We start from the raw sequence: 230,686 nt of genomic DNA on the forward strand, positions 1-230,686 counted from the left end.
TCAAAGATGGTATTATTATGGTCCAATGTTTAGATATGAAAGACCTCAAAAAGGAAGATTAAGAGAATTTCATCAGTTTGGTTGTGAAGTATTTGGTATAGATTCAGTTTATGAAGATGCAAATATTATAATGATGATAAAAGATATTCTTGACTTCTTTAAAATTGGCTTTAAATTACAGTTAAACTCCCTAGGAGACCTTAATTGCATGCCTCAATACAAAGAAAATCTTGTACAACATTTAACTGGCTTTAAAGATGAACTATGTGAGGATTGTCAAAAAAGAATAACTACAAATCCAATTAGAGTGCTTGATTGTAAAAATGAATCATGCCAAGCAAAATTAGTAAATGCTCCTAAAATTACTCATAACTTATGTGAGTCTTGTAATACTGATTTTGAAAAGTTAAAAGAAATTTTAGAATTTAATGGCGTTGAATTTGAAGTTGATACTAACTTAGTACGAGGTTTAGACTACTATTCTAAAACTGCTTTTGAATTTGTATCAAATGAAATTGGTGCGCAAAGTGCTATTGCTGGTGGAGGTAGATACGATAGACTTGTAGAATTCCTTGGAGGTCGTCCTACACCTGGAATTGGTTTTGCTATTGGAATTGAAAGATTATTAGAACTTGTAAAAATGCAAGAATCAAAAGAAGATATTGTTTATATTGGTGCTTTAGATGAAGCTTCATTGAACACTGTATTAAAAACTGCTAATTCTAAAAGAAAAACTACAAAAACAATTATAGAATACACTCCAAGAGGTTTTGGTAAGCATTTTAAGCTTGCAGAAAAATCAGGTGCAAACATAGTTGCATTAATTGGAGAAAAAGAGCTTCTTGAGCAGACAATATATGTTAAAAATATAGAAACAAGAGAAGAAAAAACTATTAAAATAGAGGAATTCTAGATTGAATAATTATGGAATTAATATTTGGAGTGATGATAACTTCATAATTGAAGATGGAGAAGCAAAAATAAATTATGCTTCAAAACCATCTTTAATATCAATAGTAAAAGAAGTAAGAGAGCAAGACTTTAAAGGTCCTTTACTTTTACGATTTCCACATATAACAAATAAGCAAATAAATACCTTATATTCAACTTTTAATGACTGTATAAAAGAGTATAAATATAATGGAAGTTTTAATGCAGTTTTCCCTTTAAAGGTAAATCAACTGCCAATGTTTGTTAAACCTCTTATACAAAATGGTAAAGAATTTAATTATGGCTTAGAAGCTGGAAGCAAAGCTGAACTTATCATTGCAATGTCATATAATAATCTTAATTCCCCTATAACAGTTAACGGCTTTAAAGATAAAGAAATGATTCACTTAGGATTTATTGCTAAAGAAAAAGGCCATAATATAACACTTATTATTGAAGGTCTTAATGAATTGGAAACAATAATAGAGGTTCAAAAAGAAACTTCTTTGTCTTGTCCTAATATTGGATTAAGAGTTAGACTTCACAGTGGAGGTAGTGGAATTTGGGCAAAAAGTGGTGGTATTAATTCTAAGTTTGGATTAACTTCAACAGAGATACTTCAAGCCTATAGATTAATAGCAACAAACAATATGAGTGAATATCTTACAATGATTCATTTTCATATTGGTTCTGCTATGAATTCTATTAAACCTTTGAAGAAAGCATTAAGAGAAGCTGGACATATTTATGCTGAACTTAAAAACTTAGGTGCTAGTAGTTTAAACAATATAAATATAGGTGGAGGTTTAGCTGTTGAATATTCTGCTTATGAAAGAAGTAGATTTTATTCATTAAGAGAATTTGCAAGTGATGTAATCTTTACATTAAAAGATATTGCTAAACAAAAAGGTGTTGATGAACCAAATATTTTCACTGAATCAGGAAGATTTATATCTGCAGCTTCAACAGTTTTAATTGCTCCAGTTTTAGAATTATTTTCATCTGAACATAATATAAAAGATTTAAATCTAAAAAAAGACAATCCTCCTTTAATTACAGAATTAAATGCACTATTTAAACATATGACTAAGAAAACATCTTATGAATATATGCATGATGCAATTGATCATATGGAATCCTTATTAACTCTATTTGATTTAGGTTATATTGATTTACAAGATAGATCAAATGCAGAAGTTCTAGTTCACCAGATTATAAAAAAAGCTATATCTCAACTTGAAGTTGAAGATTATGAAGAATTAAAGAAACTTGATGAAAATATTCAAGAAAAATATCTAATAAACTTTTCTATCTTCCAATCACTTCCTGATTACTGGGGAATAGATCAAGAGTTTCCAATAATGCCATTAACACATCTTGATAAAAAACCAACAAGATCTGCATCTTTATGGGATATCACATGTGATAGTGATGGAGAGCTTCCGTTTGATTCAAAAAAACCTTTGTATTTACATGATGTTGATCTTAATAAAGAAGATTATTTTCTAGGTTTTTTTAATGTTGGCGCATATCAAGATACTTTAGGGATGAAACATAATTTGTTTTCTCATCCAACTGAAGTAAATGTAGTGTTTAAAGATGGAGTTGTAATGTTTGATGAAATTAATGAATCTCAAACAATTATGGATATTTTAGAAGATATTGATTATGATCCAAGTGATATTAAAAAAAGACTTAAAGAAAATTTAGATATAAACACATACAAAATACTAGAGAAATATTTAAATGATAATTCTTACTTAAAAACAATTTGGAGTTATAATGACTAAAGAGAACAGTTCTGAAAAAGAAATAGACAGTAATAAAGAAATTAATAAAAATAAAATATCATTTTTTAAACAAATAAAAGAAGACTTTAATGTACCGAAATTAAATGACCCTGCATTAGAATCAAACCTAGAGCTTTTCTTTAACTACCCAGGTGTTTGGGCTATAATGAGTCATAGAGTTACAAATAAACTATATTTAAAAGGCTGGAAAAGAACAGCTAGAGTTTTAGGTGGAATTACTTCACTATTTACAAAAACAGATATACATCCAGCAGCAACTATAGGACGACGTGTATTTATTGACCATGCTATTGGTGTAGTTATTGGAGCAACTACAATAATTGAAGATGATGTACTTATATATCAAGGTGTAACACTAGGTGGTGTTAGCTTAGATAAAGGAAAACGACATCCTACTATTAAATCAAACTCGGTAATAGGAAGTGGTGCAAAAGTTTTAGGAAATATTACTATTGGAAAAAACTCAAAAGTTGGAGCAAACTCTGTAGTAGTTTGTGATGTTCCTAAGAACTCAACAGCAGTTGGAGTTCCAGCAAAAATTCTTAAAAGAGATAATAAAAATTGTAAATTGGCACATGCAGATTTACCTGATATTAATAAAGAGATGTTTAAATATTTAATTGAAAGAATTCATGTTTTAGAAACTGCATTAAAAGAAGAAGATGGAATTGATGTAAGCCAAAAAGATAAAAAACTTGAAGAAGATTATAATAAATTCATTAATGCAATGAATTCAATAAGAAAATAAAATTTTAAAATGTATGATTTAGCTGCTTTTGGAATTATAACTGGTTTTATATCAGGATTCTTTGGTGTTGGTGGAGGTTTGATTTTAGTGCCAATGCTTTTAGTATCTGGATTTATAATGAAAGAAGCTGTTGCTATTTCTATTATGCAGATGGTATTTTCATCAATATATGGTTCATTTCTAAACTCTAAAAAAGCAACAGGAGTTCTAAAAGATGGAATAATCATTGGAATTGGTGGTTTTGTTGGAGGTTTACAAAGTGGATATATTGTAACAAACGTCTCTAATGAAATACTTCAATATGTATTTATTGTAATACTTGTTTATTCTATTATAAAAATATTTATAACTCCAGCTGAACATGACTGCGATCAAAAATCAAAAAGTAAAGTGACTTTATTTATTATTGGTTTCTTTACAGGACTAGTTGCTATGAGTATTGGTGTAGGTGGTTCTGTGATATTAACACCTATTTTAGTAGGTTTTTTAAAATATGATTTAAAAGCAGCAACAGCACTTGGATTATTCTTTGTAATTTTTTCTTCAATTGCTGGGTTTACTTCACTTTCATTAAGTGGACACATGCTTTTTACACAAGGTGCTATTGTAGGTGTTTGTTCATTAATAGGTGTTTATTTTGGAATTATGCTAAAAAATAAAGTTCATTCAAACTCATATAAAAAATATATTTTACTTCTAAATACTCTAATTTTAATAACTATGCTTTACAAAACTTTTTAATTGTAATCATTTTGTAATTGATGTAATTTATAATTACGCATAGACATAATAAAAAAAGATTACGCGAACAATCTTTTATCTTCTTTCAAATACAACTGCAATTGTATTTGAAACTTGTCTTTATTTTAAATTATCTTTTAAAAGATATTCAACTGCCCCACCCTTTTTATAATATTCAACTTCTAAACTATTTTCTAATTTTGATTGAAAAGTAATAACTCTTACCTCATCATTTTTTACAATTTTTATATCAATTTTATCATTTGCTTTTATTCTATTTGTATCAATACTTAGAAGTTCATTACCTTCTAATTTTAAAGAGTCAATATCATCTTCAATAAATTCTAAAGGTAGAATACCAACTTTTACTAAATCATTCTTGTATCTATTAGAAAAAGATTTTGCAATAACAATTTTTACACCTAAAAGCTTTAAACCTTTTACTGACCAATCATTAATTTTTCCAAGTCCAAATCTATTTCCAGCAATTACTACTAAAGGAGTTTGATTCTCTTTCATTTTAAGACTAAAATCATACATAGTCATAATTTCACCACTTATAAAATCTTTTGTATATCCACCTACTTTTGGATAAACTATTCTATTTTTTAATTTTAAATTAGAAAGAATTGATCTTATCATTACATAAGCATTTGCATGTCTATTTTCATAAGTATTAAACTCATCAGGTCTAAGACCAAGTGATTTAAGATATAAAGCACAAGGAGAATAAGAACTGATATTTCCAAGAGGAGATAAATCTTCTGTGTTTATATTATCATCTAGTAAAGCTAATATCTTTGCATTTGAAATATTTATACTCTCTTTATTTTTAATATTAAAACTATCTATTTTATTAACATAAGTAGCATTTTTTTCATAATCATAATTTAAAGACTCACTTGTTTTAATATCTTTCCATTTTTCATCACCTGTAAATACATCTGTATATAACTCTTTATATATAGAAAAATCTAATTTCTCTATATATTCATTAACCTCGTGCATACTAGGCCAAATGTCACTTAGGTATATATCTTGAACTAAACTTTCTTTTGTTATTTCAAAATTTGTATTTCCTTTTAGAGAGTAAGCTATTACTAAAGCAGGTGACATCATCCAATTTAATTTAATTAAGTTACTAAGCTTATTATCTTTAATTCTTTTACTATTACTTACACAAACTACATTCAAATTAAATTTTTCAATATCTAAAGCAATACTCTCACTTATAGTAATTTCATCTTTATCAATAATTTTAAAATTAAGCTTTTCTAGATATTTTAGTAAATCAAGTTTTTCTAAATATTGTTTTTGCACTAAAGAATCAAAAACAATAAACTTACTAATATCTTTGTTTATAAATATTCCAAAATCACTGGCTTTCTTTGCAATAAGACAAGCTTGTATTAATAAAGAGATACTCTTTTCAGTAGACATATCAATAAGTGATAAAACAATTTGATTGTCTTGTACAAACTTACCTTTTTTAAACGTTTTTAATTTAGCAGATAAATCTTTTATAAAAATTTCTTCTTCAATTGTTTTTAAAAGAATTGTAATAGGTTTAAGTGTCGATAAATCAAGATTAATACTTTCATCATATTTTATATTTGAAAAGCCTTGATATAAATCTTGTTTCTCATAATACATTTTGATTAATGAAGCATCGACACCTCTTGTTTTTTCTATATAAGAAATTGTATTATCATCAATAGGGAAATAACCACTTAATCCTTTACACTCAATTACTAAATTAGAAAACAACACTCTATCTTCAATAGATATGTTTTTTAAACCATCTCCATAAAACTCAACAATTTTTCCATTAATGTTTTTGTTTATTAAAATGGTTTTTAAATTTTGTATTACATCTTTAAAACTAAGACCTTGTGAGAGTGAACCTTTAATTTCAATACCTATAACATTAGGAAAATCAAAAGTAACATAAGAGTCAAAAATTGTACTTTGCAATTGTAATCTTCCAACATTAAGTCCCAAAACACCTAATGAATTAATTATAGTACTATGTTCATCTGTTCCACATAAAACTTCAGGAAAAAGAAAAACTTTGTTATTGATACTACTTAAGCTTATCATTGTCGATAAATATTCTAAATTTATTTGAGAATTGTTTATATTGGGAGGAATTATGGATATATTTTTATATTTATTGGCTACATACTTTAAGAAGGTATATCTTTCTTTATTCTTTTTTTCATTTTTGTCTATATCTTCATCAAGGTTATCTACAATAACATCAATCATAACTTTTGGCTGTATTAATTTGCTAGATATATTTTTAATATTAAAGTAATCATTTATACTATCAAAGTCTACAAGTAAAGGAACAGAGTTCAATTCATTTAAAACTATTCGATTAGAAATAAATTTTATTTGACTTAAAGAGCTTCTATTTGCGAAAACATTAAGAACATCATCTATTTTATTTTCATCTGTATTTCTAATATTTTGTTCTAGTAATATTTTTAAAGTATAAGGTAAGTTTCGTAATTTTGGAGAAGCTTCAAATATTTTTTTTAAATCACAATAATTGTAGCTATTACTATTAAACTCAAAACTATTTACAAATTTATTCAAAATTAATTCTTTCTACTGTTTTAATTTTCTATTAATTAAAAAGTATCTAAATAAACTTTAATTATTAATTATTTAAATAGACTTTTTATATAAAACATAGATGTATTAAGCCATGTATAAAATTTATTTCTCTTATTATTTGTTAAATACTCATAAATATCTTTATGTCCAAATAAAGAAGCAAAAGTAATTGGTGTTGTTCCCATTCCATTATTGGCATATTTATTTGCACCATTTTCTACAAGTATTTTTACAATATTTAAATACCCTTTAAAACAAACACCAGCAAGTGGTGTTTGTCCTCTATCATTTCTCTTATCAATTGAAGCATTATTTTGTATTAAGTAAGTTACTACCTCTTCTTGATTATTATAAGAAGCTAACATTAATAAAGTATTACCTTTTGTATCACACAAATCAATATTTAATCCTGCATCAATCATTTTTGATAATTCAAAAACATTTCCATGTCTTGCAAAATCTAATGCCATTTCTTGTAGTTGTAAATATCTTTGTTCTTCATCTTGAGTAATTGAAATCATATTTCTTGTCCTTATATTCCTAAAGCTTTTTTTACACCACTTGCGTAAGCAGGTGTTACTTTTTCAAAGTGTGCTAATTGTCTATTTATAATCTCCATAGGTACTCCATCCATTGAAGCTGCTATATTTGAAAATAGTTGTTCTTTTTGCGATTCATTCATTAAATTAAATAAATCTTTTACTTGTGAGTAATTGTCATTGTCAATGTTGTGATCATATCTGTTAGCATCACCATAAATTTTTAAATCAGGTTCTGCATAACTTGAATCTTCAACTGCTCCACCAAAACTATTAGGTTCATAATAAGCATTTGTAACTTCTTTTTTCTCATAATTCATAGAACCAGCTGTGTGATAAGTATTTACTTCATTAAGAGGTCTATTTACAGGTAAATTTTCATAATGAGTCCCTACTCTATATCTATGCGCATCTGGGTATGAAAAAATTCTAGCTTGTAGCATTTTATCAGGTGAGAAACCAATTCCAGGAACTACATTAGAAGGAGAGAATGATGCTTGTTCAACTTCATTAAAGTAATTCTTTGGGTTTTCATTTAAAGTCATAACTCCTACATCAATTAATGGATAATCACTATGAGGCCAAACTTTTGTTAAATCGAAAGGATTAAATTTGAAATTTAAAGCTTGTTCTTCTGTCATAATCTGGATTTTTACATCCCATTGTGGAAAATTAGATTCTTCAATATTTTCATATAAATCTCTTTGATTACTTTCTCTATCATTTGCAACAATCGCTGCTGCTTCTTCATTTGTTAAAGTTTGTATTCCTTGTTTTGTTTTAAAATGAAACTTAACCCAATATCTTTCATTTTTATCATTTACTAAACTATATGTATGTGAGCCATACCCATTTACATGTCTATAACTTTTAGGAATTCCACGATCTGACATTAAAATTGTCACTTGATGTAATGATTCAGGGCTTAATGACCAAAAATCCCAAGCTGCAGTGTTTGAACGTAAATTACTTGCTGGATGTCTTTTTTGAGTGTGAATAAAATCAGGAAACTTTTGAGGATCTCTAATAAAGAAAACAGGAGTATTATTACCAACTAAATCCCAATTTCCTTCTTTAGTATAAAATTTTAATGCAAAACCTCTTACATCTCTTTCTGCATCTGCCGCTCCTGCTTCACCTGCAACAGTTGAAAATCTTAATAATAGTTTTGTTTTTTCACCTTTTTGCAATACTTTTGCTTTTGTAAATTCTGATATATCATTTGTTATCTCTAATTCTCCAAAAGCAGCACTACCATTAGCATGAACAACTCTTTCTGGAATTCTTTCTCTATTTTGATGTGCAAGTTTTTCAATTAATTGATAATCTTGCATTAATACAGGACCTCTTTGTCCTGCTGTAATTGAGTTTTGGTTATCACTAATTGGATTACCTGCTGTTGTAGTCATAATTTTTTTCATTCTTTCTCCTTATGGATAATTTTTTTCTGTTGAGAAAGTTTATTAGTATTTTACTTAAATAGAACTGAATTTATAAAGGAAATTAATTATCCTTTGATATTTTTAATATTTTTAATAAACAATTAGCAAACACTATATTATAATATGAGCTTCAAAAATTTAAAGGCTATATAATTATGACAGATACTATTAAAATATTTAATGCAAAAGAAAATAACTTAAAAAATATTAATTTAGAAATACCAAAAAATAAACTTATTGTATTTACAGGATTATCAGGATCTGGTAAATCAACTCTTGCTTTTGATACTTTATACGCAGAAGGTCAAAGAAGATACATAGAATCACTATCTGCTTATGCAAGACAGTTCTTAGACAAGGTTGGAAAACCTGATGTTGAAAGAATTGAAGGTTTAACACCTGCTATTGCTATTGATCAAAAAACAACATCTAAAAACCCGCGTTCAACTGTTGGAACAATTACAGAAGTTTATGATTACCTAAGATTACTATATGCAAGAATTGGAAAACAACATTGTCATAAATGTGGGGAACCAATTTCGCAAATGAGTGCTTCTGATGTAATTTCTCAAGTTTTAACACTTCCTGAAAACTCAAAAATTGTAATATTAGCACCATTAATTAATAGAAAAAAAGGTACTTTTGTTGATTTACTTGAATCTTTAAGAGGTAAAGGTTATGTGAGAGCTATGATTGATGGAGTTATGGTTAGACTTGATGAAGAAATAGAACTTGGTAAATCAAAAATGCATACAATCAAAGTTGTAATTGACAGAGTTGTTGTAAAAGAAGAAAACAAAGAAAGAATTGCACAAGATGTTGAAAAAGGTTTAAAAGAAAGTTTTGGAGAATTAGAAATTGAAATTTTAAATCATGAAGATGTTGGAGTTGAAAAACATATTCATTACTCTGAGCATATGGCTTGTTTTGATTGTAAAATCTCTTTTGAACCACTAGAGCCATTATCATTTTCATTTAATTCACCAAAAGGTGCATGTTCATCATGTGATGGTTTAGGTATTAGATATGCTCTTGATATGAAAAAAGTAATTAATGAAGAATTGCCAATTGAAGAAGGAGCCGTAAGAGTAATATACGGCTTTAACAAAGGTTTTTACTTTAAAATGCTTACTGCTTTTTGTCAAGCAGCAGATATTGATACTACAATCCCCTTTAAAGAATTACCAGAACATCAAAGAAAAGCAATACTTCATGGTGGAATTGAAGAAGCTAAATTTGTATGGAAAAAACATTCACTAAAAAGAAAATGGGAAGGTGTTGTAAAAATTGCCTATGACATGATAAAAGATGAAAAAGAGATGGCTGAGTATATGACTGAAAAAGCCTGCTCTGATTGTAATGGAAATAGATTAAAACCCTCTTCTCAAAGTGTATTTGTAGCAAATAAAACTATTGGTGATATTTTAAATGTTCCAATTGAAGATGCACACTCTTTTTTCCAAGATGAAAAAAACTTCAAATATCTTTCAGAACAAGGGCAATTAATTGCAAAACCAATTTTAAAAGAAGTAAAAGAGAGAGTTTATTTTTTATATGATGTAGGACTAGGATATATTACATTAGGACGTGATGCTAGAACTATTTCAGGAGGAGAAGCACAAAGAATTAGAGTTGCTTCTCAAATAGGTTCTGGACTTACAGGTGTTATGTATGTTCTTGATGAACCTTCAATTGGTTTACATGAAAGAGATACAAGTAAACTTATTAAAACTTTACGAGCACTGCAGGAAAAAGGTAATACTGTAATTGTAGTTGAGCATGATAAGGAAACAATTGAAGCAGCAGATTATATTGTTGATATTGGTCCAAAAGCTGGAAAATATGGAGGAGAAATTGTTTTTGATGGAACGCTTGATAAAATGTACAAAGCAAAAACATTAACTGCAAAATATTTAACAGGTGAAAAGAAAATCGATTATGTTCACAATCGTCCTCAAGAAGAGTTTATTGAAATAAAAAATGTAAGTATTAATAATATCAAAGACTTAGATGTACGAATTCCATTAAAGAACCTTTGTGCAATTACGGGTGTTTCAGGAAGTGGAAAATCTTCACTTATATTACAAACTCTTTTACCAGTTGCAAAAGAACTTTTAAATCATGCCAGAAAAGTTAAAAAAGTTGATGGTGTAGAAATTGCAGGTTTAGAAAAACTTGATAAAGTAATCTATCTAGATCAAAGTCCAATAGGAAGAACTCCTCGATCAAATCCAGCAACATATACAGGATTAATGGATGAATTAAGACTTTTATTTTCTAAAACAAAAGAAGCAGAAATAAGAGGTTATAAAATAGGACGTTTCTCTTTTAATGTAAAAGGCGGACGTTGTGAAAAATGTCAAGGTGAAGGTGAAATCAAAATTGAAATGCACTTCTTACCAGATATTATGGTTAAATGTGATGATTGTCAGGGACAAAGATATAATGCTCAAACCTTAGAGATTTTATACAAAGGAAAAAGTATTTCTGATGTGTTAAATATGAGCGTTGATGAAGCAGTAGAATTCTTTGTTAAAATTCCAAAGATACATGCAAAACTTCAAACATTAAGTGATGTAGGACTTGGATATATTACTCTTGGTCAAAATGCTATTACACTTTCAGGTGGGGAAGCACAAAGAATTAAACTAAGTAAAGAGTTAAGTAAAAAAGATACTGGAAATACTTTATATATTTTAGATGAACCTACAACTGGACTTCATTTTGCAGATGTTGATAGACTTACAAAAGTTTTACATCATTTAGTTGATTTAGGAAACTCAGTACTTGTAATTGAACATAATTTAGATGTTGTTAAAAACTCTGATTGGGTTATTGATATGGGTCCTGAGGGTGGAAATAAAGGTGGATTATTAGTTGATGAAGGAACACCTGAACAATTAGCAGCAAATCATAAAAAATCAGGTTCACATACTGGTTATTATTTAAATAAAGAGATAAATCAATAATGTATGATAAAACAAAATTTACACAAAATTTAGCAATTGATAGATTTATTTTTGCTGTGAAAAATAATTTTTTTGTGGAAGCACATGAGTTATTAGAAGATGACTGGAATTTATATAAGAAGCAAGGTGAAAAGAAAAAGGCTTTAGTTTTAAAAGGTCTTATTAACGGAGCTACTGCTTTAGCCTTATATTTTGAGAAAAAAAGACCTGCTGGATATGAAAAAGTTTGGCCTGTATTTTATAAGTACGTGCCCTTACTTGATGAAGTAGATTTAGATAATAAAGATAGATTTTATTTTGCAAAAGAATTATTAATTGAAAAAAATAAACTTGTTAATAATTAAAATAATATGAAATGTGCTATAATATATTTGAATATAAAAAAGGCAAAATTTAAATGAATAAATTAATATTATTTTTTCTACTTTTAATAAATGTTTCAATAGCAAATGAAGCCTTTGACTACATAAAATTAACACCTAAAGAAGAAGCTTTCTTACGTAATACTGAAATAAAAGTAATCACCTCTAATACTTGGGCACCTATAAATATGTATAATGATGAAAATCAATTAGCAGGAATTGCTATTGATTTTTGGAATATCATAAAACAAAGAGCAGGTATTAAATCTGAAACAGTAACAGCTAAGAATTGGAATCATGTTTTAGAATCTATTAAAAATAAAGAGGCTGATATTACAATTGGAACCTCTTTTGACAGAAACAAACTAAAATATGCAAATTTCACTAACTCATATATTTCTTTTCCAATTGCTTTTGCTACATTATTTGATAAAAGATTTATTCCTAATGCTTCATTTTTAGAAGGTAAGAAAGTAGCAGTAGGAGAAAATTACAGTGCTCATAATATATTAAAAGAACATTATCCTAAAATTGATTTTGTATTAGTTAAAAATACTCAAGAAGCCCTTGAATTATTAAGTGCAGGAAAAGTAGAAGCTGCAGTTGATATTCTTCCAACAATTGCACATTTAATTTCTGTTAATGGATATTACAATCTTAAAATATCAGGAACAAGTGAATATGATGTTCATGTATCTTTTATGATTAGAAAAGATTACAAAGAATTACAATCAATAATAAATAAACATATTGCACTAATAACACCAGAAGACAAAAAAAATATTATAAGACAGTGGTTAACAGTAAAATTTGATAAAACCTTTGTAGGTTATGAATATTTATTCCAAATACTTGTTTTAATTGTTCTAATAGGTTTATTCTATGCCTTTAAACAAAAAGATTTAAAGAAATATAATGAAGAATTGAAAAAACTTTCTATTACAGACAGATTAACACAACTTTATAATAGAAGAAAGATTGATGAACTTTTAAATGAAGTTAAAAATAAAAAGTTTTCACTAATACTTTTAGATATTGACCATTTTAAAGAAATAAATGATATTCATGGACATTTAGAAGGAGACAAGGTTTTAGTTGAAATCTCAAACCTTTTAAAAAATAGTTTAAATCAAAATGATGAAATTGGAAGATGGGGTGGAGAAGAATTTTTAATAATTTGTAAAAATACAAGTGAAAAAGAAGCTTATATAATTGCAAGTAGACTAAAAAAAGCAATCGAAGATCATGATTTCAAAATTAGAAAAATTACTGCATCTTTTGGGGTTAGTGAAGCTAGTAAAAATTTAGATATTAAAAATATTTTAGCAAAAGCAGATGATGCTCTTTATAAAGCTAAACAGCAAGGAAGAAACCAAGTAGTGACTGCTTCAAGCTTATAGTAATTAATTTAAACTCATTAAATAAGTTTTTAATTTCATCATATCTTCAGTAGGATATTGATTCTCAGCACTTCCTCTTGTAGCTTTAACAAAAAAGTCTTTTGAAGAGTCATTAAATCCAAAATTTGTATTTGTAATTACTACTTCATAATTTTGTTTTATTGATTCACTTGTTGTTTTTTCAACATTTGCAACTGAATCGCTAGCTATAAATTCTTCTTTTTGAATTTCTTTTAATTTTGCATCTTGATTTAATTGTGAACTAGTATTAATTGCTTGTACTTGTTGTGCTTGTAGAAGTTTGTTATCACTAAACTGATCGATATTTGCTACTAAACCGTATTCCATACTAAGCTCCTTTTTCTAATTAATCATTTATATAGCATATTATACATTATTTTTAAATATTTTGTCAAAAAAATTATATTATTAAGTTTTTTTTGATATTATTAGCCATCAATTTTCAAAAAATGAAGGAGTCCTTATTGGAATATAATTCCCCGAGGTGTATATTAATTAAAAGTGAGAATAAATGGAAATTTTAATCTTACTATTTGTTGCAGTTATTGGAGTATCTTTTTTATGTTCTGTTCTAGAATCAATTTTACTTTCTACAAATCTATCTTATATATCTGTACTTGAAAAGAATGATCAAGGCGCAGGACAATTACTAAAAAAATTAAAAACTGATATTGATGTATCAATTGCTTCAATTTTAATATTAAATACAATCGCAAACACTTTAGGTGCTACTGCTATTGGAGTTCAAGCGCAAAATGTATTTGAAGGTGATAAAACACTAGTAATGGTGGTTTCAATTATCTTGACATTTATGATTTTATTTTTTGCAGAAATTATTCCAAAAACAATTGGAGCAGTTTACTGGAAACAATTAGCACCACTTGCAGCAAGAATCATTAATATATTTATATTTATTACATATCCAATTATTATAATTACGCAATTTGTAACAAGAAAAATTGGATCAGATAATAGTGACACAATTTCGAGAGAAGAATTAATTCACTCTACTTTATTAAGTGAAGAAGAAGGTGTTATTGGAGATTTAGAATCTGATATTATCGAAAATACACTTACTTTAAATAATATGAAAGTAAGAGAGATATTAACTCCAAGATCTGTAATGTATGCAATTGATAAAAATACACCTATTAAGGATGTTATTGAAGATAAGAGAACTTTCAAGTTTTCTAGAGTTCCAGTTTTTGAAGGAACAATTGATAATATAATTGGGATTGTTTTAACAAAGCAGTTATTTAAGCAAGCGCTAATAGATCAAAGTGTTTCTGTTGGTTCTATTATGAAAGATGTAATTCCCTTAAATGAGAATATACCTGTATCAAAAGCTCTTAATATGTTTATTCAGAAAAAAGAACATATGTTTATAGTTTATGATTCTTATGATCAAACAGAAGGAATAGTTACACTTGAAGATTGTATTGAAACATTACTTGGTTTAGAAATCATGGATGAATCAGATACAACAGCAGATATGAGAAGACTTGCTTTAAATAAAATGAAAGCAAAAAGAAAAGAAAAAGAAAGAGGAATTTAAATGAGTTTAAAAAACACGATTATTAGTATTTTTATTGTATTTGTAGTTGCACTTATGTTAAGTGGAGAAGAAGAAACAAAAGGTGCTCCTTGGGGATATAATGAAGACTTAGGACCAAAAGAGTGGGCAAATCTTGATGATAAATATAGAATGTGTGAAGATGGATTAAATCAATCTCCAATCAATATTACAAATACTATTGATGCTGTATTAAATCCTTTAACATTTGAAGGTAATGCAAAAGCTAGTACATTTGAAAATAATGGTCATTCGGTTAAAGTTAGTTTTTCAGGTTCAAGTTCATTAAATATTGATAATGAAAAATACTATTTAAAACAAATACATTTTCATACACCAAGTGAAAATCAAATCAATGGAAAATCATTTCCAATGGAAGGACATTTAGTTCATTCAAATAGCGCTGGAAATCTTGCAGTTGTTGGTGTTATGTTTGAAGTTGGTGCTGATAATATGGTTATAAATAAATTATTAAGAAATTTACCTGAAAATAAAGATGATAAAAATACTCTTAAATCAGAAATATTAGGATATGACTTATTACCAGAAATTAAAGATTACTATAGATTTAGTGGTTCATTAACAACTCCTCCTTGTACAGAAGGTGTTAAATGGTTTATATTAAAAGATACAGTTTCTATTTCAAAAAGTCAATTAGCTGACTTTGATGCTGTTATGCCTACAAATAATAGACCTATTCAAGATATTAATTCTAGATTAATCTTAGACTAACAAAAACAAAAATATATACAGATTTAATCTGTATATATTCCTTCAAAAAAGAACTTAATACACAATTATCTTACTATTTTTATGTTATAATCTTTTTAATTATAAATTAAAACAGGAGAATATATGAGTTTACTATCTTTCGCAATTGATGCAGGTAAAAAATTACTTGGATTAGGAAATGATGAAGAAAATATCAAAAAAGAAATTGAAGAAAACAGTTCAACAATGCCAATTGATGGACTTGCTGTTAAAATAGATGGTGATACAATTGTATTATCAGGAGATGCAGATGCCAATTCAAAAGCAAAAGCTGCTTTAATTGCTGGAAATATCAAAGGAATTAAAGAAGTAACTTTTGAAGGTGCTAATCCTGAAGACCAATATTATGAAATTAAGTCAGGTGATAACTTATCAAAAATATCAAAACAATTCTATGGAAGTTCAAACCATTATAATGCAATTTTTGAAGCAAATAAAGAAGTTATTAAAGATATGAACTTGATCTACCCTGGTCAAATGATTAGAATCCCAAAAATATAATAAAGGCTTAAAATGAATATTTTAGACACAATATTAAAAAATGGTTTAGATGAAAATATATTAGGTGCAATTTCTGCAAAAACAGGAATTGATACAAATTCAATTCAAGATATCGTTTCTCAAGTAGCACCACAGTTAGTTGATGGTGCAAAACAAAACTTAGCAAGTACAAATGATTCTTCAAATTTAATTGATATGATTTCTAATACTGATTTAGATTCATTAAAAAATAATCCAGAAGCTATTGATAGTTCTGATAATAGTAATATGTTAGGAGAACTATTCTCTTCACTTAATACAAATGAAGGTGATGTTGCAAATGAGTTAAGTGCAAAAAGTGGAGTTGATTCTTCATCAATTGCTTCACTTTTACCAATGTTAGCACCACTTGTAATGGGAGCTTTAAACCAAAAAACTAATTTAAGCTCTACTGATACATCTAACACAAACGATATTACATCAATGCTTACAAACTTTATTGACCAAGACAATGATGGTTCTGTAGTAGATGATTTAATGGGAATGGCTAAAAAGTTCTTTTAAATAAGAAATTTTTAAATTATTTTTAACTAGAATGTATCTAATTAAAATTTTAAGGAAAACAATATGACTATTAACTTAAGAAAAAGTGAAGCAAAAGAACCTTTCTCATTTATTTTTGTAAATGCTGAAGGTAAAACAATTGTAAAAAGTGAAAACTATGCTCAAAAAGCAAGTGCTAAAAATGGTATTGAATCAGTTAAGAAAAACTGTCAAGAAGATGCAAGATACGAATTTAAAGAATCTACAAATGGTAAGTTTTTCTTTAATATTAAATCTACAAATGGTCAAGTTGTTGGAACAAGTGCTTTATTTGCAAGTGAAGATGAAAGATCAGCTGCAATTACAGAACTAAAAGCAGATTCAGCTAATGCAGAAGTTACTGAATAACAATTAAAAAAAGAAATTAATTATTCAAAGATCAAGTGAATGTCTTCTTTAGGCATTCACTTTTTTTTTGCTATAATATCTGCAAAATACACTTAGAAATATTATAAAGGCCTATTATGAGTAGCACAATAGATTATGAAAAATTAAAACTTTTTTATATTGGTAAAGAAAAAATAGATGATGAAACTACAGTTCCTCTTGTATATAAAAATAAAGACTTAAGAACTCATGCTGCAATTATTGGAATGACAGGAAGTGGAAAAACAGGACTAGGAATATCTTTACTTGAAGAAGCTGCTATTGATAATATACCTTCAATTATAATAGATCCAAAAGGAGATATGGGGAATTTACTATTAACATTTCCCAATTTAAAAGGTGAAGATTTTAAACCTTGGATTGAAGAGCAAGATGCTATTAATAATGGCGTTAGTATCGACCAACAAGCTCAAAATACTGCTTCTATGTGGGAAAAAGGAATTACAGGTGATTTTCAAAGTAAAGAGCGAATTGCAAAACTAAAAAACTCAGCTGATTTTTCAATATATACTCCAGGAAGCACTGCTGGAATTCCAATATCAATTTTATCTTCTTTTAAAGCTCCAGGAAAAGAAATACTTGAAGATCATGATTTGCTTACTTCTCTTGTAAATTCAACTGTATCATCACTTTTATCACTTGTAGATATAAAAAATGATTCTTCTTCGAAAGAGAATATTTTACTTAGCTCTATTTTTATGAATGCTTATACAAAAAGTAAAGATTTAACTTTAGAAGAATTAATTACATTAATAGTAACTCCACCTTTTTCTAAAGTTGGAATATTTGATTTAGAAACATTTTTTGGCCAAGATGATAGATTAAAATTAGCACTTAAATTAAATACGATTATTGCAAATCCTTCATTTAAAAACTGGATTGAAGGAGAGCCTTTAGATATTTCAAATTTATTATATGATGAAAATGGAAAAGCAAAGGTATCTATTTTTTCAATATCTCACTTAGATGATGCACAAAGAATGTTTTTTGTATCACTATTACTAAATCAAATGGTTTCATGGATGAGAAGACAAGAAGGAACTTCATCACTTAAAGCCCTACTTTATATGGATGAGATTTTTGGATATTTTCCACCTTCTAAAAATCCTCCATCAAAACAACCAATGCTTACACTTTTAAAACAAGCAAGGTCATTTGGTGTTGGGGTAATACTTTCAACACAAAACCCTGTTGATATTGATTATAAAGGGCTATCAAATATTGGAACTTGGTTTATAGGACGACTTCAAACAAAACAAGACAAAGATAAGGTAATTGATGGTTTAAGTTCAGCAAGTGAAGGAAAAGTTGATAAAAAAGAGTTACTTGATACTATTTCTAATTTAGAAAAAAGAACATTTATTATGAAAAATATAAATGATAATGGTATTAAAATATTTAAAACAAGATGGGTACTATCTTATTTAAAAGGTCCTATTTCAAAAGATGATATTAAAAAACTAATGAGTGAAAAAATATCAAAGTTAAAAAACAAGTTACAAGAAAAAGTACTTCCATCAAAGCAAGAAAAAAAGGTTGAGCAAAAAGCTCAAGTGAAAAGTAATTCAGCTGATTATATAAAACCAATCCTTCCAAATACAATAGAGCAAAAATACTCTTATTTTTCTCAAAGCGATGAATATTCATTACAGCCTTATTTATTATGTACAAGTAGTATAAACTTTGTTAATACATCAAAAGCAATTGATAAAAAAGAAGAAATACAGTGTAAAATATATTTAGATAAAAATATAAATGAAATTGATTTTAATGAAAAAGAAGAAGTTCAAAATGACTCTTTTGAAGAAAAGAATAGAACAAACTCAATTTTTTATGAACTTCCTAGTTTTTTACAAAATGAAAGAGAAATAAAAGCAATTCAAAAGCAATTTAATAACTATATTTATAGAAATGAAAAGCTAAAATTATTTAAAAACAGTTCTCTAAAAATCACTTCAAAACAAGATGAATCTTTAAATGATTTTAAAATAAGAATTCAAGATAGATTAAACGAAAAAATTGATGAAGAAGTAGAAAAACTACAAAAGAGATTTGAAAAAACGGAAGATTCTTTAGAAAAAAAACTTGATAAACTTTATGTGAAACTTGAAAAAGAAAAAGACCAAGCTGCAGCAAAAACTACAAATACTCTAATATCGATTGGAAGTTCAATACTTGGAGCTTTTTTTGGAAAATCAGTATTAAGTAAAACAAATATAGGAAAAGTTGCACGAGGTGCAAAAGGTGCTAGTGCTATTTTAAAAGAACGTTCTGATGTGAAATTTGTAGAAGAAGATATTCAAAACTTAAGTGCAGAAGTTCAAGAATTAGAAGAAACATTAGCCTTAAATATTGAAGAAATAAATAATGAATATTCAATCTCTAATTATGAGATTGAAGAGTTTAATATAAATTTACGAAGAAAAGATATATACAATACAAAAATAGAAATTTTATGGGAAGAAATATAATGACAAAAGATTTAAACGAGTTTTTAAAAGATTTTAAAAGTGTGAATATAAGTACATTAGATGAGAAAGGAAACCCTTTTTCATCTTATGCTCCTTTTATTAAAATAGAAGATAAATACTATGTATATATCTCTGATATGGCAAAGCATACAAGTAATTTAAAAAGAAAAGATATTTGTAGCTTGTTCTTTGCAGAAGATGAAAGTACTTGTTCAAATATTTTTGCAAGAAAAAGAGCTATGGTTCAATGTAATGTAAAAAAAATAGAACAAGATTCTCAAAATGAAGAAAGTAAACTATCTGCTTTTAAAGTAAAGTTTGGTGATAAAATGATTGATATGCTAAAAGGAATGCAAGACTTTCATGTTTTTGAATTTACACCTTTTTATGGTGAAGCAGTTTTTGGCTTTGGAAAAGCATACAATTTAGGTGGAGATGATTTTAGCCAGTTTGTAAATAGACCAAGTACTAATAATTCAAGTGGTCATGGACATGGAAGTAAATAGACAGTATTTTATACTGCCTATTTATTAGAATTTAAAGCAATATTTTCAAACATTTCAACTAAATATTGTATTTTTAACTCTTTTGCTAAAGAAAAAGCACTATTTCCTAAACTATCTTCATAAAGAACTTCAGCTCCATTATTTACTAAATAATTAATACTTCTTAATTTGTTATAAAGTACTGCATAAATCAATGGTGTTGATTCCATAATATCAAGTTCATTAATGTCTAAGCCAGCAGTTTTTAAATATCTGATTAACTTCACATCATCTTTATAAATAGCGTAATGCATTGCAGATAAACCATCTATAACTTTTGTATCAATTCCTTTTTTTATTAAAAAGCTAATTAATTTATAATCCTTATTATGCATTGCCCAGAAAAGTGCATTTCGACCTTTTTTATCTCTTTTATTTATATCACTGTTTTCAGATAACTTATTTAATAAATTATCATTTTGATAAATCCCATTTCTTATTAAAAAATTGTCAGACATCTTTTTTCCTTTTATATAATATTGATAATTGTTATCATATATAATATAAACTTAATATCTTATAAATTATTATTTTAAACTTGATATAATATACTATGAAAATTTCTTACCACAGAAGACGCAAAATAAAAACTAGAAGAATTGCAATAAACCAATTCTTACAAAATGGCATTGATGATCCAAAAGAATTAGCTAGAGAATTAAAAGTAACCATTCCTACTATAAAAAGAGATTTAGAAGCTCTTAAAACTATGACAAAAGAAGATTTGACTTTTGAAACAAGACAGACCTCACAAGAATTATTAGATAAAAAAGATACAATTTTAAGTATGCTTGATAATGAAGAGTATTATAATGAGAATGGTGAGCTAAATATTACAAAGATATGTAAGGAACTTAAAACAAGCAGAACAACTGTTCTATCTGTTTTAAATGGCGAATAAAGAGACTTAATCTTTATTATTAGAATAGATTTTACCATCTCCTGAAATTAATATAGCCATACCTTTAGTATTTTCAAATTGTGAAAGAATAATAAGTAATATCATCATAAGTGGAACAGATAAAAACATTCCAACAGTTCCCCACATAGCACCCCAAATAACTAAAGATAAAATTACAACAAATTGAGAAATATTTAATTTATTACCCATTAATCTTGGATAAATTATATTTCCTATTATAAATTGAATTAAAGCTAATAAAATTAAAACAATTAAAGCATCTGAAAGTTCTGGAAACTGTACTAAAGCAAAAGCTGTTGGAATAATTACAGCAATAATACTTCCAATAGTTGGAATAAAGTTTAAGATAAAAGCTAAAAATCCCCAAAGAACTGCACCTTGTAAAGATAAAGAATCACAAACTAAATATGTTAAAAAACCTGTACATAAACTAATAATTGTTGTTATTGAAATATACATTCTAATACTTTTTGAAACACTGTGTAATACATCTTTTGCCTTTGCTCTATTTTCATAATTAGGGAAAAGTGCATTTATTTTTGCATTAAAAAACCTTTGATCTAATAAAAGAAATAGTACATATAATAAAATCTGCATAATATTGCTAACGATTGAACTAAAAGCTGCTATTACTTTGTTTATTAAAGAAGCAATACTAAACTGCTCAAACAACTTTTCAAACTTATCTGAGAAGTCATATCCTGTCATAACAGATAGCTTATCTATTAAACTATAGAATTTATCGTCAAGTTGTGCAATAGTAGAACTTAACTCAACCATACTAGAAGCAATAAAACTACCAATTTGAAGCATTGAAACTACAATAATAATTAGTGATAAAGGAATTGAAATAAATTCTCCAAAATTAGAGTTCATAAAAGGTAATCTTTTTATTTGATTAGCAAGTGCATTTATTAGAAACCAAATAAGTATTGCAATTGCAATAGGTGTTAAAATGCTACTTAAACTTGAAAATGCAAAAACAACAAGAGATAAAAAGGCAAAGAAATAAAAAGCTGCTGCAAAATTAGTATTATATATTTTTGCAGTTGAAGAATTCTTTGTTACTATATTTTTATTTAAATGGTCCAAGATTAACCTTTTTTAATTTATTTAATATAATAACAAATAGTTTATTTAAACTTCTTATTCTGCTTCTTTTTGTGCATCAATTTTTAATAACTCAGCAATTTTTGCATCAATTATTTCTAAAGTTTTATCTTGCGTTTGAACAGAAATATCAGGCAACTCTCCACCAAATAGTTTTTGAGCTTCTTCAAAACCTTGAACAAGACCTACTCTACTTTCTTGAAGAGCTTCAATATTATCTCCTGTCATATTAATTACAAAAGATGTAACTCTTTGTGATGTTTCATCCACACCGAAAAATCCACCATCTGAAACTAAATCTTTAGCTTCGCCTTGTGTTAATTCAGTAAATGCTTTTCCTTCATAACCAATTGATTCTAAAGACATACCACTTTGCGTTGTATCGCCTTCAAAGAAACTTACATACTCATCATTTCCACTAACTAAATTAGTTAATATTTGCTGAGCATTAGTATTTCCCTGTGAAGCTTCCGTACTTTTAACTTTTAAGTAGTTCATAATACTATGTGTTGAAATAGCAACATTTACAGCAGCATTATGTAATTTACTCTCAGTTTGACTACTTGACTCAGTAGTAGTTTTAGAGTTATCAATAGTTTCATAAGCTTTATTCATATTTTCATTGAATGCAGTTAAATATGGGTTTGTTTGATTTGTATTTATAGTATTCATAGACTATCCTTCATTATTGTATTTTAGTACTACAATTCTTAAAATTAGCTTAAAAATAATTAAGTTTAATCAATAATAATTTAATGATGTTAAGATACAGATAAATTATAATTAATCTGTATATTTTACAACTTTTTAATCTTTTCTATATCTTTTTAGGAATATATCAATTTCATTTTTCATAGTATTATGATAGCCTTTAGTACTAGTATATAAATAAAAAGCAGATTGAATCATAAAAAAGTAGTAGGCATTAACATATCCGATATATACAAAAATCACATCAGCAACAAAGAAACAAATAAATGCATAAGATCTCATTATATGATTAGGGCTAGATAATAAGTAACTTCCTACAATTGCAATTGATGCTGCGATAAAATCAATTATTAATACATTAAAATCGATATCTTCTATATTTGGAATTATAGTAAATATTAGGATTGAAATATAAATAGATAAAATCAAAGAAATAAGACTAACATCTCTTTTTCTATTTTTTGTTAATTTATATATTCCAATAATTGCTGTAATAAAAAATAAAATCATTTGAATAATTACAGGAATTTTTCCATTTAAAGTAAAAAAAGTAAGTAAGGCAAGATTTGAAATAAAGAAACTAATAAATCCAAAATATAAAGGTCTTGTATTATCTTTAGAACTTAAAGACATTAGATATGCACCCACTATAGAAAAGATTGCTCCAATAGCTTCTAAAATTATCATTATTTCTCACTTTTATAAATTTATGCAATTATAATCATTTAATCAAAAAATTTAATGAATATAATAAGTATTTCACTATAATTTCAAAAATTAATTTGAAAGACATCTTTGCAAGAATTTAATACAAGAGAAAAATGCTACAAATGTTACAGACCAAAAACCTCATGCATGTGCGAGCATACAATAAAACCATTAAAAACTAATACTAAATTTGTGATATTAATGCACCCAAAAGAGTTTAAAAAAACTAAAAATGGAACAGGCCATTTAACAAATAATTCTATAGAAAACTGTGAGTTACATATAGGAATAGATTTTACTAATAATACCAGAATTAATGAACTTATAAATGATACAAACTATGAAGCTTTTGTTTTATATCCAGATGAAAATGCTATTAAACTAAATGAAGAAAAATTAAGTAAGAAAAAAAATAGCTTAATTTTTATTATTGATTCAACATGGCCATGCTCAAAAAAAATACTAAGATTAAGTAAGAATTTAAGTACCTTAAAGAAAGTAAGTTTTGTACACAATAAATCTTCGCAATTTATGATAAAAACGCAACCTAATCCACATTGCTTATCAACGATTGAATCAACACTTTGTGTTTTAGAACAACTTAATAATCAAAATATTGAATGCATTAATAAATCTTCACTTGATAATTTTCTTCAACCCTTTATAAAAATGGTTGAATATCAAGTTTCATGTGCAAGTGTAGATGGTAAGTTTATAAGATTCAAAAAGAAGAACATTTTATAGTTATTAAACTATTAAAAATATGGTTTCTTTACGTATTTATACACAAAAGTTGTAAATTAACAACTTTTTTATAATTATTAAAGATATTTTTGCAATTTTTCACTATAATAAGCCAAAAATTATAATTTGTTTGGAGATATAAAATATGTACAATTTAAAGTTTGTATTTACTGCTTTATTTTTAACTAATTCATTGTTTGCTTTAACTGATATTAAACCATCAAATATTGAAGAAAATAAAATAGTTGAAAAAATTGAAGAAGTAGAAAATATTAAGCCTAGTGAAGAAGAAATCTTTATACAAGATAGTAAAAGAACTGTGAAACAACTACTATCTTTAAGAAAAATACCCAATTCGTTCTTATCAAATTCATCAATTAGAGCTTACTATAAGAATTTTGAGAATCAATTAATTTGGAGTGATAAAAATGGTATAAAAGATATTTCATTATCATTATTAGAAACAATTAAAAATGACCCAGTGTTAAAACCTAATGTGAAAAAAGCATTTAATTTAGGAAAAGTCCTAAATGAATTAACAAAAATAGAAAAAGAAAATGACAAATATATTGAAAGTATGGCAAAAATAGATTTCATGCTTACAAGTATTTATGATAAGTATATGAACTATTTATCAAAAGGTTATATAAACTGGAAAGGTTTTAAAAGAGAGCTTAGAAAACTTGATAGAAAAGAAGAAATTCTTGCTGATTGGGAAAAGCATAATGCAAATAAGAACTCAAAAAGTTTATTAAAAACTGCCATTATGGAAAATGATTTAAATTTAGCTTTCAATGAAGTTAACTACACTTATCCAAAGGCAAAAGAGTTATCAAAAACAATACAAGAATTTGAAAAAATCGCACAAGCAGGTGGATATGTAAAACTACCAAAATTTAAAAGATTAGAAGAAGGTGATAAATCTCCTGTTGTGAGTATACTAAGGGAAAGATTATTACAAAGTAATGATCTTAAAGCTGATAATTGTGATTTACAAAAAGATATAACACCTGAAAATATTTCACAAATCAAAAGAGAAGAAATTCCAACTACACAAGTAGATACTCTTGTAATTGAAAATAATTGTTATGAATCTTTTGATAAAAATGTAAAAGATGCTGTTATTTCATTCCAAAAGAATCATGGTTTAACTGCAGATGGAATAGTAGGACCAAGTACTAGAAAGTATTTAAATATTTCTGTTGAAAGTAAAATTGTTAAAATGAGACTTAACCTTGAGAGAATGAGATGGCTTCCAAGATCACTTGGAGAAAAGTTTCTTTTAGTAAATATCCCTGATTATAAATTAAAAATGTATGAAAATGATGAAGTAAAACTTGCAATGAAAGTTGTAGTAGGAACAAGAAAAAACCCTACTCCAATTTTCTCAAATAAAATGTCTTTTGTTGTTTTAAATCCTTACTGGAGAATTCCTCCAAGAATTGTAAAAAGAGAGATTATTCCAAAATTATTAAAGAACCCTGGATACTTAAATGGTAAAGGAATTAACCTTTATGAAAATTGGGACCACAACTCTACTCAATTTGATTTAAACTCAATTGATTGGAACTTATATGATGAGAATAGAGTAGCTACAACAAATTTAACTACTTCAATTATAGATGGAGAAGAAGTTCAAATTGAAGAAACTGTAGAACCAGAAAAAGGTCCTACAATGAGATTTATTCAAATGCCAAGTAATAAAAATCCATTAGGAAGAATGAAGTTTATGTTCCCTAATAAATATGCGGTTTATTTACATGATACTCCAGCAAAAAGATATTTCAATTACACAAAAAGAGCTTTATCTCATGGATGTATCAGGTTAGCTGAGCCAAAAGAATTATTAAAAGTAATTGCATCTGAAGATGAAAACTTAGATTATACTAGGGCTAGCAATATTTTAGAAGATATTGAAAAAACACAAATTGGTTTAAAGAAAAAGATACCTGTACATATGGTTTATTTAACATCTTGGGTTGATGAAAATAATATCGTACAATTTAGAGATGATGTTTATAGATATGATAGAATGCAAAAAAAGCTTTTATACAAAAAAAATCAATATATGTAAAAGTATAAGTAAATAAAAAGAGTTTAACTCTTTTTATTTATTTTATAAGAGTTAAATTATTCTTTATATGTTCAATATTAGAAACATCTAAAACATGCTTTTCATTTAAAACTTTCATAAAAAATCTAACTTCAGCATTTGTAAAACCATCCAATTCTTTGTCTTTAATAGATATTTCATCTTGTAGTCTAATTCTTTTTAATTTCCCGTTCTCTTCTTTTGCATAATAAACAATATCAAGTTCAGTTTGATTAACTTTTTCAATCGTTACAATAACTCTATTAGTTCTAACTTTTAATTTAAATTCTGGATATAAAACTAAAAAATCATCTGTTGAAATATAACCAATATAAAGTTTTGTATAAATATCAAAAAATAGTCCTAGTTTTGCAGATGAAAAGAATCTTAAATCAACAACAAATTTTGGATGTGAGCGACATTGATTTAAAATCCATTCTAAAGTAGGAAAATACTGAAACTTTTTATATTTAACTCTATATGTTTCTATATATTTTTTATGTTTTTGTGCTCTTAAAGTTGTGTTGTTTTTCTTTGTTTTCTTAGCAAAGATAATTCTTTTGATTAATTCATCATCATCTAAATCTTTTGTTACCCAAACAGTTGCATAATCAGGGAAATTTCGAAGTCCTACTGAACCTTTTGTAACAATGATTAAAGCTCTAATAGTTAATGTTGGGAAAATCATTTTTAATAGTGCGTATTTTTTTACTAATCTTTTATTTAAACTAGCAGTTTTCTTTGAAGTACTCATTTCTACAAAATATACTGAATCTTTTGTAAAAAATAGTGCATCAAATTCACTAATATCTTTATATGCTGATTTATAAACAATTTGAGCACTTCTATCAATCAAAAGTCCACTTTTTATAAATGTGTTCTCTTTGTCTTGATATGGACCTTTTAATACAAATCTTGTGATTAATTCTTCACTAAATGCGTACTGTAACAATAGTTCATAAACAACATTTTCATACACTTCACCTCTAAAACTACTGTAAGCTGAAATATAAGAAGGATCATCTTTTGAGATATTGTTTCTAAATAGTGCTTTTAAACTTTTACTATCATATCCGTAATGAAAGAGATTCTCTTCAATATCGTTTATATCTAAATTTTTTATTTTTTCTGTAATATTAAATTGTTGCAAAATTATTAAAGTAAATAAATACTTTTTTCCTTTATTTATAAGTGAAATGATTATAGCTAAATAAATATTAATCAAGTTTAATCTACTATACAATACAACAAATAATAATTTAAAGATAAGGAAACCATAAATGTCAAAAAATATTCTAATTACAGGTTGTAGTTCAGGATTAGGTTTAGCTCTTAGTAATTTTTATTTAGATAAAAATTATAAAGTATACGGAATTAGTAGAAATAAACCAGAAATTTTAAATAATAACTTCACTCATATTCCTTTTGATTTATCAAATATATCAGAAATTAAAAACTCTTTAGAAAACACAATAAAAGATATAAAAAATATTGAAACAGCTTTTTTAAATGCTGGAATGTTAGGTAATATAAAAATACTAGAAGAATTAACAATAAGTGAAATAAATGAGGTTTACTCTTTAAATGTTTATGCAAATAAAGAGCTACTTGATATCTTAAAAACAATAAATGTAAAAAATTCAATTCTTATTTCATCAGGCGCATCTAAAATGGGGTATAAAGGTTGGGCTTCATATAGCTTATCAAAAGCAGGAGTTAATATGCTTGCAAACCTATACTCACATGAAAATGAAAATAGTAAAATTATAGCTTTAGCTCCTGGAGTTATAAAAACACCAATGACTGATCATATAAGATTTGAAATAGATCAAGAGGTATTTACATCTGCAAAAAAATTAAATGAAGGAGTAATACAAACTCCAGAGCAAACTGCTATTAAGATTGATAAATTTATAAGTAAAATTGATCAGTTTGAATCAGGAAGTTATATAGATATCAGGCAGGTACTATGAAACTTCTAATAAAAACAATTTTAATTTTATTTACTATTTTTACTTCAATGCTACTTATTATAAAATTTACTGGAGTTTTAAGTATTGAAGATATCAAAGAGATATTTGCAAATTTAAAATCACAACCTTCATATATTTTAGGTTCTTTGATAATACTTTTACTATTTATTGATTTATTTATAGCAGTTCCCACTATGACTATTATAATACTTGCAGGATATTTTATAGGTTTTGAATTAGCTGTGTTTTACACAAGCTTAGGCTTATTAAGTGCATCTTTAACAGGATATTTTTTATCTAAAAAATATGGTTTAAAAGTTTTAGATAAATTATCTTCAAATGAAGAACAAAAAGAAGAAATGACAGGTTTATTTAATAAACATGGAGTTTTAGTAATAGTTTTATCAAGAGCAGTTCCTTTGCTTCCTGAAATATCATCTTGTCTTGCAGGAACTTGTAAAATGTCATTTAAAAGATTTTTATTAGCTTGGCTTATAGGAACAATTCCTTACGTTTGTGTTATGACTTATGCAGGTTCTATTAGTAATTTAGACAATCCTATGCCAGCACTTTATGCTGCTTTAGGAATTACATTATTATTTTGGATTGCTTGGATGGTTTTTATGAAGTTTAATAAAAAGAGACAAAGAAACTTAGATAGCTAAGTTTCTCATAAAGTTTGAAGCTATAATTGAGCTTCTTTCTTTAAATTTATTTGCAATATCTTCTACAAAAATTTTATCAACAGATGAAAAAAATAGTCTAAGCCAAGCTTCAAAAGCTTCTTTATCTAAACCTGATATTTGCATATGAGGAGCAAATGGTGAACCATTATATTCACCTCTTCCATGAGAAATTGTATACCAAAAGTTCGTAAGAAGTGTAATATGCTTTTGCCAAATATCAGATTTTAAATCATCTCCTAATTTTTCTATAAAATATGGAGCTAACTTCTCATCTTTTAAAACTCTTGTATAAAAAGTCACTACTAATTTATTTAAATTTTCTTTTGTGATTTCATTATCTAACAATAATAACCCTTGATAGTATTTATTTTAATTAGGAATATATAGTAAATAGTCTTGAAATTAATTGACTTAAATCAAGACTATTTTTATCTTATTTAGATTTTTTCTTTTGAATTTGTTTTATATTTATAAGCATTAAAATTGAAATTACTAAAGCAACAACAAAGAAGCCTGCAAATACATATAAAGTTTGAGAATATGAACCAGTTGAATCTTTTACCATAGATATAATAAGTGGACCAACAAGTCCTGCAGCAGCCCATGCAGTTAATATATAACCATGAATTGCACCTAACTCTTTTGTTCCAAAGATATCTCCAATATATGCTGGAATTGAAGCAAAACCACCACCATAACAAGACATAATAAAAAACAATAAAAACTGAAATATTACAATTTCAGTAACTGTTGGCAACATATAAAATGCAATTGCTTGTGTCGCAAAAAAGATAATATAAACAACAGGTCTTGTTAAATAATCAGATAATGAAGCCCAAAAAATTCTTCCAGCTCCATTGAATATTCCCATTAAACCAACTGCAGCAGCTGCAGCAATTGCTGAGATACCTATAACTTCTTGAAGTAAAGGAGACGCTACTCCAATAATTGCAATACCACAAGTTACATTTATAAATAACATTAACCAAAGTCCATAGAATCTTGGTGTTTTAACAGCTTCATTTAAACCAAGTAAGGCTAAATCTTCTTTTAACTTTTTCTTACCTTCTTTAATTTTTTTCTGGAATTTTTCTGGTAAATAACCCTCTTCTGGCTTTTCTAAATATAAAGCAGAAGCAAACATTATTACAAAATAAATAGACCCTAAAATAATAAATGTCCATGCAATTCCAACTGAACCTATTAGAACTTTTATAGTTGGACCCCAAATTGCTGATGCGAAACCAAATCCCATGATAGCAAGTCCAGTTGCCATTCCTCTTTTATCAGGAAACCATTTAACTAATGTTGAAACTGGTGAAATATAACCAATTCCTAATCCACAGCCACCTAATACTCCATAAAAAAAGTATAAAAGCATTTTAGATTCCATCATTATTGCAAGTCCTGAACCAATAGTTCCTAAACCAAATAATGAAGCTGCAATAATTGCAGACACTCTAGGACCATTTTTCTCAACAAACTTTCCCATAAGTGCAGCTGATAATCCTAAAAAGAATATTGCAATACTAAATGCAATTGTTACATCAGTTAAAGTCCAATCCATTTGCTCTTGAATTGGTTTTACATATACACTCCATGCATATACAGAACCAATACAAATATGAACTCCAACAGCAGATAAAGCCATTAGCCATCTATTTTTTTCAATCAAAATAATTCTCCCCTATTTTCTTAATATTAGAGGAATTGTATCGAAAAGTTTTAAGATTTTATTAAAAAATGATATTTAGTTTTAAATGATGTGGAATCTTTTATAAACTCTTCAACACATGATTTACAAATACATGATTTCATTTTAGATTCTTTTGGTATTAGTTCTTTTAATTCTTCTGGTATTTTTGTACTCATACACCAACAAGAACTAGCATTTAAAACACCACACTTATTATCTTTTTTACAAAAAGGACAAAGTTTTGCTTTGAAATTCATTTTTATATTTCTTTTTTAAAAATTAAATTTTTTAAAGTTTTTTCATCATCGATACAAGGAAAAGTTTCTAAATTATCCAATCTTTTTTCAAATTTAAAACTAGGTGCAAACTCTTCAAATATATTTTTTATAAAATTAGTATCAAGTTCTGGAGCATTAAGTGCAGATAAAACAACACAATTATCATTTGCTAAAGTATCTAATTTTTTAATTATCTTTACATAATCTCTACTAGCAGCAAAGCTTCCTTTTTGAAAAGAAGGCGGGTCGATTATAATAATGTCATAAGGCCCTTGTTTTTTAATTCTATTCCAAGATTTTAAAATATTATAAGGCATAAAATGAACATTTGAAGTATTAAAATTATTTATATGATGGTTTTCTCGTCCTATTGTTAAAACACTTTTTTGCATATCTACATTTACAATATTTTTAGCACCTGCTTTACTTGCACATAAAGAAAATGCACATGTATATGAAAAAAGATTTAATACATTTTTATTTTTAGAGTTTTGTAAAATATACTCATGTCCTACTTTCATATCAGGAAAAAATCCAATATTTTTATTAGAAAAATTTATCTTATGTTTTATAGCATTTGATATTGCAAAATTCTCTTTTTTAAGCTCACCTTTTAATACTTCACAAGGAGATTTATCTAAATATCTTCTTTGTAAAACTAAAGTATCATGAGCTAAAGTATCAAATATATTTTCAATACTTAAAAGTAATTCTTTTTCTTTTGACTCATCAATTTCTTCAAATAAAACAACAAATAAAATTTTATCTATTGAATCAATTGTAAGATAAGAAAAATCATCATACAAATTTCCACGTCCATGAAAAACTCTTTTAAACTCTTCATTTGTATTTTTTAAGTTTTTTACTACTATTTTTTCTAAATCTTCTATATTCATAAATCTTCTGCTTTACATTCTTGTATTTTTAATATTTCATATTCATAAATATTATCATTGATTCTAAACTCAAACTCTTCATTTAACTCTTTTGCTATTAAAACTTTTCCTAATGGAGATTTATTTGATATTTTATTTTCATTAGGATTTGTTTCATGTGTTCCAACTATTTTATAAGTTTTTTTAGTATCTAAGATAAAATCAAAAACTGTAACTTTTGAACCAAAGTTTACTTTTATATGAGGGATTTTAGAAATATCAACTACTTCACTATTATTAATAATTTTATTTAAAAACCTAAGCCTTTTATCTAAGTTTCTTATTTGCTCTTTAGCTGCAATATATTCTGCATTTTCACTTCTATCTCCATGTTGTGCAGCTATTTGCTTTTCCTTTACCCAATAAGGTTTTTCAATTTCTAATAATTGTTTAAACTCTTTTAAAATTTTGTCATATCCAAAACTTGTAATTAATTCTTTTGCCATTTGATATTATAGTATAATATTTAAAATCAATTATTAGGATTAAGTTTGCCATACGTATTAAAAAAATTTGAAGTAAAAGAAAAAAAATTAATTGATGATTTTTTAATACAAGACGCAGGCCTTTGTTTAAAACTATCCCAAAGTCTTTTATCAAAAGGCAAAGTTTTAAATCAAGATAATAAAAGACTACAAAAAAAACAAATAGTTAAAGCAGGATTTATTTTTGTAAATGTATTTGAAGCCATAACAAAAGGTTTAAACCCACTTTTTCAAACAGAACACTTTGCAATTTTTGATAAGCCATCAGGACTTTTAGTACATCCTAGTTCAATCAATAATGAATATACTTTATTAGATGAAATCAAATACCATTTTGATGATAATGCATCGCTAGTTCATAGAATTGATAAAGAAACATCAGGGCTTGTATTAATTGCCAAAAATAAATACAGTGAAATGATTTTAAAAGAGATGTTTGAAGAGAAAAAATATAAAAAAACGTATAAAGCATTAGTAGAAAATGAGTTAAAAAATAGTATTGAAATAAATTCACCTATTACAAATGATACAGGAATTATAAAATTAAAAATGAAAGTTGATGAAAAAGGAAAACCTTCAAGTACAATTATAGAGCCAATTTCTTTTAATAAAAAGAAAAATCAAACACTAGTATACGCTTATCCAAAAACAGGAAGGCAACATCAAATAAGAGTACATTTAAACTCAATTAAACATAGAATAATAGGTGATCCTATTTATGGACTTGATGAAAGTTTTGCAGATAAAATTTTGAAAAAGGAAGTTACACAAGAAGAGAGAAGTCTTTTATCAGGAGATAAAAGACTTCTTCTTCATGCCTATTCTTTAGAGTTTGAATATTTAAATATTAAATATAAGTTTGTTTCAAAACAAAAATTTAGTTCATAAATCTTTTGAAATCTTTTGGATAAGGAGCTTTTAAAAGGTCTCCTGGAGTTAAAGGTTTATATAATTCATCATATCTTTTATATTTTGTTTCATCTAATCTATAAAATACATGTTTTCTTGTTAATTTATCAAAATCATCAAGTCCAGAAGATGCTAGTAATTCAATAAAACTTTCAATAGTACCTTTATGATAATTTGCGACTCTTTGTTTTTTATCCTCTACAATTAAGGCACTTCCTAACCTTTTATTCTGAGTAGCAACACCAGTTGGACATGTGTTTTTATGACAATCTAAAGCTTGAATACAACCTAATGAAAACATCATACCTCTAGCACTTGCACATAAATCTGCACCCAATGATAGTTTCTTTAGAATATCCATTCCATTTAAAACCTTACCAGAAGCAATAACTTTTATATCTTTTTTCAAATCAAAACCAATTAAAGCATCAACTACAAAAACTAAAGCTTCACGTAAAGGCATTCCAACAGAGTTAGTATACTCTAAAGGAGCAGCACCAGTTCCACCTTCACCACCATCAATAGTAATAAAATCAGGTTTTAAACCTGTTAAATGCATTACCTTACAAAGATTGATAAACTCTTCTTTCCTACCAATACAAAGCTTAATTCCTATTGGTTTACCACCTGATAAGTCTCTTAGTTTAGTAATAAATTTCATCATTTCTTCTGCACTTGTAAATGCAGAGTGTATTGGTGGTGAATCAACTTGAGTATGTGGTTTAACACCTCTTCCTTCTGCGATTTCAGGAGTATTTTTATTTGCTGGTAAAATTCCACCATGACCTGGTTTTGCACCTTGTGATAGTTTTATTTCAACCATTTTTACATTTTCATAATTTGATTTTTCTTTAAATAATTCAGGATTAAAAGTACCATCTTCATTTCTACAACCAAAATATCCAGTTCCTACTTGCCAAATTAAATCACAATTTGATTCAAGATGATACTTAGAAATTCCACCCTCACCTGTGTTTAAAGCAAAACCACCTATTTTAGCTCCATATCCAAGTGATTTTACAGCTGCTGAACTAAGCGCTCCAAAACTCATTGCAGATACATTAAAAATACTTGCACTGTAAGGTTTCGAACATAAAGTATCACCAATAACAATTCTTGGATCATGGTCTAAGTCTTTTGCTTTTACAGCACTTAAAGAGTGACCTATCCATTCATAACCAGCTTTATATACATCTACTTTTGTACCAAAAGGAATAGTACTAACAAGCTTTTTAGAACGTCTATAAACTAGACTTCTTTCTTGTCTATTAAAAGGAACTCCATCAATATCAGATTCCATAAAATATTGTCTAATTGGAGGTCTTAACTCTTCAAAAACCCATCTTAAACGTCCTACAATCGGAAAGTTACGCCATAAAGAGTGTTTTGTTTGATTCATATCATAAACTGCTAGAGCAATTAATCCTGAAATAATCATAATTAACCATAAGAATGAAACCTCAATAATTAGCCAAACTCCAAGTATTACAGCTAAGATTATCAAAGCTTTTTTTGTATTTTTTTTCATATTTTGTCTTTGTTTTGATTTATTTTAATTATTATATTGAGAATGTGATTAAAAGCATAACTATTTTGAGAAATTAATCTCTTTAATTTCAACACCGTTACTACAATCATCAGAACAGTTTTTTGGAGCAAATAAACATTTTTTTAATAAACCATTTTCATCAAGTTTTAAATAAATATTATTTGTATTTTTATTGGTATTTACTAAAATATCACTACATTCATTATATAAATCATCAATTAATTTTAATGCAGCACCTTCTTTATGAGTTCCTAATTCTTCTTTTTCTTCAATCCAAGTTTTTTCTTTAGTTTTATTCCATAAAGAAAACTTTCTTTTTACAAAGATACCTTTTTCAACTTCTATTTGCGTCTCATAGCCAAAACCACTCCATGATACAAAATTTACATAATATGTGTAAGTATTATTAGATTCTTTTTTATATTTTAGCCAGACTTTCTTACTTTCTTTTAACTTTAGGCTATTATTATCTATTGACTTACTAGATAATGTAGAAAATAATATAAAAAATAATATTAATAAAAATTTCATAAGCTACCTTTTATAATTTTATTAATTATTATACAATATTTTCAAGAAATTTTAAGTTAGATGATGAATACACAAACAGTAAATATATTTTAATTATAATAATAGAACTAATAATAAAGGAACAATATGAAAAAATTTGATTTGATAATAATTGGAGCTGGACGTGCTAGTAACTTAGCTGTAAGTGCTTCTAAAATGGGGAAAAAAGTTGCAATAATTGAGAAATCAAAATTTGGTGGAACTTGTCCAAATAGAGGTTGTGTTCCTTCAAAACTTTTAATTGGCTACGCACATGTTGCACGTGCTATTAAAGAATCAAATAGGCACTTTATCGATTCAACAATAAATAAAATTGATGTAGAAAAGATATTTGAAGAAACAAATAATTATATTTCTAAAATAGACCCTGCTTATAAAAAAAGATTTAATGAAAATGTTGAAGTAATCTATGGAACTGGAAAATTTGTATCAAATAATATTATAAGTGTTAATGGTGAAGAATTAACAGCGCCTAAAATCGTAATAGCTACAGGAACAAAACCTATAAAAGCTCCACATGAAAAAGCTTGGACAAGTGATGATATTTTTCCTTTAAAAGGTGAAATTCCAAAATCTATTACAATTGTGGGTTCTGGTTTTATAGCATGTGAATTAGCAAACTTCTTTTCAGCTGTTGGAATAGAAACAAAGCTACTTGTAAGGAGTCAAAGAATATTAAGTAATGAAGATAGTGATATTTCTGCTATTTTTAAAGAAGAGTTTAGTAAAAATGTTGACATCTTATTTGATACAAGTATTGATGAAATTGATTATAAAGATAAGCAATTTAATTTAATACTAATAAACAAAGAAAATCAAAAATCAAAACATTCATCACAAGCTTTACTTTATGCAACAGGAAGACAATCAAATACAGATAGCCTAGATTTACAAAACACAGATATACAAGTAAATGATAGAGGATATATAAAAAGAGATGAATTCTTTGAAACAAATGCAAAAGGTGTTTATGTAGTAGGTGATGCAAGTGGAGAACACATGTTACAACATGCAGCCGCACAAGAAGTAAATCACTTAGGAAAACTCTTATTTGAAAATGAGAGCAAAGCTTTAAAATTCAAATACATGCCTCATGCTGTATTTACAGAACCTGAAATTGCAAGTGTTGGTATTACTGAGCAAAAAGCAAAAGAGCTAAATATCAAATATGTTACATCAACGACAAATTGGCTAGCAAGTGCAAAAGCAATGTCTACAAGACTTAAATATCCTAGAACAAAATTTATAATAAATCCTGATACTTATGAGATTTTAGGATGTCATTTAATAGGTCCTGAAAGTTCAACTATGATGCACCAAATATTAGTAGTTATGCATTTAGATAATGATATTAGACATTTAAAAGAGATGTTATATATTCATCCAGCATTAAATGAAGCAATACTACCAGCTGCTGTTAATACTGTAAAAGTGGTTGAAGCTTACAAAAAAGATAAATAAGTATCTACTTAATTATAATTTTTTGATAAAACTATTAAGACTTTGTGGAACAAGGAAAACTAATATAAGTGCTTCTTGTTCCACAAAAAATAGTTTGCTATAAATTTTTAGCCAAAACTCTAAGATACTTAAATCTCTTCTAAAATATTTAGCATTTTTTTATGTATTTTTCTTACTTCTTCAATGTCATTATTAAGATGATTTAGATTATTACTTTCAATAATTATATTGGCTTTTTCATACAGTTCTTTATGAAGTATTTTTAATGTATTTAACTTGTGACTTTCTATTATAGAGCTTTTATCCATAGCCAAAAGCCATTGGTTTAGTTTACATTTAATATGATCTTGTTCTGGAATATTTGAAGTTTTTTCTTGAATAAAAAGATTAAATTTATTCATCCATTCATTATGTTCTACTAAAGCATATAAAACAGAAGTATCATCACGATTCATAACTTGACAATTGAGCCATTTTTCATTTACTTTAAACTCTTTAATCCAATTTATTATCTCATTCATTGGCATAGGCTTGGCAATAACATAACCCTGTGCAATTTCACATCCCATACGTAAGAGTAGAAACCCTTGCTCAATACTTTCAACTCCTTCAGCTATAACGTCACGTTGAAATGTATTTGCAAGATTAATTATACCGTTAAGAATAATTAAGTCATCTGTATCATGAAGCATATCACGTACAAAACTTCTATCTATTTTAAGCTCAGAAGCAGGAAGACGTTTTAGATAAGTTAAAGAAGAATAACCTGTACCAAAGTCATCTAGTGAAAATAATATACCTAGTTGCTTACAATCTTTCATCACTTGAATAACATGAGTAATATCTTCTAACGCACTTGTTTCAAGAATTTCTAGTTTAAAATCACTAGGATTAACTTTAGGGTATTTTAAAAGAAGTGTTTTAATATACTCAAGCACATTACCTTGAAGTAAATGCATCGCACCTATGTTGATACTAACAATAAAATTAAATCCTAGATTTTTCCATTCTTCGATATGCTTAATAGCCTCTTCAAGTACCCATTCTCCTATTTCTATACTTAAAGTATGTCCATCCACTATTGGTAAAAATTCTTCTGGTGTTTTAATCCCATAAAGGGGATCTTCCCATCTTATAAGTGCTTCCATACCTACTGTTTCACCAGTTTTCATATTAACTTTTGGTTGATAATAAAGTACAAACTCATTATTATAAAGTGCATTTTTTATATTTTCAATCTTCTCATGATGAGTTCTGATATTAGCATCCTCAATAGAATCAAATATATGAAATCTATTTTTACCTAAAATCTTTGCTTGATACATTGCTTGGTCAGAATAACGTATAAGTTGATCAGCATCTATATTATCTTTATAACTAAAGAAAGAGACTCCAATACTAGCACTCACATTCATAGTTAAACCATTATGATGAACTGCTTCAGAAGATGTTCTCAAAAGACGTTTAAGCATTGGTATACATTCTTCTTGTTTTTGTAAACCTATTAATACAGATACAAATTCATCTCCACCAATTCGTGAAATAGTATCACCATCACGAGTTACTTCATTCATTCTCGATGAAATTGTACTCAAAAGAATATCACCATGATCATGTCCATATAGATCGTTTATCTCTTTAAATCCATCTAAATCAATATATACAACCGCAAGCATAGACTTATTTCTTCGTGTTTGCGCCATTGCTTGATTCAATCTATCTGAGAATAATACACGGTTTGGTAATCCAGTAAGAGCATCATAATGAGCAATATATTCTAATCTTTTTTGTTGTTCTTTTGTTGATGTTATGTCTGAGAAAAGTGCAACATAATTTGAAATATTATTCTCACTATCTTTAACAGCACTAATTGTCAAAAACTCAATATAAACTGTTCCATTTTTATTTCTATTGCTTACTTCACCACTCCAATAACCTTGAGTATTTATTGCTTCCCACATAACAGAATAGAATGTTTTTGAATATTTGCCAGAGCTTAATACTTTTGGATTTTTACCTATTAACTCTTCTTTAGAGTATCCAGTAATACCTTCTACTGCATTGTTGACTCTTAGAATTTTATTATCCCTTGATGTAATTATAATTCCCTCACGGCTATTTGAAAATACACTTGCAGCTAAACGTAACTTATCTTCATCTTTTCTGCGTATTGTAATATTTTCTCCAGCACTAAGTGTCCCAATAATAAGACCTTTATCATCTCTGAGATAAGTATTGTGCCATGCAATAAGATATTCTTTTCCAGATTTTGATTTAACTATATTTTCAAAGTACTCAGCCCCTTTCATATTTCCAACCATAATATCCAAAAACACTGGATACACTTCTTCCATTCCTATAGGTTGAGGCAAACAAACATCAAACCATTGCTTCCCTATCAATTCTTCTTCTGAATACTCAAGAAGATCACATCCTTTACGATTAATAAGAATAATTTTCCCTGATTTATCCATGGAAATAATAATAGCTTCAACTGTTTGTAAGTACCTTTCAAAACGATCACGTTCCATAATAAGATTTTTTTCTAATTCTTTTTTTTCAGTTATATCCCTAGAAAAGCCAACACTTCCTATAATATTACCATCTAAAGTAACAGGAGATTTATAAGTTTCCATCCATAAGATATCTTCCTTAGATTGTACTTGTTCTTCAACATTCATTGGTTTTTTAGAGTTAAGAACTTTTTTATCATCTTTAGAATACAACTCAGCTAGCTCTTTTGGCCAAATATCATAATCAGTTTTTCCTATAATGTAATCTGATGAAGAAATGTTACAAGCATTCCAAAAAGGTTTATTTACAGCTAAAAACCTTCCGTTATCATCTTTAAGCCAGACAAGAAAAGGAAAATTATCTAATAATGCACGTTGATAATGCTCTTTTGTTTCTAACTCTTTTTGAGTATGTTTAAGATCTGTAATATCACGACCTACTCCTAAAACACCAATAATATTCCTATTGGCATCATATATAGGTACTTTTGTAGTATGTAATATCTCTTTATGTCCATCTATTGCAAAGGGAACTTGCTCTTCATTTACACTTGCTTTTCCACTTTCTATAACTTTTTTATCATTCTTGCGAAAAAGGTCAGCTAAAGATTTTTCAATAAAATCATAATCACTTTTTCCTACGATCTCTGATTCTTTTGCACCAAAAAAATCCTCAAAGCGATTGTTGCAGGCCATGTAGATTCCATCAGTGTCTTTTAACCACACCAAATCGGGAATTGCTTGGATAAGTGTTTTTAAGAAGCCTCGTTCATGACTAAGTGATTCTTGTGTTTTTTTTCTTTGAGAAACATTTACTAAAAGTTCACTAAACAAATGTAAAAGAGAAATTTCAATTTCAGTAAAAATATGCTGCTTCTTTACTGCATCAAAACCAACAAATCCTTTACAAACATTTTTTTCCATAAGTGGAAAAGTAACAAGACTTTTAATATCTTGAGGTACTAAGATATCTCTTATTGGGCCTTCAGGAAGAGCAAGAACATCTTGGATGAGTATATGTTCTCCTTTAGAGTGTATTTCAAGCCAATTTTTCATAAAAGCTATAGGAATATTTTTTAACTCTTGAATTTGTGGTTGAATATCTTTTTCACACCATTCATAGATATTTGAAGAAGTTTTATTTACAAAATCATAGTCAAATATATAAGCACGATCAACACCTACAAAGCTTGACATTTTTCCTAACGCGTCTTCAATTGCATCATCAATTTGTTCTATTGGTAGGTTAATAAAAGATGTTGAAAGTTCAATAAGTAGTTCTTGGTATTTATCTTGAGATGAAATTTTGTTTTCATAAATAGCATGATTTTTAATTTCACGCATTAGGTGTAATGTATTTTCAGATAAAGTAGAATATATAGATAAAATAATCTCAATAAGAATTTTACTTGAGCCACTCATTTTATCTTTTGCATACTTCTTTGCATCATCAATATTTAAGCCCTCTTCTAAGCCAAATACTACATGAGACATATAACGATCACTTTCAAGTATATGTGATGCGAGCCATTTGGCTAAAAATTTTAAGGTACTATCAGCAAGTTCATGTAAAGGTTTAATATTTTGTTGTTGTTTTAACTCTAAAATTGTATCAATAAACTTTTGATGAATAGCCTCATGCTCTACTTTAGTAGAATCATCATCCATATGTTTATGCCAAATAGATTCTTCTGTTTCAAAGTGATATACAGTATATTCAATAAGTTCATCTAAGATATCATTGAGTTTATCATTTGTTGATTGGTAAGCAAGCATAGTTGCAAGACGATTCAAAATTATTACAAGTTTACGGTGTTGATTATCAATAATTTCAATACCAGTATTAAAATGATTATCCCATGGAAAAATATCTATATTTTGCATTAATCAACTCTTCACATATTAAAATTATTACTAGAATATCAATATTTTATTTAAATGTGCATTAAAATAATGAAATAAATATTAGTAGAAGTTTCATAATCTGTACCTTTGAAAGATGCTCCAAATTTTAAGTCTTTTTGGAACAAGCTTTTTCTTAGTAAAACTACTTAACTTGATATCTAAACAGTATAAGATTATCTAAAATAAGATTACTAGATCAGATAAATGAAGCACCTGAGCCTGAAAATTGTTCTTGGAAGTTCATATATGATCTTTTATTATCAACACCAATTTCATCTTCTGTATATTCTACAGCTTTTGGCCAAGATAAATATTTTTCATTTGATTTCCAATTTAAAGGAATATCCCAATGTAACGAATAAGTTTCTTCATACTCATCCGATCCTTTTGTATTACAATTTTTTGTTATTCTTTTATTTCCATCTTCTTTTACACAACTTAAGTCATAAATAGGAGAGGTATAAAATGTTTGAGCTTTCCAATTTGAATTTGTAATAGTTCCATCAGAAAAACTAGCAATTAATCCACCATCACCAGGATGAAAAGCTTTACCTCTATTACTTTCACTACCTAAACCAGAGTTTTCTTCCCAATCAACAACTTTAATTGCAATTTCGTATGGTCTTTTAACTTTAAATTTTACAATACTAGAGTTAAAAGGTGTAAAAGGAACAGAATCAACACCTACTAATTTATCATTGATAAATAATTCAAAATAATTATCTGCAAATATATAAGCTGTAACAACTTCCCCATCTTCATCAATTTGAGCTACAGGAACAGATGATAAGTCAACTTGGGCTAAAGATTTTGGCTTTACATTAGAACATTCATTATATAAGTCACTAGCAAAGTATTTTTTATCATATTGCACTTTTCCTGGTACTGTAAACTCTTTTTCATTAAGAGTATGAATACCTATTGGTGATGTTCTTGAACGACCATTTTCACAAGTAAATAAATTTTCTGTTTGCACTTGTGCTTTTCCTTTTATTATATATGCTGTACTTGAATCATTTGCAAAAGCAAGTAAAGATGTTAAATATAATATTGATATAAATGATATGTGTCTTATTTTCATTGTAATTTCCTTAAATTTTTTTATTGTAATTAAACTATAATTAACAAATATTTTAACTATTATTTTCTAGTTTTGCTTCTTCAAAAGCATAAAATGAGTCTAGTATTTTCTTTTTCATAAATTAATTGTAGCAAGTAATCTTTAGATTTTTATTAATAAAGCTTCCAAGGAAAGTATATTTTAAGACTTATGATGTAAAATTTCATATAGCATCCAAGAAAACAAAAAAAACTAGAAAAAAATGACAAATAAACAGATGATAAAAAAGGAAAATATCATGAATAAATCTAAAAAACTATTTTCATTAGCAGCAGCCATTTCTTTAGCATTATTTACTGGTTGTACAACAACACAATCAAGTGTTCAAGTTGAAAAAATCACTAGTGTAAAAAATGTTCATTTACCAGATACTGGTCAATCAAAACAATACGATACAAAAGGTGAAGTACTAAATGCATCAAAATCTAGCTTTTACACTGGACAAGATGCTTCTATTAAAGGTGTAAAATTAAGTTATCATGATAATGGTGATGGAACTATTACTGATTTAAATACAGGACTTATATGGCAAAAAGCTCACGACTTTACACGACGTAACCTTGAAGAATGAAAAAAACATGTAGAAAGTATGACTTTAGGAGGATATGATGATTGGCGTATTCCATCAATAAAAGAGCTTTATTCTTTAGCAAACTTTGATGGTGAATTAATGAAACCAGAAAGTGGAAAAGAGAGCACACCTTATATTGACACTAACTATTTTGAATATCAATATGATAAAAGGTTGATATTTGCAGGTCAATTTTATTCAAGTACAGTTTATGTAAAAAATGATGTTCAAAATTTCACTAAAAATGGTGGACTTCAAGGTGTATTTGGTTTTAACTTTTCTGATGGACACATAAAATCATATGAAACTGGTAAATTCTTTGATGGAACTACTATTAAAGATAGTGATGGGATGTTTGTTCCTGGTTGTTTTGTTCGAGCAGTAAGAGGAAATACTACACTATATAATATGGAATATATTGACAATAAAGATAATACAGTAACTGATAAATCAACTTCGCTAATGTGGTCTAAAAATGATAGTGGTATGAAAATGAACTGGGTTGAGGCTCTTGAATATGCTAAAAATTCTAAATTAGCAGGTTACAGTGATTGGCGCTTACCAAACTCTAAAGAGTTACAAAGTTTAGTGGATTATGAAAAGAAAGATTTTCCAGCTATTAATACTGAGTTTTTTAATACTACATTAAAATCATTTGAATCAGCAAAAGATGCTTATTACTTCTGGACAAGTACAACACAAGGAGATTTTAAATATACAGGAGCTTATATATCATTTGCACAAGCTTGGAGTAAAAAGAATTCAAAAGCAACAGAATACTTTGATTGGCATGGTGCTGGAGCACAAAGAAGTGACCCCAAAATAGGTAAACCAGCTGATTATGAATTAGCTTCAGATATGGCAAGTGATTATATTTCAATTAAAAATTGGGTTAGATTGGTTCGTGATGAACCACAAAGTGATGAAAAGTAAATATTTCTAAAAACAAGTTCAACTCTATGTGATTGTTAGCTTCCTTAAATAAACTACGATAATTAGGCACTTATCAATTAAAATCCAGAGTTAATATCAAACGCTTTTCATTAGCTGGCACTACAGGTGAACGGTGGACTAAGCCTGTATTTTCATTGCCTTCCCAAAGTGTACCTTTGAGTAATGCAACATCGCCACAACTTAGTTGCTGGATATCACTTTCACTTTGGTAAAGACCCGATTCACTATCAGGCAAGCCATTACTACCCCACCCTAGTTTTGTGTGATCAATCACCTCGTGTGGTAGCCATTCTGAGGCTATACTTTGATAAGTTGTCACAAGGCGGCAAGGCACTCTATCAACATGAAATTTAGGACACATCGCTTGATCTAAAACATTCAAGCGCATGGCAGCTTGTTTAAGTTCAAATAAATAACAAAACATATCAACAAGATTGGCAATATCTTCGCTCACTTCGGTCATATTGTTATTAAAAGATTCGCTAACACGTGAGAGTGCGTCTTGTGGAGTTAAGATCATTTTTTTTTCAAATGTAGGATTTGATTCCAAAAACGTTTTCACTGAATTTTGCAAAGCCGTAGGTAACTTACGCTGCCAAATAGCTATATTGATATCTGATTGATAGATATCACCAAAAACCGTTGGATTATTATCCTGAGCCCTATATCCATAGCTTACTGGCATTGTTTCAAAAGGTTTGGAGCTAATAGATTGACCAGCAAAATTGAAATTCTTTTCATTCAGCATTATTCTTCCCTTTTATGCAACTTTGTCGCATTTAATTTTAGAATTGTAATATAAATTATTTAAATGCAACTTAGTTGCAGTATTTTAAGTCAATAAAATAATATGTTCCTAAAAGAGATATAAAGTTATAAGACTAACTTATAATTGATGAATATCATTTTTTTATTTTTTTATTTTAATTATACTTTAAAAAACAAAAGGATAAAAATTGAAAATATTTCTATTAGTCATTTTTCTTATTTTAGAATTAAATGCAAATGATTATATAAAAAGCAATACTTGTAAAGCTTGTCATCCTACTATTTATTCAGAGTTCTATAACTCATCACATAGAAAATCATCAATACATGAAGACCCTATTCACAAAGCTGTATGGAATTTACATCCAAATAAAAAAGATGAAAAATATACTTGTGCAAAGTGTCATACACCAACAGACCTAGAGCTTTTAAATAATCTAAAAAATGATAAAAAAGCCCTTCCTATTAAAAATGAAGTACAAACACAAGAAGCTATTTCATGTGTATATTGTCATAGTATTAAAAATATTGAGGAACATTCAAAAGTTAATGACAATAAATTAACAGACAAAAACAAAGTTTATTATTCAGCTAATGAAGAAAATAAAAAATTAAAAGATAAAAAGTTTAAAAATGAATCATCAATGTTTGGAATGATGAAGAAAAAATCCGGTTCTCCTTTTCATCATATTGATTATTCAAATAAAGACTACTACACAGGTAAAATGTGTATGGGATGTCATAATAAACTTCAAAATAATAATAGTTTCAATCTATGTGAAGTTGATATGAAAGCTGTTGATATAAAGGAAGAAAAAAATTGTATCTCATGTCATATGCCTAAAGTCGAAGGAAGTGCAACTTCTATAAAAATTACAAAGACTCACAGATTTCATGGATTTTCAAGTTCTACAAATAATCAAGATTTATTAGCAAAGTATATAAAAATTGATTTTAAACAAAATCTTAGTAATTTTGAAGTATCAATTAAAAATGAAGCTACACATAACTTATTTTTACAACCTCTTAGAGTTGCTATGTTGAAAATATCAATACTTAAAGATAGTAAAGTTATAAAAAAAGAAGAAAGAAGTTTTGTAAGAATAATTGGAAAAGATGGAAAAGCAACTATGCCTTGGCTTGCGAATAGTGAAGTAAAAAATACAATGATTAAAGCTAAAGAAAAAAGAGTTTTAACTTTTGATTACAAATTAGATAGCTCAAATACAGTAGAAGTTGTTTTTGGATATTACAAAGTAAATCCAAAAGTACTAAAAAAACTAAAACTTGAAAACCATAAAGAAAGTACAACTTTTAATGTTTTAAAAAGTGAATTTTATAAAGCACAATAATTAAAAGAAAAAGAGTTGAATTATGATAATTCAACTCCACATGATGCACACTCTTTTCTAAACCATCCTCGACCAGGAAATTTTCCACATTTTGGGCATTTCCATAGAAAAATAGTAAACCCTAAATACAATACAAAACCTGCAATAGCAGCATTAAACCATGTTTGTTCACTTTGTCCAAATATTTCTGTTAAACCTTTTACTTTCATCACAATATTTGGTGTTAAAAGTATAAAAAACAAAAATGCAACTATTTTTGCATTTAATATAACTTTGGCAAACTCTTTTTTTACTTCTTCATTTTTCATTTTTTATCCCTAATTTTTTCTAATGTATTATATGTTAAATTTATAAAAACATGATAAAATCTGCACAAAGACACAATAAAAAGGATTTTAATGGCTAAAAGTGCAACTGCAAGACATATTTTAGTAAATACTGAAAAACTAGCAAAGAAATTAAAAAAAGAGATAATACAAAATGATATTACATTTGAAAAAGCTGCTAAAAAGTTTTCTAAATGCTCTTCAGGAAAAAGAGGTGGTCATTTAGGGACATTTTCAAAAGGTGATATGGTTAAAGAGTTTGATGATGTAGTTTTTTCAAAAGAATTACTAAGAGTTCATGGACCTGTTAAAACACAGTTTGGTTTTCATTTAATAGAAATTACTTCAAGATATTAAAAAATTATCTATTTTTTAATATCTTCTGTGAGTAAGGATATATTGAATAGCTGATTTTTTTGTAATAAATCAAGTACTGCTACAACTTTTTCATATCTTACATCTTTATCAATTCTAAAGATTATATTTCTTGTTTTGTCTTCTATTTCAAACATTTTTTCATGTAACTCATCTAAAGAAATTTCTTTACCGTAAACAGCTAATTTCTTTTCACTTATTTCAATAATTATTTCTTTTTTCTTTAATTCAATCTCTTTTGCACTTGATGTAGGAAGATTTAAAACTAATGCTAATTCATCTTTTTTGAATACTGATGAAACAATAAAAAATATCAATAAAATAAAAACAACATCTATTAATGGAGTGATATCAGGTACTAATATTTCTCTTTTTTTCATAATCTTTTTAAAACCTCTTTTTGAAGTTTAAGTTCAATTGAATCTAATATTCCATAAATATAGTTATAACCTATATAATGAGGAATAGCAACAATAAGACCTGCAACTGTTGTAATAAGTGCAATTGATATTCCATTTGAAAAAATACTAGGATCCCCTAGCCCACTTTTTGTAATAGAATCAAAAGAGTTTAATACACCAACAACTGTTCCTAATAAACCTAGTAAAGGTGCAATTGAAGCAATAATTTTAACAGTATTTAATCCAAATTCCATTTTTTTTATTTTTCTATTAATTATATTATCAATGGATTCTTTTTGTAAATCTTTGTTTGATTCTTTTACAAAATCTATAATTTCATTGATAGTTTTTTCTTTTCTAAACTTTGAAAATGAAAGTTGTATAATCTTCCAAAACATTATTGTAAAACCAATTACATTCAAAAAAATAAGGACATATACAATAATCCCACCTCTATTTATATAACTTAATAAATCTATTTCCATTTATTTTAACTCCTAACTATTTTATAAACTACAGGAACTGTTATATCCCAAGTTGATTTTTTTAATTCTTTTGGTATTGGATCAAATTTATTTATTTTTGACAATATTTTTAAAGTAGCTTTATTCAATCTTTTGTATTTACTACTTTTAGAAATTTTTACATTTCTGATTTCTCCATTTCTCCCTATTGTAAAACTAAGATAAACTTTTCCCATTTGTTTTAATCTTTTAGCAGATTTAGGGTATTTCTTATTTTTTTCTATTAATCTTTTTACTTTTGATAGATACTCATTTGTTATAGAGTTAAGTACTTTTTTGTTTATCTCTTTTTCTTTTTTATCTACTTTTGGACTAATAGTTTGAGGTTTAACAACTTCTTTATAAACTTCTTTTGGTTTTTCTTTTGGAATATCTTTTATAGTTTTTTTAACAACCTTTTTCTTAATTATCTTTTTTTTGACAACTTTTTTCTTTTTCTTATAACGCTTTTTTTCTTTCTTAATTATATTCTTGCTTTTTGTTTTTACAAGTTTTTTCTTTATAATTTCTTTTTTAACAACTTTTTGTTTTTCTTCAACTACTGGTTCGGATTTTACTTCTTGTTTTTTAATAACAACTTTATTTAATTTTATTTGTACGTTATTATTAGTAGGTTTAGGTGCTATTACAATTTTTTCTTCTTTTACTTTTAACTGTGCAAAAAGATAAATGTGTGTTGAAACTACAAGAATTAAAATGATTAAAAAGCTTTTTTTATTTTCCATTTGCGAATTCTAATACAATATTGATAACAATTATCTTAATTGATATTTAAATTTAAAATTTTTTCTTAAGATTAATGATAACAATTATCATTTTTATTTAAATTTAAGAATAGCTTTGTTAATATCCGATTAACATTTTGTTAACAATTAATAAAAAAAACAATGGAAGTCTAATGAAAGTAAATGAAAAAAAAATTCATAGCAAAGAAATATTTAATCGGTCAAAAATTATTACTATTGTTCATGATGGACAAGAGTATCAATTAAGAGTAACAAAAGCGAACAAATTAATTTTAACAAAATAAAAAAATATATAGCAAGCAATAATCTTACAATTCTCCAAGACAAATAGCCAGCCACAATTTCAATTTAAAATAATTATTAACTAAGGGAAAAAATGAAAATAACAATTGCAAAAAGTGTTGCAGTATTATTAGTGGCTAATATTTCATTAAGTGCAAATGAAAACAGTTTACTAGATGATATTACAGTTAGTTCTGCTGCTGGATATGAACAAAAATTAGCAGACGCGCCTGCTAGTATTTCTGTTGTATCAAAAGAAGATTTACAAAAAAACCATATACAAACTTACTTGATGCCGTAAAAGATATCGAAGGTGTTGATATTGGTGAAACTAGAGATAAATCAGGACAAGGAAGCATTAGTATTAGAGGGATGGGTTCTGATTATACACTTATTATGGTTGATGGTAAGAAACAAAACAACAATGGTGATATCTATCCAAATAATTTTGGTGGATTCCAAAGTGCAAATTTACCACCACTTGAAATGATAGAGAGAATTGAAATAATTAGAGGTCCAATGTCTACACTTTATGGTGCAGATGCTATGGGTGGTGTTGTAAATATTATCACTAAAAAAATCTCTAATGAATGGACAGGATCTTTTACTCATGGTAAAACTTTCCAAAGTCAAAGTGAGTTTGGAAATGATACTACTTCTGATATTTCTTTAATGGGTCCACTTGTAAAAGATAAGCTAGGTTTAAGCTTAAGAGGAAGCTATTATGATAAAGAAGAATCTAAACCTGTAAATGATGATAGTGGTTTTGGTGGTGCCGGGCAAACTATGGACAATCAAAATTGGTCATTCGGTACTGGTTTAACATTTACTCCTAATGATAAGCATACAATCAGGGTTGATTATGATATTTCAAAACAGAAATATGATAACAGTGAAGGACAGGTTGGAACAATTGACTCATATGAAACTATTTTTGATACACAAAGAGTTGGATATGCCGAAACTCAAAGAATGGAAAGAGAACAATACTCTATTTCATATCAAGCAGATTGGGATTTAGGAAAAAGTACAATAGGTGCCCATCATATTGAATCAAATAACTTTGGAAGAAGTTTACCTTTAAACGCTTCACAAAGAAAATTTGTTGCAGATAATACAGATGGTAATGGAGAAGATTGGCAAAGTGTTGATGAAGCACTAGCTAATGCTGAGTTTGCAGCATTATTGCCAAGAGGAGCAAGAACATTAAAATCTCAAAACACTACTTATGATGCAAAGTTTGAAATGCCTTTAGCAAATCATTTTGTAGTTGTAGGTGCTCAATATGTTCAAGGTGAAGTTGAAGATGGTGTATTTGGAATGTCAGAAAATGCTGTAACAGAAGCTGGAATTGTAAGTGATTATAATCAATGGGCATTATTTACAGAAGATACATGGATGATTACAGATAACTTTACATTTACAACAGGTCTTAGATATGATAATCATGATGCTTTTGGTAGTAATGTAAGTCCAAGAGCTTATGCAATTTATGATTTAAATGATAACTGGACATTTAAAGGTGGTGTTTCAACTGGTTATAAAACACCTGCTACAACAGATCTTTATGATGGAGTTACTGGTTTTGGAGGACAAGGAACTAGACCTTGGTTTGGAAATCCTGATTTAAAACCAGAAAAAAGTTTGAATAAAGAAATTGCTGCATATTATTCTCATGAAAATGGCCATAATTTTAATGTGACATTATTCCAAAATGATTTTAAGGATAAAATCGAAAGAACTGATATTAGTGTAGACGTACCTGATGAATGGACTGGGTTTGGTGTAATTGCTGGTCAAAAACAAAATATTGGTGATGCAGTTATAAAAGGTATTGAAATCGCTGGAAAATACAATATTACAAATAATTTAGCTTTAAAAGCTAACTATACATATACAGATTCAAAAAGAGATGATACAGGAAACCCTTTAGGTTCAAACGCAGAACATTTATATAGTGTGATAGTAGCTTGGCAGGTTAATTCTAAACTTGATACATTCCTTAAAATGTCTGGTGAAAAAGGTAGATGGAGAGATTCTGACGAAGGTGAAGCTATAAAATACTATGATGACTTCCAAATGTTTAATTTAGGTGGATCTTATAAACTATCTAAAAATGTAACATTTAACGGTGCAATCAATAATTTATTTGATAAAGATTTTACGGGCACTACTTATTCGTCATATGAAGATGATGTTATTGATGATTATAACTTAGCTCAAAAAAGAAGAGAATTTTGGTTAAGTATGAATGTAACATTCTAAAAATTAAGGAATTTTAATACATGCATAAAAAAATATGGTTTAAAATACATTTATACCTAGGTTTAACAGTGGGAATTATTCTTATGATTATAGGAATTACAGGAACTTTATTATCTTTTCAAAAAGAGATTATATGGTTATTTAATAAAGATAGTTATGTAGTTGAAGTTATAGGAGAGAGATTAAGTGAAAAACAAATTATTGATAACTTTAACTCAAAATTTCCTAAAGCTAAAATCAAAGCTTTAACAATAAATAGTGATCCAAGTTCTTCTGTTGTAATAAATATCGCATCAAATGCAAAAGGAAAAGCAGGAAGAAGAGGTATTAATTATTATATTAATCCTTATAATTCTGAGATTTTACCAAATGTAGAAGGTGCAAAAACATTTAAATTTATTGAAAAAATTCATAGAGGACTAATTGTAGGTGATGTTGGAAAACAAATTGTAGGTGCAAGTACTTTATTACTATTAGTTTTAATGTTAAGTGGTGTTGTAGTTTATTTCCCAAGATTGAAAAAAGCATTTTTCAAAAGCTTTACTTTTAAATTTAAACATAAAGGTAGAAGTTTTTTATCTACTATGCATAGCGCCCTTGGAATGTGGGTACTTCCATTTTATCTAGTATCTACAATAACAGGATTATCTTTGTCTTATCATTGGTTTAGTGATATTCTTTACAATAGTGCAGGAGTTGAAAAAAAATCTCATAAAAAGCATTCAATGAAAAATGCTGTACTTAATATGGTACAAAATAGACAAAAAGAAGACTTATCATCACAAAAAATACAAAATGTATTTGATTTATTTAAAGAAAATATAACAAATTATTCAAGTGCTAGTTTAAAGTTTGAAGCTAAAAAAGATGTTTTTACATTAAATTATCTTAAAAAAGAACCACAACACTATAGAGCAAGAAATGAGATTTCTTTAGATTTAAAAAATAATACAATTGTAAAACATGAAGAGTTTTCTAAACAACCTTTAGAAGAAAAACTTCTTAAAAGTATGATACAGGTTCATACAGGTGAGTATTTTGGAAGAATTGGTCAAATATTGATGTTATTAGCCTCATCAACTATGGCACTATTTACAATTACTGGATTTATGATGTATTTCCAAAGAAGAAAGAAAAAATCAAACTAAAGAGTAATTTTACTCTTTAGTTTGTTCTCTTAATTTATCTTTCTTACTTTTTCTTTTTCCTTTTATAGGAGCTTTTCCTTTTTCTTTTTCAATAACAGTTCCTACTAATTCAAACCCTTTTATTTGTTCTCTTTCAAGTTTAATTTTTGCACGTTTTTCTATTAGTTTAAAATGTTCACTATTTTCTAAAGTAATAAATGAAATTGCTAAACCCTCTCGCCCTGCTCTTCCACTTCTTCCAATTCTGTGAATATAATCAGCAGGGGAACGAGGTAAATCAAAATTAATAACACAAGAGATATTATCAATATCTAAACCTCTTGCTGCAATATCTGAAGAAAAAAGAATTTTGATTTTTTTCTCTTTGAATTCTTTTAATGTATATTCTCTATCTTCTTGAGATAAATCTCCATGAAAAGACTCAGCATCGAAGTTGTATTTTCTAAATTTTGCTGCTATGTTATTTGCTGCTCTATTATTAGCCATAAAAACCAATACTTGTTCCCAAGAGTTAGAAGAAATCAATTGTCTTAATAAAGCATTTCTATTTTCCATATTTACTTCAATAGCTCTTTGTTCAATTAGTTCAACCGTTGGCTGCTCATTTTGAATTGAAACTTCAATAGCATTTCTTGTAATCATTGAAGCTATTTGTTTCATTTTTTGTGGATAAGTAGCTGAGAATAGTAAATTTTGTCTTTTATTTGGTAATTGTTTTAAAATTAATTCTAATTCTTCTGCAAAACCTAAATCAAGCATTTTATCAGCTTCATCTAAAACAAAAAATTCTAAATTTTCTAAATTAATTTGTTTTTTATCAACAATATCAAGTAATCTTCCAGCAGTTGCAACAACAATATCACAACCTTTTTGTATATCTAAAAGTTGTTCACCAATACTTTGTCCTCCAATTACACTTACAATTTTTAAAGTTTTATCAAATTTTGAACTAAAAGTTTTAAAAATATCTGCTATTTGTAAAGTAAGTTCTCTTGTAGGAGCTAAAACTAGTGTTCTAATTTTTGCTTTACCCTCTTTTTCATTTAATAAATAGTGATTTAAAATAGGTAAAACAAAAGCAGCTGTTTTTCCACTTCCAGTTTGTGCCCGTGCAATAATATCATCTGCTTGTAAAACTAGAGGTATTACTTTTTCTTGTATTGGCGTTGCGTTTATATATGAGTTTTCTTTTAGTGCTTCTTCTATCTTTTCATTTAAATTAAACTCTTGAAATATCATATATTATTATCCTTTTATTTTATAAACGCATTTTAAGATTTTTTGCCTTTGGTAAAGGTTTCTTTGATTTTAATCAATGCAATCTATTATATTTTTTTGTATATTTCACAAAAACAAAAGGATTTATTATCACTTTTTCAATTATACATTTAATTCATTTTTTCGCAGTATTTATTTATGGTGGTTTTTTATTTATGGATAATTTATTTTTATCTAAAATGTCACAAACATTAAACGAAGAAGAAAATGCAAAAGCTAGAGAAGCATTTATGATGCATGTACGTAAAGTTGTACCGTGGTCATTATTCGTTGCAGCAGGAACTGGTATATATTTAATTATTCAAGTTTTTGGACCAATTAGTGAAGACGGGTTAAATAGTTTTCAAATAATGTTAAGTGTAAAAGCATTTTTTGGATTATGGTTAGGAATTAGAGGCTTCAATCAAAAGTTTTTTAAAATACAACCCTTTGTATTTACATCACATGTGTTTCCATTTTTATGTGTAGTCTTAATTATATTTATTTCACAAGTTATGTATTTGTAATTGTATTTACACAACTCCAAGCGTTCAAGTAATTTGAACTGCTTGTTTCTTTTTTCTCATTTCCTACATTTGTAATAATTTTAATATTTAATTTTTTGCAAATATCCCATTCAGCAATAGTTTTTTCATCATATCTATCACCACCTTTAGTAAAAAAGCTAGGTTTTATTCTCTCTAGTGCTTCTATTACAGTAGAATCATTTTTAATTTCAAAAGGAATTACATAATCAACATTTTTAATAGATGAAACAATCAAACACCTTTGTTCTAGACTCATAAAAGCTTTGCCTTTTTTCTCTTCTAAAAAGCTATCGCCATTTACAATTACAACTAAAGTATCGCCGTATTTTTTTGATTCTTGAAAACATGAAATATGACCAAAATGAATTGGGTCAAAACCACCTGAGGTACAAATAATTGAACCTAAGTTAGCTTTGATTTTATCAAACTCATCAAAGCTTAAAATTTTCGCTAATTCTTCCATAATAATTTCACTTAAACATAAATAGAATCATCATCAAAGTGCTGTGTTGATACTTCAAATATTTCTGATTCTTCTGCAATTCCAATAATTTGATGTTTTGTTCCTTTTGGAATATCTAAAACATCTCCTTTGCTCATTTCTAATTCTTCTATTTGTTCATCTTTTGAAACAATTTTCACTAAAATTCTTCCTTCTTGAATATAAAAAGTTTCATCTTTTAATTTATGATAATGTAACGATGAAGATTTATTTGATTTTATTACTAATATTTTTCCGCAATACTTATTAGAATTATGAAGCCAGATTTCATGTCCCCAACTTTTTTGCTTGATTTTTACAGGTTTACTTACTTGCATTAATCTCTTTACTAGAAGATTTATCTACATCTTCATCATAAATAGCTTCATCATTTACATTTTCTAATTCATCATAAACTTTATCAACTGAAGCTTTATATTCTTCATAAGTTTTATGTGACATTTGTCCTTTTTTTAACTCTTCTTCAAATCTTTCTTTTGTCATATATACTCTATTCATTTTTTCTTCCTATATTTATTTTAGCTATTTTGTTTTATTCTTTTGGGCAATCCACTGAGACATATATTTTGTACTTGCCATACTATGATGACGAAGCATTGAGCCTGTAAAGTTATTTATCCTATGCTCATTAATATTAGAATATACCTCATCAACTTTTTCTAATAAAGCTTTTCCTAATACTTTTTTATCATATTTTGCTTTTAATAAAATATGTGAGTTTTGTTTTGCTTCATTCCATTTATTTTCATCATTATATAATTCAACAGCTTTGTTTACAAACTCTTCTATATCATCACTTATAAATCCAGGCCATTTTTCATTTTCATACATGCCTTCACTTCCGAGACTTGTTGTAGCACTTGGAGTTTGAGTAATCATTGCATCTAAAAGTTTTCCTTTTATTCCTGCACCAAATCTAATAGGGGCTAAACATACACGTGAGTTTTCTATAACTTCATAAGCATCATTGGCCCAACCTTTTACTAAAAATCCTGTTTTAGGATTATTTAAAGCTGTTGCTTTTTGTGGTGGGTATGAACCATAAATATGAAGTTGTGCTTTTGGAAGTTCTTTTCTTATCATTGGCCATATTTTTTGTAAATATAAAACTACATCCCAATTTGGAGCATGTCTAAAGTTTCCAATAGTCATAAAGTGTTCACGTTGTACGTATGATTTTGCAACTTTAGGAAGTTCTTCTAAATCTACCATAAAAGGTAAATGATGAAGTAAACTTTCATCAATTTTAAAAGTATCTTTTAATAATTGCATTTCAAAAGAAGAAATAATCAAAGAAATATCACATCTTAAAATTGCAGAGATTTCTCTTTTTGCTAAATCAGATGATAATAAATCAGCATTAGTCATATCTCTATTTTCTTTTAAAGCTTGGTGTCTTGCATTTCGTAAACATTGTAAGTCTTCAGTATCTAATATCTTTAAAGCCTTCGGACAATTTTTTTCAACTCTCCAAGCAAACTGCTCTTCCATCATAAATCTATCAAAAAGTACATGAGTTGGATTAAACTGTTTTATATACTCATCAAAGCTATCATCATTTAATTCAATAGAAGAGGAACTTATCCCCTCTTTTTCTAAATCAATCATATGAATTGAATGAGCACAAGGAGTACAAAACTCAACTTTATAGCCATCTTCTTTAAATAGCCTCATAATAGACATAATATGACTTCCAGCTGCTGAAGATTTTGGTTCAGGCCATACATAACCTATTACTAAAAGTTTTTTCATTTCATCCATTTTTTTATTTCTATACTTAAATCTTTTGGTACTTCAAGTGGAACATTATGACTAGTTCCTTCTCTACTTATTAGCTTTATATTATGCTTTAATGTTTTTAATTTTGCTATTGATTTGTGATTTAATAATCTGTCCTTATCACTATAATAAAACCATATAGGTAAATTCAGACCAACGCTTAGTCTAACTAGGTCTTCAAGTAAATCAACTCTATTAAATGTAGAAGTTAGTTGAGAAATAAAAGTCTCTTTTCCTAAATCCATAAACATATCTTGAATAGTAGTTATTAACTCAACATCATTTTGATTTTGTTTTTCTACTAAACTTACAGCTTTTTCATAAGCTAAGCCTTTAAAGCCCTCTTTTTCTATTACAGCAAACTTTTCTCTTCTTCTTTCAATCTCAGCTTCTTCAGAAGCTCCAGGAGTTGCTGCTACCATAAATAGCTTATTTACTCTGTTTGGGTATGTAACAGCAAAATATGATGCAATATAACCTCCAAGAGAGAAACCTAATAAGTTTATTTTCTCTTCTTTAAAGCTATCTTCTAACATATCAAGTACTTCATCAAAGTCACTACTATGAGGAATTGGAACATGTACTAATTCATACTCATCTAAAAAAGGTATGATTCTACTCCATAGTCTAACATCAGTCATAAGTCCGGGAATTAAATATATTTTTTCTTTCATACACGTATAATATCTAAAGTTTTTTAATTTAATGGTTTATTAATTATGATTAGCTAACATATCAAATGAATAATAATTTACAAATGGTTTATACCTATCACAATGAAACAAAACACTCGCAACAAAGATACGCAAGGTCTTTAGGTTATATGGATTGGGCAACACAACCAGATCCTTATCGAATATATTTAGATACAAAAACTACAAAACTACCATTATCTTTTGACAATAATACTTTAGAATATTCACAAATTTTTCAAAAGCCAAAAGATAAGTCATTATGTGCTCCTTTATGTATAGAAGCTATATCACAATTTTTTCAGTTCTCACTAGGACTTGCAGCTATTAAAGAATATGAAACACAATCATGGGCTTTAAGATGTAATGCCTCAAGTGGTAACTTACAACCAAGTGAAGCATACATACTTTCAAATGACATTCAAGGCCTTGTTGATGGTTTACATCACTACTCTCCTAAAAATCACGAATTAGAACAACTATCCAGTGCAAAAGAACTTCCAATACCTAAAAACACTTTTTTAGTTTCTCTTTCTTCTATTGTTTGGAGAGAAGCTTGGAAATATGGTGAGCGGTCTTGGAGATATACACAACTAGATTGTGGGCATGCTTTAAAAGCTTTAGAAGTTTCTGCATCAATTTTAGGATGGAAAATAGAAGTATTAAATGTAAAAGATTCACAACTTGAAAAGTTTTTAGGTTTAGATCAAAAGCATAGATATATAAAAGAAGAGCGAGAATTAGCTGATATGTTAATACTTGTATCTTTTGATGATTCAAATATTGATACAAAAAATATAAACCTTGATGAAATACAAAGTAAGCTTCAAGAAGAATATGAAGGAAAAGCAAATCAACTTAGTCTTTCTTGGCACAAATGGGATATTTTAGAAAAAATTGAAGACTCAACACTTAGTGAAGATTTAGAAATTAAAGCTTTTACTAATACAAAATATGAAGAAAATCCACATAGACAGCCATCATTTACTGCAAAAGATGTCGTTTTAAAAAGACGTTCTGCTCAAGTTATGGATAAAGACGATTGTACTATTACTAAAAAAGAGTTTGAAACTATTATTGGATCTATTAAATCTCATGATTCATCTGTTCATTTAGTTATGTTTATACATAGTGTTGAAGAATTAGATGCTGGTCTTTATATATTAGTACGAAATAAAGAACATAAAGAACAATTACAAAGTTTATTAAAAGAAGAATTTCTTTGGGAAACAGTTGATACAAATTCAGGAGAATTATATAAATTAGAAGAGGGAAATTTCAAATTTTTAGCAAAAGCAATTTCATGTGACCAAGATATTGCAAGTCACGGAGCATTTTCTTTAGGAATGTTATGTGAGTTTATGAATCCACTTGAAAAACACGGACCTTCAAAATATAAACAATTATATTGGGAATGTGGAGCTATTGGACAACAGTTATATTTAGAAACAACATCATTACAATTATCAGCAACAGGAATTGGGTGTTTCTTAGATGATATATTACATGGAACAATTGGACTTAAAACAAATCACTTCCAATCGCTTTATCATTTTACAATTGGTCGAGGATTAGTTGATAGTAGATTAACTACAAAAGATCCATATACAAAAAGATAAGAGTTTTCTCTTATTTTTTTGTCATTAATCCTAACGCTCCAAACTTACCATTTTCATAATACCATTTATACTCTGCATTATTATTACTAGTTGTTGAAAGAGTTAAAATACCATTATCTACACATTTACTTCTACCATAAGTTATATTTTCTCTAAATTTTACTTGTGTTTTTGAAGAATCCAGAAGAGTTAAAATACCACCACAATTTAAAGAGGGATAAGAAACTGTATAATTATTGTTTTCGATATTTACTTTTACTGACCATGTTACATTATTATTGAATTGCTTAGCTTTTCCAGTCCAAGTTCCTTGAATATTCTTTGTTACTAAATTAACATTTTTAGTCGATATATAATTAGTTTTTGAACTTGCACATCCTGTTAAAGCTATGATAGCAGAAACTACAATTATAATATTTTTCATTTGTTTCCTTCTTTTACTTATTTAATAAATTATAGAAGAATATTCTTTAATTATTAATCTATAATTAGCTAGAATCACAAAAAACTCAGGAAATTATTAATGAATTCACGAAATCTATTTATATTTACACTCCTTATCATCATAGCAACTTATCTTTTTATATTTGGACAAGATAAAACAATAGAATTAATAAAGAATGAGTATTTATTTGTCTTAGCTTTGATTCCTATTACTTTATTACTATTATATTTTAAGATTAAACTCAAAGGAAAAGAGTTAATTGATTTTAATAAAAATAGTGCAATATCTTTGAAAAGTACTATTATGTTTTTTTTGATATTTCAAGTAATAGATTATATTAGTGAAGATGGTTTTATTGGAATGATTAGCTTATGGTTTTTATATTGGGTAATGGGTTTAATAGCCTACTTGTTAATGGAAACTATTAATTATTATAAGAATTACAAAGCTAGGTCTATTTAGACACTAGCTTTTTTATCAAATTCTTCTTGATATTTTCTCATACCTGCGTTTATTTCTGAGTATTGTTCTGCTGTAACATCTTCATCTTGTGACCATTTTACTTCGTCTATTCGACCACCATAAGATAAACCAAACTCTTCGATTGTTTTAGAAAACTCCTCTAAGTCATTACACCTTTGTGTTTTATCTATTACTGTGTCAGTTAAATCAATAAACCAATCATGTGGGTTTTGTCCATTACATTTTATTTTTGCTTCGAAAATTACGCTCATTAGATACCTTTGATTTTTATTTTTGCATTATAACAAATTTAATTTAAATTCACTAGATATATATTTCCACTATCAGTTGAAATATATATATCTGCATTTGGAGATTCAACTACATTTCTAATTCTTTCATTTAAATTATTAAAAAGTCTATTTTCTTTTATTACTTTATCGTTTTTATCTAAAACTATTTGATTTAGATGTTGGAGTTTTAAAGCTCCTGAAAATAAATTTCCTTTTAAATTTTTATATTTTTTTCCACTATATGAAATTAAAGAACTAGGTGCAATTGAAGGAATAAAAGCTTTAATACTGTCTACATAATTTTTATTACTACGATATTCTCCTACATACATTGGATTCCAGTACTCTTTTCCTTTTGAAACAATTGGCCAACCATAGTTAGCACCTTTTTTTATAACATTAATCTCATCACCACCTCTTGGTCCATGTTCATTTGAATATAGTTTTTTACTATTCATATCAAAAAAGAGCCCTTGTGGATTTCTATGCCCATAAGAATATATTTCATCTAAGGCATTAGCATTATTTACAAAAGGATTATCTTTTGGAATTGAACCATCAAGATTAAGTCTTAAAATAGAACCTGCATGAGTTTTTAAATCCTGACCATTATCTCTATTTCCTCTATCTCCAATTGAGAAAAACAAGTGCCCTTTATCATCAAAAGTTATTCTACTTCCAAAATGATGAGAAGCACTTGAGCTTGATTTTGTTACTAATAAATCTTTTACATCAACTAAACTATCAGCTTTTAGTTTTGCTCTTGCCAATGCAGTTGCCCCAAAACCATCTACATTTTTTGAATAAGTAAAATAAATCCAGCCATCTTTATTTTGAATATCAAGTAATCCACCCTGTCCTGAATATAAAACCTTTGGAACATTTTTAATATTTAATTTTTCATTTGTTTTTAAATTTATTAAAATTATCTTTCCATTTTTTTGTGAAATAAGTAATTTATTCTCATCTAAAAAAGTCATTCCCCATACAACTCCAAGGTTTGAGGCTATATTTGTAACTTGCATTTGTGCAAATATAGGGACAATAGTTAATAATATAAAAAATAGTGCTCGCATAATCTCTCCTAAAAATATTTAGTATATTATAACACTATAAAAAATTAATATACAATTTAATTTTAGAACAACATATGGATGAACATATTTTAGGATATACTGATATATAAATTTGAAGAAAGGAAATATTATGGCAAAAGGTAAAGACGTTCAAAAAGCTACAAAAACAGCTTCTACAAAATCATTAAAAGAAAAAAGAGCTGAGAAAAAAGCTAAGAAAAATTCTAAATAATAAAATTTAACTATTTATTAAAGGTGTCAGAAAATAAGGTTAGTTATTCTGACATCAAAACTTATTTATTCGGAATCGGAACTTGAAGATTCTTCTTCAGTTTCATCTTTTGCATCAGCATTTTTTAAAGCTTCTTTTTTCTTTCGTTTTTCTTCTTTTTTCTTTTGCTTTTCTAATTCACGTGCGCGTTTTTCATAATTATAATTAACTTTAGCCATTATCAATCCTGTTTTTTCTCAGTATAACAAAGCACCTAGACATTTGTACTTAAATATATAAACATTTATATAAAAAACTTATTTTAACTTTATAGGAAGTAATGATAAAAAGCTCAAAGCTTCAGGTAAAGAAAACTGTGCTTTTTGTAAATCATTACTTTTAGGATCAATCAAATAATTTCTAGATGTTTCAAAATTTGCTTTTTTCATATTATTACTTATAAAGACACTTTGATCCAAACTACAATTATGGAAAACTGCACTTTCTAGATTACACTCTTCAAAACCTGTATCACTTATTAAAGAATCAATAAATTTCATTTTTCGTAAATCTAAAAGATGAAAAGAGTTTTGAGAAATATTACAAGTATCAAATTTTACATCAAAAGGTTCAACACATGAACTCCAAGAAATTCCTAAAAGTTTTGAATTTTCAAAATTCACATCATTAAAAGTACAGCTTTTTAATTTAGCAAGAGATAAATCACAATTTATAAAAGTACATTCAGTAAACTTACAATTATCAAAAACAGTTTTTGAAAAATCGCACTTGATAAATGTACAATTGTCAAAGTAAATTGCATCTAGATATTTATCTTTATATTCTGTAAATTCTTCTTCCCAATAATCATTTGTTTTAAACATGAAACTCTTTTTTTGTTAATTTTATCATATTTAAAATAAAAAAAAATCTAAAATTTTAAGTAAAAAAGTCCTATTTTTGGTATATTTTCAATAAAATTGATTAAATTAGTTCATTATTCTTGTATATTTAATGAAATTTAGTTAGAATAACAGCAATTGAAAGATGATTTAGAACTTCATTTATGGCATGCTTTATATTGATAACCTACAGTTGCAGTAAAATCACACCACAAGATAGATTCATAAGTTAGATTTTAGACAACAAACAAAAGGAAATAATATGGCATTAGTTAACGGAACAGTAAAATGGTTCAATAGTGAAAAAGGTTTTGGATTTATTGAGCAAGAAGATGGTGGAAAAGATGTATTCGTACACTTCAGAAACATTAATAATTCAGGATACGGAAGAGTATCTTTAGAAGACGGTCAAAAAGTTACTTTCGAAGTAACTGAAGGTGAAAAAGGTCTTCAAGCAGAAAACGTTACTCCTCAATAGTAACTTCTTCATTTATAAGCGGTTTCATCCGCTTATAAACTTTTTTAAAAACAAACTACTTTTTAATGAAATTATTCAATTTTAAAAATCAATTTTCTTCACAACTATTAAATGAAACTGTTAATCATCCTAATATTGAAATAGGAGTATTCTCTTATTACTCAGGATATCATCACCAACACGATTTTGTAGAGTGTGCTAGATATTTACACGATAAAAGAAACGATGTTGATAAACTAATTATTGGCTCATATTGCTCAATTGGTTCTGGTGCTGTTTTCATGATGGCAGGAAATCAAGGACATAATAAAGAATGGCTTAGCACTTATCCTTTTTTCTTTCAAGCAAATATTTTTAAAGATGCAAAAAACGGTTTTGAAAAAGCAGGTAATACAGTAATAGAAAATGACGTTTGGATAGGCAGTGAAGCAATGATCATGCCAGGAGTTAAAATTGGAAATGGAGCAATTATAGCTGCAAGAGCAGTTGTAGTAAAAGATGTAGCACCATATACAGTTGTAGGAGGAAATCCAGCAACACTTATTAAATCGCGATTTGAAAAAGAAGAAATAGAACAATTACTTAAAATGAAATGGTGGAATTGGAGCGAAGATAAAATAAAAGCGTGTATGTCTCTTATTTGTAGTAGCGAAATTTCAAAACTATTTGATTATTGGACTTTAAATAAAAATACTCTAAATTAAATTTTTAAATTACTTCTTACTAACTAAAATCCCCCCTAATACAATTAAAGAAATACCAATAAACGTTAAAATATCAGGAAATAAATCACCTAACATTACTCCAAAACCTACTGCAAAAGGAATACTTGTATAACTTACAACTCCAATAATACTAGCAGGACTTAAGCCATAAGCTCTTGTTAAAAGCCATTGAGAAGCTGTTGATAAAACAGCCATTAAAACTATTAAAAGCCAAACAATCAAATCTGTATGAATAGAAAACTTTACATAAGGCGTAAACAAAAAAAGTAAAAAAGGAATTATCACACCAATTAACATAAAAGAAAGCATGATAACTCTTGCATCATAAATATCTTTTATTTTTTTTATTGTTGCATAAGCAGCAGCTGCAAAGAAACCACCTAATACTCCATAAATATGTTCAATTGATAAAACAATTCCAAAAGGTTTTATAATTAAAACAAGTCCAACAAAACCAATTATTAAGGCAATGAATGTATTAAAATTTATAGATTCTTTCATTAAATAAAAGGCTAAAATTGTTACAAAAAATGGAGATGTTTTATTTAATATAATAGCTTCACCAAGTGGAATTGTTGCAATTGTATAAAAGAAAAACAACATAGCAATTGTTCCAAATAATCCTCGTAAAAAAAGTAAATGAAGTTTTGAAATATTTATAGAAACAGGAAGTTTTTTCAAAGTATAAAGAATGATTAAAACACCTAAAAGATTTCTATAAAATACAATCTCAATAGGATCCATACTTTGTGATAATACTTTTGCAACTGCACTGTTAAGTGCTCCAAAAAAAGCACTAAAAAGCATAAATAGCATTCCCTTATCCATAAGTTTTAAGTTTATTGGCATATTATTCTTCAAGTAATTCTTCAAAATCTTCTTTTGGGGAGCCACAATCAGGACACTCCCAATCTTCAGGTAATTCTTCAAAAGCAGTTCCTGGTTTAATTCCAACATCAGGATCACCAAGTTTTGGTTGATATATATAACCTCTTACTGTACAAAGATAATCATTCATTATACCTCCTTTTTAAGTAGCGTTTTTTCTTCATCAAGAGATAAAAATCGCCATTGGCCACTTTTTATATCAAGAGGAAAACTTCCTATACTAATTCGTGTAAGATTTAAAACCTTTAGAGGTGTTCCAAATTTTGGGTCTTTTAATGCTCCAAATAAACGACGTATATGTCGATTTTTACCTTCATTTATTTGAATTCTTAGTTTTGTTTTAGCTCCACCCATTCCAATTTTTTCAACCATTAAAGCTTTTAGTAAGCCATATTTACTATCAACACCTTTTAAAGCTTGAGAGATATGTTCATCTGTCACATGACCTCTTACCCAGATTTCATATACTTTATCACAATTTCCAGGCTTTGTTAACATATTATTTATTTGCCCATCTTTAGTAAATAATAAAAGTCCTTTTGAGTCTAAATCTAAACGCCCTATTGGCATCCATTGCTCATCAAAAATCCATTGTGGTAAAAAATCATAAACAGTCTTACGACCTACTAAGTCATCAGATCTTGTAACTAAATATCCTTTAGGCTTATTTACTGCTAAGAGTTTTTTTGAATTCTCAAAAGAGTTAGACATTTGATAGTTTCCTTATATATTCTTACTAAACATTAATTTATAATATTAATGCCATTGTATATAAATTTTATAAAGAAGGGGTAAGATGTAGAACTTTTATATTATAAAAGTTCTACTTTTTCTCTAATTGCATCTATTGAATATCGATTTAATTCAATAAAATATGAAAGTATAAAAAAGAATATTGCATATATCATTTGAGAAGACATAATATTCCAATTTTCTTGTAAACCTGAACCAAATACTAATGCTACAATTAATAAAGCACCAACTAGTAAAGTCCTAGATGTAAATAATCCTAATATTAATAAAATACCTATAATTAATTCAACAAAAGGAATTAAATAAGATGATATGCTCACCATAAACTCAGGTAAAATAGTTTTACTAAATTGCCCAATCATCCATGTATTAAAACCTTCAAGATTTAACATTCTAGCAATTCCATGTGTAAGCATATTTACACCCATAGTAAGTCGTAATATTAAATAAGCTAATTCTAAAGTTTTTTGCTTTGTATCATTCATAAATTTTCCCTTTTTTTAAAATAATGATGATTGATAATAAATGATGTATACTCCAGCTACAAGAAGGAAAACAGCACTTATTTTTTGCATATGAGGTAAAATAGAATTAATTTTTCTACTTATAAAATCTTTTGCAAAAATTGAACTCATAATTGTAATTAGCATTAATAAACTAATACCTACAAAATAAGCTACAATATAACTAACACCTAAAGCAGAATTTGGTTCACTAAACGCTTGTGTTGCTACAACCAAGAATAAAGGAAATAAACACCCTAAAGCTCCAATTGCATAAGCAATTCCAAAGAAAAATGCTTCTTTAACTTCATTTTCATGCTTCTTTTGATTCATATGAATATTTACACTAAAATCTTTTCCTAAAAGCATTAAAATTCCAACAATAATAAGAATTGCTCCTAAAGAAATTGCAACATATTTCATATAACTTTTAATCAACTCTGCTGCTACAATAATTAGACCACTTGCAATTGCATATATCACTAAAATACCTAAAATTGAGAAAAATGCTAATTTTAAACCTCTTAACAAAAGATGTAATTTACTTTGTTCTGATACATTATTTCTAGAGATAAAAGATACGATATAAGCTGGAAGAAGTGCTACTGCACAAGGGGCAAAGAATGCAAATACCCCTTGAAGAAATGAAAAGTAAATAAAACTATTCATTGCTCAATGTATCATCTATAAGCTTAGTATATTGCTCTAATGTTAGATGACCTCTATCTTTAAAAGTAACTTCACCTTTTGAATTAACCATAATTGTAGTAGCTTGTCCAGTTACACCAAAATCAACCATAATTTTTGGATTACCAGCAACTGATGGATAAACTAAACCATGTTTATTTGCTAATTTTGTAAGTACTTCATCTGTGTCTGTTGGGTCAATACTAATTGATACAAAATTTACTCTATCTTTATATGTTTTATAAACACTGTTAATTGACGGCCAGTTTTTAGCACAAGTTGGGCACCATGATGCTGTAAAATATACTAATGTTGGTTTTTTAGTCTTTAAAAAACCATCTAAACTTACTTTTTCACCTGTGATTGTTGTTGCTTCAAATTGTGGAGCCATTGCTGGAGCTGCAAACATAGTTCCAATAAATAGTGTTAAACCTAATAAAATCTTTTTCATAATTATCCTTTTATTTTTTGATAAAAGAATAGTAGTAAATTTGTGTGTAGTTATTGTTTAGCCAAATAGATAATATAACATTAACTTATATTAGATTTTTATTTTAAATTTGAAGTAGAGCATCTCGTATTTGCATATAAGCAATCAAAAACTCAAATAACATTCTCCAAAATATTTCCATAAAAATAAATAGAATAATAAAAAAAGAAAGAAATTTTAATTGTTGTTTTTTGCTTAGTGTCTTCCACAATGATTCTTTAATATTCTCATAGGAAGTATTTATTAATTTATATCGTTTAATAGCCCATTTAAGTAAGATCCATGTAATAAAGGGTAAGAAAATTGCACCTAAATAATAAAATATTATTAAAATTTCAGTGCTAATAAAAGTTTTAAATGTAAGAAAATCCATTTTATAAATACCTATACTTTCTAACTTAAAGCTTATAGTTAATCAAAAGAGCAAACTTGCTAAATATATTTAAACAAGTTTTACGTAGATTTCATCAATGATTGACAAAGATGTACTAGAAGTACATCAAGTCAAGATTTAAAATAGATGAGTAAAAATTATTCCCACTCAATTGTTGCTGGTGGTTTAGATGAAATATCATAAACAACTCTATTGATACCATCAACTTCATTAATAATTCTTCTTGAAATTGTTTCTAAAATATCATGAGGAATATATGCAAATGTTGCTGTCATTCCATCTGTTGCATTAACGATTCTTACACAAACAGTGTTATCATAAGTTCTATTATCACCCATAACTCCAACAGATTTTACGTTTAATAAAACTGTAAATGCTTGCCATGTTTTATCATAGTACCCAGTTGCATGAAGAACGTCTAACATGATAGTATCAGCTTTTCTTAAAATTTCTAAATCAGGAGAATTAACATCACCCATAATTCTAATAGCAAGTCCAGGACCAGGGAAAGGATGACGTCCAATCATATCACTTGGAAGGCCAAGCTCAAGTCCTAAAAGTCTTACTTCATCTTTGAATATTTCTCTTAATGGCTCAATTAATTCAAATGTCATCCAATCAGGAAGACCACCAACATTATGGTGTGATTTAATAGTTTTTGAAGGTCCTTTTACAGATACTGATTCAATAACATCTGTGTAAAGTGTACCTTGTGCTAAAAACTCAATGCCATCGTGTTTTTTAGCTTCCTTATCAAATACTTCGATAAATGTTTCACCAATGATTTTTCTTTTTCTTTCAGGGTCTGTAACACCTGCCAATTTAGATAAGAATTCTTCACTTGCATCAACAGTAATTAAAGGCACTCCTCGTGCTTTAAACATAGCTTCAACTTGTGGTCTTTCATTTGCTCTTAAAAGTCCATTATCAACAAATACAGGTACTAACTGATCACCTATAGCTTCAGCTAAAAGTGTTGCAACAACTGATGAATCAACACCACCTGAAACACCACATAATACTTTTTTGTCTCCAACTTGTTCTTTTATTTTAGCAATTTGTTCTTTTGCAAAAGAACCCATATTCCAAGTTGATTCGCAATCACAAATATGTTTTGCAAAGTTTTTAAGAAGTTTTGCCCCTTCATCTGAATGATAAACTTCTGGATGAAATTGGAAAGCATAGATATTTCTATGAGTATCTGCAATAGCAGCATAAGGAGAATTTTCACTTGTTGCAATTTTTTCAAATCCAGCTGGAATATTTTCAACTCTATCACCATGAGACATCCAAACAATTTGACCATCAGTTGTATCTTTAAAAATTGGAGTTTCTTTTTCAAAGTTTAACTTAGCTTTACCATATTCATGATGATCAGCTGGAATAACAGAACCACCAAAATGTTGTGAAATTAATTGCATTCCATAACAAATTCCTAAAATTGGAAGTCCTAATTCAAAAATTGTAGTATCTGGATGATATGAATCTTCAGCATACACAGAAGCTGGACCACCTGAAAGGATAATTCCTTTAGGTGTTCTAGCCATAATATCTTCAATACTTTCAGAATAAGGTACTATTTCAGAATAAACACCTGATTCTCTAAGTTTTCTAGCAATGATTTGTGTATATTGACTACCGAAATCTAATACTATAATTGGTACATGTTTCATATTTTAATATCCTCTTTTTGATTTATCTAAATCGTTTAATTATTGCGATTATATCTAAAAATTTGTTTAATTATGTTTAAAACAATTAATACCTTTTCTGCTTATTTTTTACATAAAAAAAGGCTTCCAAGGAAAACCTTGAAAGCCTTTTAAACTCTTTAGAAAAGAAACTATTATCTAGTGTCCAATTCCTAAAACTTGATATTGTAAATACCAAACTGCAATAGATACAAAGTATCCAATTACAATAGTCCAAGCATATTTCATATGTGCACCAAATGTATAAATACCATGTAATTTACCCATAACACCAACACCGGCTGCAGATCCAAATGAAATCATAGATCCACCAACACCAGCTGTAAGAGTTACAAGCATCCATTGATCAAGTCCCATTTCTGGACTAGCTTTTAAAACTGCAGACATAACAGGAACGTTATCTACAATCGCTGAAAGGAAACCAACACCTATATTTGACCAAGTTGGTCCTAATACTGAAGGGTCGTAAACAACTGCTGCTAATGCTAACCAACCAATAAAGTATAATGCACCTACAGCTGCAAGAATACCAAAGAAGAACATTAATGTATTATTTTCAATTTTTGCCATTGAATGGAAAATATTAAAGTGATCCACACCATATTTTCTTTTTAAGCCATATGAATAAATTTTTAGTAATGATAAACCAAACATCATACCCCACATTGCTGGAAGATGTAATACTTGATGAGACATAACTGCACAGAAAATTGTAAATACACCTAAGAACATTACAACTTTTGCACCTTCAGCCATTACAGGTTTAACTTCTGTAGTCACATCAAATTCTGGTACTTCATTAGGAACGAATCTAGAAAGAATAATAGCTGTTGCTAAGTAACCAAGAATTGAAGCTGGGAATAAGAATAAGAAATCAGTAAATGCACCTTTTCCTGCTGTCCATGCCATAAGTGTAGTAATATCACCAAATGGAGACCATGCACCACCAGCATTAGCTGAAACAACAATATTAATAGCACCTGGTACTAAGAAATCTAATCTTTTCTTTTCAATAGTAATTAATACTGTTGATAAAATAAGAGCTGTTGTTAAGTTATCTGCAATTGGAGAGATAAAGAATGCTAAGAAACCAGTAACCCAGAATAGTTTTCTATATGTCATACCTTTTGAGATTAGTTTATATTTTAATGCATCAAAAACACTCATGTGAATTAATGATTCAATATATGTCATAGCAACAAATAAGAAGAAGAATATTTCAGCAATCTCTAAAATTAAATGTTGTGCTTGTGTGTGAACAAGGCCCATATCCATGTGATTTAGTGAGTAGTAAATAGCTACTAACATAAACATAAAAGTACCTATAAATAAAGCTGGTTTTGCTTTATCTATCTCATATTTTTCTTCTGCTGCAACAAAGTAATACCCTATTACAAAAATAAATAAACATGCGAACCCAACCCATGTCATAGTAATATCTGGTATTGTTCCAGTACTTGCAGAACTTGCAAATAACGAAACTGATGATACCAGTAATGCCATTAATAATTTTATCATTAATTCTCCTTGATATAATGTGCGCCAAGTGATTCCCTACGCTTTAACGCTGTTTCCAAAATAGATTTTGCCGTAAGTAGCCTTAAAAATAATAATCTTCCTACATCTTGCTTCAAATAATCATTAATTTGATGTAAAGATTTTTCTAATTCTTTTGGTTCTCTTACAATTGCTACTGTCTTCCACATAATCTTTCTAAGATTGTTTTTAATATCTTTATCAATCTTTTGATTTCTGATATATGATTTTATACTTTTTGTATAATTTTCTTGTGATATTTTAAAAATATTTTCTAATGAATCTTCAACTGCTATCTGAGAAAATACTAAACCTTCTAGTAAAGAATTTGAAGCTAGCCTATTAGCACCATGAACTCCTGTACAAGCAACTTCCCCTACTGCATATAAGTTTTTCATACCTTTAACTTTTGCATCAAGTGTAGTTTCAATTCCACCCATTGCATAATGAAAAGCAGGAGAAATAGGAACTCTTTGAGATGGTAAATCATAGCCGATGTCTTTCAAATTAGCATAAATATTTGGAAATCTTTTTTGAAAATGTTCTTTTTCAAACATTTCAAAAGATAAAAAAACACCTAAACCAGTTTTTTTATGATAATCAAAAATAGAACGAGATACGACATCACGTGGAGCTAATTCTTCGTCTTCATGATACTCTTTTAAAAATCTGTAGCCATTTTCATCAACAATATGAGCACCCTCACCTCTTAAAGCTTCTGAAAGCAAAGGCTTTCTAGCAAAGTGAGTACCTTTTACAACTGTTGGATGAAATTGCATCATTTCCATATCTTTTAGACTTAATCCTTTATGAGAAATAAGTCCTTGCATTTCACCCGCAATTGCTGTTGAATTTGTATGATATCTATAAAGCGAGCCAATTCCTCCACTTGCAATTATAGTGTTGTGTGCGTAAACTACTCTTTGTTCAGTTTCACTTGTAAAAAACTGGACACCATAACAAATATTGTCTTCAATAAGTAAATCATTTACTACAGCATTTGTTACAATCTCGTGTTTACATTCTTGCAATAAAAAAAGATGAATCATTCGTCCAGTAGCATCTCCATCGGCATGAAGAATTCTATTTCTACTATGTGCTGCCTCTTTTGTAAATGCTAATTCACCTTTAGCATTTAAATCAAACTTTAAACCAGAATCAATTAAGTTTCTAACAGCTTTAAATGATTTCTGACTTAACAGTTCAACTGCTTTTTTATCATTATAGTTTACACCAGCAGTAAGTGTATCTTGGATATGTACAGGAACGTCTGCTTCATCAACAGCAGTTGCAATTCCACCTTGTGCCCAAAAAGTATTACAATCCCATGGAGATTTTTTGCATAATACTAAAACTTTTTTATCTTTAGGGATTAGTCTTGCAGCATTTAAACCTGCAATTCCAGTACCTATTATTATATAATCGTACACCATATTATTTATTAGCTTCTTTATTTACTTTACTTTGTGTAGGTTTGTCTTGTATATAAACGGGATCACCTTTGTATCCACAACCATTAAAAGATAATATAAAACCTGCTATAATAAGCGTATGAAAAAATTGAATGAAATACTTAGTCATCTTAAAAAAAATCCTGAATTCAGAAAAATCAATACCTCTTCTACAATTGAAAAATTTATAGAAGTACTTCCTTTAAAATTAAAAAAAGGAGTTAAATTTGCCTATATAAAAGGCGAAACTTTATATTTTGTATTAACTCATCCTGTTTATAAAATGGAATTTGAGTATAACAAAGCAGATATAAAATCATTATTAAAAATAGCAAACTTTGAAAATGTTACAGATATAGCTTTTTTCATTTCAAACAAAATAGAAAAAAAAGAAAAGATTATTAAAGTAGAACCTTTATATAAAGAAAGAGCAAAAGGTGTCTTTTTCAATAAGGCAAATGATGAAAAAATTCATCAAAAGTTTGAAAATATTAGAAATATTATAAAAGAGTCTTAAAAATTTTTTCTCTTTGCTTATAATCAGAACAAAATTCTCTAACTAAAGCCCAAAACTCTTTTGAATGATTTTTATGTTTTATATGAGCTAATTCATGAATTACTACATATTCAGCTATAAACATAGGAAACTTACAAAGTTGAGTATTAAACTTTAAATCATTTTTATAATTACACGAGCCCCATGTTCTTTTGTTTTTTCTATAATTTATCGAGTTTGGATAAAGTTTCATTAGCTTTGAATACTTTTCTACTAAAGGTGGAATTATAATTTTTATCTCTTCTTTATAAAAATTATCTAGATTTTTTATCTTAAAATCTTTTAGTTTTTTTACTTCACCAAAATATAAAAATTCATCATCCTCAAAACTATTTTTCTTTGATTGCTCTAAAATTTCAAGTATCCAATTCTTTTTTTTCTCTATTAATTCATATGCATCTTGTTTTGAGAAATAAATATTAGCTTTTATGTGAACTTTACTATCAACTACTCTCAAATAACAATGTTTTATATGTTTTTTGTTTTCTAACTTAACAGTAAGTGCCAAAGAATCAAGATTATAGTTAAATTCCAAACTTTTCCTTAAGATTATTTTTGTTATAATCACGTATTATATCATAGAAATATAACACAGATTATATAAGAGGAAACATCTTAATGAAAATTGCAAACAGAATGGAAAACCTATCTACATCGGTTACTATGGCAATTACTGCCCAAGCAAGAGAGCTGAAAGCTCAAGGTAAAGACATATTAAGTTTTAGTGCAGGAGAACCTGACTTTAATACTCCAGAAGTAATTAAACAAGCTGCTATTCAAGCTATTATTGATGGACATACAAAATATACAGCCGTAGAAGGTATTACCGAAACTAAGCAATCAATCATTAATAAGTTAAAAAGAGATCACAATATAGAATATAAATTAGAAAACATTATCATTAGTAATGGAGCTAAGCACTCATTATTTAATCTTTTTCAAGTATTAATTGAAAAAGGTGATGAAGTTATTATTCCAGCTCCATATTGGGTAACTTATCCAGAACAAGTAAAGTTCTCTGATGGAGTTCCTGTTATTATTGAAACAGATGATACAACAGGTTTTAAAGTAACTGCACAACAAGTACAAAAAGCAATTACTTCTAAAACAAAAATTCTTTTATTAAACACTCCTTCTAATCCAACTGGTGCTGTTTATACAAAAGAAGAGTTAACAGCTATTGGAAAAGTACTTGAAGGTACAGATATTTTAGTATTTTCAGATGAAATGTATGAAAAGATCATGTACGATGGGAAGAAGTTTACAGCTGCGGCTGAAGTATCTGACGATATGTATATGAGAACTGTTACAATTAATGGTATTAGTAAATCAGTTGCAATGACAGGATGGAGATTTGGTTATTTAGCAACACCTAAAACAGAACTTGTAAAAGCCATGACAAAACTTCAAGGTCAAGTAACTTCAAATGTAAATTCAATCACTCAATATGCAGCTATTTCTGCACTTGAAGGTGAAGCGGATGATATGATAGAAGTAATGAGAACGGAATTTGAAAAAAGAAGAAATATTGCTGTAAAATCATTTAATAACATTGATGGTCTTACTTGTATTAATCCTGATGGTGCATTTTACTTATTTGTAAATATTCAAGGTGTAACTTCTGATTCAGTTCAATTTTGTGCAGATTTATTGGACAAAAAAGGTGTTGCTTTAGTACCTGGTTTAGCATTTGGAACAGAAGGATATATTAGATTTTCTTTTGCTACAGATCTAGCAACAATTGAAGAAGGTATTAAAAGAATCAAAGAGTTTGTAGAAAGTAAATAATTATGACTCTTCAAAAAAAAGCTACAGTCGTATCAAGTTCAGTTGCGGCACTTCTTACTATTATGAAACTTGTTATAGGAATAGCTAGTGGATCAGTTGCTGTTTTAGCTTCAGCAATTGATTCAGTTCTTGACATGTTTGTTTCACTTTTTAACTATTTTGCAATATCGAATTCAGAAAAACCAGCAGACAAAGAGTTTAATTATGGACGTGGAAAAATTGAAGCCTTGGCTTCAGTTATTGAAGGTACTATAATTACAATTTCTGGTTTATTTTTACTTTATCAAGCAATCAAAAAAGCAATTAATGGTGAAATCTCACAATATATGGGAACATCTATTACAGTTATGATTATATCTTTAATAATAACTATTTCTTTAGTAATTTACTTAAACAAAGTTGCTAAAAAAACAAACTCTATGGTTATAAAAGCAGATGCTTTACATTATAAAACTGATGTATACTCAAATGTTGCTGTATTAACATCATTGGTTTTAGTTCACTTAACAGGCTATGAAATAATTGATGTTCTAGTTGGAAGTGGAATTGCATTATATATTATTTACTCTTCTTATGAATTAATTCATGATGGTGTATTAGTACTACTTGATCGTGCAGTTGAGCATGATATTGTAGAGAAAATAGAAGATATTATAAAAAGTAAAGAAAAAGTAAATACTCATCATCTTTTAAAAACAAGAGAAGCTGGTCATCAAACTTTTGTAGAAGTTCATTTAGTTTTTGATTGTATTATTACATTAATGGATGCACATAGAGTTAGTGATAAAATCGAACAAGAAATAGAAGACCTAGATAAAAATAGAGATTGGATAATCAATATTCATATGGATCCTTATGATGACTTTACAATTAATGATTCAAAATAAAAGGTAAACTATGAAAAAAACTTTTTTAATCTATCTTATTTTAGCTTTAAGTACTTTTTTAAATGCTCAAATAAATTACAATACTGCAAAACTTTATAAAGATGATATTTCAGCTAAGCTGGCATATGAAATGCAAGAAGATGGAGCATTACTTATTGACGTTAGAACAAAAGCAGAATTCAAAGAATTAAGAGCAAAAAGCTCTATTAATATTCCTATTTTTTATGCAAAAAAAGGAAAAAGAGTATTTAATAAATCTTTTTTAAGAGAAATTCATGAAGTATCAAATAAAAATTTATCAAAAAAAATAATCTTAATTTGTAGAAGTGGTTCAAGAACAAAACTTGCTAGCAATCTACTTGCAGAGCAAGGTTTTAACGATATTTATAATGTAAAATATGGATTCCAATTCGATTGGTTAAAAGAAAAACTTCCAACTCAAAAATAATATATAACTTTAAATAATACTAATTCAAACTCTCTTTTGATATAATTATCCTTAATAAAAAGGATTTTAATGAACTTTATAAAAATACTTGGAGCAAGTGGAAGTAAAGCCAAGGGAATAGGAACAACTTCTTTCCAAATTTTCAAAGATATTATTGTAGATGCTGGGAATGTTATAAATTCACTTGGAGAAGAAGCTAATCATATTAACCATATTTTTTTAACTCATTCTCATGCAGACCACATAACTGATTTACCTTTTATCATTGAAACATATTTTGAAAAAAGAAAAACTCCTCTTACTATTTATGCTTTAAAAGAAACTATTGATGTTTTAAGAAATCATTCTTTTAATGATTTAGTATGGCCTGATTTTACAAAAATTAATTTAGTTAATACTCAAACCCCTTCTTTAGTATTTAAAGAATTAAAAGTAAATGAAGTTATAGAAATAAATGATTATAAAATAAAAGCTATTGAGGCAGTGCATATACCGGGTGCATGTGGATTTGTAGTTACCAAAAATCATCAAGCATTTATTATAAGTGGAGATACATATAAAAACCCTATTATATGGAATGAAATTAATAATAATCATGAAATTAAATCATTGATTTTAGAGTGTTCATTTCCTGATAAATTAAAAGAATTTGCACAAAGAACTTCCCACTTATCTCCAGAATTAATAAAAGAAGACCTTAAAAACCTAAAAAGAGATGATATTTCAATTTTTTTATACCATTTAAAACCTCTATATATAAAAGAAATAAAAAGAGATATTAATAAACATAAAATATTAAAATATGGAGGTAAGATATTAGTTGAAGGTGATGTAATTCATATTGATAACGGAACTATTGAACATAATTTAATTAGTGAGGATATGTTTCATGAAATTATGAAAATCAACCTTGCTTTATCTTCTGAAACAAATAAAGATGTACTTTTAGAAAAAATACTAACACTTCTTAGAAAATTAACATCAGCAGAAGCTGGAACCTTATATTTAAAATCAAAAGATGGCTCAACACTTGATTTTAAAGTTGTTCAAAATGATAAATTAAATATTAATATGGGTGGAGCTAAAAATAATTTAAATTGGGATTCTCTACCATTTATCAAAGAAGACGGTTCTTTAAACAATGAGATGGTTGCAATTGTTTGTGCAAAAGAAAAAAGAATAATTAACATTAAAGATGTATATAAAACCACAAAATATGTTTTTGAAGGAACAAAAGTATTCGATAAATCAACAGGTTATAGATCAAAATCTATGCTTGTTATTCCTTTGATTAATCATGAAAATGAAGTAATTGGTGTTTTACAACTAATTAATAAAGTAGATAATCATGAAATTATTGATTTTGATAAATCTGATGAAAAAATATTAAAATCTCTTGCTTCGCAAGCTGCAATGTCACTTACTAATACACAACTAATACTTAGTTTAGAAGAGTTTTTAAATGCTTTTGTTTCAACAATTGCAAAAGCTATTGATGCAAAATCTCCTTATACAACAGACCATATTGCAAAAGTAGAAAAAATCGCCTTACTACTTGCAAATGCAATAAATGACGATAAAACTATATATAAAGAAGTTAAATATACTCAAAATGATTATAAACAAATAGGATTAGCTGCTTGGATGCATGATATTGGAAAAATTTCTATGCCTGATCACATTATAGATAAAGCAACAAAATTAGAAAAAATATTTGATAGAATAGAATTAATAGAATCAAGATTTGAAGTAATAAAAAGAGATAAAGAAATTGATTATCTAAAAAATAAGATATCAAAACTTGAATTTGAAAAAGAAGTAAATCTATTAAATGAATATATGCATTTTCTAAAACAGACTAATAAGGGTGGAGAGTTTATGGATGATAAAAATATCCATAAGCTAAATGAAATTGCAAAACTAACTTATCTAAAAGACGGAAAAAATACTCCTTTAATAGATGAAGATGAATATTATAATTTATCTATTAAAAAAGGTAGTTTAACAAAAGAAGAAATAGATATTATTAGAAATCATGCACTCTTATCACATGAAATGATTTCAACTTTACCTTTCCCTAAAAAATATAAAGATGTATTAAATATAGCTTGTAATCATCATGAAAAATTAAATGGTAAAGGTTATCCAAGAGGACTAGAAGCTAGTCAAATTAAACTAGAAGATAGAATTATGATTTTTGCAGATATTTTTGAAGCCTTAACTGCATCAGGACGGCCATATAAAGATGCTATGAAATTAACTCAAGTTTACGATATTTTAAATAAACTTGGGAACAATGGCGAAATAGATAAAAATCTTACAGAATTCTTTTTTAATCATAAAATACTGCATGAATATGCAAATGAATCCTTATCATCAGAACAGATTGATATAAATAAGTAAATAGATGATTGCTAAAAATAGATTAAAGAGAAACTTAATATATATTTTAACATCAATAGTTTTATCTTTTATTATTAGCTCTATTTACATATTTTCTCCAACTCTACCTACATCAATTGATAATAGATTAAAAGATTATATGTTTAATATCAGAGGAGAAATAGCTCCTAAAACTGATAGCATTGTTATTATTGATATAGATGAGAAATCTTTACAAAAATTAGGACAATGGCCTTGGTCAAGAGATATATTATCAAGAATTCTTAAGAATTTAACACAAAATAATATTGCAATTATAGGACTTGATATAGTTTTTGCAGAAGAAGATAGAACCTCTCCACATAATATTTTTAAAAAATTAAATATAAAAGAAGAAGATATAGTAAATTATGATTTTGAATTTGCTCAAACAATTGCATCAACACCTACTATTTTGGGATATCAGTTTGAATTTGAGGACAAAAAACATATAAATAAAGAAGCACCTTCAATTCAAACTATTTTTATTGAAAAAAATAAAAAATTAGGTAATAACTATTTACTTCAAGCAAAAGGAACTATCTTAAATATCCCAGTAATTCAAGATAATTCATATTCAAGTGGATTTTTTAATAACATACCTGATAATGCAGGAGTTATTAGAAGTGTACCTTTAATTATCTCTTATGATGAAGAAATATATCCTTCACTTGCTCTTGAAACTCTCAGAATTGCATTAGGGATTAAAAGAATATATATTAATTATGATGAAAATGGAGTAAAAGATTTACAATTAGATGACTATATAATTCCAACAGATAGGCATGGTAGATTACTTATTAATTTTAGAGGAAAAGAGAAAACTTTTAAATATATCTCTGCTTTAGACATATATAACAATGACTTCAAAAAAGAAGATATAGAAAATAAGATTGCATTAATCGGTACTTCAGCTGCTGCACTAATGGATTTAAGAGCTACACCTTTTGAATCAATTTTTCCAGGAGTAGAAGTTCATGCAAATGCAATTGATAATATTATTGCAAAAGATTTTTTATATGAAGCATCATGGGTTGATGGTGCAAATATTTTTCTAATATTTTTTCTTGTTTTATTTGTTGTTTTTTTAACAAAAAAAATACATTTAATTTTCATTCCTATTTTAACAACAAGTTTACTATTTTTAACAAGTTATTCACTTTATTATATACTTTTTAATTATGGTCTAGTACTAAATATCTTTTTCCCCCTTATTACTATTATTCTTGCAACTATTATTACAATAATGTTGCAATATTTCTATGAAATAAAAAAGAAAGATGAAATAAAAAATAAATTTGCATCAAAAGTTTCAAAAGATGTAATGGAACAATTATTAAAAAATGTAGATAATAACCAACTACAGGCACAAAATAAAGAAATTACAGTTTTCTTTAGTGATATAAGAGGTTTTACAAAAATTTCTGAAGACATAAAACAACCTGATTTATTAGTAAAATATATCAATCAATATATGACCCCAATGAGTGAAATTATCACAAAAAACAAAGGAACTATTGATAAGTATATTGGAGATGCAATTATGGCATATTGGAATGCTCCTTTTGATATTGAAGACCATGAAGATAAAGCTGTACAAAGTGCACTTGAACAATTAGAGAAATTAAAGGAACTAAATGTTCAGCTAAAACAACAAAATCAACCTTTGATTGATATAGGAATCGGAATAACAACAGGTATTGCAACCGTTGGTGAAATTGGTAGTATTGGACGAAGTGATTATACTGTTATTGGAGATACTATTAATATTGGGTCAAGAGTAGAATCATTATGTAAATTTTATGGTGTAAAATTAATCATTACAAACTTTACAAAAGATAGTCTAAAAGAGAATTATATATTTAAATACCTAGATTATGTTCAATTAAAAGGAAAAGAAGAAGCTATTGAGTTATGGGAAGTAATACATAAAGAGCACTTAAGCAAAGACTTAGAAAAAGAATTAGAACTTTATAATCAAGCAATAATACTATATAAAAAAGAAAAATTAGAAGAAGCAAAAAAACTATTTACACAACTAAATGAAATCAATTCGTCAAATATAAATAATCTTTATATCCAAAGATGTACAGATTTTTTAAATAATAAAAACTTCAAAAAGGTTTATAAACATGAAAATAAATAATAATAGGAATGTAATATGAAATTATTCTTAATAATATTATTATTGCCAATTACAACGATTTGGGCAAATACTTACACTTTACATATAGCATCAACTAAATACAAAGATGTTGCAAAATCATATATAGAAGAAGTTAATGATTTATTAAAAATAGAACACTTAGTAGTAAGAATACATAAAAATAAACATTATTCTTTAATAGTAAATCAAATAAAAGATAGAAATGAAGCAATTAAGATACAAGAGAAATTAAAAAATACATCATATAAAGATACTTATATAAAAAAAGACACAGCAGATTTAAAGTATCAAATAATTTACTATACAAAAATGACAAAAAATAGCGGTGTTGTAATTAAAGAAGATGAAAAAGATTTTCTACTAGATGTAGAATCGTCAAATGAATATATTACCGCATCAACCATGTATAATATTGGAAATTATAAAAGATCATATGAGCTATTTAATAACTTATTTTATAAGCACAACTACAATGTAAATATAAATTATTTTTTAGCTCAAAGCGCCATTAAAATTGGTAAATTAGATGAAGCATCAATTGCATTAGAAAGAGTTCTAATAGAAAATCCAAAATTTAATAAAGCTCGATATGATTATGCAAGATTATTAACAAAACTAAAACTAAACGAAGAAGCAAAAAAAGAGTTTAATATACTTCTAAAAGAAAATATTACAGATGAAACAAAAAAAGATATAGAAAAATATTTAAAATTTTTAAATAAAAAGAAAAAATACACTTCAAATTCTGCAACTATTATTGTAGGAATGGGTCATAATACAAATATAAAAAATAGTATCTTAGTTGAGGATTATAAAATTGATGGTTTAGATTTAGGAGAGGATCCAATTAAAGATAATTTTCACAATGAAATACTATCACTAAGTTTTAATAAGATTTTAGAAGAAAATAAAGCTGTAAAAATTACAAACAACTTTCTTGCTTATAATAAAAGTTTTTTTAATGAAAAGAATGAGAATACTTCAGTTATTGCATATAAACCAAATATATCATATATACATAATCAAAATCTTTACAGTTTAGATTTAAATGCAACAAGAGTAATCAAAAAAGAAAACAAAGATATAAATGTATTCTCCATTTCACCTTCTATTAGTAATAATAAATTTAAAACTTCAATAGAGTATCAAAAACTTCTTTACGCATATGAATATAATGATGATGGAGATAATAATAAAGACAATAACTTTGAAAAATTCTTATTTTACTTTAAATACAAACTATCAAATAACTTAAATATTTCTACAAATATTTCAAAAATAACTAGATTAAGAAAACAAAGACTAGATATAGATAAAATTACGAAAAGCCTATCATTATATTATAGTTATGATTTTTTTCAAAAAAATATGATATACTTAGGATACAAATTTGAAAAAAATAATTTTAAATACTTAAGTGGTTTTCCATTTAATAACAAAAGAAAAGATACAAGCCATAATATAATGTTTAATTACCTGTATTCAATAAATGACTATGATAGAATTAACTTATTAGCATCTTATACTAATAATAGTTCTAATCAAGATTCTTCTGAATATGATCAAACTGAAGTAACTATAAATTATATTAAAAAGATCCATTGGTAAAAAAGGAATAAAATGAAATCTTTATTTATACTAATAATATTTGCAAATTTACTATTTGCAAACGTTGGAAAAATTGTTTCACTAAAAGGTGAAGCTAATATAACAAGAGAGAATAAAACTTTTCAAGTTAAAAGAGATACTCTATTAAAAGAAAAAGATATTCTTATTACAAAGAATAACTCTAAAGTACAAATTCTATTTAAAGATGAAACAATCATCTCTATTGGTAAAAACTCTACATTTAAAATCAATGACTATTTATTTGAGAATAAAGACAATGTTAAAGCAGAGTTCTCAATGATAAAAGGTGTATTTAGAACTATTACAGGAAGAATTGGAAAAATAGCACCACAAAACTTCAAACTAAAAACTAAAAGTGCATCAATTGGTATTAGAGGTACTCAAATTATTACTGATATTACTGATGGAAAAGAAAGAATTTTTTGTACCGAAGGCCAAATTGAAGTAACACAAAATCTAACAAATCTTAAAATCATTGTTAATCAAGGTGAATTTATTGCAATGCATGAAAATAATGGTGCTGAATTACTGAAAAATAAAACAAAAACAAAAGATTTAAAAGAAGTAAATAAAAATGTTTCTATTGGTGAAAATAAAGCTGTTGATACAGTAAGCATAATAGAAGAAGTTTCTTCTCCTGAAATAGAAGAGACGACTTCAAATGTTAATTCTACACCTGATGTTGTAGAAGAAGTAAATGAAGTAGAAAAAAGTGAAAAAGTATCAGAACAACTTTCTGAACAAGAAGAGGCAGAAGCTGAAGCTCAAAGAATTGCTGACGAATTAGCTGCTGAAGAAGAAAGATTAGCACAAGAAGCTGCCGCTGCTGCTGAAGCTAAAAGAATTGCTGCTGAATTAGCTGCTGCCGAAGCTCAAAGAATTGCGGACGAATTAGCTGCTAAACTAGCTGCTGCTGAAGAAGAAAGATTAGCACAAGAAGCTGCCGCTGCTGCTGAAGCTAAAAGAATTGCTGATGAATTAGCTGCTGCTGAAGCTCAAAGAATTACTGATGAACTAGCTGCTGCTGAAGAAGAAAGATTAGCACAAGAGGCTGCCGCTGCTGCTGAAGCTCAAAGAATTGCGGATGAATTAGCTGCTGCTGAAGCTCAAAGAATTGCGGATGAATTAGCTGCTGCTGAAGAGCAAAGATTAGCACAAGAAGCTGCCGCTGCTGCTGAAGCTAAAAGAATTGCTGATGAATTAGCTGCTGCTGAAGCTCAAAGAATTGCTGAAGAACTAGCTGCTGCTGAAGAAGAAAGATTAGCACAAGAAGCTGCCGCTGCTGCTGAAGCTAAAAGAATTGCTGATGAATTAGCTGCTGCTGAAGCTCAAAGAATTGCTGAAGAACTAGCTGCTGCTGAAGAGCAAAGATTAGCACAAGAAGCTGCCGCTGCTGCTGAAGCTAAAAGAATTGCTGATGAATTAGCTGCTGCTGAAGCTCAAAGAATTGCGGATGAATTAGCTGCTGCTGAAGAAGAAAGACTAGCACAAGAAGCTGCCGCTGCTGCTGAAGCTAAAAGAATTGCTGATGAATTAGCTGCTGCTGAAATTCAAAGGCTAGAAGATGCTGCTGCAACAGCAGAAGAATTACAAAAACTAGAGGAAGAACTAGCTGCTGCTGAAGAAGAAAGATTAGCACAAGAGGCTGCCGCTGCTGCTGAAGCTAAAAGAATTGCTGATGAATTAGCTGCTGCTGAAGCTCAAAGAATTGCTGATGAACTAGCTGCTGCTGAAGAAGAAAGATTAGCACAAGAGGCTGCCGCTGCTGCTGAAGCTAAAAGAATTGCTGATGAATTAGCTGCTGCTGAAATTCAAAGAATTGCTGATGAATTAGCTGCTGCTGAAGAGCAAAGATTAGCACAAGAAGCTGCCGCTGCTGCTGAAGCTAAAAGAATTGCTGATGAATTAGCTGCTGCTGAAGCTCAAAGAATTGCGGATGAATTAGCTGCTGCTGAAGAGCAAAGATTAGCACAAGAAGCTGCCGCTGCTGCTGAAGCTAAAAGAATTGCTGATGAATTAGCTGCTGCTGAAGCTCAAAGAATTGCTGATGAACTAGCTGCTGCTGAAGAAGAAAGATTAGCACAAGAAGCGGCTGCTGCTGCTGAAGCTAAAAGAATTGCTGATGAATTAGCTGCTGCTGAAGAGCAAAGATTAGCTGACGAGTTAGCTGCTGCTGAAGAGCAAAGATTAGCACAAGAAGCTGCCGCTGCTGCTGAAGCTAAAAGAATTGCTGATGAATTAGCTGCTGCTGAAGAGCAAAGATTAGCTGACGAGTTAGCTGCTGCTGAGGCTCAAAGATTAGCAGATGAACTTGCTGCGGCAGAACTAGCAGAAAGTTTAAAAGAATTAACACCATCATCTTACTTTGAAAACAATAATTCAAAAGCAACATATATAGGAAATTTTAATGCTAGTCCTTTTGATGATAAAAGACAATATATAGAATATGATGATGATAAAACTGAATATGCAATTCCAGAAGAAACAACGATATCAATGGACATAGATTTTGGAAAATCTAAGGACCAAGTATCAAATGGAAAGATATCAGTAGAAGGTCAAGATGATTTAGAATTTGATGGTAAAATTAAAAGTGACAACAGCATTCAACTTAAAGCTGCTAATAATACTACAGGAGGTGGAGGTGATGCTTATCTTTATGGAAGTAATGGTGAGATTCTTAAAGGTGATATAAAATTAAAAAATGATGATTTAAAACTTGAAGGTGATTTTGAAGCAAATAAAAGTGACTTTATTGATTTAACACAAAGTAATGATTTAGAAGAATTAACAAACCTAGATTATTTTATAGACAATTCATCTTATGCAACATACAAAGGGGATTTTAATTCTTCAGAATATGACGCTTCAGAACAATATAAAGAAGTTTTAGGTGTTAAATATGAAATACCTGAAGAAACAACAATAAGTATGGGAATTGATTTTGGAGCAGACTCTAATCAAATATCAAATGGGTTAATAACACAAGATAATCCTTTTACAACAGATTTTACTTTTGATGGTTCAATTAATGATGATAAAAGTTTTACTTTAACTGGATCTGGCGATACAGAAGGAACAGGTTCTGGTAACTTTTATGGAAATGAAGCTGATGTAATTAAAGGTCAAGTAGATATGCAAGATAAGTATAGTCAATTTGGAACTTCAATAAAAGGAAATTTTGAGGCAGATAAAGAATAAGTAAGCTCTTATTCTTTACGCCTTTATACAATTATTAACTAAAGTAATATTTATCAATTACTAATCATATTTTAGATACACTTCCCTAAAATATAGGACGAGCTAAAACTACTATGGCACTAATAGACTTACAAAACATTTCTAAACAATACGATACGAAAGTTATTTTAAAAAATGCAAATTTCACCTTAAATCAAGGCCAAAGAATTGCAGTAATTGGTCAAAACGGTCAGGGAAAATCAACACTTCTTAAAATAATTACAGAGGAAGTAGAACCTGATGATGGTATAAAAGCTATTGATAAGTCTATTAAAATAGAAATGCTTGCACAACATCCAAAGTTTGATGATAATTTACTTGTTCGAGATGCTATTGAAAATCAATTAAAAGAGTTAAAAGATGCACGAACTGAATATGAAGAAATATCTTTAAAAATTGTAGATGATTATGAAAATAATGAATTAATAAATAGACAAAGCCAATTAGCAACATATCTTGAGTTTCATAATGCTTGGGATTTAGACAATATGATAGAGCGAGTTTTAAAAGAATTCCAACTAAAAGAGTATGAATTTAAAGATGTAAATCTTTTAAGTGGAGGTGAGCAAAGAAGAGTTTCACTTGCAGGATTACTTTTAAAAAAGCCTGATGTATTACTTCTTGATGAGCCTACAAACCACCTTGATGTTTATATGGTTGAGTTTTTAGAACAACTTTTAATGAAAAACAATTTTACATTAATATTTATCTCACATGATAGATATTTTATTGATAATATTGCTACTTCTGTAATTGAAGTTGAAGGTGGAAACTTACGTAAATTCCAAGGTGGATATTCTTCATATTTAGAGCAAAAACAACAAATCTTAGAAAACATGCAAAAAGACCATCATAATATGATTAGACTTTTTAAAAGAGAAGCACACTGGATGCAAAGAGGTGTAACTGCAAGAAGAAAGAGAAATGTAAGAAGAAAAGCAGAATACCTAGATTTAAAACAAAAAGTAAAATCAAATCCAGCAGCTATTAGAAAAATGAGTGTTGAACTTCAACGTGAGCAAAAATCTTTTAATAGTGAAGAAACAAGAACTTTAAATAAAAAGAAAATGCTATTTGAACTTGATGATATAGGTATCACACTGGGAGATAAACTTTTAATAAAAGATTTTACAACTAGAATTTTACAAAAAGATACAATTGCAATTGTAGGACCAAATGGAACTGGAAAATCTACAATGTTAAAAATATTCATGGAAAAACTAAAAGTTGACACTGGTAGATTTAAAAAAGGTGACTTTAAAGTAGGATATTTCGATCAACATAGAGAAATGCTAAATGACAATCAAAGTATTATGCACACCTTTTGCCCTAATGGTGGAGATTTAGTTGAGTTAAATGATGGTAGAACTATGCATGTTTATGGGTACTTGAAAAATTTCTTATTTCCAAAAGAGTATTTAGAGAAAAAAATTGGAGTTTTAAGTGGTGGTGAGAAAAATAGAGTTGCTTTAGCACTATTATTTACAAGAAGTATAGATTGTTTAGTCTTAGATGAGCCTACAAACGACTTAGACTTACCAACAATTAATATTTTAGAAGAGTATTTAGAAAACTTCCAAGGTGCTATTATTTTAGTATCTCATGATAGATATTTTGTAGATAAAATTGCAAAAAAACTATTTGTTTTTAAAGGTAAGAATGGAGAAGTTGAAGAAAGTTTCCAACCTTATAGTGAATATTTAGAAATTGAAAAAGAATTAAAAGATTTAAACTCACTAGAAAATAGTTTAAAAAAAGAAGATCAAGAAAAGTCTAAAGAAATAATAAAAAAGAAACAAGTAAAACTTTCATTTAATGAACAAAGAGACTACGATAATTTACCAAAAGAAATTGATGAGTTAGAAGAAAAAATTGAAGAAATAAATGAATGTTTAATGGACTCAAAATGTTACGAGCAAAAAGGCATCGTTGCTGTATCAAAAGAACTAGAAGAAATAGAAAAAATCTATGAAGAAAAAGTAGAAAGATTTTTACAATTAGAAGAGTTAATTGAAAGCTTTAACTCATAAAAAGATATAATATTATATAATAAAATAATAATTAAATACATAAGGACTAAAATGAGTTTAAAACAACGACTAAAAGATGATGTAAAAACAGCTATGAGAGAAAAAAACATAGTAAAAAGAGATTCAATTAGAAGTATAAATACTATGATTAAACAAATTGAAGTTGATGAAAGAATTGAATTAGATGATGAAGCTATTGTTAAACTTATTCAAAAAGGTATAAAACAAAGAGAAGAAGCTATTTCTCAATACAAAGACGCATCACGTGAAGATTTAGTTGAAAAAGAACAAGAACAAGTTGATGTTTTTAAACTATATTTACCCGTTCAAGCTTCAGATGAAGAACTTGAAATTGGTATGAAAGAAATTATTGTTCAAGTAGATGCAAAATCTATGAAAGACATGGGAAAAGTAATGGGGGCTGCTAGTAAAAAATTTGCTGGTATTGCTGATGGAAAAAGAATAAATGAAATGGTAAAAAAACTTTTAACTTAAACTTTAGGATTAAATATGAGTATAGAATTTGAAGAAATTGTAACACAATTAACGTCATTAGAAAAAAATGAAGTAACAAAAAATAAAATACAAACACCAATTGAAATAATTCCTATTCTTCTGAAAAGGGTTTCAAAAGAAAATGTAAAAGAGTTAGTATCATTACTTAAGCAATCTGCACTACCTTCTATTTGTTCGGAAACAGATGATGAAATTGAAAAATTATTTGAACAAATAGACAAAGATACAAATCTATTATTTAATCTTGAAATTCAAAAGAAAATACAAGAATTCATTGAAAAAAGATTTGAAAGAGATAAGCAAGTAGTTATTCAAAGAACTTCTGATATTTCTAAATTTGTTTCACTAATGGGTCAATATCTAAATGATGCTATTTCAAGTAGTGGATCAGGTTCTAAACACGTATTAGATATAAAAGAAAAAATTCAATCTATAGATTTATCTAAAGATGGGGTAAAAGGTTTAGAAAGCTTACAAAATGAATTAGTAGATGCTGCCTCATTAATAGAAGAAGAAATGAATACCGTAAGTGATAAGTTACAAACTGGTAAATCAAAAGTAGAAGAATTAGAAGAAAAAGTAACTATTTTAGAAAAAGAGCTTACAAAAACTAAAAATGAAAGCATGAAAGATCATTTAACAGGTCTTCTTACAAGAAGAGCATATAATGACGAAATAAAGAAAATCGAAAGTTCTTATAAAAGACATAACACACAATATGCAGTTGTTTTCTTTGATTTAGACTATTTCAAACAAGTAAATGATACTTACGGTCATGATTGTGGAGATGTTATTCTTTCTACTTTTGGAAAAATTTTAGAAAAGAACACTAGAGATCATGATATTGTTGGAAGATATGGAGGTGAAGAATTTGTAGCAATTGTTCATTTTAATCTAGATAGAGAATTATTACAATATTTAAAAAGAATTAAAATAATAGTTACATCAAATAACTTCAAATACAAAGATCATGAAATAAAAGTAACTTTCTCAGCAGGAGTTGCCCTAAGACCTGATCATCAGTCTTATGAGAGTACTATACAAAAATCTGATATTCTTTTATATGAAGCAAAAGAGAATGGTAGAAATCAAATCAGACTTGAAAATGGAAAAACTATTTAGTTTTTCTATTTAATATATTTTCTCCTGACCAATGCGATATAAAGAAAAATCGTATTTTATAGGATCTTTTTCATCAAACAGCCTTAGTTTTTCAGTGATTAACAAAGCAGATTTCAAATCATAAGTCTTTCTATCTAATAATCCTAATTTTTTTGATACATTAAAAGTATGAGTATCTAAAGGTAAAATCAAATCTTTTTTATCAATACCTTTCCATAATCCTAAATCAAGTTCATCCTCTCTTACCATCCATCTCAAAAACATATTCCATCTTTTATATGGTGCATTTCCTACTTCTTTGATTTGACCATTTTTATCTCTTTTTAAAGGATTTGAAACTAAAAATGTAAACCCCTGAGATTTATAATCTGCAACTTCGTGTATTTTTTTTATTAAAAAATCTAAGCCTTCAAGAATAGAATTGTTTTTTTTATATCCAAGATTGAATATTTCATTTAAAGAAGAAGTTTTTTTTAATTTCTTAAAAGTTTTAAATATAGTTTTAATATCTTCACTATTTTGAAATCTATAATAAAAAGAATCTAGTTCTTTATCAATTTTTTTATCACTTGCATCTAATAAAGAAAAATCTAAACTATCAAGAAATTTAACAATTAAGCTTGCTTTTCCATATGCAAAAAGTGCACAAAGTAAAATCACATATTCATCATCATATCTACTAGCAACCAATAAGGGATCTGGTTTATCATATGAAAGTTCATTATGCTTATTTCTTGATTGAAATTCCTTATCTAAACGTTCTTTTATTTTATTCATTATCTATCCAAATTTTTGATTGGGTATAATACCAATAATTAAAGAAAAAGAGTGTTAAATGAATAATATATTAATAACAGGATGTTCCACAGGTATTGGTTTAGAAACTGCTTTAGTTTTAAAACAAAATGGTTTTAAAGTATATGCAAGTGCTAGAGAGCAAGATGATGTGACAAAGCTTACAAACCTTGGATTTGACACATTTAAAATTGATGTTACAAAAAAAGAAGATATATCAAATGCTTTAAATACAATATTAGAAAATGACAAAAAACTTGATGCTGTATTTAACAATGCTGGGTATGGACAGCCAGGTGCTGTTGAAGATATAAGTGTTGAAGTACTTAAAGAGCAATTTGAAACTAATGTTTTTGGTTTACATGAATTGACTCTTCAAACTATGAAAATATTTAGAAAACAGGGGTTTGGAAAAATAATACAACATAGTTCTGTTTTAGGAATTATATCACTAAAATTTAGAGGAGCCTATAATGCAAGTAAATATGCAATAGAAGGATTAACAGATACACTAAGACAAGAAGTATTAAATTCAAATATTTATGTTAGTGTAATAAATACTGGACCCGTAACATCTGAATTTAGAGCAAATGCATTAAAAATGTTTAATAAAAATATTGATATAGAAAATAGTCATTTTTCACAAAAATATAAAAAAGAATTGAAAAAAAGATTAGAATCAAAAGAAGATAATACACCTTTTACTCTTCCTTCATCTTCAGTTGCAAATATAGTATTTGATATTATGAATAGCAAAAAACCAAAGCCTAGGTATTATGTTACTAAAGCGACATATATTTTAGGGTTTTGTAAAAGAATATTCTCAACTTCAATAATGGATAAAATCTTAAATAAAATGTAATATGAAAAGAAGTTTTAACTTCTTTTCATATCAATAATAAGTTGAGCAATTGATTTCTCAACTGAATCAAAAAGAGCTTTTTGTAAAATCGTTTTATTATTTAGCAAAGTACTTTCATTATATGAAAAAGAATCATTTACTACAGAATTTGAATAAATCACATCAGAATTTTTATTTAATATTTCTAAATCTATAAAAATCTTTATTGTTGCATTAGAACTAAAAAGTGAAGAATCAATCACAAGTTTTGGAATAAATAAATGAACAGTATAATCAGCACCAAAAGCTACATATTTATTTTTATAATAGCTGTCATTTTTCATTTGTTTTGAAAATTCTTCTTTTACAATATTCTCTAAAGATATATTATTAACCGCAATACTTTTTTCTAAATTTAAGGCTTCATCATTTGAAATATCAGGTCTTAAAACAGTTCCTACATTAACACCTACATGTCTAGATAAACTTCCACCTAAACCTAAATTGAGAGAAAAAGGACTAGGTACAGTTTTAGGAGCAGATAAAACTACAACATTTTTATATAAAGAAAAAGATTTCATTTGTTCATTTATTTTAACTTCATTTTTTGAAGAACAAGCAGTAAAAAAGAGTAAAGACAATGATATAAGAAGTGTTTTAAAAAGATATGACATGATAAAATTCCTTGTTATTTTTTATTTATAATAACATAATAAAAAGAAATTAATATTAAGTACTTTGTATCTCTTTTGTATTAAATTTACCTTGTAAGAAATCAGAAATTTGAATAAGACAAAAAGTAACCAGAAATATCATCAAACCAGGAAAGAAACTAACCCACCACGCAATATCAATAACACTTTTTCCATCACTTAAAAGAGAGCCCCAAGACATTTGAGGTGGATTTATTCCTAAACCTAAAAAAGAAAGTCCAGATTCAGCTAAGATTGAACCACCTACTCCAAAAGTAAAAGATATTAAAAAAATTGGAGCTAATAAAGGTGCAAAATATTTAAAAATTATTTTCATAGTTGAAACATTTGATAGTTTTAATATTTTTATATATGGTTTATTTCCTATTGCAAAACTTTCACTTCTAATTAGTCTTGCCATTCCCATCCAACCAGTAATTGAGATTACAATAATTAAAATTACAGATGAAGCTTGAATATATGAAACCAAGGCTAAAAGTAAAAAGAAAGTAGGAAAAGTTAAAAATAAATCAATCATAATTGTAATTGTTTTATCAATATTACCTTTAAAATATCCAGCATTTATTCCAATAAATAAACCAATCAAAGAAGAGATACTAGCAGCTAAAAACCCAATAATAAGTGAAGTTTGTCCACCTTCTAAAATTCTTGCTAAATTATCTCGACCAAGTCTATCTGTTCCAAATAAATGTTCAAAAGATGGACTTGTTAATATTTTTAAAGGATTTAATTCATAAGGAGATACAGTGTAAAAAAATGGCAATACAAAAACCAATACAATTAATGAAACTAATAAATATACTGCAAATTTATACATTTTTTCTACCTATGAATAAAAATAATATGAAAGTGAACTTTTTCCAAATTTTTTAGTTTTCTTCAAAGAAAATTTACCAAGAGTATTTGGAATTTCTAAAGTTGAAACATGCTCTATAATAATCATGAAAATATTTTCATTTTCAATTTCTTCAATCATTTTAAATGATTTTGTATATATCTCATCCATTCCTTCTCTATAATCAAAAGGTGGATCAACATATAATATAATTTCATCATTAGAATTTTTTAAAGACTCTAAAATTGCTGGAGTTTGAACAAATGTATCACCTAGCATAGTTTCACATTTATTCATTTCAATTGCTTTACAATTTTTAACTAAAATATTGTAAGAATTTCTATCTAATTCTACAAAATATGCTCTTTTAGCATCTCTTGAAACTGCTTCAAGACCAATTGAACCAGAACCTGCGAAAGATTCTACAAACACTTTATCAATTATATCAAATTGTAAAACATTAAAAAGTGATTCTTTAAGTCTTGATTTTGATGATCTTGTAACTTCTAATGAAGGTAAAGCAATTGTTTTACCTTTATATTTTCCTGCAATAATTTTTGTTGTTGGTGTATTTATTTTCATTTATCTTTTATATTCTTTCTTTTTTAAAGCTTATCTTGCGTAAGATTGAGCTCTTAATTCTCTAATTACATTTACTTTTATTTCACCTGGATATTGAACTTTTTCTTCAATTTCTTTGGCAATTTCAGTAGCTAAAATAACAGCTTCATCATCATTTACTAAATCAGCTTTTACTATAACTCTAACTTCTCGACCTGCATTAATTGCATAAGCATTTAATACTCCTGTTTTTGAAGTTGAAATATTTTCAACCTCTTCTACTCTTTTTAAGAAACTTTCTAGAACTTCTCTTCTTGCACCTGGTCTTGCAGCACTTAATGCATCAGCAGCACAAACAGCAGCACTTTCTACATTTATAGGCTCTTCATGTCCATGATGTGCATAAATACCATTTATTACAGTATCAGGCTCATCATATCTTCTACAAATCTCAGCTCCTAAATCTACATGTGAACCTGGCATATCATGCGTTAATGCTTTACCAATATCATGTAATAATCCAGCACGTCTTGCTAAAATTGCATCTCCACCCATTTGTGCAGCTAATAATCCAGCTAAATGAGATACTTCTAAAGTATGAGCAAGCGCATTTTGTCCATAAGAGGCTCTATATCTTAGACGACCAACTAATTTAACAAGTTCAGGATGCATTGTTTTTATACCAAGCTCATGAATTACATCTTCACCCTCTTTTAATATATTTTTATCAAACTCAATTTTAACTTTATTATAAATCTCTTCAATTCTAGCAGGTTGAATTCTTCCATCTTCTAATAAATCTTTTATAGTTTTTGTAGCAATTGCCCTTCTATAAAGGTTAAATGAAGAAATAGTAATAGTATTAGGAGTATCATCAATAATAATATCAACACCTAATAACATTTCAAGAGCTTTAATATTTCGCCCTTCTTTACCAATAATCTTACCCTTTGTTTCATCATCACTAATTGGTAAATTATTAATTAATCTTTCAGCTGCAAACTCGCCTGCATATCTAGTAACTGCATGAGAAAGCATATTATTTATTTCATTTTTTGTGTTTGCCTCTGCAAGTTTATATTTTTTTCTAAAAATTGAAGCAATTTGTGCTCTAGAGTCTTCTTTTACTTTTTCAAGCATTAACTCTTTTGCTTCATCAACTGTTAAACCACATGCATTTTCTAAAATTTTAATTGCTTCTAAAGTTTTAGTTTCATAAGTTCTTTTTTGAGCTTCTAAACCCTCTTTTATTGTTGTTATTTTTTTATTTTTTTCAACAATTTCTTCTTTTTCAGATTTAATTATTTTTAATTCTGATTCAAGATGTTCGTTTAGTTCTCGCTCTTTCTTTTCAATTTTTGCAAGCATTGTGTCATAATCTCTTCTTGCATTTTTGAACTCTTTATCACACTCAATTTTTGCTTTTAATTGAGAATCTTTTAAAGAAACTTCAGCTTCATGCTCAATTACTTTTGCTTTTGCCTTAGCTTGTTCAATAAATACTTGAAATTTAGCTTTATCTATTTTCCTAACAACAATAATACTTAGCAATGCACTAATAATTGCAACTGCTATACATCCAATAATATATTCCATATTCAAAACCTTAATTAGTTATTATATAATCTGCTTGAATATCGTAGCTTTCAGATAAAATTTTATCACTTTTACAAAGTATTAATTGCGTAAAAACAAGTGTTGGTTTATAAGATAATCTATCAAAAAATCTGTCATACATTCCTTTACCAAAGCCAATTCTTTTACCAATAGCATCTACTCCCACAATAGGTACTATGGCTAAATCAATCTTATCTGCTTTAAAAAAAGAGTTATTTGGTTCTTTTATTCCAAACTTCTTTTTTTGTAAAGGTAATCTATATTTAACTATCTTAAAACTGTCACCTTCCATATATGGAACATAAACATTTTTATTTTTTATTTTTCTTAATTTGTTAATTAATGCTTGAACATCAACCTCAATACCTAATGGTATATACAATAAAATATTTTGTGCTTTGTTTTTATTTATAAAATTTTCTAATTTCTTTAAGATTATTTTGTCTTTATAATACTTTGAAGTGACACTTGTAAACTTTAATCTTTTTATACACGATTTTCTAAAATCACTTTTGTGATTTAATTCCATTTTTAAGCCTCACTTGGGTAAAATTCCTACCCAACAAATAATTTTACCTAAAGGAATTAAAATGCAGTTTAAAACATTAGCATTTTTGTCAATATTATCAATTTTTATTTTTACTGGATGTAATTCAAAAACTGATAGCGACGAAGTTAATAAGACGACAATAGAAAAAGAAGAAGTAAAAAGAACCAACTTTGTATTAAAAACAACAGATAATTTAGATTTAAATGTTGAAATAGATAAAGATAAGATTATTTTCAAAGATTATCCTGAAAAAATCATTCTTCTAAACTTTTTTGCGACATGGTGTCCACCTTGTAAAGCTGAAATTCCAAATTTAATTGATTTACAAAATAAATATGCAAATGATTTTAAAGTTGTATCAATTTTACTAGAACAAGGTAAAACAAATGAAGATATAAAAGAATTTATTAGTAAATACAATATTAATTACCAAGTTACAAATAGTGAAGAAAATTTTGCTTTATCAACAGCTTTGGGTGAAATCAAATCAATTCCAACTATGTATATGATAGATAAGAAATCAACTATCTTCCAAAAATATGTAGGAATAGTACCTGTAGAAATGATGGAAATTGATATCAAAAAAGTTCTTGAGAAATAAAGGTATTTAATGTTTAGTTTTTTTAAAAAGAAAAAAGAAGAACCAAAAGTTGAACTTGAAATAAAAGAAGAATTCCCTAAAGAAGAAAGCTTAGAAAAAGTTTCTGAAATAAAAGAGGAAATTCAAGAGGTTCAAGAAATTGAAAAAGTTGAAGAAATTGAAAAAGCCTTAGATTCAAAAGAAGAAACTAACGAAAATAAAGGCTTCTTTTCAAGAGCCTTAGAAAAAACTTTTGCAAGTATCAAAACCGTAGTTCCAACTAAAAAAGAAAAAATCGATTTTGATGATATTGAAGAAATGCTAATTGAAGCAGATATGGAATATGAAATCATCGAAAAAGCAATGGATGGATTACCTGATGAAATTACAAGAAAACAATTAAGACACAGACTTGTAATGCTATTTGAACATGCACCTGATGTTGATTTAAATAACTTACCAAAACCTTTTGTAAGACTTATCATTGGTGTAAATGGAGCTGGTAAAACTACAACTATAGCAAAACTAGCAAATAAAGCTAAAAAAGAAGGTCAGAGTGTAATTTTAGGAGCTGGTGATACATTCAGAGCTGCAGCGATTGAGCAACTTTCAACTTGGGCTTCTAAACTTGATGTGCCAATTATCAAAACAAAACAAGGTCATGACTCTTCTGCAGTTGCATATGATACAATTTCATCAGCAATTGCAAAAGATATTGATAATGTTATAATTGATACAGCAGGAAGATTACAAACACAAAAAAACCTTAATAATGAACTTATTAAAATTGTAAAAGTTTGTTCAAAGGCACAAGAAAATGCACCACATCAAAAACTAATGATTTTAGATGGAACTCAAGGAAACACTGCAATTGCTCAAGCACGAGCCTTTAATGAAATGGTTGGTATTGATGGAATTATAGTTACGAAACTTGATGGAACTGCTAAAGGTGGAGCATTGTTTTCTATTTCAAATCAATTGGAATTACCAATATTTTTCGTAGGAGTTGGTGAAAAACAAGATGATTTAATAAAGTTTAGTCCAGATGAATTTGTTGATTCTTTACTTGACGAGATTTATACAGAAGAAAAAAACTAATAAAACAAGAGATTAAAACCTTTTGTTTTTATTAATATTATAAATTTAAAAAGCTATCTACTTTTCTAAAATATCTTTCAATTCCATCAAAAGAATGATTTCCGCCCTCTTCTATTTCTAAATTAGTTTCAAACAACTTTTCTTCAGCTTGCGTATAATCTAGAACTTCATCTTCCATTTGTAGAAGTGTTAAAAAGTTTTTAGGCTTTTTTATTTCTTTTACTTCAAAATTTAATAGAGATTGAGAATGAGAATAATTAAACTCAAATTTTGAATTATCATAATAATTCGTAGCCAATTCATTTTCATCTTGTCTATAGCTTTCTAAAGTAATCCAAGGATAAACACTAGGATTTATTAATACTGCTTTTAAATTATATTTATTTGCTAAATATAAAGCATAAAAACCGCCTAAAGAAGAGCCTATTAAAGATACCTTTTCATCTCTGTGCAAAAAAGCTTCAATAATCTGTTCTAAAGTTGAAATGGCTAAATTTGGGATAGTTGATAAAGATGGTGTGATAATTTCATCTTCAAAATATTCTAAAAACTTTTGAGCTTTAGCTCCAAAACCTGCACTTCCAAAACCGTGTATATAAATAATCATTTAATATTTTCCTAATTCTTTTATTATATAATTTAGAATATTACTACAAAAAGGATAAATATGAAATTATTTCTTTTACTCTTTTCTTTCTTATTTACAATAAATTTATCAGCTGAAGTTTTCTCAATAAATTTAGAAAATGATGTAGTTGATGGAAAAGATAAGCACTATACAAATGGTACTTCTTTTATGTATTTAAGTAACAAAGATACAAATGATTTAGATAAATATGATAATAAACTTTTTGAATACCTCACTTTAATACCAACTTTAACAAATAATACAAAGCATCAATCTCTTGGTCTTACTTACTCACAACTAGCCTTTACACCAGATGACTTAGAAAGAAGAGATAAAATAGTTAAAGATGTTCCTTATGCAGGTGTTATTACTTTAGATTTTTCTCTTTTTAAATGGAATGAAAAACTATTTCATAATTATATGTTAACACTAGGAATGGTAGGTCCTAGTACAAAAACCGCTCAGTTTCAAAAGGCCTATCATAACATTACAGGAAATACAAAACCAAAAGGCTGGGACAATCAGTTAAAAGATAATTTTTTATATAACTTTGCATACTCATTTGGGTATAAAAATTTTGAAAATAAGTTTGATTATGGAAAAATGGATTTAACAAGTAATGCAAGAATAGATATAGGTAACTATAATCGTGCTGTAATGATTAGTTCAATGATAAGATATGGAGATAATTATCCAAATAACTTTAATACTTTAGGTAGATTAATAGGTTCAAATAGTGATAAACTTTTAAATATAGATGAGAAAAGAAATGATAATTTTGCTTGGTCTATATCTTATGGATTAGGATATACCTACACTGATTATTTCTATATAAATGACTATGATAAATCTTATGAATTAGAAAAAATAAAAGATACTTTTACTCAATTGATTTCTGTAGACACATTTTTTGATGCATTTATCTTATCTTTTAATTTTAAAACTTCAAAATTTATTTTTACAAATGAAAATAGTACAAGAGAAAACTGGGGAGGAGTAAGTTTAAGTTATATTTTCTAATTTTATTTTACCTTATAGAAAAGATGCTAAACTTCTAACAAATAAAAATATTTTACATTATTTAAAAGGATAATTATGAACCATAGAGGCAAATCATTTTTTGAAGATACATTAATTATACTAGTAGTTATTGGGATTTTATATGGTTTATATTCTTTCTTTTTTTCATCAGAAACAAATACAACAAAGCCTAAAAATGAAATAGTAGTAATAGAAAAAAGTACAGTAAAAGAAAATAATGTAGATAATACTACAGAAAAGATTATTGAAAAAGAAATAAAAAAAGACGAAAATACTAAAGAAAGCATAAAAGAGAATATTCAAGAAACTAAAAAAGATAAAAGTGAAGAAACAAAAAACATTCTAAAAACTTTTAATGAACCTATAATAAAAAAAGAAGCAACAAACATTACTAGTTCAGATACAGTAGAATCTTTTTATAAAGCTATTGAACAAAAGATTTATGCAAATATTTCAAATAATATTAAAAAAGAGACGATAAATAGATTTAATCCTCTAGAGATTAGAGTAACTATTTTAAAAAATGGGAAATATGAGCAGCTTACTTTTATAAAAGGTGATAGGAATCATTTTAATTCAATAAAATCATCAGTATTAGAGATATTTCCATTAGACATAAATCCGTCTATAAAAGATAAATTTCCAAGATATTTTAGAATGAAAGTACAACACTAGAGATAAAACTATATACTCTTATCTCCTCTTAAAGCAGAACGTGAAGCTTTATCAACAATATTAAAAATATTATCAATATCATTTTTTAAACTATTTTTTTTGTGACCTTCTACTTTTATAAACTCACAATTATATTTTTGGGTAAGTTCAAAAAACTTTTTATAAAGCTGGCTATTATTTAAAATTTTTCCTGAACTAGAATGATAATTTAAACTTTTCAGCTTCTCTTTCCTTTTAGGAAGTCCTATAATATTTTGGCAATCAGTATAGATTTTAATAAAACTTTCTTTTTTATCAATATCTTCTAAAGCCCAAAGAAAAGTTTGAATTTCTAATTTTGTTGATGATGTATTTTCAAATCTTTGAAGAATTACTTTTGATTTTAAATACTCTAAATCATAGTTTTCATCATCTATTAAAACATAGGCACCAAATCCTATCTTTTCTTGTGGATTACAGCTTCCATCTACAAATAACTTAATATTTTTCATTTACAATTATGACTTTTCCACATTTGTTCATGTCCCATATCTATTGCCCATTGTGGAGCTTGACAATCATCTTTGATTTTAATATCTAACATAATCTCTTTTGATACTTTATATTTATAATTATTTAAGTAAAAATAAATTGATGAAAATAAGATTGTAAAACAAAATAAAAGAATTATTTTGCTTTTATAATCTTTTTTCTTTTTTCTATCATCAATTTCACAAACATCTCCTGCACATTTGTTTACATTTATATTTATTTTTTTATAAAGCAAGCACCCAAGACATATTCCAAAAGCAGACTCTAAAAAAAGTAGTACTAAACAAAGAACACATATAAGTAATCTTATAGGAGACATAAAATCAAAAACAATAAAAAAAGCCATTATAAAACCAAGAAGTACTCCAAGAATCCATGCAAATTTTTTAGGTTTAGCTTCAACCCAGTTTTCTTTTTGATTTGAAACAATTAAAGAAGCTAATATCATATAAGGAGCGTATTTTGGATTTATAAATACTCTAATAACAAACTCAATAATAAATGTAATTGAGAAAAGTTCCGCCCAAAATAAACTATTTATTAAAAAAACTGAAAAAAGACTAAGAATTCCTAATAAGAACATAATTCCAGCACTCGCTCGTGCATCATTTTCATTTATAACTTTAAAGTCATATTCATCTACAGTTTCACCAAAACTAATGTATTTACCCATTAAATAATTCCTTTATTTTTTGTATTTTAGCATAATTAAAAATAAAGAAATTTATTTCAATTTGTAATATTTTAAATGTAGTAATTATTTTTATACTATAATTCAAATATAAAAGAATAAAAGGTTAATTAATGGCTAAGAAAAAAACATCACTATTTGAATGTCAATCATGTGGAGAACAGTCTACAAAATGGCTTGGAAAATGTCCAAGTTGTGGTTCTTGGGATTCATTTATTGAGTTAAACCATGACCAACAAGAAGTACTTAAACAAACTTCAAAAGTAATAAACACACAAACAAAAGCAACACCTATAACACAAATCAAACAAGATGATGTAATAAGATTTTCATCAAATAATGATGAATTTGACTTAGTATTAGGTGGAGGAATAGTTCCTGGAAGTCTAACTTTAATTGGAGGAAGCCCAGGAGTTGGAAAGTCAACTCTACTTTTAAAAGTTGCAGGCTCAATTGCAAGTAGTGGTAAAAAAGTATTATATGTTTCAGGGGAAGAAAGTGCTGGACAGATTAAACTTCGTGCAAATAGACTTGATGCAAACCATGATAATGTATATTTATTAAGTGAAATAAAATTAGAAGAAATTCAAGATGAACTATTAAGAGTTGATTATGAAGTTGTGATTATTGATTCTATTCAAACAATTTACTCTTCAAATCTTACAAGTGCACCAGGAAGTGTTTCTCAAGTTAGAGAGATTACTTTTGAGCTTATGAGAAAAGCAAAAGAATCAAATATTGCAATGTTTATAATAGGACATATCACAAAAGATGGAAGTATAGCAGGTCCAAGAGTTTTAGAGCATATGGTTGATACTGTTTTATATTTTGAAGGTGAATCAAGTAAAGAATTAAGAATGCTTCGAGGTTTCAAAAATAGATTTGGTTCAACATCAGAAATTGGAATTTTTGAAATGACAGCTGAGGGTTTAATATCTGCTAAAGATATTGCTTCAAAATTCTTTGATAAATCAAAAGCACAAAGTGGTTCAGCATTAACTATTTCAATGGAAGGAAGTCGTGCTTTAATACTTGAAGTTCAAGCACTTGTAACAGAAAGTACTTATCCAAATCCCAAAAGAAGCGCAACTGGTTTTGATGCAAATAGATTAAATATGCTTTTAGCACTACTTGAAAAGAAAATTGATTTACCACTTAATAACTATGATGTATTTATAAATATTTCAGGTGGAATAAAAATTAAAGAAAGTTCTGCAGATTTAGCAGTGGTTGCTGCTATTATTTCATCATTTAGAGATAGACCTATTTCTAAAGAGTCTGTATTTATTGGAGAAGTTTCATTAACAGGTGAAATTAAAGATGTTTATTCAATTGATATGAGATTAAAAGAAGCACAAGCACAAGGTATTAAAAAAGCTGTAATTGCTCAAAAAACTAAATTAAAACTAAGTCTAAAAGAGTTCCCTGTAGATGAAGTATCTAAAATGATAGAACTGTTTTAAAATAGTTCTATCATTTAAATTCTTTATATTTTACTTAGACACTCTTTTTTTAGCACCATCCATCAATCTTTGTGTTGAAACAATTGCACGTGTGTGTGTTCCTGTTCCAATTTTTCCAGCAGAATCAACAACTTCAATTGTAAACTTATAAAGCTTTCCCTCCATACCATCAAACTTTGCAGTTGAAACAGCAGTATCACCTTCAAGTGTTGGTGCTAAATGAGTAATATTTACACCAACACCAACTGACAATTCTCCTTCTTGTAGAAAAGGAATTAAAATCTTTGCAGCTGAACATTCCATAAGTGCTACCATTCTTGCAGTTGCAAATACATCTGGAAAACCATCATGTTCTGATATTTTTAAATTACTTGCTAAATCTGATTGTTTTACTTTAAATTCTATTTTATCTTCTGTTCCAATTTCTAAACCCATATTAAGTCCCTTAAAATTAATTTTGATTTATTCTAACATAGAATTAACCTTGTAATATATAAAACTTTGATATAATCGCGAAATTAAAGGGAAAAAATGATTGATATTGAAAATAACACTTCATTTATAGCTCCTATATCAAAAATTGAAGATATTACTAAAACACTTACAAATAAAGATATTGAGCTTATAATTGTACATAATGATGAGATTCAAGAGCTAAATAATGAACATAGAAATATAGATAAAGCAACAGATGTTTTATCATTTCCTCTAGAGTTTGATATGCCAAATATGCCTTTGGGTTCAATTGTTATATCACTTGATTATGTTGAAGAAAAAGCAAAAGAGTACAAGCACTCAAAAGAAGAAGAGTTTATACTTTTATTTATTCATGGTCTTTTACATCTTCTAGGGTTTGATCATGAAGTTGATAATGGTGAGCATAGATTAAAAGAAGAAGAGTTAATCAATCAATTTAATTTACCAAATAGTTTAATAGTAAGGAATTCATAAAATGGACATTTTAATATTTATAGTTTCAATGGCAGCACTTATTTATGGTGCTGATTACATCATTGAACAAAGTGAAAAAATAGCACTTCATTATAATATCTCAAGTTTTGTTATAGGTGCAACACTGGTAGCTCTTGGGACTTCATTACCTGAAATGGCAGTTTCAATGTCGGCTACAGTAAAAGGAAGTGGAGATATTGCAGTTGCAAATGTAATTGGAAGTACAATTTTTAATATTTCACTAGTTTTAGGAGTTGTATTTTTAATTGCAAAAAAAGTTAGTCCTAAAAGAGATTTATTTGCAAAAGATTCAGCATGGTCTCTTTTCCCAATTTTAGCATTTATTTTAATGGGTATAGATGGAAAAATAAACTTTGTTGATGGTATTTTATTTTTAGCTTTAATGGCTGGATATTTAATGTTCTTAATTTCAAGCAATTCAATGGAAGAAATTGATGAAGAATTAGCAAAAGAAAAATTTGCTTGGGGAAAAACTGCAGGATTATTAGTAATTGGATTTATATTTGTAGTAGTTGGTGCTGATTTTGCAATTGATTCAGCTTCTAATATTGCAAGAGATTTTGGTATTTCTGAGTGGGTTATTGGATTATTCTTAATTGCTTTTGGAACATCTTTACCTGAACTTACAATTTCTATTAAATCAGCAATGAATAATAACACTGATTTAGCAATTGGTAATATTATTGGATCAAACGTTGCAAACTTTACAATGGTTTTAGGAGTATCATCTTTAATAAATCCACTTAACGTAGATCTAAGTGCTAATTTCTTTGATATTGCAGCTGCATTTATAGCATCACTTATGTTAGTATTTATAACTGCTAATAAACTTTATAATAAATCTGCAGGAATTGCATTAATGGTGATTTTAGCTCTTGTAGTACAAAATAGTCTAGCTTAAAACTAGACTATTTTGTTGTATAATTAGTGTTTACAGTTAGGACAAAGTCCACTTAAAACTAAATTTGTAGAGTCAATCTCGAACTTGCTAATTGTAGCTACTTCATCTAGTACACTTTGTACATTTAATGTAATATCTTCAATATTTCCGCATAATGAACATACTAAATGAGCATGTTCATTTTTAACTAATTCAAAAACTGACTTAGTATTTGGAAGTTTTACTTCTGAAAGAAAAACCTTTTCAATCATTGCATTAACATTCTTGTATATAGTAGCAAGAGAAATTGAAGGGAACTTTGCAAGTAATTTTTGGTAAAGTTCATCAATATTCATATGTCCATTCATATAAAGCTCTTCTACAATAGCAACTCTTTGAGGTGTAACTTTTAGATTATATTCTTTTAATAAAACTGTATAGTTTGTCATATCTTATCCTTTCGTGAAATTTTATAATATTTATATTCATTCACATATTTTTTTAAATTTGAAGAATTATAACATATATTTTATTAAAGGAAAATAATTTTCCTTTAAGTTTAATTATATTATACTTTCTTCAACGGAAAAAAATTTTCCATAAATAAAATTTATCAAGGAATTTAAAATGAAACAATATCAAACATATAAATGTAACACATGTGGATGTGAAGTAGAAGTGCAAGAAGCAAATGAACAAGCAAAATTATCTTGCTGTGGAACTGAAATGGAAATGATTACAGAAAACTTAACTGCAGTTAATTTAATGAAAGCCTTTGCAGGTGAATCTCAAGCTAGAAATAAATATGAGTTCTTTGGCGAAATTGCATTTGAAGAAGGTTTACATAGAATTGCTAGATTCTTTAAAGAAGCAGCTGAGAATGAAAAGTACCATGCTATTGCAGAATTAAAAGCTTATAATAAACTAGTTAATAATGTTGAATTAGATTCAACTGCAAATAATATTCAATATGCAGCAGACGGTGAAAAATACGAGCATGAAGAAATGTATCCAAACTTTGAAGCAATTGCAAAAGAAGAAGGTTTAAAAGAAATTGCTAGAATGTTTAAAGGTATTGGAAAAGTTGAAGTTGAGCATGAAAGAGAATACTTAGAATTAAAAGAAGAATTAATAAAAGAAGGCTTCTTAGAATCTGATGATAAAGATGAAGAATGGGTTTGTGAAGTATGTGGTCACGTTCACAGAGGGAAAAAACCACCTAAAGCTTGTCCTTTATGTGCAGTTGAAAAAGAATATTTCAAAAAGAGAAATAAAGACGTAACAGTAGGATAATTTAAGAGTAATTTTATACGAATAGGACTAAAATTACTTTATCAAAAACATAAGAGGAAGTAATAATGAAACAGTACGAAACATATAGATGTAACAAATGTGGTAATGAAGTAGAAGTTCAAAACGTTGGTGGAGGGAAACTTACATGCTGTGGCGATGAAATGGAAATGATTACAGAAAATTTAACTGCGGTTAATTTAATGAAAGCATTTGCTGGTGAATCAATGGCTAGAAACAAGTATGAATATTTTGCAAAAATTGCACAAAAAGAAGGTTACAGAGATATTGCTGAACATTTCCAAAGAGCTGCTAATAATGAAAAAATGCATGCAAAACTTGAGCTTAAAATGTACAATGAAATGACAATAGGCAAAGAGTTTGGAGATACTGTTGAAAACCTTAAATATGCAATTGAGGGTGAATCTTATGAAAATGTAACAATGTACCCTGATTTTGCAGCTATTGCAAAAGAAGAAGGACATAAAGAAGTTGCAAGAATTCTTGCAGGAATTGGTAAAATTGAAATTGAGCATGAAAATATGTATAGAATGCTACTTAAAAGACTTGAAACTGGTGCAGAGCATGAAAGTGAAGAGGAAGAAGAGTGGATTTGTGAAGTATGTGGACATGTTCATAGAGGTAAAAAAGCACTAAAAATGTGTCCTGTATGTAAGCATCCTCAAGAGTATCAATCAAGATTAAATTCTAAAAAGTAATTAAAAAAAGGATATCTTTGGTAATATAAGAAAAAATTACCGGAGATATCCTTGATTAAAATACTTCTACTATCAATTTTTGCACTATGTATTTATGCAAAAGATTTTACGATAGCTTCATATAATGCTGAAAACTTATTTGACTTAAAAAAACAAAATAGTGAATACAAAGAGTTTATTCCAAATACTTCTTCAAATTGGAATCAAAGAAACTTCAATATAAAAATCAATAATGCTGTAAAAGTAATAAAAGAAATAGATGCGGATATAATTGGACTTCAAGAAGTTGAGAATAGAAGTATTATTCAACTTTTATTAAAAAAACTACCACAATACAAATACTCATCATTTGCAAAATACCCAAGATCTTCAGTTGGTATTGGATTTTTATCCAAAATACAAATTAAAGATAACAGACGTATAGATGTAAAGTTTACAAATAAAATATTTAGACCTATTTTAGAGACAACTTTTGTTTTAGATAATAATGAATTTAAAGTTTTTAACAATCATTGGCCTTCAAAAAGAGTTGCTGAAAGCTATAGAGTTAAATTTGCAAAAAAATTAAAAGATAGATTATATAAACTTCCAAGAGATTATGACTATATTCTTCTAGGAGATTTTAATTCAAACTATGATGAAATGAGATCTTTTAAACATAATAGTAAACTAAATAATACACAAGGTATTACAGGAATTAATCAGGTTTTAAATACAACTATCAAAAATAGATATGTAACGTATGATGATGTTTTAAAAATAAAAAGAGATGTACATTTTAATCTTTGGTTAGATTTACCATCAAATCAAAGGTTTTCAAATAAATATAGAACAAGAAGTAATACTCCAGATAACATTATTGTATCACCTGCTCTACTTGATACAAAAAATATTTCATATATTCATAATTCATTTAAAGTTTTTAAACCAGATTATCTATATAGAAATCACAAAGTTTTAAGATGGCAAATGAAAGGTTCAAAATATAATAAAGTTCATGTAGGAGCTGGATATTCAGATCATCTACCAATTTATGCAAAATTTTCTACATCTGAAGAGAAAACTAATCCAATAAAAGAGATTAAAAAAAGTAGAAAAAAAGAATTAAATGATATTTCAGATTTATATGAAAGAATGGAATTATCAGAACCAGCAATAATTAAAAGAGCAATTGTAATTTACAAAACAAAAAATGGCGCAATAATCAAACAAAGAAATAAACGAGCAATTTATATTTATAATCATGCAAGAGATTTAAAACTTGGCCATTCTTATACTTTACAAATAAACGAGATTATTGATTATAATGGATTAAAAGAAGTAGAGTCTTTTTCAATTTTAGATGAAAAAGGAAAATATTCTAGATATAAAGATTTACTTTTAGATGCTAGTAAAAAAGATATTTTAAAAACTAAATATCAAAATGAAGTGGCTTTTAACTTAAGTGGAAAAGTAAAAAATAGAAAACTATATATTAAAAATTCAAAAGGAAAAACTATAAAATTATATGCAAAAAACAAAAAAGATTTACCTAAGAATGGTTCATTTATAAGTTTTAAAAATGCACATATAGGAACATACAGAGGTAATCCTCAAATTTTAATACACAGTAAATCTGATTATAAAGTTAGCAATTAATGCTTTTAAAATCAATTTTTACAAATAGTACAGGAATATTAACTTCTAGAATTTTAGGATTTATAAGAGATTTATTAACAGCTTCAATATTAGGAGCAAATATTTATTCAGATATTTTCTTTGTAGCTTTTAAGTTACCAAATCTTTTTAGAAGAATATTCGCAGAAGGTGCTTTTACGCAAGCTTTTATACCAGCTTATGCAAAATCAAATCACAAAATTAGATTTTCTTCTGTTGTATTTTTACAGCTATTTGGATTTTTAATTATACTTTCATTGTTAGTTACAATGTTCTCTTCACTTGTAGCAAAAGCCATTGCGATTGGTTTTGATGAAGAAACTATACAATTAGCAGCTCCACTATTTGCAATAAACTTTTACTATTTACCTATGATTTTCGTTGTAACTTTTATGGCTGCACTTTTACAATATAAACATCATTTTGCAACAACTGCATACTCAACTGCCCTACTTAATCTTACAATGATTTCAGGTCTTTTAATCTCACAAAATATGGAAAAATATGAGATTACATTTTATTTATCTTATGGAGTATTAGCAGGTGGAATTTTACAAATATTAGTTCATTTATATGCAATAAAAAGACTTAATTTATGTAAAATATTTCACTTTAAAAAACATAAGAAAAAAGAAGAAAACAAGTTTTATAAAAACTTTATGTCTGCAACAGTTGGCTCTTCTACAACTCATATATCAGCTTTTTTAGATACTTGGTTAGCATCATTTTTAATGACAGGTTCTATTTCATACCTTTATTATGGAAATAGAGTTTTTCAACTGCCTCTTGCACTTTTTGCAATTGCTACTTCAATTGCACTATTTCCAATGATTGCACGAAGTATAAAAAATAAAGATGAAGATAAAGCTTTGAGTTTAATGAAAAAATCTTCACTTATTTTATTTGCTCTTTTATCTATTTCTACATTTATTGGAATATTTTTTAATGAATTCATTATCTCCCTTCTTTTTGAAAGAGGAGCTTTTACTGCAAATGACACAACAAATACTGCACTTATTTTAGCTATGTATTTAATAGGACTTATTCCTTTTGGAATAGGAAAGATTTTCTCGCTTTGGTTATATGCAAAAGAACAACAATTTTTAGCTGCTAAGATATCTGTTTATTCTCTTGGATGGAATATTGTATTTTCACTAATTTTAATACAACCTTACGGTGCAGCAGGACTTGCTTTTGCAAGTACACTTAGTGGATTTATATTATTTTTTCTTACAATTAAAGCTTTTGGATTCCAAAAGTTTATACTTATGTTTAAAAGATAAATAACTCTAATCTTAGTAATTAATTACAATTTAGCTATAATCGCTTCTTTAATAAATATTACTAGGATTTAGATGAAAGAATTTTTCAAACAATATACCCCCTTTTATAAAAACTATAAATTACAATTTTTCTACGCTTTTATAGGAATTATTTTAGTTGCAGGTGCTACATCTGGAACTGCTTATGCCATACAACCTTTACTTGATGATATTTTTATAAATAAAGATGAAGATATGTTATATATGATGCCTATTTTTGTAATTTTATTATATACAGCAAAAGGTTTTGGAAGATATATACAAGCTTATTATATTTCTTTTATAGGTCAAGATATTACTAGAATTGTAAGAGATAGACTATTTGCTCATGTTTTAACTTTAGATATGAACTTCTTCCAAAAAAAACATGGAGGAGAACTTGTAAGTAGAATCATAAATGATATAAATAGAATTCAAAGTGCGGTATCAAACTACATAGCTGAATTCATAAGAGAAGTTTTAACTATCTTTGGACTTGTTGGTCTTGTAATTTATCATTCACCAGAACTTGCATTTTATGGATTAATTGTTCTTCCACTAGCAATTTACCCTTTATCAAAATTAGCAAAAAGAATGAAAAAACTTTCATTTAAATCACAAGAAACAAATGCAGATATTACAACATCATTAAGTGAATCATTTAACAATATTGAAATCATAAAAGCAAATTCAACTGAAAAAATTGAAAGTAATAAATTTTCAATTCATAATAAAAACTTCTTCAAATATAATATGAAAGCAGTTAAAACAAATGAGTTAACTTCTCCTTTAATGGAAATGATTGGCTCACTTGCTTTTGCAGCAGTTATTTTAGTAGGTGGTTCAAAAGTTATAAGTGGTGAGCTTACAACTGGTGTTTTTAGTTCTTTTATAGCAGCACTTTTTATGCTTTATTCTCCAATTAAAAGATTATCATCACTTTACAATAAAATGCAAGATGCCTTAGCAGCAAATCATAGAATAAATGAAATGCTAAATCAAAGTCCAACAATTCTTTCAGGAAATACACAATTTCCAGAAGAAATAAAATCAATTTCTTTTAAAGATGTATTTTTAAAATATGATGATTTTACAGCTCTTTCAAATATAAACCTTGAAGCAAAAAAAGGTGAAACAATTGCACTTGTTGGAGATAGTGGTGGTGGAAAATCTTCTCTTATAAATCTAATAATTAGATTTTACGATACCTCAAAAGGTGAAGTAAAACTTAATGATGAATTATTAAATGACCTTGATATAAAATCTTTAAGAGAAAATATTTCAATCGTAACACAAAGAGTTTATATCTTCAATGACACAATTTCTGCAAATATAGCTTATGGTTATGATATTGATGAGAAAAGAGTTATTGAAGTATTAAAACAAGCTCATGCTTATGATTTTATACAAAAAATGCCACAAGGTATAAATACAACACTAGATGAATTTGGTACAAATTTATCTGGAGGTCAAAGACAAAGAATTGCAATTGCAAGAGCTTTATATAAAAACCCTCAAATTCTTATACTTGATGAAGCAACATCAGCACTTGATAATGAAAGTGAATCAATAATTTCTCAAGTAATTGATGAAGTAAGTGTTGATAAAATTACTTTTATCATTGCACATAGATTAAGTACAATTAAAAATGCTACAAAAATTGCTGTATTTAAAGATGGTGAAATTGTTTGTATGGATACTGAAGATAATTTATTAAAAACTTGCGAAGAATATAAAAGATTATATAATTTAGCAAATATGTAAGCCTTTAAATAAGCCTATTTTGGGCTTATTTTTCATCTAATCAAACTTAAAACTTTCATTAAAACTTATATTTAACGATTTTTAGATAAAATATCTAAAATTTAAAAAAGGTACATACTTGTTTAGCTATAACACAATTAAAAAAGTTTTATTTAAATTCGAACCAGAAACAGCTCATAACATCGCTGAATGTGGATTAAGAATAGTTGGTAAATGTAAACTTATCAAAAATCCTATGAAGAAAAAGAACTTTATAAATAATTCAAAACTTTCACAAGAGATTTTTGGAGTTACATTTACAAACCCAGTTGGCTTAGCAGCAGGTTTTGATAAAAATGCAACTATGGTAAAAGCTATGCCTTCTTTAGGATTTGGATTTACTGAAATTGGTACGATGACTCCAAAGCCACAAGATGGAAACCCAAAGCCAAGAATGTTTAGATATCCAGAAGCAAAAAGTGTTCAAAATGCGATGGGATTTAACAATGAAGGTGCACATAAGGTACTTAAGAATTTAAAAGAAGTTTATCCAGCATCTATTCCAGTTGGTGTAAATATTGGGAAAAATAAATTAACGCCTGAAGAGTTTGCATTAAGCGATTATAAAATGCTTATTAAAAAATTCGAGGAAACAAGTGATTATTTAGTAATTAATATTTCTAGCCCAAATACTCCAAATTTAAGAGATTTACAAAATGAAAAGTTTATTACTGAATTATTTGAAATGGCAAAAGAGTATACAAAAAAACCAATTTTACTAAAAATTGCTCCAGATATGGAAGCTGCTCAAGCAATAGAACTTTGTAAAAGTGCTATAAATGCTGGTGCTGCTGGAATAATCGCTACAAACACTACGATTGACTATGATTTAGTTCCAGGCTGTAAAGACTTTGGAGGATTAAGTGGAGCTTGTTTAACGGATAAATCTTATGCAATATTTAAAGAAATTGCTAAAGAGTTATATGGAAAAACAGTATTAATCTCAGTTGGTGGAATAGCAACAGGAGAACAAGCATACGCAAGAATTAAAGCAGGAGCTTCTCTTGTTCAATCATACTCAGGTTTAATTTTTGAAGGGCCTTCAATGGTACGAAAAATAAATGAAGAATTATTAGAACTAATAGCTAAAGATGGATATGCAAATATTCAAGAAGCTATTGGGACTGATTTAAAATAGGAAATATCAAAATGAATTTAATTAAATCAACAAAAACTAAAAAAACACTTTTATTTTTTCTTGTTTCATTATTCATTATAACAGGAGAATTAATGGCTAATAGCTTACCAAAATATTATACTAAGACATTAGAAAATGGCTTACAAATAGTTGCCATTCCAATGAAAAATGGCTCAAATGTAGTATCAACTGATATATATTATAAAGTTGGTAGTAGAGATGAAAAAATGGGAAAAAGTGGAATTGCACATATGCTTGAACACTTAAACTTTAAATCAACTAAGAATCTTAAATCAGGGGAATTTGATGAAATTGTAAAAGGATTTGGAGGAGTTAATAATGCTTCAACAGGTTTTGATTTTACTCATTATTACATCAAATCTGCATCTAAAAATATGGATAAATCATTAGATTTATTCGCAGATTTAATGGAAAACCTTACATTAAAAGATGAAGAGTTTCAGCCAGAGCGTGATGTAGTAGCAGAAGAGAGACGTTGGAGAACAGATAATAACCCTATGGGATATTTACAATTTAGATTATTTAACAATGCTTACATTTACCATCCATACCATTGGACACCAATTGGTTTTATGAGTGATATTAGAAATTGGAGTATTGATGATATTAGAGATTTTCATAGTACTTATTATCAACCAAAAAATGCAATTATTGTAGTTGCAGGTGATATAGATAAAGAAGAAGTATTTGCATCATCAAAGAAATATTTTAAAGATATTAAAAATAAAAAAGAAATACCATCAAAACTTCATACAGTTGAACCAAAACAAGATGGGGCTAAAAGAGTTTCTATTTTAAAAGACTCAGCAGTTGAAATGTTAGCTATTACTTATCATATTCCTAATTTTGAGCACAAAGATCAAGCTGCCCTTTCTGCACTTAGTGAATTTTTCTCTTCAGGGAAAAGCTCAATCTTACAAAAAAGATTAATAGATGAAAAAAGATTAGTAAACTCTGTTTATGCATATAACTTAGAGCTTAAAGATCCTGGTTTATTTATGTTTATGGCAGTAGCAAATGAAGGTGTTAAAGCTAAAGATATTGAAAAAGAAATCTTAAGCATAATTGATGAAGTTAAAAAAGGTGAAATATCTAAAAAAGATATTGAGAAAATAAAAATCAATACAAAAGCTGATTTTATATTCTCACTTGAAAGTTCATCATCAGTTTCATCACTTTATGGTTCATATTTTGTAAGAGGTAATATTAAACCTCTTTTAAATTATGAAGAAAAAATTGCAAAATTAACTAAAAAAGATTTAATTAAAATTGCAAATAAATACTTTACAAAAGATAATTCAACTACTGTTATTTTAAAGCCTAAAAAGAAAAAATAATAGAAAAAACAGAAATATAAAATTAGAACTAGAAGATTTAGTAGTAAAAAAAGGATAGATATGGAAATTATTACAGGTGCGATGACCGCACTAATTACCCCATTTAAAGATGGAAAAGTTGATTTAGAAAAATATGAGTCTTTAATCAAAAGACAGATTGCACAAGGTATTGATGCTGTTGTTCCAGTTGGAACTACTGGTGAGAGTGCTACACTTTCACATGCAGAGCATAAAGCATGTATTGAAGTTGCAGTTGCTACTTGTAAAAATACACATGTAAAAGTAATAGCAGGAGCGGGTTCAAATGCAACTCATGAAGCAGTAGAAATTGCAAAACATGCACAAGCTGTTGGAGCAGATGGATTATTATCTGTAACACCATATTATAATAAACCAATGCAAGAAGGTTTATATCAACACTACAAAGCAATTGCAAGTTCTGTAGAAATTCCATTTATGCTTTATAATGTACCAGGAAGAACTGGTGTTGATTTAACAGCTGATACAACTATTAGACTATTTGACGATATTCCTAATATTTATGCAACGAAAGAAGCAACAGGATCACTAGATAGAACAATAGAATTATTATCACAAAGAAGTGACTTAGTAATTGTTTCAGGGGATGATGCAATTGATTTTCCTATGTTAGTTAATGGTTGTAAAGGTATTATTTCTGTTACAGCTAATTTACTTCCAAATCTAAAATCTAGATTAGTACATGCAGTACAAGAAGGAAATTTAGAAGAAGCAAGACAAATAAATGAAGATTTATATGCTTTAAACTCAGTATTATTTTGTGAAAGTAACCCAATACCAATTAAAGCAGCAATGTATTTAGCTGGTTTACTTAATACTTTAGAATACAGACTTCCTTTAACTGCTCCAAGTGCAGAAACAATGAAACTACTTGAAACAACATTAAAACAATATGAGGTAATAAAATAATGAGCGAATCTATGAAAAATAAAACTTTAGTAATTTCTGGTGGTACAAAAGGTATCGGTAAAGAGTGTGTTTATAAATTTGCACAAAATGGTGTTAATGTAGCATTTACATATAATTCAAACCAACAATTTGCTGAAGACATTTGTAAAGATGTAGAAGAAAAATATGGTGTAAAATGTAAAGCATATCCTTTTAATATTTTAGAGCCAGAAAAATATAAAGAATTATTTTTAGAAATTGACAAAGATTTTGATAGAGTTGATTTCTTTATCTCAAATGCAATGATTTATGGACGTGCTGTTGTTGGTGGTTATGGTAAGTTTATGAAATTAAAACCAAGAGGTTTAAATAATATTTATACTGCTACGGTTAATGCATTTGTATGTGGTTCACAGCAAGCTGCAAAAAGAATGGAAAAAGTAGGCGGTGGAGCAATTGTTTCTTTATCTTCAACTGGTAACTTAGTATATATTCCAAACTATTCAGGACATGGAACAAATAAAGCAGCAGTAGAAGCAATGGTAAGATATGCAGCTACAGAGTTAGGTGAAATGAATATTAGAGTAAATGCAGTATCTGGTGGTCCAATTGACACTGATGCACTAAAAGCCTTTACAAACTATGAAGAAGTTAAACAAAAAACAATTGATTTATCAGCTTTAAAAAGAATTGGTCAACCAAAAGATTTAGCACAATCTTGTTACTTCTTATGTACAGAAGAAGCTTCTTGGATTACATCTCAAACTTTAGTTGTTGATGGTGGAACAACTTTCAGATAATGAAAGAAAAAGCTCTTAACCTTCCAAATACTCTAGCTTTATTTAGAATAGCATTAGCTCCGCTAATGCTATGGTTTTTTATAGATAGAGACAATACTATTTTCGCTTCATGGCATCCTTCTTGGTTTGATTACTTCGCTGGTTTAATATTTGTTATTGCATCTGTTACTGATTTTTTTGATGGCTATATTGCAAGGTCTTGGAATCAAATGACAAAGCTAGGTGGTATTTTAGATCCACTTGCTGATAAAATGCTAGTTCTTGCTGGTTTCTTAGGACTTATGGTGATTGATAGAGCAAGTGCATGGGCAGTATTTTTAATACTCTCACGTGAGTTTTTTATCACTGGACTTAGAGTAGTGGCTGTAAGTGAAGGCAAAAATGTAGCTTCAACAATGGCTGGAAAAATAAAAACCGTAATTCAGATGATTGCAATAGGTTTTTTAATTATGAATTGGCCATTTGCAACAGAACTTTTATGGTTAGCTGTTGTTTTAACAATGTATTCAGGATATGAATATATTAGAGATTATTTTAAAATATAGAGGTTTTTCTTGGGTACTATAACATTTTTACTAGTTCTTTCATTTTTAGTTTTCTTTCATGAATTAGGACATTTTTTAGCAGCACGTTACTTTGGAGTAAAAGTTCATGTCTTCTCAATAGGTTTTGGGAAACAACTTTTTGCAAAAGAATGGAAAGGTACTGTTTGGCAGTTTTCATTAATTCCACTAGGTGGATATGTAAAAATGAAAGGTCAAGATGATTCAAATCCAGCTTTAAAAGAAGAAGGAGATGATTCATACAATACAAAATCACCGCTTCAAAGAATTGCCATACTTTTTGCAGGACCTTTTGCAAACTTTCTTTTAGCTGCAATTTTATACTTTTCTATTGCAATAATTGGTGCTTCTGCTTTAGCTCCATCAATTGGAACAGTTCAAGAAAATTCTCCAGCTTTTAAAGCAGGGATTTTAAAAAATGATGAAATTATCAGAATTAATAATACTGAAATTACAACATGGAATGAAATAGGTGAAATTATTGTAAATACGCAAGGTGCCTTAAAATTTTATATAAAAAGAGATGGAAAACTAATTGCAAAAACAATTAGTCCTCATATTTCAGATGCACAAAATATGTTCAAAGAAGATATCAAAAAAAGAATGATAGGTATTTCACCTTCTGGAAAAATAGTTCAACTTGATTTATCATTTGGGGAATCATTAGTTTTTGCATATGAAAAAACTATATTTGCCTCAACTATGATTTTTCAAGGTGTTCAAAAATTAATTCAAGGAATTATTCCAAGTAGTGAAGTTGGTGGAGTTATTACAATTGGAAAAGTAATCTCTGATGCAAGTGAGTCAAGTATTATTGCATTACTTACAATTACAGCATTAATTTCTGTAAATCTTGGTGTATTAAACCTTCTTCCAATTCCAGCACTTGATGGTGGACATATTATGTTTAACTTATATGAATTACTAACAAAAAGAAAACCAAGTGATAAAGTATTTATGATACTTACAATTACAGGATGGGTGATACTAGGTAGTTTAATGCTACTTGGGATTTATAATGATATAAATAGGATTTTTTTAAATGACTAAAATTACTGCAACACAAAATTTAGACGATATTATTACAAGAGTAGAAGGTGCTAGACTTAAAATATCTGAGCATCATATTGTAAAAATTATTGGTATTAGTAAATATTCAGAAGCAAAAGATGTTGAAACATTATATAATGTAGGTCAAAGAGCCTTTGGTGAAAATAAAGTTCAAGATTTAAAAAGTAAAAGCGAAGCTTTAGAAGAACTACCAATTGAATGGCACTTTGTAGGAACATTACAAAAAAATAAAATCAATAATTTAATTGATTTAAGACCTACTTTAGTTCAATCAATAGATTCAATAGAGTTAGCACAAGAACTAAATAAAAAGCTTGAAGCTAAAAATAAAAAAATGAGTATTCTTTTACAAATTAACTCTGCACGTGAAGATACAAAATCAGGTGTAATGCCAGAAGATGCAATTGAAGTTTATAAACAAATACTTGCTACTTGTCCAAATTTAAGACTAAAAGGTGTTATGAGTATTGGTGCACATGTAGAAGATGAAAAAATCATAAAAGAATCTTTTAAAACTACTAAGAAAATATATGATGAATTAAGCCCTTTAGGAGCAGTTTATTGTTCAATGGGTATGAGTTCAGATTATGAGCTTGCTATTGCTTGTGGTTCAAATATGATTAGAGTAGGATCTACTTTATTTAAAGACTAATTATTTAACAGATATATTTATATCTGTTAATATCCAAGTTCTTCATTTACTATAATCAAAACAATTCTATCTTTTTCATCAGCTTTTATATATGTAAATTTATTAGCAATATTATCTAAGTTATGTCTTGGTGCTTTTCCCATTTCAATAGCTTTTGAATTCATTCTATCAATATTTTTAATAGCACTAACCTCCATTAATCTTTTAAAACCATCTTCTACATTATCAACTATTTTGTTTATTCCAATTACTACTAAAACTTTTTTAGGACCAAATATTAAAGCAGCAACTCTATTTCCGCTTCCATCGGCATTTACAAGTTTACCATCACGTGTTAAAGCATTTGTTCCTGTTACATAAATATCAGTTAGTATCCCAGCTCTTCTTCTATGAATATTCTCATCCATAGTAATACCTTTTTGATATTGATTAAATAGTGTGATATCATCTTTTTTAACTAAAAAATCCAATAATCCAATTTCATCAACTGTAGTTGAACCACCTAATCCTACACTCATACCCTCTTTTATAAAAGTTTTACTCAAAGAAAGTGCTTCTTCCTTATTCTCAACAAAATGTGCATCGTAGCCACAATCTTTTAATACTGCTAACAATTCTTTCATTAATACGTCCTTATTTATAAAAAGTAAATTACTTTGATTCTTCTCTAATATTACTAACTGTTTTCCCACCTATTGCATAATTATCAGTATTTATTTCTTCAATTATAACAACAGCACTAGAAGCTCCACGACCATTAAAAATAGAAGCAAACAGTTCTGTAATACCTTTACTTAAAGCTTCTTTTTGCTCTTTACTAGCACCTCCATCTTCATGTGTCATTTTTACATTTATTAATGGCATCTTAATTCTCCTATTATGATTTATTTAAGATAGTATATTATTTATGTACTTTGAGTTTAATAGACATTTACTTTATGGTAAAGATAGAACTGCACTATTACATAAATCGTCACTTTCAAAAGAAGTGATATCACCTTTTTTTAAATTAGGAACAGGAAATAATCTGACAGTTAATGGCTTGTTTAATCTAAATGCCATTGTCCCCGTATCCCTCATTATTTGCTCAATTTTTTTATTAGGAGTATTTCCTTCAATTGGGACAGTATCTAAACCAATTCCACAAATTGCACTATTTGTTAAAAGTGTTCTTATGTCAAAATCTTTATCAATAGTTCCTTGTGCTAAACCTTTATCTTCAACAACTGCTAACATAAGACCTGAAAAACCAACTAGAGGTAATTCTTTAACACTTTTAAATATTTTTGTTAATAATGAAGATATTTCAATAGTACCACTTCTTCCAAAGCAATCTAATCCCATTTGTTTATACACTTCTACCATTGATGAGCAATTTTTAGAAGGAGCTGCTGAGGAATCAATTCCTTTAAAGATAAAAGAGGATTGATTTCCGATTTTTTCTTCAAACTTATCTAATATATCTTTAATATTACTACAATGATAAGAAAGAGCTTCTTTTAATATTTTAAAATATGAAGCCATTGCAACATTATGTGATAACTTAGGATTTTTATCATTAAATTCTTTTAAGACTTCAACTAATAAATCAGGAGTTTCTAAACCTAATACATATGCATTTTCTAGCTGGCTTTCATGATAAGAAGCAGGAAAATAAGGGATAAAAGGTTTACAGTTAAAATTAACTGTAAAGTTAAAGTTCCCCTCTCCTCTTGGTGTGATTTCTGATATTTTTTTTACTGCTTTTACAGATTGAGTTATAAGTTCATTATCTAGCACTTCATTTTCATCTAAAGATACATTTACACAAGCATTTGCTAAATCACCAAAAGCTAATATTAATTCAGGAAGTAAAGATATTTCTTGATTTGTTTTAGCTTCACCAATTGCAAATCTAATACGTAAACTTGTAGTACTTTTATCTAAGATATTTGAAATAAATTCTAAATCTTTTTTAGCACTTTTTATAGATGATGTATCTAAATACTCTCCAAAAGCATTAGTTACAATTCTTATTGATTGTACTTCGTAGTCTTCTTTTATGAATTTTTCACTTAAATCTTCACAAAAATCACAAGCTTTAAGAAGTTCATCTTCCCATGAGTTTTTATTTTTGTTTAGACTTAAAAAAGTAGTTATAGTTCTAATTTTACATAATTGTTTATTTTTGAAAGTCATGAAAAGTCCTTTTTATTTATTAGTTCTACTATAACTAAAAAAATACCTAAGGACAATCCATATATTGCTAGTTAAGTGCGTTTTTGAACTTTGTTACTTCATCTTCAATAGATGATTGTCTCATAAAATGCTCGCCAATTAAAAATGCATCAGCACCAATTTTTGATAATCTTTGAATTGTTTCAACATTAGAAACACCAGATTCAGCAACAATAATTTTCCCATTTGGAATCATTGGAATTAATTGGTCACACATAGTCATATCCATTTGCATAGTATCAAGGTTTCTATGATTAATACCAATAATACTAGCTCCACATTTAATAGCTTTTGTTAAGTCTTCTTTATCATGAATTTCAACTAATACTTCAAGTCCAAGATGAAGTGCATATTCATATAATTCTTTTAACTCTTTTGTAGCTAAAGATTTTGCAATAAGTAAAATAAAATCAGCTCCATAAACTAAAGCTTCAACAATTTGATATTTATCAACAATAAAATCTTTTCTTAAAAGAGGAGTTGGTACATATCTTCTTATTTGAGTTAAATATTCTAAATTACCATGAAAATAATGTGGTTCAGTTAAAACTGAAATTGCATTTGCCCCACTATTGCTATATGCTTGCGCAATTTCCATAGGATTAAAATCTTCTTTTATAATACCTTTTGAAGGACTAGCTTTTTTAACTTCAGCAATTATTCTAATAGGCTCACTTGAAGTCGATGTTAAAAAAGGTTTTACATCTCTTGGTGCAAAAGGATTTGAAGCTAATGTTCTTCCTAATAAATCTAAACTTATCTCTTTTTTTCTAATCTCTAAATCTTGTTTTGTTCTTTCTACAATTTCATCTAATATCACTTAGTACACTCCTTAATTTTTTCCCAATGTAAAGTTATTTCGTCATCTTCAAATTTAGCATTTTCAATAACATTTTTCATATTTTTATATGCATTTTTACAATCTTTAATTTTATATTCACCCCAAGCAAGCGTATCAATATAGGCTAGATTATTTGGATCTTTACTTAATGCTTTTTTAACTAAAATCAATCCTCTATTTATATCTAAATCATAATCAATTAAGATATATGCTAAATAGTTTTCATAAACAGGATTTGAAATCTTCTCTAATACTTTATCAAATTTAGAAATCACGGAATTTAAAACTTCTTTTTTATTTTCTGCCATCTCAAATTCTAAAATAGCTTTTTGTCCTAAAAATTCTAAATTATTAGTTTTTTTGTATAATAAGTCTAATAATCTATTTGCTTTTCCTATTTCATTAGCATCTCTATATAAAGTTAATAATGCTGGATTTTCTTTATCGTTTTCTTCTAAAAATTTTATCGCTTTTTTACTATCTTTTTGAAGTAAATATCTTGATAATAAATTTTGTGTATTAGATAATGATGGTTCTTTATTTTCTTTTTTATAATATGAATACATTTTTTCTAATAAAGGTATTATTTTTTCATTCTCTTTATCTTTTTCATAAAAAGATAATAATTGTAAAGATAAAGAAAAAGGATATGAATTTGAAGTTATATACTTTTCCATAGTATTTTTTGATTTTTCTTTTTGATTTGTAAAGTAATATTGTATATTTGTAATAGTTTGTAAAGTATGCACTGACTTATTAATTTTATAAGCTTTTTTAAACTCTTCTTCAGATTTTTCATACTCTTTTAAATCTAGATATATACTAGCTAAAAAAGTATGATTGCTTTTATGATAAAACTTTTTAGTAAGCTTTTTTGCATATTTTATACACTGTTCTTTCTCATTAAGTTTTAATAATGATAATGTATATAATTTTAAAATCATTTCTTCTTGTTTTATATCTTCAACTAAGTTTAAAGAAGCATATTCTTTTACATTTTTATAATCTTTAAGTACAAACGATAAATTTAAATATTTAACTAAATACTCATAATTATTTGTATTTTTAAAAAGTTTTGAATATATTTCTCGTGCAGAGATATAATCTTTTTGATTTTCATATTCTAAAGCATACATTATATATGGGTCTTCTAAATTAAAAGACTTAGTTTTATTTTGTATAACTGTTTTTTTTATTTCACTGTTTTTTATAATTTCAGTATTTGCAGTATTAACACATCCACTAATACATAATAAAAAAGTAGTAAAAATTAAATAGTTCTTATAGCTGGGCACTCTTCATAAACCTCTTGTGTATTTTCTTTAAAATAATCCCAAAATGGGAAAGTACGACATTGTATTGGTCTAGCTTCATATATTGAGCATTGTCTTTTTTCTAAATCAAAAAAAGTACATGCATAATTATCTTCAGCTGATTTTACCTCTTTTATACTGTATTTATAACCTTTTTTTTCTAAATACTTACTTCGTAACTCTTCAAGTGATATGTTAAGATGAGTTGCCAAGGTATTTATCTCTTGTGCATTAATCCAAATATATCCACTTTCTCCAATACAGCAATTACCAGCACAAGTATCGCAAGCACTTGGCTCAAAAGCATAAGGAAAGCCATCTTTTTTAATTAAATTGTTCACTATCTACCTTTATACTATGAGTTGAGGACTTATCATAAATATCTTTCACCTCTTGTGTAAATTCACTATCTTTAAATACAAAAAGCGGACTTAATATTTTTGTTAAAGATTTTGAATTCTTTCTTGCATAAACTAAAATCAATGTTGCATCTTTAGATTGCTTTGGATAAACAAATTGTAAAGCCTCTAAATTTAGTTTATATTTGTTTAAAAAAATGATTATCTCATTAATTTGTTTCACATCGTAACAGAAAAAAAGCTTTCCAGAATCCTTTAAAATAGAAGAACTTTTTTGTATAAAACTTTCCAAAGGCATTGAATCATTATACCTTGCAATTTTAATATTTTCATTTTCACTCTTAATTACATTACAGTGGTAAAAAGGTGGATTTGAAATACACATGTCAAATTTTTTATCAAAATCAATCTGCAAAAAAGAACCTTCATATAGTTTACTTTTTTGTTTATTTGTTTGTACATTTTTTAATGAAAGGAATTGGAATGTTTTTTGAACTTCACATTGATTCAAATTTAAACTTTGGTATTCTCTAGAAACAAGTAATCCTAGTATCCCACTACCACTACCTATATCTAATACTTCACCTTTAACATTTTTAAATTTTTTCATATTATTAACAACAAAATTATATAAAAAATGTGTATCACTATTATAACAATAACCATTCATTGGTTGATATAAAACCAAACTTATTCCTTTTTACATTTTAGGTATTATATCTAAGATTAACCAACATATGATTTAAATAAATTTCAATCATTTTCATTGTAATTAATAGCAATATTTCACTTAAGCTTAATCTTAGTTTCGTAGCAATCAAAAATATACACATAGCACTAGTGTAGCAAAATGTAACAAGAGCTAAATTAGCTTTGTAAAATGAAAGTTTTACTAATCCTTTAGATGTATTATAGGTTATTATTCAATCATAATAATTGAGTTTATTCAAATATTGATTAATAAAAATTTTAAGGGGAAATTATGTCTAATATGGAAGCTCCTGCAAACACACCTGTTTGGGTTAATGAAGCTAGATGTAAAGCATGTGATAAATGTGTATCTGTTTGTCCAGCTGGTGTACTAGTTATGAGACAAGAAGTTCATTCAACATTAGGTTCAATAATAAAAGTAGCAAATCCTGATTCATGTATTGGTTGTACAGACTGTGAATTAGCATGTCCAGATTTTGCAATTTATGTTGCAGATAAAAAAGAATTTAAATTTGCTAAACTATCAGAAGAAGCAAAAACAAGAAAAGAAGCAATTGTTAAAAATAATTATAGAGAATTAGAGGCTTAAGGAGAATTAATGGCAAGAGAATTAATATCAACAGGTAATGAATTAGCAGCAAAGGCTGCGTTAGATTCTGACGTTCAATTTTTTGCGGGATATCCTATTACTCCTTCAAGTGAAGTAATGCATATTTTATCAACTGCATTACCAGCTAGAGGTGATGCATGTATCCAAATGGAAGATGAAATTTCAGGAATTTGTGCGGCATTAGGTGCAGCAATGTCTGGAAAAAGATCGTTAACAGCAACATCTGGACCAGGTATTTCTTTAAAAGCAGAAAACTTAGGTGTAGGGTATATTTCAGAAGTACCTTTAGTTGTTATCAATGTAATGAGAGGTGGTCCATCAACTGGTTTACCAACAAGAGTTGCACAAGGTGACTTACTACAAGCTAAAAACCCTACTCATGGTGATGTTAAATCAATCACATTAGTACCAGGTAACTTAAATGAGTGTTATACTGAAGTTGCACGTGCATTTAACTTAGCAGATAGATTTATGCAACCAGTATTCGTTTTATTAGATGAAACAATTGGTCACATGAGTGGAAAAGCAAGTATTCCTGATTTAGAAACAATTCAAGAAGAAAAGATACCAAGAAAGAAATTTACTGGTGATAAGAAAGATTATAAACCTTATGGTGTTGAAGCTGATGAACCAGCTGTATTAAATCCAATGTTTGAAGGTTATAGATACCACTTTACTGGATTACATCATGGACCAACTGGACATCCTACTGAAGATGCTGAAGTTTGTGATGCTTTAATGAAAAGATTATTCAATAAAGTTGATGCACATATGGATGAATTAGAATCTAATGAAGAATATATGTTAGATGATGCAGACATTATGATTATTGCATATGGTTCTGTTTCATTAGGTGTAACAGAAGCAATTAACAGAATGAGAGCTGAAGGTATCAAAGTTGGTATGTTCAGACCTAAAACAATCTGGCCAAGTCCAGAAAAAAGAATCAAAGAATTATGTGACAAATTTGACAAAGTATTAGTTGCTGAGTTAAATATGGGACAATTTGCTGATGAAGTACAAAGAGCAAGTGGTAGATCTGATTTTGATACATTATTCAAAGTTAACGGAAGACCACTATCTCCACTAGAAATTATTGAAAAAGTGAAGGGAATGTAATATGGCTTTTAATTATGACGAATATTTAAGAACTGATAAGATGCCAACACTATGGTGTTGGGGATGTGGTGATGGAGTTATTTTAAAATCTATCATTAGAGCTATTGAAAAAACTGGTTGGAACATGGATGATGTTTGTGTTGTTTCTGGTATTGGATGTTCAGGAAGAACTTCTTCATACATCAACTGTAACACTGTTCACACAACTCACGGTAGAACTTTAGCATATGCTACTGGAATTAAATTAGCTAATCCAGAAAAGAAAGTTATTGTAGTTGGTGGTGATGGTGATGGTCTTGCAATTGGTGGAAACCATACTATCCATGCATCAAGAAGAAATATTGATTTAAATTATATTATTATCAATAACTTTATTTATGGATTAACTAACTCACAAACTTCTCCAACAACTCCTCAAGGAATGTGGACAGTTACTATGAGTAAAGGTAATATTGACCCTACTTTTGATGCTTGTAAATTAGTTGAAGCAGCAGGAGCATCTTTTGTTGCTAGAGAAACTATGTTAGATCCTAAAAAACTAGAAAGAATTTTAGTTAAAGGTTTCCAACATACAGGATTCTCATTTATTGAAGTATTCTCTAACTGTCACGTTAACTTAGGAAGAAAAAATAAAATGGCTACAGCTATGGCTAACTTAGATTGGATTAAATCTATTTCAGTTGGAAAAGCTAAGTTTGAGAAATTAGAACCAGAAGAACAAGTTGGAAAATTCCCATTAGGAATTTTAAAACATGATGAAACTGCTGATGAATATTGTGAGTCTTACGAAAAAGTAAAAGAGGCTAACAAAACAAATACTATGATTCAATTCTAAGGAGAACATTATGGCTAAAACATTAATGAGATTTACAGGTGTTGGTGGACAAGGTGTACTTCTAGCAGGTTCTATTTTTGCAGCTGCAAAAATTAACGATGGTGGTTATGGTTTAAAAACTGCAACATATACATCTCAAGTAAGAGGTGGTCCAACAGTTGTTGATATTACTTTACAAGATGATGAAATTTTATACCCTTATGCAAATGATGGTGAAATTGACTTCATGTTATCAGTTGCTCAAATATCTTATGACCAATTTAAAAATGGTGTAAGAGATGGTGCAACTATTGTAGTTGAGCCAAATTTAGTTACAGCAACTCCTGAAGATAAAAAAAGATGGAATATAGTTGAAATTCCAATTATTACTATTGCAAAAGAAGAGATTGGTAATGTAATTACTCAATCTGTTTTAGCACTTGCAATGGCTAACTACTTTACAGGTGAAACAGTTGATAACGAAACGTTAAGAAAAACTATGCTTTCAAAAGTACCTGCAAAAGTACATGATATTAATAATAAAGCCTTTGATTTAGGTCTTAAATACGCAGCTGAAGCTTCTAAAGCTTCATAAAAAAAGGAAGTAGTCAAAAGACTACCTCCTTTTTTAACTTGCTTAAATTTTATCTTCTAATTACAATATTGTTTGTAGTTTTCTATTTTTTCTTCTAATCGTACCGATAAATATATATTCGAGTTTTTTAAACATGAAAGAATAAAACTAGCTTCTTTTAAATAAGCTTTCTTTTTATCATTTTCCCAATGTTTTGGAGGAGTTGATAGGTTTGTAATTCTGTCTGCTAGTTTTACCATTTGAACTTCATAAGGTTGTTCCAAAAGCATTTCAATACTTTTTTTCATCTGTTCTTGCTTTGATTGCAAACTTTTATCTTTACTAAGTGCTTCAACACCATTTGCAATTGCTTCACTAAAGTCAACATATAAATCATCATAAGTAATTTTTGTATCTTCTATAGTATCATGTAATAAAGCACACGAAATTGCTAAATTAGCTTTATCTTCATCCATTTTTGATTTTTCACAAGCATGTATTACTTCCATTGTAACTGATACTACATGTGCGAGATAAGGTAGGTTTTTGGGAGTTTTTTGTTCAGCATGGGCAAGTGCTGCATATTCTAAAGCTTTAATATATACATCTTGTGAAAACATTATTAATCTTCCTTTTGCTTTTGTATTTTTTCTTTTTGTATTTTTTCTTTAATTGATGCAATTGTTTTTGAGTTTTTAGAAAAGCTTATTAATTTTTCTACATTTGTAATTTTATCCTTACAAATATTTTTTAATGACTTTTCAAATACTTGAGTAGTTGCTAGTGCATCATCATAAGCTCTATGATGATTTTCAAGCTCGATATCTAATTCTTCTTTCAAAAAACCTAGACCATATCTAGGAGAATCAATAGTTCTTTTTGCTAAATCAATACTACAAAGTTTTCTATTTTGAAGTTTTCCTAAATCATATTTTTCTAGTGAGTCTGAGATATAATTGTAATCAAATTTAATATCATGTGCAACAAAAACATCATCTTCTAAAAAAAGCTTAAACTCTTTAAGTACTGCTTCTAAAACTGGAGCATCTTCTAGCATTAAAGGTGTTATATTTGTCACTTCTTGGATATAAGAAGGAATATCTTTTGCATAAACTAAGGATTGAAAATTATCAATTATTTCACCATTTTTATATTTTACAGCACCAATTTCAATTATTTGGCTACCTTTTTTTATAGATGAACCATTTGTTTCAATATCAACAATACAAAAACATTGTTCATTAATAGAAGTCTTATTAGTTTTTAAATAAATTTTGTTTTTATCAAATTCTAAAGGCAAGCCATTTGATAATAAAAGTTCAAATTCTAATTCAGGAGTATCAAAAAAAGTATCACTTGCTTTTTCTAAAAGAGTTAGAAACTCTTCATATTCAATAGACTCTTTTAGTAATCTTTCAATAATATTGGATATTTTAAAAGTAGGTTTTACAATTATTCTTTTTTTAGATTTCATTTACTGCTTTTATAAAATTTATCATTTTTTGCTTATCTTTTTTTCCCTTTGAAGCCTCAACACCAGAGCTTACATCAATCCCATAAAAACCATAACCTTTTAATTCATTTAAGTTGTTTTCGTTAAGACCACCAGCTAAAATCATTTTAGAACAATCAATATCTTTAAACCATTCTAAAGCAAGTCTTTTCCCTTCACCACCAAAACCATCAACAAAAGCATCAACTAATACATACTCATCTTTTGTATTTAAGATATCTTCTTTAGACTTTGCTCTTAATACTTTTATATATCTAGTGTCTAAAGTATTAAAATCAGTGTACGCATCATCATCAATGACTTGTGCTGATTGCATCTTTGCATTTATACACACTTGATTTATAAAAATATTTGGTTCATTTACAAATAATCCTATTGTTTGTACAAAAGGAGGAAGTTTTTCAACAATTGCTCTTGCTTGAAATGGTTCAATATATCTAGGAGATTTATCATAAAAAACAAAACCTAAAGCATCAGCACCTGCATTTATAGCATTAAGTGCATCTTCAAGATTTGTTATTCCACAAATTTTAACTTTCATAATTAAACCTGTAAACTCTTAATAGCTTTTGAATAATCATCATTACCGAATACATAAGAACCAGCTACAACTACATCAACTCCTGCTTCTTTTAATTCATGGATATTTTTATCATTTACTCCACCGTCAACTTCAATTAAACAGTTTGGGTTTCTTTTTTTAATTAATTCTTTAAGTTTTTTTGCTTTTTCAACAACACTAGTAATAAATTTTTGTCCACCAAAACCTGGGTTTACTGACATTAATAAAACCATATCTAAATCTTCTAAAAGGTATTCAATTGACTCGGGTGTAGAATGAGGATTTAAAACTATTGCAGGTTTAATTCCTAAAGATCTGATTTTTTGAATAAGTCTATGAGGATGTTTTTCACTTTCAATATGAAATGAAATATATTTAGGTTTCAAAGGTGCAAAAAGCTCAACAAAGAATGTATTATTTTCAACCATTAAATGTACATCTAAGGGTTTTGTAGAAGCTTTTGCTACAGGATTTACAACTACTGGACCTAAAGTCATATTTGGAACAAAATGACCATCCATTACATCAACATGAACTAAATCGCAACCACCGTCACAAATAGCTTTAATTTCTTCATTTAATTTTCCAAAGTCTGCTGATAGTATAGAAGGAGCAACTTGCATTTTATAACCTTTATTTATTAATTTTAGGCGATTATACCATGAAATATCTTTTATACAAAGTATATTAAAACAAAAATTGTATAAAATAAGCTTTTAATTTTAAGGGTAGTACTAATGAAATATATTTTGATTTTTTTATTTAATTTGATCTTATTAAATGCGGCTGATGACTTTACTAATATTTACACAAAAGCACAAAGTTATGAAAAAGAAGGTAATTATAAAGAAGCTATGCTTTTATATAAAAAAGCTGCTGATGCTAAAATATCAAAAGAAGATAAATATATTATCGATTTGTCTAATAATGAAGAACATAAAGTTCAGACTTTTACAAAAATGAAAAGTGATTTTTATAAAAACTACATCGACAAAACAAATGATAAAGAAACAAACTCAAATTTAAAACAAATGATAACAGGTGATTTTGGACTATATCCTTATAAGAAAAACTACCTACTTCCTACTACTTATGATTTAAATAAAACTTCAGATAGAGATGCTTTTGAAACTAGCTTCCAAATTAGTATAGAAAAACCAATTTTATATGATTTTTTTAATTTGAGCGAATCAATATCAGCAGCATATACTCAAAAATCATTTTGGCAAACAAGTTCTAATTCTTCTCCTTTTAGAGAGTCAAATTATAAACCAGAAGTATTTGTTCAGTTTCCCTATGAAAAAAGTAGCACATTAAAAGGTTTAAAAATTGCATTAATGCATGAATCAAATGGAAGAAATGATGAAGACTCAAGGTCATGGAATAGAATATACTTAGAGAGCTATTTACAACTATCTGAACTTTTTGTAATTCCTAGAATTTGGTATAGAATTCCTGAAAAAAGTGAAGATGACGATAATCCAGATATTGATAAGTATTATGGATATGGAGATTTAAATTTACTTTATGCATATAAAAAACATAATTTTGAGTTAATGCTGAGAAATAACATGAGATTAAATTCTCAAAATAAGGGAGCTGCAGAGTTAAACTGGACTTTTCCTCTACCTGAATTTTTATCAACACCAAATTCATATGGGTTTTTACAAATATTTTCAGGATATGGAAATAGTTTAATTGACTATGATAGAGAAAGTCATAAGATAGGTTTAGGAATAGCTTTTTCTAGATAAAGCTATTTCTTTTTTAAGTTTTTAACATAGTAATATATAGCATCAATTTCTTCATCAACTAGAAAATATGTTGGCATAATATTTGCTTTATATACTAACTTCTCACAAACTTCTTCCTTTGAAAATTTTTTCTTTGGATTCTTTTTGGCATTAACTTTTTTATAAAACATATCATATTCTACATCCTTAATACTAGGAACTGTTAAAACACAATCATATTTTTTCTTATCATAAACATGTTTAAAAGATACAATTTCTTTTCCTTTTGCATTATCACCATGACAAGTATTACAACCTATTCCTCTTGGATTATTATAAAGCATTTCTCCATACTCAAATTTAGTAATAAAAGAATTATTAACTTTTATCAACTTTGTTTCATCTGCAATTAAATTTAAATAGCAAAGAGAAATTAAAAATATTAAGCTCTTCATTTTATATTTATATTCTCCTATTTTTCATAAACCAATAAAAAGAAAACATTAAACCAGGTGTTTTAGCTTTACTTTCATCAAAAATAAATTCATCAATTTCTTCAATTGGTAAAAACATTAAATCAATTTGTTCATCATTTATACCACCACCATCATGAACTTTCATAGATTCATTAATCTTTGCATAAAAAAGATTTTGACAAGATCCACTAACACCTACATTTGTATAAAAGGAAGTCACTTTCTCAATAGCTTCTAAAGGAACATCATATCCACACTCTTCATCAATTTCTTCTTTTGCTATTTGTTCTAGTGAAACATCTTTATCTATTATTCCAGCACAAAGTTCATAAGTACATAAATGACTTTCATCATTTAAATATACAGGAGCTCTAAACTGTTTTACAAGTAAAAAAGCATCTTTTTCTTCATGATAAAGTAAAACGGCAACAGAATCAAAACTTTTAACTGCTTCCCATGCTTTTTGTTTTCCATTTAGACTATATGTAATCTTAACAGGATGTACAAACCTTGTATCTTTTAAATTATTTGTTTTAAAATCTTTTATAATATTTTTCATATCTTATTTTTACTTTCTAAATCACACTTTGAACCATTAATAATTGATGAAAAATCTACATAAAAAGTTGAACCAACTTTAAGTTCTGATTTTAAATCTAATTTTAAATCATATTCATCACTTATTCTTTTTACAATATCTAGGCCTATTCCAAAACCACCTTCAATATTTGTACCTCTTTTATATCTTTTAAATATTTCTTTTTGTTCTACTTCACTAATTCCAATACCAAAATCTTCTACGCTTAAAGTATTGTTTTTAATGCATACATTAACAATTGAATTATTATGGCTATATTTTATAGCATTTGATATTAAATTATTCACAATTTTCTGAGTTTTTGTTTTATCCATTAAAATAATACAATCATCTAAATCATCATTTATTACTATTTTTTTAGTAATTGAAATATCATTAAAATATTCTACACTATCTTTAACTAGAACTTTTAAATTAAACTCTTCAAAAACATCTTCATTTATTTCATTAAAAGCTGAAAAATGAATATCATTATAAATCTGAGATATTTGCTTCGAGCTACTTAAAATATACCTCATCATTTTTTCAGAATTTTTACCTTTTTTAAGCATTGATGTTGATGTCATTAATACAGTTACAGGTGTATTTAATTCATGCGCTGAATCTTTAATAAACTTATCCATATGTTCAATTTTTTCTCTCACTGGTTTTAATAAAATCTTTGCAAGTAAAAATCCAATTAAACCAATAAAAATACCACTTAAAATTAATTTTACAACAACATAAATTTTTAAACTATTTCGATTATCAATTCCAATACAAGTTTCAATAGCAATATATTTAATAGGAATTGTTTCTTCATTTAATTTTGTTATGTAAAATTCAAAAGCAGAACTTTCATACATGTTTCTTGAAAAATCAACAGCATCAGGGTCTTTTAAGTATGAGAATATTACTTTTTGGTCTTTATCATATAAAGCGTAATTTATATCATTATTTTCTAATTTTTTAGGTACATACTCTTTATGTTTCATATAAGAGTTTAAGATGTCTGCTTCAATTTGCATAGAAGCACTACTCATTTCCATACTACATGAATCTGAAACTGATTTTAACTCATCATTATAATATATATAAAGTAATACAGATAGAAGTAAAACCGTAGAACCTACATAAATAGATAGAAAACTAACTAGAGCTTTTTTTTCATTCTTATTCAAATTTATATCCTATTCCTCTAATTGTACTAATCTTCTCTTTTCCAATAATTTCTCTTAAGTTTTTGATATATACTCTTATAGTTGCATCTGTTGGAATCTCTTCATAAGCCCAAATATTTTGCAATAACTCATCACTTGAGATTACTCTTTTTTTATGAGTACAAAAGTATTTTAAAATATCTCTTTCTTTTTGAGCAATACTTACACTCTTATCTTCTAAAGTAATTCTACAAGAATCAGGGTCAAAAGAGATTGTTGGAGTTATTACAATATTGTCATTTTGTTCAATTGAGAACTGTCTACATAATCTTAAAATTCTTTGATCTAATTCTTCTAAATCAAAAGGCTTTTTTATATAATCATCAACACCATTTTCAAAAGAGTCTTTTAAATGTTTTGTATCTTGATAAGCTGTTAAAATTATTACAGGTATTTTAATTTTATACTCTTCTCTAATTGTTTTAAGAACTTCAAGTCCAGACATAATAGGAGTATTAATATCTAAAAGTGCAAAATCGAACTTTTCATCAATTAAATATTCTAAAGCATCTTGTCCATTTAGACATAAAGTTACGTCATAACCTTTATCAATTAAATGGTCATTAAGTAAATCACTTAATAAATTGTCATCTTCTAATAATAAAACTCTCATAATCATTCCTAATTTTTAATGATATGATTATATAGTAATTTTGTTTATGAAGTGTGTATAGAATAAATATACTTCAAGTTAATGAAGTATATTTAAAAAAGTATTATCTAAAGTTATCAAATACTAATGGAGCTTTTAGTTCTAGTGATTTTAAATGCTTCATTACATTTTGTAAATCATCAATATTTTTACCACTAACTCTAATCTCATCACCTTGATTTACAGCTGTTACTTTTAATTTTAAAGATTTGATTTCTGTTTGAATTGTTTTTGCTTCATCTTTTTCAATACTATCAATAATTTTATAAGTAAATTTTCTATTTCCACCACTTGAATCTTCTGTTTTTAACTCTTCTAGTGAATTAATAGAAATATCTCTTTTATTCATCTTTGAAATTAAAATATCTTTCATTGCATCAATTTTATTATCACTTGCACTTGTTAAAGTTAAAGTCTTAGCACCTTGATTTAAATCTATTTCTTTTGTAATACCCTTAAAATCATATCTGTTATCTACTTCTTTTTGTGCTTGTATTACTGCATTTTTCATCTCTTGCATATCTAATTTTGCCGAGATATCAAACTGATGTTCTTTTGATTTAGCCATTTGTTTCCTTTTTTAATTTTATTATAAAGTTTACACCTCTATATGAAATATCATCTATTAATGTATCTTTGTTATTAAGTGTAATTGTACCATTAACTTTTTCAAGAATAGTTTTAGCCATATATAATCCTAAGCCTGTACCATCTTCTTTCTCTTTTGTTGTAAAATAAGCTTCAAAAATTTTATCTTTAATTTCATCGCTTATTCCACCTGCAAAGTCAAGAATACTAATAATTAGTTCATCATTTTCTTCTTTACAACTTATCTCAATTCTTTTTATATCACAATCATTCATAAGTATTGCATCTCTTGAATTATTTATTACATTGATAATTACCTGCATAATTTCATTTTCATAACCTAATGTAAGTTCTTCTTTAAAACTATCTTGCATTTCTAGTTTTATAAATATTCCTTGATAATTATAAATCTTTTCAATTAAATTAATTGATTTTTTTATCATTGATGAAACTTTATATTCATTTTTAACATTGTTCTTAAAAAAGTTTCTAAAATCTTCCATTGTAGTAGACATTAATTCGATTTGTTTTTTAATAGCAATATTATCTTTTTTTAATTCTTCTTCTGTGTTCTCACCAATTAATAATCTTAACTCAGCTGAAGAGTTAATCATACTTATAGCATTTAAAGGTTGTTTCCATTGATGAATAATCATAGAAATCATTTCTCCAATTGCTGCCATTTTATTATTTTGAACTAACTGTGCATCTTTTTGTCTATTTTTTGCAACAACTTTTGATATTCTAATTTCTAAATCTTCATTAATCTCTATTAATTCTTTTGTCTTCTCTTTAACACTTTCTTCTAAATGTTCATTTAATTGAGTTTGTTCACTTATTAGTTTACTAATTTTAGAAGCCATTTCATTAAATGATTTTTCCAAATTACCAATTTCATCATTACTTTCATTATTGATTCGATAATCAAACTCGTTGTTTGCAAACTTTTTTGTTCCAATAAGAAGGTTTTCAATCTTTGAAGAAATATAATCTGACATCAATATAGCAATTACAATAACTATTGCAATCATTATTAAACTAATAAAAGTTAATTCTTTAATTATATTTTTAATATAACTACTAATTTCATATTTATTATCATCGACTATTTCTTTTACAATATTATTTTGAGTTTTCAAGATTTTTGTTATATTTTCTCTAGTTTTATTTGCAGCAAAATGGAATTCATCAACATTAGCACCAATTGTTACAAAACCAAAACCTCTTTTAGAATCTTTAAACTTACCTGTTTTATATGAAATTGGAGCAGCAGTTACTAACTTCCATACTCCACTCCAAAAAATTATGAAAGAACCATGTCCTCCATCTTTTGTAAGTTCCATCCAACCATTACATTGTGGTGCAAAATTTAAATATCTACAATCTAATGAAACTTCACCTTTTTCTAAAAGCTGTTTAATATTTGGTTTTTTTGATAAGGATTGCTCTTTGAAAACAGGATAAGTTAATAAAAAATCATTTAAATCTTTTTTACCTGATTTTAAAAAATCATCTTTTAAATCCTTACTAATCCAAGGGGCAATACGTTTTCCAGTTTTCTTATTAAACCCAGATATAAAATAATCCCTTGGATGAGAGATATTACGGCCTAAATAATCCCACATAAAAGCATAATTACCTTCTCCTGCATTTATAATTTGCGATTTTGAATAAATACCAATAGGATTTAAATTATCAGTATATTCCATTATATGCCTATGATTTAAAGCCATTGACAAATAACCAATTTTAATCTCGTTTTTAAATACAGGTGTAATAAATCGTACTATACCTTCAAATCTTTTTCCATTTGGATTCTCTAATCCTGAATATGCACTACTTTTTGCATCAAATTCTATATTGGCTTTTTTAGCTTTTTCTTTTGTAAATGTACCTATTATTTTTGAACCTATATATTCACCAATAACATCAGAAACAAATATCTCACCTTCTTCTAAATATTGTATTTTTTTAAAGTAATTTTCTGAATTTATATAAGTATTTTCTTTTAATGAGACATCTAATTTTTTTTGATTTAATGATGAAACTTTATTAATTTCAATTCCTTCTAAATTGAAAAAAGATATTTCTTTATAAATAGGTATTAATTTTGTTTTTACTAAAGATTCCGGGTTGTAGTTAAAATCTGTTTTATTATCACTTAATATTTTAGGAGTAAAATTATTATTAGGTATTTTATTATCTATATACCATTTTTGTTTTTTATCATTATAATTATACTTATCATGAACTACTATTTCTTTTTCTTTGCTATTATAAAATTCTTTTAATGTCTTATCTGTAATATCAAGTTTTGATAAAAATAAAATATCAGAATCTCTTTGTTTTAAAAATTCTGATACTCTATTTGCAATTTCTAAAGTAAGTCTTTCAAGTGATTCTTGAGATTTTTTATTTAAATTAGTAATACTATCGTTAATAGATTCATTTGCAGTATTAAGGATAATCTCTTTACTTTTATTAGATAAATAAGTAGTGCTCTTATTCATATATTCATTTAAATTTTTAATACTTATATAAGAAATGTAAGTCATCACTAATAAAGGAAGTATTTTAATTATTATAAATAATAAAATTAGTTTTATTTTAATTGTTAATTTACTCATTAAAAATTATAACAGATAAATTTTAAATAACAAAATGAAGCTAGCTAAAATAAGAATTTTAGCTAGTTAATAATTGAAGTTTTATTCTTTTACAGCTTGTGGTAGTATTAGATTTAATAAAATTCCAACAATTGCACCAAGTCCAATTCCAGAAAAAGGTACTCCACCAAAGTTAAATGTCATTCCACCAATTGAAAATACTAAAATCATAGAAACAATAATCATATTTCTAGGACAAGTAAAATCAGTATTTGCTTTGATAAGTGTTGCTATACCTAAAGTTGCGATAATACCAAATAACAATAACATAATTCCACCCATTACAGGAGTTGGAATTGTTGATAATAAAGCACCAATTTTTCCTACAAAAGCTAAGGCAATTGCAAAAATTGCAGCCCAAGTCATAATTGCAGGATTATATGCTTTTGTAATAGTAACAGCACCTGTTACTTCAGAATAAGTAGTATTAGGAGGACCACCAAATAAAGCAGCTACTGAAGTAGCAAGACCATCACCTAATAATGTATTTTTTAAACCTGGCTTTTTTAAATAATCTTCTTTAGTAACATTTGAAATTGCTAACATATCACCAATATGTTCAATTGCAGGGGCAATTGCAATTGGCAAAATAAAAATTATTGCTTGCCAGTTAAATTCAGGTGTAGTAAAATTAGGAATACTGAACCAAGCAGCTTGACCAACTGATGTAAAGTCAACTATTCCATAAATTAAAGCAAGAATATATCCAATTATAATACCAGCTAATATAGGAATTAACTTAAACATTCCCTTACCTAATAAAGAGAAAAACACAGTTACAAGTAAGGCTATCATTGAGATAACAATTGCAGTTTCAAACGGTACTAACACAATTGACCCATCACCTGTTTTTCCCATTGCCAAATTAACTGCAACAGGTGAAAGAATTAAACCAATTGACATAATAACAGGTCCAACTACAACTGCTGGTAATAATTTGTGAATAAAATTATCTCCTTTTAATCTAATAAGCATACTTAAAACTACATACAATAACCCAGCAGCTACAAGCCCAGACATAGTTGCTGCAATTCCCCATGTTTGAACACCATAAGAAATTGGAGCTATAAAAGCAAATGAAGAAGCTAAAAATATTGGAGGTACCGCACCTCTATTTACAAATTGGAAAACTAAAGTTCCAATTCCTGCTGTAAAAAGTGCAACACTTGGATCAAGTCCTGTTAAAATTGGCACTAAAACAAGTGCACCAAAAGCTACAAATAAAAATTGTAAACCTAAAATAGAGTCTTTTGCTCTAAAATTGTAATCTGTGGGTTTCATATTACCTCTTGTGTTTTGATATTTTGTATCATATCGAAATATCAGTTAATTAAAATTAAATTAATGTATAATTTATAAGTAATTTTTTAGTAATATATAAGCTTTAAAATTAAAGTAATTTTTAAACTTATAAACCAATAATAGGAATTAAAATGTATAAAGAAAGTACAAATGTTGTTGTAAAACATCTTGTAAATAGATTAAGAGATGTAAGAACAACATCAAATGAGTTTAGACTAACTATTGAAGAAATATCAAGAGTAGTAGCCTGCGAGGCACTAAATGACTTTGAAACAGTAAGCCAAAATATTAATACATGGCAAGGTTCTTTAGATGTAGAAATGATTGAAGTACAAAAATTAGTACTTGTTCCTATTTTAAGAGCAGGTGAACCAATGCTTACAGGTATTTTAAAAACTCTTCCTTATGCAAAAAGTGGTTTTTTAGCAATGAAAAGAGATGAAGAAACATCTTTAAGTAAACTTTTTTATGAAAATATTCCTAGTTTAGAAGGAAGAACTGTTTTACTACTAGACCCTATGATTGCAACCGGAGGTTCTTTAATTGATGGAATTGATTATTTAAAAACTAAAAATCCTAAAAGAATTATTTGTCTAAATGTTTTAGGTTCACCTTTTGGAGTTCAGAAAGTACAAGAAGCACACCCTGATGTAGATATTTTCATAGCTCAAATTGATGAAAGATTAGATGAAAACAACTATATAAGACCAGGTCTTGGAGATGCAGGTGACCGAGCTTTTAATACAAACTAAAATTTTAAATTATTAGTGTTAATACTCAAAGGGGTTTGGATATTTATATTCAAATCCTAAACTTGAAATTTTACTTCCATCTATAATTCTATTTTTAATACCTTTTTCATTCTTGAAAATCGATTCTTTAAATCCATGTTTCTGTGCATTATGTAAGTATATTTCTTCTTTTGTTGGATGTTCTTTTGAACACAAATTAAAAATTCCATTTATATTATTATTGATTACAAAATAAGTTGCACTAATTACATCATCTCTATGTATGTAATTTATTTTTATATCCTTATCATTTACTATTTTTGAAGAAGAACGCTTACCTGCAACTCTGTTATAACCCATAAGTCCAGAGCATCTAAAAATGACATCAGTTTTATCTTTTATTAAAAGTTCAGATTCATAAACTTTAGGGGACTTTTCATTTGATAATTTTGAATCTTCTTTATAAATTCCATCTTCACTTGCATAAATAGATGTAGAGCTTACAAATATAATCTTTTTTATATCTTTTATTTTATTATGAGAATAAATTTTTTCTAAGAATGATGAATAATCTTCAAACTTTGAAGGTGGAAAATTTATAAATAGATAATCAGTTTGTAATAATTTATCTAAAAAACTCAAATTTTGCTCATTTAATAAAAAAACATCTAAACCTAGCTCTTGAAACTTTTGTCTATTTTTTTCATCTTTAATTGATACTTTTACATTGTAGTTTTTTTTTAATTCACAAGCAAGTGGAAGACCTAACCACCCTGCTCCTAATATTGTAAATGTTTTCATTTATCTTTCTCTTTTAATTCTTGAACTTCTGTTCTTAAAGATTTTATTTCTTCAAGCAGTATATCTAATTTTAAACTATCTTCATGAATCTCTTTTTTCATCTCTTCTTCTTGAAGTTTTTGCATTTCACCAATAATAACAGCAACAAATAAATTGAAAAATACAAAAGCTGCAATAATTACAAAAGAAACAAAATAAACCCAAGCCCATGGATAAACTTCCATAGCCTCATACATTACATCTGTCCAATCTTCAAAAGTTAGAACTCTAAATAATGTAAGCATTGAAATTAAGAAATCTTTCCAAAGTCCTGAAGGCAAGTCTACAAAGAAAAAACTTCCAATAATTGCATAAATATAGAAGATTATAAATAATAAAATTACAATATCAATAATAGAAGGAATTGCTTTAATAAGCATATCAATAATTGCTTTTAATTCTGGACGTGCAGTGAATAATCTTAAGATTCTAAATACTCTCATAAGTCTTGCAATTGCAGCGAAACTTGATGACTCTAAAGGTAAAAGAGTAATTACAACAATAACAAAATCAAAAATATTCCAACCTGATTTAAAAAAGTTTGCAAACTTTTTCTCAGCAACCATTTTAATTGCTAATTCAAAAACAAAATATATAGTTACAAAATAATCAGCAACTTTTAAAAATAAATTATAATTAGTCTCAACTTCGTCTAAAGTCTTAAAACCTAAAATACAAGCGTAAGCAATAATAATGAAAGTTGTTAAATTAGAAAACCACTTTGAATCTCTAACTTCTTCAATTTTTTGCATTGTAGTCATTTAATTATTCCTTTAATAAGCTATAAGTTACTACTAACCAAGCAATAATTAATAAAGTTCCACCAATTGGAGTGATAGCTCCAAGTATTGGTAAATTTAAAACAACCAAAGCGTATAATGAAAAAGAAAATATTATCATTCCAATAATTATAAGCCATGCACTTAGTCTTAATTTTTTTGAATCAGGTTTAAAATTAATTAAAAAAGCCACTATAAAAAGACCAAGAGTATTATAAAATTGATACTGTATTCCAGTATTGTATATTTTTAACATTGAGTCTGTTACTATTGATTTAAGTCCATGTGCACCAAAAGCACCAAGAGCAATTGAAAGAGCCATCATAAAAGAGGCAATTGCTAGAAATTTTTTACTGTTATTATTAAGTGTCATAATACTTCCAAAAGTTAATTTTTGCGAAGTATATCAAAAAAAAGTTAATAAAATATTTTATTTACTTTTAGATATTTTTTCTAAGGACTTATCTTTTGAGAATCCTGCGCCTTTTTTTTCTTTTTTGACTAATTCTAAATCATTAATTAATGTTTTATAGTCAATTCCTTCTTTGTTCATATAGGCAAAACAAGCAGCGATAGATGCAATTGCATTAGGAACTTCTTTCTTCTTTTTATAAGCTTGAATATTTTTTTCACTAACTTTAATTAATGCTGTAAATTTAGGAATTGTAAGTTCTGCGTCCAAAAGTAATTTTTTAAAATCTATAAAAGTCATTTGTTTTCCAGTAGTTTTTTTAAATTATACAAAGTAGAATGTAAAAGTTAGGTAAAAGTTCAAGATTTATATATAAAAGTAATATTTTATGTAGTTCTGAATCCTAATAAATTAGGATTCAATTTTTATTTTACATCAACTTCCCAGAAGAAATCAATCCATTGAGTCGCTTCTCTTACCGTATAGTCAGGTTGTAAAACTGCAGTTTTTTTATAAAATAGCGTTGCTAATTTGAATTCTACATTTGGAAACTTTTCTTTTAATATTTTTAAAATTTGTTCCATTGTTTCACCTGAATCAACAATATCATCAATAATTAAAACCCTTTTTGCATGTGATACATCAGGAATATTAAAAATATTGAATGTATCAAGCTTTAAATCACCTTCATAATGAACAGAATTTAAGCTATATAAATTTCTCATATCCATTGCTTGTGCCATTAAATGAGCTAATGTCAAACCACCTCTTGCAACTGCAAGTAATACATCTGGCTCATAATCTCTACAAGAGTTTACTAATTTTTGTGTATCTTCTTTAAATAAATCATAACTATAATAAAGTTTTTCCAAAATTTTTCCTTATAAAATAAATGCTAATGCACTAATAAATGTTATTACTAAAATACCAATATTCAAATCACTAAACTCTTTTTTAGCTAATTTTATAATTGTATAAACTAAAAAACCTGCTGCTATACCATTTGTAATAGAGAAAGTTAATGGCATTAAAATTACAATTAAAAATGCTCCTGCACTTGTTGCTAAATCAGAATCTTCAAAATTTATTTTTCCAAGTTCTGTAAACATTAAAACACCAACAACAACTAAAACAGGATAAATTGCATTTGCAGGAATTGCTTTAAATAAAGGAAGCATAAATAAAGTAGTTACAAAAAACATTGCTGTAAATACAGCAGTTAAACCAGTACGTCCACCCTCTTCAACTCCTGATGCACTTTCAATAAATGCTGTTGTAGTTGAAACTCCAACTAATGCACCTGCAGTTGTTGCAATTGCATCTGCTTCAAGCGTTTTTTGTAATGACTTATCATTTTTGTTATTTTCTTGAAATAACTTAGCTCTAGTCCCTACTCCTGTTAAAGTACCTAAAGTATCAAACATATCAGTAATTAAGAATGTAATAATCACAGGTAATAAAGATAAAGTAAAAGCACTTAAAATATCAAGTTCCATAAAAATAGGTGAAATTGAAGCAGGCGTAGAGATGACACTTTGAGGTAATGCACCAAGACCTAGAATCCAAGCTACAATTGATGTAATAGCAATTGAAAGAATAAATGCACCTTTAATTCTATAAGCATAAAAAGAAAATGCAAGAATTAAACCTAAAACTCCAAGTAGTACATTTGAATTTGAAAAATCACCTAAGGTAACTAATGTAGCTTCACTTGCACTAATCATTCCCATTTGCTTTAAACCAATAAAAGCAATAAAAGAACCAATACCCGCAGAAATTGCTCGTCTTAAACTCATAGGAATTGATGTCATAATCCAAACTCTAAAATTTGTTAAAGATAAAATTACAAATAATATACCAGATAAAAATACAATACCAAGTGCTGTTTCCCAAGGAATTTTCATACCTAAAACTAAGCCATAAGAAAAGTATGCATTAAGTCCCATACCAACACTCATTGCAATTGGAGTGTTTGACCAAAGTCCTGAGAAAAGTGTTGCTAAAATAGTAATAATAGCAGTTGCAGTTACAACTGCATCCATAGGTAAACCTGCATCTGCAAGTATAAAACCATTAACTGGAACAATATACATCATTGTTAAAAAAGTAGTAAACCCAGCTGAAAGCTCAGTTTTAACTGTTGTGTTATGCTCTTTTAATTTAAAGAAGTTCACAATTTATCCTTATTTTTTAAATAAGCGCAAAGTATACTCAAACTTAAATAAAAATTAATATAAAAGATGTATAAACAATAACAATATTGTAATATTTTGAAATTAATCTGAATTATAAGAAAGATATTTATTTTTATTGATAGCCATCAATGTTATTAAAAATAAAAAATATTAAAATTACAACAATAACTTTTAGGAGATTAAAATGCAATTATTACCCAAAGATGCGAAAAAAATTGAAATAGAAGGTTCAACAGTAGATTTTTATAAATATATTAAAGATGGTATCTCATACTATTATTTTGACACTTCTGAATGTGGACCACCAGAACCAATGGTTAATGCAATGGCAGGCTTACAATTATTAGATAAAAACTCTAAACTAATTATGATCAATCATAAACCACCAATGGGATTATTCCCAAAAATCCAACAAAACTTTAATTATGAAATAGATGAAATTGAAAATGGAATGCACAGCGTTACTTTTACATCTAAAGACGGAGAAAACAAAGAAACTGATTTCTCTCAAACTTCTTGTGCAGGATAAGAAAAGAGTTTCAAATGATGAATATAACACAAGACTTTGCACCGCCATTTAAATTAATTGCACCTTATTTTATAATAGGTGTGATTTTTTATTTATTCTCGTCAATATTTTCTTTAACTTTAAATATTAATGAACTAAATATTCATAATCCAGATTTACTATCATGGACACATCTATTTTTATTAGGGTTTGTTATGATGATAATATTTGGTGCAATGGCTCAATTAATTCCAGTTACACTTGAAGTTGGACATTTTAGTGTTGAGTTTTATTATATAATTTATCCTTTACTATTAATAGGTACACTTTTAATGGCTTTTGGATTTTCAAGTAATAGTAGTTTTTTACCTTATGGCGGTGTCTTAGTATTACTATCAATGTTTATTTTTTTAAGCGAAATATTACTAACGATGAAAAAAGTTACAAACTTTTCAAACGTGATAAAAAGTATTTTAGTATCAAATATTTTTCTTTTTATAGGAATTATTTTTGGAATAATCATGGCATTAACTTATGCAGGACAATTTGATGCAGATATTAATGAACTGTTAAAAGCTCATGTTTTTTCCGTTGTTTTAGGTTATATAATTATTAGTATAATGGCCTTATCATTAGTTTTAGTACCAATGTTTGGCTTATCACATAACTTTTCACAAAAACCACTTAATAATGCAGTAATTATTATGACAACAGCAGTGAGTTTTATAATCATATCAGCAATATTCTCTTTAACAATAATAGACAAAATTGGGTATTTACTAGCAGTATTAGCATTAAGTATTTATTTTTATCAGATTTTTCTAATTTATAAAACAAGAGCAAGAAAAGAAAATGATATTTATGTTATTTCATTATTCTTTTCCTTTGCAACATTTTTAATATCAATAATATTAGGATTTTTGTATATATTTATAGATTATGAACCTTTATTATTCACTGCTTCATGGTTAATGTTCAGTGGTTTTATAGCCTTTGTAATTATTGGTCATTTATATAAAATTGTTCCTTTCTTAGTATGGTTTGAAAAGTTTTCACCTCTAGTTGGAAAACAAAAAGTTCCAATGTTAGCAGATATGGTTCCAGTTAAAGATGCAAATTATCAATTTATATTTGCAAGTGTAGGTGTAGTAATATCATCACTTGGTTTACTATTTATGTCAGATGAAATTTTTAAAGCTGGAGCATCATTTATATGTATTGCTTCAGTATTTTTATTAAAAAATTTATTATTTATGATAAGGTTTAAATAATGTATACAAAAGAAGAAATATTCAAAGCAGTATCAACAGTACTTGATCCAGAAGTAGGATTTAATCTAGTAGAAATGGGACTAATATACGATGCTTCATGCAATGAACAAAATGAAGTTACAGTAACTATGACTCTTTCAACAAAAGCTTGTCCTTTACATCAAATGATTGTAAATTGGGTAGAAGAAGCAGTTCTAAGAGAACTACCAAAAGTAGAAAAAGCAGAAGCTATTGTAGTTTGGGAGCCAGCTTGGAATGTAACTATGGCAAATGATAATGTAAAAAAAGCCCTAGGAGGATAAACTCTTTTAAGAGTTTATCTTATCTTCAAAACTATCAACAATATATGATAGTTTTTTAATTCCTTTTTTTATCTCTTTATAACTAGCATTTGTAAAATTAAATCTTGCCTCATTAGACTTTTCATTTAAATAAAATACTTCAGCAGGAACAAAAGCAATATTTTCTTTTAAAGCCTCTTTTGCTAAAAGCATAGAATCAATTTTAAAAGAACCATAAATAAACATACCACCTTTGGGTTTTTTAAATTTAAAAGAAGGAATATATCTTTTAAAACACTTAGCCATAAACTCCATTTTATTTTTATACTCTTTATTTATTAAAGAAATATGCGAGAATAAATCATTATCATTTAAATACTCATCAATTAACATTTGGTTAAAAGTTGATGAGTGTAAGTCTAAAGATTCTTTTGCAGCTAATAACATTTCTATATTCTCTTTTTTGGCTCGAATCCACCCTAATCTTAAACCAGGAGCAACTATTTTAGAAAAAGAACCTAAATGATAAGACTCTTCATAAAACTTTGAAATTGGAGTTTTAACTTTATTTTTAAAATTTAAAAAACAATAAGCAGCATCTTCAATTAAAATTGATTTTCTTTTATTTAGTATATTAGAAATATTCTTTCTTTTTTTGTTGCTATATACATTTGTAGAAGGATTTTGATAATCACTAATAGCATATAAAATATTTGAATTATTTAACAAACTTTCTAAGTCATTAATTTTTTTGAAATCAATAATCTCTTTGTCTAATATTTTAAATGCTCCTAAAGCACCAATATATGATGGACTTTCAACTATGATTTGCTTTAAATCTAAACTCTTTAAAATAATATCAAAAGCTTGTTGACTGCCAGTTGTAATTAATATTTCATCTTTTGATGTAAAAAATCCTAAGTTCTTAGTATATATAGAAGCAATCTTTTCTCTTAAACTCTCCAAACCTTGAGATTTAGAATATTGTAAACAATCACTATTCTTAAATACTTTTTTACTAGCTTTTGATAATTGTTTTAAAGGAAACAATTCTTTATCAGGAAGCCCTCCTGCAAAGGAGATAGTATTAACATCAGTAGCATCTAATATTTCTCTAATATATGACCTTTTAATTTTATTACTCACTTACTATTCCTTTTTTGTTGTATTATATATAAAATCAGAAAAATATTCTTTATCTATAATTTCAAAATAGTTATCTTATATTGCTATTTATATCTTAAAAAATAGAATAGATACTATGGATTAATTTAAAAGAATAAAAATTAAGAAAAAAAGAAAAAGATTAGAAAGAAGATTTAAATAAAAGTAAAACGAAGGAAAAACCCGAAAAAAGAGGCTAAAAAAAAAGCTTTCAGCTAAAAGAACAAAGTTCAAATAGCTAAAAGCTTGTAAATAAATACTCAAGAGCTGGCAGCGGCCTACGTTTCCACAAGGGGACCCTGCAGTATTATCAGCGATGAAGAGCTTGACTTCCAGGTTCGAAATGGAGCTGGGTATTTCCTCTTCTCTATAACCACCAGCAAAACTGAGTAATCAATATACCATTGCAAAAATGCTAGTATACTCATTACTCAACTTTAGGTTGAGTAAAGATATTAATAATGTTAAAGTCAACACATTTTATTTTTTATTCATACATTGCGTACACTTAATAAGATAGTAAACCAAAGAATACTAAATTTGAATTATAAATAAGCCAAACGATCTATTAGTACTAGTCAGCTAAACGTCTTACAACGCTTACACATCTAGCCTATCAACCAGCTAGTCTTGCTGGGATCTTCAGGGAAAGTTAATCTTGGAGTTGGCTTCGTGCTTAGATGCTTTCAGCGCTTATCTCATCCGTACGTAGCTACCCAACGATGCTCTTGGCAGAACAATTGGTACACTAGTGGTACGTTCATCCCGGTCCTCTCGTACTAGGGACAAATCTCCTCAACTTTCCTACGCCCACGGAAGATAGGGACCGAACTGTCTCACGACGTTCTGAACCCAGCTCGCGTACCGCTTTAAATGGCGAACAGCCATACCCTTGGGACCTGCTTCAGCCCCAGGATGCGATGAGCCGACATCGAGGTGCCAAACCTCCCCGTCGATGTGAGCTCTTGGGGGAGATCAGCCTGTTATCCCCGGCGTACCTTTTATCCTTTGAGCGATGGCCCTTCCACACAGAACCACCGGATCACTATGACCGACTTTCGTCTCTGTTCGACTTGTATGTCTCACAGTCAAGCTAGTTTATGCCATTATACTCAACTGGCGATTTCCATCCGCCATGAACTAACCTTTGTAAGCCTCCGTTACTTTTTAGGAGGCGACCGCCCCAGTCAAACTACCCACCAGACATTGTCCTGAATGAGGATAACTCATCCCAGTTAGTAACTCAAATATTCAAGGGTGGTATCTCAAGGATGGCTCCACTAGAATTGGCATCCTAGTTTCATAGCCTCCCACCTATCCTGCACATGAATATCCAAGCTACAGTGTCAAGCTGTAGTAAAGGTGCACGGGGTCTTTCCGTCTTTCCGCGGGTAGGAGGAATTTTCACCTCCACTACAATTTCACTGGATCCCTGGTTGAGACAGCTCCCATCTCGTTACGCCATTCATGCAGGTCGGTATTTAACCGACAAGGAATTTCGCTACCTTAGGACCGTTATAGTTACGGCCGCCGTTTACTCGGGCTTCAATCAAATGCTTCGATAAATCTAACATCATCAGTTAACCTTCGAGCACCGGGCAGGCGTCACACCTTATACATCCTCTTACGAGTTAGCAAAGTGCTGTGTTTTTGGTAAACAGTCGGGAGGGACTCTTTGTTGCAACCTCTCTAGCTTTCGGAAGTAAATTCCTATACCAAAGTAGGCACACCTTATACCGAAGATACGGTGCTAGTTTGCAGAGTTCCTTAACCAGGGTTCTTCCACGCGCCTTAGAATACTCATCCCACCCACCTGTGTCGGTTTACGGTACGGGCAACAAACAATATGCTTAGTGGCTTTTCTTGGCACGACAGTATCATCGATTCTCCATCTCCTCCGAAGAGTGTCAGGAGCCTGTAAGATCTCGGTCTCATGTAATCCGGATTTGCCTAAATTACGACCTACGTCCTTCGACCCACTATTCCATCAGTGAGCTCGATTAACTCTATGCGTCCCCACATCACGCTTGTTTGTTGGTATTGAAATATTAATCAATTTGCCATCGTCTACCCCTTTCGGACTCGACTTAGGACCCGACTAACCCTACGATGACGAGCATCGCGTAGGAAACCTTGGGTTTTCGGCGTTGAGGATTCTCACCTCAATTATCGCTACTCATGCCTGCATGCTCACTTCTATCCGCTCCAACGCTCCTTACCGGTACATCTTCAACGCTGAATAGAACGCTCTCCTACCACTCAATATAAAATATTGAATCTAAAGCTTCGGTGCATATCTTAGCCCCGTTATATTTTCCGCGCAGAATCACTAGACCAGTGAGCTGTTACGCTTTCTTTAAAGGATGGCTGCTTCTAAGCCAACCTCCTGGTTGTCACAGTAACTCCACATCGTTTTCCACTTAGATATGACTTTGGGACCTTAGCTGTTAGTCTGGGTTGTTCCCCTCTCGACATAGGATTTTATCACCCTACGCCTGACTCCTGCGATTACACATATAGTATTCATAGTTTGATAGGGTTTGGTACCGCGGTAAGCAGCCCTAGCCCATTCAGTGCTCTACCCCTATATGCTACTACGCAAGGCTATACCTAAATATATTTCGGAGAGAACCAGCTATCACGAAGTTTGATTGGCCTTTCACCCCTATCCACAAGTCATCCGAGCACTTTTCAACGCACACCGGTTCGGTCCTCCACTGGCTCTTACACCAGCTTCAACCTGCTCATGGATAGATCACTTCGTTTCGGGTCTGCAGCATCTGACTAAGTCGCCCTATTAAGACTCGCTTTCGCTACGGCTTCGCACTTGGCTTAACCTTGCCAGACACCACAACTCGCAGGCTCATTATGCAAAAGGCAGTCCGTCACCCTGATAAATCATAGGGCTCCGAATGATTGTAAGCTAATGGTTTCAGGTTCTATTTCACTCTCCTCGCTGGAGTACTTTTCACCTTTCCCTCACGGTACTTGTTCACTATCGATCTGTAAGTAGTATTTAGGATTAGAGGGTGGTCCCCCTAGATTCAGACAAAATATCACGTGTTCCGTCCTACTCAGGATACCAATAGAGCTATTAAACATTTCGATTACAGGAGTATCACCTTCTACGCTTAACCTTTCCAGGTTATTCATCTATATTCTCTAGTCTCACATCTTGGTCCTACAACCCCCTATGCAAGCATAGGGTTTGTCCTAATCCCATTTCGCTCGCCGCTACTTTGGGAATCTCTTTTGATTTCTCTTCCTCTGGTTACTGAGATGTTTCACTTCACCAGGTTTGCCCACTTTCGTGTAACTAATATCTCTATTAGCTGGGTTGTCCCATTCGGATATCTACGGATCAAAACTTCTTGACAGTTCCCCGTAGCTTTTCGCAGTCTAGTACGTCCTTCATCGCCTCTTACAGTCTAGGCATCCACCATTAGCCCTTAATAGCTTATAATAAACAGAATTTAATCTGTCGCATTTGATAATTATTCTTTGGCTACTATCTTATTAAACATACATTAATGCATATTTTATAAAATAATAAATTGTGTTCTATCTAATTTCTTAGATAGTTTTTAAAATTGTTTATTAAATATTTCTAACTTTATTAAATAAAATTAGCTTTCTTTAATGAAAAAATTAAAAGACTTTAACATTATATTTTTAAATATCATTTTGGTAATTAAACCAAATATAAATACTTTATATAAGTACTTATATTTAGTTTAGCAACTAAACTTTTATCAGTGTAATTTCGTTTATATGATGGTGGAGAATAGCGGGATCGAACCGCTGACCTCCTACGTGCAAGGCAGGCGCTCTCCCAGCTGAGCTAATTCCCCATCGTAGTATATTAATTATTAAGTTATAGATTATTTAAGAATGGTGGGCCTACCAGGACTTGAACCTGGGACCTCACGATTATCAGTCGAGCGCTCTAGCCAGCTGAGCTATAGGCCCCTATTACCTATTAAATAAATAATCTTTATAAACCGAACATAATACTCTTTATTTGTTTTTCTTGATGAGACTTAAAACGAATTAAGTCTCTTTCTCTGAAAGGAGGTGATCCAACCGCAGGTTCTCCTACGGTTACCTTGTTACGACTTCACCCCAGTTACTGAATCCACTGTGGAGGGTAGCTACTTTAGCATTCCCGCTTCGAATGAGTTCAATTCCCATGGTGTGACGGGCGGTGAGTACAAGACCCGGGAACGTATTCACCGTAGCATTGCTGATCTACGATTACTAGCGATTCCAACTTCAAGCAGTCGAGTTGCAGACTGCTATCCGAACTGGGAGATATTTTTGAGATTTGCTCCACCTCACGGTATTGCTGCTCTTTGTATACCCCATTGTAGCACGTGTGTAGCCCTGGACGTAAGGGCCATGATGACTTGACGTCGTCCTCACCTTCCTCCTGGTTACCCAGGCAGTCTCATTAGAGTTCTCAGCCGAACTGTTAGCAACTAATGACGAGGGTTGCGCTCGTTGCGGGACTTAACCCAACATCTCACGACACGAGCTGACGACAGCCGTGCAGCACCTGTATGATAGTTCTAGCAAGCTAGCACTATTACATCTCTGTTATATTCTATCTATGTCAAGTCCAGGTAAGGTTCTTCGCGTATCGTCGAATTAAACCACATGCTCCACCGCTTGTGCGGGTCCCCGTCTATTCCTTTGAGTTTTAATCTTGCGACCGTACTCCCCAGGCGGCACACTTAATGTGTTAACTGCATTACTGCAAGGTCTAGCCTCACAACAACTAGTGTGCATCGTTTAGGGCGTGGACTACCAGGGTATCTAATCCTGTTTGCTCCCCACGCTTTCGAATCTCAGCGTCAATAATGTTCCAGTAGATCGCCTTCGCAATCGGTATTCCTTCTGATCTCTACGGATTTTACCCCTACACCAGAAATTCCATCTACCTCTCCCATATTCTAGATAGAAAGTTTCAAAAGCAGTTCAATAGTTGAGCTATTGGATTTCACTTCTGACTTTTCTATCCGCCTACATTCTCTTTACGCCCAGTGATTCCGAGTAACGCTTGCACCCTCCGTATTACCGCGGCTGCTGGCACGGAGTTAGCCGGTGCTTATTCATATAGTACCGTCATTATCTTCCTATATAAAAGGAGTTTACGCACCGAAATGTGTCATCCTCCACGCGGCGTTGCTGCATCAGACTTTCGTCCATTGTGCAATATTCCCCACTGCTGCCTCCCGTAGGAGTCTGGACCGTGTCTCAGTTCCAGTGTGACTGATCATCCTCTCAAACCAGTTAAGCGTCATTGTCTTGGTGAGCCATTACCTCACCAACTAACTGATACTGTACAGGCCGATCTTCAAGCTATAAATATTTCCCTTGCAGACTTAAGTCCTAAAGGCATATAGGGTATTAGCAATCGTTTCCAATTGTTATCCCCTTCTTGAAGGCACGTTACCTATATATTACTCACCCGTGCGCCACTTAGCTGACAATTAAAGCAAGCTTTAATCCGTTCTCGTTCGACTTGCATGTGTTAAGCACGCCGCCAGCGTTCACTCTGAGCCAGGATCAAACTCTCCATAAAGAAGTGCGATACAAAGTTGACTTAATGTCAAGTTTTATAAACGCGTCTAGTTTGATACTGACAAATTTGTATTGTTATACAAAATTATCACTCAAATTTATAGACAAGAATTAATTCTTGTTATAATTTTTTTATTTTTTTTAAATCTATTTCTTTTAGATTATATATTAGAGTATTATATTCAGTTTATAAAGATTACTTTACAAACTTCATTACATTGTTAAAGATCATCCGTTTATGTGTCGCTTGCGCTCTACTTAAATTGGACGGGAATTATAGAGAATTTTTTATGCTTTGTCAAGAGGTATAACTTAAAATCTGTTTAAATTTTTAGATTTGTTCTTTTTTCGGTTTTTTGATTGGCTTTCACTTACTTTTGCTTGGGTTTTTATAGATTTCTCTAATTATCGAAATTAGTATCATATATATACTCTGAAATTTCTTCTAGTGTAGTTTTATCATATCCTAATTGTGGCATTAGTCCATATTTTTTTATATCTGTACTCATTAATGATGTTTCTTCATTTGGATTTAAAACCCATGTACTCATGTAATCAATAAAATCTTTTTTGTTAGGAAATGCATTCTTGTAATTATTTTGTATTTCTTGTATTCTTGGAGCTGATTTATTTAAGTTATCTGTTTTATGACAAGTAATACAATTGCCATTAAAAAGAAGTGCTTTATATGAGGCATTTATATTTGTAATAAAAAGTATACTTAAGAATATTAATAGTTTCATAAATAAAAGTATACTCCTATATACCTTTATATTATTTAACTACGGACATTCTTGTGTATAAACCTACTGTTGTTGTATACCCTACTTCAGAAAATTCTAAATTCTTTTCTTTATTATATATAAGTGTAGTTGGGAAAACTTTAATATTAAATTTTGATGAATAAAAAGCATTTTCATCATTTACTACATTAAATGTTAAATCATTACTTTTTAAATATTCTTTTATTTCTTCTTCGCTTCCTGATTGAACTGCTATTGTTATTACTTCATAATCTTTTGATAGTTTTTCTATATTTGATGCCTCAAGTTTACATGTTGGACACCATGTCGCCCAAAAATGAATTACTAAAGGTTTATCTGTTTTTATATTGTATTCACTCCCATCTAATAATTTGAAGCTTTTAATATCTAAGTCGTTTTTGTTTAAGTCTTGTGCTCTGTAAAAACTAACTACATTCATAGCTATTGCTAGTGTAATTGTAAATATGATAATTTCTTTTATATATTTTTTTAATTTATCTTTCATTTTTCTCCTTAAGTATGCTTGTATTATTACAAAATAGTATTTAATGATTGTTAAGAAAACTGCAATATTTTATATACATTAGATTGTATACTTTTTATACATGTATATACTTTCTATATACTTTTATATTCGATATACTGAATTATGTTAAAAAAACAAAAAGAAAACTATCTTATATTTACAGACTTAGATGGTACATTACTTGATCACGAAACATATAGCTTCGATGATGCTAAAGAAATGCTAAGCTATCTTAAATTAAATGATATTCCATTAATTATAATTACAAGTAAAACAAAACATGAAATATTAAAACTACGAGAAAAGCTTGAATTAAAACAGCCATTTATTGTTGAAAATGGTGCAGGTATTTTCATTCCCTTTGAAAATGATTTTAAACAGATTAACTTAGGAAAGACATATCTTGAAGTTTTAGACTTTTTTAATATTTATAAAAAAGAGTATGAACTAAAAGGCTTTTTTGATATGAGTATTCAAGAAGTAGCATTATTAACTGATCTTAGTTTAAGTGATGCAAAACTTGCAAAAAAAAGAGATTTTTGTGAACCTTTTATTATAAAAGATGAATCAAGAATTACAGAACTAAAAGATTTAGCTTTAAAAAAAGGTTTTGATATTGTAAAAGGTGGAAGATTTTATCACTTAATTAGTAAAGGACAAGATAAAGCAAAAGCACTTTTAGAACTTCGTAAAATTTACGAAAAAGAAAATAATACAAAATATAAAACAATTGCACTAGGTGATGGAGCAAATGATATTACAATGCTTCAGTGCGCTGATATTTCTGTTTTAATTAAAAAATTTGATAATACATTTATTAATTTTGAAAAAAAAGATTTAATAAAAACAGAAGGAATTGGTCCAAAAGGTTGGAATGAAGCATTAAAAGGAACTTTATGCAAGTAAAAGAAATATTAAAAGATTCATTTTTTGAAGTTCTAAAAAATATAGAACCTAGTAAATTAATTGATAATAAATGTGAATTTAAACAAAATGAAATAATTATAAATAATGAAGTTATTACTTTACCTCAAAACAAAAGAATACATCTTTTTGGTTCTGGAAAAGCAGTTTTAAGTATGGCTAAAACTATTTACAATAAGCTTGATGAAAAAATTGAAAAAGCTTTACTTGTTGGACCTTATGAAAATAGCTTGAATAAAGAAAATCTAACATATTTACAAAGTTCTCACCCTATTCCTACTTTTAAAAGTGTAAAAGCTGGTAAAAGTTTAAAAGAAGAAATAGAAAATCTTGATGAAGATGATTTCTTCATATATTTACTTTCAGGTGGTAATTCTGCTTTAGTTGAATTACCAATTGAAGATATTACACTTGAAGATTTTCAAGAAACAACTGATTTAATGTTAAAAGGTTCAATGCCAATTGTTGCTATGAATTGTATTAGAAAACATTTATCACAAGTAAAAGGTGGAAGACTAGTAACAAATTGCAAAGCTAAAGGTATTGTTTTAGTATTAAGTGATGTTTTATCAAATGATATCGAAGCAATTGGTTCAGCTCCACTATATTTTGATAGTTCTAGTTTTGAAGATGCAATTACATATTTAAAAGAGTATGAATTATTTGAAAAAATTCCTTTAAATGTAAAAGAATATTTACTTAAAGGTCTTAATAAAGAAATAGAAGATACTCCAAAAACTGAAAATATTGGTATTAAGCATTTTTTAATAGCTTCAAATGAAATACTTTTAGAAGATATACAAAAAGAACTTTCTTCTAAACATATTTCATCTGTAATTATGAATAAAAAAATAGAAGAAGATGTTGATATTGTTATTGATGATTTACTAGATTTTATTAAACAAAAACAGCAAGGTTGTTTTATTTTTGGTGGAGAAGCACTAGTTAAAGTAAAAGGTGATGGGAAAGGTGGAAGAAATCAACATCTAGTATTATCATTTTTAAATAAATTCCCTGATAACAAGAAAATTACTCTTTTAAGTGCAGCAAGTGATGGAGTTGATGGCAATTCAAATAGTGCTGGTGCAGTTGTAGATAATTTTAGTATAAAAAACTATAAAAATTTAAATTTAGATATAAAAAAATATTTAGAAGATTTTAATTCAAATGAGTTTTTTAAGAAAACAGGTGACTTAGTGAACACAGGGCCTAGTCATAATAATATGTTAGATGTATTAATACTTCATATAGAAAAATAAAAAGGGAATATAAATGTCAGATTTTTTTCAAAATGGTGTTGTAACAACACTTCAAAACTTAGGTGCTAGAAGCTTAGAAGATATGGAAAATGAACTTATAAAGTTTAGTAGAAGAAGAAGAATGGTTCTTTTATTACCTGCTTTATATTCAGAGTTTCAAACTCCTGCTATGCATACAATTATAGAAGAGCTTAAAGATGTTAAGTATTTATATAAAATTATATTAGGACTTGATCAAGCGACTAAAGAGCAATTTGAAGAAGTAAAAGAGCTTATGAGTCAACTACATTGTAAAGTTGATGTTTTATGGAATGATGGTCCAAGAATTAAAGAACTTTATTCTGAACTTACAAATGAAGGTTTTCCAGGACTTGATACTCCAGGTAAAGGAAGAAATGTATGGACAATGTTAGGTTATGGATTAACAGATAAAGATGCTTATGCTTTTGCACTTCATGATTGTGATATTGTTAATTACTCAAGAGAAATTCCTGCAAGATTGTTTTATCCTATTATTCATCCAGGTTTAGATTTTGAATTTAATAAAGGTTATTATTCAAGAGTTACAAATAAACTTCATGGAAGAGCTACAAGATTACTTTATACACCTTTGATTAATTCATTGAAAAAAGTTCATGGACATAGCAGATATTTAGAATATATGGAAAGTTTTAGATATGCACTTTCTGGAGAGTTTTCATTTATAAGGTCAATGGGAAGGGGTATTGCTATTTCTCCAACTTGGGGACTTGAAGTTTCAACATTAAGTGAAGTTTATAAAAACACCTCAAACAGACGAATTTGTCAAACACAAATCATGGATACTTATGAACATAAACATCAAGAGTTAGGTTCACAAGAGAGTAATGGTGGAATTTATAAAATGGCAAATGATATTGCTAAAACACTTTTTAGAGTAATGGCACAAGAAGGTGTTATCTTTTCTCCTTCTACTTTTAAAACTTTACTTGCAACCTATTTCCAAGAATCAAGATTTGAAATATCAAAATATAATGCACTTAGCAAAGTTAATGGATTAGATTATATAAGAGAAAAAGAAATTAAAGCAGTTGAAGCTTTTCAAGAAGCTATCAAAGAAGCTTCAAATGAATATTATGAAGACCCAATGGGTGTTCCAGCTTTATCTCCATGGATTACAGTAAGATCAGTTTTACCTGATTTTTCTGATAAATTTCATGAATATGTTCAAAAGGATAATCAATGAAAAACCATATCTCAGACCCAAAGCATAATATAAACAAAAGACTACATAAATTATACCCTGAAGAAACAGCTCAAAAAGCAATAGATGGAATAATTGATTTAATTTATAAGTATAAACAAAGAATTAATTCAAAAGAGTATCATTTAAGTCAAAAAGATATCATTTTAATTACTTATGGAGATCAAGTTTCTAGAAATAGTGAACCTGCACTTGACACTTTAAAACAGTTTATGGATAATCATTTAAAAGGAGTTATTAATTCAGTTCATATTTTACCTTTTTACCCTTATTCATCAGATGATGGATTTTCAGTTGTAAACTATACTGCTGTTGATCCTCATATGGGATCATGGAGAGAAGTTGAATCATTGTCAAAGGAATATAGAATAATGGTTGATGGTGTTATTAATCATATTTCTCAGTTTTCAAATTGGTTTAAATCCTTTTTAGCAGGTGATAAATATTTTGAAGATTTCTTTATTGAACTTGATCCTACAACTGATTTAAGTAAAGTTGTACGTCCAAGAGCAACACCTCTTTTGCATGAATATATTGCAGACGATGGAAAAATTCATAATATATGGACAACTTTTAGTAAAGACCAAGTTGACTTAAATTATAAAAGTTATAAGGTTTTAAGAGCTGTTCTTGATGCAATGTTTTACTATGTTGAAAAAGGTGCAACACTAATTCGACTTGATGCGATTGCATTTATTTGGAAAGAGTTAGGAACGGGTTGTGTTCATTTACCTCAAACACATGAATTAATTCAACTTATGAGAGAAGTAATACACGAAGTTGCTCCTGAAGTAATTATAATTACAGAAACAAATGTACCTCATCATGAAAACATTTCTTATTTTGGAAGTGGAGATGATGAGGCTCAAATGGTTTATAACTTTGCACTTCCTCCACTATTACTAAATTCAATGGTTTGCTCAAACACTAAAAAATTAACGACTTGGGCTAAAACATTAGAACTACCTAGTGATAAGGTATGTTTCTTTAACTTTACTGCTAGTCATGATGGTATTGGTCTTCGTCCAGTAAAAGGGATTTTGAGTGATGAAGAAGTAGCTAATATTGAAAAAAGAGTTAAAGACCATGGTGGTTTAGTTTCATATAGATCTGAAGAAGATGGAAGTAAAACTCCTTATGAATTAAATTGTAGTTATATTGATGCTTTAAGTAATCCAGAAGATGAGCAAATATTAAGAATAAAAAGAATGCTGGTAACTCAAGCAACTGTTTTAGCAATGCCTGGGGTTCCTGGGATTTATTTTCATTCATTAGTTGGTTCTCAAAATTATAAAGATGGTGTTAAGCACTCTGGAATAAATAGAACTATAAATAGAGAAAAGTATAATGTTGATTGGCTTGAAAATGAACTTTCAACAATGGGAAGTTTAGGAAAAACTATTTTTGATGCGTATAAAAGAATGATTTCAATTAGAATAAATGAAGATGCTTTTAATCCATTTACTCAATTTAACTTTTTAGAATTAGATGAAAGAGTTTTTGTAATTGATAAATTTAGTGTAGATAAAAAAGAAAGAATACTCTCTCTTAATAATTACTCTAATGAAGAAGTTACTATTACATTACCTAAAGATATAAAATTACCATTATGTGATATTTTAAGTTCAAACTATTGTGATGATAATAGTATGAAAAAAGAATCAACAATTACTCTTGAACCATATCAAGTTATGTGGCTTAAGGGAAAAATATAGCATATTAAATGCAAATTAAAAAAATTAAGGAGAATATATAAAATGAGTCAAATTACAAAGTGTTTATTTCCAGCAGCAGGTTATGGTACAAGATTTTTACCAGCAACAAAGGCAATGCCAAAAGAGATGTTACCAGTACTTACTAAACCATTAATACAATATGGAGTTGAAGAAGCAATGGATGCAGGATGTGATGTAATGTCAATAATCACAGGTCGAGGGAAAAGAGCTATTACAGACCATTTTGATATTTCTTATGAGCTAGAACATCAAATACAAGGAAGTTCAAAAGAAAAAATGCTTAGTGATATTAGAAGTATTATTGAAAAATGTACTTTTACATACACAAGACAAAATGAAATGAAAGGTTTAGGTGATGCTATATATAAAGGTAAAGTTTTAGTAGGAGATTCTAATCCTTTTGCAGTTATTTTAGCTGATGATTTATGTGTAAATCCAAAAGGCGATGGAGTTCTTAAACAAATGGTTAAACTTTATGAAAAATATAAATGTTGTATCGTAGCTTGTATGGAAGTACCAAAAGAAGAAGTTCATAAATATGGTGTGATTGAAGGAAAACCTATGGAAAATGGTGTTCATATTATTTCAAATATGATAGAAAAACCAGATAATGACAAAGCTCCATCAAATCTTGCAGTAATTGGAAGATATATTTTAACTCCAGAAATTTTTGAAATTATCAAAAACACAAAACCTGGGAAAAATGGAGAATTACAAATTACTGATGCACTTTGTACTCAAGCAAAAAACCAAATGGTATTAGCTTATAAATTTGAAGGAAAAAGATTTGATTGTGGTTCAATCGATGGTTTTGTAGAAGCTACTAATTATTTTTATGAATTAGAAAATAAAAAATAAGATTTTTTAAAAGCAAGCTTTAGATAAAATAATAAATATATAAACAATTAAATGAAAATAAGGACAAAATTTGATAAGCAATCTTGCAGGGAAAGAAGCACCAAAAGAAATACTTGAAGACATTGAAGAATTAATTGAATGTTACTATGAACATAAACCAGATGTAAATATTCAAAATCAAAAAGTTTCTTTTGGAACATCAGGTCATAGAGGTACTTCATTAAAAACTAGTTTTAATGAAAATCATATATTTGCAATTACACAAGCTTTATGTGAATACAGAAAAAGTGTAGGAATTAATGGTGTTATGCATATTGGAATTGATACACATGCTTTATCTAGACCTGCTCAAATATCTGCATTACAAGTTTTCTTAGGAAATGAAGTAAAATGTAAGATTGCAAATGAAGATGCCTTCACTCCAACACCTGTAATGTCTTTTACAATTATTGAAGCAAATAAAAACTCTGATGTTTTAAATGATGGTGTTGTAATAACTCCATCTCATAATCCTCCAAGTGATGGTGGATTTAAATATAATACTCCAAATGGCGGACCTGCTGATAGTGATGTTACTTCTATTATTGAAAAAAGAGCAAATGAAATACTAAAAAATGGTCTAAATGAAGTAAAAGCATTAGCACAAGATAAAATTAGTAAGTCAGATTTTTTAGATATTGATGATTTTATTACTCCTTATGTTGAATCCTTAGATAGTATTATTGATATGACTGCTATTAAAAATGCTAATCTTAAAATCGGTGTTGATCCTCTTGGTGGTTCAGGACTTGATGTCTATAAAAGGATAAATGAAGTTTATGGATTAAACCTTGATATTGTAAATGAAAAAATTGACCCTACTTTTTCATTTATGACATGTGACCATGATGGAAAAATTAGAATGGATTGTTCTTCTCCTTATGCTATGGCATCTCTTATAAAACTAGCAGATAAATATGATATTGCATTTGCAAATGATCCTGATTTTGATAGACATGGAATTGTCACTAAAAGTGTTGGACTTATGAATCCTAATCACTATTTAACTGTTGCAATTTGGTATTTATTTTCAAATAGAAAAGAATGGAAAAATGACTTAGGAGTTGGAAAAACTTTAGTTTCTAGTTCTATGATTGATAAGGTTGTAAACTCTATTGATAAAAAGCTTTACGAAGTACCTGTTGGTTTTAAATGGTTTGTAGAAGGACTTTTTGATGGAAGTTTAGCCTTTGGTGGAGAAGAAAGTGCTGGAGCATCTTTTCTTAGAATTGATGGAAGCGTTTGGTCTACTGATAAAGATGGAATAATTTTAAATCTTTTAGCTGCTGAAATTACTGCAAAATTAGAAAAAGATCCAGGTGTTATTTATCAAGAGTTTGAAAAACAGTTTGGAAAAGCTTATTATAAAAGAGTAGATGCTCCTGCAAGTTTTGAGCAAAAAGCAAAGTTAAAAAGCTTAAGTGTTAAAGATATTACATCAAAAACTTTAGCAAATGAAGAAATTGAAAATATCTATACAAATGCAAGTGGAAATAATGCAAGCATTGGTGGATTAAAAGTTACAACTGCAAGTGGTTGGTTTGCAGCACGACCATCTGGAACTGAAGATATTTATAAAATATATGCTGAAAGTTTTAAAAGTGAAGATCACCTAGAGCTGCTAATCAAAGAAGCACAAGATTTAGTTATAAAAAGTATATAAGAGTAAAACTCTTTATACTTTTTTTTCAACAATATCACTAAAGTTTTTTAATACTGTATTACTAATATCACAAGATCTTAAATCTTTAATTGTTTCTTTTTGATTTAAAATATACTCTTTCATAATTTCTTTATCAAATTCAGGATGAAATTGTACTCCCCAAATATTACTCTCAAATCTTACGGCTTGTGTATTATCTTTTGAGTTTTTAGCTAATATTTTTGCCTTTGCAGGTAATTTTATAACTGTTTGATAATGTGTTTCAAAAGCATCAAACTTTTTAGGAAAGTTTTTTAGTAAAGGGTCTTTATTCTTAAAAGAAAGATTTTTTATTTTTACAATACCTATTTCTTTTCCCTTTTTATTAAAACCACTCTTTCCACCTAATGCTTTTGCAATTAATTGATGTCCATAACAAATTCCTAAAAGAGGAATATTTGTTTTAGAAATTTTCTTAATATACTTTTCTAATAAAAGACTCCAAGGAAGTTCATCTGTAACCATTTCATGTGAACCACTTATTATAAAACCTTTTGCACTATTTATATTTGGCAATTTATCTTTAGATAAAATATCAATAATCTTAATTCTAGTTTTGGTTTTCTTTAAAAACTTTAATATCCACGTATCGAAATCTTTTAATTTTTCTTTTGTTAAAAGAAAGGTTTCTCCTACTTTTAAAATATATAAATATTTGATAATAAACTCCTAAACTTAATAATACAATTATATATAAACATAATATTTTTATACAAAATATCTTGTATGCTTTTTAATCAAATATCTTTAATATACAATTTCATAGATAATGATATAATCAAATCCACATTAAAATAAAGCATCTAAAGGCACGAAATGAGAAACTATAATGGATAAAGATATAAGTTACATGATAATGGCTTCATTATCAAATATTTGGCATATTGTGCCTATTATTATTGCTATTGTATTATTCAAAAAATATATGAATATGAGAAATAGAAAAAACATAATACTTAAAAATGAAGAACATGAAAAAAATGGTTTTACTTTACAAAGTAGAGCAATAAAAAAATATAAAGATTTAGGCTATGAGGTTACAATATTAAAAGATGAAGATAAAAAATTAGGTCTAGATTTATTATGTATAAAAAATAAAAAATCAATTATTGTTCAATGTAAAAATTCTTTTGAATTAAAATCAATTATAGATGAAGATATAAAAACTTTTTGTAATAATGCAAAAAAATATAGCAAAGAAAATAATATAGAAAAAAGTGATGTTGAGTTTAGATATATAATACCATATAGTGATGTACTAAATAAAACTGCTATAAAAATATTAAGTGATGATTACTATAATTGTAAATATGTTATTTTGTAGGATTATAAAAAAGTAATGGCTCCGGCACCTGGATTCGAACCAGGGACCAAATGATTAACAGTCATCTACTCTACCACTGAGCTATGCCGGAATTTGTATAAGTTTTAGTCTAAATTTAAAAAGATGGCTCCGGCACCTGGATTCGAACCAGGGACCAAATGATTAACAGTCATCTACTCTACCACTGAGCTATGCCGGAATCTAATAAATTTAATTTGTATGTTTCATCAAAAAGGTTAATGGCTCCGGCACCTGGATTCGAACCAGGGACCAAATGATTAACAGTCATCTACTCTACCACTGAGCTATGCCGGAATATATATTCCTCTTTAATGGGGTGGAATTATAGTAAAAAAGTTATAGTTTGTCAAGAGATTTTTGATTTTTTTGTTAAATTTAATAGAAGAAAGAAAAATTACTATTTTTTACTAGTAGAATAGGAATATCTATCCTATTCTATTCGAGTTATTTTTTTGAAACTCTTTTACATTCAGATACAAAATGTATCGCATTTTCAACAGGAACATCTGGTAAGATACCATGTCCTAAGTTAAATATATGTCCCTCACCTTGCATAGTTTCTTGTATTACTTCAACACATTTTGTAGTCTCTTCTTTTGAGTAAAGTCTACATGGTTCCATATTTCCTTGAAGTACATACTTCTCACCTAGTTTTGCTTTTGCCATTGCCATTGGTGTTCCCCAATCAACTCCAAATACATCAAAGTTTCCATATACTCCACCCATATTAATAAATGCAGATACACCTTTAGGGAACATAATAATTGGAATATTAGGATATTTAGCTTTAATATAATCAGCAATTTCTACCATATATTTCCATGAGAATTCATCATATTTACCTGGTTCAATAGCAGCAGCCCATGAATCAAAAATTTGAACTACATCAGCACCTGCTTCAATTTGTTTAATCATATAAAACTTAACAACTTCAGTTACTTTTCTTAAAATCTTGTGTAATAGTTCAGGATTAGAATACATCATTTTTTTACAAAGATTGTATGTTTTAGTTCCTTGTCCTTCAATCATATAAGTAGCAAGTGTCCAAGGTGCTCCAGTAAATCCTATAAGCGCTTTATCTTCAGGAAGTTGTTGTTTTAATAGTTTGATTGTTTCATAAACATAAGTTAATTTATCAGCAGCTTCTTCACCACCTAAAAGAGCATCAATATCAGCTTCATTTTTAATTGGATCTTTGAAGATTGGACCTTCACCTTTTATAAACTCTAAATGCATTCCCATTTCATTTGGAATTACTAATATATCTGAGAATAAAATAGCAGCATCAACACCTACAATATCTAAAGGTTGAATAGTTACTTCAGCAGCTTTTTCTGGATTATGACAAAGGTTTAAAAAGTTTCCAGCTTCTGCTCTAACTTTCATATATTCTGGTAAATATCTACCAGCTTGTCTCATCATCCATACCGGAGTGTAAGGAGTTTCTTTTCTTAAACATGCATCTACAAAAATCTTTGACATTTTATACCCTTAATATTAATCTATTATTTTTTATACTCTTTTTGTCCAACTTTACCTAAAAAGTAAAGTCCAATTGCAAGAACCATAATTGATACTGCAAAATACAACATTTCTAAGGCAGAAGTATATTTCATATGTAATACTCTTTGGAAAAATCCAACTACAAGTACCATAATAATTACTTTTGCTATTTTATCTTTTAATTGGTCAAGTGAAGAAATAGCAAGAATATTATTGCCTGTTTCTTTATTTTCAGCAGCTTCTATTTTTGATATAAAAAGTTCATAAATACCAAATGCAAAAATCAGCATTACAATTGCGATTAGGTATAAATCTACTGCTCCAATTATTTTACTTACTATTACTTCATGAAAATCTTTTGGATGTAATCCATTTGCATAAACATTAAATGTGTACATTAAGACTTCATAAATATCAACTGATGCAACAATAAAAAGAACTATTGCACCAATAAGACCAAATACAACTGCTAGAAGAATAAATAATCTAGTCTTCCACATTGCACTTTCAAAAAGTCTTTCTAACATTAAATATCATTCTCCATTTCAATCCATTTTAATGCAATTCTTACAGAATTAGTAGCAGCTCCAACTCTTACTTGATCTGCAACATTAAAATAGTGAACAATATTTGGTGCATAAACATCTTTTCTAATTCTACCTACATAAGTAATATCTGTATCAGTTGAAACAATAGGCATTGGATATGCATTGTTTTCTAAATCATCAATAACTTCAACATTTTCAAAGTTTTCTAAGCAATCTCTTACTTCAGCTACATTTACTTCTACATTATCTTCAAATGTAACAGTAATAGACTCTGAGTGAGATCTTAAAACAGGAACTCTAACACAAGTTGCTGCTACTTGAATCTGTTTTTTTAGAATCTTTTGAGTTTCATTTACCATTTTCATTTCTTCTTTAGTAAATCCATTCTCTTGTGCAACATCAATTTGAGGAATAACATTTAAAGCAATTTGATGAGCAAAAGCTTCTTTTTTTGCTTCACCTAAATTAAATGCAAAGAACGCTTGCATTTGTTTTACAAGTTCTTCCATACCAGCTTTTCCAGCACCAGAAACTGCTTGATAAGTTGATACATCAACTCTTTTAATTCCGTATAATTCATCTAATGGTTTTAAAGATAATACCATTTGAATTGTTGAACAATTTGGATTTGCAATAATTCCAGTTTCTCTCCATAAAGTAATATCTTCAGGATTAACTTCAGGAACTACTAAAGGAACATTTGGATCCATTCTAAAATGACTTGTATTATCAATTACAACAGCTCCTGCTTCAACAGCATATTTTGCAAATTTCTCAGAAATTGAACCACCCGCAGAAAAAAATGCAATATCAACTTCATTTTCTTCAAATACAGTATCAGTTAATTCTAATACTGTATATTCTTTTTCTTTATATTCAATTTTACTACCTGCACTATTTGCACTTGCTAATGGCACGATATTTGCAACAGGGAAGTCATATGCTTCCATTACTCTAAAAAGTTCTTCTCCAACAGCACCAGTTGCACCAACTACTGCTACATTAAATTTTCTCATCTACTTATTTTTCCTCGTTATTTTCTTCGTTTTCTTCATTATCTAATAATGATGGTGTTTCTTGAACATTTGATTCTGTATTTAAATCTACTGGGTTTAAACCTTCAACTGGTTCAACTACAACAACCTCACCATCTTCTGTATATCTAATCACATTTCCATTTTCATCAACTTCAATTTCTTCAGCTTCTTTTGGACATTTTGCTATTGATACAACTTTATCACCTTTATCAACATTTACAATAATTACACCAGAAGTATTTCTTCCTGCTTTTCTAATTGTTTGCATATCAACTCTAATCATTTTACCAATAGATGTAAGTGCCATTAAGTCTTGAGTTTCATCAACTAAAACTTCTCCAACAACATTACCAGTTTTATTTGATAATTTCATTGATATAACTCCAGAACCTGCTCTATTTGTTAATCTATATTCAGAAACTGTTGTTCTTTTTCCAATACCTTTTTCAGAAATTGGTAATAATTCTTGTGATTCATCTGTAATAACATCAGCATCAACTACAAAATCAGAGTCATGTTTGAACTTAATACCTCTAACTCCTCTTGTAGATCTACCTTGTTCTCTTGTTTTTTCAATATCAAATCTAATACATTGACCTAAACTTGTAAATATCATTAAGAATTGCGAGCTTGGGTCTGTAATTTTAGCAGTTACAATTTCATCAGTATCATCAAGAACAATAGCTCTTACCCCATTTGATCTAATATTTGAGAATTCAGATAATGATGTTCTTTTAACAACACCATTTCTTGTAAAGAATGCTAAAGATTTAGACTCATCAAAATCAGACGTTGGAATAATTGCCATAATTTTTTCATCATCTCTTAGGTTGATTAAGTTAACAACTGCTTTACCTTTTGCAGTTCTAGAACCTTCTGGAATTTTATATACTTTTAACCAGTATAATTGTCCCATATTTGTAACAAACATTAAAGTATCATGAGTATTAGATACAAAGAATTTCTCAATGAAATCATCATCGTGTGTAGTTACAGCTGTTTTACCTTTTCCACCACGTCTTTGTTTTTCATAAGATTTAATTGGTACTCTTTTTACATAACCGTTATGAGTAATAGTAACTACCATTGGCTCATTTGGAATTAAATCTTCAATATCAATTTCATCATAAGAATCTTCAATATCAGTTCTTCTATCAGATGCAAATCTTTCTTTTACTTCTTCTAATTCTTCTCTAATAATTTCATTTAATCTATCTTCAGATTTTAAAATTAATTCTAAGTATTCGATTAAAGCTAATAATTCTTGATATTCAGCTTCTAATTTATCTCTTTGAAGACCAGTAAGTCTTCCTAATCTCATATCTAAAATAGCTTGAGATTGAATATGAGATAATGAGAATCTTTCCTGAAGCTTTTCTCTTGCATCTGCATCATTAGCAGAAGCTTTAATAATTTTTACAACTTCATCAATATTATCAAGTGCAATTTTTAGACCTTCTAAAATATGTGCTCTTGCTTTTGCTTTTTCAAGTTCGAAAATAGTTCTTCTAATAATTACTGTTTTTCTATGTGATAAAAATACAGTTAATAATTCTGGCAATGTAAATACTTTTGGTTCTTTATTGTGAACTGCAAGTAAAATAATTCCAAATGTATTTTCCATTGGAGTTGATTTATAAAGGTTGTTTAATACAATTTCACTCATTGCATCTTTTTTAAGTTCAATTACAACTCTAATTCCATCTCTATCAGATTCATCTCTAACTTCTGAAATACCTTCAATTTGTTTATCTTTTGCTAAGTTTGCAATTTGCTCAATTAGTCTAGATTTATTTACTTGGTAAGGTAATTCATCAAGAATAATAATCTCTTTCTTACCTTTTGTTTCAATATGATGCTTTGCTCTAATTCTTACACGTCCTCGACCTGTATTATAAGCATCGATAATTCCACGACGACCAAAAATAGTTCCACCTGTTGGGAAATCTGGACCTTTAATAAATTGCATTAATTCATCTGCCGTAGCTTCTGGATTATCAACCATATGTAAAACAGCTGCTAATAATTCATTTGAATTATGCGGTGGAATTTTTGTAGCCATACCAACAGCAATACCTTCACTACCATTTAATAATAAGGTTGGAAGTCTTGTTGGAAGAACTGAAGGTTCTTTCATAGTATCATCGTAGTTTGCTGTAAAGTTAACTGTATCTTTGTCTAAGTCTCTCATAACTTCTTCAGCAACTTTTGTCATACGAGCTTCTGTATATCTCATAGCAGCTGCATTATCACCATCAACAGAACCGAAGTTTCCTTGACCATCAATTAGTGGTGCTCTCATTGAGAAATCTTGTGCAAGTCTTACTAATGCATCATAAACTGAGTTATCACCATGTGGATGGTACTTACCAATAACATCTCCAACAATTCTCGCAGATTTTTTATAAGCTGATTTTGATGTAATATTTAAATCATGCATAGCATATAAAATTCTTCTGTGAACTGGTTTTAATCCATCTCTTGCATCTGGTAATGCACGACCAATAATAACACTCATTGAGTAATCTAAATACGAAGCTTTAACAGAGTCTTCAATATTTATATCAATAATATCTTGATTTTCGAAAAGGTTTTCCATGTACATAGGCCTTTGTTTTATAAAATTAAGTTATTTTATCTAAAAAGGGCTTAGCATAAGTTGTAAGAATAAAGAAGAGGAAAAAAATGCATAAAAAAAGGGCTTAAAGCAAAACTTTAAGCCCTTTTAATTAGTAAAGTTATTTAGAATTTTTATATGTAATAATTATATTATAAACTTCATCTTTAAGTTTTAATTTTTCTTTCTTTTTTGTTTCAATTGTAACATCATCAGCATGAGCTTCAATTAATTTTGTAATCTCTTCATCTAAATCATTATGCTTATCAAATAATCTATGAAAATGAGCATCTTTTTGTTTTAATTCTGTAATTAATTCTCTATGTTCGTGAAACATTTTTCGTCCTAGTTTTGAATTTTTGTTATTTAATTATACTCTTAGTTTTCTTAAAAATATTTTACTATGTACGATAATCAGCATTGATTTCTACATACTTATAACCTAAGTCACATCCATAAGCTGTAAATGATTTATCACCTAAACCAATATCACAAATAACTTTAAATTTATCATCTTTTAATACTTCTGAAGCTTTTGCTTCTGTATTTGCATCAAAGCAAAGTTCACCTTTATTATATACAATAATATTATTATATGATATAACTAAAGTTTCTTCATTACATGTAATTTTACTAGCACCAATAGTTGAAGCAATTCTTCCAAAATTTGGATCTTCTCCAAAAAGTGCAGTTTTAACAAGTAGTGAATTGGATAATGCTTTTGCAGCAATTTGTGCATCTTCTTTAGTAAGTGCATTTATTACTTCAAAGGCAACAGCTTTTTTAGCGCCCTCTCCATCTGCTACCATTAACATTGCCATATCATGCATTACTAATCGTAAAGCTTCAAAGAAAGCTTGCTTTTCATATGAGTTTGATTTCTTATTTGCTAGTAACATTACTGTATCATTTGTAGATGTATCACCATCAACTGAAATTGCATTAAAAGTTGTTTCACTATTAACTTTTAATGCTTCTTTCATATCACTTACAGGAATATTTGCATCCGTACAAATAAAACATAACATAGTTGCAAGATTTGGATTAATCATTCCTGCACCTTTTGCAACTGCACCTATTTTAAATGAGCTTCCATCTTCAAGTTTTACTTCATACATACAAGTTTTTGAATAAGCATCAGTAGTCATAATTGCTTTAGATAAGTTTTCACCACTTTTTGATGATAAATCAAAAGATTTTGCACCATTTACTATTTTTTCAATAGGTAAAGGATTTCCAATAACTCCAGTTGAACTCATAATTGGGTTTATTAAATCAAAATCTAATTGAGAAAAGATAGTATCAATATCTTCAATACCTTTTTTTCCAGTCATTGCATTTGCATTTTTTGAATTAATTAAAACAAAGTTTGTTTTAAAGTTTTCTTCATATTGTAAGAAATGTTTTAAAGGAGCTGCTTGAAATTTATTTTCAGTAAAAACAGCTTGAACGTCACAAGGTTCGCTTACATAAATAAAACCTAAGTCATTATCTCCACTTGGTTTTAATCCTGCACTAATGCCATCACAATAAAAACCATCAATTTGGTCGATAAAACCTTTTATAGGTAAGATTGTAAACATTTTATTCATCTCCTGGTTTTCTATTTAGACTTATAATTCTTTTTGCTCTAGCAATTCCTTTTTGTGAACCTACTAATAATAATTTTGAATTAGCACTTATCACAACTGAACCACTTGGCATTTGAATAAACCTACCTTTTGCTTCTGTAATTCCAATTACAGATACTTTAAGTTTATCTCTTAATCGTAAATCTTTCATTTCTTTATTAACTACCCAAGAGTCTTCGTTTACGAAAGCTTCTTCCATATCAATTGGAGTATCTCTTTTATATAAAAACTCATCAAGTACATTTTCCATATCTGGTCTAATTGCCATGGCTGAAACTCTTTTTGCCATTAAAGACGGAGTTGCTACAACTTTATCGGCTCCAAGTTTTTGAAGTCTGATTTTTTCATTTTGTGTTTCTGCATTAGAAATGATTAAAAAAGGACTTCGTCCTAATTCTTTTTCATATAATCTAACAGAAGCAATTAAAGTAATATTGTCTGAAATATTTTTTGATAAAGATATTGCACCTTTTGCCGAAGATAAATGTGATTTCAAAAAAGCTAATTCTTTATATGGTTCTTCTTTTACCCAATATGGATAACCGTTTTCTTTTGCAATTTTTTCAATATCTTCGCTAGGATCTACAACCACAAAAGGAACTTGATTGTCCCTGAATTGTTTAGCTAATTGTAATGTATATTCATTGTGATAAAAAATCACGAAGTGTCTTCTTAATCTTGCAATTTTGTAAAGCATATTTCTTTCCTTATACAAATCAAATAATCGGCCTTTTATTACAGCATCAATTAGTACAGCAGTTGAAAGTGTAAAAGTAGCAAATCCAAAGATTATTAGTGTGACTGTAAAAAATCTACCTGCTTGTGATATTTCAGCAACTTCACCAAATCCAACAGTAGTAAATGTAATACCTGTTTGATAAATAGCATCTAAAATTGGGAAATCATCAATAATTATATATCCAAGTGTTCCTATCATCATGATAACTTGAACTAGTACGAGTGGTAGTCTAAATGGTTTTAGTTGAGAGTATATTAAAGGGTTTAGATCATACTCAGGCTTGGCTGTTTTGAATTCCCAACCAAGCGCTTTTCTGACTCTTCTAAAGATGCTCATGAAAGCACTTTCATTAGCCTTCTATGAGTGTTTTTTAAGAGTTCTTAACTCTTTAGCAGAAATTCTAATTTTCTGAGTAGTACCATCTTCTAAAGTAACTCTTACAGTTCTTAAGTTTGGTAAAAATCTTTTTTTAGTTCTGTTTTTTGCGTGACTTACGTTGTTACCAACCATAGGTCCTTTTCCTGATATTGCGCATCTTCTTGACATTTGTCTTCCTTCTATAGTGAAAAATATTGGCGTATTCTACCTAATTTATCTTAATATTTATTTAAATACTCTCTATGATTGTGTTTAATTTATTTAAATTCTTTGATAATTCATATTTCTTTGCAATTTTTCTGTTTTCTTTTTGAATAAGCTTTAAATCTTCTTCTCTTGATAATAGAGCATCAACTTTAAAACTAGTATTTGGATCACTAGGGTTTTCCATCGTTGCAAAAACATCAATCAACTCACTTGCATAGTTTGTTGTAGTACTTAAAACAGCACATTTACAATACATTGCTTTTAAAATATTTGTTGCAAAACTTTTATTATATGTTGGAAGAATAAAAATATCAGCTGCTAAAAATAAATCATTTGGTTTTTCATAATCTTCTAACAATAAAACTTCATCACCAAAATTGTACTTTGATATTAAAAACTTTAGTGCATTTATTTGATTTTTATCTGAAGAAACTATAATTTGTTTATTCATAGAACGTAAAGTGACAATGATATCAAAGAATTCTTTTACACCAGAAGTTTTCAAATTATTTGCTGTAAAGTATATAATCTTTGGCGTTGAATCTATATCATATTTTTTACATAATTCTTCTTTGATTTGTTTTGGCTTTTTATAGCTCATATTTATACTGGGATAGATAACTTTTATATTCTCTTTTGAGATATCTGTTTTTTCAAGGATTTCTTTTTTAAGTAGCTTTGAATTTACAATAGTTTTTTTTGAGTTTTTAATATTCAAAATTGCTTCTTCATCTAAAGTTCCTGAGTGAAAATAGATATCTGCATATTCTTTTTTTGCAAAAGAAAGTTTTTTTAATAATGTTTGTTTTTTTAAGACAAAAATTCTTTCATCTTTTTCTAATTCTTTTATTAGGTTTGTTTTATTTTTATAATATATTGAAGTTTTAGTCACATTTTCTCTTTATACTAATCTTTTTTAAACAATATATAATTTTCACTTACTAGTCTCTTAATTAAATTAAGAATACATTGTGTTATAATAATATTTATTTATAATAACTGAGGATTATAAAATTGACAAGACAAAAAATAGTTTTTCTTGACAGAGATGGTGTAATAAATATTGATAAACATTACGTTTATAAAATTGAAGATTTTGAGTTTATAAATAATATATTTGATACTTGTATTTATTTCCAAAAACTCGGATATAAAATTATAATTGTTACAAATCAATCTGGCATAGGAAGAAAATATTTTAGTCAAAATGATTTTGATAAATTGTCGGAATGGATGATAAAAGAGTTTAAAAATAAAAAAATTGAGATACTTGATGTTTTTTTCTGCCCTCATACACCAAATGATAATTGTTTTTGTAGAAAACCAAAACCTGGAATGATTACTCAAGCTTGTCAAAAGTATGATATTGATTTAAATACTTCATGGATGATTGGAGATAAAATATCAGATATTGATATGGCTTTTAATGCAGGAATTAAAAACTCAATTTTAATTTCTAGCCAATATTCATACAATATAGATGATCTCAAAACAAAAAATATTGTTGAAGATATAATTGAAACAAAAAATATAATAAAAGCTTAGGATACACTTAGTGAAATACACTGATATAAACTTTAATAACAAAACAATTTTAATAACTGGAGGAGCAGGATTTATTGGTTCAAATCTTGCTTTTTACTTTCAAAATTATTACCCTGATGCAAAAATTATAATCTTAGACTCTTTTAGAAATAATGAGACATTTTCAAATGGTAACCTAAAAAGTTTTGGTCACTTTAAAAATCTTTTAGGATTTAAAGGTCATGTTATTAGTGGTGATATTAATGATAAAAAACTATTAGAAGATTTAGAAGAGAATTATTCTTTTGATTATATTTTTCATCAAGCTGCTATTTCTGATACAACAGTGAATGAACAAGATTTAATGATACAAACAAATGTAAATGCTTATGAAGATTTATTAAAAATTGCAATTAAGCATAATGCAAATGTAGTTTATGCAAGTTCAGCTGCAACTTATGGTGATAGTAATCGCTTTGAAGTTGGATATGAGTCACCAAATAATGCCTATGGTTTTTCAAAAGTAATGATGGATAATATCACAAATGAATATCTAAAAAAAGATTTAAATATTTCAATTGTTGGATTAAAATATTTTAATGTATATGGTCCAAGAGAGTTTTTTAAAAACAAAACTTCTTCAATGGTAGTTCAATTTGGACATCAAATATTAAAAGGACTTACTCCTAAACTTTTTGAGGGAAGTGACAAAATATTACGAGATTTTATTTATATTGAAGATGTAATACAAGCAAATATAAAAGCTTGTAATCCTAAGAAATCTGGAGTTTATAATGTGGGAACAGGAAAAGCTAGAAGTTTTGAAGATATTGTAGATATTTTGCAAAGTGAACTAAATATTGATAAGGGAAAAGAATATATTAAAAATCCATTTATTGGTTCTTATCAATTTTTTACACAAGCTAATATTGAAGATACACAAAAATACTTAGATTATAAACCAAGGTATGAAATGGAAGAAGGCATTAAAGAGTATATTCCTGAAATAAAAAGACTATTTAAAGAAGAAGTAAAATAATGATTAATTTAAAAAATAAAAAGCCTAATATTTTAGTAATTGGTGATTTGATGATTGACCATTATTTATGGGGAAGTTGTGAACGAATATCTCCTGAAGCACCAGTACCTGTTATAAATATTCAAAAAGAAAACCAAGCCTTAGGTGGAGCAGGAAATGTTTTAAATAATTTAAAAACATTTGGTGCAAAAGTATCTGTAATTAGTGTGCTTGGAAATGATAGTATTGCAAGTGAATTAAAAGAAATGCTTGAAAATATTGATATTCAAACAAATATGCTAATAGAAGAAGAAAATAGAAAAACTACAAAAAAAAGTAGATTAATAGCTTCACAACAACAAGTATTAAGATATGACAAAGAAAGTACACAAAATATATCTGATGAAAGTGCATCAAAAATATTAGAATTTTTAACAAAAAATATATCAAAGTATGATGTTCTTCTTTTATCTGATTATGGAAAAGGTGTTTTAACTAAAAAATTAACTCAAGAGATAATTTCTATTTCAAATGAAAATAAAGTAAAAGTATTTGTTGATCCAAAAGGAAATGATTATGATAAATACAAAAATGCTTATGCAATAACACCAAATAAAAAAGAAGCTATTGAAGCTACAAATATTGATATAAAAGATGATTCAACTCTTGAAAAAGCAATAAAAGAATTAAAAACAAATTATCAATTAGACTTAGCATTAATAACTCTTAGTGAAAGTGGTATTGCAATTTATGATGATAAATTAAGAATTAAACCAACTGTTGCAAAAGAAGTATATGATGTAACAGGTGCCGGAGATACTGTAATCGCATCAATTGCTTTTGCAATTGCGAATGGTTTAGATATTGATAAAGCAGTAGAGTTTGCTAATTTAGCAGCAGGTGTAGTTGTAAGTAAAATTGGAAGTGCAACTGCTAGCATGGATGAAATTTATGAATATGAATCAAGTTTACATAAATCAAATTCTTTTTCAAATATAAAAAATATCGATGAAATAAAAGCTATATCTAAACGACTAATTAATCAAAAGAAAAAAATAGTCTTTACGAATGGTTGTTTTGATATATTACATGCAGGTCATGTGAAGTATTTAGAAGAAGCAAAAAGTTATGGTGATATTTTAATTTTAGGACTAAATTCAGATGATTCTGTTAGAAGATTAAAAGGTTCAAATAGACCTATAAATAATCAAGAAGATAGAGCCTATTTATTAGCCGCACTAGATGCAGTTGATTTTGTAGTTATTTTTAATGAAGAAACACCATATGAGTTGATAAAACTAATACAACCTGATTTATTAGTAAAAGGTGGTGATTATATTGGTAAAACTGTTGTAGGTAAAGATATAGCAAAAGAAGTAAAACTTGTTGAATTTGTAGAAAATAAAAGTACAACAAAAATAATTCAAAGGATTTTGAATAATGCAGAAAATGATTGAAAAAGAGTTCTTATCGCATATAGATATTGCTAAATTAACATTTGATAAAATAAAAGATAAATTAGAAGAGGCTTCTTCTTTAGTAGTTGAAACATTAAAAAATGGGAATAAAGTATTAATTTGTGGAAATGGTGGAAGTGCTGCAGATGCACAGCATATTGCAACTGAAATAGTTTGTAAATATAAAACTGTTAGAAAAGGCTATCCTGCTATTGCACTTACGACTGATACAAGTATTATAACTGCTGTATCAAATGACTTTGGTTATGAAATGGTATTTAAAAGACAAATTGAAGCTCTTGCAAATAAAAATGATTTAGTAATTGGCATTAGCACAAGTGGTAATAGTGAAAATATAGTCAATGCATTAAAATATGCAAAAGAGATTGGATGTAAAACTCTTGGGTTTAGTGGAAATGATGGTGGAGAAATTGATAAGTATTGTGATATCAACTTAATCGTACCCTCAAATAATACACCTAGAATACAAGAGCTTCATATTCTATTTGGGCATATTATTTGTCAGATTGTTGATGATAGTTGTTGTTAGTCTATGATTTTCTGGTTGTATTAATACATGCGTAATTAAAATATCTAAAAATACTATAAGTTTTTTATAGTATTTTTAATTTTCCAAATAATAAAAGTATATAAATCATTAAAACTTCTTAGTCTCATTTGTCTTCTACCATAAATTTTATTATCAGAACTAATTTCAGATTTTTTTTCTGAAGAGTTTTCTGTTACAATCTTATTAATCATAGCTAATAAATTGTACTCTTCAATTACCCTTCTTCTAGCTTCTTTTATTGCAGGTAATCTTCTCTCATATTCACCTGGTGTTGCAATAATTTCTTTAATCTTTTCAAGTGAACCTTCAATATCATAAATATCGATTAAAATAATACTATCTTTTGGAAAATATTCATAAATATTTGGACAACCATAATAAATAGGTACAGCAAACCCTAAGAAAGTATCAGCTAGTTTTTCCGTCCAAACATGTGGAGAATAATGGTTTTCTATAGCAACATGGAATTCATAATCATCAATAGCTTCAGCTTTAGTTTCAATCCATTTAAAACCTTTCCCAAATCTTTCTAACTCAGAAATCTTATCTTCCATAATTTTAGTAAAGTCATATCTTAGTTTATGAATAGTATGCCCTTGTTGTTTATTTGAACATACTGTTGATATTTTTTTTATTTTTTTAGGTTCTTTTTGAGCAACTATTTCATCATATGTTTTCCCATAAAACCATACATTACCTGTTTGTGAACGTATAGCATTTAGATGAGGAAGAGATTTTTTATCTTGATTTGTGATTACATATTGAAATTGATTAGTAAAACCTTTCCCATATTTTGTAATAGTATTTGGTTCAGTAGTCACAAATATTGTATTTTCTTTAGGACAAGAAAGAACTTCAGTTTGATTTAACAAAATTTTAGAAACATCATCTTGTATTACTAACCAATCATAATCTCTATTTAAAGGATTAAATGTAAACTGACAATTCCCGACAATTCCTTCTGAATCTTTACTTTGGTTTCTAAATGTTGTATTTTCAGAAGCTTGGCTTCCTCTATGTATCAATTTAACTTTTATATATTTCATTTGATTATACTCTTTAATAATTTTTTTGAAACTAACCTTGAACCTTTAAAATTTAAATGACTAGAATCAGCAAAATAAACATCACTTAAATTTAATATCTTTTGCAAGTTTATATATTTAAAACTATAAACCTTATTTAAATCATATATTTTATTTTGATATGTATTATATTGACTTACGAATTTATCTTCACTGAAAAATATTTCTCTATAAGGTGTTGTAACAAAATAAAAATCTATATTTTTTTCTCTCAAATATTTTAACATATCCTCAAAAGAATCAAAATGATTATTAAGTTTAGTTATATCTGTAATTGCATTCCATCTATCTTGACTCGAATTTTCTTCATTTATTTTTAAACCTATATCTCCATACTTATTAAATCCCAAGTCACTATATTTAGTTTTATTTAAATATCTTCTTTCCCAACCTAAATAATCTTTTAAGTTCTTACTTAAGCTGTTAAAAGTATTAAAATATGCAATAAAATATGAATTATCATATAAATAGTTTTTAACATCTTGAAAATTATAAGGTTTTATACTTTCTCCATAAAAATCAAAATATTGATTTAAATAAATAATTTTTTTTACGTTTGATAAATCTAAAATTTTCATAAAATCAAATATTTCATTAACTTTTAATCCCCATGAAGATAAATTTAATATTTTATCTCCAAGTTTTTCAGATAATATTTCAGTATTAATATTGTTTAATCCCATAGATGAACCAATAATTATTATTTCAACATCTTCTAACTTATTAGTGTTTTTTAAAAACGATAACTTAGCATCAAAAGATATTGAGTTTGTAAATCTAAGAGGTACATTTTTATATGTATTTAAATAAAATATTAAAAAGAATGATACTACTATTAAAAAAATGAGTAAGATAATCCATTTCTTTAACCAAGTTTTTGAATTCATATTAAATACCTAAAAATTAAAATATAAAAACTCTGATATATTATTTAAATTTAAAAGAGAATAATAAAATAATAATAATGAAAACGCCAAATTATACTTATTTAATTTCATATTTAAATTATTATTGTTATTTTTTGTAAATATTATAAAGAAAGTAAAAAATAGAATCCAATAAACTACTTTATTCTTTCCATCTAATACTGTAAAAACCGTAGAAAATTCAATACCCCATTGAGATAAGAAAATAAGTTTGGCTTCCCACTTTTCTTTTAATACAATACCTGTCATCCCAGCCATACCCATAAGAACTTTAATAGCATCATCCCATTCTTTAGCTCTAAAAAACACCCAAGTGATATTAATAAAGTTAAAAGTAATAAACCAAGCTAACCAAGACCACATTTTAAATCCGAGTGTTTGCCATAGTCTGTGAATAGATAAAGCTAAACCATGAAGAAATCCCCAAAATAAAAATGTCCAACCAGCACCATGCCAAAATCCACCTATAATAAAAGTAGCCATTAAGTTTGAATATGTTCTAAACCTTCCTCTTTTATTTCCACCTAGAGGAATATAAACATAATCTCTTAAAAACCTTGATAATGTAATATGCCATCTTCTCCAAAAGTCTTGTATAGATAAAGCTTTATATGGAGAGTTAAAGTTAATAGGCAGTTTTATATTAAATAGTAATGCAATACCTATTGCCATATCTGTGTACCCTGAGAAATCAAAATACAATTGAAAAGTATAAGATAATGAAGTAGCCCAAGCTTCAAACAAGTTCAATGTTGTTGCTACATCAAATCCTTGATTTGCCCAAACAGCAAAAGTATCTGCTATTACTACTTTTTTAAATAATCCCATTGAAAATATAAATATACCTAGAGCTATATTTTTATAATTCTTTACCATATTTCTATTATTAGCAAATTGAGGCATCATCTCTTTATGATGTACAATTGGTCCTGCTATTAATTGAGGAAAGAAAGTTACAAAGAGTGCATAGTTTAAAAAGTCATACTCTTTTGTCTCACCTCTATAACTATCCACTAAATATGCTATTTGTTGGAAAGTAAAAAATGATATTGCTAGAGGTAATAATAAGTTTAACAAATCAACATTTGTTCCAAGTGCAAAATTAAAGTTTTCAATAAAAAAATCTGCGTATTTAAAATATCCAAGTAATGATACATTACAAACAATACCAAAAATTAAAATTGATTTATTTGAAAATGTTTTTTTACTAGTTTTCTCTTTCTTAGTTTTAGCTAATGTATTTCCTATTGCATAATTAAATAGCATACTTCCTAGTATTAGAGGTAAATAAGCTATATTCCAATAAGAATAAAAAAATAGCGAAGAAAAAACGAGAAAAGCTTTACTTGCTGTTGTTAGTCTTTTACTATTTAAATAGAAATAGATAAAGAATGTTATTGGTAGAAATGCGAATATGAATTCATAGCTATTAAAGAGCATTTTAGTTAAAGTTCCTTTTTTCTATATTATACTTACTTTTAAATTTATTAATATTATTTTTAAAATCATTAAAAAATGTATCTAAGTTTGATTTATTTAATATTATTTTATGTTTACTATATTTATGTAGAGAAGATAAATCTTTTGCAATAATATCTCCTATAAAAGGATAGTAATGACTAGAGTCGAAGTAATTATTTAAATTAGTTGTAATATCATTTAAAAACATATAATGACTTACTTCATTAAAAACTTCTATAGTATCTTTTAACCAATTATAATATTCATCTAATTTCTCTCCATTAATGATAATAGAATAAATTAGTTCAGAACTTATAGGTGAAGTAAAAATAATAAATTTAGTCTCAGGATTATTTTTCTTTAATTCAATTAATCTTTTTTTATAATTAGAATCCCATTGATAATTTGAATTCATAAAATTTTTAGTTAATTGAATAATTCCATTTCTCTGTCTTTTTTCTAATTTAATTTTATCAATTGTTTCAGAATAATGAATATTATTTCTATCGTAATATATTTTTTTATCTTTAAATGAATATGAAATATTCTTTAAAGAATTCTCTACTGTATCATAAGACAATAATGTTTTAAATAAATAAAAAGGATCCTCAACTTTTTCTATATAATATTCTGGGTCTTTTACTAATTTATTTTTATTTAAATTTGTATTATGAAAATCTAATCCAAGTATAATATATTTAAACTCTGAATCTTTTATTTTTTTCAAATATTGAATATAACTATTATATTCAATTAAATCCATAGAAGAAGTAGCAAAATTATAAATTTTAAAATCATTATAAAATTTAAATTGATTTATATAAGTTGATCTACTATTACCTAATAATAATCCATTGTAGTTTTGTAAACCATTATTATAAAGATCATTTAGTTTATTATGTCTTTCATCACCAACTTTCTGTTTACTATTTAAATTATTTTGATGCTTAAAAAACCAAAATGGATCAATATAATAGTTAATAAAAGCCGTAAAAAAAAGCATAGTTGATAAAATAAATAAAAAATTAATTGACCAAGTTCTTGATTTAATATTCTTTCCTTTAAAAATCAACTACAATCCTAAATGACCAAAAACTTTTTCATAAGATTTTTTTGCAGTATAATGATTTAAACATTTCTCGTATCCTTTCCTAGCAATACTTTCTCTTTCTTCATCATTCAATAAATAATACTTAACTTTCGCTAATAAATCTTCTTTTGACATATAAGTCTCAATATCTTTTCCTATAGTAAAATATTCTTTCAATTCTTCATGATAACCTGTAATGTAAAAACTACCTATTAAAGGTACTTCAAAATCCCTACCTTTTAATATATTAATATCATCATTCTTTCCAACGGTTGAAAATCCCAAAACTATTTTTGCTTTATTAAAGATTTCAATCATTTCATCAGCTTCTGCAAAACCTTCTTCCCAACCAGAACCTTTAGTATAAACAGATATTCCATTCTCTCTTAAAAAACTTATATATTTACCTCTGATTCCATAACTTGCACCAACAAAACAAACATCATATTCCTTCTTTAATATCAATTTTCTATAAATTCTTTCATTTCCTGCATAATCTTTATAAATTGGATTGCCACCCTCAACTAAATATTTAATTATTGCACTTTTAGAAGTAGTTAATGAAAGATCAAAGAAAGAGCAAATATCTTTTACTCCTCTATAACAGCCATCTTTACCCCTTCTACTCTTAAATTTTCTTTCATCATCTAAAGACTCATTTATAATAGGAATATTAAAGCTTTTTAACTCTTCTAATGATTCAATAGATATAGAATACCCTGAAACATAACACACTATAATATCAATTATATTATTATTAATTATATTCTTAACAAAATTTATCATTTTCTTATTGACATCTAATTTTTTATTATACCAATCTTTTTCATGAGGGTTTTCTGTAAATTGAAATTTAAATACTCTCCCTATTTCCTCTAAAGGTTTTAATGTATTATTAATTCCGAAAGTACTATCAAAATATGTCAAATAAATTATATTTAATTTATTTCCTGAAAAGTTATTTGTTTTTATTTTAAAATCATCTATATTAATTGATTTACCATACTTTTTTGAATAAATGTAGTTTTCTAAATTATATTTAATTTTTTTTATCATTTTAAAACTCATTCAAGATATTAACTATTTTTATAGTTTGTTTTAAGGATTGTACTCCACCAATAGGCAAACTTAATACTTCATTATGAATTTTTTCACTTATTGGGCATTTTACACTTTTCCACTCTTTATATGCTTCTTGTTTATGCGGTGCTAAGGGATAATGAATAAGTGTTTGGATTTCATTATCTAGAAGATATTTTTGTAATTCATCTCTTTTATTTGTTCTGATTACAAATAAATGCCAAACATGATTGTTTTCTTCTCTTACTGTTGGTAAAATTAGATTATCGTTTTTGATATTTTCTAAATAATAATTAGCAATTTCTCTTCTTTTTTCTATTTCTTTATCTAAGTATCTTAGTTTTATTCTTAACATTGCTGCTTGAATTTCATCAAGTCTACTATTTACGCCTTTATAGAGGTTCTCATACTTTTTATAACTTCCATAATTTCCAAGTGCTTTAATTGCATTTGCTAATTCTTCATCATTTGTTGTAACTACTCCACCATCACCTAATGCACCGAGGTTTTTCCCTGGATAAAAACTAAATCCGCTTGCATCACCTAAGTTCCCACATCTTTTATCTTTATAGTATGCACCATGTGATTGTGCTGAGTCTTCTATCACTTTTAAATTATATTTCTTTGCTATTGCGTTTATATTATCCATTTGGCAAGTTTGTCCATATAAATGAACAGGCATGATTGCTTTTGTTTTTGAAGTTATTTTTCCTTCTATTTTAGATGAATCTATTAAATAAGTATTAATATCCGGTTCAACTAAAACAGGAACTAGATTATTTTGTGATATTGCTAAGATAGAAGCTATATATGTATTTGATGGAACTATCACTTCATCACCATCTTTTATTATTCCTAATTCTTTATATGCTCTTAATATTAAGATTAGTGCATCAAGACCATTTGCTACACCTATTGCATATTTTGTACCACAATATTGTGCAAATTCTTTTTCAAATTCGTTACATTCAGTTCCTTGTATGTACCACCCACTATCTATAACTTTTGTACATGCAGTTATTAATTCTTCTCTGTATTGAGCATTTATACCTTTTAAATCTAAAAATGGGATCATCTTTTATTTTCTCCTTTACATTCATTACAAACTAATGAATTATCACATTTCTGTCCACATTTACAAACATAGCCTTTATGAATAGCTGGGTTACCAAACCAAAGTTCTTGAACTCCTACATCTTTTGTCAGAACACTTCCTGCACCTATCATTGCAAATTCTTTTATAGTTATACCACCAACAATTGTGCTATTAGCACCTATTGAAGCTGATTTTTTTATGATGGTTTTTAAAAACTCTTTTGGATATTGTTTGCTTCTTGGCAAAAAATCATTTGTGAAAGTAACATTTGGACCAATAAATACATTATCTTCTAAAGTTATGCCATCCCATATTTGAACACCTGATTTTACAGTTACATTGTCACCAATAATCACATCATTTTCAATTAATACTTGAGCGTTAATATTACAATTGTTTCCAATTTTAGCATTTTGCAATACAACACAAAATTGCCAAATATTTGTATTCTCTCCAATATTTTCTGATTGTATATCTGCTAATTTATGAATCATTTCTTACCACTTCTAAGAATTTATTATAATCTCGTATATAATCACTTTCATCATAATGTTCACTGGCTATTACAACTAAAACACAATCTTCACTAAAATCTTTCATTTCTCGCCAAATAAGTCCTTCTATCAAAAGTCCTTTATTTGGATTGTCAAGTTTTAGTTCTTCTCTTGTTTTACCATTGTCAAGAGTAAAAGTGCAAGAACCTTTTACAACTATTGCCATTTGCTTAAGATTAATATGAGCATGGAAGCCTCTTTCTACACCCTCTTTTGTATCAAAAATATAATAAACTCTTTTTATTTCAAAAGGCGTATTATAACCTTCTTCAATAGCTATTAGTGAACCTCTTTCATCTCCTAATGTTTTAAAGTCTATAACTTCATAGTTAGATTTTTTTACCATCATAAAAAACGTAGTCCTTCCATTCTATATTTTCATCAATTTCATTATTATTTATTAAATTAAGCATATAATTTGTAACTCTTTTAGAATTAGATATTTCGTAAGCTTTTAATTGACCATCAGAAGCTATATTATTATAACTTTCGTCATTTAAAATTTTAAGTAACTTTTCAAAACATTCTTTAGAACTTTCAAAATAAACTACATGTTCATTGTCTTTATACAATTTATCTAAGTCAATAATTTTAGGAGAAAAGGTACAAGTTTTTGATCCAATAAAATGATTCATTCTATCCGATGTACCTAATATTTTATTATGGTTGTAAGTATCTATTAGATCTTCTCTATTAAAATTGATAGCAATTCTTGCTTTAGATATTTCTTTATAGTAGTCATTTCCAAAAACATATGGATTCCCTAATGATCCATACATCTTTAAATTGATATTCTCTTTTTTACAAAATTCATTTAATAATAATGCAAATTTATATCTATTGTCTTCTTTATGATCTCTAGCTATATATAAAACATCATATTCTTTTTTAATATCAATATTTACATCAAAATTAGGATCTGTAATATTTGGGATATATGAGAATATAGTATTTTTATACTTTTTTGATAATTCTAATAATCCTGTTCCCGTAGTTTGTAAGAATACATCTATATACTTAAACTTTGAAAAAAAATCATTATTTTCTTTATTTATAAAATCTACATACCATTGAATAATCTTAATATCTGGCAATAGCTTTTTAATTTTTTCTAATGATTCTAAAGAAACTAATTCACATTTACCTAACAGCAAAATATTTGGTCTAATATTAATACAATGATCAACCAAATCTTTATTCATTTTTTCAATACTTCTTTTTTTTAAACCCAAAAACCTCTGGGCTTTTGCAATATCTCTGTAACTAAATTCATAAACCATATGACCATTTTGAATAAATCCATGAGATATTTTTCTATCCATTGAATAATAAGCTTCACCATTTTTAAATGTACTAAAATTTGCACAATGTAATATTCTTAAATTATTCATAATTATTATCCAAATACTTCTTCAAATACCATTCAATAGTTTTAACAATCCCGGAATCAAAGTTCTCATCAGCTTTCCAACCAAGCTCATCTTCTAGTTTTGTTGCATCAATTGCATATCTTCTATCATGTCCTGCTCTATCTTCTACAAATGTAATTAACTCTTTATAAGAAGATAAAGTTTTTGATGGAACTTTAGTATCTAAAATAGTACAAATAGCATCTACTATTTGAAGATTTGTTCTTTCATTTCTTCCACCAATATTATAGGTATTTGCTGTTTTTCCTGTATGATAAACTATATCTATACCTTTACAATGATCTAATACATACAACCAATCTCTAATATTCTTTCCATCTCCATAAATTGGAATGGCTTCATTATTAAGTGCTTTTCTAATAATTGTAGGTATTAGTTTTTCATCATGTTGTTTTGGTCCATAGTTATTTGAACAGTTTGTTATTACTGTATTCATTCCATATGTTTCATTATATGCTCTTATTATCATATCACTTGATGCTTTTGAAGCTGAGTATGGAGAGTTTGGTGCATATGGAGTAGTTTCAGTAAACAAATCTTTTGGATCATCTGTAAGCGTTCCATATACTTCATCTGTTGAGATATGGTGAAATCTACTTTTCTTGTAATCTGCTTTATAATTAAATGGTTTATCCATCCAGTATTTATATGCTACATCTATTAGAGTAAAAGTTCCATTTACATTTGTATTTACAAACACACCAGGATTTTTAATAGAGTTATCTACATGTGATTCTGCTGCAAAGTGAATTACACCTTGAATATCATATTCAGTAAATATAAACTCTACTAAATCACGATTACAAATATCACCTTTTATAAATTTATATCTAGGATTTTCTTCACACTCTTTTAGATTTTCTAAGTTACCTGCGTATGTTAGAAGGTCTAGGTTTATTAGATTATATTCAGGGTATTTATCTAGGAAGTATGGCACAAAGTTTGATCCTATAAAGCCTGCACATCCTGTTACTAGTATTGTTTGATTTGAATTAAAATTATTTGACATTATTTCTCTTTCACTAAATCAATAAGATATTGTCCATATCCATTTTTAGAAAGTGGTTTTGCCATTTCTAAAACTTTCTCTTTTGTAATCCATTTATTATTAAATGCAATTTCTTCTAGACAAGCAATTTTATAACCTTGTCTATGTTCAATTGTTTGTACAAATTGTCCAGCTTCAATTAAACTATCATGAGTTCCAGTATCAAGCCATGCGAACCCTCGACCTAAAAGCTCAACTTGTAGTTTATTTTGTTTTAAATACTCTTCATTTATTGTTGTAATTTCTAATTCACCACGATGAGAGGGTTTTACATTTTTAGCAATTTCAACAACACTATTATCATAAAAGTATAGTCCTGTAACTGCAAAATTTGACTTGGGTTTTTTGGGTTTTTCTTCAATACTTATAGCTTTTCTATTTTCATCAAATTCAACTACTCCAAATCTTTCAGGATCTTTTACTTGATATCCAAAAATTACTGCTCCATTTTTTATAGAGGCAGATTTTTTTAACATATCAGAAAAACCTTGTCCATAGAATATATTGTCTCCTAAGACTAAAGCAACATTATGTTCTCCTATAAATTCTTCTCCCAAAATAAATGCTTGAGCTAATCCATCTGGCGATGGTTGAATTTTATATTCTAAACTAATTCCCCAATCACTACCATCTCCTAAAAGTTCTTCAAATTTTGGTAAATCTTGAGGTGTGGAAATAATAAGTATTTCTTTTATTCCTGCTAGCATTAAAACTGAAAGAGGATAGTAAATCATTGGTTTATCATAAATTGGAAGTAATTGCTTGCTTATACTTCTAGTTATTGGATAAAGTCTTGTTCCACTTCCTCCAGCTAAAATAATACCTTTCATTTACATTCCTTTATAAATTCTACTATTCTCTCACAAGCCTTACCATCACCATATGGGTTATGTGCTTTACTCATTTTGTTGTATTCTGATTTATCATCTAAAAGTTTTTGAGCTTCTTCTATGATAGCTTTAGTATTTGTTCCTACAAGTTTTACTGTTCCTGCATCTACAGCTTCTGGTCTTTCAGTTGTATCTCTCATTACAAGTACTGGTTTTCCTAAAGATGGAGCTTCTTCTTGTACTCCACCTGAATCAGTTATTATAAAATATGATTTATTCATCATGTATATAAACTGTTCATATTGAAGTGGATCTATTAGATATACATTTGATACATCTGATAGTATTTCTTTTACTGGTTTTTGTACATTTGGATTTAAGTGTACTGGATATACGATATCTATAGTTGGATTATTTACTGCAAGTGTTTTTAATGCTTCACAAATATTTATAAATCCTTGTCCATGATTTTCTCGTCTATGTCCAGTTACTAAGATAAGTTTTTTATCTTCATTTATTTTATATTGAGAATTTATTGATGTTTCTATTTTAGTTCGAAGTTCAGAATCATTTTCTATTTTATCTATTGCTAAAAATAGTGCATCTATTACTGTATTTCCAGTTACTATTATATTTTTAGGATCTTTATTCTCTTTTTTTAGATTATCAGCACTCGTACTTGTTGGAGCAAAATGATAGTTTGCTAATACACCTGTTATTTGTCTATTTGCTTCTTCAGGCCAAGGAGAGTAAATATCACCTGTTCTAAGACCTGCTTCTACATGTCCTACTTTTACTTTTTCATAGAAAGCTGCAAGTGAAGATGCACTTGTAGTTGTAGTATCACCATGAACTAAAACAACATCAGGTTTAAAGTCTCTTAAAATATCTTTTAGTCCTAATAGTACATTAGCTGTAATATCATATAAATCTTGACCGGGTTTCATAAGATCTAAATCATAATCAGGAGTAATATCAAACATATCAAGAACTTGATCTAGCATTTCTCTATGTTGAGCTGTTACACATACTCTTGATTCAACATTAGCATCTTTTTCAAATGCTTTTACTAATGGTGCCATTTTTATAGCTTCTGGTCTAGTTCCGAATACTAGTAGTACTTTTTTATTCATACTATACTCTTATATTGATCAAGTGTTTTTTTAGCTATTTCTATCCAATCAAAATATTTATCCACCATCTCTTTTGACTTTTCTCCCATTAATACATGATCACTATCAAGTAATTTATCAATTTTTTGTGCTAAATCTTCTGGACTCTCACTTTCACACAAGTATCCATTCTCTCCATCTTTAATAATTACAGGAATACCTCCAACATTTGTACCAATAAGAGGTAAGGAAGCAGCCATAGCTTCTAATCCACTAATACTTGTAGCTTCCATTAAAGATGGTAAAATTGATAAATCTGCAGCACTATAATAATCTATAATTTCATCGTGCCTTTTTGAACCTAATAAAATATATCTATTTTTAAAATTCTCTTCTAAAATAGTTTTGATTTCATCATATTGTTCACCATCGCCAATAAAAAGAAGTTTTAAATCTTGATTTTTAAAATATTTTGTTGCAAGAGCTAAAAAATTAACCCCATTTTTCCAAACCATCCTTCTTGTAACAATTCCTAGTTTTTCATTATCTTTTATTCCAAGTTCATTTCTTATTTCACTTCGGACTTCAGTATTTCTAGTGAATTTATTAGAAATAACACCATTTGAAATAAATACTTTTTTTGCATTAAACTTAAAAGGAACATCTAAAAGTTCTTCACTAGGAGCTAAGAAAAGTTTTGGTTTATCAAATAATCTTTTTAATAATGGGATTCTATATCCACCTTTTTTTATTCTTTTTAAGTATCCTGATGTATGATTTGTGTAAACCAATGGAATATCTTTAATATTAAAAAACTCCAAGGGTCTCATCCCATGAATATGAATAATATCAAACTTTTCTTTTTTAATTAAATCTTTTAAAAAGTAATTTATTTGAAGACCATAAGAAAATCCAACATATTTAAGTTTAAATCGATAAATATTAACATCATTAACAGTTTCAAAAGCTTTTTGATTATTATCAACAAATTTTGTTGCAACACTAATTTTACATCCAATATTTTTCAATGCTTGAGATAATTCATATACATGTGCAGTAATGCCACCTATTGTAGGGGGATAATCTAGACTAACCATTAATATATTCAATTTTATTCTCCCAAAACTCTTTTATAAACTTTTAAGTTCTTATCTAACATATTATTCAAAGAAAAATTACTAGAAATATAATTATATCCATCAAAACTTAAGCTTTTCGATTTTATGATTTTTTCTGATAATTCTTTTTCATCTCCAACTTCAAAAAAGAAGCCATTTTCATTTTCAATTATTATATCTTTTACACCACCATGATTTGTAGCAATCACGGGAGTATTAAGTGCAATAGATTCAGCAACAGCACGTCCAAAACTCTCTGGTTTTTTTGAAGAGCTTATTACAACATCACTTAATGAATATATTTCTGCTATTTTATCTTGACTTCCTGTAAATATAATATTTTCTTCTAAATTATATTCTTTTATTAGTTTTTCTAATGAAGACAAATAATCTTGTTTATTACTTCTTACTCCACCTACTATTAGTGCTTTTATATTATAATTTTCTTTTTTTATAATAAATATGGCTTTTATGAATGTCTCATAATCTTTTAATTGAGTTATTCTTCCTACAGTTGTTACAATAAATTTATTTTCTAAAGAATATCTATCTCTAAAATTTTCTACAAACTTATTATTTATATTTCCTATATTAAATAATTCTAAATCTATTCCTCTAGGGATTACTGTAATTATTTTACTATTTGTATTATATTTTTTTTGAATATAATCTTTTATACTATTACTTACACAAATAACAGCATCTGCTTTTGTCATAATTTTACTATAAAAACTAACTGAATTAAAGCCATGTACAGTGCTAACAACTTTAATATTTAAACTTTTATTAGCAAAAAATACTAACCAGGCAGGAACTCTACTTCTTACATGTAAAATATCTGGATTTAATTCTTTTAATATTTTTTTTAATTTAATGACTCTTGAAATTGAAGTGAATATATTTTTACTACATATATCAAGTGTTATGTGCGTACCACCATCTAAATCAATTTGATTTGATAGTTTTCCACCATTACTAATAACAATAGATTTAATACCTAATTTTGAATATTCGCGATTAAGTTCAACAACACCACGTTCAACTCCACCCTCATTAAGTTCAGGAAGTAACTGTACTATTTTCAATTTTTTAAATACCACTCATACATAGTCTTAACACCTTCGTGAAGTTCAACTTTGTGTTTCCAACCTAAACCATGTAGCTTAGAAGGATCAGTAAGTTTTACCATAGTTCCATCAGGCTTATCTGTATTAAAAGTAAATTCACCTTCATACCCAACAATTTCTTGTATTAAAAGTGCAAGTTCAGCAATAGATATATCTACTCCAGTTCCAATATTAATATGTGTATTGATTACTTCTTTTGCATCTTTCTCATAAGTACACTCCACTTTCGCTTTAGCGACGGGAGTATCGGCATTTAGTGCCAGATCAGAGAAATCTCTACTTTCTAATAAAAACACACAAGCATCAGCCATATCTTCAGAGTATAAAAACTCTCGTCTTGGTTTTCCTGATCCCCAGATTTCAACTGAAGTTTCATTTACTCCAAAGTTTGAAAGATATGTTTTTGCTTCTTCAATAGTATTTACATTTAAATCTTTTACAACTTCATCATATTTCTTTTCATTTAAAAGTTTTGCGCAATGTATCTTTCTAATTAGTGCTGGAAGTACATGAGACTTTTCTAAATCAAAGTTATCATTTGGTCCATATAAATTTGTAGGCATTACAGAGATAAAGTTTGTACCATATTGTAAGTTATATGATTCACACATTTTTATACCAGCAATTTTTGCTATTGCATATGGTTCATTTGTATATTCTAGTGGAGATGTTAATAAACAATCTTCAGGCATTGGTTGTGGTGCCATTTTAGGATAGATACAAGTAGATCCTAAAAACAGAAGTTTTTTAACTTCATATTTATAGGCATTATGTATTACATTATTTTGAATTTGAAGGTTTTCATATATAAAATCAGCTCTATATGTATTGTTTGCAACAATACCACCAACTTTTGCAGCTGCTAGTATTACATATTCTGGTTTTTCTAGTTTAAAAAACTCTTCTACATCATTTTGATTTACTAAATCTAATTCTTTATGTGTTTTATATACTAGATTTGTATAACCTTTTGCTCTTAAGTTTTTTACAATTGCAGAACCAACTAAACCTCTATGGCCTGCAATATATATTTTAGAATTTAAATCCATCTAAAACTTCCTATTCAAAGTAAGATAATGTCTTATATCCACCATCTTGAAGGTAAACATCTTTTGTCATTAGTTTTAAATCTGATTTCATCATATCATCTACTAATTCTTTTAATTGATATTCTCTATTCCATCCAAGTTTTGTTTCTGCTTTTGTAGGATCACCTAAAAGTAAATCAACTTCTGTAGGTCTAAAGTATTTAGGATCTACTGATACTACATTAGATCCAATTTCTACTTGATAATCAGGATTTGAACAAGATACAACATATGCTTTTTCATCAACACCTGTACCTTTAAATTCTAATTCAATACCAGCGTATTTAAATGCCATAGTTACAAAGTCTCTAACAGTTGTAGTTTGTCCAGTAGCAATTACCCAATCTTCTGGCTCATCAGCTTGTAAGATCATCCACATCATTCGTACATAATCTTTTGCATGACCCCAGTCTCTTTTTGCATCTAAGTTACCTAAGTAAAGTCTATCTTGAAGTCCAAGTGCGATTTTTGAAGCTGCTCTTGTGATTTTTCTAGTTACGAAAGTTTCACCTCTAACTGGTGATTCATGGTTAAATAAAATACCATTACAAGCATACATACCATATGCTTCTCTATAATTTACAGTAATCCAGTATGCGTACATTTTAGCAACTGCATAAGGAGATCTTGGATAAAAAGGAGTAGTTTCACTTTGTGGAGTTTCTTGTACTTTTCCATAAAGTTCAGAAGTAGATGCTTGGTATATTCTAGTTTTATTTGTAAGTCCAAGTAATTTAACAGCTTCAAGGATTCTTAGTGTTCCAGTTCCATCAGCATTAGCAACATATTCAGGAGTTTCAAATGACACAGCAACATGGCTCATTGCAGCTAAGTTGTAGATTTCATCAGGTTGAACTTCTTGGATAATTCTAGTTAAGTTCATAGAATCAGTCATATCACCAAAATGTAAAATAAGGTTTCTATTTTCTACATGAGGATCTTGGTAAAGGTGATCTATTCTATCTGTATTAAATAGTGATGATCTTCTTTTTACTCCATGTACTTCATAACCTTTTTTTAGTAAGAATTCAGCAAGATATGATCCATCTTGTCCTGTGATTCCTGTGATTAGTGCTACTTTTTTTTCTGTGTTTTCTGCCATTTTATTTCCTTTGTTTAAATTTAATTACTTTTTACTACTTTCTAGAAAAATCATCATCTATTCTAACAATATCATCTTCACCAGTATACTCACCAACTTGTGCTTCTATTAAAATCACAGGTATTTTTCCTTCATTCTCTAATCTATGAAGTTCTCCCATTTTTATATATGTTGATTCATTTGGTCTTACATATTTCTTTGTATCTCCAACAGTAACAGTTGCAGTTCCTGATACTACTATCCAGTGTTCATTTCTATGGTAGTGTTTTTGTAAAGATAGTCTTTTACCTGGTTTTACTTCTATTCTTTTTACTTTATAACCTTCTTGTTCTGTTAATACTGTATATGTTCCCCAAGGTCTATGTCCTGTAAGATGAATATTATGAAGTTCTGTAGTTTCTCGCACTTGTGCTACTACTTGTTTTACTTTTTGAGAACTTCCTTTTTTAGATATTAAAAGTGCATCTCCAGTATCTACTATAATAGTATCTTCTATATCTACTGTTGCTATTTTTCTTTCATTCCCATATACAAGATTGTTTTTAGAATCTATTGAAATATGATTTGGATTTAAAGTATTATTATTTTCATCTTTTGGTAGTTCTTCATATAGAGCATCAAAGCTTCCTACATCAGACCATGCAATATCACTTGGTATTACTTTTACTTTCTTTGATTTTTCCATTACAGCATAATCTATACTATCTTCTGGAATATTACTCATATCATCATGAGTGATTCTTACAATTCCTTCTTTATTTGCATTATTGAAAGCTAGTTTAGAAGTTTCATAAATTTCTGGAGAATAAGTTTTTAGTTCATCTAAGAATACTCCAGCTTTAAAGCAGAACATTCCAGAGTTCCAGTAATAATTACCAGCTTTTACATATTCTTCAGCAGTTTGCTTATTTGGTTTTTCATGAAAGGCTTTAACTGCTAGTCCTTCGGCTTCAATATAACCAAAGCCAGTTTCAGCAAATTGTGGAGTAATACCAAAAGTTACAAGATTATCTTCACTTGCTAATTCTTTAGCTTTTTCTAATACTTTTGCATACTCTGTTTCATCTTTTATTAGATGATCACTAGGAGTTACTAATACTATTTCATCATAAGGTAAATCTAAACATGCTAGTGCAATTGCAGGTGCTGTATTTCTTCCAACTGGTTCTAGAAGATACTTATTATTTACTTTTTCTAACTCTTCAAGTTGATCTAATGCTAAAAAGTATTGTTCAGCATTTGAAACTATATATTGAGAATTACAATTTTTAGAGTTTCTTTCAACTGTTAGTTGGAATAATGACTGTTTTTTTTCTTCACAACTAAAAAGCTTTACAAACTGTTTTGGCATAAGTGTTCTACTTATTGGCCATAGTCTTGTCCCTGATCCACCGCATAGTATTATATTTGTCATTTTATAATTTCCAAGTAGATTTTGGTATTACATTTTTAACATCAATTAAGACATTTTCGCCATTAATTAAAGATTCAAACTCTTCTTGAGTGTATTCTCTAAATTTATCATGTCCAACTGCTACAACAACTGCTTCGTATTTTTTATCAGACTTAATTGGATTTTCAACAAAATTATAATCATAATAATCTTTATCTTTTTCATCTATCCATGGTTCATATACATCAATATTTGCACCATATTCTTTTAATTCTAAAATAATATCAACTACTTTTGTATTTCTAATATCAGGGCAGTTTTCTTTAAAAGTAAGTCCCATTATTAAGATATTTGAATCTTTGATAATCTTACCTTTTTTAATCATAATCTTTATAGTCTTTTCAGCTATATATTTACCCATACCATTATTGATTTGTCTTGCACCTAAAATAAGATTTGGTTTATATCCAAGCTCTTCTGCTTTAAAAGTAAGGTAATATGGATCTACACCAATACAATGTCCACCAACTAATCCTGGCTTTAATTTTATAAAGTTCCATTTAGTTGCTGCTGCTTCTATTACATCATTTGTATCTATACCCATAGTATCAAATATTAAAGCTAATTCATTTACAAGGGCAATATTTACATCTCTTTGAGTATTTTCTATTACTTTTGCTGCTTCTGCTACCTTTATTGAGCTTGCTTTATGTGTTCCTGCTGTGATAATTGATTTATATAGTTCATCTACTTCATCAGCAATTTCAGGGTTTGATCCTGCTGTGATTTTTAGTATTTTTGTAACTGTATGTTCTTTATCACCTGGATTAATTCTCTCAGGAGAATATCCACAGAAAAAATCTTTATTAAAAGTCATACCTGATTCAGATTCTAGTTGTGGTACACATACTTCTTCTGTAACACCTGGATAAACAGTTGATTCATAAATTACAATATCATCTTTTTTAAGTACTTTACCAATCATTTGTGATGATTTTACTAGAGGAGTTAAATCTGGTCTATTTGAAGAATCAATAGGAGTTGGAACTGTTACAATATAAATATTTGCATCTTTTATATCATCTAGGTTAGAAGAATAAGTAATAGAATCTTTTACTTCTAGTAGTTGTTCTTTGTTTAATTCTAATGTTCTATCAAAGTCATTATTTAATTCATCTACTCTTGGTTTATTTATATCAAAACCTACAACAGTATATTTTTCTGCAAATGCTGCTGCTAGTGGCAAACCTACATATCCTAGGCCTATTATACATATTTTCTTTTTCATTTAAAACCTTCTATATTTCAACTTTTTCTAATAACTTATTAAAATCAATTTTAGTATCAATATTATTAGCTATTTGTGCTAATTTATGGAATTTTGTATCTTTATGTGAAGATCTTAATTCTATAATTGAAATATCAGCATGAGAATTTGCTCTTGCTTCACTAATCATTGAAGTTGAATCAATTGTTATAAATAATTCTTCACATTTCTCAATAAAATCTGGTATTGGGTTTATTGTTGGAGTATCTGAATATACTAATTTATAATCAAATTCATATTGATTTAATAAATCTTCTATATTTTTTGATGTTCTTCTTGATGTAGTTATATATTTTAAATACCCATCATAGTTTTTAAATATTAAATCTAATACATTTTTAATATTCTCAACATCCATTTTGAAAACACTATTATCTCCACCTATAATAATGCCAATTGATTTATCATCACTTGATTGTTTTATTATATTTTTTGACTTTACAAAAGACAGGTTAAAAGGTATTGATATTATATTTTCAAGTTTAGGAGCATTATCATGTTCTTGCGCAATAATATAATCAAAATCTTTATAATTATAAGATTTTGGAAGCATAAGAGCGATTGATTTAATATTATATTTTTTTGAAATAAATTTATTAAAATAATAAGTTCCAGAACCTGTACTAACAACTGCATCATAAAAATCGAAGTTATATTTCTTATATTCTTTAAATAACTCATCAGAATATCGCTCGAACTTATCTAAGGCATAAGTAAATAGTTTAAATATTTCTAATTTAAATTTTACTTCTAAAATATCATAACTTATATTTTTAATTTTACAAAAGGCGATTGATTGATTTAAGTGACCTGGTTTCCCGTCACTAATTATTAGTATTCTTTTCATATATCTCTCTATAATGACTTTTAAACCTTTTATGAGGCCAAAACCATTGTTTTTTATCTTCAAGTATTATATCAGATATTGCATTAGCTTGAAGTTGAGATAAGACTTTTATGTCATTTTCTTCATTATTAGTTCTAATAGGTAATATAGGGTCATAAACTTTAATTTTATATTTATAATCATCTTGATTAAATATAGCAATAGGTATAATTGTTGCTTCAAACTTTCTAGCAAGAATAGATGATGTAGAAGTCTGATATGCTTTTTTCCCTAAAAATTCAACCTCGGTACCCTCTCTTGAATTTATACTTTGATCAATTATTAATGATATCGCTTCTTTTTTTATTAATGCTTTTACAAGTTTTTTAACTGCTCCATCTCTAAATATTATTTTAGAACCAGATTTTTCTCTTGCTTTTACAATAAACTCATCTATTTCTTCAAAATTTGATTGCCTTGCAACTTGGTGGATAGTTAGAATGTTTTTATTAATATAAGTACTTAACATTTCCATATTTCCAAAATGTGCAGAAATAAAAATAATAGGTTTTCCTTTTAATAAAGCTTCATCTATTATTTTTTTATTTTCAATACTAACACTATTTTTTAGTTTATCATTAGTAACATCTAAGTTTTCAATAAGAGATTGAACCCATAATAGCATATTTAAATATGAATATTTTTGTATTTTTTGTATTTCTTTTTTTGAAATTTTATTATCGAACACAAGTTTTAAATTTGCTTCAATAATCTTATTAGTTTTAGAAGCAACTAAGTAAGCAAAATTTGCAAGTAATTTAAAAAAGCCTCGTCTTATAAACTTTGGTAATTTTCTTAAAATAAATACAAAAACTAAGAATATATTATAAACAAGTTTATTCATTATAATACCTCTAGATTAAACTCTTTTGGTAACTCTAATTTTTCAATATTTGAATTAATTAAAAAAGTTTTATTATCAAGCTTTAAACTTAATGTATTTGTCTCTTCATTTAAAATATAATCTATCTTTGGTCGAGACATATCTAAATTTGATACAATATTTAATGAAATCATAAAAGACAACCATCTCATAACTTCAATATCAGGTAATAACTCTTGGTATTCGCTTATATCTTTTTTTGAAGGTAATGACTTTTTAGAAAATTTAATCATATGTGCAATTATAACTCTTGTTGTATGTAAAAAATCGTAAGAAAGTCCATTTAAAATAAAATCAAAAGCATTGTCATTAGATTTATAAAAGTTTAGTGTTGAACCAATTGAGTGAAGCTTTGAAGCAATTACTAAAAATGTTTTATATTTATCATCTAATTCATGCATTGGCTTTAGTGCATAAAATATTTTTGAAGCATTATTTCCCATATATGAACTTTGTTTTGGTTCAATTTGAAATCTATCAAGAAGTGATCTTACACTAACATTAAAATTTGAAGGAAACTTACAATTAGAAGTTCTAAGTAAATCGTTTAAGTAAACACCTTCACGTACACCAGCACCTGAAGTTATAACTTTTGAGATATTTAATTCATCTAAAATAGTTTTGAAAATAAAAGTACCTTCTTTTATCGTATCAAACCTATCTTTTTTAACACCTAAGGATTTTAATTCATCATTATCTTTAGCATTTATAATTTCATTTAAAAAATCTTCTTCTTTTGAAACTTTATACTTATAACCATGTAAAATATCTAAAGGATATTCATTTCTTTGCATGATTATTTTAGAAACAGACCTAATACTACCTCCAATACCAACAATTACATCAGGGATTTCAATATTAAGTTCAAAAATCTTTTTTAAATTATCCATTATGTATTCTCTTGCACCATCAATGTCATTTTTATTAAAAAACAATTCTTTCATACGAACTGTACCTATATTTAATGAAATTGATTTCACAATATTTTTATCTTTTACAAAACAAAACTCAGTAGAACCTCCACCTATATCAACAGTTACAAAACTATCATCATGTAAAAGATTCATAGCAGCAACTCCACCAAAGTATGCTTCTTTTTCTCCATCAATTACTTTAATACTTAAGCCAAAATCTTTTTTAATTCGTGATAAAAAAACTTTTGAATTTGGTGCATCTCTTAGCGCTGATGTAGCAACACAGATAACTTTTCGTGATTTAAGGGATTTGGATATATTTAAAAAAGATTTCATAGATTCGTAAGCACGTTGCATAGGAATTTCTTGAAGATTTCCATTATTTTCATAACAGCCTTCAGAAATTTTCACCCTACTTTTCGTTTCATTTATTAGATTAAATGCAAATCTACTACTTTTTTGTAGAACAACCATACGCATTGAGTTAGACCCAATATCAATAATAGTTGTAACTTTAGACATTAAACTTCTTCTTCTTGTAGTTGCTTAAATTTGAATTTTAATTCTTCCATTGTTTCTTGGTTATCTGGATCGATGATAATACAATCAACTGGACATACTTCTATACAAGAAGGCTCTTCATAATGACCTACACACTCTGTACATCTGTCAGAATCAATTAAGTATATTGGATCACCCTCTTCAATTGCATAGTTTGGGCACTCTTCTCTACATGCATCACATGCGATACATTCATCTGTAATAATTAAAGACATTTAACACTTTCCTAAATAAATTATATATCTTGGAGTTATAACCAATTATTCTTTAAGTATTTCTTTAATTTGATTGAATTTTTGTATATTTTGTGCGATAAGTACAAATTTATCAGTTTTGTATAAAAATAGATCATCACAAATGTATAATGAAGCTAAAATATCAAACTCTCTAATATTACCAACAAACAATACAAAGTCATAGTTTTTTGCATCACACAAAGACAAAGCAACTGCACCTGGAGATCTAAATTTTATATTTTTTTGTCTTAATTTTGTACAAATATTGGGATATGCATATGCTCTTTCAAAAATACCTATTTTTTTATTTGAAGTAATTAATAAATTATCTCTGTTATCTAATAAATACTCGTATTTTACTTCTTCATCAAATGCTTTATAAGTTAAAATTCCATTTACTAAATTACAAACAAATCCTGCTATAGTTTTATCATTTGAAACTAAGGCAATAGAAGTTCCATAATAAGGTAAATTAGAAGAAAAGTTATCACTTCCATCAAGAGGATCAATTATAATATCAAAGTTTTTATCATCAGATAAACGTCCGCACTCTTCTGAATAAATATTTCCAAATACTTCAAGATATCTAATAAATATCTCTTCAGCAATTAAATCTATATTCAGCGTTTTATCGCCACCATATCCAATTTGTTTTGAGTAGTTTAAGTCTTCTAGTTTGAGTTCATTGTTTATATATGTTAGTAGCTCTTTATTAGCTAATATCACAGCCTTTATAAAAGTGCTTTTATAAAGGTCTGTAATTTGAGTTTTCATTATGCTAAAGTTTGAATCATTACTCTTGCAGCATCTCTACCATCAGCAGCTGCTGTTACAGCTAAGTGAGCACCTCTTTGACAATCTCCACCTGCATATACTTTTGAGTTTGAAGTTGTAAATTTATTATTAGTTACAACTCCTCCCCATGAATTAGTTTCTACATTTAAGTCATTTAAGAATGCAGGAGCTTCAGGAGAGAAACCTAATGCCATAATAATAACATCAGCTTCTTCTAAATACTCACTTCCATCATTGATAACAACTTTTTGTCTTCCTGATTCATCAGGTTCACTCATTGAAGTTGTAAGTAATTCAACACCAATTGCTGATTTGCCATCAGTTTTAAAAGATTTAGGGCTTACATTAAATACAAATTCAACACCCTCTTCTTTTGCATTAACAACTTCTTTTTTAGATCCAGGCATATTCGCTTCATCTCTACGATAAAGACACTTAACACTAGAAGCACCTTCTCTAACTGATGTTCTAACACAATCCATTGCAGTATCTCCACCACCAATAACTACAACTTTTTTATCTTTAACATCGATATAATCAACATTTTTCTTTCCAAGGTTTCTTTTTTGAACGCCAGTTAAAAAGTTCATTGCAGGATGAACATTTGAAGAATTTTCACCATCAATTCCGGCATTTCTTCCAGCTGTTGCTCCAAGTCCTAAGAAAATAGCATCAAATTCATCTTCTAATTCTTTTGCTGTTTTATCTTTTCCAATTTCACAGTTTAAGTGTAATTTCATTCCAGCTTCAACTAACCAACCTACTCTTCTATCAACAGTAGTTTTATCAAGTTTAAATCCTGGAATTCCATACATCATAAGTCCACCAGCTCTATCAGCTCGTTCGAACATTTCAACATGGTAACCTTTTCTTAAAAGAAAAGTAGCAGCAGAAATTCCAGCAGGTCCAGAACCAATTACTGCAACTTTTTGTTCTTTTTTCTTTGAAGAGAATTTAGGTTTCATACCCTTAGCAAATGCTGTTTCTGAAATGTGTGTTTCAACAGCACCAATAGAAATAGCTCCATGACCTGTATTTAAAGAACAAGCACCTTCACAAAGAACATCTTGAGGACAAATTCTTCCTAAAATCTCTGGAAAAGGAGATGTTTCATTTGATAAAGCAAATGCTAAATCTGGATTTTTTGTAGCAGTTTGTTTTAACCATGCTGGAATATAGTTTCCAAGTGGACAACCTGTATGACAGTATGGATCACCACACTGCATACATCTATCAGATTGTTCTTTTGCTCTTTGTTTTCCAAATACTTGATATACTTCATTGTAATCTTTTAGTCTTTGAAGAACATCTCTTTTTTCAGGATTAATTCTTTCGAATTTTGTAAAATTTAACATATTCTAATCTCCCTCATCTGGATCCAGTGGTAACACTGTCATATTTTTAGGTTTAACCATCCAGAAGTTTCTAATTTCTGATCTAAAGTTTTGTAATATTCTATCAGCTTCAATACTTTCAGTCTCATGTAAATAATCTAATAATAGTCTTTTTAAATAAAGTCTTTCTCTTTCAGTATCATCTGTATCAATTCTTACTGCTTCGATTAACTCTTGATTCATTTTATCAACAAATGCTTTTTCATGATCATAAACAAATGAAATACCACCTGTCATACCAGCACCAAAGTTAATTCCAGTATTTCCTAAAATAACTACAATACCACCTGTCATATATTCACAAGCATTATCACCTGTTCCTTCTACAACAGAAATACATCCTGAGTTTCTTACAGCAAATCTTTCACCTACAGCAGCTCTAATGTATAATTTACCACCAGTAGCTCCATATAAACAAGTATTACCACCACCTGCAAAGTTTTGACCTTGATGCTTAGGATTTACAATGATTTTACCACCATTCATACCTTTTCCAACATAGTCATTTGCAGCACCATCAAGATGTAAAGTCATACCTTTTGAAATAAATGCACCAAAAGATTGACCAGCAATTCCTTTTAGATTAATATTAATAGAATTTTCTGGTAAACCAGTATCTCCATAATATCTTGCGATTTCACCAGAAATTAAAGCACCGAATGATCTATTTAAGTTAGTAATTTCTGTATTAACTTTAATAGGTGAATTTGGGTTTTCAATTGTTCTATGAACTTTTTTAAGTAATTCTTTTTCATATTTATTATCATCAAAAGGAGCATTTGTCTCTTTTTGACAAGTATCAATACCATCAATTCTTCTTAAAATATTTTGGAAATCAAACTTTTTAGCAAAATCATCATCAATTACTTTTAATAAATCAGAACGTCCAACAATTTCTTCAATTGTTGAATAACCTAAAGTTGCTAAAATATTTCTAACATCTTGAGCAATAAATGTAAAGTAAGAAATCAATCTTTCAACTGTACCTTCAAAATGTTCTCTTAAAGTTTCATCTTGAGTTGCAACTCCAACTGAACATTTATTTGTATGACAGATTCTTAAAATTTTACAACCAAGAAGTGTAAGTGCAGCTGTACCAAAGGCATAAGACTCAGCACCAAGCATTGCAGCTTTAACAACATCAAGTCCTGTTTTTAATCCACCATCAGTTTGAACATGAACAAACTCTCTTAAGTGGTTTGCTTTTAATGCATTATGAGCTTCTGAAAGTCCCATTTCCCAAGCATTACCAGCATGTTTAAGTGATGTTAATGGTGCAGCACCAGTTCCACCATCTCCACCTGAGATAATAATTTTATCTGCATATGCTTTTGCAACACCAGCAGCAATTGTTCCAACACCAATAGAAGATACTAATTTAACTGTAATTTTAGCCAATGGATTGATTTGCTTTAAATCAAAAATTAATTGAGCTAAATCTTCAATAGAATAAATATCATGATGTGGTGGTGGTGAAATTAAAGTAACACCAGCAACTGTATGTCTTAATGTTGCAATAAGTGGAGTAACTTTATGTCCAGGTAATTGTCCACCTTCACCAGGTTTTGCACCTTGCGCAACTTTAATTTGTAACTCTTCTGCTGATCTTAAATATCCAGGTGTTACCCCAAATCTTCCTGACGCAATTTGCTTAATTTTTGAATTCTTTAAAGTATTAAATCTTTTTGGATCTTCTCCACCCTCACCTGAGTTTGAAGAACCACCAATTGTGTTCATAGCTTGAGCAACAGCTTCGTGAGCTTCTGGAGAAATTGAACCACATGACATAGCAGCAGATGCAAATCTTTTGAAGATTTCATCTTGCGATTCAACTTCACTTACATCAATAGCTTCTTTATCTGAATTAAACTCAAAGAAATCTCTAATAAATTTTTTATCTCTTGTTTCAACTAATTCTTTTAAACTATCAAAATCAGAGATATCTTCTTTTTTACTTGCATTTTTATTATGCATTGCTTTTGTTGTAGCTGGACCATAATCATGGTATTCACCACCATTAGAATATTTATAGAAACCACCTAAATCAAGTGGGAACATATCATTTTCTTCAACGTAAGCATTTATATGAGATTTTTCAATTCTTTTTTCAATATCTTCATATGTAAGTCCTGCTAAATCTGTATATGCACCTTCAAAACAGTCTTCAGTGATTTCATCAGATAATCCAATAACATCAAATAAACCTGAGTTTCTATATGAAGCAATAGTACAAATACCCATTTTAGACATGATTTTTAATAATCCAGCATTAACTGCTTTTTGAGTATTTTTTAATAATCTTTGTAATTCATACTTAGATAATTTTTTACTTTTGTATAATGCAACAGTTGTAGCATACATCATATATGGATAAATTGCAGTTGCTCCAAATCCAATTAGAACAGCAGCCATATGTGGATCATAAACTTCACCAGTTACTGGAACAATTGACACAGAATGTCTAGCTTCAGCTTTTAATAACTGGTGATTAATATACCCAACAGCCATTGCCATTGGAATTAATTTTGCTTTTTCTCCAACTGCTCTATCATCAAGAATAATAACAGTAACATTATCTTCTTTTACAGCTTTTACAACTTTCTCAGATAATTCAACTAAAGATGCTTTTAAATCTGTTTTAAATGTAGTTGAGAAAGATCTATTTTTATAATAAGCATCATATCTAGGAGATTCACTAAATCCAAATGAGTAAAGAATATCGAATTTCTCTTTCATTAAAATTGGACTTGTAGTTTTTAATCTTTTAGCAAATTCTGGTTGCTCAGATAAGATATTATGAATTTGTCCAAATCCAGTCTCTAAAGACATCACAACTTTTTCTCTGTATGGATCAATTGGAGGATTTGTAACTTGTGCAAACTTTTGTTTAAAGAAATCTGTAAAGTTTCTGTTTACTTCAGAGAAACATGCTAATGGAGTATCATCACCCATAGAACCAACTGGTTCTTTTCCATCATTAGCCATTGGTTCAATCATTTGATCAATTGCTTCATAAGTAATATTAAAATACTTTTGTTTTTTCTCTAAATCTTCAAATACATAATCACTTGTATTTAAGAATGAATCTTCAATATATTCTTGAATATAATCCATATCTTCATTTAACCATTTAGAGTAGTATTGAGATGATTTTAAGTAATCATTAATATCATCTTCTTTTAAAACTTTTCCATGCTTAAGGTCAAGTGCGATCATTTCACCTGATTGAAGTCTTCCTCTTTCTAAAATATTATCTTCATCTAATTTTAATGTTCCATACTCAGAAGTAATATATAATTTATCATCTTTTGTAATTACATATTTAGAAGGTCTTAATCCATTTCTGTCAATTAAACAACCAATATGTCTACCATCAGTTAAAGAGACTGCGGCTGGTCCATCCCAAGCTTCCATTGCAGTTGCAGTGTACTCATAAAATGCTCTTAAATCTGCATCCATATGAGGAGCATTTTGCCAAGGTGCAGGTACAAGTGATCTTGCTGCTTTAAAAAAGTCAACACCATTTGCTAACATAAATTCAAACATATTATCTAATGATGCAGAATCAGATGAACCTACTTGTAAAATTGGTAATATTCTAGCAATTTCAGCATCTGTAAAAATATCAGATTTTAATTGTTCTGATTTGATTTCTACATTAAATCTATTTGCTTCAACAGAGTTAATCTCACCATTATGAGCAATTGCTCTAAACGGTTGTGCTAATTTCCATTGAGGTAATGTATTAGTTGAAAATCTTTGGTGAAATAATGAAAATGAGATTTTAAAATCTTCATCTCTTAAGTCAACATAAAAATGCTTAATATGCGTTGGCATAATAAGACCTTTATAAGCTATTACTTTAGATGAAAAAGTTGGAATATAAAAATCTTTTTTATCTATTAATTTATGCTCACACTCTTTTCTTGTTAAGTAAAGCATTGCATCAAATCTCTTTGATGACATTAAAGTATTAGGTACTACAAATACTTGAATTATATTTGGTAAAGATGCTAGTGCTTGTGCTCCTAAGGCATCTGTATCTACAGGAACTGTTCTTCTTAATACTACTTTTAAGTCATTGCTTTCACAAAACTCTTCAAATGTATCTATATCAGATAAGTCTTTTGCGAAAATCATAGCAATACCATAAGTTTCAGGTAAATCAACACCTTCGTCTGTTGCTACTTTTCTCATAAAATAGTCAGGAATAGATAATAATAAACCAGAACCATCTCCAGTTTTACCATCCGCTGCTACTGCACCTCTGTGCATCATTCTTTCTAGTGAAGTTATCGCATCTTCTAAATTTTTGTGACTTTGTCTATTTTGCATATCAGCTACAAGACCAAAACCACAGTTATCTTTAAAAGAAGTTAGTAAGTCTAAATTACAACCCATCATTTTCCTTTATATATTAATCTTTATATATTCCATAGTAAAGTGCAATAATATACTTTAAATTTGTTTAAAATATGGTTAAAATCCCTTACTTGAAATTTTACACTGAAATTTTAAATTCTTCTGTATCCTTAGTTATAGCAGTATTTTCAACATAAAAGTGAAACTAATGTATAATTATTATGCAACTTATTATTATCCTGATTTATTTAAACTTAATTTTTTCTTTAAATGAAAAATTAAGTACTTTTCACTATATTTATTTAACAAAAAAAAACTTTTTGAATTTTATAAAAAATACATAATTGATACATAAGTTTAGACTATAATTTTTTCATATCAAAATTAAGGAGATATAATTATGAAAAAATTACTATTAGGAACTATCGCAGCAGCAGTGGTAGCAAGTTCATCAATGGCAGCAGATTACACGTTAAAATTCTCTCACGTTGTAAGTGCAAACACACCAAAAGGTAAAGCAGCAGATTTCTTTGAAAAAAGATTAGAAGAATTATCAGGTGGAAAAATTGACGTTCAAGTTTACCCATCGTCACAGTTATATAAAGATAATGCAGTTTTAAAAGCATTAAGATTAAACTCTGTTCAAATGGCAGCACCATCTTTTTCTAAGTTTGGTAAAATTGTACCTCAATTAGCATTATTTGATTTACCATTTATCTTTAGAGATGCAAAGCATTTACATGATGTTCAAGATGGTGAAGTAGGACAAGCTTTAAAAGATAAAGTAACTGCAAAAGGTATTGTTGCATTAAACTATTGGGATAATGCATTTAAACAATTATCATCAAATAAAAATGCATTAACTATGCCAGAAGAAGCAAAAGGTCAAAAATTCAGAATTATGTCTTCAAAAGTATTAGAAGCACAATTCCATGCAGTTGGTGCAAACCCACAAATGATGCCTTTCTCTGAAGTATACTCAGGTTTACAACAAGGTGTAATTGATGCAGCTGAAAATCCAATTTCAAACATTTATACTAAAAAATTCCATGAAGTACAAAAATACTTAACTGTTTCTAACCACGGTTACTTAGGATACTTAGTAGTAATGTCTAAAAAATTCTGGAATAGCTTACCAGCAGAATTACAAGCAAATGTAACTCAAGCAATGAATGAAGCAACTGAAAAAGAAAGACAATATGCAGCTGAATTAAATGATTCACAATTTGAATTAATTAAAGAATATGCTAAAAAAACTGGTAAATTAGAAATTAATGAATTAACTGCTGAGCAAAAAGAAGCTTGGAGAAATGCAGTTAGTAAAATTTACCCTGAGTTCTATTCTGACAGAAAAATCGGAAAAGAATTAATTGAGAAAACAATAGCGACTAAATAGTCATGTTTAATCTAATCAGTAAAACTATAGGTTTTATAAATCAATCAATAGCAGCATTCGGTATAACAGCCGGTGTTGCTGTTGCTTTTACTAATGTTGTTGCAAGATATGCTTTTGATGCGTCATTAGTATGGGCAACTGAACTTACAATCTTTTTATTCTTATGGAGTGCTTTTTTTGGTGCTGCTTATTGTTTTAAAAAAGATGCACATATTGCAGTTACAATTCTTTTAGATGTAATGCCTTCTAAAATTGCTAAAGGTATGCTTTTATTATCACATACAATTACAATTATTTTCTTACTTGCAGTTTCTTACTATGGATACGAATATCTATTATTAGTTGCAGATATAGATGAAAGATCGATTGATTTATGGGATATGCCTATGTGGGTTATATATCTTGTTATTCCAGTAGCATTTTTCTTTGCAGCATATAGAGTTGGTGAAAAAATTGTTCAAATTTTAAGAACACCACATGAAGAAGTTGTAGCTGAAAGTGAAGCTGAACAAGTATTAGCTGGAATGGGTGTTGCTGCAAAAGATAATGATAATGAACACGTAAAACATTTAAATGACATTGTAAAAGATGTTGAAAAGAAAACAGGAGGAATGCTATGAGTGTAGGTTTATTATTTGGTATATTTTTCTTCCTTGTTCTTTTAGGAACACCTATTGCAATTTGTTTAGGTGTTGCAACTTTTACTACAATGATGGTATTTACAGATATTTCACCAATTGAAATTTCTGCAATGATGTTTGAAAAAATTGAGCATTATTCATTAATGGCAATTCCTATGTTTATTTTAGCTGGTAACTTACTTTCAAAAGGTAGTGCAGCTACTAGAATTATTGAATTTGCTAAGTCAATTGTAGGTCACTTACCAGGTGGTCTTCCTATTTCTGCTATTTTTGCATCTATTATTTTTGCAGCTGTTTCTGGTTCATCTCCTGCAACTGTTGTAGCAATTGGATCTATTATGTTTGGTGCAATTATTCAAGCTGGTTATCCTAAGAAATATGCAGTTGGAACTATTGCAACTGCTGGTTCTTTAGGTATTTTAATTCCACCTTCAATTGTTTTAATTGTATATGGAGTTACAGCTGAAGTTTCTATTGGTAGACTATTTATGGCAGGTGTTGTTCCTGGTATTATGTTAGGTATCATGATGATGGTAGTTACTTATATTGGTGCAAAAAGACTTGGGTTTAAAAGAACTGAACCTGCACCATTTAGAGTAAGACTAGCAAAAATGAAAGATGCTTCATGGGGTCTTATGACAATTGTTATTGTTATTGGTGGTATTTATGGTGGTATCTTTACACCAACTGAAGCAGCAGCAGTTGCAGCAGTTTGGGCATTTGTAATTTCTGTATTTGTATACAAAGATATTAAAATGTCAGAGTTTTTTGACACAGCTTTAGATTCAGCAAAAACAACAGCAATGATTATGTTTATTATTGCAAATGCAATGTTATTTGCACACTTCTTAACAATTGAGAATATTCCTCAAGGAATTACAGAAGCATTAATTGAAGCAAATGTTGATAAATATATGTTCTTACTAATGGTAAACGTTTTATTAATCTTAGCTGGTTCATTTATGGAACCATCTGCAATTATTATGATTATGGTTCCATTATTACTTCCAGTTGCGGTTGCACTTGGAATTGATCCAATTCACTTTGGTATTGTAATTACAATCAATATGGAGCTTGGAATGGTATCTCCACCTGTTGGACTTAATCTATTTGTAACTTCTGGACTTACGGGTATGAGTATTAAAGACGTTATAGTTGCAGCGTTCCCTTGGACGATGACAATTTTAGCAGGATTATTACTTGTTACTTATATACCAGAAATTGCTCTTTGGTTACCAAATCTAATGTATGGTTGATTTTAAAGTATATTATTTTTAATCAAAAGGGTAAGAGTTTTAACTCTTACCCTTTTTTTTTACCTTGTTTTTAATTTTATTTTGTTTACTTTTTATTTACTTTCATAACTTAAAATGTAAGTATTTAAATAAAAGGAAGATAAAATGAAAAAAATTACAACAATTTTAACAATGACAACACTTTCACTTATGAGTTTAAATGCAGCTTCTTTAAGTGCAACTTTCGCAGATGATATTTGGAAAAAAACTGCAGTACCAAAATCAGAAGTTTGTAGTAATTTTAATACAAAAGCAGGTTCTACTCCTAGTATTAATTTAGAAAATATTCCTGCAAATACAGATAAAATCATATTAACATTTAGTGATGAAACATTTAAAGGAATGAGAGATGGAGGTCATGGAATAGTATCTTACGCAGTTCCTACTAATTCTTCATCACTTACAATTCCATCAATGCAAGGTGAAACATTTACTCTACCAGTAGGATTTACAAGCGTAGTTAAACATAGAGGAGAGAAATACAAAAAAACTCCTGGAGCATATTTAGCACCTTGTTCTGGTGGAAAAGGGAATACTTATAGTGTTGTAATTAAAGCTATGAGTAAAGATAAAATATTAGATGCAACTAGTTTAACATTAGGTATATTCTAAAAATTTTTATTATTTATTATTAATAACATTTGGATATACTATCAAAAAAATTTCAAGGTAACTAATGAAAACTAAGCTAGTACAAATATTATTAATTTCTTTTTTAGTAATAACATTTCAAGGATGTATAGTAGGAACTGTTGTTTCTGCTCCTTTTAAAATAGCAGGAGCAGTAGTAAATACTGTTACACCAGATATTGTTGGAGATACAATATCTGGTACTGGTGATGTTATTGATGCTGTAATACCCTTCTAATGAATGATTTTCAATCTGAAATAATAGGTTTTTGTATAGTTGCAATTGTTGTAATTATGCTAGCCTTTTTTACATCCAAACTAGAAAAAAAATATAATAATAAAGATCAAGAAGATATATAAGTTTTATTAATATAAATTTTCTTCTCAGTATGATATTTAATTATTATTTTGTTAGAATAAGATAAATATTACTAGCAAGGAAAAGTTATGTCTACTCAAGTGAACAAGTTAAAAGGTTTATCTATTGGTAAAAAATTGACTATTTTTGGAATAGTCATTTTTACAGTTATTTTTATAATTACTCTCATTAAATTTAACATTATTAAAGATACTCAAGAAGATTTTCAAAGATATTCACAAAAAGCTGTAACAGGTAAAGTATTAGCATTACAAATTGGGAAAGATTTAAATTATATAAGTCGTTGCACAAGAGATATAATGCTAGGAAATACATACGAAAAAAATATAGCAAAAATTCAAAAAAGTAAAGATAATATTATTAAATCTTTTGAGGGATTAAAAACTACAGTTCAAGGAACTCCAAACGAGAAACAAAAACTTGAAGGAATAGAACAATCTAAAGAAAAAACTTTAGCATTTATTGATGATGGATTCAATAAAATGAAAGCCTTAGCTAATATTGAAAGAACTCCTAATATTTTAGCTAAGACCTACCAAAGTTATAAAAAAGACGCAACTCCATTAGCAAATGCTTCAAGAACTGCTTTTTCAAAAATTGTTAAAACAAAAGATGACGGTCTTAAAAGAAATACGATTAAGATACAAGATGAATTAGCTGACTTACTTACATTTATATTTATTGAAGCATTAGTTCTATTAGTTCTAATAATATCATATTTATTGTTCTTGACTAAAAATATAACTACATCATTAAAAGAGTTTTCTAAAGGATTAGTATCATTCTTTGATTTCTTAAATAAAAAAACAAATAATTCTGAACTTATTAAAATAAAAACAAAAGATGAATTTGCACAAATGGCAGATATTGTAAATAGTAATATAGAAGCAATTAAACAAAACCTTCATGAAGATAAGGAATTAATAGATGATACATTAACTGTTATTAATAAAGTAAAAAATGGTTGGTATTCAGAGCATATAGAAGCTTCAACATCTAATGAAACACTTATAATTTTAAAAGATGGGATTAATGATATGATACATTCAACTAAAGATCATATTTCCAATATTAATTTAACATTAGAAGAGTATTCAAATTATAATTATACTAGAAAGGTTGAACTTCAAGGTATAGAAAAAGGTGGTGTTTTTGAACTTTTGATTAATGATATTAATAAATTAAGAGATGCAATAAATACAATGTTACGTGAGAATAGAGAAAATGGTTTAACACTTGATAGTTCAGCACAAGTTTTACTTACTAATGTAGAACAATTAAACTCTTCTTCAAATGATGCTGCTGTAAAATTAGAAGAAACCGCTGCTGCTCTTGAAGAGATAACTGGAAATATTAATAGCTCAACAGAAAAAATTGCTCAAATGTCAAACATATCAAACAGTGTTACATCTTCTGCAACACAGGGTGAAAATCTTGCTAGTAAAACTACAAATGCAATGGATCAAATAAATGAAAAAGTAAGTGCAATTAGTGATGCGATTACAGTAATCGACCAAATTGCATTCCAAACAAATATTCTTTCACTAAATGCAGCAGTAGAAGCAGCAACTGCAGGAGAAGCAGGAAAAGGTTTTGCAGTTGTTGCACAAGAAGTAAGAAACCTTGCAAGTAGAAGTGCTGAAGCTGCAAAAGAAATTAAACACTTAGTAGAAGATGCAAATATTAAAGCTAATGAAGGTAAACAAATCTCTGATGAGATGATTAAAGGTTATGGAGGATTAAATAAAAATATTGATGAAACAATTCACTTAATTGATGATATTGCAACTTCTTCAAAAGAACAACAATCTGCAATTTTACAAATAAATGATGCAATTAATTCTTTAGATCAGCAAACACAAGCAAATGCATCTGTTGCTACTCAAACAAATGATATTGCAAGAAATACACTTGTTATTGCAAATGATATTGTTAAAAACACTGATAATAAAGAGTTTGAGGGTAAAAGTTCAATAAAAAGTAAAGAATTAAATACAAAGAAACAAGAAATAAATATACCAGTAGTTAAAAAAAGTATTAAAAGTGAAACTAAGACTATAAAAGAAAATGTTATAAAACCAACAAAAGTTGTTACTTCATCAAAAGATGAAGATGAATGGGAAAGCTTTTAATATATAAGAAATAGAAAAGATTTATCTTCTTTTCTATTTTAAATCTTTAGGAGTATGAATTCCAAACTTTGCTCCAAATTCAGTATTACGAACTCTTAATTTACCTTTCATATTTTTATCTACAATAATCTTTGACATATATAAACCAATTCCTGTACCATTACTATCATCTTTAGTTGTAAAGTATGGCTCAAATATTTTTCCTTTTGGTTCAACTGTAATTCCACCTGCATTATCTTCTATAAATAAAACAACATATTCATCCTCTTCATATGCAGAGATTTTTATTTCTGGGTTATCAATATTTTTTTCTATTAATGCATCTTTTGCATTTTTTAATATATTTAAAATAACTTGTTCATATTCATTTATATAAGTTCTTAATTTAATATTTTTATCAATATTAATATCAACATTAATTTTATCACTTTCTAATGAACTAGAAACAATAGTCATAACAGAGTCTATAACTTTTGATAAGTAAAACTCTTCTTTTTCTTTTTTTGGCATGAAAAAATTTCTAAAGTCATCGATTGTATGAGACATATAATCTAATACTACATCTGCTTCATTTGCTTTTTTCTGCATTGTTTCATTATCAAGAGCGTTTATACTATGTTTAAATTTTATAAACATAAGAATTGAAGATAACTCAGATAAAGGCTGTCTCCACTGATGGGCAATATTTGATATCATTTCACCAAGGGCTATGAATTTCGATTTTTGCACTAAAAGCTGTTCTTTTTCTCTATTTTTTTCGATTTCATCTTTGACTTTATTTTCTAAAGTTTTATTTAGATTTTCAAGCTCTTGTGTTTTTGCTTTTACTTTGTTTTCATACTCTTTTAATACTTCTTCAATCTTTTGTGAAACTAAAATTGATATTAAAATACCAAGTGATAAAAACATAATAAATAAAACTACATTTTGCCCTACTTGCCTTTTAATACGTGATTCTAAATGTTTTCTTTTTAAAGAAATTTCTTTATCTATATCATCAATATAAACTCCAACAGCTAATACCCAGTTCCATTGTTTATAATATTTAAAATAAGAAAGTTTCTGCTGTACTTCTACACTTCCTGGTTTTTTATATGTATACTGAGTATATGATTCATTCTTTTCTCGAATATCTTTTAAGAAGTTTTCTCTAAACTTTATTCCATTTGAATCTTTAAAATTAGTAGAAATTAAACGTCCTACAATGTCTGGTCTGTTTGGATTTACAAGAAGTTTTGCAAACTCATCTCCACCTTGAATATTATTTATCTCATATACAAAAAAGTAGTTACTTTTATTTTTCTCAAATCTAATATTATTAAGTAATCGTATCGCATCTGCTTTTTGTTCTTTTAAACTTATATCTGTTTTTATAATATTATAGTTTAAAATATCAAGTACTGTGTCAACTTCTTTTTTTAGTGTTTTTTTCTTTATTTCATAATACTCTTCTTTAAATACTTTCATCTCCGATTCAAAATCTTCATAAGTATTTTTTACATAAAAATAAGTAATCATGAAAATCATTGAAGACATAATAATTATAAAAATATAAATAGTAATTCTTGATAAGTTCTTTTCTGTTATTAGTTTCAAGCTTTTCCTTGGTTAACCTTAATTATGCTATGATATCATAAATTTTCTAACAAGGATTTTTAATATATGCAAGAAATATTGATTAATAAACTAAATGCTTTTAGAGTATTATATGTTGAAGATGAGAAAGGTATTAGAGAAAATATCAATGAAATATTAGAGCATTATTTCAAAGAATCTTATACTGCAAAAAATGCAAGTGATGCATATATAAAATATGTTCAGAATAAACCTGATTTAATTATTACAGATATTCAAATGAACGGAGAAAATGGTCTTGATTTAATTAGAAAAATTAGAGAATCTGACTCTAAAACTAGAATAATTATTACCTCAGCTCATACTGATTTAGATTATATGTTACAAGCTACTGAGTTACACTTAATTAAATATATAATAAAACCTATAACTCATGATAAATTAATGACTGCATTAGAAGCATTCATTAAAAGCTATGATGAAAGTAAAATATATAGTTTAAATGAAAAATGGATATTCGATTTTAGTAAATCTGTTGTTACAAATAATGAAGAAGAATTTAACTTAACTAAAAAAGAGAGTTTATTTTTAAAACAGCTTATTACAAAGAATAGAATAATTACTTATGAAGAAATGGAAAATCTTATTTGGGATGAAGATTCAGTCATGACAGCAAATGCAATGAGATTATTTATTAAAAACTTTAGAAAAAAACTGCCCCTTAAATCATTAAAAAATATTCAAGGAACAGGATATAGATTAACTAGGGAATAAGAGCTATTTTTTCTTTTTCTTCTTTCTCATCTATCTTTGAATCTGGAATATCTAACTTATACATTTCTTCAAGCTTAACAAAATAACCATTACCTAAATAAATAATATAAAAAACAGCAGTAAAAAGTGTAATAAATGGAATCATTGATACAAAATACAATAGTAGTGTTCTAAGTCTTACTGTATTTGCTTCTTTTTTATATATAACTTTAAACTCTTCTTGGCTTAATATTGTAGATGATACATCATAATTTAATAGCTTATGGAAAAAGTAATACAAAGGTAAAGAAAAAGCAATTATATTAATCAAGGGTACAAAATATAAAGGAATAAACAATATAAATAATAACATCATCATTAATAAACTTTTAAATAATACCCACAAAGGAGAAAGAAGTGTTCCAAAGCCATGTAAGCTTAGATGAGAATAATGCTTTTTATGTACTTTCTTTAAAATAATTGGTGTTAAAAATCCTATTACAATAATAGTTAAAATCACAGATATATTTAAAACGACAATTGTTCCAACTGTGTATAGTAAAAATCCTGCTATATATGAAGTAAATGAGTACTTAAATAAAAATATTATTACATAAGTAGCCCAAACAAAATAAAAAGGTGCGCTTTCATCAACTACTATTTCTTCACCATTTTGTGAGGCTTGTGCAATTTCTTGTAAAGCACTTATTCCAAAATCTGCAGCTGTAAAAAATAATATATATAAAAATATCATTGTTACAATCAATGGTATTAATGCGATTTTTAACATTTCTGATGTTAAGAAGTCTTTTACGCTTCTTGAAAAAATATCTACTTCACTCAAACTATTTCCTTTTCATTTTTATCAAATCTAGTTCTATATTCACATTTTTGACAAAGTTCTTCTACTACTTCACCTTTTTTAAAACCATTTTGAATATTTTTAACTCTAGATGAACTTAAGATATCTTTTAATTGTGTATCATTTGTATTTCCAAGATTAATACATGCGTTTTGATCTAAACAACATGGAACTACATCTCCTGATGTTAAAATACCAAAATGAGAATCTAAACCATAACAAAAACCTTTGTCTGAAACAAAATCATTTTCTAAGCTAGGCCAGTTAAAATATTCATCAAAATTAAAAAAAACTTTCTTTGCAATTCTAATATTTTTAGGTCTTTGTTTATATACATCCTCTATATCAATATTTGTATTAAAACATTCGTTCACTCTTTTAAAAACTTGAGTATTAAACTCTTTTGCACTTTTTGATTCATCTAAATTCCAGATTCTAAAATTTATAAAATATTCATGTTGTTTTCCTTGTGCATATTTTACAAAATCTAAAATAGGATTTAAATACTCATCAAGTGATTTCTTATGAGAGTTTGCATTGTATGAATTTATTGAAAAGTTTATTTGTTTAATTGTTTTATTCATTAAAGCATCGTAATCTTTAGGGCTTATTTTATTAGCAGTTGTAGTTATATTTACTTTTAAATCATTTTTTAAACTAATATCTAAGTATTCATTTAGATTTGATAGAACTAATGGGTCACCAACCATATGATAAGCTAACTCTTTTGTATAAGGTTTTAATTGCTTATTAATATCATCAAATTTCTCAAGTGACATTATTCCATTTGGAAGAATTTTTGGAGGACAAAAGGTACATTTTAAGTTACATATATTTGTAATTTCAATATGAACTTTTCTAAATTTTTTAATGATGTTAGCCTTAGTGATTATTTCTTGTGATTGTATCGAATCCTTAATAAAGACCTAATCAAGAAGTAACCAAGCTTTTATTATAATGCGCTTTAATAAAAAGCTTTAACAAATGTAAAACAAGGGTAATAAATGGAAATGATTTTAAATGAAAATGATTTAGTTGTAGGTGCATCATTTGAAAATGGAACAATACAAGATTATATTGATGAAAATAAAACTTATGGATTAATTAGAATTGAAGACAGCACTGCAAATTGGTTTTTATTTAACAAGCAAGAAAGTGATGATGATTTACAAGAACTTTATAAAAATATTTTAAAGCAAGAGCATTTTATTCAAGATGATTTTGGTGAAGAAATTGTAATTTTTAATAAGCAAGGAAATAAATCTTTTGATGATTTTAGTAAAAAAATCGATGGTTATTTAAATGATGAAATGGGAAATATATTTTAAACCCATTTCTTCTTTAAAGAAGCTAATCAATAAATAGCTTCTTATAAACAGTATCAAAGTTTTGAATACTGTTTATATTAAACTCTTCTTCTTTTTCTTTACTCCAATATAAAAACCTATTTCTTAACTTATTAGTACTGTTTAAAAACTTTATACTATATGCTGTACCTATTATCAAATTAGAATTAGTGTCTATGAATCTATATTCAAACTCTTCATAAAGCTTTTTAAAATAGCTTTCTTTTTTTACTTTCGTAATTGTATATCTAGCTTTTTGCTTTTCATCTTCTAAAAAAGAATTATCATATTTATAAACATTTAAAAACACTCTTTTCTCATTATAAATATATTTATTAAATCTGTATCTTACAGTTGTAATATCAATAAATTTATTTATATAAGATTCATGTAGTCTTACAATATTATCTTTTTCAGTTTGACTTAGTGTTGATTTATATAAAGGATAGTTATAAACTCTTACAGTTGATAAGCTATCGATTTTCCCTTCATCATTTTTTATAGGATATGAATAAATTGTCCTATTTTTCTGCACTATTTCATAATAGTTTTTAATCACATGTTTAAATATCAAATCTGAATACATCAAACTTAAAAATCCTAATAATGCAATAAAAAAAACAATAAAACTTCTTGATAATCTATAAATTAAAAAACTAATAAAAAAACAAAAAGAAATATATGATAAATTAGCTGGTATAAATAAAAAACTTTCAGGTACTACTAACTCTAAAGGAGGCATATATTAACTTAAAAGATATGGTAAATCTCGTTTTAAACTCTCTAATAAGTTTTCATTTAAAAAAAGTTTACAATAGGCTTTATCATCATTTTTATAACAATTCGCACAAACATATCTATTTCTTTTGATTAATTCTAAGGCTTGTTCTAAATTAACTTGTAAAGCTTCATTATTTGTATAGTATAAATACATTTCATTTAAATTTTCTTCTAGATCATTATCTTTTAAAAATACAATTGATTCTTCCATAAATTCAATTACATTCTCACCACTTTGCTTTATATTTAAAAAAGCATGTTTAACATCTTCAAATCTCATATCAAATTTTGCACCAACTAATAATAACTCTTTTAAATTTTTTAAATCATTTTGTTGAAAGTAGTATTGTAATAGTAAGTTTAAATAATGCTCTTTCACATCTGAGTCTAAATCTTCTATATATTCAAATACTTCATTTGCATCATCTATTTTTTTATTATTTATTAATTCTTTGTGAATAACACCTATTTGGGAAATTATTTCGTGTAATCTATCGCTCATATAATACCTTATTAAAATTTGTCTAATTATATCAAATTATTACACTACTTTAATAGGTACGTAAAAATCTAACTTAAAAGTATCATTATCTTCTAAATAATGATTTTGATAATATATTGCATAAGAAGGAAGTGTTTTAGCTTCATAACCACTTTGGGGCATCCAATAATGATATATATAAGTCATAAGTTTAGCAACATCACCGTATACACCTTCATAAGAGAATATCGCATATAAAGACTCAATAACCTCTAACTTACTAATTGAATTTGTTGCTTCAAAATCATCATCTACTTCAATTGCTGCTACATAATTACAATCTTTATAATCTGTAATAACAGGATTATCATGATAAAGACCTATTTGAGTATTGTTAAGTATATTTTTCTCATATGCAAAGGCAAGTAATCTTTCCCATGTTTTTGATAAGCCTTCTAAATCATATCCTTTAAGTCTTAAATATGCACAAGTTTTTGAAGGAACTACTTTGATTTTTACATCAATATTTTTAAAATTTAAATAAAAATCTTCTTCTAAATTTAATGAATCATGTGAAAAGTTTTTATAAGCACCTTGTCTCCATTTTGAAGGTGTGTATTCAAATCTTTTTTTAAAGGCTTTTATAAAAGATGTATGAGAAGAGTAACCGCATAATTGACTTATTTCACTAATTGTTGAGTAAGTATTTGTAATAAGTAAATTTGCAGCTTTTTGTAATCTTATAGAGGTAATTCTTTCAAATAAATTCTCCCCTACTTCTTCTTTGAAAATTCTCAAAAAATGGTACTTACTTACACTATTTAATTTTGCTAGTTCATCCAAAGTAATATTTGTATCAATATACTTATAAATATAGTTAAGAGATTTATTTACAATATCAGCTCTTAGATGTTTTGTGTCTTTTTTCATAAAAAATTATATCACGAAAATATTAAACTATAGGAATTTTTATAGTAAACTGTGCACCTTTATTTGTTTCATTATTATATGAAGTATCTACATTTTTAACAGAAATAAAACCATGTATTTGTTTTGTAATAATTTGATTAGTCATATATAAACCAATACCTGTTCCAATAGATTCATGTTTTGTAGTAAAATATGGGTCGAAGATATGTTCTATTGCATTATCTTTTATTCCACCAGCATTATCTCTAAATTTAAGAATAATAGCTTTTTCTTCCTTTTTTATTGAAACGTAAAAATATTTTTCATGTTGAACTGTTGAGAATGCATCTTTTGCATTATTATAAATATTAAGTAAGGCTTGAATTAAAATATTTTCATTATAATCAAAATATATATCTTCACATTTCTCTTCATATTGAATAAAATTACTATTAAAACTATCAATACTAAGCTCTCTAACTTTTTTTAGAGTATCTTTTAAATTTGTATTCTTAGAAGAGGATACGTCATCCTTAAAAAAACCTCTAAAGTCATCAATTGTTTTTGATAGATGTTGAGTATGATGATTAATTTTACTAAGAGTTTCTTTCATTTGTTCTTTATTAATTTCTTCATCAAACTCTAATGAAAGTTTTAATCCTGTTGATGCAGTTGAAATCACAGATAAAGGCTGTCTCCATTGATGAGCAATATTTCCAATCATCTCTCCCACTGCAGCGGTTCTTGATTGTTGGAACATCATTCTTTGCTGAATTACGTGTTCTGTTATATCAGTTAAATAAGCTATAAACTCTGTTATTTCACCTTCTGAATTATTCAATGTTACTACATTTTCCAAAATCCATTTTTCTCTTTCATCTTTAGTTTTAATTACATAAGGCTCACGTTTAAAATATTTTGATTTATTGCTTAAAGCTTCTTGAGACTTATTTCTAATTTCTTCAAGATATTTTTTATTTACTAAAGATGTAAAATCTACTTCTCCTGATGTAAATTCACTATTCTTATATCCTGTTAATTTATAAATACTTTCAGATGCATATTCAACATCTTTATTTTTATTATTCTTCCATTTAAAAAGAACAACATCTCCTTTATCAAATAAAGATAATAAACCTTTTTGATATTTATTTAATTCTTCGGATAAGTATTTTGCAGTTATATCTTCTGAAATAGAACGATATCCTATTTTTTTACCATTAAAAAATAATGATTCGATATAAACATTAAAATGTTTTATTTTCTTGTCTTTAGAAAAATTAGTAATCCGCCCCTTCCACATAAAGTCATTATTAAGTACTTCCCACATTTTTGCAATATATTCACTAGTAGTACTAGAATGTTTCATTATTGAATGTGTTTTACCTATTAATTCACTTTCACTAAAACCCAATGTTTTACAATAAGCTTCATTTGCATGTGTAATAATTCCATTTAGATCTGTAGTTAATATTAAAACATATTTATTTACCATTTCTTGCTGATTAATTACGTCTTTATTAGCTTGAATAAGTTTTCTATTCATAATTTGTATTGATCGATTTTTATAAAGAATAAGTATAAAAACAATGATAAAAAAAGCAAGAGCATATGCAATTCTTGCAAAATCAATACCTTGATCAACTTTTATTTCAATCCATCTATTTACAATAGTATTTAACTGTTCTTCCGAAATTTGATTTAATGATTTTTGCATAATGGTGTTTAATAAAGGTTCATCATTTCTCGAAGCAATACTTAAATCTATATTAAATTCTAATTTCCCTGCAATCTTTAAATCAACGATTCTATGCTTTTGCATGTTATAGCCAATAGCTGCCATAATATCTATATAGCCAAAAAGTTCTCCCTTTCTTACTTTTTGTAAACCTTCTTCTGCATTTTGTACTTCAACTATCTGAACTTTTGGATTGTTGTTTTTTAATACTTCAATAAAAGCATAACCTTTTACAATTCCAATTTTTCTATTTCCTATAGCTTTACTATCTTTTATAAAAAGTTGATCTAATTTAGTAGCAATAACAAAAGGTTCACTAGTATATGCATTTGTAAAGTTCATGCTATTTCTACGACTTTTTGTATTCATCGCAACAGGAAGGATGTCACATTTTCTATTTTTTATATTTTCTAAAGATTGTGTCCATTGCTTTGTATGAATCAATATAATTGGCGTATTGATTTGCTTTGAGATTAAATCTATAATATCTTTTGCAATACCTTTGTGATTTCCGTTTTTATCAATTTGTTCAAAAGGAAGCCAATTGGGTAAAACACACATTTTAATTTGCTTTTTTTCTTTTAAATATGAGTATTCTTCTTGAGTCAGTATATCAGTTTTATTTGTAGCAAATAAATTTGCAAAAAATATTATAAAAGTTAATAGAAAGATTTTAAACATCAACAAGACCTTATAAATATCAATAATTTTACTATTATAGTATATATAACTTTATAAGAAGCATTATATACATTTCTTTACACTTTTAATAATAATTACAAGTTTTATTTTTTATTTTTATTAAAAAATATTTTAAGATAATTTTTTCTAAAATATAATTTTTTGAGATTTTAGAAAAGTCAATAAATCATAATAAATAACCAGCTAAATACTTTAAGTATAATTTTTTTCTAATATTATTTATTTATACAGCTTTAATTTTAGTATTCTTTCAATTAGCTATTAATACTTTCCACACAAGTAATATGTAATATAATCAGTAAAAAAATAATAAATACATATATTATCTTTTTATACTATTAATAATAAGTAAATAAAAATAATCTTCTAGTCATCTTAATCTTTTTAATTATAATAAAAAATCATTTATTATAATTAATAAAATAAGATATTTTATCTATAAAGATGCCTATTTATAGGAGTTTGTAAGAAGTTGATGAAAAAATGAATTTAAGTTGTTTGTAATTCTTATCTATGTATATTACGCAAATTTTAAAGGTTAATTTATACATGAATGAAAATAAAAATCTTCACTTATTTGAAGTATTCCCTTGGAATAAAAATTTTGAACTGGGAATTAAAAGAATTGATTCAGAGCACAAGCAAATCGTTAAACTTTTAAATATATTAGCAACAACTTTAACTCATCCAGAAGAAAATGATATTACAAATATTTTAAAAAAACTCACAGAGTATTCAAATTATCATTTTGAATCAGAACAAAAGTTTTGGGCATTACATATAAAAGATGAGACTTTAATACATAAACATAAACAAACTCATGAATCATTTCTACCAGAAGTTTATAAAATTCAAGAAGAGCATAAAAATAAACCTTTATATATTACGGTTGAAGCAATAATTACATTTTTAATACGTTGGATTACCTTTCATATAATTGAAGAAGATAAAGGTTTATGCTTAATAATTTATGCTTTAAAAAAAGGATATACCTTAGAAGAAGCAAAAGTGATTTCTCAAGAAGAAATGGATGGTACAAACAAAGTATTAATTGAAACAATCTTAACTATGTATGAAGGTTTATCATCTAGAGCTATTTTGCTAATGAGAGAATCAAATGCAAGAATCAAAGCAGAAAAAGAACTAAAAAGAGCCAATAAGAAACTAGAAGAATTAGCTATTACTGATCAATTAACAAAAGTATATAATCGTAGACATTTTGAAAATGTTTTTTCTTATGAATTAAAAAGAGCAACAAGAGCAAAGTCATTATTTAGTATTGTATCAATTGATATAGATTACTTTAAACAATTAAATGACACCTACGGACATCAAAGTGGAGATGCAGCTTTAATTTCTATTGGTAAATGCTTAAATGAAATATGTAAAAGATTCGGAGATTTTGCGTTTAGAATTGGTGGTGAAGAGTTTGCAATAATTATTACAGATAGTAAAGATGAATCCGCAATTAAACTTTCAAATAAACTACAAGAAAAACTTAAAAAGTTAGAAATAGCGAATAAAAATAGTGATATTTCTAATTATATGACTATTTCCATAGGTATTGTTTCTTTAATTCCTAGTACAAAGGATAATATAGATTCTATTATGAAAAGTGTAGACAAAAAATTATATCTTGCAAAAGAACAGGGTAGAAATCAAATAATAAACTAATTTATACTATCATATCTAAACAAGGATTAGATATGGAAAGTATAATTGCAATAGAAGAACTAATTAATCAAACACAAAAACAAATTGATTTACAAAATTTGCAACTACAAAGACATTACAGTGGAGAAGGTAAACTTTCATCATTAATTCTTGCATCAACAGAAAATACACTTGAAGTTGCTACAAATCAATTAAACAAATATAATAAAATATTAAAACGTCTTTTAGGTGAAGATGGGGAAAAATTAAATGAAGAGTATCGTTTAAGAATTGCATCAAAAAGAAAAAGATACTTCGATACTCAAGACTCAAGAATAAAAGCTAATAAAGAACATTCTAGTGATATAAAACTTGCAGCAATTAGAATTTTAGGAGAATTACCTCAAGAAATTGAACTTGATGATGAGGATCTTTTTGAAATAGCAGTTAAATCTGCACATCTAACTCTTCCTGAACTAAATGAATTATCAAAACTTCTAGACACTATTAGAGTTGAATTTAATTCACAATTAGAAAAAAATAAAGAAGAAGATATTAAACAAATAGCAACTCTTGATTATCTAATTCCTATTGTAATTTTACATTTTAAAATTTTAAGAGATAATATTAGTCAAAGTATTCATGATAAAAATCTACATAATCAAGAACTACTAAAAGAAGGAAAAATTGAAAACTTCGAAAAAAAGAAATTTTCAACATGGCCTAAATATCAAGACTGGTGGGTACGAGAACTTTGGGTTAGTCATCAAGCTTATTTTTCTTTATTTAAGTGGAAAGAGATTATAAATAAACAGTGTCAAACAACAGAACAAAAAAAAGCTTGGAGTATCATTTACGATAGATGGATAACTATTAAAAAACTATTAAATGATAAAGGAACACTTGCTTTTCACTATCATTATGTTTTTGATAAACTAATAGAGAAATATGCTAAACTCGAAGAAGAAATGGATGAAGAAAAAATGAATAATATAGAAAAAATATATTTAAAGCTTTCGGAAAAAGAAGACTTTGAAAAGAATTCTAATTTCCATAATATTATTACTCCTTACTATAAGTATAAAAAAAGTAAATAATAAATATTAAGATTAATCTCTTACTTAAATTTGGTAAGTGCTATTAATCCTAATACTGTAATTATAATTCCTAGTACTCCAATTTCATTTGGAAAAACTGCATTTAAAAAAATCATTTCTCCAGCTAATGCAAAAAACACTTCACCTGATTGTGAAGCATCAACAGCAACAAGTTTTGAGGGTGTATTAGCATGAGACCTTGCATATAAAAATAATGATGTAGCAATTACCCCTGAAAGTATTGCAATAAAAGCAACACTAATTAATTGCCCGCTTGAAGGAACACTTGCATCTGTAAAAAAGTATAAAACAATCCAAAGAGGAAAACTTCCAAGTGTTAAAAGAAATACTTTTACAAAAGCATTATTTATTATAGTATTATCAATTAATTTTTCTTTTCTTTTTTTCTTCTCTTCCCATACAAGTTGATTTCCAATAGGATAGCAAAAAGCTGCAACTAAGACAGGGAAAAAGCCTAAAAATAATGCATCTAAATTATCAAAATCAAAATGACTAATATTTACAAGAGTAATTCCTAAAAAAATAATAACAGTAAAAAACCAAATCTTTTTTGATAGCTTTTGACCAAAAAAAGATAATACAAATAAGGAAGCAAGTATTGTCATTTGCCATGTTGTAGCAACTACCCAACCAGGAGAAAAATCAGCCACAAAACAAATAAGTGCATAAAAGAACCCAAATCCAATAGTTCCAGCAATACTCCAAAACCTAAAGTTTTCATAGTACTCTTTCAATACTAATTTAAAATATGAAATTCCTTTAAAAAAAATAAGTCCAATGCAAAGAAAAGCAAGAGTATATAAAAATCTAAGTGATGCGGAAAAATACCAATGCCCACCATCAAGAGATATAGCTCTATTTATTAAAAATGTAGCAGAAAAAAACAGTGCTGATATTAAACCAATTATTAGTAAAAAAGAAGAATTAGTTTCATACTTCTTTATAGTATTTTTTAAACTCATTTATTTAATATTATTTTCATCAATAATAAACATCAAGTCAATAATCTTTTTATTTTTAATTTCAAGATCTTTTATTAAAGATTTTATTTTTTCATGAGAGGTGTCAACTTCTTTAGTAAGAGTAATAATATCTTCTACTTGCTTATCTATTTTAACTTTATGTAATTGAAGTGCATTAACATGCATTTCTATTTCACTTTTTTTATTCATCAACATAGTTGAATATTTCTCATCAAAAGTAGCAATGTCTTTTTCATATTTTCTTAATTGATTATCTTGTCTAAGAATCTTTGTATTTAGTTCATCAACTGTAACTTGATTGAAGTTATTTATGATTCTTTTTGAATTCAATAATTCTTCTTTTAGTTTTGATATATCTTTATGTAATAATTGTTCTTTTTTATTAGCTTCTTTAATATTCAAAATTACTTTTTTCTGAAAATCTCTTTTTTCTAAATTTTCTTTAGTAGTTAGAAAAGATATCGTTATAAATTCTTCATTATTATTATCTTCAATTTTAAAAATAGAATTATTTAAATAAAATACTTCTTTATTTTTTGATAAAAACTTAGTATTACCTTTCCAGAGTTTTCCATCTTTTAAGTAATCCCAAGTTTCTTTAATATACTTTGATGGTATTTCAGGATGTATAATATCTTTAAAATTTAAATTTCTTATCTCATCTTTTCCATATCCAGACATTAGTAGCATACTTTCATTCATATAAGTAATTGCCCCATTAGCTTTCATTTTATAAATTAATGCTACTTTATCAACAGCTGAAATATAGTTTTCTACTTCATTATCTTTTATAAGTAATTTTTTCTTTAATAAAATTCTTTCTGATAATAAATCAATTTTTTCAAGCAATTTTCCTTGACTTATAGGTTTAGATAAAAATGCATTAACATTTAAATCTATTAATTCTAAAAGTACTGAGGCTTCAACTTCTTTACTTGTTATAATAAAGCCAATATTTGTATCTGAAAGTCTAATCAATTTTAATAAGTCTACACCACTTATAGCAGGTAACTCATCACTTGAAATAATAATATCAATTTTATTCTTTTTATATAATTCATAAGCCTCTTTTCCATCATTTGCTTCAAGTATTACATTAAAATATTTTGATAAAATATTAAATAACTTCTTCCTATCATCTTCATCACTTTCTGCAATAAGAATAACTATATCTTCAAAACTTCCACTCATTTAAGTCCCTTATTTATAAACCGTATTGGCAATTATACTATAAATAGTCATTTGTTTAGTCTAAGTATATTATATTTATTAAATTAATTTTAAATCTTTTAGATAATTTTCAATCATTGGTGAATAATCTTTTCTACAAATTAAATATGTATCTAAATCAAAATCCATTTCTGTAATTTTTAATTTATCTAAATATCCATATTTTTCAACAATTTCTCTTGCAAATAAAGCTACACCATAACCTGCATTTACACAAGCTAGAATCAATTCATAATTTTCCAAATTTATTCTTTTATAGATTCGTTTTTCTTCTTTGCTTAAATATTGTTCTAAAAAAATACGATTCAAATATCCATTTTTATACGCTAATATAGTTTTTTCAGGAACCTTATCTTTTGACTGAACCAAAACAAAATCTTCTTTAAATATATTTAAAACCTCAATATCTTTATGATTTGGGTTTCCATTAACAAAAGCAATATCAAGCTTATAATCAAGTAATTCATCAATAAGATTAGTACTGCTATCTACTTTAAACTCTAGCTTCATATTTTCAAAATCATTGTTTATTTTTTCTATAAATTTTGTTAATCTAATACTTGCATTTGATTGAGTTGAACCAATTTTTAAACGTTCTTGATAGTTGATATTTTGCATTTTTAATCTAGCTTCTTCAACTTTTTTTACAATATCAACTGCAAAGGGGAAAAGTTTTTCTCCTTCTAATGTTAGAACTACACCACGATTTGTTCTATGAAAAAGTTCATAACCTAAACTTTTTTCAAGTTGCTTAATCCTTAATGTTACGTTTGATTGTGTAAAATTTAATTGCTTCGCACCTAATGAAATACTTTTTGTATCTACAACTGCTAAAAATACTTTTAATAAATTTGAATCCATACTTAACCTTTTAAGAATTTAGAGTTTGAATAATCAATGTTAAAGCAGTAAAAAATAGTACTACTTTTAAAATCTTTACATAAAACTTTGCATCAATAAATCTTTTAACTTTTGATCCAAGATACATTCCAAAGAATACTACAACTAAAGTCATCATAGAAATACTAAAAGCTTCACCAGTAAATGTCCCAAAATATACAAATACTGATATTTGTCCAATTTTTGTAAATAAAAAACACAAATTTGATAACTGTATAGTGTCTTTTTTACTATACTTCAGCTCTAGAGTATACATAATCATCAAGGGTGCTACTACATTTGTAAGGCCTGAGATTATTCCTCCAAATATACCTAAACCGTAAGTAGATGATTTTGGATGAGTAGTAACAAATGAAGCATTGATTTTTATCAAAGATTGTAAAAGATAAAGTAAAATAATAAAAGCTAAAAGCAGTTTAAAATATTCGGAATTTACATAAACTAAAAGAATAGTTCCTAAAGTACTTCCTATTATCATTAAAAGAATAATTACCCAAAACTTTTTTAAAGCTTCAAGAAAATTTCCTTCACTTAAAATACTCATTATATTTGCAAGCATAGTAGGTATTAACATAAAAAGTATTGTAGTTTGAATATCTGTAAATAATGCAACTAAAGCAGTTGATATCATTCCAAAGCCAAAACCAATACTTCCGTGAACAACTGAAGCCCAAAAAAGAATAAAAGCCAAAGCAATTATAAAATCTATTTCCATATGAGTATCCTTAATATTACATATAATTATTAGTAATACCAAATGATATTACTAATAATTATAGCTAAAAAGAATAAAAATTTTATAAATGAGTATTTAGTATTATTAAAAAAGTTAAATTTTGATTGATAAGGAATATTATAAAAGTACAAATGGTACCAGTGACCGGGCTCGAACCGGTACGCCCTAGGGCAAAAGATTTTGAATCTCTCAAGTCTACCATTCCATCACACTGGCACAATAATAAATTGTAGCTAAAAAAAAAGCTTCTAGCTAAAAGAACTAAAAAAGTTCAAATAGCTAAAAGCTTAAATTGGTTACGGAAACTGGATTTGAACCAGTGACCTTCGGGTTATGAGCCCGACGAGCTACCGTGCTGCTCTATTCCGCGGTTTGAAATACTTAAAGTATTTATTAGGAATTATATCATCATTAAAAAACTTCTTGCTTAAAGTTTAAAAAGTGGATGGGGTAGAAGGATTCGAACCTTCGAATGACGGCACCAAAAGCCGTTGCCTTACCACTTGGCGATACCCCAAGAATAAAGATTTTGTGCATTCACAACAAAATTTAATGGAGCTGGTGAAGGGACTTGAACCCCCGACCTGCTGATTACAAATCAGCTGCTCTAGCCAAGCTGAGCTACACCAGCAACAATAAAATATTTCTAAAAAGCAATACCGATTGTATTCTTTTTAATGGTGTCAAGAGAGAGACTTGAACTCTCGACCTCCGGCTTATGAGACCAGCGCTCTAGCCAGCTGAGCTACCTTGACATTGGCTAATAAAATTGGTTGCGGAAACTGGATTTGAACCAGTGACCTTCGGGTTATGAGCCCGACGAGCTACCGTGCTGCTCTATTCCGCGTTAACAAAATATTTAAGTGGAGCGGGAAACGAGACTCGAACTCGCGACAATCTGCTTGGAAGGCAGAGGCTCTAGCCAACTGAGCTATTCCCGCACACTAATAGTAATAAAAATGAACCTAAATAGTATTACTACTTCTATTTAGATAATGGAGCGGGAAACGAGACTCGAACTCGCGACAATCTGCTTGGAAGGCAGAGGCTCTAGCCAACTGAGCTATTCCCGCATACATTATACAATGGTGGGTCTAGAAGGACTCGAACCTTCGACCACTCGGTTATGAGCCGAGTGCTCTAACCAGCTGAGCTATAGACCCTGGTTAAAGTGGCGGACAGTGAGGGATTTGAACCCTCGATACCGTTGCCAGTATGCATCCTTAGCAGGGATGTGGTTTCAGCCACTCACCCAACTGTCCGTTGTTTCACAAGTCTCGTTTATCACGAAATTTGGATGGGAATTATAATCATATATCACTTAAAACATACTTAAAATATTTCTTTTAATATAAATAAATAAAAAGCAATAATAAACTCTATTATTAAATAAAAAAAGTAGTATAATATATTAAGTTAAAGGTAAACTTATGAAAAAAGTATTTAAACTTTACAACATCTTTATTTTTTTATTAATAATCTTTTTTATAGGACTATCATTTATTTATGAAAAAGAAGAAAATCAACTTAAAATAAATACTTTAAATAAAATTCAAACACAATCAAAATACATTAATGAATACTTCTTAATTAATAAAGCTTTTATTTTATCATTAAAAAATAGTCTACTTGGTAATTTAAATATTGATAATTTAGTACACCCTGCTTTTGGAAAAATAAAAAATAAAGAAAAAAAAGATATTTATAACATATTATGTAATGTTAATGATATAAAATCAACACTCAATGGTGTAGGCTCTTTAGCAAATATTGATATTGATACAATACAAGAAATAAATTCTATTTTATATCTTAATCCTTTGTTTAAAACTATTCTAAATTCTGAACATGACATACAATGGGTTTATTACTCATCTAAAAAAGAATTTATCTATATAGCACCAACAAATGAAGTATGGGATAAAAAGTTTCTAAAATATCTATATACAAAAGAGTTTTGGACAGAAGCTATTCCTTCTAATAACCCTAGTGGAGAATTAATACTTACAAAAATCTACGATGATGGTGCGGGAAAAGGTTATATGACTACTTTATCTTTGCCAATATTTTTTGATTCAGAATTTAGAGGTATCCTATCAATTGATATAGCACTAAAAACTTTAAATAAAATGATTAATAATATTAAACTTCCAGGAAAAATATATTTAACAAATGAAGATGATTTAATAATTTCATCTAATCAAGTATTTAAATTAGATGAATATTTAGATAAAAAACATATTACATTTTCACTTGATTTATTTGATAACAAATTAAAACTAGTTTATATTGAAAATAAAAAAAACAAAATCCTCACTATTTTATTAAATATTTTACCTATTGTTATACTTTTACTATTTAGTTTAATTATTGTTTATATATTAATGCATCAGGTTTTATTAATAAAAAAAATTAAAATAATAGCAAATAAAGATTTTTTAACTTCTCTTTTAAACAGACGTGCAATGATGCGAGAAACAATAAAACAACTAGAGATTGCAAATAGATATAATTTAAAAATGTCATTACTATTACTAGATATTGACTTCTTTAAAAAAGTAAATGATACATATGGACACCAAGCAGGAGATTTAGTAATACAAGAGATTTCTAAAATTCTTGCTAAAAATACAAGAGAATCAGATTTAGTTTCAAGATATGGAGGAGAAGAATTTTTAATTTTACTTTATAATACAGATGTTGATTCTGCATATTTATTAGCAGAGAGAATAAGAAAAGAAATTTTAAATTTAAAAATTAAAGGTATAAATTCTTCTTTGACTATTAGTATTGGATGCACTGAATATATAAAAGATGAATCTATAGATAGCTTTATAAATCGAGCAGATTGTTTACTCTATAAAGCAAAAGAAAAAGGAAGAAACCAAACTATAAAAGCTTAGTTTCTGTATTTTTTATATATTAGCTAGTATTTTTTCTACTACAGCTTTAGGATTATCTGCTTTATAAATAGGACGTCCTACAACTATAAAATCTACTAAGTTTTCTTTTGAGAAAGAAATATCAGCTACCCTTTTTTGATCCCCTGAATCTTCACCAAAAGGTCTAATACCAGGACATAATGTAATAAATTCATTTGAAGTATTGTTTTTAATATCTAAGCTTTCAAAAGCAGAACAAACTACTCCATCAACTCCAGACTCATAAGTATCAACTGCAAGCTTTGTAGCTTTAGTATTGATATCTTCATTATAAATAGCTTTAAACTCATCATTATCAAAAGACGTAAGAGCAGTTACAGCTATTACTAAAGGTTTATTTGGAATATCTTTGATTCTATTCATAACTTCACTCATAGCACGTTTACCAGCGCTTGCATGAACATTACACATATCAACTAAACCAAAATTAGCAATTTCTTCTGCTGCATCTGCCATTGTATTTGGAATATCATAAAGTTTTAAATCTAAAAATATTTTAAAACTAGGATTTATAGCTTTTATATCTTCTAAAAACTTTTTCCCATCTCTAATGTAAGATCTAAATCCAACTTTTAGCCAAACATCAAAATCTTTGATTTGTTCTACTAATGCTAGATTTTCTTTTGCACTTGGCAAATCTAAAGATACACAAAGTTTTATAGCTTTACTCATCTTTATGCCTTAGAAACTTTATCTAAAAGTCCATTCATAAACTTTGGAGCTCCATCACTTGCAAGTTTTTTAGATAATTCAATTGCTTCGTTGATAATAATTGCTTTTTCAAGTTCAGCAAATTGAATTTCATAAACTGCAAGTCTTAAAATCGATTTTTCAACTGAACCAATATCAGCTAAAGTTCCTTGATTTAAATGAGAAATTATTTCCTCATCGATTTTGCTTAAGTTTTCAACAACTCCATTAAAAAGATTTAAAGCAAACTCTTTTTGCTTGTTTCTAATCTTTTTGTCTTCTAAAATATCATCAACATATTTTACAATACCTTCATTACCTAAATCATAAGCGTATAAAAGACCAATTACAGATTCTCTTGCTTGTGTTCTTGTTGCCAATTTATTTATCCATCGCTTTATATAAATCTAACATTTCAATAATTGTAATCATAGCTTCTGCACCTTTGTTACCAACTTTTGATCCAGCTCTTTCGATTGCTTGCTCAATTGTATCTGTAGTTAAAACTCCATTTGATACTGGTAAACCATGGTTCATAGCTGCTGTTGCAATACCTTTTGTAGCTTCTGCTGAAATGTAATCAAAATGAGGAGTTGCTCCTCTAATTACCGCACCAACACAACAAACAGCATCATATTTACCACTTGCTAATGCTTTTTCTAAAGCAAAAGGAATTTCAAATGCACCTGGTACTAAAATTAAATCTAAATTATCTTCATTTCCACCATGTCTTTTAAATGCATCTTCTGCACCTTCAACTAATCTATCAGTTATAATGTGATTAAATCTACCATTAATTACTGCTATTTTTTCATTACCAGTTAATCTTAAATTACCTTCAATAATATTCATTTATTTCTCCAAAAAAATTAGTAATTTTATAAAATTACTCAATTATATTTATTTTATATTTTGCGATTATATCTAAATTTTGATTAGTTTAAAGAAAAGAGTTTTTTTGTAGTTTATAAAAGGACTGTAAGTCCTTCTATATTGTTTGTATGTTATTTGTAGTTTAATACATCTTGAATAGCAAATAAATCATCAATTACTTTGTATAATTCATCTACTTGAACCATATTTGGTCCATCACTTAGTGCAACACTAGGATCTGTGTGAGTTTCGAAGAAGAAACCATCAACACCAACAGCTGCTGCTGCTTTTGCTAAAGAAGGAACAACAGCTGAATTACCTCCAGTTGTTCCTCCAGTACTTGGAACTTGCGCTGCGTGAGTTGCATCAAAAATAACTGGTGCATATTCTCTCATAGCAATAAGATTTTTCATATCAACTACTAATGCTCCATATCCAAATACATTTCCTCTTTCACAAAGCCAAACACCATTTTTATCAGAAGTTTCATAATTAACTTCATCTATACCTCTAGTCTTTAGTATTTTCTCAACTGGATGCTTCATACTTCCTGCTGCTAAGAACTGACCTTTTTTGATATTTACTGTACAGTTTGTTTTTGCAGCTTCAACTAATAAATCAGTTTGTCTACATAGAAATGCTGGTATTTGTAAAATATCTAATACTTCACCAGCAGGTTTAGCTTGATATGATTCATGAATATCAGTTACAAGTTTGTATCCAAATTGTTTTTTTATTTCTTCAAAAAGTTTTAAACCTTTTTCTAATCCTGGACCTCTATATGAGTCTAGGCTTGTTCTATTTGCTTTATCAAAAGAGGCTTTAAAATAAAACTCTACTCTTTTGTTTTCACTTAGTGGTATTAATTTTTCAGCAATTCTCATTACTGTATCTCTATCTTCTAAAACACATGGTCCTGTTAATATTTTCATTTGTTTTTTCCTTTAAAAAATGTTCGTTTTTCTTCACCTGTTAATGCATAATGAAACTCATTTGCATTTTGACAAATATATTCTATATCGCTTTTTGCATGTTCATCACATGCTAATAAAATTTTATCCCCTATTTTTAAATTATGTTCAAAAATAGGTAGAAGAAGTATTTCTTCTTCTCTTTGTAAAAGTAATGGTACCACATTATTTCTCTGTTCTTTATTATGTAAAGAAGTAGCTAAGATATCCAAAGATAAGGTATTTTTATTTTCTAAATGTTTAGTTAATTCTGGTGTATATTTTGAATTAATATATACTTCCATTACTAAAGGATCATCATTAATATCTTCAACTAGTTTTCTAACTACTTTAGCCGCCCAATCTTCATCTTTTTTGATAATCATACGTAAAAACTTATCGGCTAA

230 protein-coding genes, 15 tRNA genes and 3 rRNA genes (2 of these 248 cut by a window edge) are annotated in these 230,686 nt (G+C 27.8%); 96 read left to right on the forward strand and 152 right to left on the reverse strand.

Annotated elements, in window-relative coordinates:
- The 4 genes in view from hisS to LPB137_RS08920 are tightly spaced (at most 9 nt apart) and all read left to right on the forward strand, a layout consistent with a single transcriptional unit that may run on beyond the window.
- Positions 1-913: the 3' portion of a histidine--tRNA ligase gene (gene hisS / locus LPB137_RS08905; protein WP_076087195.1), read on the forward strand. It extends 323 nt beyond the left edge of the window; 913 of the gene's 1,236 nt are visible here — the last part of the coding sequence; its start codon lies off the left edge, out of view; its stop codon occupies positions 911-913.
- Position 914: 1 nt separating this feature from the next.
- Complete coding sequence (gene speA / locus LPB137_RS08910) at positions 915-2,720, forward strand: biosynthetic arginine decarboxylase (RefSeq protein ID WP_076087196.1); 1,806 nt, start codon at positions 915-917, stop codon at positions 2,718-2,720.
- Complete coding sequence (cysE, locus tag LPB137_RS08915) at positions 2,713-3,489, forward strand: serine O-acetyltransferase (protein WP_083657211.1); 777 nt, start codon at positions 2,713-2,715, stop codon at positions 3,487-3,489. Before speA ends, cysE begins: the two co-directional genes overlap by 8 nt.
- Before the next feature lie 9 nt (positions 3,490-3,498).
- Positions 3,499-4,230, forward strand: a complete 732-nt coding sequence (locus LPB137_RS08920) for a sulfite exporter TauE/SafE family protein (protein ID WP_076087198.1) — start codon at positions 3,499-3,501, stop codon at positions 4,228-4,230.
- 120 nt (positions 4,231-4,350) lie between these two features.
- Here the strand turns inward: LPB137_RS08920 and LPB137_RS08925 are convergent, their stop codons facing one another.
- From LPB137_RS08925 to LPB137_RS08935, 3 genes are all read right to left on the reverse strand, one after another.
- Entirely contained in the window at positions 4,351-6,831 is a 2,481-nt protein-coding gene (locus LPB137_RS08925; protein WP_076087201.1) for an aconitase family protein, read from the reverse strand.
- A 68-nt stretch (positions 6,832-6,899) separates the two neighbouring features.
- On the reverse strand, positions 6,900-7,373 hold the full coding sequence (locus tag LPB137_RS08930) for an ankyrin repeat domain-containing protein (protein ID WP_076087203.1): 474 nt from the start codon (positions 7,371-7,373) through the stop codon (positions 6,900-6,902).
- 11 nt (positions 7,374-7,384) lie between these two features.
- Positions 7,385-8,812: a catalase gene (locus tag LPB137_RS08935; RefSeq protein ID WP_076087205.1), complete on the reverse strand. Its 1,428-nt coding sequence runs from the start codon at positions 8,810-8,812 to the stop codon at positions 7,385-7,387.
- A gap of 176 nt (positions 8,813-8,988) precedes the next feature.
- Here LPB137_RS08935 and uvrA point away from each other — a divergent pair, with 176 nt between their 5' ends.
- From uvrA to LPB137_RS08950, 3 genes are read left to right on the forward strand one after another with little or no spacing between them, the layout of a single operon-like run.
- The gene (gene uvrA / locus LPB137_RS08940; RefSeq protein ID WP_076087207.1) at positions 8,989-11,802 is read left to right on the forward strand and encodes an excinuclease ABC subunit UvrA; all 2,814 of its coding nucleotides are present in this window, start codon (positions 8,989-8,991) and stop codon (positions 11,800-11,802) included.
- Positions 11,802-12,146, forward strand: coding sequence for a DUF309 domain-containing protein (locus LPB137_RS08945; protein ID WP_076087209.1), 345 nt, complete (start codon positions 11,802-11,804; stop codon positions 12,144-12,146). The genes uvrA and LPB137_RS08945 overlap by 1 nt, the downstream gene beginning before the upstream one ends.
- Before the next feature lie 53 nt (positions 12,147-12,199).
- Positions 12,200-13,564 carry a transporter substrate-binding domain-containing diguanylate cyclase gene (locus LPB137_RS08950; protein ID WP_076087211.1) on the forward strand — a complete coding sequence of 455 codons (1,365 nt, stop codon included), beginning with the start codon at positions 12,200-12,202 and terminating at the stop codon, positions 13,562-13,564.
- 3 nt (positions 13,565-13,567) lie between these two features.
- Here LPB137_RS08950 and LPB137_RS08955 read toward each other — a convergent pair whose 3' ends face one another.
- Positions 13,568-13,912, reverse strand: a complete 345-nt coding sequence (locus tag LPB137_RS08955; RefSeq protein WP_076087213.1) for a hypothetical protein — start codon at positions 13,910-13,912, stop codon at positions 13,568-13,570.
- Between the two features lie 184 nt (positions 13,913-14,096).
- Here LPB137_RS08955 and LPB137_RS08960 point away from each other — a divergent pair, with 184 nt between their 5' ends.
- The 7 genes from LPB137_RS08960 (at position 14,097) to LPB137_RS08990 (ending at position 20,376) form a co-directional block, all read left to right on the forward strand.
- Entirely contained in the window at positions 14,097-15,140 is a 1,044-nt protein-coding gene (locus LPB137_RS08960) for a CNNM domain-containing protein (protein WP_076087215.1), read from the forward strand.
- A complete protein-coding gene (locus tag LPB137_RS08965; RefSeq protein ID WP_083657213.1) occupies positions 15,141-15,890 on the forward strand; it encodes a carbonic anhydrase in 750 nt (249 codons plus the stop codon).
- A 123-nt stretch (positions 15,891-16,013) separates the two neighbouring features.
- Positions 16,014-16,430 carry a LysM peptidoglycan-binding domain-containing protein gene (locus LPB137_RS08970; protein ID WP_076087217.1) on the forward strand — a complete coding sequence of 139 codons (417 nt, stop codon included), beginning with the start codon at positions 16,014-16,016 and terminating at the stop codon, positions 16,428-16,430.
- Between the two features lie 12 nt (positions 16,431-16,442).
- On the forward strand, positions 16,443-16,973 hold the full coding sequence (locus LPB137_RS08975) for a DUF937 domain-containing protein (protein ID WP_076087219.1): 531 nt from the start codon (positions 16,443-16,445) through the stop codon (positions 16,971-16,973).
- 63 nt (positions 16,974-17,036) lie between these two features.
- Entirely contained in the window at positions 17,037-17,360 is a 324-nt protein-coding gene (locus LPB137_RS08980) for a YegP family protein (protein WP_076087221.1), read from the forward strand.
- 116 nt (positions 17,361-17,476) lie between these two features.
- On the forward strand, positions 17,477-19,870 hold the full coding sequence (locus LPB137_RS08985) for a helicase HerA domain-containing protein (RefSeq protein ID WP_076087223.1): 2,394 nt from the start codon (positions 17,477-17,479) through the stop codon (positions 19,868-19,870).
- On the forward strand, positions 19,855-20,376 hold the full coding sequence (locus LPB137_RS08990) for a HugZ family pyridoxamine 5'-phosphate oxidase (RefSeq protein WP_228144657.1): 522 nt from the start codon (positions 19,855-19,857) through the stop codon (positions 20,374-20,376). The genes LPB137_RS08985 and LPB137_RS08990 overlap by 16 nt, the downstream gene beginning before the upstream one ends.
- A gap of 17 nt (positions 20,377-20,393) precedes the next feature.
- Here LPB137_RS08990 and LPB137_RS08995 read toward each other — a convergent pair whose 3' ends face one another.
- The gene (locus LPB137_RS08995) at positions 20,394-20,873 is read right to left on the reverse strand and encodes an ankyrin repeat domain-containing protein (RefSeq protein WP_076087225.1); all 480 of its coding nucleotides are present in this window, start codon (positions 20,871-20,873) and stop codon (positions 20,394-20,396) included.
- 95 nt (positions 20,874-20,968) lie between these two features.
- On the opposite strand from LPB137_RS08995, the gene LPB137_RS09000 reads away from it, so the two are divergent.
- A complete protein-coding gene (locus LPB137_RS09000; RefSeq protein ID WP_076087230.1) occupies positions 20,969-21,316 on the forward strand; it encodes a hypothetical protein in 348 nt (115 codons plus the stop codon).
- Between the two features lie 6 nt (positions 21,317-21,322).
- Here LPB137_RS09000 and LPB137_RS09005 read toward each other — a convergent pair whose 3' ends face one another.
- From LPB137_RS09005 to LPB137_RS09015, 3 genes are all read right to left on the reverse strand, one after another.
- The gene (locus LPB137_RS09005) at positions 21,323-22,429 is read right to left on the reverse strand and encodes an AI-2E family transporter (protein WP_228144658.1); all 1,107 of its coding nucleotides are present in this window, start codon (positions 22,427-22,429) and stop codon (positions 21,323-21,325) included.
- A gap of 54 nt (positions 22,430-22,483) precedes the next feature.
- Positions 22,484-23,119 carry a hypothetical protein gene (locus LPB137_RS09010; RefSeq protein WP_076087232.1) on the reverse strand — a complete coding sequence of 212 codons (636 nt, stop codon included), beginning with the start codon at positions 23,117-23,119 and terminating at the stop codon, positions 22,484-22,486.
- Between the two features lie 135 nt (positions 23,120-23,254).
- Complete coding sequence (locus LPB137_RS09015; RefSeq protein WP_076087234.1) at positions 23,255-23,845, reverse strand: nicotinamide mononucleotide transporter; 591 nt, start codon at positions 23,843-23,845, stop codon at positions 23,255-23,257.
- A 108-nt stretch (positions 23,846-23,953) separates the two neighbouring features.
- Between LPB137_RS09015 and LPB137_RS09020 the strand changes: the two genes are divergently transcribed.
- Both LPB137_RS09020 and LPB137_RS09025 read left to right on the forward strand, forming a co-directional pair.
- Positions 23,954-24,610 carry a tRNA-uridine aminocarboxypropyltransferase gene (locus tag LPB137_RS09020; RefSeq protein ID WP_076087236.1) on the forward strand — a complete coding sequence of 219 codons (657 nt, stop codon included), beginning with the start codon at positions 23,954-23,956 and terminating at the stop codon, positions 24,608-24,610.
- 145 nt (positions 24,611-24,755) lie between these two features.
- Positions 24,756-26,684, forward strand: coding sequence for a L,D-transpeptidase family protein (locus tag LPB137_RS09025; RefSeq protein WP_076087238.1), 1,929 nt, complete (start codon positions 24,756-24,758; stop codon positions 26,682-26,684).
- Between the two features lie 37 nt (positions 26,685-26,721).
- Here LPB137_RS09025 and LPB137_RS09030 read toward each other — a convergent pair whose 3' ends face one another.
- The gene (locus LPB137_RS09030) at positions 26,722-27,927 is read right to left on the reverse strand and encodes a hypothetical protein (protein ID WP_228144659.1); all 1,206 of its coding nucleotides are present in this window, start codon (positions 27,925-27,927) and stop codon (positions 26,722-26,724) included.
- 55 nt (positions 27,928-27,982) lie between these two features.
- On the opposite strand from LPB137_RS09030, the gene LPB137_RS09035 reads away from it, so the two are divergent.
- Both LPB137_RS09035 and LPB137_RS09040 read left to right on the forward strand, forming a co-directional pair.
- A complete protein-coding gene (locus LPB137_RS09035) occupies positions 27,983-28,675 on the forward strand; it encodes an SDR family NAD(P)-dependent oxidoreductase (protein WP_076087240.1) in 693 nt (230 codons plus the stop codon).
- Positions 28,672-29,340, forward strand: coding sequence for a VTT domain-containing protein (locus LPB137_RS09040; RefSeq protein ID WP_076087242.1), 669 nt, complete (start codon positions 28,672-28,674; stop codon positions 29,338-29,340). The genes LPB137_RS09035 and LPB137_RS09040 overlap by 4 nt, the downstream gene beginning before the upstream one ends.
- Here LPB137_RS09040 and LPB137_RS09045 read toward each other — a convergent pair.
- The 5 genes from LPB137_RS09045 to LPB137_RS09065 all read right to left on the reverse strand — a co-directional run bounded on the left by LPB137_RS09045 (position 29,329) and on the right by LPB137_RS09065 (position 32,716).
- On the reverse strand, positions 29,329-29,706 hold the full coding sequence (locus LPB137_RS09045) for a group III truncated hemoglobin (RefSeq protein ID WP_076087244.1): 378 nt from the start codon (positions 29,704-29,706) through the stop codon (positions 29,329-29,331). The two genes, LPB137_RS09040 and LPB137_RS09045, sit on opposite strands and share 12 nt — an antisense overlap.
- Before the next feature lie 88 nt (positions 29,707-29,794).
- Positions 29,795-31,036 (reverse strand): L-lactate MFS transporter, encoded by a 1,242-nt coding sequence (locus LPB137_RS09050; protein ID WP_076087246.1) that lies wholly within the window; start codon positions 31,034-31,036, stop codon positions 29,795-29,797.
- Positions 31,037-31,086: 50 nt separating this feature from the next.
- Positions 31,087-31,314, reverse strand: coding sequence for a cysteine-rich CWC family protein (locus LPB137_RS09055; protein ID WP_076087248.1), 228 nt, complete (start codon positions 31,312-31,314; stop codon positions 31,087-31,089).
- A 2-nt stretch (positions 31,315-31,316) separates the two neighbouring features.
- Positions 31,317-32,231, reverse strand: coding sequence for a class I SAM-dependent methyltransferase (locus tag LPB137_RS09060; RefSeq protein WP_076087250.1), 915 nt, complete (start codon positions 32,229-32,231; stop codon positions 31,317-31,319).
- On the reverse strand, positions 32,228-32,716 hold the full coding sequence (locus LPB137_RS09065) for a GreA/GreB family elongation factor (protein ID WP_076087252.1): 489 nt from the start codon (positions 32,714-32,716) through the stop codon (positions 32,228-32,230). Before LPB137_RS09065 ends, LPB137_RS09060 begins: the two co-directional genes overlap by 4 nt.
- A 45-nt stretch (positions 32,717-32,761) precedes the next feature.
- Here LPB137_RS09065 and LPB137_RS09070 point away from each other — a divergent pair, with 45 nt between their 5' ends.
- Positions 32,762-33,643 carry an RluA family pseudouridine synthase gene (locus tag LPB137_RS09070; RefSeq protein WP_076087254.1) on the forward strand — a complete coding sequence of 294 codons (882 nt, stop codon included), beginning with the start codon at positions 32,762-32,764 and terminating at the stop codon, positions 33,641-33,643.
- Here the strand turns inward: LPB137_RS09070 and LPB137_RS09075 are convergent.
- Positions 33,633-35,192, reverse strand: a complete 1,560-nt coding sequence (locus LPB137_RS09075; protein ID WP_076087256.1) for an FMN-binding glutamate synthase family protein — start codon at positions 35,190-35,192, stop codon at positions 33,633-33,635. The two genes, LPB137_RS09070 and LPB137_RS09075, sit on opposite strands and share 11 nt — an antisense overlap.
- Before the next feature lie 60 nt (positions 35,193-35,252).
- The gene (locus tag LPB137_RS09080) at positions 35,253-35,744 is read right to left on the reverse strand and encodes a hypothetical protein (protein WP_076087260.1); all 492 of its coding nucleotides are present in this window, start codon (positions 35,742-35,744) and stop codon (positions 35,253-35,255) included.
- Positions 35,745-35,870: 126 nt separating this feature from the next.
- On the opposite strand from LPB137_RS09080, the gene LPB137_RS09085 reads away from it, so the two are divergent.
- Complete coding sequence (locus LPB137_RS09085; protein ID WP_076087262.1) at positions 35,871-37,244, forward strand: dihydrolipoyl dehydrogenase family protein; 1,374 nt, start codon at positions 35,871-35,873, stop codon at positions 37,242-37,244.
- 128 nt (positions 37,245-37,372) lie between these two features.
- On the opposite strand, the gene LPB137_RS09090 is transcribed toward LPB137_RS09085, so the two are convergent.
- Both LPB137_RS09090 and LPB137_RS09095 read right to left on the reverse strand, forming a co-directional pair.
- A complete protein-coding gene (locus LPB137_RS09090; protein WP_076087264.1) occupies positions 37,373-41,641 on the reverse strand; it encodes a bacteriohemerythrin in 4,269 nt (1,422 codons plus the stop codon).
- Between the two features lie 217 nt (positions 41,642-41,858).
- Positions 41,859-42,743: a hypothetical protein gene (locus tag LPB137_RS09095; protein WP_076087266.1), complete on the reverse strand. Its 885-nt coding sequence runs from the start codon at positions 42,741-42,743 to the stop codon at positions 41,859-41,861.
- A 277-nt stretch (positions 42,744-43,020) separates the two neighbouring features.
- On the opposite strand from LPB137_RS09095, the gene LPB137_RS09100 reads away from it, so the two are divergent.
- Positions 43,021-43,353, forward strand: coding sequence for a hypothetical protein (locus tag LPB137_RS09100; RefSeq protein ID WP_076087268.1), 333 nt, complete (start codon positions 43,021-43,023; stop codon positions 43,351-43,353).
- 18 nt (positions 43,354-43,371) lie between these two features.
- Positions 43,372-44,286, forward strand: a complete 915-nt coding sequence (locus tag LPB137_RS09105; RefSeq protein WP_076087270.1) for an Lcl domain-containing protein — start codon at positions 43,372-43,374, stop codon at positions 44,284-44,286.
- Positions 44,287-44,359: 73 nt separating this feature from the next.
- On the opposite strand, the gene LPB137_RS09110 is transcribed toward LPB137_RS09105, so the two are convergent.
- On the reverse strand, positions 44,360-45,055 hold the full coding sequence (locus tag LPB137_RS09110; protein ID WP_076087272.1) for a DUF1826 domain-containing protein: 696 nt from the start codon (positions 45,053-45,055) through the stop codon (positions 44,360-44,362).
- 208 nt (positions 45,056-45,263) lie between these two features.
- Between LPB137_RS09110 and LPB137_RS09115 the strand changes: the two genes are divergently transcribed.
- Complete coding sequence (locus LPB137_RS09115) at positions 45,264-46,427, forward strand: multiheme c-type cytochrome (RefSeq protein WP_076087274.1); 1,164 nt, start codon at positions 45,264-45,266, stop codon at positions 46,425-46,427.
- A 20-nt stretch (positions 46,428-46,447) separates the two neighbouring features.
- Here LPB137_RS09115 and LPB137_RS09120 read toward each other — a convergent pair whose 3' ends face one another.
- On the reverse strand, positions 46,448-46,735 hold the full coding sequence (locus tag LPB137_RS09120; RefSeq protein WP_076087276.1) for a hypothetical protein: 288 nt from the start codon (positions 46,733-46,735) through the stop codon (positions 46,448-46,450).
- 90 nt (positions 46,736-46,825) lie between these two features.
- On the opposite strand from LPB137_RS09120, the gene LPB137_RS09125 reads away from it, so the two are divergent.
- Complete coding sequence (locus LPB137_RS09125) at positions 46,826-47,110, forward strand: peptidylprolyl isomerase (RefSeq protein WP_076087278.1); 285 nt, start codon at positions 46,826-46,828, stop codon at positions 47,108-47,110.
- Between the two features lie 8 nt (positions 47,111-47,118).
- Here the strand turns inward: LPB137_RS09125 and LPB137_RS09130 are convergent, their stop codons facing one another.
- Genes LPB137_RS09130 through LPB137_RS14040 form a run of 3 tightly spaced genes read right to left on the reverse strand, consistent with a single transcriptional unit; the run spans position 47,119 to position 48,778 of the window.
- Complete coding sequence (locus tag LPB137_RS09130) at positions 47,119-47,508, reverse strand: ExbD/TolR family protein (RefSeq protein ID WP_076087280.1); 390 nt, start codon at positions 47,506-47,508, stop codon at positions 47,119-47,121.
- Positions 47,505-48,014: a MotA/TolQ/ExbB proton channel family protein gene (locus LPB137_RS09135; protein ID WP_083657216.1), complete on the reverse strand. Its 510-nt coding sequence runs from the start codon at positions 48,012-48,014 to the stop codon at positions 47,505-47,507. The genes LPB137_RS09130 and LPB137_RS09135 overlap by 4 nt, the downstream gene beginning before the upstream one ends.
- A 5-nt stretch (positions 48,015-48,019) precedes the next feature.
- Positions 48,020-48,778: an energy transducer TonB gene (locus tag LPB137_RS14040; RefSeq protein ID WP_083657218.1), complete on the reverse strand. Its 759-nt coding sequence runs from the start codon at positions 48,776-48,778 to the stop codon at positions 48,020-48,022.
- 173 nt (positions 48,779-48,951) lie between these two features.
- Here LPB137_RS14040 and hemP point away from each other — a divergent pair, with 173 nt between their 5' ends.
- The 4 genes from hemP (at position 48,952) to LPB137_RS09165 (ending at position 52,494) form a co-directional block, all read left to right on the forward strand.
- Positions 48,952-49,083, forward strand: a complete 132-nt coding sequence (gene hemP, locus LPB137_RS09150) for a hemin uptake protein HemP (protein ID WP_076087282.1) — start codon at positions 48,952-48,954, stop codon at positions 49,081-49,083.
- Between the two features lie 92 nt (positions 49,084-49,175).
- Positions 49,176-49,382, forward strand: coding sequence for a hypothetical protein (locus LPB137_RS14630; RefSeq protein WP_076087284.1), 207 nt, complete (start codon positions 49,176-49,178; stop codon positions 49,380-49,382).
- 20 nt (positions 49,383-49,402) lie between these two features.
- On the forward strand, positions 49,403-51,346 hold the full coding sequence (locus LPB137_RS09160; RefSeq protein ID WP_237671639.1) for a TonB-dependent receptor domain-containing protein: 1,944 nt from the start codon (positions 49,403-49,405) through the stop codon (positions 51,344-51,346).
- A 20-nt stretch (positions 51,347-51,366) separates the two neighbouring features.
- Entirely contained in the window at positions 51,367-52,494 is a 1,128-nt protein-coding gene (locus LPB137_RS09165; RefSeq protein ID WP_076087288.1) for a PepSY-associated TM helix domain-containing protein, read from the forward strand.
- Between the two features lie 9 nt (positions 52,495-52,503).
- Here the strand turns inward: LPB137_RS09165 and LPB137_RS09170 are convergent, their stop codons facing one another.
- Entirely contained in the window at positions 52,504-53,733 is a 1,230-nt protein-coding gene (locus LPB137_RS09170; protein WP_076087291.1) for a DEAD/DEAH box helicase, read from the reverse strand.
- A 194-nt stretch (positions 53,734-53,927) separates the two neighbouring features.
- On the opposite strand from LPB137_RS09170, the gene LPB137_RS09175 reads away from it, so the two are divergent.
- Positions 53,928-54,278, forward strand: coding sequence for a hypothetical protein (locus tag LPB137_RS09175; protein ID WP_228144660.1), 351 nt, complete (start codon positions 53,928-53,930; stop codon positions 54,276-54,278).
- Here LPB137_RS09175 and LPB137_RS09180 read toward each other — a convergent pair.
- From LPB137_RS09180 to LPB137_RS09200, 5 genes are read right to left on the reverse strand one after another with little or no spacing between them, the layout of a single operon-like run.
- Positions 54,265-54,762, reverse strand: a complete 498-nt coding sequence (locus LPB137_RS09180; RefSeq protein WP_083657220.1) for an FAD synthase family protein — start codon at positions 54,760-54,762, stop codon at positions 54,265-54,267. The two genes, LPB137_RS09175 and LPB137_RS09180, sit on opposite strands and share 14 nt — an antisense overlap.
- Positions 54,763-54,773: 11 nt before the next feature.
- Positions 54,774-55,118 carry a cupin domain-containing protein gene (locus tag LPB137_RS09185; RefSeq protein ID WP_076087293.1) on the reverse strand — a complete coding sequence of 115 codons (345 nt, stop codon included), beginning with the start codon at positions 55,116-55,118 and terminating at the stop codon, positions 54,774-54,776.
- Entirely contained in the window at positions 55,105-55,299 is a 195-nt protein-coding gene (locus tag LPB137_RS09190) for a hypothetical protein (RefSeq protein WP_076087295.1), read from the reverse strand. The genes LPB137_RS09185 and LPB137_RS09190 overlap by 14 nt, the downstream gene beginning before the upstream one ends.
- 24 nt (positions 55,300-55,323) lie before the next feature.
- A complete protein-coding gene (locus LPB137_RS09195; RefSeq protein WP_197682247.1) occupies positions 55,324-56,562 on the reverse strand; it encodes a glycosyltransferase in 1,239 nt (412 codons plus the stop codon).
- Positions 56,550-57,254 carry an alpha/beta fold hydrolase gene (locus LPB137_RS09200; protein ID WP_076087297.1) on the reverse strand — a complete coding sequence of 235 codons (705 nt, stop codon included), beginning with the start codon at positions 57,252-57,254 and terminating at the stop codon, positions 56,550-56,552. The genes LPB137_RS09195 and LPB137_RS09200 overlap by 13 nt, the downstream gene beginning before the upstream one ends.
- Before the next feature lie 65 nt (positions 57,255-57,319).
- Here LPB137_RS09200 and LPB137_RS09205 point away from each other — a divergent pair, with 65 nt between their 5' ends.
- Positions 57,320-58,891 (forward strand): SagB family peptide dehydrogenase, encoded by a 1,572-nt coding sequence (locus LPB137_RS09205; protein ID WP_076087299.1) that lies wholly within the window; start codon positions 57,320-57,322, stop codon positions 58,889-58,891.
- 10 nt (positions 58,892-58,901) lie between these two features.
- Here the strand turns inward: LPB137_RS09205 and LPB137_RS09210 are convergent, their stop codons facing one another.
- Complete coding sequence (locus tag LPB137_RS09210) at positions 58,902-59,315, reverse strand: hypothetical protein (RefSeq protein WP_076087301.1); 414 nt, start codon at positions 59,313-59,315, stop codon at positions 58,902-58,904.
- Between the two features lie 99 nt (positions 59,316-59,414).
- Between LPB137_RS09210 and LPB137_RS09215 the strand changes: the two genes are divergently transcribed.
- On the forward strand, positions 59,415-59,798 hold the full coding sequence (locus LPB137_RS09215; protein ID WP_076087303.1) for a hypothetical protein: 384 nt from the start codon (positions 59,415-59,417) through the stop codon (positions 59,796-59,798).
- Here LPB137_RS09215 and LPB137_RS09220 read toward each other — a convergent pair.
- The 4 genes from LPB137_RS09220 to LPB137_RS09230 form a co-directional block, all read right to left on the reverse strand.
- Positions 59,795-60,070, reverse strand: a complete 276-nt coding sequence (locus tag LPB137_RS09220) for a hypothetical protein (RefSeq protein WP_076087305.1) — start codon at positions 60,068-60,070, stop codon at positions 59,795-59,797. The two genes, LPB137_RS09215 and LPB137_RS09220, sit on opposite strands and share 4 nt — an antisense overlap.
- A 38-nt stretch (positions 60,071-60,108) precedes the next feature.
- Positions 60,109-61,167, reverse strand: coding sequence for a PQQ-dependent sugar dehydrogenase (locus LPB137_RS09225; protein ID WP_076087307.1), 1,059 nt, complete (start codon positions 61,165-61,167; stop codon positions 60,109-60,111).
- Positions 61,168-61,464: 297 nt separating this feature from the next.
- A complete protein-coding gene (locus LPB137_RS14295) occupies positions 61,465-61,617 on the reverse strand; it encodes a hypothetical protein (RefSeq protein WP_172802477.1) in 153 nt (50 codons plus the stop codon).
- A gap of 78 nt (positions 61,618-61,695) precedes the next feature.
- A complete protein-coding gene (locus LPB137_RS09230) occupies positions 61,696-62,262 on the reverse strand; it encodes a pentapeptide repeat-containing protein (protein ID WP_076087309.1) in 567 nt (188 codons plus the stop codon).
- A gap of 280 nt (positions 62,263-62,542) precedes the next feature.
- On the opposite strand from LPB137_RS09230, the gene LPB137_RS09235 reads away from it, so the two are divergent.
- Together LPB137_RS09235 and LPB137_RS09240 are read left to right on the forward strand one after the other, a co-directional pair.
- The gene (locus LPB137_RS09235) at positions 62,543-62,758 is read left to right on the forward strand and encodes a cold-shock protein (RefSeq protein WP_076087311.1); all 216 of its coding nucleotides are present in this window, start codon (positions 62,543-62,545) and stop codon (positions 62,756-62,758) included.
- A gap of 65 nt (positions 62,759-62,823) precedes the next feature.
- Positions 62,824-63,462, forward strand: coding sequence for a CatB-related O-acetyltransferase (locus tag LPB137_RS09240; RefSeq protein ID WP_076087313.1), 639 nt, complete (start codon positions 62,824-62,826; stop codon positions 63,460-63,462).
- Between the two features lie 9 nt (positions 63,463-63,471).
- Here LPB137_RS09240 and LPB137_RS09245 read toward each other — a convergent pair whose 3' ends face one another.
- The 10 genes from LPB137_RS09245 to nadB all read right to left on the reverse strand — a co-directional run bounded on the left by LPB137_RS09245 (position 63,472) and on the right by nadB (position 71,879).
- Entirely contained in the window at positions 63,472-64,332 is an 861-nt protein-coding gene (locus LPB137_RS09245; RefSeq protein ID WP_076087315.1) for a DMT family transporter, read from the reverse strand.
- A 1-nt stretch (position 64,333) separates the two neighbouring features.
- Positions 64,334-64,501 (reverse strand): rubredoxin, encoded by a 168-nt coding sequence (locus tag LPB137_RS09250; RefSeq protein ID WP_076087317.1) that lies wholly within the window; start codon positions 64,499-64,501, stop codon positions 64,334-64,336.
- Positions 64,501-65,082 carry a pseudouridine synthase gene (locus tag LPB137_RS09255; RefSeq protein ID WP_076087319.1) on the reverse strand — a complete coding sequence of 194 codons (582 nt, stop codon included), beginning with the start codon at positions 65,080-65,082 and terminating at the stop codon, positions 64,501-64,503. Before LPB137_RS09255 ends, LPB137_RS09250 begins: the two co-directional genes overlap by 1 nt.
- A 101-nt stretch (positions 65,083-65,183) precedes the next feature.
- Entirely contained in the window at positions 65,184-65,609 is a 426-nt protein-coding gene (locus LPB137_RS09260) for a DoxX family membrane protein (RefSeq protein WP_076087321.1), read from the reverse strand.
- 15 nt (positions 65,610-65,624) lie between these two features.
- Positions 65,625-66,296 carry a cytochrome c biogenesis CcdA family protein gene (locus LPB137_RS09265; RefSeq protein ID WP_076087323.1) on the reverse strand — a complete coding sequence of 224 codons (672 nt, stop codon included), beginning with the start codon at positions 66,294-66,296 and terminating at the stop codon, positions 65,625-65,627.
- Positions 66,289-66,765: a TlpA family protein disulfide reductase gene (locus LPB137_RS09270; protein ID WP_076087325.1), complete on the reverse strand. Its 477-nt coding sequence runs from the start codon at positions 66,763-66,765 to the stop codon at positions 66,289-66,291. The genes LPB137_RS09265 and LPB137_RS09270 overlap by 8 nt, the downstream gene beginning before the upstream one ends.
- A 103-nt stretch (positions 66,766-66,868) precedes the next feature.
- Positions 66,869-67,177 (reverse strand): DUF4282 domain-containing protein, encoded by a 309-nt coding sequence (locus LPB137_RS14805; RefSeq protein WP_076087328.1) that lies wholly within the window; start codon positions 67,175-67,177, stop codon positions 66,869-66,871.
- Between the two features lie 158 nt (positions 67,178-67,335).
- Entirely contained in the window at positions 67,336-68,871 is a 1,536-nt protein-coding gene (guaA, locus tag LPB137_RS09280; RefSeq protein WP_076087330.1) for a glutamine-hydrolyzing GMP synthase, read from the reverse strand.
- Positions 68,872-69,048: 177 nt separating this feature from the next.
- Positions 69,049-70,428: a sodium:proton antiporter NhaD gene (gene nhaD / locus LPB137_RS09285; protein WP_076087332.1), complete on the reverse strand. Its 1,380-nt coding sequence runs from the start codon at positions 70,426-70,428 to the stop codon at positions 69,049-69,051.
- Positions 70,428-71,879, reverse strand: a complete 1,452-nt coding sequence (gene nadB / locus LPB137_RS09290; protein ID WP_076087334.1) for an L-aspartate oxidase — start codon at positions 71,877-71,879, stop codon at positions 70,428-70,430. The genes nhaD and nadB overlap by 1 nt, the downstream gene beginning before the upstream one ends.
- A gap of 118 nt (positions 71,880-71,997) precedes the next feature.
- On the opposite strand from nadB, the gene LPB137_RS09295 reads away from it, so the two are divergent.
- On the forward strand, positions 71,998-72,414 hold the full coding sequence (locus tag LPB137_RS09295) for a DciA family protein (RefSeq protein WP_076087336.1): 417 nt from the start codon (positions 71,998-72,000) through the stop codon (positions 72,412-72,414).
- Here LPB137_RS09295 and LPB137_RS09300 read toward each other — a convergent pair.
- On the reverse strand, positions 72,398-72,988 hold the full coding sequence (locus LPB137_RS09300; protein ID WP_076087338.1) for a M48 family metallopeptidase: 591 nt from the start codon (positions 72,986-72,988) through the stop codon (positions 72,398-72,400). The two genes, LPB137_RS09295 and LPB137_RS09300, sit on opposite strands and share 17 nt — an antisense overlap.
- 83 nt (positions 72,989-73,071) lie before the next feature.
- Between LPB137_RS09300 and LPB137_RS09305 the strand changes: the two genes are divergently transcribed.
- The 10 genes from LPB137_RS09305 (at position 73,072) to LPB137_RS09350 (ending at position 88,701) form a co-directional block, all read left to right on the forward strand.
- Positions 73,072-74,241, forward strand: coding sequence for a pyridoxal phosphate-dependent aminotransferase (locus tag LPB137_RS09305; RefSeq protein ID WP_076087340.1), 1,170 nt, complete (start codon positions 73,072-73,074; stop codon positions 74,239-74,241).
- 2 nt (positions 74,242-74,243) lie between these two features.
- Positions 74,244-75,128 carry a cation diffusion facilitator family transporter gene (locus LPB137_RS09310; RefSeq protein WP_172802478.1) on the forward strand — a complete coding sequence of 295 codons (885 nt, stop codon included), beginning with the start codon at positions 74,244-74,246 and terminating at the stop codon, positions 75,126-75,128.
- Between the two features lie 10 nt (positions 75,129-75,138).
- The gene (locus LPB137_RS09315; protein WP_076087344.1) at positions 75,139-75,576 is read left to right on the forward strand and encodes a rhodanese-like domain-containing protein; all 438 of its coding nucleotides are present in this window, start codon (positions 75,139-75,141) and stop codon (positions 75,574-75,576) included.
- Positions 75,577-75,645: 69 nt separating this feature from the next.
- Positions 75,646-77,979, forward strand: a complete 2,334-nt coding sequence (locus LPB137_RS09320) for an HD domain-containing phosphohydrolase (RefSeq protein WP_076087346.1) — start codon at positions 75,646-75,648, stop codon at positions 77,977-77,979.
- A 4-nt stretch (positions 77,980-77,983) separates the two neighbouring features.
- Positions 77,984-80,143 carry a CHASE2 domain-containing protein gene (locus LPB137_RS09325; RefSeq protein WP_076087350.1) on the forward strand — a complete coding sequence of 720 codons (2,160 nt, stop codon included), beginning with the start codon at positions 77,984-77,986 and terminating at the stop codon, positions 80,141-80,143.
- Positions 80,144-80,158: 15 nt separating this feature from the next.
- Positions 80,159-81,772, forward strand: coding sequence for an SPOR domain-containing protein (locus LPB137_RS09330; RefSeq protein WP_076087352.1), 1,614 nt, complete (start codon positions 80,159-80,161; stop codon positions 81,770-81,772).
- A 12-nt stretch (positions 81,773-81,784) separates the two neighbouring features.
- Positions 81,785-84,994, forward strand: a complete 3,210-nt coding sequence (locus tag LPB137_RS09335) for a FecR family protein (protein ID WP_076087354.1) — start codon at positions 81,785-81,787, stop codon at positions 84,992-84,994.
- Positions 84,995-85,107: 113 nt separating this feature from the next.
- Complete coding sequence (locus LPB137_RS09340) at positions 85,108-87,063, forward strand: ABC-F family ATP-binding cassette domain-containing protein (RefSeq protein ID WP_076087356.1); 1,956 nt, start codon at positions 85,108-85,110, stop codon at positions 87,061-87,063.
- 51 nt (positions 87,064-87,114) lie between these two features.
- On the forward strand, positions 87,115-87,558 hold the full coding sequence (locus tag LPB137_RS09345; RefSeq protein ID WP_076087358.1) for a GatB/YqeY domain-containing protein: 444 nt from the start codon (positions 87,115-87,117) through the stop codon (positions 87,556-87,558).
- Positions 87,559-87,573: 15 nt separating this feature from the next.
- Positions 87,574-88,701 carry a GGDEF domain-containing protein gene (locus LPB137_RS09350; RefSeq protein ID WP_076087360.1) on the forward strand — a complete coding sequence of 376 codons (1,128 nt, stop codon included), beginning with the start codon at positions 87,574-87,576 and terminating at the stop codon, positions 88,699-88,701.
- Positions 88,702-88,710: 9 nt separating this feature from the next.
- Here LPB137_RS09350 and LPB137_RS09355 read toward each other — a convergent pair whose 3' ends face one another.
- The gene (locus LPB137_RS09355) at positions 88,711-89,478 is read right to left on the reverse strand and encodes a TIGR02757 family protein (RefSeq protein WP_076087362.1); all 768 of its coding nucleotides are present in this window, start codon (positions 89,476-89,478) and stop codon (positions 88,711-88,713) included.
- A gap of 58 nt (positions 89,479-89,536) precedes the next feature.
- On the opposite strand from LPB137_RS09355, the gene LPB137_RS09360 reads away from it, so the two are divergent.
- A complete protein-coding gene (locus LPB137_RS09360) occupies positions 89,537-90,358 on the forward strand; it encodes an SDR family NAD(P)-dependent oxidoreductase (protein WP_076087364.1) in 822 nt (273 codons plus the stop codon).
- A gap of 14 nt (positions 90,359-90,372) precedes the next feature.
- Here LPB137_RS09360 and LPB137_RS09365 read toward each other — a convergent pair whose 3' ends face one another.
- From LPB137_RS09365 to LPB137_RS09385, 5 genes are read right to left on the reverse strand one after another with little or no spacing between them, the layout of a single operon-like run.
- Positions 90,373-91,011, reverse strand: a complete 639-nt coding sequence (locus tag LPB137_RS09365) for a hypothetical protein (protein ID WP_076087367.1) — start codon at positions 91,009-91,011, stop codon at positions 90,373-90,375.
- A 55-nt stretch (positions 91,012-91,066) separates the two neighbouring features.
- Complete coding sequence (locus tag LPB137_RS09370) at positions 91,067-91,867, reverse strand: ABC transporter permease (protein ID WP_076087369.1); 801 nt, start codon at positions 91,865-91,867, stop codon at positions 91,067-91,069.
- 9 nt (positions 91,868-91,876) lie between these two features.
- A complete protein-coding gene (rsmD, locus tag LPB137_RS09375) occupies positions 91,877-92,467 on the reverse strand; it encodes a 16S rRNA (guanine(966)-N(2))-methyltransferase RsmD (protein ID WP_076087371.1) in 591 nt (196 codons plus the stop codon).
- A gap of 30 nt (positions 92,468-92,497) precedes the next feature.
- On the reverse strand, positions 92,498-94,042 hold the full coding sequence (rny, locus tag LPB137_RS09380; RefSeq protein ID WP_076087373.1) for a ribonuclease Y: 1,545 nt from the start codon (positions 94,040-94,042) through the stop codon (positions 92,498-92,500).
- Between the two features lie 10 nt (positions 94,043-94,052).
- Positions 94,053-94,592, reverse strand: coding sequence for a 5-formyltetrahydrofolate cyclo-ligase (locus tag LPB137_RS09385; protein WP_076087375.1), 540 nt, complete (start codon positions 94,590-94,592; stop codon positions 94,053-94,055).
- Between the two features lie 61 nt (positions 94,593-94,653).
- Here LPB137_RS09385 and LPB137_RS09390 point away from each other — a divergent pair, with 61 nt between their 5' ends.
- The gene (locus LPB137_RS09390) at positions 94,654-95,214 is read left to right on the forward strand and encodes a TlpA family protein disulfide reductase (RefSeq protein WP_076087377.1); all 561 of its coding nucleotides are present in this window, start codon (positions 94,654-94,656) and stop codon (positions 95,212-95,214) included.
- 9 nt (positions 95,215-95,223) lie between these two features.
- On the forward strand, positions 95,224-96,291 hold the full coding sequence (gene ftsY / locus LPB137_RS09395) for a signal recognition particle-docking protein FtsY (protein ID WP_083657223.1): 1,068 nt from the start codon (positions 95,224-95,226) through the stop codon (positions 96,289-96,291).
- Between the two features lie 37 nt (positions 96,292-96,328).
- Here ftsY and LPB137_RS09400 read toward each other — a convergent pair whose 3' ends face one another.
- Entirely contained in the window at positions 96,329-96,898 is a 570-nt protein-coding gene (locus LPB137_RS09400) for a YqiA/YcfP family alpha/beta fold hydrolase (protein WP_076087379.1), read from the reverse strand.
- Positions 96,899-96,958: 60 nt separating this feature from the next.
- Here LPB137_RS09400 and LPB137_RS09405 point away from each other — a divergent pair, with 60 nt between their 5' ends.
- Complete coding sequence (locus tag LPB137_RS09405) at positions 96,959-97,939, forward strand: lipid A deacylase LpxR family protein (RefSeq protein ID WP_076087381.1); 981 nt, start codon at positions 96,959-96,961, stop codon at positions 97,937-97,939.
- A gap of 75 nt (positions 97,940-98,014) precedes the next feature.
- Positions 98,015-98,635, forward strand: a complete 621-nt coding sequence (locus tag LPB137_RS09410) for a hypothetical protein (protein ID WP_076087383.1) — start codon at positions 98,015-98,017, stop codon at positions 98,633-98,635.
- A gap of 8 nt (positions 98,636-98,643) precedes the next feature.
- Here LPB137_RS09410 and LPB137_RS09415 read toward each other — a convergent pair whose 3' ends face one another.
- On the reverse strand, positions 98,644-99,126 hold the full coding sequence (locus LPB137_RS09415; protein WP_076087385.1) for a ribonuclease HI: 483 nt from the start codon (positions 99,124-99,126) through the stop codon (positions 98,644-98,646).
- Positions 99,123-99,839: a DUF4395 domain-containing protein gene (locus tag LPB137_RS09420; RefSeq protein ID WP_076087390.1), complete on the reverse strand. Its 717-nt coding sequence runs from the start codon at positions 99,837-99,839 to the stop codon at positions 99,123-99,125. Before LPB137_RS09420 ends, LPB137_RS09415 begins: the two co-directional genes overlap by 4 nt.
- A gap of 131 nt (positions 99,840-99,970) precedes the next feature.
- Between LPB137_RS09420 and radA the strand changes: the two genes are divergently transcribed.
- Positions 99,971-101,320 carry a DNA repair protein RadA gene (gene radA, locus LPB137_RS09425; RefSeq protein ID WP_076087392.1) on the forward strand — a complete coding sequence of 450 codons (1,350 nt, stop codon included), beginning with the start codon at positions 99,971-99,973 and terminating at the stop codon, positions 101,318-101,320.
- 30 nt (positions 101,321-101,350) lie between these two features.
- Here the strand turns inward: radA and LPB137_RS09430 are convergent, their stop codons facing one another.
- The gene (locus tag LPB137_RS09430; protein ID WP_076087394.1) at positions 101,351-101,755 is read right to left on the reverse strand and encodes a thioesterase family protein; all 405 of its coding nucleotides are present in this window, start codon (positions 101,753-101,755) and stop codon (positions 101,351-101,353) included.
- A 96-nt stretch (positions 101,756-101,851) separates the two neighbouring features.
- Here LPB137_RS09430 and ybeY point away from each other — a divergent pair, with 96 nt between their 5' ends.
- A complete protein-coding gene (gene ybeY / locus LPB137_RS09435) occupies positions 101,852-102,271 on the forward strand; it encodes an rRNA maturation RNase YbeY (protein ID WP_076087396.1) in 420 nt (139 codons plus the stop codon).
- 1 nt (position 102,272) lies between these two features.
- Positions 102,273-103,193: a calcium/sodium antiporter gene (locus tag LPB137_RS09440; protein WP_076087398.1), complete on the forward strand. Its 921-nt coding sequence runs from the start codon at positions 102,273-102,275 to the stop codon at positions 103,191-103,193.
- 23 nt (positions 103,194-103,216) lie between these two features.
- Here LPB137_RS09440 and LPB137_RS09445 read toward each other — a convergent pair whose 3' ends face one another.
- Entirely contained in the window at positions 103,217-103,621 is a 405-nt protein-coding gene (locus LPB137_RS09445) for a Fur family transcriptional regulator (protein WP_076087400.1), read from the reverse strand.
- Positions 103,622-103,799: 178 nt separating this feature from the next.
- On the opposite strand from LPB137_RS09445, the gene LPB137_RS09450 reads away from it, so the two are divergent.
- The 12 genes from LPB137_RS09450 (at position 103,800) to LPB137_RS09505 (ending at position 116,450) form a co-directional block, all read left to right on the forward strand.
- Positions 103,800-104,465: a ferritin family protein gene (locus LPB137_RS09450; RefSeq protein WP_076087403.1), complete on the forward strand. Its 666-nt coding sequence runs from the start codon at positions 103,800-103,802 to the stop codon at positions 104,463-104,465.
- Between the two features lie 65 nt (positions 104,466-104,530).
- Positions 104,531-105,181, forward strand: coding sequence for a ferritin family protein (locus LPB137_RS09455; protein WP_076087405.1), 651 nt, complete (start codon positions 104,531-104,533; stop codon positions 105,179-105,181).
- Positions 105,182-105,232: 51 nt separating this feature from the next.
- Positions 105,233-106,819: an endonuclease/exonuclease/phosphatase family protein gene (locus LPB137_RS09460; RefSeq protein WP_076087407.1), complete on the forward strand. Its 1,587-nt coding sequence runs from the start codon at positions 105,233-105,235 to the stop codon at positions 106,817-106,819.
- Complete coding sequence (gene murJ, locus LPB137_RS09465; protein ID WP_076087409.1) at positions 106,819-108,120, forward strand: murein biosynthesis integral membrane protein MurJ; 1,302 nt, start codon at positions 106,819-106,821, stop codon at positions 108,118-108,120. The genes LPB137_RS09460 and murJ overlap by 1 nt, the downstream gene beginning before the upstream one ends.
- Positions 108,121-108,192: 72 nt before the next feature.
- Positions 108,193-109,902: an ABC transporter ATP-binding protein gene (locus tag LPB137_RS09470; protein WP_076087411.1), complete on the forward strand. Its 1,710-nt coding sequence runs from the start codon at positions 108,193-108,195 to the stop codon at positions 109,900-109,902.
- A 118-nt stretch (positions 109,903-110,020) separates the two neighbouring features.
- Positions 110,021-111,079: a quinone-dependent dihydroorotate dehydrogenase gene (locus tag LPB137_RS09475; protein ID WP_076087413.1), complete on the forward strand. Its 1,059-nt coding sequence runs from the start codon at positions 110,021-110,023 to the stop codon at positions 111,077-111,079.
- Positions 111,080-111,099: 20 nt separating this feature from the next.
- Complete coding sequence (locus tag LPB137_RS09480; RefSeq protein ID WP_407641342.1) at positions 111,100-112,437, forward strand: M16 family metallopeptidase; 1,338 nt, start codon at positions 111,100-111,102, stop codon at positions 112,435-112,437.
- A 60-nt stretch (positions 112,438-112,497) separates the two neighbouring features.
- On the forward strand, positions 112,498-113,385 hold the full coding sequence (dapA, locus tag LPB137_RS09485) for a 4-hydroxy-tetrahydrodipicolinate synthase (protein WP_076087417.1): 888 nt from the start codon (positions 112,498-112,500) through the stop codon (positions 113,383-113,385).
- Positions 113,385-114,164, forward strand: a complete 780-nt coding sequence (locus tag LPB137_RS09490; protein WP_076087419.1) for an enoyl-ACP reductase — start codon at positions 113,385-113,387, stop codon at positions 114,162-114,164. The genes dapA and LPB137_RS09490 overlap by 1 nt, the downstream gene beginning before the upstream one ends.
- Positions 114,164-114,709 carry a CDP-diacylglycerol--glycerol-3-phosphate 3-phosphatidyltransferase gene (pgsA, locus tag LPB137_RS09495; protein ID WP_076087421.1) on the forward strand — a complete coding sequence of 182 codons (546 nt, stop codon included), beginning with the start codon at positions 114,164-114,166 and terminating at the stop codon, positions 114,707-114,709. The genes LPB137_RS09490 and pgsA overlap by 1 nt, the downstream gene beginning before the upstream one ends.
- A 9-nt stretch (positions 114,710-114,718) precedes the next feature.
- Entirely contained in the window at positions 114,719-115,777 is a 1,059-nt protein-coding gene (locus LPB137_RS09500; RefSeq protein WP_076087426.1) for a M50 family metallopeptidase, read from the forward strand.
- Positions 115,770-116,450, forward strand: coding sequence for a YggS family pyridoxal phosphate-dependent enzyme (locus LPB137_RS09505; protein ID WP_076087428.1), 681 nt, complete (start codon positions 115,770-115,772; stop codon positions 116,448-116,450). Before LPB137_RS09500 ends, LPB137_RS09505 begins: the two co-directional genes overlap by 8 nt.
- Positions 116,451-116,476: 26 nt before the next feature.
- Here the strand turns inward: LPB137_RS09505 and LPB137_RS09510 are convergent, their stop codons facing one another.
- The 7 genes from LPB137_RS09510 to LPB137_RS09540 form a co-directional block, all read right to left on the reverse strand.
- Positions 116,477-117,073 carry a lactate utilization protein gene (locus LPB137_RS09510; RefSeq protein WP_076087430.1) on the reverse strand — a complete coding sequence of 199 codons (597 nt, stop codon included), beginning with the start codon at positions 117,071-117,073 and terminating at the stop codon, positions 116,477-116,479.
- 28 nt (positions 117,074-117,101) lie between these two features.
- Positions 117,102-117,314 (reverse strand): tautomerase family protein, encoded by a 213-nt coding sequence (locus tag LPB137_RS09515; protein WP_076087432.1) that lies wholly within the window; start codon positions 117,312-117,314, stop codon positions 117,102-117,104.
- 72 nt (positions 117,315-117,386) lie between these two features.
- Positions 117,387-118,628 (reverse strand): DUF711 family protein, encoded by a 1,242-nt coding sequence (locus LPB137_RS09520; protein WP_076087434.1) that lies wholly within the window; start codon positions 118,626-118,628, stop codon positions 117,387-117,389.
- Positions 118,629-118,695: 67 nt separating this feature from the next.
- Positions 118,696-119,487, reverse strand: coding sequence for an indole-3-glycerol phosphate synthase TrpC (gene trpC, locus LPB137_RS09525; RefSeq protein ID WP_076087436.1), 792 nt, complete (start codon positions 119,485-119,487; stop codon positions 118,696-118,698).
- Positions 119,484-120,803 carry a tetratricopeptide repeat protein gene (locus tag LPB137_RS09530; protein WP_076087438.1) on the reverse strand — a complete coding sequence of 440 codons (1,320 nt, stop codon included), beginning with the start codon at positions 120,801-120,803 and terminating at the stop codon, positions 119,484-119,486. The genes trpC and LPB137_RS09530 overlap by 4 nt, the downstream gene beginning before the upstream one ends.
- Positions 120,779-121,162 carry a YkgJ family cysteine cluster protein gene (locus tag LPB137_RS09535; RefSeq protein ID WP_076087440.1) on the reverse strand — a complete coding sequence of 128 codons (384 nt, stop codon included), beginning with the start codon at positions 121,160-121,162 and terminating at the stop codon, positions 120,779-120,781. Before LPB137_RS09535 ends, LPB137_RS09530 begins: the two co-directional genes overlap by 25 nt.
- Positions 121,146-121,868 (reverse strand): tRNA1(Val) (adenine(37)-N6)-methyltransferase, encoded by a 723-nt coding sequence (locus tag LPB137_RS09540; RefSeq protein WP_076087442.1) that lies wholly within the window; start codon positions 121,866-121,868, stop codon positions 121,146-121,148. The genes LPB137_RS09535 and LPB137_RS09540 overlap by 17 nt, the downstream gene beginning before the upstream one ends.
- 294 nt (positions 121,869-122,162) lie before the next feature.
- On the opposite strand from LPB137_RS09540, the gene LPB137_RS09545 reads away from it, so the two are divergent.
- From LPB137_RS09545 to LPB137_RS09560, 4 genes are read left to right on the forward strand one after another with little or no spacing between them, the layout of a single operon-like run.
- A complete protein-coding gene (locus tag LPB137_RS09545; protein WP_076087446.1) occupies positions 122,163-122,480 on the forward strand; it encodes a 4Fe-4S dicluster domain-containing protein in 318 nt (105 codons plus the stop codon).
- A 9-nt stretch (positions 122,481-122,489) separates the two neighbouring features.
- A complete protein-coding gene (locus tag LPB137_RS09550) occupies positions 122,490-123,620 on the forward strand; it encodes a 2-oxoglutarate synthase subunit alpha (RefSeq protein WP_076087448.1) in 1,131 nt (376 codons plus the stop codon).
- 1 nt (position 123,621) lies between these two features.
- On the forward strand, positions 123,622-124,455 hold the full coding sequence (locus tag LPB137_RS09555; RefSeq protein WP_076087450.1) for a 2-oxoglutarate ferredoxin oxidoreductase subunit beta: 834 nt from the start codon (positions 123,622-123,624) through the stop codon (positions 124,453-124,455).
- 10 nt (positions 124,456-124,465) lie between these two features.
- On the forward strand, positions 124,466-125,029 hold the full coding sequence (locus tag LPB137_RS09560; protein ID WP_076087452.1) for a 2-oxoacid:acceptor oxidoreductase family protein: 564 nt from the start codon (positions 124,466-124,468) through the stop codon (positions 125,027-125,029).
- Between the two features lie 56 nt (positions 125,030-125,085).
- Here LPB137_RS09560 and LPB137_RS09565 read toward each other — a convergent pair whose 3' ends face one another.
- From LPB137_RS09565 to rpe, 4 genes are read right to left on the reverse strand one after another with little or no spacing between them, the layout of a single operon-like run.
- Complete coding sequence (locus LPB137_RS09565) at positions 125,086-125,628, reverse strand: HD domain-containing protein (protein ID WP_076087454.1); 543 nt, start codon at positions 125,626-125,628, stop codon at positions 125,086-125,088.
- A gap of 2 nt (positions 125,629-125,630) precedes the next feature.
- Positions 125,631-126,482, reverse strand: a complete 852-nt coding sequence (locus tag LPB137_RS09570; RefSeq protein WP_076087456.1) for a 3'-5' exonuclease — start codon at positions 126,480-126,482, stop codon at positions 125,631-125,633.
- Positions 126,472-127,062, reverse strand: coding sequence for a phosphoribosylanthranilate isomerase (locus tag LPB137_RS09575; RefSeq protein WP_076087458.1), 591 nt, complete (start codon positions 127,060-127,062; stop codon positions 126,472-126,474). Before LPB137_RS09575 ends, LPB137_RS09570 begins: the two co-directional genes overlap by 11 nt.
- Positions 127,063-127,064: 2 nt before the next feature.
- Positions 127,065-127,706: a ribulose-phosphate 3-epimerase gene (gene rpe, locus LPB137_RS09580; protein ID WP_076087460.1), complete on the reverse strand. Its 642-nt coding sequence runs from the start codon at positions 127,704-127,706 to the stop codon at positions 127,065-127,067.
- A 114-nt stretch (positions 127,707-127,820) separates the two neighbouring features.
- On the opposite strand from rpe, the gene LPB137_RS09585 reads away from it, so the two are divergent.
- A complete protein-coding gene (locus LPB137_RS09585) occupies positions 127,821-128,837 on the forward strand; it encodes a phospholipase A (protein WP_076087462.1) in 1,017 nt (338 codons plus the stop codon).
- A 2-nt stretch (positions 128,838-128,839) separates the two neighbouring features.
- On the opposite strand, the gene LPB137_RS09590 is transcribed toward LPB137_RS09585, so the two are convergent.
- The 7 genes from LPB137_RS09590 to LPB137_RS09620 form a co-directional block, all read right to left on the reverse strand.
- Positions 128,840-129,271 carry a c-type cytochrome gene (locus tag LPB137_RS09590; RefSeq protein ID WP_076087465.1) on the reverse strand — a complete coding sequence of 144 codons (432 nt, stop codon included), beginning with the start codon at positions 129,269-129,271 and terminating at the stop codon, positions 128,840-128,842.
- A gap of 7 nt (positions 129,272-129,278) precedes the next feature.
- On the reverse strand, positions 129,279-129,851 hold the full coding sequence (locus tag LPB137_RS09595; RefSeq protein ID WP_076087467.1) for an NUDIX domain-containing protein: 573 nt from the start codon (positions 129,849-129,851) through the stop codon (positions 129,279-129,281).
- Positions 129,848-131,050, reverse strand: a complete 1,203-nt coding sequence (locus LPB137_RS09600; protein ID WP_076087469.1) for a sensor histidine kinase — start codon at positions 131,048-131,050, stop codon at positions 129,848-129,850. The genes LPB137_RS09595 and LPB137_RS09600 overlap by 4 nt, the downstream gene beginning before the upstream one ends.
- Complete coding sequence (locus LPB137_RS09605) at positions 131,043-131,702, reverse strand: response regulator transcription factor (RefSeq protein ID WP_083657225.1); 660 nt, start codon at positions 131,700-131,702, stop codon at positions 131,043-131,045. Before LPB137_RS09605 ends, LPB137_RS09600 begins: the two co-directional genes overlap by 8 nt.
- Positions 131,703-131,805: 103 nt before the next feature.
- Positions 131,806-132,309 carry a YajQ family cyclic di-GMP-binding protein gene (locus LPB137_RS09610; protein ID WP_076087473.1) on the reverse strand — a complete coding sequence of 168 codons (504 nt, stop codon included), beginning with the start codon at positions 132,307-132,309 and terminating at the stop codon, positions 131,806-131,808.
- Positions 132,302-134,956, reverse strand: coding sequence for a sensor histidine kinase (locus tag LPB137_RS09615; RefSeq protein WP_083657227.1), 2,655 nt, complete (start codon positions 134,954-134,956; stop codon positions 132,302-132,304). Before LPB137_RS09615 ends, LPB137_RS09610 begins: the two co-directional genes overlap by 8 nt.
- 81 nt (positions 134,957-135,037) lie before the next feature.
- Positions 135,038-136,276, reverse strand: a complete 1,239-nt coding sequence (locus LPB137_RS09620) for a uracil-xanthine permease family protein (protein ID WP_076087477.1) — start codon at positions 136,274-136,276, stop codon at positions 135,038-135,040.
- Between the two features lie 152 nt (positions 136,277-136,428).
- On the opposite strand from LPB137_RS09620, the gene upp reads away from it, so the two are divergent.
- Positions 136,429-137,049 carry a uracil phosphoribosyltransferase gene (gene upp / locus LPB137_RS09625; RefSeq protein WP_076087479.1) on the forward strand — a complete coding sequence of 207 codons (621 nt, stop codon included), beginning with the start codon at positions 136,429-136,431 and terminating at the stop codon, positions 137,047-137,049.
- Between the two features lie 18 nt (positions 137,050-137,067).
- Here upp and LPB137_RS09630 read toward each other — a convergent pair whose 3' ends face one another.
- The 6 genes from LPB137_RS09630 to LPB137_RS09655 all read right to left on the reverse strand — a co-directional run bounded on the left by LPB137_RS09630 (position 137,068) and on the right by LPB137_RS09655 (position 141,233).
- Positions 137,068-137,829, reverse strand: a complete 762-nt coding sequence (locus LPB137_RS09630) for a Rossmann-fold NAD(P)-binding domain-containing protein (protein WP_076087481.1) — start codon at positions 137,827-137,829, stop codon at positions 137,068-137,070.
- A complete protein-coding gene (locus tag LPB137_RS09635; RefSeq protein WP_076087484.1) occupies positions 137,826-138,629 on the reverse strand; it encodes an ion transporter in 804 nt (267 codons plus the stop codon). Before LPB137_RS09635 ends, LPB137_RS09630 begins: the two co-directional genes overlap by 4 nt.
- A 4-nt stretch (positions 138,630-138,633) precedes the next feature.
- On the reverse strand, positions 138,634-139,020 hold the full coding sequence (locus LPB137_RS09640) for a DUF423 domain-containing protein (RefSeq protein ID WP_076087486.1): 387 nt from the start codon (positions 139,018-139,020) through the stop codon (positions 138,634-138,636).
- Positions 139,021-139,077: 57 nt separating this feature from the next.
- Positions 139,078-139,359, reverse strand: coding sequence for a hypothetical protein (locus tag LPB137_RS09645; protein WP_076087488.1), 282 nt, complete (start codon positions 139,357-139,359; stop codon positions 139,078-139,080).
- 125 nt (positions 139,360-139,484) lie between these two features.
- Positions 139,485-139,931 (reverse strand): phosphoribosyltransferase, encoded by a 447-nt coding sequence (locus LPB137_RS09650; protein WP_076087490.1) that lies wholly within the window; start codon positions 139,929-139,931, stop codon positions 139,485-139,487.
- A 9-nt stretch (positions 139,932-139,940) separates the two neighbouring features.
- Complete coding sequence (locus tag LPB137_RS09655; protein WP_076087492.1) at positions 139,941-141,233, reverse strand: NCS2 family permease; 1,293 nt, start codon at positions 141,231-141,233, stop codon at positions 139,941-139,943.
- Between the two features lie 205 nt (positions 141,234-141,438).
- Here LPB137_RS09655 and LPB137_RS09660 point away from each other — a divergent pair, with 205 nt between their 5' ends.
- Genes LPB137_RS09660 through LPB137_RS09670 form a run of 3 tightly spaced genes read left to right on the forward strand, consistent with a single transcriptional unit; the run spans position 141,439 to position 143,335 of the window.
- Entirely contained in the window at positions 141,439-141,783 is a 345-nt protein-coding gene (locus LPB137_RS09660; RefSeq protein ID WP_076087494.1) for a hypothetical protein, read from the forward strand.
- Positions 141,784-141,797: 14 nt separating this feature from the next.
- Positions 141,798-143,033 (forward strand): hypothetical protein, encoded by a 1,236-nt coding sequence (locus LPB137_RS09665; RefSeq protein ID WP_076087496.1) that lies wholly within the window; start codon positions 141,798-141,800, stop codon positions 143,031-143,033.
- The gene (locus LPB137_RS09670; RefSeq protein ID WP_076087498.1) at positions 143,033-143,335 is read left to right on the forward strand and encodes a metal-sulfur cluster assembly factor; all 303 of its coding nucleotides are present in this window, start codon (positions 143,033-143,035) and stop codon (positions 143,333-143,335) included. The genes LPB137_RS09665 and LPB137_RS09670 overlap by 1 nt, the downstream gene beginning before the upstream one ends.
- Before the next feature lie 6 nt (positions 143,336-143,341).
- Here the strand turns inward: LPB137_RS09670 and LPB137_RS09675 are convergent, their stop codons facing one another.
- The 8 genes from LPB137_RS09675 to LPB137_RS09710 all read right to left on the reverse strand — a co-directional run bounded on the left by LPB137_RS09675 (position 143,342) and on the right by LPB137_RS09710 (position 151,330).
- Positions 143,342-144,460 (reverse strand): aminotransferase-like domain-containing protein, encoded by a 1,119-nt coding sequence (locus LPB137_RS09675; protein WP_076087500.1) that lies wholly within the window; start codon positions 144,458-144,460, stop codon positions 143,342-143,344.
- A gap of 283 nt (positions 144,461-144,743) precedes the next feature.
- A 5S ribosomal RNA gene (gene rrf / locus LPB137_RS09680) occupies positions 144,744-144,859 on the reverse strand.
- 166 nt (positions 144,860-145,025) lie between these two features.
- Positions 145,026-147,941 (reverse strand): 23S ribosomal RNA (locus tag LPB137_RS09685).
- A gap of 312 nt (positions 147,942-148,253) precedes the next feature.
- Positions 148,254-148,329 (reverse strand) — tRNA-Ala (locus LPB137_RS09690).
- A 41-nt stretch (positions 148,330-148,370) separates the two neighbouring features.
- Positions 148,371-148,447 (reverse strand) — tRNA-Ile (locus LPB137_RS09695).
- Positions 148,448-148,545: 98 nt separating this feature from the next.
- A 16S ribosomal RNA gene (locus LPB137_RS09700) occupies positions 148,546-150,062 on the reverse strand.
- Together the 16S, 23S and 5S rRNA genes with 2 tRNA genes alongside form the textbook arrangement of a ribosomal RNA operon.
- Positions 150,063-150,462: 400 nt before the next feature.
- Complete coding sequence (locus tag LPB137_RS09705; RefSeq protein WP_172802479.1) at positions 150,463-150,804, reverse strand: cytochrome C; 342 nt, start codon at positions 150,802-150,804, stop codon at positions 150,463-150,465.
- 31 nt (positions 150,805-150,835) lie between these two features.
- Positions 150,836-151,330 (reverse strand): redoxin domain-containing protein, encoded by a 495-nt coding sequence (locus LPB137_RS09710; protein ID WP_076087502.1) that lies wholly within the window; start codon positions 151,328-151,330, stop codon positions 150,836-150,838.
- Between the two features lie 144 nt (positions 151,331-151,474).
- Between LPB137_RS09710 and LPB137_RS09715 the strand changes: the two genes are divergently transcribed.
- The 6 genes from LPB137_RS09715 (at position 151,475) to pgm (ending at position 159,073) form a co-directional block, all read left to right on the forward strand.
- Positions 151,475-152,257, forward strand: coding sequence for an HAD-IIB family hydrolase (locus LPB137_RS09715; RefSeq protein WP_076087504.1), 783 nt, complete (start codon positions 151,475-151,477; stop codon positions 152,255-152,257).
- Positions 152,248-153,534 carry a glycerate kinase type-2 family protein gene (locus LPB137_RS09720; protein WP_076087506.1) on the forward strand — a complete coding sequence of 429 codons (1,287 nt, stop codon included), beginning with the start codon at positions 152,248-152,250 and terminating at the stop codon, positions 153,532-153,534. Before LPB137_RS09715 ends, LPB137_RS09720 begins: the two co-directional genes overlap by 10 nt.
- Positions 153,535-153,547: 13 nt before the next feature.
- Complete coding sequence (locus LPB137_RS09725) at positions 153,548-154,759, forward strand: glycosyl transferase (protein WP_076087508.1); 1,212 nt, start codon at positions 153,548-153,550, stop codon at positions 154,757-154,759.
- Positions 154,756-156,492: a sugar phosphorylase gene (locus LPB137_RS09730; RefSeq protein ID WP_076087510.1), complete on the forward strand. Its 1,737-nt coding sequence runs from the start codon at positions 154,756-154,758 to the stop codon at positions 156,490-156,492. Before LPB137_RS09725 ends, LPB137_RS09730 begins: the two co-directional genes overlap by 4 nt.
- A 42-nt stretch (positions 156,493-156,534) precedes the next feature.
- Positions 156,535-157,371: a UTP--glucose-1-phosphate uridylyltransferase GalU gene (galU, locus tag LPB137_RS09735; RefSeq protein ID WP_076087512.1), complete on the forward strand. Its 837-nt coding sequence runs from the start codon at positions 156,535-156,537 to the stop codon at positions 157,369-157,371.
- A 70-nt stretch (positions 157,372-157,441) separates the two neighbouring features.
- Positions 157,442-159,073: a phosphoglucomutase (alpha-D-glucose-1,6-bisphosphate-dependent) gene (pgm, locus tag LPB137_RS09740; RefSeq protein WP_076087514.1), complete on the forward strand. Its 1,632-nt coding sequence runs from the start codon at positions 157,442-157,444 to the stop codon at positions 159,071-159,073.
- A 12-nt stretch (positions 159,074-159,085) separates the two neighbouring features.
- On the opposite strand, the gene LPB137_RS09745 is transcribed toward pgm, so the two are convergent.
- Positions 159,086-159,775 (reverse strand): glutamine amidotransferase, encoded by a 690-nt coding sequence (locus LPB137_RS09745; RefSeq protein WP_083657229.1) that lies wholly within the window; start codon positions 159,773-159,775, stop codon positions 159,086-159,088.
- A gap of 166 nt (positions 159,776-159,941) precedes the next feature.
- On the opposite strand from LPB137_RS09745, the gene LPB137_RS09750 reads away from it, so the two are divergent.
- On the forward strand, positions 159,942-160,436 hold the full coding sequence (locus LPB137_RS09750) for a hypothetical protein (protein WP_076087518.1): 495 nt from the start codon (positions 159,942-159,944) through the stop codon (positions 160,434-160,436).
- 16 nt (positions 160,437-160,452) lie between these two features.
- Here the strand turns inward: LPB137_RS09750 and LPB137_RS09755 are convergent.
- The 12 genes from LPB137_RS09755 to LPB137_RS09810 all read right to left on the reverse strand — a co-directional run bounded on the left by LPB137_RS09755 (position 160,453) and on the right by LPB137_RS09810 (position 170,009).
- Positions 160,453-160,527, reverse strand: a tRNA-Asn gene (locus LPB137_RS09755).
- Between the two features lie 33 nt (positions 160,528-160,560).
- Positions 160,561-160,635, reverse strand: a tRNA-Asn gene (locus LPB137_RS09760).
- 41 nt (positions 160,636-160,676) lie between these two features.
- Positions 160,677-160,751 (reverse strand) — tRNA-Asn (locus tag LPB137_RS09765).
- 150 nt (positions 160,752-160,901) lie between these two features.
- Entirely contained in the window at positions 160,902-161,939 is a 1,038-nt protein-coding gene (gene hemE / locus LPB137_RS09770) for a uroporphyrinogen decarboxylase (RefSeq protein WP_076087520.1), read from the reverse strand.
- A 23-nt stretch (positions 161,940-161,962) separates the two neighbouring features.
- Positions 161,963-162,487, reverse strand: a complete 525-nt coding sequence (locus LPB137_RS09775) for a YqhA family protein (RefSeq protein WP_076087522.1) — start codon at positions 162,485-162,487, stop codon at positions 161,963-161,965.
- Complete coding sequence (locus LPB137_RS09780) at positions 162,487-163,524, reverse strand: aspartate-semialdehyde dehydrogenase (protein WP_076087524.1); 1,038 nt, start codon at positions 163,522-163,524, stop codon at positions 162,487-162,489. Before LPB137_RS09780 ends, LPB137_RS09775 begins: the two co-directional genes overlap by 1 nt.
- 4 nt (positions 163,525-163,528) lie before the next feature.
- Positions 163,529-166,144, reverse strand: coding sequence for a DNA topoisomerase (ATP-hydrolyzing) subunit A (gene gyrA / locus LPB137_RS09785; protein WP_076087527.1), 2,616 nt, complete (start codon positions 166,142-166,144; stop codon positions 163,529-163,531).
- A 139-nt stretch (positions 166,145-166,283) separates the two neighbouring features.
- Positions 166,284-166,499 (reverse strand): HP1242/YdcH family protein, encoded by a 216-nt coding sequence (locus LPB137_RS09790; RefSeq protein ID WP_076087529.1) that lies wholly within the window; start codon positions 166,497-166,499, stop codon positions 166,284-166,286.
- Positions 166,500-166,563: 64 nt separating this feature from the next.
- On the reverse strand, positions 166,564-167,745 hold the full coding sequence (gene argJ / locus LPB137_RS09795; protein ID WP_076087531.1) for a bifunctional glutamate N-acetyltransferase/amino-acid acetyltransferase ArgJ: 1,182 nt from the start codon (positions 167,743-167,745) through the stop codon (positions 166,564-166,566).
- A gap of 1 nt (position 167,746) precedes the next feature.
- Positions 167,747-168,868, reverse strand: a complete 1,122-nt coding sequence (locus tag LPB137_RS09800) for a potassium channel family protein (protein ID WP_076087533.1) — start codon at positions 168,866-168,868, stop codon at positions 167,747-167,749.
- Positions 168,869-168,889: 21 nt separating this feature from the next.
- Entirely contained in the window at positions 168,890-169,078 is a 189-nt protein-coding gene (gene rpmB, locus LPB137_RS09805; protein ID WP_076087535.1) for a 50S ribosomal protein L28, read from the reverse strand.
- 61 nt (positions 169,079-169,139) lie between these two features.
- Positions 169,140-170,009 (reverse strand): glycosyltransferase, encoded by an 870-nt coding sequence (locus tag LPB137_RS09810; RefSeq protein WP_076087537.1) that lies wholly within the window; start codon positions 170,007-170,009, stop codon positions 169,140-169,142.
- Between the two features lie 122 nt (positions 170,010-170,131).
- Between LPB137_RS09810 and gmhB the strand changes: the two genes are divergently transcribed.
- The 4 genes from gmhB to gmhA are packed head-to-tail and all read left to right on the forward strand — an operon-like array spanning position 170,132 to position 173,666.
- A complete protein-coding gene (gene gmhB / locus LPB137_RS09815; RefSeq protein WP_076087539.1) occupies positions 170,132-170,662 on the forward strand; it encodes a D-glycero-beta-D-manno-heptose 1,7-bisphosphate 7-phosphatase in 531 nt (176 codons plus the stop codon).
- 10 nt (positions 170,663-170,672) lie between these two features.
- Positions 170,673-171,680: an ADP-glyceromanno-heptose 6-epimerase gene (gene rfaD, locus LPB137_RS09820; RefSeq protein WP_076087542.1), complete on the forward strand. Its 1,008-nt coding sequence runs from the start codon at positions 170,673-170,675 to the stop codon at positions 171,678-171,680.
- Complete coding sequence (gene rfaE1, locus LPB137_RS09825; protein WP_076087544.1) at positions 171,680-173,116, forward strand: D-glycero-beta-D-manno-heptose-7-phosphate kinase; 1,437 nt, start codon at positions 171,680-171,682, stop codon at positions 173,114-173,116. Before rfaD ends, rfaE1 begins: the two co-directional genes overlap by 1 nt.
- Positions 173,100-173,666 carry a D-sedoheptulose 7-phosphate isomerase gene (gene gmhA / locus LPB137_RS09830; RefSeq protein WP_076087546.1) on the forward strand — a complete coding sequence of 189 codons (567 nt, stop codon included), beginning with the start codon at positions 173,100-173,102 and terminating at the stop codon, positions 173,664-173,666. Before rfaE1 ends, gmhA begins: the two co-directional genes overlap by 17 nt.
- Positions 173,667-173,719: 53 nt before the next feature.
- On the opposite strand, the gene LPB137_RS09835 is transcribed toward gmhA, so the two are convergent.
- The 25 genes from LPB137_RS09835 to gltB are packed head-to-tail and all read right to left on the reverse strand — an operon-like array spanning position 173,720 to position 202,624.
- Positions 173,720-174,733 carry a glycosyltransferase family 10 domain-containing protein gene (locus tag LPB137_RS09835; protein ID WP_076087548.1) on the reverse strand — a complete coding sequence of 338 codons (1,014 nt, stop codon included), beginning with the start codon at positions 174,731-174,733 and terminating at the stop codon, positions 173,720-173,722.
- Positions 174,730-175,659, reverse strand: a complete 930-nt coding sequence (locus LPB137_RS09840; protein WP_076087550.1) for a hypothetical protein — start codon at positions 175,657-175,659, stop codon at positions 174,730-174,732. Before LPB137_RS09840 ends, LPB137_RS09835 begins: the two co-directional genes overlap by 4 nt.
- A gap of 9 nt (positions 175,660-175,668) precedes the next feature.
- On the reverse strand, positions 175,669-177,138 hold the full coding sequence (locus LPB137_RS09845) for an MBOAT family O-acyltransferase (protein WP_076087553.1): 1,470 nt from the start codon (positions 177,136-177,138) through the stop codon (positions 175,669-175,671).
- 1 nt (position 177,139) lies between these two features.
- Complete coding sequence (locus LPB137_RS09850) at positions 177,140-178,231, reverse strand: hypothetical protein (RefSeq protein WP_076087555.1); 1,092 nt, start codon at positions 178,229-178,231, stop codon at positions 177,140-177,142.
- Complete coding sequence (locus LPB137_RS09855; protein ID WP_076087557.1) at positions 178,232-179,305, reverse strand: glycosyltransferase family protein; 1,074 nt, start codon at positions 179,303-179,305, stop codon at positions 178,232-178,234.
- Between the two features lies 1 nt (position 179,306).
- Entirely contained in the window at positions 179,307-180,404 is a 1,098-nt protein-coding gene (locus tag LPB137_RS09860) for a DegT/DnrJ/EryC1/StrS family aminotransferase (RefSeq protein ID WP_076087559.1), read from the reverse strand.
- Positions 180,401-180,919, reverse strand: coding sequence for an acyltransferase (locus LPB137_RS09865; protein ID WP_076087561.1), 519 nt, complete (start codon positions 180,917-180,919; stop codon positions 180,401-180,403). Before LPB137_RS09865 ends, LPB137_RS09860 begins: the two co-directional genes overlap by 4 nt.
- A complete protein-coding gene (locus LPB137_RS09870; protein ID WP_228144661.1) occupies positions 180,909-181,328 on the reverse strand; it encodes a sugar 3,4-ketoisomerase in 420 nt (139 codons plus the stop codon). Before LPB137_RS09870 ends, LPB137_RS09865 begins: the two co-directional genes overlap by 11 nt.
- Entirely contained in the window at positions 181,309-182,370 is a 1,062-nt protein-coding gene (locus LPB137_RS09875; protein ID WP_076087563.1) for a glycosyltransferase family protein, read from the reverse strand. Before LPB137_RS09875 ends, LPB137_RS09870 begins: the two co-directional genes overlap by 20 nt.
- Entirely contained in the window at positions 182,363-183,418 is a 1,056-nt protein-coding gene (rfbB, locus tag LPB137_RS09880) for a dTDP-glucose 4,6-dehydratase (protein WP_076087565.1), read from the reverse strand. Before rfbB ends, LPB137_RS09875 begins: the two co-directional genes overlap by 8 nt.
- A complete protein-coding gene (rfbA, locus tag LPB137_RS09885; RefSeq protein WP_076087568.1) occupies positions 183,418-184,287 on the reverse strand; it encodes a glucose-1-phosphate thymidylyltransferase RfbA in 870 nt (289 codons plus the stop codon). The genes rfbB and rfbA overlap by 1 nt, the downstream gene beginning before the upstream one ends.
- Entirely contained in the window at positions 184,284-185,420 is a 1,137-nt protein-coding gene (wecB, locus tag LPB137_RS09890; protein ID WP_076087570.1) for a non-hydrolyzing UDP-N-acetylglucosamine 2-epimerase, read from the reverse strand. The genes rfbA and wecB overlap by 4 nt, the downstream gene beginning before the upstream one ends.
- The gene (locus LPB137_RS09895) at positions 185,417-186,508 is read right to left on the reverse strand and encodes a glycosyltransferase family 4 protein (RefSeq protein WP_156981738.1); all 1,092 of its coding nucleotides are present in this window, start codon (positions 186,506-186,508) and stop codon (positions 185,417-185,419) included. Before LPB137_RS09895 ends, wecB begins: the two co-directional genes overlap by 4 nt.
- Before the next feature lie 2 nt (positions 186,509-186,510).
- Complete coding sequence (locus tag LPB137_RS09900) at positions 186,511-187,602, reverse strand: glycosyltransferase family 4 protein (protein ID WP_076089335.1); 1,092 nt, start codon at positions 187,600-187,602, stop codon at positions 186,511-186,513.
- A complete protein-coding gene (locus tag LPB137_RS09905; RefSeq protein WP_076087574.1) occupies positions 187,599-188,693 on the reverse strand; it encodes a GDP-L-fucose synthase family protein in 1,095 nt (364 codons plus the stop codon). Before LPB137_RS09905 ends, LPB137_RS09900 begins: the two co-directional genes overlap by 4 nt.
- A 10-nt stretch (positions 188,694-188,703) precedes the next feature.
- Positions 188,704-189,834, reverse strand: a complete 1,131-nt coding sequence (gene gmd / locus LPB137_RS09910) for a GDP-mannose 4,6-dehydratase (protein ID WP_076087576.1) — start codon at positions 189,832-189,834, stop codon at positions 188,704-188,706.
- A 34-nt stretch (positions 189,835-189,868) separates the two neighbouring features.
- Complete coding sequence (locus tag LPB137_RS09915) at positions 189,869-191,248, reverse strand: mannose-1-phosphate guanylyltransferase/mannose-6-phosphate isomerase (protein ID WP_076087578.1); 1,380 nt, start codon at positions 191,246-191,248, stop codon at positions 189,869-189,871.
- A 1-nt stretch (position 191,249) separates the two neighbouring features.
- Complete coding sequence (locus tag LPB137_RS09920; RefSeq protein ID WP_076087581.1) at positions 191,250-192,515, reverse strand: nucleotide sugar dehydrogenase; 1,266 nt, start codon at positions 192,513-192,515, stop codon at positions 191,250-191,252.
- Between the two features lie 10 nt (positions 192,516-192,525).
- Positions 192,526-193,401 carry an ELM1/GtrOC1 family putative glycosyltransferase gene (locus LPB137_RS09925; RefSeq protein ID WP_076087583.1) on the reverse strand — a complete coding sequence of 292 codons (876 nt, stop codon included), beginning with the start codon at positions 193,399-193,401 and terminating at the stop codon, positions 192,526-192,528.
- A complete protein-coding gene (locus LPB137_RS09930; RefSeq protein ID WP_076087585.1) occupies positions 193,379-194,284 on the reverse strand; it encodes a lipid A biosynthesis lauroyl acyltransferase in 906 nt (301 codons plus the stop codon). The genes LPB137_RS09925 and LPB137_RS09930 overlap by 23 nt, the downstream gene beginning before the upstream one ends.
- A complete protein-coding gene (locus tag LPB137_RS09935) occupies positions 194,284-195,759 on the reverse strand; it encodes a Ppx/GppA phosphatase family protein (RefSeq protein ID WP_076087587.1) in 1,476 nt (491 codons plus the stop codon). Before LPB137_RS09935 ends, LPB137_RS09930 begins: the two co-directional genes overlap by 1 nt.
- Positions 195,759-196,013: a YfhL family 4Fe-4S dicluster ferredoxin gene (locus LPB137_RS09940; protein WP_076087589.1), complete on the reverse strand. Its 255-nt coding sequence runs from the start codon at positions 196,011-196,013 to the stop codon at positions 195,759-195,761. The genes LPB137_RS09935 and LPB137_RS09940 overlap by 1 nt, the downstream gene beginning before the upstream one ends.
- Positions 196,014-196,058: 45 nt before the next feature.
- A complete protein-coding gene (locus tag LPB137_RS09945) occupies positions 196,059-196,808 on the reverse strand; it encodes an inositol monophosphatase family protein (protein ID WP_076087591.1) in 750 nt (249 codons plus the stop codon).
- Positions 196,808-198,184, reverse strand: a complete 1,377-nt coding sequence (locus tag LPB137_RS09950; protein ID WP_076087593.1) for a glutamate synthase subunit beta — start codon at positions 198,182-198,184, stop codon at positions 196,808-196,810. Before LPB137_RS09950 ends, LPB137_RS09945 begins: the two co-directional genes overlap by 1 nt.
- Positions 198,185-198,187: 3 nt before the next feature.
- Positions 198,188-202,624 carry a glutamate synthase large subunit gene (gene gltB / locus LPB137_RS09955; protein WP_076087595.1) on the reverse strand — a complete coding sequence of 1,479 codons (4,437 nt, stop codon included), beginning with the start codon at positions 202,622-202,624 and terminating at the stop codon, positions 198,188-198,190.
- A 361-nt stretch (positions 202,625-202,985) separates the two neighbouring features.
- Here gltB and LPB137_RS09960 point away from each other — a divergent pair, with 361 nt between their 5' ends.
- From LPB137_RS09960 to LPB137_RS09985, 6 genes are all read left to right on the forward strand, one after another.
- On the forward strand, positions 202,986-203,981 hold the full coding sequence (locus LPB137_RS09960; protein ID WP_076087597.1) for a TRAP transporter substrate-binding protein: 996 nt from the start codon (positions 202,986-202,988) through the stop codon (positions 203,979-203,981).
- A gap of 2 nt (positions 203,982-203,983) precedes the next feature.
- Positions 203,984-204,601, forward strand: coding sequence for a TRAP transporter small permease (locus LPB137_RS09965; protein WP_076087599.1), 618 nt, complete (start codon positions 203,984-203,986; stop codon positions 204,599-204,601).
- On the forward strand, positions 204,598-205,878 hold the full coding sequence (locus tag LPB137_RS09970; protein WP_076087601.1) for a TRAP transporter large permease: 1,281 nt from the start codon (positions 204,598-204,600) through the stop codon (positions 205,876-205,878). Before LPB137_RS09965 ends, LPB137_RS09970 begins: the two co-directional genes overlap by 4 nt.
- Positions 205,879-206,022: 144 nt before the next feature.
- A complete protein-coding gene (locus tag LPB137_RS09975; protein ID WP_076087603.1) occupies positions 206,023-206,529 on the forward strand; it encodes a hypothetical protein in 507 nt (168 codons plus the stop codon).
- Between the two features lie 64 nt (positions 206,530-206,593).
- Complete coding sequence (locus LPB137_RS09980) at positions 206,594-206,785, forward strand: DUF6726 family protein (protein WP_076087605.1); 192 nt, start codon at positions 206,594-206,596, stop codon at positions 206,783-206,785.
- A 209-nt stretch (positions 206,786-206,994) separates the two neighbouring features.
- A complete protein-coding gene (locus tag LPB137_RS09985; protein ID WP_076087607.1) occupies positions 206,995-209,058 on the forward strand; it encodes a methyl-accepting chemotaxis protein in 2,064 nt (687 codons plus the stop codon).
- A gap of 33 nt (positions 209,059-209,091) precedes the next feature.
- Here the strand turns inward: LPB137_RS09985 and LPB137_RS09990 are convergent, their stop codons facing one another.
- Positions 209,092-210,654 carry a cache domain-containing protein gene (locus tag LPB137_RS09990; RefSeq protein WP_076087609.1) on the reverse strand — a complete coding sequence of 521 codons (1,563 nt, stop codon included), beginning with the start codon at positions 210,652-210,654 and terminating at the stop codon, positions 209,092-209,094.
- Between the two features lie 66 nt (positions 210,655-210,720).
- On the opposite strand from LPB137_RS09990, the gene LPB137_RS09995 reads away from it, so the two are divergent.
- The gene (locus tag LPB137_RS09995) at positions 210,721-211,407 is read left to right on the forward strand and encodes a response regulator transcription factor (RefSeq protein WP_076087611.1); all 687 of its coding nucleotides are present in this window, start codon (positions 210,721-210,723) and stop codon (positions 211,405-211,407) included.
- Here the strand turns inward: LPB137_RS09995 and LPB137_RS10000 are convergent.
- Together LPB137_RS10000 and LPB137_RS10005 are read right to left on the reverse strand one after the other, a co-directional pair.
- A complete protein-coding gene (locus LPB137_RS10000) occupies positions 211,397-212,230 on the reverse strand; it encodes an EI24 domain-containing protein (protein WP_076087613.1) in 834 nt (277 codons plus the stop codon). The genes LPB137_RS09995 and LPB137_RS10000 overlap by 11 nt on opposite strands.
- Positions 212,227-213,168, reverse strand: coding sequence for a radical SAM/SPASM domain-containing protein (locus tag LPB137_RS10005; protein ID WP_337251435.1), 942 nt, complete (start codon positions 213,166-213,168; stop codon positions 212,227-212,229). Before LPB137_RS10005 ends, LPB137_RS10000 begins: the two co-directional genes overlap by 4 nt.
- Positions 213,169-213,252: 84 nt before the next feature.
- Here LPB137_RS10005 and LPB137_RS10010 point away from each other — a divergent pair, with 84 nt between their 5' ends.
- The gene (locus LPB137_RS10010) at positions 213,253-213,576 is read left to right on the forward strand and encodes a hypothetical protein (protein WP_076087617.1); all 324 of its coding nucleotides are present in this window, start codon (positions 213,253-213,255) and stop codon (positions 213,574-213,576) included.
- A 22-nt stretch (positions 213,577-213,598) separates the two neighbouring features.
- Here the strand turns inward: LPB137_RS10010 and LPB137_RS10015 are convergent, their stop codons facing one another.
- The 4 genes from LPB137_RS10015 to LPB137_RS10030 form a co-directional block, all read right to left on the reverse strand.
- Positions 213,599-214,180, reverse strand: a complete 582-nt coding sequence (locus LPB137_RS10015; RefSeq protein WP_156981739.1) for a hypothetical protein — start codon at positions 214,178-214,180, stop codon at positions 213,599-213,601.
- Positions 214,181-214,339: 159 nt separating this feature from the next.
- Positions 214,340-214,876, reverse strand: coding sequence for a hypothetical protein (locus tag LPB137_RS10020; protein WP_076087621.1), 537 nt, complete (start codon positions 214,874-214,876; stop codon positions 214,340-214,342).
- A gap of 39 nt (positions 214,877-214,915) precedes the next feature.
- A complete protein-coding gene (locus LPB137_RS10025) occupies positions 214,916-215,785 on the reverse strand; it encodes an AraC family transcriptional regulator (RefSeq protein WP_076087623.1) in 870 nt (289 codons plus the stop codon).
- A gap of 22 nt (positions 215,786-215,807) precedes the next feature.
- A complete protein-coding gene (locus LPB137_RS10030) occupies positions 215,808-218,183 on the reverse strand; it encodes a PAS domain S-box protein (protein WP_076087625.1) in 2,376 nt (791 codons plus the stop codon).
- 570 nt (positions 218,184-218,753) lie between these two features.
- On the opposite strand from LPB137_RS10030, the gene LPB137_RS10035 reads away from it, so the two are divergent.
- Both LPB137_RS10035 and LPB137_RS10040 read left to right on the forward strand, forming a co-directional pair.
- Positions 218,754-219,878, forward strand: coding sequence for a GGDEF domain-containing protein (locus LPB137_RS10035; protein ID WP_076087627.1), 1,125 nt, complete (start codon positions 218,754-218,756; stop codon positions 219,876-219,878).
- 32 nt (positions 219,879-219,910) lie between these two features.
- Positions 219,911-220,954: a hypothetical protein gene (locus LPB137_RS10040; RefSeq protein WP_076087629.1), complete on the forward strand. Its 1,044-nt coding sequence runs from the start codon at positions 219,911-219,913 to the stop codon at positions 220,952-220,954.
- A 20-nt stretch (positions 220,955-220,974) separates the two neighbouring features.
- Here the strand turns inward: LPB137_RS10040 and LPB137_RS10045 are convergent, their stop codons facing one another.
- The 14 genes from LPB137_RS10045 to LPB137_RS10110 all read right to left on the reverse strand — a co-directional run bounded on the left by LPB137_RS10045 (position 220,975) and on the right by LPB137_RS10110 (position 226,086).
- Complete coding sequence (locus tag LPB137_RS10045) at positions 220,975-221,937, reverse strand: multidrug resistance efflux transporter family protein (RefSeq protein WP_076087631.1); 963 nt, start codon at positions 221,935-221,937, stop codon at positions 220,975-220,977.
- Positions 221,938-223,149, reverse strand: coding sequence for a response regulator (locus tag LPB137_RS10050; protein ID WP_076087633.1), 1,212 nt, complete (start codon positions 223,147-223,149; stop codon positions 221,938-221,940).
- A 78-nt stretch (positions 223,150-223,227) separates the two neighbouring features.
- The gene (locus tag LPB137_RS10055; RefSeq protein WP_076087635.1) at positions 223,228-224,049 is read right to left on the reverse strand and encodes a LysR family transcriptional regulator; all 822 of its coding nucleotides are present in this window, start codon (positions 224,047-224,049) and stop codon (positions 223,228-223,230) included.
- A 10-nt stretch (positions 224,050-224,059) separates the two neighbouring features.
- The gene (locus tag LPB137_RS10060) at positions 224,060-224,803 is read right to left on the reverse strand and encodes a sulfite exporter TauE/SafE family protein (RefSeq protein WP_076087637.1); all 744 of its coding nucleotides are present in this window, start codon (positions 224,801-224,803) and stop codon (positions 224,060-224,062) included.
- A 153-nt stretch (positions 224,804-224,956) separates the two neighbouring features.
- Positions 224,957-225,040, reverse strand: a tRNA-Leu gene (locus LPB137_RS10065).
- A 77-nt stretch (positions 225,041-225,117) separates the two neighbouring features.
- A tRNA-Met gene (locus LPB137_RS10070) sits at positions 225,118-225,194 on the reverse strand.
- 72 nt (positions 225,195-225,266) lie between these two features.
- A tRNA-Gln gene (locus tag LPB137_RS10075) sits at positions 225,267-225,341 on the reverse strand.
- 36 nt (positions 225,342-225,377) lie between these two features.
- Positions 225,378-225,455 (reverse strand) — tRNA-Thr (locus tag LPB137_RS10080).
- Positions 225,456-225,502: 47 nt separating this feature from the next.
- A tRNA-Met gene (locus LPB137_RS10085) sits at positions 225,503-225,579 on the reverse strand.
- A gap of 15 nt (positions 225,580-225,594) precedes the next feature.
- Positions 225,595-225,671: transfer RNA gene (locus tag LPB137_RS10090), tRNA-Met, on the reverse strand.
- Between the two features lie 17 nt (positions 225,672-225,688).
- Positions 225,689-225,765 (reverse strand) — tRNA-Gly (locus tag LPB137_RS10095).
- A 55-nt stretch (positions 225,766-225,820) separates the two neighbouring features.
- Positions 225,821-225,897, reverse strand: a tRNA-Gly gene (locus tag LPB137_RS10100).
- A gap of 13 nt (positions 225,898-225,910) precedes the next feature.
- Positions 225,911-225,987, reverse strand: a tRNA-Ile gene (locus tag LPB137_RS10105).
- A 9-nt stretch (positions 225,988-225,996) separates the two neighbouring features.
- Positions 225,997-226,086, reverse strand: a tRNA-Ser gene (locus LPB137_RS10110).
- Between the two features lie 168 nt (positions 226,087-226,254).
- Between LPB137_RS10110 and LPB137_RS10115 the strand changes: the two genes are divergently transcribed.
- On the forward strand, positions 226,255-227,727 hold the full coding sequence (locus LPB137_RS10115; protein WP_076087639.1) for a sensor domain-containing diguanylate cyclase: 1,473 nt from the start codon (positions 226,255-226,257) through the stop codon (positions 227,725-227,727).
- A 12-nt stretch (positions 227,728-227,739) separates the two neighbouring features.
- On the opposite strand, the gene pyrF is transcribed toward LPB137_RS10115, so the two are convergent.
- The 5 genes from pyrF to LPB137_RS10140 form a co-directional block, all read right to left on the reverse strand.
- Positions 227,740-228,438: an orotidine-5'-phosphate decarboxylase gene (gene pyrF / locus LPB137_RS10120; RefSeq protein WP_076087641.1), complete on the reverse strand. Its 699-nt coding sequence runs from the start codon at positions 228,436-228,438 to the stop codon at positions 227,740-227,742.
- Positions 228,439-228,440: 2 nt separating this feature from the next.
- Entirely contained in the window at positions 228,441-228,836 is a 396-nt protein-coding gene (nusB, locus tag LPB137_RS10125; RefSeq protein WP_076087643.1) for a transcription antitermination factor NusB, read from the reverse strand.
- 1 nt (position 228,837) lies between these two features.
- Positions 228,838-229,308 (reverse strand): 6,7-dimethyl-8-ribityllumazine synthase, encoded by a 471-nt coding sequence (gene ribH, locus LPB137_RS10130; protein ID WP_076087645.1) that lies wholly within the window; start codon positions 229,306-229,308, stop codon positions 228,838-228,840.
- Between the two features lie 152 nt (positions 229,309-229,460).
- On the reverse strand, positions 229,461-230,261 hold the full coding sequence (gene kdsA / locus LPB137_RS10135; protein WP_076087647.1) for a 3-deoxy-8-phosphooctulonate synthase: 801 nt from the start codon (positions 230,259-230,261) through the stop codon (positions 229,461-229,463).
- A protein-coding gene (locus tag LPB137_RS10140; RefSeq protein ID WP_076087649.1) for a potassium channel family protein crosses the window boundary here: on the reverse strand, positions 230,258-230,686 show its 3' end. It continues 1,263 nt past the right edge of the window; 429 of the gene's 1,692 nt are visible here — the last part of the coding sequence; its start codon lies beyond the right edge, outside the window; it ends in the stop codon at positions 230,258-230,260. Before LPB137_RS10140 ends, kdsA begins: the two co-directional genes overlap by 4 nt.

The sequence above is a fragment of the Poseidonibacter parvus genome (assembly GCF_001956695.1).
GTDB classification, from domain to species: domain Bacteria; phylum Campylobacterota; class Campylobacteria; order Campylobacterales; family Arcobacteraceae; genus Poseidonibacter; species Poseidonibacter parvus.

Bases quoted from the DNA above. Each gene is read 5' to 3' on its own strand.
- LPB137_RS09520 (WP_076087434.1), bottom strand. From the start codon at position 118,628: ATGACTTTCAAAAATAAACAATTATGTAAAATTAGAACTATAACTACT.
- LPB137_RS09060 (WP_076087250.1), bottom strand. From the start codon at position 32,231: ATGAATATAGAAGATTTAGAAAAAATAGTAGTAAAAAACTTAAAAAAT.
- LPB137_RS09585 (WP_076087462.1), top strand. From the start codon at position 127,821: ATGAAATATATTTTGATTTTTTTATTTAATTTGATCTTATTAAATGCG.
- LPB137_RS09565 (WP_076087454.1), bottom strand. From the start codon at position 125,628: ATGTTTTCACAAGATGTATATATTAAAGCTTTAGAATATGCAGCACTT.
- uvrA (WP_076087207.1), top strand. From the start codon at position 8,989: ATGACAGATACTATTAAAATATTTAATGCAAAAGAAAATAACTTAAAA.
- LPB137_RS09175 (WP_228144660.1), top strand. From the start codon at position 53,928: ATGGATAATTTATTTTTATCTAAAATGTCACAAACATTAAACGAAGAA.
- LPB137_RS09660 (WP_076087494.1), top strand. From the start codon at position 141,439: ATGCAATTATTACCCAAAGATGCGAAAAAAATTGAAATAGAAGGTTCA.
- LPB137_RS08985 (WP_076087223.1), top strand. From the start codon at position 17,477: ATGAGTAGCACAATAGATTATGAAAAATTAAAACTTTTTTATATTGGT.
- gyrA (WP_076087527.1), bottom strand. From the start codon at position 166,144: ATGGAAAACCTTTTCGAAAATCAAGATATTATTGATATAAATATTGAA.
- LPB137_RS09940 (WP_076087589.1), bottom strand. From the start codon at position 196,013: ATGTCTTTAATTATTACAGATGAATGTATCGCATGTGATGCATGTAGA.
- LPB137_RS09640 (WP_076087486.1), bottom strand. From the start codon at position 139,020: ATGACACTTAATAATAACAGTAAAAAATTTCTAGCAATTGCCTCTTTT.
- LPB137_RS09170 (WP_076087291.1), bottom strand. From the start codon at position 53,733: ATGATATTTCAAGAGTTTAATTTAAATGAAAAGATAGAAGAAGCACTA.
- LPB137_RS09555 (WP_076087450.1), top strand. From the start codon at position 123,622: ATGGCTTTTAATTATGACGAATATTTAAGAACTGATAAGATGCCAACA.
- LPB137_RS09230 (WP_076087309.1), bottom strand. From the start codon at position 62,262: ATGTTTAAAACAAATGATTATTGGGAAGAAGAATTTACAGAATATAAA.
- LPB137_RS09920 (WP_076087581.1), bottom strand. From the start codon at position 192,515: ATGAAAAAGAAAATATGTATAATAGGCCTAGGATATGTAGGTTTGCCA.
- LPB137_RS09610 (WP_076087473.1), bottom strand. From the start codon at position 132,309: ATGGCTAAATCAAAAGAACATCAGTTTGATATCTCGGCAAAATTAGAT.
- LPB137_RS09355 (WP_076087362.1), bottom strand. From the start codon at position 89,478: ATGAATAAAATAAAAGAACGTTTAGATAAGGAATTTCAATCAAGAAAT.
- LPB137_RS09855 (WP_076087557.1), bottom strand. From the start codon at position 179,305: ATGATAAAAAAAATTAAATATAATTTAGAAAACTACATTTATTCAAAA.
- LPB137_RS09000 (WP_076087230.1), top strand. From the start codon at position 20,969: ATGAAAATTTCTTACCACAGAAGACGCAAAATAAAAACTAGAAGAATT.
- LPB137_RS09430 (WP_076087394.1), bottom strand. From the start codon at position 101,755: ATGGGTTTAGAAATTGGAACAGAAGATAAAATAGAATTTAAAGTAAAA.
- LPB137_RS09065 (WP_076087252.1), bottom strand. From the start codon at position 32,716: ATGGCAAAAGAATTAATTACAAGTTTTGGATATGACAAAATTTTAAAA.
- dapA (WP_076087417.1), top strand. From the start codon at position 112,498: ATGGAAATTATTACAGGTGCGATGACCGCACTAATTACCCCATTTAAA.
- LPB137_RS09960 (WP_076087597.1), top strand. From the start codon at position 202,986: ATGAAAAAATTACTATTAGGAACTATCGCAGCAGCAGTGGTAGCAAGT.
- LPB137_RS09110 (WP_076087272.1), bottom strand. From the start codon at position 45,055: ATGCTGAATGAAAAGAATTTCAATTTTGCTGGTCAATCTATTAGCTCC.
- LPB137_RS09125 (WP_076087278.1), top strand. From the start codon at position 46,826: ATGGCTAAAAGTGCAACTGCAAGACATATTTTAGTAAATACTGAAAAA.
- LPB137_RS09915 (WP_076087578.1), bottom strand. From the start codon at position 191,248: ATGACAAATATAATACTATGCGGTGGATCAGGGACAAGACTATGGCCA.
- LPB137_RS09130 (WP_076087280.1), bottom strand. From the start codon at position 47,508: ATGAAAAAAAGAGAAATATTAGTACCTGATATCACTCCATTAATAGAT.
- LPB137_RS08945 (WP_076087209.1), top strand. From the start codon at position 11,802: ATGTATGATAAAACAAAATTTACACAAAATTTAGCAATTGATAGATTT.
- LPB137_RS09550 (WP_076087448.1), top strand. From the start codon at position 122,490: ATGGCAAGAGAATTAATATCAACAGGTAATGAATTAGCAGCAAAGGCT.
- LPB137_RS10115 (WP_076087639.1), top strand. From the start codon at position 226,255: ATGAAAAAAGTATTTAAACTTTACAACATCTTTATTTTTTTATTAATA.
- LPB137_RS09010 (WP_076087232.1), bottom strand. From the start codon at position 23,119: ATGAATACTATAAATACAAATCAAACAAACCCATATTTAACTGCATTC.
- LPB137_RS08935 (WP_076087205.1), bottom strand. From the start codon at position 8,812: ATGAAAAAAATTATGACTACAACAGCAGGTAATCCAATTAGTGATAAC.
- LPB137_RS09645 (WP_076087488.1), bottom strand. From the start codon at position 139,359: ATGACTTTTATAGATTTTAAAAAATTACTTTTGGACGCAGAACTTACA.
- LPB137_RS10010 (WP_076087617.1), top strand. From the start codon at position 213,253: ATGGAAATGATTTTAAATGAAAATGATTTAGTTGTAGGTGCATCATTT.
- LPB137_RS09800 (WP_076087533.1), bottom strand. From the start codon at position 168,868: ATGAGCATCTTTAGAAGAGTCAGAAAAGCGCTTGGTTGGGAATTCAAA.
- LPB137_RS14805 (WP_076087328.1), bottom strand. From the start codon at position 67,177: ATGGATTTTCTTACATTTAAAACTTTTATTAGCACTGAAATTTTAATA.
- LPB137_RS09455 (WP_076087405.1), top strand. From the start codon at position 104,531: ATGAAACAGTACGAAACATATAGATGTAACAAATGTGGTAATGAAGTA.
- LPB137_RS09595 (WP_076087467.1), bottom strand. From the start codon at position 129,851: ATGAAAAATATTATAAAAGATTTTAAAACAAATAATTTAAAAGATACA.
- LPB137_RS09200 (WP_076087297.1), bottom strand. From the start codon at position 57,254: ATGAAAGAAAAAATATATTTAATTCCCGGACTTATGACTGATGTTAGA.
- LPB137_RS09165 (WP_076087288.1), top strand. From the start codon at position 51,367: ATGCATAAAAAAATATGGTTTAAAATACATTTATACCTAGGTTTAACA.
- LPB137_RS09255 (WP_076087319.1), bottom strand. From the start codon at position 65,082: ATGTCTAACTCTTTTGAGAATTCAAAAAAACTCTTAGCAGTAAATAAG.
- LPB137_RS09220 (WP_076087305.1), bottom strand. From the start codon at position 60,070: ATGAGCGTAATTTTCGAAGCAAAAATAAAATGTAATGGACAAAACCCA.
- rny (WP_076087373.1), bottom strand. From the start codon at position 94,042: ATGGAATATATTATTGGATGTATAGCAGTTGCAATTATTAGTGCATTG.
- LPB137_RS09410 (WP_076087383.1), top strand. From the start codon at position 98,015: ATGAACCATAGAGGCAAATCATTTTTTGAAGATACATTAATTATACTA.
- LPB137_RS09365 (WP_076087367.1), bottom strand. From the start codon at position 91,011: ATGTCATATCTTTTTAAAACACTTCTTATATCATTGTCTTTACTCTTT.
- LPB137_RS09635 (WP_076087484.1), bottom strand. From the start codon at position 138,629: ATGACTACAATGCAAAAAATTGAAGAAGTTAGAGATTCAAAGTGGTTT.
- LPB137_RS09490 (WP_076087419.1), top strand. From the start codon at position 113,385: ATGAGCGAATCTATGAAAAATAAAACTTTAGTAATTTCTGGTGGTACA.
- LPB137_RS09970 (WP_076087601.1), top strand. From the start codon at position 204,598: ATGAGTGTAGGTTTATTATTTGGTATATTTTTCTTCCTTGTTCTTTTA.
- LPB137_RS09100 (WP_076087268.1), top strand. From the start codon at position 43,021: ATGAATAAATCTAAAAAACTATTTTCATTAGCAGCAGCCATTTCTTTA.
- LPB137_RS09445 (WP_076087400.1), bottom strand. From the start codon at position 103,621: ATGACAAACTATACAGTTTTATTAAAAGAATATAATCTAAAAGTTACA.
- LPB137_RS09905 (WP_076087574.1), bottom strand. From the start codon at position 188,693: ATGGATTTAAATTCTAAAATATATATTGCAGGCCATAGAGGTTTAGTT.
- guaA (WP_076087330.1), bottom strand. From the start codon at position 68,871: ATGAAACATGTACCAATTATAGTATTAGATTTCGGTAGTCAATATACA.
- rsmD (WP_076087371.1), bottom strand. From the start codon at position 92,467: ATGAAAATAAATACACCAACAACAAAAATTATTGCAGGAAAATATAAA.
- LPB137_RS09995 (WP_076087611.1), top strand. From the start codon at position 210,721: ATGCAAGAAATATTGATTAATAAACTAAATGCTTTTAGAGTATTATAT.
- LPB137_RS09605 (WP_083657225.1), bottom strand. From the start codon at position 131,702: ATGAGAGTTTTATTATTAGAAGATGACAATTTATTAAGTGATTTACTT.
- LPB137_RS09370 (WP_076087369.1), bottom strand. From the start codon at position 91,867: ATGTATAAATTTGCAGTATATTTATTAGTTTCATTAATTGTATTGGTT.
- LPB137_RS09385 (WP_076087375.1), bottom strand. From the start codon at position 94,592: ATGGAATTAAATCACAAAAGTGATTTTAGAAAATCGTGTATAAAAAGA.
- LPB137_RS09835 (WP_076087548.1), bottom strand. From the start codon at position 174,733: ATGAAATATATAAAAGTTAAATTGATACATAGAGGAAGCCAAGCTTCT.
- LPB137_RS09840 (WP_076087550.1), bottom strand. From the start codon at position 175,659: ATGAATTCAAAAACTTGGTTAAAGAAATGGATTATCTTACTCATTTTT.
- LPB137_RS09450 (WP_076087403.1), top strand. From the start codon at position 103,800: ATGAAACAATATCAAACATATAAATGTAACACATGTGGATGTGAAGTA.
- LPB137_RS14295 (WP_172802477.1), bottom strand. From the start codon at position 61,617: ATGGCTAAAGTTAATTATAATTATGAAAAACGCGCACGTGAATTAGAA.
- LPB137_RS10015 (WP_156981739.1), bottom strand. From the start codon at position 214,180: ATGTATTCAGATTTGATATTTAAACATGTGATTAAAAACTATTATGAA.
- LPB137_RS08980 (WP_076087221.1), top strand. From the start codon at position 17,037: ATGACTATTAACTTAAGAAAAAGTGAAGCAAAAGAACCTTTCTCATTT.
- LPB137_RS09390 (WP_076087377.1), top strand. From the start codon at position 94,654: ATGCAGTTTAAAACATTAGCATTTTTGTCAATATTATCAATTTTTATT.
- LPB137_RS09780 (WP_076087524.1), bottom strand. From the start codon at position 163,524: ATGAGAAAATTTAATGTAGCAGTAGTTGGTGCAACTGGTGCTGTTGGA.
- LPB137_RS10035 (WP_076087627.1), top strand. From the start codon at position 218,754: ATGAATGAAAATAAAAATCTTCACTTATTTGAAGTATTCCCTTGGAAT.
- LPB137_RS09945 (WP_076087591.1), bottom strand. From the start codon at position 196,808: ATGAAAACTCAAATTACAGACCTTTATAAAAGCACTTTTATAAAGGCT.
- LPB137_RS09205 (WP_076087299.1), top strand. From the start codon at position 57,320: ATGAATAATAATTTACAAATGGTTTATACCTATCACAATGAAACAAAA.
- LPB137_RS09120 (WP_076087276.1), bottom strand. From the start codon at position 46,735: ATGAAAAATGAAGAAGTAAAAAAAGAGTTTGCCAAAGTTATATTAAAT.
- LPB137_RS09980 (WP_076087605.1), top strand. From the start codon at position 206,594: ATGAAAACTAAGCTAGTACAAATATTATTAATTTCTTTTTTAGTAATA.
- LPB137_RS09055 (WP_076087248.1), bottom strand. From the start codon at position 31,314: ATGAATTTCAAAGCAAAACTTTGTCCTTTTTGTAAAAAAGATAATAAG.
- LPB137_RS09250 (WP_076087317.1), bottom strand. From the start codon at position 64,501: ATGAATGATTATCTTTGTACAGTAAGAGGTTATATATATCAACCAAAA.
- LPB137_RS09310 (WP_172802478.1), top strand. From the start codon at position 74,244: ATGACTCTTCAAAAAAAAGCTACAGTCGTATCAAGTTCAGTTGCGGCA.
- ftsY (WP_083657223.1), top strand. From the start codon at position 95,224: ATGTTTAGTTTTTTTAAAAAGAAAAAAGAAGAACCAAAAGTTGAACTT.
- LPB137_RS09950 (WP_076087593.1), bottom strand. From the start codon at position 198,184: ATGTTAAATTTTACAAAATTCGAAAGAATTAATCCTGAAAAAAGAGAT.
- murJ (WP_076087409.1), top strand. From the start codon at position 106,819: ATGCTTTTAAAATCAATTTTTACAAATAGTACAGGAATATTAACTTCT.
- LPB137_RS09105 (WP_076087270.1), top strand. From the start codon at position 43,372: ATGACTTTAGGAGGATATGATGATTGGCGTATTCCATCAATAAAAGAG.
- LPB137_RS10020 (WP_076087621.1), bottom strand. From the start codon at position 214,876: ATGAGCGATAGATTACACGAAATAATTTCCCAAATAGGTGTTATTCAC.
- LPB137_RS09400 (WP_076087379.1), bottom strand. From the start codon at position 96,898: ATGATTATTTATATACACGGTTTTGGAAGTGCAGGTTTTGGAGCTAAA.
- LPB137_RS09925 (WP_076087583.1), bottom strand. From the start codon at position 193,401: ATGAAAAGAATACTAATAATTAGTGACGGGAAACCAGGTCACTTAAAT.
- LPB137_RS09185 (WP_076087293.1), bottom strand. From the start codon at position 55,118: ATGCAAGTAAGTAAACCTGTAAAAATCAAGCAAAAAAGTTGGGGACAT.
- LPB137_RS10040 (WP_076087629.1), top strand. From the start codon at position 219,911: ATGGAAAGTATAATTGCAATAGAAGAACTAATTAATCAAACACAAAAA.
- LPB137_RS09630 (WP_076087481.1), bottom strand. From the start codon at position 137,829: ATGAAAACATTTACAATATTAGGAGCAGGGTGGTTAGGTCTTCCACTT.
- LPB137_RS08960 (WP_076087215.1), top strand. From the start codon at position 14,097: ATGGAAATTTTAATCTTACTATTTGTTGCAGTTATTGGAGTATCTTTT.
- LPB137_RS09225 (WP_076087307.1), bottom strand. From the start codon at position 61,167: ATGCGAGCACTATTTTTTATATTATTAACTATTGTCCCTATATTTGCA.
- LPB137_RS10045 (WP_076087631.1), bottom strand. From the start codon at position 221,937: ATGAGTTTAAAAAATACTATAAAGAAGTATGAAACTAATTCTTCTTTT.
- LPB137_RS08955 (WP_076087213.1), bottom strand. From the start codon at position 13,912: ATGGAATACGGTTTAGTAGCAAATATCGATCAGTTTAGTGATAACAAA.
- LPB137_RS09620 (WP_076087477.1), bottom strand. From the start codon at position 136,276: ATGAAACCCACAGATTACAATTTTAGAGCAAAAGACTCTATTTTAGGT.
- rfaE1 (WP_076087544.1), top strand. From the start codon at position 171,680: ATGATTAATTTAAAAAATAAAAAGCCTAATATTTTAGTAATTGGTGAT.
- LPB137_RS09790 (WP_076087529.1), bottom strand. From the start codon at position 166,499: ATGTTTCACGAACATAGAGAATTAATTACAGAATTAAAACAAAAAGAT.
- LPB137_RS09730 (WP_076087510.1), top strand. From the start codon at position 154,756: ATGAAAAACCATATCTCAGACCCAAAGCATAATATAAACAAAAGACTA.
- wecB (WP_076087570.1), bottom strand. From the start codon at position 185,420: ATGAATAAAAAAGTACTACTAGTATTCGGAACTAGACCAGAAGCTATA.
- LPB137_RS09190 (WP_076087295.1), bottom strand. From the start codon at position 55,299: ATGAATAGAGTATATATGACAAAAGAAAGATTTGAAGAAGAGTTAAAA.
- LPB137_RS09040 (WP_076087242.1), top strand. From the start codon at position 28,672: ATGAAACTTCTAATAAAAACAATTTTAATTTTATTTACTATTTTTACT.
- LPB137_RS09985 (WP_076087607.1), top strand. From the start codon at position 206,995: ATGTCTACTCAAGTGAACAAGTTAAAAGGTTTATCTATTGGTAAAAAA.
- LPB137_RS09075 (WP_076087256.1), bottom strand. From the start codon at position 35,192: ATGAAAAAAAATACAAAAAAAGCTTTGATAATCTTAGCTGTAATACTT.
- LPB137_RS09470 (WP_076087411.1), top strand. From the start codon at position 108,193: ATGAAAGAATTTTTCAAACAATATACCCCCTTTTATAAAAACTATAAA.
- hemP (WP_076087282.1), top strand. From the start codon at position 48,952: ATGAAAGTAAATGAAAAAAAAATTCATAGCAAAGAAATATTTAATCGG.
- LPB137_RS09015 (WP_076087234.1), bottom strand. From the start codon at position 23,845: ATGATAATTTTAGAAGCTATTGGAGCAATCTTTTCTATAGTGGGTGCA.
- gmd (WP_076087576.1), bottom strand. From the start codon at position 189,834: ATGGCAGAAAACACAGAAAAAAAAGTAGCACTAATCACAGGAATCACA.
- LPB137_RS09860 (WP_076087559.1), bottom strand. From the start codon at position 180,404: ATGATCCCATTTTTAGATTTAAAAGGTATAAATGCTCAATACAGAGAA.
- ybeY (WP_076087396.1), top strand. From the start codon at position 101,852: ATGATTGATATTGAAAATAACACTTCATTTATAGCTCCTATATCAAAA.
- LPB137_RS09195 (WP_197682247.1), bottom strand. From the start codon at position 56,562: ATGGATGAAATGAAAAAACTTTTAGTAATAGGTTATGTATGGCCTGAA.
- LPB137_RS09440 (WP_076087398.1), top strand. From the start codon at position 102,273: ATGGACATTTTAATATTTATAGTTTCAATGGCAGCACTTATTTATGGT.
- LPB137_RS09405 (WP_076087381.1), top strand. From the start codon at position 96,959: ATGAAATTATTTCTTTTACTCTTTTCTTTCTTATTTACAATAAATTTA.
- ribH (WP_076087645.1), bottom strand. From the start codon at position 229,308: ATGAATATTATTGAAGGTAATTTAAGATTAACTGGTAATGAAAAAATA.
- LPB137_RS09865 (WP_076087561.1), bottom strand. From the start codon at position 180,919: ATGATTCATAAATTAGCAGATATACAATCAGAAAATATTGGAGAGAAT.
- LPB137_RS10050 (WP_076087633.1), bottom strand. From the start codon at position 223,149: ATGAGTGGAAGTTTTGAAGATATAGTTATTCTTATTGCAGAAAGTGAT.
- LPB137_RS09615 (WP_083657227.1), bottom strand. From the start codon at position 134,956: ATGAGTAAATTAACAATTAAAATAAAACTAATTTTATTATTTATAATA.
- rpe (WP_076087460.1), bottom strand. From the start codon at position 127,706: ATGCAAGTTGCTCCTTCTATACTATCAGCAGACTTTGGAAAATTAAAT.
- LPB137_RS09270 (WP_076087325.1), bottom strand. From the start codon at position 66,765: ATGAAAAAGATTTTATTAGGTTTAACACTATTTATTGGAACTATGTTT.
- LPB137_RS08930 (WP_076087203.1), bottom strand. From the start codon at position 7,373: ATGATTTCAATTACTCAAGATGAAGAACAAAGATATTTACAACTACAA.
- LPB137_RS09305 (WP_076087340.1), top strand. From the start codon at position 73,072: ATGAAAATTGCAAACAGAATGGAAAACCTATCTACATCGGTTACTATG.
- pyrF (WP_076087641.1), bottom strand. From the start codon at position 228,438: ATGAGTAAAGCTATAAAACTTTGTGTATCTTTAGATTTGCCAAGTGCA.
- LPB137_RS09325 (WP_076087350.1), top strand. From the start codon at position 77,984: ATGATTGCTAAAAATAGATTAAAGAGAAACTTAATATATATTTTAACA.
- LPB137_RS09720 (WP_076087506.1), top strand. From the start codon at position 152,248: ATGCAAGTAAAAGAAATATTAAAAGATTCATTTTTTGAAGTTCTAAAA.
- LPB137_RS08950 (WP_076087211.1), top strand. From the start codon at position 12,200: ATGAATAAATTAATATTATTTTTTCTACTTTTAATAAATGTTTCAATA.
- LPB137_RS09510 (WP_076087430.1), bottom strand. From the start codon at position 117,073: ATGAAAGAATTGTTAGCAGTATTAAAAGATTGTGGCTACGATGCACAT.
- LPB137_RS09095 (WP_076087266.1), bottom strand. From the start codon at position 42,743: ATGAAAATAAGACACATATCATTTATATCAATATTATATTTAACATCT.
- LPB137_RS09265 (WP_076087323.1), bottom strand. From the start codon at position 66,296: ATGAATAGTTTTATTTACTTTTCATTTCTTCAAGGGGTATTTGCATTC.
- LPB137_RS09750 (WP_076087518.1), top strand. From the start codon at position 159,942: ATGGATAAAGATATAAGTTACATGATAATGGCTTCATTATCAAATATT.
- LPB137_RS14630 (WP_076087284.1), top strand. From the start codon at position 49,176: ATGAAAATAACAATTGCAAAAAGTGTTGCAGTATTATTAGTGGCTAAT.
- LPB137_RS09240 (WP_076087313.1), top strand. From the start codon at position 62,824: ATGAAATTATTCAATTTTAAAAATCAATTTTCTTCACAACTATTAAAT.
- LPB137_RS09725 (WP_076087508.1), top strand. From the start codon at position 153,548: ATGTCAGATTTTTTTCAAAATGGTGTTGTAACAACACTTCAAAACTTA.
- pgsA (WP_076087421.1), top strand. From the start codon at position 114,164: ATGAAAGAAAAAGCTCTTAACCTTCCAAATACTCTAGCTTTATTTAGA.
- LPB137_RS09180 (WP_083657220.1), bottom strand. From the start codon at position 54,762: ATGGAAGAATTAGCGAAAATTTTAAGCTTTGATGAGTTTGATAAAATC.
- LPB137_RS08920 (WP_076087198.1), top strand. From the start codon at position 3,499: ATGTATGATTTAGCTGCTTTTGGAATTATAACTGGTTTTATATCAGGA.
- LPB137_RS09930 (WP_076087585.1), bottom strand. From the start codon at position 194,284: ATGAATAAACTTGTTTATAATATATTCTTAGTTTTTGTATTTATTTTA.
- rfbA (WP_076087568.1), bottom strand. From the start codon at position 184,287: ATGAAAGGTATTATTTTAGCTGGAGGAAGTGGAACAAGACTTTATCCA.
- LPB137_RS09775 (WP_076087522.1), bottom strand. From the start codon at position 162,487: ATGTTAGAAAGACTTTTTGAAAGTGCAATGTGGAAGACTAGATTATTT.
- LPB137_RS09665 (WP_076087496.1), top strand. From the start codon at position 141,798: ATGATGAATATAACACAAGACTTTGCACCGCCATTTAAATTAATTGCA.
- LPB137_RS09845 (WP_076087553.1), bottom strand. From the start codon at position 177,138: ATGCTCTTTAATAGCTATGAATTCATATTCGCATTTCTACCAATAACA.
- LPB137_RS09545 (WP_076087446.1), top strand. From the start codon at position 122,163: ATGTCTAATATGGAAGCTCCTGCAAACACACCTGTTTGGGTTAATGAA.
- cysE (WP_083657211.1), top strand. From the start codon at position 2,713: ATGACTAAAGAGAACAGTTCTGAAAAAGAAATAGACAGTAATAAAGAA.
- nhaD (WP_076087332.1), bottom strand. From the start codon at position 70,428: ATGATAAAATTATTAATGGCATTACTGGTATCATCAGTTTCGTTATTT.
- LPB137_RS09875 (WP_076087563.1), bottom strand. From the start codon at position 182,370: ATGAATAATTTAAGAATATTACATTGTGCAAATTTTAGTACATTTAAA.
- LPB137_RS10025 (WP_076087623.1), bottom strand. From the start codon at position 215,785: ATGAAAAAAGACACAAAACATCTAAGAGCTGATATTGTAAATAAATCT.
- LPB137_RS08970 (WP_076087217.1), top strand. From the start codon at position 16,014: ATGAGTTTACTATCTTTCGCAATTGATGCAGGTAAAAAATTACTTGGA.
- LPB137_RS09320 (WP_076087346.1), top strand. From the start codon at position 75,646: ATGAACTTTATAAAAATACTTGGAGCAAGTGGAAGTAAAGCCAAGGGA.
- LPB137_RS09975 (WP_076087603.1), top strand. From the start codon at position 206,023: ATGAAAAAAATTACAACAATTTTAACAATGACAACACTTTCACTTATG.
- LPB137_RS09590 (WP_076087465.1), bottom strand. From the start codon at position 129,271: ATGAAGAGCTTAATATTTTTAATTTCTCTTTGCTATTTAAATTTAATT.
- LPB137_RS09135 (WP_083657216.1), bottom strand. From the start codon at position 48,014: ATGGAAATAGATTTATTAAGTTATATAAATAGAGGTGGGATTATTGTA.
- LPB137_RS09335 (WP_076087354.1), top strand. From the start codon at position 81,785: ATGAAATCTTTATTTATACTAATAATATTTGCAAATTTACTATTTGCA.
- kdsA (WP_076087647.1), bottom strand. From the start codon at position 230,261: ATGAAAATATTAACAGGACCATGTGTTTTAGAAGATAGAGATACAGTA.
- LPB137_RS09570 (WP_076087456.1), bottom strand. From the start codon at position 126,482: ATGAAATCTAAAAAAAGAATAATTGTAAAACCTACTTTTAAAATATCC.
- rfbB (WP_076087565.1), bottom strand. From the start codon at position 183,418: ATGTCAAATAATTTTAATTCAAATCAAACAATACTAGTAACAGGATGT.
- LPB137_RS09935 (WP_076087587.1), bottom strand. From the start codon at position 195,759: ATGTCTAAAGTTACAACTATTATTGATATTGGGTCTAACTCAATGCGT.
- LPB137_RS09025 (WP_076087238.1), top strand. From the start codon at position 24,756: ATGTACAATTTAAAGTTTGTATTTACTGCTTTATTTTTAACTAATTCA.
- LPB137_RS09515 (WP_076087432.1), bottom strand. From the start codon at position 117,314: ATGCCATTAATAAATGTAAAAATGACACATGAAGATGGAGGTGCTAGT.
- gltB (WP_076087595.1), bottom strand. From the start codon at position 202,624: ATGGGTTGTAATTTAGACTTACTAACTTCTTTTAAAGATAACTGTGGT.
- LPB137_RS09420 (WP_076087390.1), bottom strand. From the start codon at position 99,839: ATGGGTAAATACATTAGTTTTGGTGAAACTGTAGATGAATATGACTTT.
- LPB137_RS09705 (WP_172802479.1), bottom strand. From the start codon at position 150,804: ATGAAACTATTAATATTCTTAAGTATACTTTTTATTACAAATATAAAT.
- galU (WP_076087512.1), top strand. From the start codon at position 156,535: ATGAGTCAAATTACAAAGTGTTTATTTCCAGCAGCAGGTTATGGTACA.
- LPB137_RS09360 (WP_076087364.1), top strand. From the start codon at position 89,537: ATGAATAATATATTAATAACAGGATGTTCCACAGGTATTGGTTTAGAA.
- LPB137_RS09345 (WP_076087358.1), top strand. From the start codon at position 87,115: ATGAGTTTAAAACAACGACTAAAAGATGATGTAAAAACAGCTATGAGA.
- LPB137_RS10030 (WP_076087625.1), bottom strand. From the start codon at position 218,183: ATGTTTAAAATCTTTCTATTAACTTTTATAATATTTTTTGCAAATTTA.
- LPB137_RS09245 (WP_076087315.1), bottom strand. From the start codon at position 64,332: ATGCCAATAAACTTAAAACTTATGGATAAGGGAATGCTATTTATGCTT.
- LPB137_RS09210 (WP_076087301.1), bottom strand. From the start codon at position 59,315: ATGAAAAATATTATAATTGTAGTTTCTGCTATCATAGCTTTAACAGGA.
- hemE (WP_076087520.1), bottom strand. From the start codon at position 161,939: ATGTCAAAGATTTTTGTAGATGCATGTTTAAGAAAAGAAACTCCTTAC.
- LPB137_RS09415 (WP_076087385.1), bottom strand. From the start codon at position 99,126: ATGAAAAATATTAAGTTATTTGTAGATGGAAGCTGTAATCCACAAGAA.
- LPB137_RS09295 (WP_076087336.1), top strand. From the start codon at position 71,998: ATGAAAAAATTGAATGAAATACTTAGTCATCTTAAAAAAAATCCTGAA.
- LPB137_RS09090 (WP_076087264.1), bottom strand. From the start codon at position 41,641: ATGCAAAATATAGATATTTTTCCATGGGATAATCATTTTAATACTGGT.
- LPB137_RS09330 (WP_076087352.1), top strand. From the start codon at position 80,159: ATGAAATTATTCTTAATAATATTATTATTGCCAATTACAACGATTTGG.
- LPB137_RS14040 (WP_083657218.1), bottom strand. From the start codon at position 48,778: ATGGAAAATAAAAAAAGCTTTTTAATCATTTTAATTCTTGTAGTTTCA.
- LPB137_RS09710 (WP_076087502.1), bottom strand. From the start codon at position 151,330: ATGAAAGATAAATTAAAAAAATATATAAAAGAAATTATCATATTTACA.
- upp (WP_076087479.1), top strand. From the start codon at position 136,429: ATGTATAAAGAAAGTACAAATGTTGTTGTAAAACATCTTGTAAATAGA.
- radA (WP_076087392.1), top strand. From the start codon at position 99,971: ATGGCTAAGAAAAAAACATCACTATTTGAATGTCAATCATGTGGAGAA.
- LPB137_RS08995 (WP_076087225.1), bottom strand. From the start codon at position 20,873: ATGTCTGACAATTTTTTAATAAGAAATGGGATTTATCAAAATGATAAT.
- gmhA (WP_076087546.1), top strand. From the start codon at position 173,100: ATGCAGAAAATGATTGAAAAAGAGTTCTTATCGCATATAGATATTGCT.
- LPB137_RS09575 (WP_076087458.1), bottom strand. From the start codon at position 127,062: ATGAAAGTTAAAATTTGTGGAATAACAAATCTTGAAGATGCACTTAAT.
- LPB137_RS09085 (WP_076087262.1), top strand. From the start codon at position 35,871: ATGAAAAAATTTGATTTGATAATAATTGGAGCTGGACGTGCTAGTAAC.
- nadB (WP_076087334.1), bottom strand. From the start codon at position 71,879: ATGGTGTACGATTATATAATAATAGGTACTGGAATTGCAGGTTTAAAT.
- LPB137_RS09340 (WP_076087356.1), top strand. From the start codon at position 85,108: ATGGCACTAATAGACTTACAAAACATTTCTAAACAATACGATACGAAA.
- LPB137_RS09670 (WP_076087498.1), top strand. From the start codon at position 143,033: ATGTATACAAAAGAAGAAATATTCAAAGCAGTATCAACAGTACTTGAT.
- LPB137_RS09350 (WP_076087360.1), top strand. From the start codon at position 87,574: ATGAGTATAGAATTTGAAGAAATTGTAACACAATTAACGTCATTAGAA.
- LPB137_RS09965 (WP_076087599.1), top strand. From the start codon at position 203,984: ATGTTTAATCTAATCAGTAAAACTATAGGTTTTATAAATCAATCAATA.
- LPB137_RS09080 (WP_076087260.1), bottom strand. From the start codon at position 35,744: ATGAAATTTTTATTAATATTATTTTTTATATTATTTTCTACATTATCT.
- rpmB (WP_076087535.1), bottom strand. From the start codon at position 169,078: ATGTCAAGAAGATGCGCAATATCAGGAAAAGGACCTATGGTTGGTAAC.
- LPB137_RS09715 (WP_076087504.1), top strand. From the start codon at position 151,475: ATGTTAAAAAAACAAAAAGAAAACTATCTTATATTTACAGACTTAGAT.
- LPB137_RS09870 (WP_228144661.1), bottom strand. From the start codon at position 181,328: ATGATGGTAAAAAAATCTAACTATGAAGTTATAGACTTTAAAACATTA.
- LPB137_RS09035 (WP_076087240.1), top strand. From the start codon at position 27,983: ATGTCAAAAAATATTCTAATTACAGGTTGTAGTTCAGGATTAGGTTTA.
- LPB137_RS09260 (WP_076087321.1), bottom strand. From the start codon at position 65,609: ATGAATGATACAAAGCAAAAAACTTTAGAATTAGCTTATTTAATATTA.
- argJ (WP_076087531.1), bottom strand. From the start codon at position 167,745: ATGTTTACAATCTTACCTATAAAAGGTTTTATCGACCAAATTGATGGT.
- LPB137_RS09560 (WP_076087452.1), top strand. From the start codon at position 124,466: ATGGCTAAAACATTAATGAGATTTACAGGTGTTGGTGGACAAGGTGTA.
- LPB137_RS09505 (WP_076087428.1), top strand. From the start codon at position 115,770: ATGACTAAAATTACTGCAACACAAAATTTAGACGATATTATTACAAGA.
- LPB137_RS10060 (WP_076087637.1), bottom strand. From the start codon at position 224,803: ATGGAAATAGATTTTATAATTGCTTTGGCTTTTATTCTTTTTTGGGCT.
- LPB137_RS09235 (WP_076087311.1), top strand. From the start codon at position 62,543: ATGGCATTAGTTAACGGAACAGTAAAATGGTTCAATAGTGAAAAAGGT.
- LPB137_RS08965 (WP_083657213.1), top strand. From the start codon at position 15,141: ATGAGTTTAAAAAACACGATTATTAGTATTTTTATTGTATTTGTAGTT.
- LPB137_RS09215 (WP_076087303.1), top strand. From the start codon at position 59,415: ATGAATTCACGAAATCTATTTATATTTACACTCCTTATCATCATAGCA.
- LPB137_RS08990 (WP_228144657.1), top strand. From the start codon at position 19,855: ATGGGAAGAAATATAATGACAAAAGATTTAAACGAGTTTTTAAAAGAT.
- LPB137_RS10055 (WP_076087635.1), bottom strand. From the start codon at position 224,049: ATGGATTCAAATTTATTAAAAGTATTTTTAGCAGTTGTAGATACAAAA.
- LPB137_RS09315 (WP_076087344.1), top strand. From the start codon at position 75,139: ATGAAAAAAACTTTTTTAATCTATCTTATTTTAGCTTTAAGTACTTTT.
- LPB137_RS08975 (WP_076087219.1), top strand. From the start codon at position 16,443: ATGAATATTTTAGACACAATATTAAAAAATGGTTTAGATGAAAATATA.